This window comes from Stieleria marina (genome assembly GCA_007741555.1).
Lineage (GTDB): Bacteria > Planctomycetota > Planctomycetia > Pirellulales > Pirellulaceae > K23-9.
Window position 1 is genome coordinate 403,700 of sequence record CP036526.1, and the last position, 230,686, is coordinate 634,385.

The 230,686-nt window shown below is 54.2% G+C and carries 165 protein-coding genes (2 of these 165 cut by a window edge); 88 read left to right on the top strand and 77 right to left on the bottom strand.

Annotated features, from left to right (window positions below):
• The 9 genes from tpiA to K239x_RS01505 form a co-directional block, all read left to right on the top strand.
• Window positions 1-190: the 3' portion of a triose-phosphate isomerase gene (tpiA, locus tag K239x_RS01465; protein ID WP_145415920.1), read on the top strand. It extends 566 nt beyond the left edge of the window; only the last 190 of its 756 coding nucleotides appear in the window; its start codon lies off the left edge, out of view; the stop codon is at window positions 188-190.
• A gap of 61 nt (window positions 191-251) precedes the next feature.
• Entirely contained in the window at window positions 252-830 is a 579-nt protein-coding gene (secG, locus tag K239x_RS01470; protein ID WP_145415921.1) for a preprotein translocase subunit SecG, read from the top strand.
• A 36-nt stretch (window positions 831-866) separates the two neighbouring features.
• Window positions 867-1,793, top strand: a complete 927-nt coding sequence (locus K239x_RS01475; protein WP_145415922.1) for a YicC/YloC family endoribonuclease — start codon at window positions 867-869, stop codon at window positions 1,791-1,793.
• Window positions 1,794-1,833: 40 nt separating this feature from the next.
• Window positions 1,834-2,436: a guanylate kinase gene (gene gmk, locus K239x_RS01480; RefSeq protein ID WP_145415923.1), complete on the top strand. Its 603-nt coding sequence runs from the start codon at window positions 1,834-1,836 to the stop codon at window positions 2,434-2,436.
• On the top strand, window positions 2,421-2,699 hold the full coding sequence (locus K239x_RS01485) for a DNA-directed RNA polymerase subunit omega (protein ID WP_145415924.1): 279 nt from the start codon (window positions 2,421-2,423) through the stop codon (window positions 2,697-2,699). The genes gmk and K239x_RS01485 overlap by 16 nt, the downstream gene beginning before the upstream one ends.
• A 65-nt stretch (window positions 2,700-2,764) precedes the next feature.
• A complete protein-coding gene (locus tag K239x_RS01490) occupies window positions 2,765-3,310 on the top strand; it encodes a flavoprotein (protein WP_145415925.1) in 546 nt (181 codons plus the stop codon).
• A 76-nt stretch (window positions 3,311-3,386) separates the two neighbouring features.
• Window positions 3,387-5,042, top strand: coding sequence for a putative manganese-dependent inorganic diphosphatase (locus K239x_RS01495; protein ID WP_145415926.1), 1,656 nt, complete (start codon window positions 3,387-3,389; stop codon window positions 5,040-5,042).
• A 132-nt stretch (window positions 5,043-5,174) separates the two neighbouring features.
• Window positions 5,175-6,572: a Gfo/Idh/MocA family protein gene (locus K239x_RS01500; RefSeq protein ID WP_145415927.1), complete on the top strand. Its 1,398-nt coding sequence runs from the start codon at window positions 5,175-5,177 to the stop codon at window positions 6,570-6,572.
• A 243-nt stretch (window positions 6,573-6,815) separates the two neighbouring features.
• Window positions 6,816-7,823 carry a DUF3500 domain-containing protein gene (locus K239x_RS01505; protein WP_145415928.1) on the top strand — a complete coding sequence of 336 codons (1,008 nt, stop codon included), beginning with the start codon at window positions 6,816-6,818 and terminating at the stop codon, window positions 7,821-7,823.
• Between the two features lie 38 nt (window positions 7,824-7,861).
• On the opposite strand, the gene K239x_RS01510 is transcribed toward K239x_RS01505, so the two are convergent.
• The 3 genes from K239x_RS01510 to K239x_RS01520 form a co-directional block, all read right to left on the bottom strand.
• Entirely contained in the window at window positions 7,862-10,858 is a 2,997-nt protein-coding gene (locus K239x_RS01510; protein ID WP_145415929.1) for an FG-GAP-like repeat-containing protein, read from the bottom strand.
• 287 nt (window positions 10,859-11,145) lie between these two features.
• Window positions 11,146-16,497, bottom strand: a complete 5,352-nt coding sequence (locus K239x_RS01515; RefSeq protein ID WP_145415930.1) for an SdrD B-like domain-containing protein — start codon at window positions 16,495-16,497, stop codon at window positions 11,146-11,148.
• Between the two features lie 385 nt (window positions 16,498-16,882).
• Complete coding sequence (locus tag K239x_RS01520) at window positions 16,883-17,647, bottom strand: copper homeostasis protein CutC (RefSeq protein ID WP_419189549.1); 765 nt, start codon at window positions 17,645-17,647, stop codon at window positions 16,883-16,885.
• 132 nt (window positions 17,648-17,779) lie between these two features.
• Between K239x_RS01520 and K239x_RS01525 the strand changes: the two genes are divergently transcribed.
• Window positions 17,780-18,421, top strand: coding sequence for a class I SAM-dependent methyltransferase (locus K239x_RS01525; protein ID WP_145415931.1), 642 nt, complete (start codon window positions 17,780-17,782; stop codon window positions 18,419-18,421).
• A gap of 19 nt (window positions 18,422-18,440) precedes the next feature.
• Here K239x_RS01525 and K239x_RS01530 read toward each other — a convergent pair whose 3' ends face one another.
• Window positions 18,441-19,094, bottom strand: a complete 654-nt coding sequence (locus K239x_RS01530; protein ID WP_145415932.1) for a dioxygenase family protein — start codon at window positions 19,092-19,094, stop codon at window positions 18,441-18,443.
• Between the two features lie 107 nt (window positions 19,095-19,201).
• On the opposite strand from K239x_RS01530, the gene K239x_RS01535 reads away from it, so the two are divergent.
• Both K239x_RS01535 and K239x_RS01540 read left to right on the top strand, forming a co-directional pair.
• Complete coding sequence (locus K239x_RS01535) at window positions 19,202-20,563, top strand: APC family permease (protein WP_145415933.1); 1,362 nt, start codon at window positions 19,202-19,204, stop codon at window positions 20,561-20,563.
• 309 nt (window positions 20,564-20,872) lie between these two features.
• Entirely contained in the window at window positions 20,873-21,355 is a 483-nt protein-coding gene (locus K239x_RS01540) for a peroxiredoxin (RefSeq protein ID WP_419189550.1), read from the top strand.
• Window positions 21,356-21,446: 91 nt separating this feature from the next.
• Here K239x_RS01540 and K239x_RS01545 read toward each other — a convergent pair whose 3' ends face one another.
• The 15 genes from K239x_RS01545 to K239x_RS01615 all read right to left on the bottom strand — a co-directional run bounded on the left by K239x_RS01545 (window position 21,447) and on the right by K239x_RS01615 (window position 42,253).
• Complete coding sequence (locus tag K239x_RS01545) at window positions 21,447-22,517, bottom strand: beta-xylosidase family glycoside hydrolase (protein ID WP_419189551.1); 1,071 nt, start codon at window positions 22,515-22,517, stop codon at window positions 21,447-21,449.
• Window positions 22,518-22,986: 469 nt separating this feature from the next.
• Window positions 22,987-24,102: a DUF3500 domain-containing protein gene (locus tag K239x_RS01550; protein ID WP_419190127.1), complete on the bottom strand. Its 1,116-nt coding sequence runs from the start codon at window positions 24,100-24,102 to the stop codon at window positions 22,987-22,989.
• 79 nt (window positions 24,103-24,181) lie between these two features.
• The gene (locus K239x_RS01555) at window positions 24,182-24,886 is read right to left on the bottom strand and encodes a tetratricopeptide repeat protein (protein WP_419189552.1); all 705 of its coding nucleotides are present in this window, start codon (window positions 24,884-24,886) and stop codon (window positions 24,182-24,184) included.
• A gap of 124 nt (window positions 24,887-25,010) precedes the next feature.
• Window positions 25,011-25,409 (bottom strand): VOC family protein, encoded by a 399-nt coding sequence (locus K239x_RS01560; protein WP_419189553.1) that lies wholly within the window; start codon window positions 25,407-25,409, stop codon window positions 25,011-25,013.
• Window positions 25,410-25,445: 36 nt separating this feature from the next.
• Window positions 25,446-26,843, bottom strand: coding sequence for a four-carbon acid sugar kinase family protein (locus K239x_RS01565; protein WP_145415938.1), 1,398 nt, complete (start codon window positions 26,841-26,843; stop codon window positions 25,446-25,448).
• Entirely contained in the window at window positions 26,840-27,511 is a 672-nt protein-coding gene (locus K239x_RS01570) for a cyclase family protein (RefSeq protein ID WP_145415939.1), read from the bottom strand. The genes K239x_RS01565 and K239x_RS01570 overlap by 4 nt, the downstream gene beginning before the upstream one ends.
• Window positions 27,508-28,539, bottom strand: coding sequence for a Gfo/Idh/MocA family protein (locus tag K239x_RS01575; protein WP_145415940.1), 1,032 nt, complete (start codon window positions 28,537-28,539; stop codon window positions 27,508-27,510). The genes K239x_RS01570 and K239x_RS01575 overlap by 4 nt, the downstream gene beginning before the upstream one ends.
• Window positions 28,536-29,837, bottom strand: coding sequence for an MFS transporter (locus K239x_RS01580; protein ID WP_145415941.1), 1,302 nt, complete (start codon window positions 29,835-29,837; stop codon window positions 28,536-28,538). Before K239x_RS01580 ends, K239x_RS01575 begins: the two co-directional genes overlap by 4 nt.
• 306 nt (window positions 29,838-30,143) lie before the next feature.
• Window positions 30,144-30,995 carry an ATP-grasp domain-containing protein gene (locus tag K239x_RS01585; RefSeq protein WP_145415942.1) on the bottom strand — a complete coding sequence of 284 codons (852 nt, stop codon included), beginning with the start codon at window positions 30,993-30,995 and terminating at the stop codon, window positions 30,144-30,146.
• Between the two features lie 96 nt (window positions 30,996-31,091).
• The gene (locus tag K239x_RS01590; protein ID WP_145415943.1) at window positions 31,092-31,916 is read right to left on the bottom strand and encodes a hypothetical protein; all 825 of its coding nucleotides are present in this window, start codon (window positions 31,914-31,916) and stop codon (window positions 31,092-31,094) included.
• Between the two features lie 186 nt (window positions 31,917-32,102).
• A complete protein-coding gene (locus tag K239x_RS01595; RefSeq protein WP_145415944.1) occupies window positions 32,103-32,627 on the bottom strand; it encodes a hypothetical protein in 525 nt (174 codons plus the stop codon).
• Window positions 32,628-32,752: 125 nt separating this feature from the next.
• Window positions 32,753-33,406: a PDZ domain-containing protein gene (locus K239x_RS01600; RefSeq protein WP_145415945.1), complete on the bottom strand. Its 654-nt coding sequence runs from the start codon at window positions 33,404-33,406 to the stop codon at window positions 32,753-32,755.
• 156 nt (window positions 33,407-33,562) lie between these two features.
• Window positions 33,563-34,159 carry a hypothetical protein gene (locus K239x_RS01605; protein ID WP_145415946.1) on the bottom strand — a complete coding sequence of 199 codons (597 nt, stop codon included), beginning with the start codon at window positions 34,157-34,159 and terminating at the stop codon, window positions 33,563-33,565.
• A gap of 197 nt (window positions 34,160-34,356) precedes the next feature.
• Window positions 34,357-38,151, bottom strand: coding sequence for a protein kinase domain-containing protein (locus K239x_RS01610; protein ID WP_419189554.1), 3,795 nt, complete (start codon window positions 38,149-38,151; stop codon window positions 34,357-34,359).
• Between the two features lie 154 nt (window positions 38,152-38,305).
• Complete coding sequence (locus tag K239x_RS01615; protein ID WP_419189555.1) at window positions 38,306-42,253, bottom strand: bifunctional serine/threonine-protein kinase/formylglycine-generating enzyme family protein; 3,948 nt, start codon at window positions 42,251-42,253, stop codon at window positions 38,306-38,308.
• Between the two features lie 317 nt (window positions 42,254-42,570).
• Here K239x_RS01615 and K239x_RS01620 point away from each other — a divergent pair, with 317 nt between their 5' ends.
• From K239x_RS01620 to K239x_RS01635, 4 genes are all read left to right on the top strand, one after another.
• Entirely contained in the window at window positions 42,571-43,488 is a 918-nt protein-coding gene (locus K239x_RS01620) for an N-acetylglucosamine-6-phosphate deacetylase (protein ID WP_145415949.1), read from the top strand.
• Window positions 43,485-44,792 carry an NRAMP family divalent metal transporter gene (locus K239x_RS01625; RefSeq protein ID WP_145415950.1) on the top strand — a complete coding sequence of 436 codons (1,308 nt, stop codon included), beginning with the start codon at window positions 43,485-43,487 and terminating at the stop codon, window positions 44,790-44,792. The genes K239x_RS01620 and K239x_RS01625 overlap by 4 nt, the downstream gene beginning before the upstream one ends.
• Before the next feature lie 67 nt (window positions 44,793-44,859).
• The gene (locus K239x_RS01630; RefSeq protein ID WP_419189556.1) at window positions 44,860-47,064 is read left to right on the top strand and encodes a transglutaminase family protein; all 2,205 of its coding nucleotides are present in this window, start codon (window positions 44,860-44,862) and stop codon (window positions 47,062-47,064) included.
• Window positions 47,065-47,079: 15 nt separating this feature from the next.
• Window positions 47,080-47,652 carry a sigma-70 family RNA polymerase sigma factor gene (locus K239x_RS01635; RefSeq protein WP_145415952.1) on the top strand — a complete coding sequence of 191 codons (573 nt, stop codon included), beginning with the start codon at window positions 47,080-47,082 and terminating at the stop codon, window positions 47,650-47,652.
• 50 nt (window positions 47,653-47,702) lie between these two features.
• Here K239x_RS01635 and K239x_RS01640 read toward each other — a convergent pair whose 3' ends face one another.
• From K239x_RS01640 to K239x_RS01650, 3 genes are all read right to left on the bottom strand, one after another.
• Window positions 47,703-49,169 carry a sulfatase family protein gene (locus tag K239x_RS01640; protein WP_145415953.1) on the bottom strand — a complete coding sequence of 489 codons (1,467 nt, stop codon included), beginning with the start codon at window positions 49,167-49,169 and terminating at the stop codon, window positions 47,703-47,705.
• Window positions 49,170-49,311: 142 nt separating this feature from the next.
• Window positions 49,312-50,097 carry a MerR family transcriptional regulator gene (locus K239x_RS01645; protein ID WP_419189557.1) on the bottom strand — a complete coding sequence of 262 codons (786 nt, stop codon included), beginning with the start codon at window positions 50,095-50,097 and terminating at the stop codon, window positions 49,312-49,314.
• A gap of 109 nt (window positions 50,098-50,206) precedes the next feature.
• Window positions 50,207-53,629 carry an amidohydrolase family protein gene (locus K239x_RS01650; protein ID WP_145415955.1) on the bottom strand — a complete coding sequence of 1,141 codons (3,423 nt, stop codon included), beginning with the start codon at window positions 53,627-53,629 and terminating at the stop codon, window positions 50,207-50,209.
• A 177-nt stretch (window positions 53,630-53,806) separates the two neighbouring features.
• Here K239x_RS01650 and K239x_RS01655 point away from each other — a divergent pair, with 177 nt between their 5' ends.
• Complete coding sequence (locus K239x_RS01655; protein ID WP_145415956.1) at window positions 53,807-54,883, top strand: isocitrate/isopropylmalate dehydrogenase family protein; 1,077 nt, start codon at window positions 53,807-53,809, stop codon at window positions 54,881-54,883.
• Between the two features lie 12 nt (window positions 54,884-54,895).
• On the opposite strand, the gene radC is transcribed toward K239x_RS01655, so the two are convergent.
• From radC to K239x_RS01675, 4 genes are all read right to left on the bottom strand, one after another.
• Window positions 54,896-55,834 carry a RadC family protein gene (radC, locus tag K239x_RS01660; protein ID WP_145415957.1) on the bottom strand — a complete coding sequence of 313 codons (939 nt, stop codon included), beginning with the start codon at window positions 55,832-55,834 and terminating at the stop codon, window positions 54,896-54,898.
• A 30-nt stretch (window positions 55,835-55,864) separates the two neighbouring features.
• Window positions 55,865-56,239 (bottom strand): hypothetical protein, encoded by a 375-nt coding sequence (locus K239x_RS01665; protein ID WP_145415958.1) that lies wholly within the window; start codon window positions 56,237-56,239, stop codon window positions 55,865-55,867.
• Between the two features lie 180 nt (window positions 56,240-56,419).
• Window positions 56,420-56,701 carry a pyrimidine/purine nucleoside phosphorylase gene (gene ppnP, locus K239x_RS01670; protein WP_145415959.1) on the bottom strand — a complete coding sequence of 94 codons (282 nt, stop codon included), beginning with the start codon at window positions 56,699-56,701 and terminating at the stop codon, window positions 56,420-56,422.
• Window positions 56,702-56,725: 24 nt separating this feature from the next.
• Window positions 56,726-57,565, bottom strand: a complete 840-nt coding sequence (locus K239x_RS01675) for a histidinol-phosphatase (RefSeq protein ID WP_145415960.1) — start codon at window positions 57,563-57,565, stop codon at window positions 56,726-56,728.
• Between the two features lie 134 nt (window positions 57,566-57,699).
• Between K239x_RS01675 and K239x_RS01680 the strand changes: the two genes are divergently transcribed.
• Window positions 57,700-59,196: a sulfatase gene (locus tag K239x_RS01680; protein ID WP_419189558.1), complete on the top strand. Its 1,497-nt coding sequence runs from the start codon at window positions 57,700-57,702 to the stop codon at window positions 59,194-59,196.
• 142 nt (window positions 59,197-59,338) lie between these two features.
• Window positions 59,339-61,246 (top strand): 3-keto-alpha-glucoside-1,2-lyase-like domain-containing protein, encoded by a 1,908-nt coding sequence (locus tag K239x_RS01685; protein ID WP_145415961.1) that lies wholly within the window; start codon window positions 59,339-59,341, stop codon window positions 61,244-61,246.
• A 153-nt stretch (window positions 61,247-61,399) separates the two neighbouring features.
• On the opposite strand, the gene K239x_RS01690 is transcribed toward K239x_RS01685, so the two are convergent.
• Window positions 61,400-62,659 (bottom strand): outer membrane protein assembly factor BamB family protein, encoded by a 1,260-nt coding sequence (locus K239x_RS01690; protein ID WP_145415962.1) that lies wholly within the window; start codon window positions 62,657-62,659, stop codon window positions 61,400-61,402.
• 140 nt (window positions 62,660-62,799) lie between these two features.
• Window positions 62,800-64,230 (bottom strand): hypothetical protein, encoded by a 1,431-nt coding sequence (locus K239x_RS01695; RefSeq protein ID WP_145415963.1) that lies wholly within the window; start codon window positions 64,228-64,230, stop codon window positions 62,800-62,802.
• Window positions 64,231-64,844: 614 nt separating this feature from the next.
• Here K239x_RS01695 and K239x_RS01700 point away from each other — a divergent pair.
• The 10 genes from K239x_RS01700 (at window position 64,845) to msrA (ending at window position 76,724) form a co-directional block, all read left to right on the top strand.
• On the top strand, window positions 64,845-65,675 hold the full coding sequence (locus K239x_RS01700; protein ID WP_145415964.1) for a LuxR C-terminal-related transcriptional regulator: 831 nt from the start codon (window positions 64,845-64,847) through the stop codon (window positions 65,673-65,675).
• A 392-nt stretch (window positions 65,676-66,067) separates the two neighbouring features.
• Complete coding sequence (locus K239x_RS01705; RefSeq protein WP_145415965.1) at window positions 66,068-66,772, top strand: LuxR C-terminal-related transcriptional regulator; 705 nt, start codon at window positions 66,068-66,070, stop codon at window positions 66,770-66,772.
• Window positions 66,773-67,009: 237 nt separating this feature from the next.
• Complete coding sequence (locus tag K239x_RS01710; RefSeq protein WP_145415966.1) at window positions 67,010-67,537, top strand: response regulator; 528 nt, start codon at window positions 67,010-67,012, stop codon at window positions 67,535-67,537.
• A gap of 153 nt (window positions 67,538-67,690) precedes the next feature.
• Window positions 67,691-68,077, top strand: coding sequence for a GntR family transcriptional regulator (locus K239x_RS01715; RefSeq protein WP_145415967.1), 387 nt, complete (start codon window positions 67,691-67,693; stop codon window positions 68,075-68,077).
• A gap of 28 nt (window positions 68,078-68,105) precedes the next feature.
• A complete protein-coding gene (locus K239x_RS01720) occupies window positions 68,106-69,065 on the top strand; it encodes an ABC transporter ATP-binding protein (RefSeq protein WP_145415968.1) in 960 nt (319 codons plus the stop codon).
• A gap of 8 nt (window positions 69,066-69,073) precedes the next feature.
• On the top strand, window positions 69,074-71,161 hold the full coding sequence (locus tag K239x_RS01725) for a cytochrome d ubiquinol oxidase subunit II (protein WP_145415969.1): 2,088 nt from the start codon (window positions 69,074-69,076) through the stop codon (window positions 71,159-71,161).
• Between the two features lie 159 nt (window positions 71,162-71,320).
• Window positions 71,321-72,880, top strand: coding sequence for a DUF1549 domain-containing protein (locus K239x_RS01730; RefSeq protein WP_145415970.1), 1,560 nt, complete (start codon window positions 71,321-71,323; stop codon window positions 72,878-72,880).
• 24 nt (window positions 72,881-72,904) lie between these two features.
• A complete protein-coding gene (locus K239x_RS01735) occupies window positions 72,905-74,212 on the top strand; it encodes a DUF1501 domain-containing protein (protein ID WP_473163562.1) in 1,308 nt (435 codons plus the stop codon).
• Window positions 74,209-76,062: an EF-hand domain-containing protein gene (locus K239x_RS01740; RefSeq protein ID WP_145415971.1), complete on the top strand. Its 1,854-nt coding sequence runs from the start codon at window positions 74,209-74,211 to the stop codon at window positions 76,060-76,062. The genes K239x_RS01735 and K239x_RS01740 overlap by 4 nt, the downstream gene beginning before the upstream one ends.
• Window positions 76,059-76,724 (top strand): peptide-methionine (S)-S-oxide reductase MsrA, encoded by a 666-nt coding sequence (msrA, locus tag K239x_RS01745; protein WP_145415972.1) that lies wholly within the window; start codon window positions 76,059-76,061, stop codon window positions 76,722-76,724. The genes K239x_RS01740 and msrA overlap by 4 nt, the downstream gene beginning before the upstream one ends.
• A gap of 74 nt (window positions 76,725-76,798) precedes the next feature.
• Here msrA and K239x_RS01750 read toward each other — a convergent pair whose 3' ends face one another.
• Together K239x_RS01750 and K239x_RS01755 are read right to left on the bottom strand one after the other, a co-directional pair.
• Window positions 76,799-79,774: a PVC-type heme-binding CxxCH protein gene (locus K239x_RS01750; RefSeq protein ID WP_145415973.1), complete on the bottom strand. Its 2,976-nt coding sequence runs from the start codon at window positions 79,772-79,774 to the stop codon at window positions 76,799-76,801.
• Window positions 79,771-81,171, bottom strand: a complete 1,401-nt coding sequence (locus K239x_RS01755) for a hypothetical protein (protein ID WP_419189559.1) — start codon at window positions 81,169-81,171, stop codon at window positions 79,771-79,773. Before K239x_RS01755 ends, K239x_RS01750 begins: the two co-directional genes overlap by 4 nt.
• Window positions 81,172-81,367: 196 nt before the next feature.
• Here K239x_RS01755 and K239x_RS01760 point away from each other — a divergent pair, with 196 nt between their 5' ends.
• Window positions 81,368-82,729, top strand: a complete 1,362-nt coding sequence (locus tag K239x_RS01760; RefSeq protein ID WP_145415974.1) for a GDSL-type esterase/lipase family protein — start codon at window positions 81,368-81,370, stop codon at window positions 82,727-82,729.
• Between the two features lie 17 nt (window positions 82,730-82,746).
• A complete protein-coding gene (locus K239x_RS01765; protein ID WP_145415975.1) occupies window positions 82,747-83,259 on the top strand; it encodes a hypothetical protein in 513 nt (170 codons plus the stop codon).
• Window positions 83,260-83,393: 134 nt separating this feature from the next.
• Here K239x_RS01765 and K239x_RS01770 read toward each other — a convergent pair whose 3' ends face one another.
• Window positions 83,394-84,179, bottom strand: a complete 786-nt coding sequence (locus K239x_RS01770; protein WP_145415976.1) for a hypothetical protein — start codon at window positions 84,177-84,179, stop codon at window positions 83,394-83,396.
• Window positions 84,180-84,556: 377 nt separating this feature from the next.
• On the opposite strand from K239x_RS01770, the gene K239x_RS01775 reads away from it, so the two are divergent.
• The 5 genes from K239x_RS01775 to K239x_RS01795 all read left to right on the top strand — a co-directional run bounded on the left by K239x_RS01775 (window position 84,557) and on the right by K239x_RS01795 (window position 90,890).
• Window positions 84,557-85,894: a class II 3-deoxy-7-phosphoheptulonate synthase gene (locus tag K239x_RS01775; RefSeq protein ID WP_419189560.1), complete on the top strand. Its 1,338-nt coding sequence runs from the start codon at window positions 84,557-84,559 to the stop codon at window positions 85,892-85,894.
• 11 nt (window positions 85,895-85,905) lie between these two features.
• Complete coding sequence (locus K239x_RS01780) at window positions 85,906-86,199, top strand: MGMT family protein (protein WP_145415978.1); 294 nt, start codon at window positions 85,906-85,908, stop codon at window positions 86,197-86,199.
• Between the two features lie 63 nt (window positions 86,200-86,262).
• Window positions 86,263-87,969 (top strand): sulfatase family protein, encoded by a 1,707-nt coding sequence (locus K239x_RS01785; protein ID WP_145415979.1) that lies wholly within the window; start codon window positions 86,263-86,265, stop codon window positions 87,967-87,969.
• Between the two features lie 19 nt (window positions 87,970-87,988).
• The gene (locus tag K239x_RS01790) at window positions 87,989-88,990 is read left to right on the top strand and encodes an oxidoreductase family protein (protein ID WP_419189561.1); all 1,002 of its coding nucleotides are present in this window, start codon (window positions 87,989-87,991) and stop codon (window positions 88,988-88,990) included.
• 91 nt (window positions 88,991-89,081) lie between these two features.
• A complete protein-coding gene (locus K239x_RS01795; protein WP_145415980.1) occupies window positions 89,082-90,890 on the top strand; it encodes a PQQ-binding-like beta-propeller repeat protein in 1,809 nt (602 codons plus the stop codon).
• Between the two features lie 64 nt (window positions 90,891-90,954).
• Here the strand turns inward: K239x_RS01795 and K239x_RS01800 are convergent, their stop codons facing one another.
• Together K239x_RS01800 and K239x_RS01805 are read right to left on the bottom strand one after the other, a co-directional pair.
• Window positions 90,955-91,689, bottom strand: a complete 735-nt coding sequence (locus K239x_RS01800; RefSeq protein ID WP_145415981.1) for a 3-keto-disaccharide hydrolase — start codon at window positions 91,687-91,689, stop codon at window positions 90,955-90,957.
• Window positions 91,690-91,772: 83 nt separating this feature from the next.
• A complete protein-coding gene (locus K239x_RS01805) occupies window positions 91,773-92,411 on the bottom strand; it encodes a hypothetical protein (protein ID WP_145415982.1) in 639 nt (212 codons plus the stop codon).
• 89 nt (window positions 92,412-92,500) lie between these two features.
• Between K239x_RS01805 and K239x_RS01810 the strand changes: the two genes are divergently transcribed.
• The 5 genes from K239x_RS01810 (at window position 92,501) to K239x_RS01830 (ending at window position 100,215) form a co-directional block, all read left to right on the top strand.
• The gene (locus K239x_RS01810) at window positions 92,501-94,078 is read left to right on the top strand and encodes a sulfatase family protein (protein WP_419189562.1); all 1,578 of its coding nucleotides are present in this window, start codon (window positions 92,501-92,503) and stop codon (window positions 94,076-94,078) included.
• A complete protein-coding gene (locus tag K239x_RS01815; protein ID WP_419189563.1) occupies window positions 94,075-94,857 on the top strand; it encodes a HesA/MoeB/ThiF family protein in 783 nt (260 codons plus the stop codon). The genes K239x_RS01810 and K239x_RS01815 overlap by 4 nt, the downstream gene beginning before the upstream one ends.
• Window positions 94,854-95,126, top strand: coding sequence for a ubiquitin-like small modifier protein 1 (locus K239x_RS01820; RefSeq protein ID WP_419189564.1), 273 nt, complete (start codon window positions 94,854-94,856; stop codon window positions 95,124-95,126). Before K239x_RS01815 ends, K239x_RS01820 begins: the two co-directional genes overlap by 4 nt.
• Before the next feature lie 376 nt (window positions 95,127-95,502).
• Window positions 95,503-98,766, top strand: coding sequence for a DUF1592 domain-containing protein (locus tag K239x_RS01825; protein WP_145415984.1), 3,264 nt, complete (start codon window positions 95,503-95,505; stop codon window positions 98,764-98,766).
• A gap of 39 nt (window positions 98,767-98,805) precedes the next feature.
• Window positions 98,806-100,215 carry a DUF1552 domain-containing protein gene (locus K239x_RS01830; RefSeq protein ID WP_145415985.1) on the top strand — a complete coding sequence of 470 codons (1,410 nt, stop codon included), beginning with the start codon at window positions 98,806-98,808 and terminating at the stop codon, window positions 100,213-100,215.
• Window positions 100,216-100,254: 39 nt separating this feature from the next.
• Here K239x_RS01830 and K239x_RS01835 read toward each other — a convergent pair whose 3' ends face one another.
• The gene (locus tag K239x_RS01835; RefSeq protein WP_145415986.1) at window positions 100,255-102,387 is read right to left on the bottom strand and encodes a tetratricopeptide repeat protein; all 2,133 of its coding nucleotides are present in this window, start codon (window positions 102,385-102,387) and stop codon (window positions 100,255-100,257) included.
• A gap of 174 nt (window positions 102,388-102,561) precedes the next feature.
• Here K239x_RS01835 and K239x_RS01840 point away from each other — a divergent pair, with 174 nt between their 5' ends.
• Window positions 102,562-103,608 carry a hypothetical protein gene (locus tag K239x_RS01840; protein WP_419189565.1) on the top strand — a complete coding sequence of 349 codons (1,047 nt, stop codon included), beginning with the start codon at window positions 102,562-102,564 and terminating at the stop codon, window positions 103,606-103,608.
• Here the strand turns inward: K239x_RS01840 and K239x_RS01845 are convergent.
• The 4 genes from K239x_RS01845 to K239x_RS01860 all read right to left on the bottom strand — a co-directional run bounded on the left by K239x_RS01845 (window position 103,592) and on the right by K239x_RS01860 (window position 107,679).
• Entirely contained in the window at window positions 103,592-104,638 is a 1,047-nt protein-coding gene (locus tag K239x_RS01845; protein WP_145415988.1) for an alcohol dehydrogenase catalytic domain-containing protein, read from the bottom strand. The genes K239x_RS01840 and K239x_RS01845 overlap by 17 nt on opposite strands.
• Window positions 104,639-104,666: 28 nt before the next feature.
• Window positions 104,667-104,894 (bottom strand): hypothetical protein, encoded by a 228-nt coding sequence (locus K239x_RS01850; protein WP_145415989.1) that lies wholly within the window; start codon window positions 104,892-104,894, stop codon window positions 104,667-104,669.
• Between the two features lie 16 nt (window positions 104,895-104,910).
• The gene (locus K239x_RS01855; protein ID WP_419189566.1) at window positions 104,911-106,125 is read right to left on the bottom strand and encodes a leucine-rich repeat domain-containing protein; all 1,215 of its coding nucleotides are present in this window, start codon (window positions 106,123-106,125) and stop codon (window positions 104,911-104,913) included.
• Between the two features lie 150 nt (window positions 106,126-106,275).
• Window positions 106,276-107,679 carry a hypothetical protein gene (locus K239x_RS01860; protein WP_419189567.1) on the bottom strand — a complete coding sequence of 468 codons (1,404 nt, stop codon included), beginning with the start codon at window positions 107,677-107,679 and terminating at the stop codon, window positions 106,276-106,278.
• A 214-nt stretch (window positions 107,680-107,893) separates the two neighbouring features.
• On the opposite strand from K239x_RS01860, the gene K239x_RS01865 reads away from it, so the two are divergent.
• Window positions 107,894-109,426 (top strand): Re/Si-specific NAD(P)(+) transhydrogenase subunit alpha, encoded by a 1,533-nt coding sequence (locus K239x_RS01865; protein ID WP_145415991.1) that lies wholly within the window; start codon window positions 107,894-107,896, stop codon window positions 109,424-109,426.
• A gap of 15 nt (window positions 109,427-109,441) precedes the next feature.
• Window positions 109,442-110,941 carry an NAD(P)(+) transhydrogenase (Re/Si-specific) subunit beta gene (locus tag K239x_RS01870; protein ID WP_473163563.1) on the top strand — a complete coding sequence of 500 codons (1,500 nt, stop codon included), beginning with the start codon at window positions 109,442-109,444 and terminating at the stop codon, window positions 110,939-110,941.
• Window positions 110,942-110,965: 24 nt separating this feature from the next.
• On the opposite strand, the gene K239x_RS01875 is transcribed toward K239x_RS01870, so the two are convergent.
• From K239x_RS01875 to K239x_RS01895, 5 genes are all read right to left on the bottom strand, one after another.
• A complete protein-coding gene (locus K239x_RS01875; RefSeq protein ID WP_145415992.1) occupies window positions 110,966-111,598 on the bottom strand; it encodes an ABC transporter ATP-binding protein in 633 nt (210 codons plus the stop codon).
• A complete protein-coding gene (locus K239x_RS01880; protein WP_145415993.1) occupies window positions 111,595-112,446 on the bottom strand; it encodes an ABC transporter permease in 852 nt (283 codons plus the stop codon). Before K239x_RS01880 ends, K239x_RS01875 begins: the two co-directional genes overlap by 4 nt.
• A 122-nt stretch (window positions 112,447-112,568) precedes the next feature.
• Entirely contained in the window at window positions 112,569-114,119 is a 1,551-nt protein-coding gene (locus tag K239x_RS01885; RefSeq protein WP_145415994.1) for a substrate-binding domain-containing protein, read from the bottom strand.
• A gap of 63 nt (window positions 114,120-114,182) precedes the next feature.
• A complete protein-coding gene (locus K239x_RS01890) occupies window positions 114,183-115,115 on the bottom strand; it encodes a hypothetical protein (protein WP_145415995.1) in 933 nt (310 codons plus the stop codon).
• Window positions 115,116-115,209: 94 nt separating this feature from the next.
• Entirely contained in the window at window positions 115,210-119,097 is a 3,888-nt protein-coding gene (locus tag K239x_RS01895) for an outer membrane protein assembly factor BamB family protein (protein WP_145415996.1), read from the bottom strand.
• A 199-nt stretch (window positions 119,098-119,296) separates the two neighbouring features.
• Here K239x_RS01895 and K239x_RS01900 point away from each other — a divergent pair, with 199 nt between their 5' ends.
• Entirely contained in the window at window positions 119,297-120,526 is a 1,230-nt protein-coding gene (locus tag K239x_RS01900; protein WP_145415997.1) for a DUF1015 domain-containing protein, read from the top strand.
• Between the two features lie 70 nt (window positions 120,527-120,596).
• On the opposite strand, the gene K239x_RS01905 is transcribed toward K239x_RS01900, so the two are convergent.
• The 4 genes from K239x_RS01905 to K239x_RS01920 all read right to left on the bottom strand — a co-directional run bounded on the left by K239x_RS01905 (window position 120,597) and on the right by K239x_RS01920 (window position 124,767).
• A complete protein-coding gene (locus tag K239x_RS01905; protein WP_145415998.1) occupies window positions 120,597-121,493 on the bottom strand; it encodes an alpha/beta hydrolase in 897 nt (298 codons plus the stop codon).
• Window positions 121,494-121,509: 16 nt separating this feature from the next.
• Window positions 121,510-122,322, bottom strand: a complete 813-nt coding sequence (locus tag K239x_RS01910) for a phosphatidylinositol-specific phospholipase C/glycerophosphodiester phosphodiesterase family protein (RefSeq protein ID WP_145415999.1) — start codon at window positions 122,320-122,322, stop codon at window positions 121,510-121,512.
• An 8-nt stretch (window positions 122,323-122,330) separates the two neighbouring features.
• The gene (locus K239x_RS01915) at window positions 122,331-123,791 is read right to left on the bottom strand and encodes a Gfo/Idh/MocA family protein (RefSeq protein WP_145416000.1); all 1,461 of its coding nucleotides are present in this window, start codon (window positions 123,789-123,791) and stop codon (window positions 122,331-122,333) included.
• Window positions 123,792-123,909: 118 nt separating this feature from the next.
• Window positions 123,910-124,767, bottom strand: coding sequence for an inositol oxygenase family protein (locus K239x_RS01920; RefSeq protein ID WP_145416001.1), 858 nt, complete (start codon window positions 124,765-124,767; stop codon window positions 123,910-123,912).
• A gap of 68 nt (window positions 124,768-124,835) precedes the next feature.
• Between K239x_RS01920 and K239x_RS01925 the strand changes: the two genes are divergently transcribed.
• Window positions 124,836-125,780: a LamG-like jellyroll fold domain-containing protein gene (locus tag K239x_RS01925; protein ID WP_145416002.1), complete on the top strand. Its 945-nt coding sequence runs from the start codon at window positions 124,836-124,838 to the stop codon at window positions 125,778-125,780.
• A gap of 45 nt (window positions 125,781-125,825) precedes the next feature.
• Window positions 125,826-127,169 carry a Gfo/Idh/MocA family protein gene (locus K239x_RS01930; protein WP_145416003.1) on the top strand — a complete coding sequence of 448 codons (1,344 nt, stop codon included), beginning with the start codon at window positions 125,826-125,828 and terminating at the stop codon, window positions 127,167-127,169.
• A 188-nt stretch (window positions 127,170-127,357) separates the two neighbouring features.
• Here the strand turns inward: K239x_RS01930 and K239x_RS01935 are convergent, their stop codons facing one another.
• The 5 genes from K239x_RS01935 to K239x_RS01955 form a co-directional block, all read right to left on the bottom strand.
• On the bottom strand, window positions 127,358-128,446 hold the full coding sequence (locus tag K239x_RS01935) for a leucine-rich repeat domain-containing protein (RefSeq protein ID WP_145416004.1): 1,089 nt from the start codon (window positions 128,444-128,446) through the stop codon (window positions 127,358-127,360).
• 67 nt (window positions 128,447-128,513) lie between these two features.
• Window positions 128,514-130,664, bottom strand: coding sequence for a ferrous iron transporter B (feoB, locus tag K239x_RS01940; RefSeq protein WP_145416005.1), 2,151 nt, complete (start codon window positions 130,662-130,664; stop codon window positions 128,514-128,516).
• A 6-nt stretch (window positions 130,665-130,670) separates the two neighbouring features.
• Window positions 130,671-130,958, bottom strand: a complete 288-nt coding sequence (locus K239x_RS01945) for a FeoA family protein (RefSeq protein ID WP_145416006.1) — start codon at window positions 130,956-130,958, stop codon at window positions 130,671-130,673.
• A gap of 224 nt (window positions 130,959-131,182) precedes the next feature.
• Entirely contained in the window at window positions 131,183-132,484 is a 1,302-nt protein-coding gene (locus K239x_RS01950) for a sulfatase (RefSeq protein ID WP_419189568.1), read from the bottom strand.
• A 310-nt stretch (window positions 132,485-132,794) separates the two neighbouring features.
• Complete coding sequence (locus tag K239x_RS01955; RefSeq protein ID WP_145416008.1) at window positions 132,795-133,379, bottom strand: hypothetical protein; 585 nt, start codon at window positions 133,377-133,379, stop codon at window positions 132,795-132,797.
• Window positions 133,380-133,684: 305 nt separating this feature from the next.
• Between K239x_RS01955 and K239x_RS01960 the strand changes: the two genes are divergently transcribed.
• Window positions 133,685-135,502 carry a cytochrome c peroxidase gene (locus K239x_RS01960; RefSeq protein WP_145416009.1) on the top strand — a complete coding sequence of 606 codons (1,818 nt, stop codon included), beginning with the start codon at window positions 133,685-133,687 and terminating at the stop codon, window positions 135,500-135,502.
• A 97-nt stretch (window positions 135,503-135,599) separates the two neighbouring features.
• Window positions 135,600-135,839, top strand: coding sequence for a hypothetical protein (locus tag K239x_RS01965; protein ID WP_145416010.1), 240 nt, complete (start codon window positions 135,600-135,602; stop codon window positions 135,837-135,839).
• Between the two features lie 34 nt (window positions 135,840-135,873).
• Here the strand turns inward: K239x_RS01965 and ruvC are convergent, their stop codons facing one another.
• From ruvC to K239x_RS01985, 4 genes are all read right to left on the bottom strand, one after another.
• The gene (gene ruvC / locus K239x_RS01970; protein WP_145422031.1) at window positions 135,874-136,383 is read right to left on the bottom strand and encodes a crossover junction endodeoxyribonuclease RuvC; all 510 of its coding nucleotides are present in this window, start codon (window positions 136,381-136,383) and stop codon (window positions 135,874-135,876) included.
• A 14-nt stretch (window positions 136,384-136,397) separates the two neighbouring features.
• The gene (gene cysS, locus K239x_RS01975) at window positions 136,398-137,993 is read right to left on the bottom strand and encodes a cysteine--tRNA ligase (RefSeq protein WP_145422034.1); all 1,596 of its coding nucleotides are present in this window, start codon (window positions 137,991-137,993) and stop codon (window positions 136,398-136,400) included.
• Window positions 137,994-138,283: 290 nt separating this feature from the next.
• On the bottom strand, window positions 138,284-139,126 hold the full coding sequence (locus K239x_RS01980) for a DUF547 domain-containing protein (RefSeq protein ID WP_145416011.1): 843 nt from the start codon (window positions 139,124-139,126) through the stop codon (window positions 138,284-138,286).
• A 116-nt stretch (window positions 139,127-139,242) separates the two neighbouring features.
• Window positions 139,243-140,667 (bottom strand): Gfo/Idh/MocA family protein, encoded by a 1,425-nt coding sequence (locus K239x_RS01985; protein ID WP_145416012.1) that lies wholly within the window; start codon window positions 140,665-140,667, stop codon window positions 139,243-139,245.
• Window positions 140,668-141,035: 368 nt separating this feature from the next.
• On the opposite strand from K239x_RS01985, the gene K239x_RS01990 reads away from it, so the two are divergent.
• A complete protein-coding gene (locus K239x_RS01990; protein WP_145416013.1) occupies window positions 141,036-142,355 on the top strand; it encodes a leucine-rich repeat domain-containing protein in 1,320 nt (439 codons plus the stop codon).
• 19 nt (window positions 142,356-142,374) lie between these two features.
• On the opposite strand, the gene ispF is transcribed toward K239x_RS01990, so the two are convergent.
• Window positions 142,375-142,869: a 2-C-methyl-D-erythritol 2,4-cyclodiphosphate synthase gene (gene ispF, locus K239x_RS01995; RefSeq protein ID WP_145416014.1), complete on the bottom strand. Its 495-nt coding sequence runs from the start codon at window positions 142,867-142,869 to the stop codon at window positions 142,375-142,377.
• A gap of 99 nt (window positions 142,870-142,968) precedes the next feature.
• Here ispF and K239x_RS02000 point away from each other — a divergent pair, with 99 nt between their 5' ends.
• Window positions 142,969-143,970, top strand: a complete 1,002-nt coding sequence (locus tag K239x_RS02000; RefSeq protein WP_145416015.1) for an ABC transporter ATP-binding protein — start codon at window positions 142,969-142,971, stop codon at window positions 143,968-143,970.
• Here the strand turns inward: K239x_RS02000 and K239x_RS02005 are convergent.
• The gene (locus K239x_RS02005) at window positions 143,967-144,722 is read right to left on the bottom strand and encodes a hypothetical protein (protein WP_145416016.1); all 756 of its coding nucleotides are present in this window, start codon (window positions 144,720-144,722) and stop codon (window positions 143,967-143,969) included. The genes K239x_RS02000 and K239x_RS02005 overlap by 4 nt on opposite strands.
• A gap of 123 nt (window positions 144,723-144,845) precedes the next feature.
• Between K239x_RS02005 and K239x_RS02010 the strand changes: the two genes are divergently transcribed.
• Together K239x_RS02010 and K239x_RS02015 are read left to right on the top strand one after the other, a co-directional pair.
• Window positions 144,846-145,781: a DUF1559 domain-containing protein gene (locus K239x_RS02010; RefSeq protein ID WP_145422036.1), complete on the top strand. Its 936-nt coding sequence runs from the start codon at window positions 144,846-144,848 to the stop codon at window positions 145,779-145,781.
• Between the two features lie 31 nt (window positions 145,782-145,812).
• Window positions 145,813-147,609 carry an ATP-binding cassette domain-containing protein gene (locus K239x_RS02015; protein ID WP_145416017.1) on the top strand — a complete coding sequence of 599 codons (1,797 nt, stop codon included), beginning with the start codon at window positions 145,813-145,815 and terminating at the stop codon, window positions 147,607-147,609.
• Between the two features lie 115 nt (window positions 147,610-147,724).
• Here the strand turns inward: K239x_RS02015 and K239x_RS02020 are convergent, their stop codons facing one another.
• Window positions 147,725-150,712 (bottom strand): CRTAC1 family protein, encoded by a 2,988-nt coding sequence (locus K239x_RS02020; protein ID WP_419189569.1) that lies wholly within the window; start codon window positions 150,710-150,712, stop codon window positions 147,725-147,727.
• A 519-nt stretch (window positions 150,713-151,231) separates the two neighbouring features.
• On the opposite strand from K239x_RS02020, the gene K239x_RS02025 reads away from it, so the two are divergent.
• From K239x_RS02025 to K239x_RS02050, 6 genes are all read left to right on the top strand, one after another.
• Window positions 151,232-154,729: a DUF1553 domain-containing protein gene (locus tag K239x_RS02025; RefSeq protein WP_419189570.1), complete on the top strand. Its 3,498-nt coding sequence runs from the start codon at window positions 151,232-151,234 to the stop codon at window positions 154,727-154,729.
• Between the two features lie 3 nt (window positions 154,730-154,732).
• Window positions 154,733-156,181, top strand: a complete 1,449-nt coding sequence (locus K239x_RS02030) for a DUF1501 domain-containing protein (RefSeq protein WP_145416019.1) — start codon at window positions 154,733-154,735, stop codon at window positions 156,179-156,181.
• 179 nt (window positions 156,182-156,360) lie between these two features.
• Window positions 156,361-160,551, top strand: coding sequence for a serine/threonine-protein kinase (locus K239x_RS02035; RefSeq protein WP_145416020.1), 4,191 nt, complete (start codon window positions 156,361-156,363; stop codon window positions 160,549-160,551).
• Between the two features lie 1,190 nt (window positions 160,552-161,741).
• Window positions 161,742-162,359, top strand: a complete 618-nt coding sequence (locus K239x_RS02040; RefSeq protein ID WP_145416021.1) for an RNA polymerase sigma factor — start codon at window positions 161,742-161,744, stop codon at window positions 162,357-162,359.
• Window positions 162,352-165,099, top strand: a complete 2,748-nt coding sequence (locus tag K239x_RS02045; protein ID WP_145416022.1) for a serine/threonine-protein kinase — start codon at window positions 162,352-162,354, stop codon at window positions 165,097-165,099. The genes K239x_RS02040 and K239x_RS02045 overlap by 8 nt, the downstream gene beginning before the upstream one ends.
• Before the next feature lie 190 nt (window positions 165,100-165,289).
• On the top strand, window positions 165,290-166,609 hold the full coding sequence (locus K239x_RS02050) for a hypothetical protein (RefSeq protein WP_419189571.1): 1,320 nt from the start codon (window positions 165,290-165,292) through the stop codon (window positions 166,607-166,609).
• Window positions 166,610-166,623: 14 nt separating this feature from the next.
• Here the strand turns inward: K239x_RS02050 and ilvD are convergent, their stop codons facing one another.
• On the bottom strand, window positions 166,624-168,300 hold the full coding sequence (ilvD, locus tag K239x_RS02055; RefSeq protein WP_145416024.1) for a dihydroxy-acid dehydratase: 1,677 nt from the start codon (window positions 168,298-168,300) through the stop codon (window positions 166,624-166,626).
• Window positions 168,301-168,460: 160 nt separating this feature from the next.
• Here ilvD and K239x_RS02060 point away from each other — a divergent pair, with 160 nt between their 5' ends.
• From K239x_RS02060 to K239x_RS02090, 7 genes are all read left to right on the top strand, one after another.
• On the top strand, window positions 168,461-169,099 hold the full coding sequence (locus K239x_RS02060) for a 3-keto-disaccharide hydrolase (RefSeq protein ID WP_145416025.1): 639 nt from the start codon (window positions 168,461-168,463) through the stop codon (window positions 169,097-169,099).
• Between the two features lie 9 nt (window positions 169,100-169,108).
• Window positions 169,109-169,750: an HAD family hydrolase gene (locus K239x_RS02065; protein WP_145416026.1), complete on the top strand. Its 642-nt coding sequence runs from the start codon at window positions 169,109-169,111 to the stop codon at window positions 169,748-169,750.
• A gap of 52 nt (window positions 169,751-169,802) precedes the next feature.
• Window positions 169,803-170,990, top strand: coding sequence for a molybdopterin molybdotransferase MoeA (locus tag K239x_RS02070; RefSeq protein WP_145416027.1), 1,188 nt, complete (start codon window positions 169,803-169,805; stop codon window positions 170,988-170,990).
• Between the two features lie 68 nt (window positions 170,991-171,058).
• Window positions 171,059-171,919 (top strand): 4Fe-4S dicluster domain-containing protein, encoded by an 861-nt coding sequence (locus K239x_RS02075; protein WP_145416028.1) that lies wholly within the window; start codon window positions 171,059-171,061, stop codon window positions 171,917-171,919.
• Window positions 171,916-174,723 carry a molybdopterin-containing oxidoreductase family protein gene (locus K239x_RS02080; protein WP_145416029.1) on the top strand — a complete coding sequence of 936 codons (2,808 nt, stop codon included), beginning with the start codon at window positions 171,916-171,918 and terminating at the stop codon, window positions 174,721-174,723. Before K239x_RS02075 ends, K239x_RS02080 begins: the two co-directional genes overlap by 4 nt.
• Complete coding sequence (locus K239x_RS02085; protein ID WP_145416030.1) at window positions 174,720-175,295, top strand: TorD/DmsD family molecular chaperone; 576 nt, start codon at window positions 174,720-174,722, stop codon at window positions 175,293-175,295. The genes K239x_RS02080 and K239x_RS02085 overlap by 4 nt, the downstream gene beginning before the upstream one ends.
• Before the next feature lie 117 nt (window positions 175,296-175,412).
• Window positions 175,413-176,498, top strand: coding sequence for a DUF937 domain-containing protein (locus tag K239x_RS02090; RefSeq protein ID WP_145416031.1), 1,086 nt, complete (start codon window positions 175,413-175,415; stop codon window positions 176,496-176,498).
• 24 nt (window positions 176,499-176,522) lie between these two features.
• Here the strand turns inward: K239x_RS02090 and K239x_RS02095 are convergent, their stop codons facing one another.
• The 3 genes from K239x_RS02095 to K239x_RS02105 form a co-directional block, all read right to left on the bottom strand.
• A complete protein-coding gene (locus tag K239x_RS02095; RefSeq protein ID WP_145416032.1) occupies window positions 176,523-177,899 on the bottom strand; it encodes a DUF1501 domain-containing protein in 1,377 nt (458 codons plus the stop codon).
• A 72-nt stretch (window positions 177,900-177,971) separates the two neighbouring features.
• Window positions 177,972-180,686 carry a PSD1 and planctomycete cytochrome C domain-containing protein gene (locus tag K239x_RS02100; RefSeq protein WP_145416033.1) on the bottom strand — a complete coding sequence of 905 codons (2,715 nt, stop codon included), beginning with the start codon at window positions 180,684-180,686 and terminating at the stop codon, window positions 177,972-177,974.
• Between the two features lie 165 nt (window positions 180,687-180,851).
• The gene (locus tag K239x_RS02105) at window positions 180,852-181,217 is read right to left on the bottom strand and encodes an EF-hand domain-containing protein (protein WP_145416034.1); all 366 of its coding nucleotides are present in this window, start codon (window positions 181,215-181,217) and stop codon (window positions 180,852-180,854) included.
• A 241-nt stretch (window positions 181,218-181,458) separates the two neighbouring features.
• Between K239x_RS02105 and K239x_RS02110 the strand changes: the two genes are divergently transcribed.
• The 11 genes from K239x_RS02110 to ruvA all read left to right on the top strand — a co-directional run bounded on the left by K239x_RS02110 (window position 181,459) and on the right by ruvA (window position 199,504).
• Window positions 181,459-182,145 (top strand): sigma-70 family RNA polymerase sigma factor, encoded by a 687-nt coding sequence (locus K239x_RS02110; protein ID WP_145416035.1) that lies wholly within the window; start codon window positions 181,459-181,461, stop codon window positions 182,143-182,145.
• 4 nt (window positions 182,146-182,149) lie between these two features.
• Complete coding sequence (locus tag K239x_RS02115; RefSeq protein WP_419189572.1) at window positions 182,150-184,969, top strand: protein kinase domain-containing protein; 2,820 nt, start codon at window positions 182,150-182,152, stop codon at window positions 184,967-184,969.
• 27 nt (window positions 184,970-184,996) lie between these two features.
• Window positions 184,997-187,828, top strand: a complete 2,832-nt coding sequence (locus K239x_RS02120) for a PSD1 and planctomycete cytochrome C domain-containing protein (protein WP_145416037.1) — start codon at window positions 184,997-184,999, stop codon at window positions 187,826-187,828.
• A 13-nt stretch (window positions 187,829-187,841) separates the two neighbouring features.
• Window positions 187,842-189,254, top strand: a complete 1,413-nt coding sequence (locus K239x_RS02125) for a DUF1501 domain-containing protein (RefSeq protein ID WP_419189573.1) — start codon at window positions 187,842-187,844, stop codon at window positions 189,252-189,254.
• A gap of 124 nt (window positions 189,255-189,378) precedes the next feature.
• Window positions 189,379-191,874 (top strand): hypothetical protein, encoded by a 2,496-nt coding sequence (locus tag K239x_RS02130; protein WP_145416038.1) that lies wholly within the window; start codon window positions 189,379-189,381, stop codon window positions 191,872-191,874.
• Window positions 191,875-191,922: 48 nt separating this feature from the next.
• Window positions 191,923-192,933 (top strand): ABC transporter ATP-binding protein, encoded by a 1,011-nt coding sequence (locus tag K239x_RS02135; RefSeq protein WP_419189574.1) that lies wholly within the window; start codon window positions 191,923-191,925, stop codon window positions 192,931-192,933.
• Window positions 192,930-194,588, top strand: a complete 1,659-nt coding sequence (locus K239x_RS02140; protein ID WP_145416039.1) for an ABC transporter permease — start codon at window positions 192,930-192,932, stop codon at window positions 194,586-194,588. Before K239x_RS02135 ends, K239x_RS02140 begins: the two co-directional genes overlap by 4 nt.
• Window positions 194,589-194,698: 110 nt before the next feature.
• Window positions 194,699-196,363, top strand: coding sequence for a HEAT repeat domain-containing protein (locus K239x_RS02145; RefSeq protein WP_145416040.1), 1,665 nt, complete (start codon window positions 194,699-194,701; stop codon window positions 196,361-196,363).
• Window positions 196,364-196,467: 104 nt separating this feature from the next.
• Window positions 196,468-197,640, top strand: coding sequence for a Gfo/Idh/MocA family protein (locus K239x_RS02150; RefSeq protein WP_419189575.1), 1,173 nt, complete (start codon window positions 196,468-196,470; stop codon window positions 197,638-197,640).
• 47 nt (window positions 197,641-197,687) lie between these two features.
• Window positions 197,688-198,683 (top strand): sugar phosphate isomerase/epimerase family protein, encoded by a 996-nt coding sequence (locus tag K239x_RS02155; protein ID WP_419189576.1) that lies wholly within the window; start codon window positions 197,688-197,690, stop codon window positions 198,681-198,683.
• A 197-nt stretch (window positions 198,684-198,880) separates the two neighbouring features.
• Window positions 198,881-199,504 carry a Holliday junction branch migration protein RuvA gene (gene ruvA, locus K239x_RS02160; protein ID WP_145416041.1) on the top strand — a complete coding sequence of 208 codons (624 nt, stop codon included), beginning with the start codon at window positions 198,881-198,883 and terminating at the stop codon, window positions 199,502-199,504.
• 141 nt (window positions 199,505-199,645) lie between these two features.
• Here the strand turns inward: ruvA and K239x_RS02165 are convergent, their stop codons facing one another.
• The 3 genes from K239x_RS02165 to K239x_RS02175 form a co-directional block, all read right to left on the bottom strand.
• Window positions 199,646-201,244 carry a collagen binding domain-containing protein gene (locus K239x_RS02165; protein WP_145416042.1) on the bottom strand — a complete coding sequence of 533 codons (1,599 nt, stop codon included), beginning with the start codon at window positions 201,242-201,244 and terminating at the stop codon, window positions 199,646-199,648.
• A 353-nt stretch (window positions 201,245-201,597) separates the two neighbouring features.
• On the bottom strand, window positions 201,598-203,001 hold the full coding sequence (locus K239x_RS02170) for a hypothetical protein (RefSeq protein ID WP_145416043.1): 1,404 nt from the start codon (window positions 202,999-203,001) through the stop codon (window positions 201,598-201,600).
• A complete protein-coding gene (locus K239x_RS02175) occupies window positions 202,998-203,513 on the bottom strand; it encodes an RNA polymerase sigma factor (protein ID WP_419189577.1) in 516 nt (171 codons plus the stop codon). Before K239x_RS02175 ends, K239x_RS02170 begins: the two co-directional genes overlap by 4 nt.
• Window positions 203,514-203,870: 357 nt before the next feature.
• On the opposite strand from K239x_RS02175, the gene K239x_RS02180 reads away from it, so the two are divergent.
• The 3 genes from K239x_RS02180 to K239x_RS02190 all read left to right on the top strand — a co-directional run bounded on the left by K239x_RS02180 (window position 203,871) and on the right by K239x_RS02190 (window position 208,206).
• Window positions 203,871-204,365: a thioredoxin family protein gene (locus K239x_RS02180; RefSeq protein WP_419189578.1), complete on the top strand. Its 495-nt coding sequence runs from the start codon at window positions 203,871-203,873 to the stop codon at window positions 204,363-204,365.
• Between the two features lie 291 nt (window positions 204,366-204,656).
• Window positions 204,657-207,131 carry a sodium-translocating pyrophosphatase gene (locus K239x_RS02185; protein ID WP_145416045.1) on the top strand — a complete coding sequence of 825 codons (2,475 nt, stop codon included), beginning with the start codon at window positions 204,657-204,659 and terminating at the stop codon, window positions 207,129-207,131.
• 91 nt (window positions 207,132-207,222) lie between these two features.
• Window positions 207,223-208,206, top strand: a complete 984-nt coding sequence (locus K239x_RS02190) for a dihydrodipicolinate synthase family protein (protein WP_145416046.1) — start codon at window positions 207,223-207,225, stop codon at window positions 208,204-208,206.
• Window positions 208,207-208,209: 3 nt separating this feature from the next.
• Here K239x_RS02190 and K239x_RS02195 read toward each other — a convergent pair whose 3' ends face one another.
• From K239x_RS02195 to rpmB, 3 genes are all read right to left on the bottom strand, one after another.
• Window positions 208,210-208,995: a hypothetical protein gene (locus K239x_RS02195; protein ID WP_145416047.1), complete on the bottom strand. Its 786-nt coding sequence runs from the start codon at window positions 208,993-208,995 to the stop codon at window positions 208,210-208,212.
• A 422-nt stretch (window positions 208,996-209,417) separates the two neighbouring features.
• Window positions 209,418-209,726 carry an Asp-tRNA(Asn)/Glu-tRNA(Gln) amidotransferase subunit GatC gene (gatC, locus tag K239x_RS02200; protein WP_145416048.1) on the bottom strand — a complete coding sequence of 103 codons (309 nt, stop codon included), beginning with the start codon at window positions 209,724-209,726 and terminating at the stop codon, window positions 209,418-209,420.
• Window positions 209,727-209,744: 18 nt separating this feature from the next.
• The gene (gene rpmB / locus K239x_RS02205) at window positions 209,745-210,017 is read right to left on the bottom strand and encodes a 50S ribosomal protein L28 (RefSeq protein ID WP_145416049.1); all 273 of its coding nucleotides are present in this window, start codon (window positions 210,015-210,017) and stop codon (window positions 209,745-209,747) included.
• 332 nt (window positions 210,018-210,349) lie between these two features.
• Between rpmB and K239x_RS02210 the strand changes: the two genes are divergently transcribed.
• Window positions 210,350-210,877, top strand: a complete 528-nt coding sequence (locus K239x_RS02210; RefSeq protein ID WP_145416050.1) for a hypothetical protein — start codon at window positions 210,350-210,352, stop codon at window positions 210,875-210,877.
• Window positions 210,878-210,885: 8 nt separating this feature from the next.
• Here the strand turns inward: K239x_RS02210 and K239x_RS02215 are convergent, their stop codons facing one another.
• The 8 genes from K239x_RS02215 to K239x_RS02250 all read right to left on the bottom strand — a co-directional run bounded on the left by K239x_RS02215 (window position 210,886) and on the right by K239x_RS02250 (window position 225,344).
• Window positions 210,886-211,575: a 3-keto-disaccharide hydrolase gene (locus K239x_RS02215; RefSeq protein WP_145416051.1), complete on the bottom strand. Its 690-nt coding sequence runs from the start codon at window positions 211,573-211,575 to the stop codon at window positions 210,886-210,888.
• A gap of 219 nt (window positions 211,576-211,794) precedes the next feature.
• Window positions 211,795-212,202, bottom strand: coding sequence for a hypothetical protein (locus K239x_RS02220; RefSeq protein ID WP_145416052.1), 408 nt, complete (start codon window positions 212,200-212,202; stop codon window positions 211,795-211,797).
• A 227-nt stretch (window positions 212,203-212,429) separates the two neighbouring features.
• The gene (locus tag K239x_RS02225) at window positions 212,430-215,387 is read right to left on the bottom strand and encodes a serine/threonine protein kinase (RefSeq protein ID WP_145416053.1); all 2,958 of its coding nucleotides are present in this window, start codon (window positions 215,385-215,387) and stop codon (window positions 212,430-212,432) included.
• Window positions 215,388-215,619: 232 nt separating this feature from the next.
• Window positions 215,620-215,910 (bottom strand): hypothetical protein, encoded by a 291-nt coding sequence (locus tag K239x_RS02230; RefSeq protein WP_145416054.1) that lies wholly within the window; start codon window positions 215,908-215,910, stop codon window positions 215,620-215,622.
• Between the two features lie 26 nt (window positions 215,911-215,936).
• Window positions 215,937-217,085 carry a ribosome small subunit-dependent GTPase A gene (gene rsgA / locus K239x_RS02235; RefSeq protein WP_145416055.1) on the bottom strand — a complete coding sequence of 383 codons (1,149 nt, stop codon included), beginning with the start codon at window positions 217,083-217,085 and terminating at the stop codon, window positions 215,937-215,939.
• A gap of 137 nt (window positions 217,086-217,222) precedes the next feature.
• A complete protein-coding gene (gene ftsH / locus K239x_RS02240) occupies window positions 217,223-219,232 on the bottom strand; it encodes an ATP-dependent zinc metalloprotease FtsH (protein ID WP_145416056.1) in 2,010 nt (669 codons plus the stop codon).
• A 301-nt stretch (window positions 219,233-219,533) separates the two neighbouring features.
• A complete protein-coding gene (locus tag K239x_RS02245) occupies window positions 219,534-222,683 on the bottom strand; it encodes a RecQ family ATP-dependent DNA helicase (RefSeq protein WP_145416057.1) in 3,150 nt (1,049 codons plus the stop codon).
• A 93-nt stretch (window positions 222,684-222,776) separates the two neighbouring features.
• On the bottom strand, window positions 222,777-225,344 hold the full coding sequence (locus tag K239x_RS02250) for a serine/threonine-protein kinase (RefSeq protein WP_145416058.1): 2,568 nt from the start codon (window positions 225,342-225,344) through the stop codon (window positions 222,777-222,779).
• A gap of 213 nt (window positions 225,345-225,557) precedes the next feature.
• Here K239x_RS02250 and K239x_RS02255 point away from each other — a divergent pair, with 213 nt between their 5' ends.
• The 7 genes from K239x_RS02255 to K239x_RS02285 form a co-directional block, all read left to right on the top strand.
• Entirely contained in the window at window positions 225,558-226,529 is a 972-nt protein-coding gene (locus K239x_RS02255) for an MDR/zinc-dependent alcohol dehydrogenase-like family protein (RefSeq protein WP_145416059.1), read from the top strand.
• Complete coding sequence (locus tag K239x_RS02260; protein ID WP_419189579.1) at window positions 226,522-226,749, top strand: CPXCG motif-containing cysteine-rich protein; 228 nt, start codon at window positions 226,522-226,524, stop codon at window positions 226,747-226,749. The genes K239x_RS02255 and K239x_RS02260 overlap by 8 nt, the downstream gene beginning before the upstream one ends.
• Window positions 226,750-226,815: 66 nt before the next feature.
• Window positions 226,816-227,175: a hypothetical protein gene (locus tag K239x_RS02265; protein WP_145416061.1), complete on the top strand. Its 360-nt coding sequence runs from the start codon at window positions 226,816-226,818 to the stop codon at window positions 227,173-227,175.
• Between the two features lie 204 nt (window positions 227,176-227,379).
• On the top strand, window positions 227,380-228,123 hold the full coding sequence (locus tag K239x_RS02270) for a 2-phosphosulfolactate phosphatase (RefSeq protein WP_145416062.1): 744 nt from the start codon (window positions 227,380-227,382) through the stop codon (window positions 228,121-228,123).
• A gap of 58 nt (window positions 228,124-228,181) precedes the next feature.
• Window positions 228,182-228,784, top strand: coding sequence for a WD40 repeat domain-containing protein (locus tag K239x_RS02275; protein ID WP_145416063.1), 603 nt, complete (start codon window positions 228,182-228,184; stop codon window positions 228,782-228,784).
• The gene (locus K239x_RS02280) at window positions 228,768-230,201 is read left to right on the top strand and encodes a PD40 domain-containing protein (RefSeq protein WP_145416064.1); all 1,434 of its coding nucleotides are present in this window, start codon (window positions 228,768-228,770) and stop codon (window positions 230,199-230,201) included. The genes K239x_RS02275 and K239x_RS02280 overlap by 17 nt, the downstream gene beginning before the upstream one ends.
• A gap of 280 nt (window positions 230,202-230,481) precedes the next feature.
• Window positions 230,482-230,686, top strand: the start of a protein-coding gene (locus K239x_RS02285) for an ATPase (protein ID WP_145416065.1). The gene runs 218 nt beyond the window's last position; 205 of the gene's 423 nt are visible here — the first part of the coding sequence; its start codon is at window positions 230,482-230,484; its stop codon lies beyond the right edge, outside the window.

Consider the following 230,686-nt stretch of genomic DNA (forward strand, 5'->3'; position numbering starts at 1 on the left):
GTTTATTCGCAAATTGCTAGGCGAACTGTTCACAGATGACGTGGCTGGACAAATCCGAATCCAGTACGGTGGCAGCGTAAAACCCGGTAATGCCAAGGAATTGCTTGGGCAGCCGAATATCGACGGAGCATTGGTCGGTGGCGCTAGTCTGAAGACCGATGACTTTGCTGGCATCATCGCCGCTGGCTGAGCCCCTTGGGCAAAGACAAAATCCAAACCACTCATATTTTGAAACTAGACGGACGAAAATCATGACGTTTTATTTCGTTGCAACACTTACCGGCACCTTGCTGGGATTCCTGATGGGATTCCTGTCGTTGATGCTGATCTTGTTGGTGCTGGTCCAACGCGGCCGCGGCGGTGGATTGGCCGGAGCATTGGGTGGTCCCGGTGGTCAAAGTGCGTTCGGTAGCAAAGCCGGCGACACGTTCACCGTGATCACCATTGTGATGGCAGCGGTTTGGGGGTTTACCTGTGCGTTTACGATGTGGTTACTTGGGCAACACACGCCCACAATCACGGCTGACGAAACAAGGTCGTCCATCTCCGCAGGACCTGCGGATGATGAAGACAAAACGTCGGGGTTGATCATTCCGCCGTCCAAAATCGACGGTTCGGCTGACGATTCGACCGGCAATGGTTCGCTCAGCAGTGGCGAAACACCATCGATGGATTTGACGCCTGCCAAGAAAGATGAAGCGACGGAAACCGAGTCGACTGAAAACGACGACGCGAAAGCAGACGACAAGGAAACTGCAATTGACGACAAGCCGGAAGCGGATGCAGACGGCGAGTCCGATGAAGCGGACGCAAAAGAAGGCGACGAATAGCCTTTGCGGGCAAATCCGTCTTTTAGAAAGATACGAATGAGCGCAACCACGACGAACTGCGTCCGCAGCATGACCGGACAAGGTCACGCTTCAGCCCAAGGTGATTTGGGCACGATGACAGTGGAAGTGCGCACGGTGAACAATCGTGGTTTCAAGTGTTCTCCACGACTGAGCGATTCGCTGGCCTCTCTCGAGAGTCAGGTGGAATCGCTCGCCCGGTCGCTTATCCCACGCGGAAGCGTTCACTTGAGCGTCAACTGGCGTCGGCCTGCTCAGCTGTCGTTGCCCAATATCGATCAAGATGTTTTGCAAGCTTACGTCGAGCAACTCGAGCATGTTCGCAAAACGTCCCGAGTCGAAGCTAACATCGATTTGTCGTCACTGATTACGCTTCCCGGTGTTATCTCGTCGGCCAAACAAAATCGCCGCGATGACGAACAGTTGTGGGCGTTTGTCGCGAGTACCGTGACGGCAGCGATCGATAACTTGAATGAAATGCGAGCGACCGAAGGCGGTCGCATGGCGGATTCGCTGCACGCGGATTGCAGCCAGATTCGGGTTCATTTGGATCGGATTGGCGAGATCGCTCCACGAGCGATCGATACCTATCAGCAGCGGCTTGAAGCCAAGGTGCAGCGCACGTTGGCGCAGCACGACTTGAGCGTCGATGCGGTGGACTTGCTCCGGGAAGTTCAGATCTATGCTGATCGATCGGACATCAGCGAGGAAATCACCCGCCTGGGCAGCCACTTGAAAATGTTCGTGGATGTCTTGGATGATTCGGTCGATGACGCTGGCCAAAGAGAGCCAACGGGACGTAAACTAGACTTCGTGATTCAAGAAATGTTTCGCGAAACGAACACCATCGGCAGCAAGGCGGCTGACTCAGAAATTTCGACCAATGTCGTCGAAATCAAGTGTGCGATCGAAAGGATGCGAGAATTGGTTCAAAACTTGGAATAGTTTTGATTCATCGCAACGCTACCTCAACCCTTTCACGCTCATGAACGACTGCGACAAAGCCCGACTCATTATCATTTCCGGCCCCAGTGGCGCGGGAAAGTCGACTGTCGTGGACCAATTGCTGACTCAGTGCAAATTGCAGCTGAAATTAAGTGTTTCAGCGACCACCCGCGCGCAGCGGCAGGGTGAAGTAGAGGGGAAACACTACTTTTTTATCTCCGACGAGCGATTTGCTGAGCTTCGATCGCAAGATGCCTTCTTAGAATGCAAGGAGGTTTTCGGGCAGGGACATTGGTACGGGACGCTTCGCCAGCAGGTCGCTGCGGCCCTGGCTGACGGCCAATGGGTCATCCTGGAGATCGACGTTCAGGGTGCGTTGGCCATTTTAGAGAACGAAGAATTCAATCCGATTACGCTGTTCATTCACCCCGGCAGCGTGGATGAATTGGAACGACGACTTCGCAATCGTGGGACGGAATCCGAGGAGGCGATCACGCGGCGACTGGAAACCGCCGGCCGTGAAATGCGTTATTTACACCGCTATCAATACGAAATCATTAACGGCAACGTCGACACAGCCGTCGCCGAAATTTGCCAATTGCTAAACGACCAAAAGGAAAGCAAGCCATGCTCGAAGAGCTAAAAGAAGAAGAAATCGTCAATAAGGTTGGCGGCCGTTTCAAGCTCAGCACACTGATCCAAAAGCGATTGGTGCAACTGAACCAAGGCAGCCGTGCATTGGTCAATGCTGACACGCACGACAAAATGACAATCGTTTTGCAGGAAATCATGCAAGACAAAATCGTATTGAATATGGAAAACGAAATCGAAACCGTCAAAGAGCTCGACTTGGACGCGACGATTGCTGCTGCCGAAGCTCCCGATTTGGAAGCGTCGGATTTGTAGACTGCCATTGGTCCCAAACGCATTTTCTTGGGCCGCCTGCGGCCCAAGAGATTCAAAAGAAGCCTATGAACAATAATGGGCGAGCCATTTTGCTCGCTGTCGGTGGCGGGATTGCTGCCTACAAATCAGCGATTCTTTGTAGCCGACTTGTTCAAGCTGGCAACGATGTGTGTACGGCAATGACGCACAGTGCGACCGAGTTTCTCGGGCCCGCAACGCTCGCGGCCCTCTCTGGCAAGCCAGTCGCGACCAAAAGCTTTCATACCGATCACCCCTTGGGCGCCCACATCGAATTGGCACGCGATCTGGATTTGATGATCGTTGCTCCGGGAACCGCAAATCTGTTGGCAAAGTTTGCGAGCGGAGTTGCCGATGATTTGGTCAGTACGCTTTATTTACAAGTGACTTGCCCGGTTTTGATCGCTCCAGCGATGAGCCATGCGATGTGGGAAAAACCCTCGGTGGCAAGAAATGTTGCTCAGCTTACCGAAGACGGCTGTCACTTTGTGGGGCCCGAGACTGGTTGGCTTAGTTGCCGTGTCAAAGGTGCCGGTCGAATGAGTGAACCCCAGCAGATATTGGCGGCAGCAGACGATTTGTTGAAAACGTGAGGTCCAGCCCAGCGTCCTAATCCGAGCTTGCTCGATTTTCGGGCGGGTCAAAGTCACCCTTCTTTTCAAACGCTTTATGTCTCTTTTTGTTTTCGGACACCGAAATCCTGACACAGACGCGATTTGTAGCGCGATCGCTTATGCAGATTTTCTGCGTCGCACCACGCGCCCCGATGCGGTAGCGGCCTGCTGTGGACCACCCAACGAGCGCACCGAATTTGCGCTGCACACCGCGGGGATTTTGCCGCCGCGGATCATCATGGACGTACGTCCTGCAGTGGAAGACGTTTGCAATCACGAGATCTCGCTGGCACACGAATCGGATTGCTTCTACGAAGTCTACGAGCAGATGAATCTGCACAAGCTACGAGCAATTCCCATCGTCAACGATGCTGAAAAGCTCGTCGGGATTGTCACCTTACTGGATCTGCTGGAACTGGTTCTTCAAGGCGGCGTCGACCCCATCCAATCCCGGCAAGTGCACGGGAACCTTAAGAAGATCGTGTCCGTGCTCGGCGGTACTTTTCAGCACAAAGTCGACATTGAACGTGACGAGCAGCTGATTGTTTCGGTGGGCGCTATGAGTGCCGGTGGATTCGTCGACCACATGCAAGCGTTCCCCGCTGAAAAACTGCTGGTCGTCAGCGGCGACCGTCCGACGATTCAGTTGCCTGCGATCGAACGCGGCGTTCGCGCGTTAGTCGTGACAGGCGGATTTCAGCTTTCCAATGGGTTGATGCAGTTGGCCGAAGCTCGGGGCGTGGCGGTCATCAACAGCCCGTACGACACCGCGACGACCACGATGCGTATCAAAGCGGCGCGGCTGATCCAATCAGTGATCGATACTGATTTTGTTACTCTGCCGGCAAAGCTAGCCATCGAAGACGCTCGCCAGCAAGTCGTGCGAACGGACCAGGTGGTTTTTCCTGTTCTGGACGATGGCCGACTGGTCGGAGTGCTCAGCAAGAGCGACCTGGTCAATCCTCCGCAAACTCAAGTCGTTCTGGTCGATCACAACGAAATTTCGCAGGCTGTTCGCGGAGTCGAAGATTCCAACATTGTTGAGGTGCTCGACCACCATCGACTGGGTGGCTCGTTGAAATCGACGCAACCGATTCGATTCTTTATGGATCCGGTGGGATCAACCTGCACCCTGGTCGCCAGGATGTTTCGTCAAGCAGGTATCGACCCAACCCCGGGCATCGCTCTGTGCATGGCATCGGGAATGATTAGCGATACGCTCAATTTGCGATCGCCGACCACGACGGATGTTGACCGCAATCTTCTGCCTTGGCTCAATGAGTTCTGCAAAGTCGACTTAGAAGAATACACCAGCGAGTTTTTTGCCGTCGGCTCGGCCCTGCGAAGCTGTTCTCCGGAGCAGGTCGTTCGCGAAGACTGCAAAGAGTTTGAGGAACACGGCCGGCGTTTTTCGATTTCGCAAATCGAAGAGATCGGGTTTGACCTTTTCTGGGAACGCAAAGACGAGCTGTTCCAGGCTTTGGAAGGCTTGGCCAATCAAAACCGGCTAGAATTTTCCGCCTTGTTGGTCACGGATATCGCCAGCACAGGCAGTGTTTTGATGATGAGCAGCGAACCGGCCGGTTGGGAAGACATTAACTATCCGGAGTTGGAAGACAGGCTGTACAAGCTGGAAGAAGTAGTCAGTCGCAAGAAGCAATTGCTGCCATTGATCATCAGTCTTTTGGAAACTGGGCCAGTTGTCGCCTAAGTTGCTCGTTTGAGCAAATTTTAAGTCGCTTCAAATTTTCGTTTTTCAAGTGATTCGAGTAAACTGCGACGTCGTTTTCACGACGCCGTGGGAAATTTTGTTTGCTATTTGTCATTAACTAAAACTGAAGGTATGCCTGTGTCATCAAACAAGAGTGATCGCCGAGACTTTTTAAAAACCAGTGCTGCGGCCGGGGCCGCGACTTCGGTTCCGTACTTTTTTTCGACGCCACGCACGTTGGCTCAGGAAACGAAAAGCAAGAATGATCGCATCACGCTTGGTGTGATTGGCGCCGGCGGAATGGCGAACGGTAACATGAAGGCCGCCAAGGATTGGGTGGACGTGGTTGCCATTGCCGATGTTGATTCCAAGCGGTTGGCAAAGTCAAACAAGACCATGAGCGGCGGAAAGGCGGACGTCTACGAAGACTACCGTGAAGTACTTTCGCGTGATGATATCGATGTCATTCACATCGGCACTCCAGATCATTGGCACACCAAACCGCTGATCGAAGCAATGTATGCGGGCAAAGATGTCTACTGCGAAAAACCGCTGACGTTGACCATCGACGAAGGCAAATTGATTCGCAAGGTGCAAGAAGAAACCGGCAGTGTCGTTCAAGTCGGCACCCAGCAACGCAGTACATTTAACCTATTTGTTAAAGCCCTTGCACTGGTTGCTGATGGCCGCGTAGGCAAAATTCAGCAGGTCCAAGCAGCGATCGGTGGTGCACCCAAGAGCCCCGCGATTCCTGTGGCTGATGTGCCCAGTGAATTGAACTGGGACCGTTGGTTGGGACCCGCACCGGCAGTGGACTATCGGCATCTTAGCACCGGGAACAAAAATGGTCGTGGCAACACAAACTGCCACTATGAGTTTCGCTGGTGGTACGAGTACTCCGGCGGCAAATTGACTGACTGGGGGGCTCACCACGTCGACATTTGTAACTGGGCCTTGAAACTGAATGGCCAGACGGCTGGTCCTGTTTCGTTGGGCGGTCGCGCCGAACATCCGGTCGAATTCAAGGATGGATTTCCCGTCGATAAAGATCGCTATAACACTGCGACCAACTTCAACTTTTCTGTGAAGTATCCTGGCGGGACCGAGATGATTATCCGCAACGATACCGATAATGGCGTTCTGATTACGGGCGATAAAGGACGGATTTTTGTCAATCGAAGAAAGTTGGTTGGCAAACCTGTCGAAGAATTGGCTAACAATCCGTTGCCCGAAGACGCGATCAGCAAGGTCTACCGCGGCATGCCGATGGAGTCCAACGAACGCAAGCAGCATTGGGCCAACTTCTTGCACTGCCATCGCAATAAGCAGACTCCTATCTCCGACGTCCATACTCACATGGAAATGTTGAACGTCTGCCACCTCGCTGGCATCTCAGCACGCCTTGGTCGGGATCTGAAATGGAACAACGATTCCGAGCAAATCGTCGGCGATGAAGAAGCCAATTCGTTCCTCGCACGACCGTACCGCGAAGGCTACGAGATCGAAATGCGAGAGACGGTCAAAAGCTAAGTTAGGCTTCTTCAGCTAACAAGCGTACACGCCGTGGAGCCATGCTCTGCGGCGTTTTTTGTAGGTGCGGATAGGCCGTATTATCAACGGTTGGAGCTTGCGGCAGGCCTTCCCTAGCATTGTGTTTTGGCGGTTGCTCCTTCTCGTGCTGAATGTTGCCTGATTCGGCTGTCTGAAAATGGCAAGCACGGATTAACACGGTATAATTTGGCGGTCCCACCTTTCTCACTCTTGAGGTTCCTGATGAACAATTCGCATTCGATCAATCGCCGTAAATTTTTGGAAACCACCTCGGCTGCCGCGATCGCGGCGGGAGTAGGAATCTCGGCAGCCACGGCTCAGGCCGAAGCGGCAGCAAAAGTGACCGCGGAGACCTTAGTCGGTCGCTTGTACAAAACCTTCAGTGATCAACAGAAGAAAGATGTGTGCTTCGACTGGAATCACACCGACAAGAAACGTGGCCTACTGCGAACCTTTGTCGCCAACAACTGGAACATCACCAAGCGTGAAATCAACGACGATTTCTACAGTGATGAGCAGCGAGACATGATCACCCAAGTATTCGAGTCGATTGTGCATCCTGAGTGGCACGAGCGATACTACCAACAAATGGAAGATGATTGCGGCGGTTTTGGCAACGAACAGTCCATCGCGATCTTTGGAAAGCCAGGAGAAGGCAAATTCGAATTGGTTTTGACTGGTCGGCACATGACGTTGCGATGTGACGGAAATTCGGCCGACCACGTTGCTTTTGGTGGGCCGATTTTCTACGGGCACGCGCCGCAAGATAACGAAGACGCCAATCACACTGACAATGTGTTCTGGAGCCAAGCGGTTGCTGCTAACGATTTGTACAAAATGTTGGACGGTCGCCAGCAGAAACAATCACAAGTCGCCAAGACACCTCGCGAGCAGGCCGTCGCATTTCAGGGCAAACAAGGCAAGTTCACGGGGCTTCCTGTCAGTGACATGTCGTCCGACCAGAAGGAACACTTGCAAAAGGTGTTGGCGACGATGACCGAACCCTATCGTCAGAGTGATCGTGATGAAGCTTTGCAGTGCTTAAATGCACAAGGCGGGATTGATGCGTGCAACCTTTCCTTTTACACGGACAAGGACATCGGCGGCGATAAGGTTTGGGACAACTGGCGTGTCGAAGGGCCTAGCTTTGTCTGGCACTATCGCGGCGCACCTCACGTTCACGTCTGGGTGAACATGGCTGATTCGGCCGACGTAAAATTGAACGCCTAAACGGTCTTGTTTTTTGAGCATCGAAGTTCTACCAGCAGCTAGTTGGTAGGACGCAGAATGGGAAACGTTGCGTCGGAGTTTTCGACGATCAAGTATCGATCGTTGACGGCAACGTTTTTGAACGTCTGCTTTTTTCCAGATGGCCAGCTGATTTGGACGGTTTCGATCGTTGGCGAGCTACCGATACCAAAGTGGATGATCGGTTCGTTTGTGCACATGTATCCATCACCGCCGACTTGCCAAGCAGTCCAGGACTGATCGCCTGCGGTCAATCGCACTTCGGCCCCAATCGCATCGCGTTCGCTTTCGACGCCAGTCAGTTGCAACTGAATCCAGTTTCCGGGCGGCGTTTGTTGGTTTTGAAGCAGTGCGATCGGTTGATCAAGATGACCGGCGAGCAAATCGATGCGTCCGTCGCGATTCCAATCGAGTGTGGCAAGGGTGCGTCCCAGGGTCGCCTGTTGTCCATACGCGTTCATTGCGGATTCATCTTGCAGCGTAAATCCCTTGGGGCCGCCGCGAAACATTTGCGGCTTCATACGAAACGGAATGTCCGCATACCGCGCGTCGTACAGGTGCCCGTTGAGCGTTGCTAAGTCAGCCCAGCCGTCGTTGTCAAAGTCGGTTGCCTGAGTGCCAAAACCCAGCACGTTCATGCTGGCGTTTTGCAAACCCAGCTTAAGAGCACTGTCAACGAAAAAGCCTGATTCCTGCTGTAAGAACAGATTGACCGATTCATTGTGGAAATTCGAGACGTGCAAGTCAGGCTTCTGATTGCGGTCAAAGTCTCCCAACGCGATGCCCATGCAGGCTTGTGCGGTCCCGCGCGATCCAATGCTGCAACCACGAACTCCGGCAGACTCTGTCAGAACAAATCGCTGGTCGGTGGTCGTTGAATTGCGCTCATCGGGTTCGCTGACCCACAGATGATTTAGATCTCCGTCATTGGAAATGAAAATGTCGTTTCCGGCCTGGCCGTCCAAGTTGGCGATGATGACGCCGAACCCATAGTTCGGCGAAGCGTCAAATGCAGACCATTTCTGAAAACCACCGGCGTGGCCGCTTCGCAACACACGGTCAATCGCGGCGCGAAATCTTTGCGGCTGGCAGCTGATCGCTTTGCCTTCGCATGCAAGTTCAAAGACTGTTGGATCGTCGACGTAATTGACTTCGACGATCTCTGGTAAAGCGTCGCCATCCAAATCGCCCACGGCGATGCTGGACGTCCACTGGTCGACGGAATCAAAAGCTTGCGAGGCGACTTTCTGATAGGTCCCGTCGCCTTGATTGAGGTACAGGCTGTTGGTGCCGATATTCGCCACCAGCAGATCTGGCCAGCCATCTTGATTAACGTCCGCCGCGCAGACGCCTTGGCTATAACCCTTGTCACCAACTCCCGCTAAGTCACTCATTTCGACGAAGGCAGTCGTGGCGTGCTGGCGAAAAAGCTCGTTGGCATTGGAAACGCCACTTGGCTTGCCGCCCGACTGGGCAACGTAGATGTCACAGCACCCATCCAAGTCATAGTCGAACGCCGCCAATCCACCACCATTCGTCTGATGCAAATAGTTTTTGCGGTTGGTCAGATCGTAGTCGCTGATAAACGATGTCTGGATGCCCAGATCATTGGCCACGTCTTGCAACGCAAATTGCGTCTCGGTGGTAGGCACACTGGATGGCGATTCGGATTTGATTAGTTCGGCGAGGTCAGGGAGTGGCCAGGCTTCAGGATCCAACCCGAGCGTTGTATTGATACGGTTTTGGGAAATTGCCTCAGCGTCCGCTGCAGCTTCCCAGCTTGCAATCGCTTTGCGGCGGCCGGCGAATTGACCGGAAAGTTGCTGCAAATTGCCATCGATTCGCGACGCTCTTTCCAACCAGCCGTTGGATTCCCACGGGCGTCCGAGACGCTGAAGTTGCTCGGCGATCCAACGCGATTGTTCCGCATCCGCATTTCGGGCCAAGCGGTAAATTTTGTCCAGGTCCGCGAGAGTCTGCTTTGCCTTGAGCGTCTTACCGGATTGCCCGATGTCTTCCAACGATGCGATTAGATCACGCAAGGCACGACGGTCCGTAGCGTCCCTTTTCAGACATTCACAGAATGCTCGGATCGCTTCCTGGTGCCGTTGCTGCTGACGAAGCCATGTTCCCAAAGTCGCCCAATACTCGGGATGTCGCTCTGTTCCCGCAGGGATCGATTGCGCCCATTGGCGGAGCTCGGATTGATCGCCGGTGTTGGCCAGCAATCGTCCCAGAAAAGCAGCGGCGGCTTGCGACTGGGGAAATTGGTCGGCCGCCGAATGCGCCAACTCCTTGGCCTTGTCTCTCTGGATGACTTGGGCGTTGGACAACCGAGCGTCGCCAAGAATCGTTAGGGTGGGGGACTTTTCATAGTCCGCATACGAAACCGTTGGAAACGGAGCGCTCAGGTCGATCAAACTCAACAGATCGTCAGGATTGGCGGGCTCCAGTTTTAATAATTCACGAGTCTGCTGGGCCGCTTTAAATCGTCTGCCTTGAGCGTTCAGGATCTGTGCCAGTAGTCGACGCGCGGGGACGAAGTTTGGCTGCAACTGGATGGCTTGTTCGAGCGAAGATTCCGCTTTATCGAAATCTCCGGTTTGAAGATGCCATTGAAAAGCACGCACGAGAGCGTGGCTGGACGATTCGGGTTTCTTGGTTGCAAATGCCTCGGCCAGCGTGGCAGCTTGCGCGTAGTCTTTCCGTCTGGAGAACACTTCGATCGCCATCGCCAATATGTCAGTGTCTTCAGGATGGGCGACTAGCAACGCTTCGATCAGCGTTTTGGCCTTGTCGAGATCTCCTTGTTCAACGGCTAGCGAAGTCTGATCCAAACGGTTTTCTCGTCTCTCGGGGACCACGGACGATGCGGTCGTCGATTCGGAGACGGGGCTCGCTGGCTGCTTGTCGCGATCGCAGCCAGTCAGTAAGCCTGCGGCAGTCATGGCAAGGACGATCAGCCATCGCGACGACCCCGAAAAAACGCGGCTGGGGCTGGCGATTGGAAAGAACATGTAGCCTACGACTCAAAGACAGGTCACGAAAACACGAAACCGACAGTCGAAAAGCTGTGCTGGTGGCAAGCCGATACTTCGCTGATCGTTCGTGCTGAAGAGATCTTCAGGAACGTTTACTATCTTACCCTAAACCAGCTAATTTGCGGCAAGCATCCTGGCAACAGAAATCGACAGCTCGGTTCTCCTGAACAGGAAAACGAGCGGGCAGTCGAGATTTAGAGCATCCTATTCGGCCTGCCATCAGTTCTGGCTTCGGATCTGTCTGGCAGGCGTACGGTGTCCAACTAGCGGGAAAAGAACAAGCGTTTTTGAAGCAAGCGGGGTGCTCGCACCAGAACCTCAGTTTGATCATCTTCCGCTTCGACATCGTTAGCCGGCGTGCTATCAAAATCGAACTGGTCCGTGCTGATGACTTCGATCGGCACACGGCGAATACCGCGACTGTCGACTTGGGCGTTGATCGTCAGCGTTGTCGATGCTCCCGCAGCCAATGTGCCCACGGTCCATTCGCCCGTTGAACTGTTGTAGCTGCCAGTTTGTGGTTGGCTGGAGATCAGTGTCAGTCCAGCCGGCAACAAGGTGCGAAGGTTGACATTGGTCGCTGCGTCGGGGCCAGCATTGGTGGCGTTGAAAACCAACTGGATGCGTTCGCCTTCGAGTGGTTCTGCATTGTCGACCGTTCCGGTCACCGCGATGTCGACGACTTGAGGGTCGATCGATGCGTCGCTGATGTCGTCTTCGCCCGCGACTCCGTTACCTGGCGTACTGTCGATGTCGAACTGCCGTGCCGAAGTGATTTCTGCGACGTTGGTGGTCGAGGTGGCACCGGTCAGTGCCGTTGCAATTTGCAGTGTCGCGGCGGCTCCCACTGGTAAACTTGCAACGTTCCAAAACCCATTGGTTGGATTGTAAGTTCCGATGCTTGGGTTAGCGGAAACGAATCTTAGTCCAGCAGGGATCAGGTCCGTCACGACGACTTCCGTCGCCGTGTTTGGTCCGTCGTTGGTAAGCGTCAACAGAAAGTTAACCGGGTCGTTGCGGCCGGGATTGGTGTTGTCGATTGTTTTTGTCAGCGACAGGTCCGCCACTTGCGTCACGAAGTCGGCGCTGGCTTGATCGTCTTCGCCGGCCAAGTTGTTGCCCGGTGTGCTGTCGCCATCCGGTTGGTCGGCGGCTGTGATTTCCGCTTCGTTGGTGGATCCACGCGAATTGTCGACCGTCGCGTTGATGACCAAAGTCGGCGTTGCTCCTGCGGTGACCGTTCCGATCTCCCATATGCCATTGCTGGCGTTGTACGTTCCCACAGTCGGAACTGCGCTGACGAACGTCAATCCAGTCGGCAGCAAATCCGTTACTTGAACGCCCGTCGCCGTCGATGGACCATCGTTTGTCAGGCCAAGCGTGTAGGCGATCTGATCGCCAATGTTTGGATTGGCATTGTCAATGGATTTGCTTAGCGCCAGATCGACCAATTGCGGCGACAGGTTCGCGCTGTCCTGATCGTCTTCGGAGGGATCGTTGTTTCCTGGCGTGCTGTCAGGGTCGAACTGGCTGCTGGTTAGGATTTCGGCAGTGTTGACTTTGTCGCCGACGGCATCCACGCTGGCTTGGATCACAAGCGTCGCCGAAGAATTGGCGGCCAAAATTGGGATCGTCCAGATGCCGGTGCCGTTGTTGAAGTTTCCAGTTGACGGCGTGGCATTGACCAGCGACATGCCGCTTGGCAACGTATCGCGAACGTCAATGTTACTAGCTGCATCGGGACCACCGTTGGTCACGCTGATGTTAAACGTCACTTGCTGGCCAACATTGGGATTGGCATCGTCCACTGTTTTAGTCAGTGACAAGTCAGCGCTGGCGGGAGTCGTCGTGACTGCCGCTTGATCGTCTTCGGCGGCAACACTATTGCCCGGTGTACTATCGATGTCGGTCTGATCGGCGCTGGCTACCTGTGCTGTGTTGGTCTTTATGCCCGGCGTTTCCGCAGTCACCACGATATCCAGAGTTGCCGAATTGCCGGACGCGATGGTGCCGATCGTCCATAGTCCGCTTGCTGGATTGTAGGCCCCCGCCGGTGAACTGCTGACAAAGGTAACGCCGTCGGGCAAAGGATCCGAAACGGTCACGCCTGTTGCCGCATCTGGACCGGTGTTGGTGGTCGTCAGCGTGTAGACAAACGATTCGCCAATTGCCGGTCGGTCGGCGGACGAAGTCTTTGTCAGGGCAAGGTCGATCTGTTGGGCGCTGAACTGTGCGGAATCCTGGTCGTCCTCGTTCGCTACATTGTTGCCGGGTGAGCTGTCGGGATCGGCTTGGTCAACTGCGGAGACTTGAGCTGTATTGGTCGTTGCGCCCAACGCCAAGACTTCGCCGATGATATCGAGGCTTGCGTTGCTACCACTGGCAACGGAACCGACGTTCCAAATTCCAGTGTTGGAATTGTAGGTCCCCGATGTCAGGCTGTTCGAAACGAATCGCACGCCCGTTGGCAGAACATCCGTTACGCTGACACCTGTGGCTTGGTCAGGCCCCGCATTCTGCAGCAAAATCGTAAAGGTAATGTTGTCGCCGACGTTGGGAGTTGGGTCGTTGACTGATTTGGTAAGCGAAAGATCAGCTTGAGGCGTCACAAAGGCTGCGCTGTCCTGGTCGTCTTCGGCTGCCACATTGTTGCCTGGTGTGCTGTCGACATCGTTCTGGTCAGCGGCCGTGATCTGAGCGGTGTTAGAATCGTTTGTGATGGCATCCAGGCGTGCCCGCAACGACAACGTTTGTGTGCCGTTGACGCCAATGGTGCCGACGGTCCAGACGCCCGTTGATGAATTGAAGCTGCCTTGGCTTGGTGTGCTACCCAGTAATGTCACGCCTGCTGGTAAGGTTTCTGTTACCGCCACGCCTGTCGCAGTTGACGGACCCGCGTTGTTGACCGTGATCACAAACGTGACTTCTTCGCCCACATTGGGCCGCGCATTGCTGACGGTTTTCGTCAGCGAAAGATCGATCTGCTGTGACGTGATCGCTGCGCTGTCTTGGTCGTCTTCACCGAGGACGTTGTTGCCTGGCGTCGAGTTGGGATCGAATTGATCCGACGAGATGATCTCCGCCGAGTTGGTGTTCGTCCCGGAAGCGTTGGAAGTCGCCACTAGGTTCAGTGTTTGCGATCCGCCAACTGGTACGGTACCAACGTTCCAAATGCCCGTTGCACTGTTGAACGTAGGAGAAGACGACGAGACAAACGTGGTGCCGGGGGGTAACTGATCGCGAACATTGACGCCAGTCGCTATGTTCGGCCCTGCATTGTTGACGGTGATCGTGAAGGTCACGTTGTCACCCAAGTTGGGCGTCGCGTTGTTGACCGTTTTTGTCAGCGATAGATTGGCCGACGTTGGTGTGACCGACACCGATGCCTGATCGTCTTCGGCCGGGTTATTGTTGTTGGGGATGCTGTCGGGATCGTTGATGTCGCTGGATCGGACCTGAGCGGTGTTCGTTTTGACGCCTAGTGAGTCCACGCGAGCAGTGATCTGAAGCGATGGTGTGGTGCCTGGGGTAATCGTGCCGACTGTCCAGACTCCCGTCGCCGAATTGTATGCAGCTGGCTGATCGGTGGAGACAAACGACAGGCCCGCAGGCAACGTATCGGCGACAGTGACGTTGGTCGCTGCATCGGTGCCACTGTTTTGCAGTGCTACTGTGAAGACAACGTTCTCGCCCAAGTTAGGCGTCGCATTGCTAACCGTTTTGGTCAGTGACAAATCCGCTTGCGAACTGGCAAAAATCGCGCTGTCTTGATCGTCTTCTGCGATCTGATTGTTGCCCGGCGTGCTGTCGATGTCCTGCTCGTTGGCCGAGATGATCTCCGCGATGTTCGTACGTGAACCACTGGCGGTCACATTGGCCGTGATCGTTAGCTGGGCTGATTGGCTGGCACCAAGTGAACCCAGATTCCAAATTCCGCTGCCATTGTTGTAAGTGGTGCCGTTGTTCGATGTCGCACTGACAAAGCTAGTGCCTGCTGGTAGTACGTCGCGAACGTTTATTCCTGTCGCACCGCTTGGCCCGGCGTTGTTGACCAAAATGGTGAACGTGATTGCGTCTCCGATGTTCGGAGTCGGGTTGCTGACTGTCTTGGTCAGCGAAAGGTCGATGGACTCGGGAGTAAATGCAGCAGAGTCCTGGTCGTCTTCGCCGGGGTTATTGTTGTTTGGCGTGCTGTCCGGGTCCGCTTGGTTGGAGGCGGAAATCTGCGCTGTATTGGTCTGCTGCCCAAGCTGATTGACCGTGGCGTTAAGCGAAAGTGTCGCTGTGTTGGCACCTGCGGTTGCGCCCAGTGTGCCAAGCGTCCAAATGCCTGAATTTGGATCGAACGTTCCTTGGGATGGGCTGTTGCTGTTCAAGGTCACGCCGGCAGGCAAAACATCAGTGACTTGGACACCCGTCGCTGTTGACGGACCACTATTGAGCACGTTGATGGTGTAGACAACTTGCTGGCCGACGTTGGGTGTGGGATCGCTGACGGATTTCGTCAGGCTCAAGTCGGACGATTCCAGGTTGTCAAAATTCGCTGTAAAAACGTTTGGCGCCAGCGTGCCGACTAGATCCGCGGTGCCGTTGATGTTGGATGCACCTGAGATATCAAGTTCGATTGCACCGACGTCTGCAAAGTTGACGCCTCCACCTCCGGCAGAGATGAAGTTGGAGAACGGTACATATTCAGTTGTGGTGGTTCCACCGCCCGTGACGGGAATCGGAATGGTTGCAGTGCTGAATCGGTTTGTCGTCGCAGCGTTTGCGTCGTCGCTGTAGAGACGTACGACAGCATTGCCACCTGCCAAGTCCGCACCAAATTCCAAACGAATGCCTTCGGCTTCGCCGTTGGCCGTCAAATCTTGCGAAAGTCCGTTGTCGTTGATCGTTACCGCGTCACCATCGACACCATCCCAAACAACACGTCGTTCACCATCGCCCGTTTGAATCGAATCGAATGTCAGCACATTGGGCAGCAACGGGTCGTTGACGCTCAGTTGCACTGCGCCGTTGACACTGGTTTTATTGACAAAAAGATCTCGTTCGCCCCCCAGTGCTTCCGGAGCCAGTTGCGAGATTGCCACCGGAACTCCGTCATTGGTGCTGTCGTTGGCTATTTGTTGAGTGCCGTCAAAGCTATCGATCGTGGTCGACAGTCTTCCTTGCACGTCATTGGCACTGATTGTGATTCGCGGCGAAACATCCGTTTGCAGGTTTCGTCCGCCCACGGTTTGCGCGGGCTGACGAACAAAATAGTTGTCCGCGGTGAGCGAATCAAACGTGTATTGGCCAGCACCGTTGGTCGTCTGATTGGGAAGGACTTGTGTGTCAGTGCCGATCTCAAGCGCACCGCTACCATTGCTGTCTCGATAGAGCTCGACGGTTGCTCCGACGATACCCGGTTCGCCACCGTCCAGGGAACCATTGCCATTGGTGTCGTCGAACAGTGTGCCTGTAATTTCGGCTAGATCAGTTGGTGCGACTAGCAATCGACGCAACTCAAGTTGCTCCATCCGTAGTCGACCGCGATGGGGCTTTCGCTGACGCTGTTTTGGGGCATCGCAAAGATTCGCTAGTGCTGTGCGCAGTCGTTTGGTTCGTCGTTTCATACCGAATCGCCATCAAAATCTTGGAGGATCACCGCTACAGCAGAAGGTTGTGGCGAAGCCCGCGGCCATGCCAAAGTCTCTCTGTAATACGCTGCAAGTCGACTTATCGCGGCAGCGCATGACTCGCGCAGGCATTCGTCAAAGTCAACCTAATCCCTGTAAAGATCGGCACCGAGCCGATCGGCGTTGATGATTTCGCGGTCCGGTTAGGCAAGAATCGGAGAGTTTTCCAGCGTGAAATTAATTTGTGAAACTCACGAAAGACGCGAGCGCCGCAGAGCAGGGGAGTTTACTTTTGCAATCTGTGTTCATGAGCCGATTGGCGTGAAGGCGGGTCAGCGCTGGCCACCGATGCTGACGCACGATGGCTCGTTGCCAAAGCAAACTATTGATTTGCCCAGTCGTTCATATGGCTACGAATTTCACGCACCGTCTTTTGGCAGGTCACGCGCCTGATCCGTTCATCGCCCTCGGGAGTGTTTGGTGACCCCATTGGCACGTCTGTTCGCCAGAAGCAAGCCGCAAGTTGTTGGGACGTGCTTGCGCTACAGTGAATTTCCGTCGCACGCGTCCCCGCTAAAACCGAACGCACGTTCTGGGCACGAATTCCGCAGCCGGGCATGACAACGATTTCGTTTGCTGCTTGATCGATAAGCGCCCGAAGCAACGGAATTCCCTGTGGAGCCGTAGGAGCTTGGCCCGACGTCAACACTCGGTCGATGCCGAGTTCGATCAAGTGCTGCAATGCCGTTTCGGCATCCCGAGCATGATCAAACGCGCGGTGAAAGGTGACGCTGCGGGGCCCAGCCATTTCGCACAAACGCGTGCACGTCGGCAAATCGACATCGCCGTCGGTCGTCAACGATCCGATCACGATTCCTGGGATCGATTCCGACAGGACAGAGTCGGCTTCAGCAAACATAGTTTCCAATTCGTCGGTGTTGTAACAGAAACTACCGCCTCGCGGCCGAATCATGACCATCACGGGCAGGCGAGTGGCTGCCAGCACGCTGCGAATCAATCCGGTACTTGGAGTCGTGCCACCTTGGATCAAGTTGCCGCAGAGTTCCAGTCGGTCCGCCCCACCCGCTTCGGCTGCAAGTGCGCCTTGGACGCTATCGATGCATACTTCCAGGGTCAATTGTGTCACGGTATTTGATCGACTGAGTGGTAAGAGAAAAACACTGTACGCCGTTGCCCTGGGCTGATGATCCCGTGTGCGCGGCGTTAACATGGCACATCGTAGGTGACCACCGAAGTCGACCAGGGGAAGGTTTGAATTTTGATTGACAACTATCGTATCGATTCGTTTGGCGTGATTCACCAAATCGATTCCCAGCCGATGGCTTATGACCAGAATTATCTGTCGTACTACGAAGATTTGAGCGATCGGACGATCAAGCTTGGGTATCAGCGGATGGGCTGGATGTTAGGCATGCTGGATCGGATTCCCGATTCGATTTTGGAAATTGGGTATGGCACGGGGTCCTTTATCGAGGCCGCTCAGATCACCGGTGTTGCGGATTGTTGTGGCTGTGACATTGCCGACTATCCGTTGCCCGATGGAGTGATGTTTCTGAAATGGGAACAGTCACTGGCAAGATCTTGGGATGTGGTAGCGATGTTCGACGTATTGGAGCACGTCCCCGACCTAGGATTCTTAAGCCAGCTGCAAACGCAGTACCTTGCTCTGGCCGTTCCCTATTGTCGCTGGCGGGAACTGGGCGACGATTGGTTTCGCGATTGGCGCATGCGGTTGCCCGACGAGCATCTCCATCATTTCGACGATCAATCGCTACCCAAGATGATGGAGCGATATGGTTACGAATGCGTGAACCTGAATACGTTCGAGGACGGTATCCGGCTCAGGCCAGGAGAGACTGGCCCGAATATTTTGTCGGGTCTTTTTCGGCGAATCTCTTAGGAGATCGGCGAGGCCTTTATCAACCTTTGGGTGTGATACCCAGTACGACATCAAAGTTGACTTGCAGTTCGCCAACAGCGGAGCCGGCCAGCGGTTTGAAGTCGGCTAGCAGCGTGTCACGCTTCTTCTTGTCTTTGACTCGTTTGAACAGTCCGTCTTTTTCGTTTTGTGGATTGCCTTTGATCAGCATTTGAGTCGTTAGGACTCGCTTGCCACCTTGATTGATGGCGAAGTGAATGTGGGGCGTGCGACCAGGATAGGGAACTGGTTTGACAGTTCGAAAATAGTATTGTCCTTTGCTGTCAGTCAAGAATCGACCGAACCCTTGGAAGTTGGCGTCACGTTTTTCGGCATCGCTTGACTTCGTGTGCAAATAGACACCTTTGCCGTCGACTTGCCAGATTTCAACCACAGCATTTCGTACGGGCGAACCGTTGGCTGTTAAGACACGACCGCTCAGATGAGTGACTTCGCCGATTCCTGGATTGATCGAATCGTTGATCAAAAGCAGGTCGTTGTCGGTATCGAGCGGCATTTTGTCCGGATAAAACGGACCTTCGGCTAGTTTCGACGTGACGGTCAATTGCTCGGCCATCACTCCCGGCGTCCAAAACATTCCACCAGCGATGCCGGCGGACGAAGTGGTCAAGAATTTGCGACGTGATTGAGTCATAGTGATCTCCGATTGGGAGGAGTAGGGTCGAGCTCGCTGTTTCATTGGAGCATACTGGGCGCGCCAGATTTCCGTCCCTTTTGCGCCATCAGTCCACAAGCGCCACGATGAGTAACCCACCGCCCACAAGTGAATCCGTTGAAACCCATCAAAATGATGTGGGTTCCGGCGGAAATGATAAACGCCCGCTGGGCCTGCTTTCTGCGACGACGATCGTCGCTGCTAGCATGATCGGTGCGGGCGTTTATACAACCAGCGGATTTACGCTAGGAGATTTAGGCGATCCGTTCTGGGTCGTAGTCGCTTGGATGGTTGCGGGCATGATCGCAATCTGCGGCGCGATTTGTTACGGAGCTTTGGCGTCGGAGTTTGCCGATTCAGGTGGCGAGTATTTGTTTTTGTCAAAAGCACTTCACCCGGTTGCGGGACTGATGGCCGGTTGGGTTTCGCTGCTGGCTGGCTTCACCGGTGCGATCGCATTTGCCGCCACGACTTTTGCGGAATATCTGTCGCCTGAAGCGGAGATCTTTCAGGCCAAAGGCATCGCCATTGCTCTGGTCGCCGCCGCGGCAATCCTGCACTCGATCGGGGTTCGCACGGGAGCACGCGTGCAGGACTTGGCCGTCGTGTTAAAGGTCCTTCTGATCGGAGTATTCATCAGCGTGGCAGCATGGCATGAATGGCCACGCAGCATCGTCGCCGCCGTGGCTGTGAACCCAGAGGAACCTGAATCGGGGACCTACCAATTCGCCCTTGCGTTCGCGACTTCATTGATGTGGATCTCGCTCAGTTACAGCGGTTTCAACGCAGCAGTGTACGTCGCCGGTGAAGTCGAAAATCCTCGGCGAAATGTGCCTCGCGCGTTGCTGCTCGGTACGATCGGCGTCACGGTGATCTATGTTTTGCTCAATGCGATCTTCGTCTATGCACCTCGAGCAGAGGACATCAAGTTCAATCCGCAAATTGCAGCGGTTGCGGCCAAGGCGATTGGTGGCGAGTGGTTTGAACGGTTTGTTCGCGTCGTCATCCTGTTTGGTCTTTTTACGTCGGTTTCCGCGCTGGTGATGACCGGACCACGCGTCTACGCCAAGATGGCTGAAGACGGTTTTCTGCCCCGCGTGTTTCGCTTTCAAGGACGCGTGCCGGTGGTGGCAATCTGGATTCAGGCAATCTTGGCGATGATCGTGATCTCTTTTTCGACCTTGAAAGATCTGTTGGGATATTTGGGTTTTACATTGTCAGTCAGCGCTGCGCTCACGGCAGGGTTGGTCTTCTGGTTGCACGGGCGTGATACATCCCGGGTCCATGTAAAGCTCTTTCCCCTGCCACCGATCGTTTTTGTTGGTGGCACACTGTTGACGGCAACCCTCTCGGCAATCAGTTCGCCCTGGCAGGCCATGGTGGGACTCGGAACAATCGGATTCGGTTTGCTGTTCTATCCTTGGTACCGGATGCGTCACTCCACTTAGCCGTTCATGTGTTGGCTGTGCCTCGCGAGTTTCGAAGTGGCGATTGGCTGGACGACCGGTTGGTGGAATGATCGGTCTTTGCGATTTCGGCAGGCAGTGGGTTTGGCGGGCTGTAAGTTTGGGAGGCAGTACGTACGGCGTGCTGTACGATTGCGCGGCAGTGACTTTGTCCGCTCGCTGGAAAAGTAGCGGCTGCTTTTGCAATTGCAGCTACAATAGCCAACGTGAATTTCCTATCTCGTTTTCCGGGGACGAATGATGAAGAAACTATTGAGTCTGTGTTTACTCATTTTGGGAGCTACCTTGCTGATGTCTGATTCCGCGCCTGCCGAAGTCGCTGTAGGTGACTTGGCTCCCGACTTTGAATTAGTTGGTAGTGACGGCAAGACCTACACAAGCGAACAATTCGAGGGCAAACAAGTGGTGGTGATCGCCTGGTATCCCAAAGCCTTTACCGGTGGCTGAACCAAGGAATGCAAGTCGCTCCGTGAGAGCGGCGATCTGATTCGCAAATTTGATGTTGCCTACTTCACTGCCAGTTGTGATCCCGTGAAAACGAACACGGATTTTGCTAAGAGTTTAGAACTGGACTACCCGATTTTGAGCGACCCGGAAAAGACTTACGCTACTAAATTGGGATGTCTCAATGCTCGCGGCATGTCCAACCGCTGGACCTACTACATCGGCAAAGACGGCAAGGTACTTCACGTCGACAAGAAGGTGAAAGCCGGCGATCACGGAAAGGCAATTGCAGCGAAGCTGAAAGAACTTGGCGTGGCCGAGAAAAAGTAAGCTGCGACCGAGCAACTCTTGGATGATGGACGATCAATCAATTGGACCCAAACCAAAGTGAACCGCTTTGGTTTGGGTGGTCTGCCATGTGCTACTTTTCTTGATCAGATGTGCGTTTCATCTTGATCAGCATGCGACGGTCGCCTTCGGTCGTTTTGAATTCGTCCGGTGCTGGAGAACCTGGGACGAATGACAGGCAAAGCAAAAGTTCGTCATCGTTCAACTGGTAGTTTCCGTTAAGTGGCGTGTCTGCGTTTGGTTGGAACGCGGACATGATGAATCCCTTGGGGGAAGTCGTGGGATCCAGTGCGTATTCCAGACGATAGGCGGTGGAACCGAGTTCGTTGATTTCAGCGAAGGACACGTATCCGCCGTCGAAGTCGAAATTCTCGAATGCATTTTTCTCGAGCAGCGTTCCTTGAAACTCACATGACTTCACTTCCCATTTTCCTTTGATCGCCTTTCGTTCTCGATAGCGGGGATCGTCCTGTTCCTGTTTCGTCAGTGTGCGCACTTCAAAGAAATCGAATTGGGCATCGATGCCCGGAGCTCGAGAAGTTCCATTTGTAGCAACCAGGCCGATCCACTCTGGATCACGATGGCCCCAGCTCTTTTCGCCGGCGACGGTGAAGTCTTTTCCGTTTGTGCTGTACGCTCGTTCGTAAACGTTGCCGCGTTTGGTGATGCGTAGCCAGTGTTTTTCCGCCTTGGGGATTTCGTCATCCGTGTCGACGATTCGGAATTGGTCGGTTTCACGCATGTGTTTGAAACAGACGTGCTGGCCGCCCCATTCAATATCGTATTTCAGGTAGTTGTCGTCGTCATCGTAAATCATCAACCCTGCCTGCTGCCAAGTTTGGGTTGGGTGGAACGAATCGACGCATGTCGTAATGGCAAAATCACCACCCTTTTTGATTGGGTTGGCGATGAAATGAAGATTTCGCGTTGCGATCCTACCGGGGAGTTTCTCGTTGTAACCGAGTGTCCCTGGTTGGGTTGTGATGGTCAACTTTCCGGGATTTTTCGTCAGTGAGACCCAGTCCGCGTCATGTCGAATGGGCTTCCAGTCAAGCGTGAGTTTTCCGTCGAATTCGTCAACGATTGCGACGTCTGGCTCAACTGCGATCGCAGCATTGGCACTAATGGCGAATAGGATTGCCAATGCTGTAGCGGATGCGCACGTCATCAACGTCGCCGCCCGAGAGCTGGAACGAACATTTCTCAGTCGTCCGCCGAACGCGATGAGCCGAATGGTTCGATTGCGGAGATGCATTTGGGCGCGGCGCTGACCGAAACGGCCGAATCGCTTAGACGTTGTAGGGTAAGGAATGCCGAACAAGTGCTCGCTCACGGTAGAGGGAAATTGTCCTTGGCGATGATCAACGACACGTTGAAGACGATCAAGCCTGAGGCAATGGATACGAAATTTGCATTGTCAAATAAATAGTTTTACAGTGCTGAAGAACTACCGACGCAGGGCAGGGAAGTAGTCTCGCCAAACAATGTTGCGTTCGAAACATCCGCCAACACGACGTCTGTTTGAACACTCTCATGTTCGCGTATTGCGTGACAGTTCGTCATTGACGGCCAGCAGCACAGAGGGTCTTTCGACAATGATACTTGTCTCTGTCCTACTCGTGTGGATGCGGATGATTCTCGTAGTGTTGACGTAGCAGGTCCTTGCCGTAGTCATTGCCATTGGGCGTGCGAACGACGGTGTGAATGTGTTCACGCGTGGGCGTTCGGCCTCGCTGCGGTGCGATGCGTCGTTGGTGGTCAAACTCGATCAGAATGACTGGGCTGTGGATGCGGTAGTAAAAGACGCTGTCGGCTTTTGTTTCGCCGATCCAGGCGAAATAGGTTCGGTCGAGGTGTTTTTCGACTTCGCTCATTTTCACTTTAGCATGCTCATCGGACATGTTGCCGACATACTCGGCGATCACTTCCATCAAGAGTTTCCGCTGTGCATCGTCTAATTCATTGCCGGTGATGCCCGCATAGTCCAGGTCGATGTTGTCCTTGAAAGCTTCAGAAAGATTATTGGTTCCGCCTTTTTGAAATGAAAGAATTGCTTTTCCTCGTTGACTCTCTGTCAGCGTTTGTGCGAGCGCAAATCCTTTATCTTGCTCATCCTGCATCACAACAATGCCTTTGAATTTGCCGGCTTCGGCGCGAATCGGTTCGCTCCCCATGAACACGGGCGACATCACGACTTGATCACCCAATACGAAGTAGTTGATGACCAAGTGATGTCCGTCGACTTGAAAGCCCCATGGCTTGGTGGTCGATGGTTCACCCATGATCGTGATCCAATACAACCACTCGCCGTACTCGTTGAAGTCATTGGCCAGTTCGGCAAGTGTGCCATTGAGCTTCATAATGTCCTGTGACTTCTTGAGGCCTTTGGCGCTCAACGCCGCTTTCATCAATCCAAAAGCGGCTGCTCGCTGGGTTTCGTTCATTTCGTCGAAGCCGACGCCTTGGCGTTTGTAGAAATGCTGGTTGGCCCATTTGCGCCATTCCAAGTCATCGGCCGCGAAGGTTGTGCGATCGCGTTGATCGGACGACAGAGTGTTCAGAAAAGCTTGCGTGGCCTCGACAACGGGTTGGGTAGAGACGCCTGTCGATCTGATTTGGAACAATCCGGATTCGGTCTTGCCGTCAGCAACAATGCCACGATAGGGCTGCGAGAGTTCACGGTCGAACCCTGGGCGTTGGGCATAGGCCATCAATCCCAATAACGTCATCGCGGTTACGCTTAGGATTAAATGTTTGGTGAAACGTTTGGTCATTTGATTCACTTTTGGTTGGCGGTTTGTTTTGGTTTTAATGCGCTTTGTTGGGCTTCACTAAGTGGTCCAAGTAGATCCTGGCGGTGTCCGCCGTGTAACCAATCTCTGTCGAACTAGCCGCGATGCGCATGTATCTGATGGCGTCATCCGTTCGCCCTTCTGCGTCGGCAATCATGCCCAAGTAAAGATTGCCGGCAAGTTTTTCGGCCGCGTCGCCGGAACTTTTGATTTGGTCCAGCACAATTGAATCGTCACTGGTGTGGAGTCTTTGGAAGACTTTCTCCAAAATCACTTTGGAGTGTTTTGAAGCCGGAAGGATGGATTTTCTGGCTTGGTCTGCATCCGTCGCTTTCGCGGAGCACAAGAAATGCCACGTCGAAATTTTGCCGCTGTTCCTTAGTAATTTGTGGACGGTTTCAAACTGCGTTCTTGCTTTGTCATACTGGCCATCCAAATAGAGAGCGATGCCATATTGCCAAAGAAATTTCGCCATGTTCGGCTTCAGTTGAATCGCTTTTTCGAAACTCTTGATCGATTCCTTGGTCTTGCCAATGCGGAGCTGGGCGTCGCCAAGCATCGTCCAGTCGGTCGTGTTCGCTCGAGGGCCACGGTCGTCAATCTTTTTCTGCGCCGACGCAAGCGACTTTTCCAACCACGATTGGTGATTGCTGTTCTGACCTTGAGCCGTCGGCGTCAGAATAATCGACAGGATGAGAAGTGTCGCTGCTAGACGTTGCATGCTGATCATTCGTGGAGTTGTTTGGTGGGTTGTGGACAGAGCAAAATGAGCGCGGCGGCATCGTTGCCTTGATCGCATTTTCGCTCATGGCCTGTTGGCATTGCAAGGATAAGTTTCCTCGGATTCAGTCCGCCGTCATTTCCCAGACCACGCCGCGAGTCGTGTCCGCATCGATGAATCCTGCTTTACGGCCGCGGGGCCCGTCGTGGGGCGTTTCGCTTTTCGCTCGGAGTCCGCGATTGGGAAGAGACTGCAAAGTTTTCGCGACGTTGTCGGTCTCGAAGCACAAATGGTGCAAGCCTTCGCCGTGTTTTTCTAGGTGAGCTTGTAGCGGATGGTCATCGGTCAATGGTTCGACCAATTGAAGGTGCAGGTTGCCCATGTCCAAGTGGGTCAGCCGCACGTTGCCGGTCGGGATCTCTTCGCTCAGTACAAGCGGCAGCCCCAGTGTGTCCCGATAAAACTTCAGTGCTTCATCCGTGTCTCGGACGACAATGGCAATGTGATCCAGTTTGCGAAACATCGGCGTGGTCATAAAAGTCTCTGCGAATGCAATTTGTTATTGAAGTTTTTGATAGGCTTGCAGCAACGCATCGTCGCCGCCGACGTTGCCTGGAAATACAACGTACGCCAGACCCGGTCGGCGACTTTCTTGTTGTGTTTGCCAAACCGGAACGCCCGGTAGGATTTGTCCCAGTACGATGGCTCGTTTGACATCCAGGCCGCGCGTGGCAACGTCGCTCGACGTGATGCCACCTTTGGCGATCAGGAATCGAAGCGGTTGCTCGATCGATCTCACGACTTGAACCAAGGCTGCCGAAACTCGATTCCCGATTTCTAAATTGGACTCGGCGTCGTTGCCTGTGACCAGATTGCGCGACGTGTGCAGGACGACGTTGTGTCCGGACTGAAGTTCGCGATTGACCTTGGCGGACACTGTTTGGAGATACTCGTCGTGTCGATCGCTTAGGATTTCGTCCACGTCCAATTCGACGGCGACAAGGTTTTCGGCCTTGTTGATCAACGTTTTCAACTGCGTGGTCGTTTTGGGCACATACGATCCGACGGCAATCAGTCCGGTGTTGGCAGATGGGTTGACCATTTCGCTGGTGTCAAGCAGCGGTTTGGGTTCAAGCCCGGCGTAAGCTTGTACAAAGCTGGCTGCTGTTCGGTAGACGAATTGACGTCCGGCGTTTTCGGATCGCAAAGCCGCCGCCACGAACGATTCGATGTCCCGCATCGTAACCGCGTTGACGATGCAAACACTTTTTGGTGGCAGCGATTTGATCTGGTCGTTCAGGTTGGTTGAATCACTACAGCGAAGATCACTTAGGCTGATTTTGTGGACTTGATCGCGATTAATGTCTGGCCGCTTTTCGATCACCCAGTCGACAAGGTTTGCATTCTGAAAACCAAACACGGCGTCTTGGGCGAAAGGAGTTTCGCTGGCAGGGACAAGGGAGTCGCCTTCGGCAACGTAGTGGATATCATCAATCGTCAGTCGCCCGCCCTGCAGAAAAAACGGGATGATAAATTGTGGCGAATCCGGGGTGTTGAGCGCCGTTGCTAATGCGTCGACTTCGGCAGGGTAGTGACCACGTAAGGTCGAATCGCTGCGGCTAATGACGGTTAAGGATTTGTTCTTCGCCCTGGCAGCGGATAGCAGGTTCGCACCGATTTCGTGTGCCAATTGCTTGGCTCGGTCAGCGGGTAGAGATCGCGAATTCGTCAGGATATAAATCAGGCGATGACCACGATCTAATTCATCCGCGATCGCATCGGTAGTCCAGGTGGTTAGAACGGGGGTGTCGTAAACGGTTTGCGTTCCCGTGGGATCGTCATCCAGAACGATGATGGTGCGATCCGATTTGGCAAGAAGCGTGCGGATCTGCGGCAGCAACGACTCCGATGGCTCGGCAGGGAGCGCCGCCAGAGTTGCTTTGAGTGAACGATTCATAGGGTTCTTCCGCTCAACGATTCAAATAATTCTGCGGCACCGTCGATCGCAAAGGCACGGCAAGGTGCACCGTCACCGTCGGCGATTTTCAAAGGCAGCGCTCCGAACAGGCAAGTAGGACCGTTGAGCTGTTCCAGGTTGGTAAGCCCTTCGACGATGATGATGTTGGCTCCCAAGAGAATTTTGTGAATCAGTGTGACGGCGGGTAAGTCATTGACATCGGCCACGCTGGGCGGTTCGACGCCGACCATGCGGATCTTGCGATCGACCATCCATTGAGCCAATTCGGGGCTGATGGGCGGGAAATTGTCGCGATAGTAACTGGCATCGCGAACATGACGGCTCCAAAGTGTTCGCAACAAAATCGCATCGCCCGCTGCGATTTGGTCGGCTGCCACACCAAGGTGCTGGACGGTGATTGGAGTTTTGGGCGGGATGTCGTCTAAGTCGATCAGCCATGCCTTGCCGATGCAGTCGGCAAGCGGAATCTGATCAATCGTTTGCGGTCCCGCCTCGAAATGAAACGGTGAATCCATGTGCGTGCCGCTGTGCGAATACAAGTGTAGCGTTTTCGCATTCCAGCCATTTTCGGTGACCGTATACTTGGTTTCAAATTCGACACCGCGCATGCCCGGTTCGACCTTGAGAGTGAGATCGATGATGTTCACAGGGTTGGTTTCTCCCAGGTTCCCGATTTTGCGGAACGATACATTGCTTCTTGAACGGCGATGCTCTTGGCGTAACTATTGGCGTCGGTTTCAAACGCAGCGTTGTTTAGTAGGCCATCAACAAAATGTCGTTGTGTTTGGTAGACACAGTCGCCTGCAAAGCCTCCGTTGCTAGGCACGTAGTCGTGGTCGCGTTCTTTTTCCCCCAGCGGTTGGACGGTCAATCGCGCGTCGTCGTACATGCGGATTGTTCCGCCGTTGGCTTCGACAAGCAATTCGCCAAACGTGTAGCGAGGGTTTTCGGCAGTCGATTCGTTAAATCGATTCGCGTCGTAGACACCCATGCCACCGCCGTCGAACTGGAAAATCCCCAGAGCGGTGTCTTCGCCAGCGATTACAGGATTCAGTTTTCGATGGACACACCAGGCGTTTGCGATTTCGCCACCGAGGAAGCGAAAGGTATCGATCGTGTGAATGCCTGCTTCCAAGATCAGGAACTTTTCCATCGATTGAAAATACGGTTGACGAGCGAGGTAGGCATCATCGCCCCAGCCGTCGCCTGCGCGATTGCGAAAAGTCAATGTGTGTAGTTGGTCCCCGATGACGCCACCGTCCAGTAGCTGTTTGACTTCGCGATACCAGGGTTGGAAACGGAAGTTCTCGTGAACCATGAATCGGACGCCCGAATCATTGACGATGTCGATCAATTGACGAACTTCATCAACGCTGGGAGCGAGCGGTTTTTGACAAATCATCGCCGTGTTTCGGCTTGCGATTTCTGTGACGATTTCCAAGTGGGTGTCGGGCCGAGTAATGATGTCCACGAAGTCGACTTCATGAGCATCCAGCATCGAGCGATAGTCCGTGTAAGCATTGGGGACGGCATATTGCTGAGCCACTGAATTGACTTTGTCGGTGTCGGTATCGCAACACGCGACCAAGTCGACTTCATCGATGCGATTCCAAGCATCGAAGTGAAAATGACTGAAGTAACCAGCGCCGATGACGGCTCCTTTTAACTTGGTCATTGGGACGCCCCCGAGAGTTCTTGGCTGATCGAACGATCCGGTTTGATACGGAACCACATGAAGATCGCTACCACATTCAGCCCAGCGGCCAAGTAAAAGAATGGCTCGTGCGATCCCATATAGTCATGCAAGTAGGGGAAGGCGAGTGCCGTGGTGAAGGCACCCAAGTTGCCCACCATGTTCATTGCGCCGGACACGGCACCTGCATTCTTGCCACCAATATCCATGCACGTGGACCAGGACGGACTAAGGATCATGTCGGCACCAAAAATAGCAATGCACATGCACGCGACGGCGGAGGCTGGAGTGGTCATGTTGACGCACAGGCTCATGCCGATCGCGCTAAACACAAAGCCAATTGCAGCAGGCAATCGGCGGGAAAAATTCCATTTGCCTTGGCTGTAAAGTTTGTCGACGGTGAAGCCCGCCAGCCAGTTTCCTGCGACGCCGCAAAGCAGCGGCATGGCTGCGTACCAGCCGGTTTGTTCTTTGGTGAGCTCGAAACTGTCTTTCAAATATGGAAAGAACCAAGTCACCGTGAAGAAGAACGTGAAGTTGTGAGCGACGTACTGCACCATCAGCATCAGCAAATTGGGCGAGCGAAGCATTTCGGCAAACGTGAGCGAAGATTCCTCGTTTTCTAGCTCAGCGGATTCGCCAAGTGGCGTTTGATTTTTCGCCGGCTTTCGATTCTGAATGATGTAGTTGGATTCTTCTTCGGATACGGCAATGTGGGTCTCGGGTGAATCTCGAAAGAGCACGTACCATGCGATTGCGAAAAGAACTCCCATGGCACCGAAAAACCAAAACGTTTGCTGCCAACCGCCCAGCACATTGATCAGCCAAACGACGCCTGGCATGGCTAACGCGGCACCAAGCCGTCCGCCGGAAAAGCTAACAGAGTTGGCGATTCCTCGTTCGTTCATTGGCAACCACGATGTGAACGCTCGTGCGATCGTAGGGTAACCTCCCGCTTCACCCATGCCGAACAAGAACCTCAAGCCGATCAAAGGTACCAGTCCTCGAATCACTCCGGTCAATGCTGTGAAGATCGACCAGACCACACACACGACCGACATCACGATTCGCGGACCAAATCGGTCTGCCAGTTTTCCGCTGGGGACTTGAAACAATGCGTAGCCTAAGGCAAACGCCGACATCACCCAGCCCATCTGCTGGTCAGTAAAATTCATGTCGGTGGCGATGTCACTTTTGGCCGCTGAGATGCAAGCCCGATCCACCCACATCAAAACAGAAACGATGAAAGCGCCAAATATCAAAAGAAAGCGTTTAGGCATCGTTTGTCCTGGTAACGAAAAATTTGTTGTGTACCGCTTCTAGCGTCATGACGCCAAAGCTTGGCGTTTTTCGGATCACGACGCAATCCTTGCGCTCTCGTCGAGCGAGCAACGTCGGATTGTAGCTCGATCGAAGCTGCAGTGTCTGCTTGACAAGAAATGCTGCCCTCTATCACGACGAAGAGTGCCGGCGGCGAAGAAGCTAACGCACCAGTGCGATGGATGCGTGCACGGTGATCCACCCAAAGAAGACGGTTGAACCGCCAATGCATATTCAGCCGTACTTGGCTGCAATCGCTACGTTTGTCATTGCGTTTTGGTCAAAAAAAGGATCATCGCATCGGCCAAATTGTTTTGGCCGGCGTCGTCAAAACGTACAAACATTGGAAACGAATTGATTTCCAGGAACACAGGTGATGTCACGCCTTGGCGAAAACGAAAATCCAAAGCGCAGTAGTCGAACCCAATTTTGGTGGCCAGTTCAATCGATGGCTGGATCAACTCGCTTGGCACTTCAACTTGCACGACTTCCACGGCGTCGTCTTCGCGATAGTCCAGTTTGGTGGTCTGCAGGTGAAAGCCAAACGTTTGTCCGTCGATGCAAAAGACGCGAAGGTTCTCGCCCGTCAACTTCTCCTGAACAAACTGCGGTGGCAATCCAGCCAGTTCGTTAACGTCCTGAAAGATATCTCCGACGCTCTTGGTGTGAGCTCCGCCGCCAAGAGGCTTGATGGCGTGGGACTGCGGATCGGGAATCGACATTAGCGGTGTCAGGTCACCCATCACGATTGTTTCTGGAATTTCGAAACCTAGGTCTTTAGCCAGACGCAGGTTGTGGGATTTGTTGTTGGCGTCTGTCATCGATCGCCGATTCAGAATGCGGATCTCGGGCCACGCCAGAACATACGACTGAATCACATCAAAGGCGGCAAGGTTTTTGGTTGGGTCACCGTCGAAAACGTTGTACCGAAGAAAAACGCTGCTCGGCCGATGGGTCGTGTCGCCTAGATCGATCTTGGGAGAGTCAAAGTCCCAGGCGATACGATGAGCGTGCTCTTGGTCGGTATCCCATAAGACATATTGGCAATCACGAATGTGCGCTTGATCGACCATCCTTTGCGTGTTGGGATCCGATTCGCCACCAACGATTAACAGCACGACCTATGCTCTTGGAGATTGAGTAGAGATAGCACCAGTGGGGCAGTTGATTGGTGCCGAGTTGAATGGCAAAGAACAAAAATTGAAATGGAAATGCTACCAGCGACGGAAATTTTTCCAAACGCTAGGCATTTGATTGCGAAATTTCCCACTGCCAAACGGTGTCGGCATTTTGGGAAACGATCCTTCTTCACCCATCGCTCTCGTCGAAGGTGATGGCCTGGAATTTGATTCCTCGCCCACTCGCGTGGTCGTAACGTTGGTCGGAGGCTGAGGCACAGAGTGCGTTTCTTCGCCGACTGCATAGGTTGTGGCGGTGGGAGGTGGCTGCGGCAAAGTTTGTGATTCTTCGCCCAATGCAAAGGTCGTCAGCTGACGCGGTGGAGTTGGCTGTGGCTGAGACTCTTCGCCGTATGCTCGCGTTGATGCTGTGGGGCAGTAAGGCTGGCTTTCTTCGCCAACAGCTTGAGTCGTCGGTCGAGGGTTCCCTTCTTCACCAAGTGCTTGCGTGGTCGGCTGCGGATTGCCTTCTTCACCGATCGCTTGCGTAGTCTGAATCGGACGGCCCTCTTCGCCAAACGCGGTTGTTGATGGAGAGGGGTTTTCTTCGCCCAAAGCAAACGTGGTTGCGTTGGGTGGTTGCCGTTCTTCGCCAGTCACGCTTGTTGTTGGCGGGATTCCGGATGGCGGCTGAATCGTTGGCGGATTGGGTGAGGGGGATGCACTACTCTCTTCACCGACCGCATATGTAGTGGCAAACTGCTGTGCCTGAGCCGACTTGGGATTCAAAAGTGAATAGGCCACCGCCGATGATGCACCCAAAGCGACAACACGTCGCAAAAAATCGCGGCGTCCTACTTTGCCTTGGCTCTGTTGCTGAACCAGTTCAGCTATCTCTTGCTCGTTGTTTTCAATCGACATGGTGGTTGCCCTACGGGGGGATTATGCAGTGAATCGGCTGTCGGATGGTATCCATCGTATCGTCACGACAGGCGATTTCGAGGATGTAACAGCGAAAGTCAGTGGAATGGTTCAGGCCTGAGCCTGCACGCAAGAACACCTCGCATTTTAAAAGAATGCGAGGTGATGAAGGAATGGAGGTTACGACTACCAGTTTTGATACGTCATCGGTTGTTGGTAGACCGGATAGTTGCTGTAAATTGGACGGTTGTCGATCGCACGAGCATTGGTGCGGCTGCTATTGAAAAAGGCATCGGCTCGTGAGTTAGCTTGGGCATTGGACCAGTTGCCGTTGGCAATCGCGGTCCCGTTGCTCTGAGCGTATCCATAGTAGGCGTTCGCTGCTGAGTTGACGTGCGAACGTGATCCCCAACCATTGGCGTGAGATTGCCCATTGCTAATCGCGACGCCGCCATTGGAGTAGGCTCGGCTGTTGCCGCTGGCGAATCCGCCGTTGCGGCCGCTGCCGTTCATGTTGGCGATCGCGGTACCGCCATTGGTTGCGTAAGCCGATGCGTTTAATCGAGTATTGCCGCGGCCGCTGGCAGTCGCCGAAGCTGTTCCGCCATTGGAATAGCTGCTAGCAGTGACTTGGGCTTGAGCGTCGGTGACGCTCAGGGCCAGAGTAAGACTCAGGGCTGCGAAAGCGATTGTTTTGATTGTAGTTTTCATCGTCAGGGTTCCTCGTTGGGAAGGTTGTTGAATCAGGCGTGGTTGCCTTTCACAAATACCTGTGTCAAAGCTGCCAAAACCCCTTAACACTTTTTTGAAAAAGGTTTTCGCCTGCGTCACTGCAGTTAACGATTTTGGTTGATCGCCTGCAAAACACGTTGTTTGGCAGCGGGGCTGAGCTTGCTGTCGCTGAGCTGTTGTTGAATTTCCTGAACCGATCCACGCAGCCGAATCGGGCCGGCAGACAACTTTGGAAGCGACATTTCGATCGAAAATTGATCGCCACTACGGCTGACCGAGACGCTTTCGTTGCCACCGGCAAATGATGACGCGGAAACACCACCCTGCGTCGCAGCGTTCATACCAAACTGAGGAGGCCCAAATGCCGGTGGTAGGGCGAGCGGGTGAAAGGCATCGCCAGGGCCCATGAACTGATTCATCATGCGTACTTGTCCGCCGCGAAGCACCCACGCCGCGGTCGCTGCGGTGGGGCGAGGCAGATCACGAATGGTCGCAACTCTCTGGCCGTCGACTTGAACGATTACGTCCCCTGGCAGCAGTCCCAATCGAGCCCCAGCCTGGTTGGGCGAAATTTTGGCGACGAGCAGCCCGGTGTCTTTTTGGGCCAAAACGGGGACATGAAGTCGCAAAACATCGGGGATTTCTGCGAAATGCATTCCCCACGGTTCGTGATGAATCAGTTCGTTTGCCGGTGCGTTTCGCGCGGTCGCAGCAAAGAAGCTCAAGGTCGCAGCGAGAAGTAAGGTATGGTTCTTCATCGTCTTTCTCTTTGGGAGAGTGGGGGGGATGGAATCCGGCTGACTTCGAAAAACGTTATCCAAGCACGAGCCAGTCGCATAAGTACGCAAAAATGCGGCCTCTGCTTTCGCACAGGCCGCAGTCGATTTCCCTTGGCGGGGCATTTCACGATTGGCTTAGAAACGAGCGTTGTGAAAAACGCGGTGCCGAAAGTTTTGGGTTGGCTGATTTTGATAACCCTGCTGAACGCTAGGGTAAGTTTGATAAGGCTGTGGCTGGCCCCAGTGACGTGTGTTGCTGTTGGACCAAGCTTTGGTGTTTTGCCCAAATCCGGTGGACGAACTGCCACCGTAAACTTGGCCGTTGTACGATCCGGCTTGGCCACCTGAGATGACGCGTCCGCCTTGTGTGGTCACTCCGCCGTGGCTGACATGCGTGCCGCCAGCACCAATGTGCATGTTCAGATTGTGAGCCGCTGACTGGCCGCCCGCTCCCGCTCCGATCGTGTTAGAGATCGAAATGCCATTTTGGTTGGCTCCGACAGCGAATCCGTGACCGAAATCGACACCGTTTTTGGAGCTACTCTTCGATTTGGCGAACTGCAAAAGGCTGCCGCTCGCACTTGCTCCGGCTCCCGCTTGTCCGCCTCCCAGGTTGATCCATGAGCCGGCACGTTGAGCCGAAGCGGTGGAACTGGTCAGGCCAGCGATGAGGCCTAAGAAAAGGCATTGAACGAAAGCAAGTTTGGCAGTTTTAGTGAACAAGCGTGTCATGGGTCGTCTCCAGGTTGAAATTGTTTGTTGGCGGTTATCCGCTTCACAAACACCTGTGCGATCCACGCCGAAACCCCTTAACAAAAACAAGAAGAAATTCTGGGAGACGGGAAAACGCGTCAATTGCCGCGTTTGCAGTGCTGCAAGCCGCTCGCAGGAAGAGCGTCATTGGGCATGCATAGCACCTGAAGTGCCAACTAGTTTTCCTGCTTCTCCTCCACGAAAACTCTCAAATCATCCAGCCAGACTCTCCCGTTGCCACTCGTGACAATCTCTAGTCGTTGCCGGGTCAGTCCATTTGCGTTGCCTGAGTCGCCGTTTGGGTTACCTGAGTCGCCCTTTGCGTCGCCAGGAAAGAACTTGCCTTGGAATTGGGTCCAGCCATACGATCCGCCGGGAAATTCGATCACGACAGTCCCGTTTCCGGTGGACAAAACAACGGCTTTGTCGGCAAGCTCTCGAGCTCGCGCCCAAACACTGACTCGACAGCGACGTCCCAGTGGCACAGGAAACGCTTGGCCGGTTTTGGCTGTGCCCAGTTGATGGCCCTGTATCAACAGTGATTGATCGCCCTCATATGACTCAGCGTTGACGATTTCAGCGACGGATTCGTTCCCGTCCTGACACAGCCACGATGCACCTGTCACGTCGCTCCAGTAACGCATCGAATCGAGTTCAAAATCACCGTTGAATACCGGTGCGCGGTACTTCTGATCCAAACTACGCTTAGCTGGAAACTCGATTTTCGTCACTCTTGGTAGCTGAGATAGCGACAGCAAAAACTCTTTCATCGTCTTGGTCGACTCAGCGTCGGGCTGTTCCTTGCGTAGATTGCTGTAATGCGACACCAACGGCTTGATCACTGTCATCAAATCACAGGCGGGCTCCAGTTCGCGTGCTTTCGTGATGGCATCATTTGCTTCTGCGAATCTGCTTAGCAAGCCTGACATTCGAGCCTGTCCCAAAAAACAAGCTGCGCGATGATCGTTGGTTTTTGCGATCCACTGTGCCCGGCGATAGCCATCACGTGCCTCGGTGTATCGCTCTGCGGATTCATCACATCGTGCCAGTCCATAGACGGCCCAATCGTGATCCGATTCGGTGGCGATGACATGCTCGAAATCTTTTCTTGCCTTGGCCAATTCTTCACGCAGCAAATGCACCATTCCGCGAACGGCAAACGCGTGAGCCGGTGGATTTGGCAGAATGATCGCGGCCTCTGCATTCTCCATCGCTTTGTCAAACGCATTTTGATTCATGCAAACCGACGCGAGAAACGCTAGCAGCTTGCCTTGTTGTGGGCCAGTTTTTGCAGCCAGCTTTTGGAGAATGTCACGCACCTCGCTACGACCACGCAGGTCATCGACTAGCAGAAACGCTGCATCTTGGATGTCGATCAAAGGAAACGTGAGCTTCGACGCGTTGAGGAATTGTTTGAATGCCTCTTCGTTTTGACCGACTTCATAGAGGGCAAGACCGTACTGCCAACCGACGCGAGGTTGATTCACGGCTAGCCGCGACGCAAGTTCAGCATCCGCCAAACTCCATTTCCTCAACTCGTTGGCACGGCGAGTCGATTCCGCCTGGTCGAATGAATCGTCCTTGCTGATTAGGCGGGCTTGTTCACGGTACGCCGACGATCGGTCGGCGTAGGCAAAGCTCTTTTCGGGATGGATGGCGATGCATCGACCGATGGCCTGGACCGCGACTTCGATGTCACGCCACGAGGGTTCGTCTTTTCGCTGAGCCAAAAAATACTCCACTTGCGCCAGCGACAACTGCGTCCAATAGTGATCGGGCCGAAGCGTTGCCGATCGGTTAAACAGATCGTGAGCCGCAACCATTGCGTCATCGCCCTGATAGTCGCGAAAGAGGATTCCAAAATTAGGATCCAGCGCGGAGATCATGCTCAGCACTCCCAGGCTTTGAGCATCGGACGCATTCCGCGTCATTCCTAGTTGATGCCCCTGGATTCGTCTCGCATCACCGAAGCGAAAATCAGCCATCGAGCGATACCACCTGACCGCTTCGGCCAAGCGAAAGCTCTCCAGACGATCGCTTACAACTCGCGCTGCAGCGGCTTCGCGTTTGCCAGCGTCGGTGCTCAGAAAACGACGTGCGCCGCGAATCAATTTTGTTCGGGCGATCTGCTCGGATCCGAGCAAACGGATGCCGCTCATTTTGACCAACATGGCGTCCAGTAGCATCAGTTGCTGATACACGTCCCAACGCAGTTCGTCCTTTTGTTGTGCGGACAGATCCTGGTCAGGTAGCCGAAACCACCAATCATCGATGCCCCAGATTCCAAGTGCATTTAGCCCAGCAATGCACGCGGTGATCGCTTTGGTGTCGCGGCTCATGACATTCAGACGCTCGTGAACATCACTGTGCCGATGAAAGGCGACCAGCTGATCGACTCGATGCATCTTTGACGCCAGTCGGTCGTGTTCCGCTTTCAGTTCTGGTTCGTCTTTCAACGAGTTGACGGCACTTTTCAAAAAACCAAGTGCCGATGAAAACCGACTTGCTTGCAGTTCGGTTTGCGCCAAGTTGGCTGAGGCTCGCGCCATCGTTGTCAGCTCCAAGACGTGTTGCTCTTGTTGCGTCTTGATCTGAAAATCACGTTGTCGTTTTTCGGCCTCCAACTTCACTTGCCGTGTTTGCTGGATGTTCCAAAACAGTGATCCCGCGATCGATCCCACCGTGAGCAAGACGGCTGCGACGGCTCCACTGGCCGCGATGGTTCGGTGTCTGCGAAACCAGCGAGTTGTTCGCACGGCGACGGAATCGCGGTGAACGGCGACTGGTTCGTCGGCGAGCCAGCTTTCGACATCGGCGGCCAGCGCGGCAGCCGATGCGTATCGCTGAGCCGGCTTTTTTTTCATCGCCTTCATGCAAATTGCGTTTAGCGCGCGCGGTACCGACGCAAGCACTTGTCTTGGTGGTGCCAGTTTTCCCCTGGAGATTCGGTCCAGGAGTTTTGAGATTGATTCGTCGTTGTGCGGTGGTTGGCCAGAGAGGATTTGATAGAGCATCGCGCCGAGCAAATAAATGTCTGTGCGAACGCTGATTTCATCGAGCTTTCCACCGGCCTGCTCGGGGCTCATGTACTGCGGCGTGCCGATCCGCCCTCCCGCTTGCGTTGGCGTAGATCCACTGCCAAACGAACGATGGTCCAGCAAGTCCGCGGTCATCGACTCTTCGTTGGAAAGGTCCAGCAGTTTGGCCAAACCCCAATCAAGTACGAGCGTCTCGCCGTAGGGGCCCACCATTACGTTGGATGGCTTGATGTCCCGATGCAGTACTTTTTTGCTATGGGCATAGTCGATGGTATTACAGACATCAACGAACCGATTGAGCAGATTGCGAAACTGTCGCTGGTGTTCGACAGGGTCGCTGTCGCGAGTGGAATGATAACGATCGATCACTTCGCTGAGCGTGTCGCCTTCGATAAATCGCATCGCATAGTATTCGCGTCCGTCGTTCCATGTCCCCATCGCGTAGACCGGAACCACGCCCGGATGTTCCAGACGCCCGGTGACTTCGGCTTCCTGAATGAACCGCTGCCGAGCTTCGTCGTGACTTTGCCACTTGGGACGGATTTGTTTGACAGCGACTTCGCGGCGAAGTTGGCGATCATAAGCAAGCAAGACTTCCCCGAGCCCTCCTTCTTCGTGCTTAGAGAGAATCTGAAAACGCGGTTCGGAAGTCGTTCCGTTGGCCACACTGCTTTGACCAACGAGCGAGTCGGCGGGAAGGTCGTCGGAGGGATCAGCCGGAGGATCGGGGGTGTCAGCCGTTTTGCCAAGGAAGGCCGAATTCAGAAAGTCATCACCGCCGGCGGCCAAGTCTGCTTCCAGTAGCGACTGCAATTTTTGGCGCAAACCCGCATCACCACCGCAACGCGTCTCCAAAAATTCCGACCATTGTGATGCGGGAAGCTCGAGCGCCTCTAGGAATAGGTTATCAATCAGCGGCTGTTGTTTGGACAAGATCTACAAGCCTTTGGTCGTCCAGCATGGAAAGTTCAGCCAACATCTTTGCCATAAATGGAAAATCAATCCACCAATGACCAGATGAGCAGCTAGATTTCGCGGAAATGCCTCCATACCCGACGCGCACGAAAGTGCTCGATTCGCTTCTTGATTACGGCTTGGTTTTGACCAAAATTCTAAATCCCTGATAGGAGATCGCGGTTTTGGGATCATAGAAAGTTCGAACCGCGCTACGGCAGGCAATGGCGTGATGAACCCAGCCGCCGCCGCGACTGACCCGCGCCCTGCTATTGGCTGGATCATCAACTGGGCCTTCGGGATCTTTCAATTTTGATTTGCTGTACATGTCCTTGTCAAAAAGGTCGCGGCACCATTCCGAGACGTTGCCGTGCATGTCGAACAATCCGAATTTGTTTGGCGTGAACGTTCCAACAGGAGCCGTGAACACGAAGCCATCTGTCCGATTGATCACGGGCGCGGGATCAATTGCGGCCGCGAAAGCCGTTTTGACCCGTTCGCGCTGTTCCTTGGCAGTTAGGTCCCAAGTGTTTCCGCCTTTAGCGACTGAGTCGGCAGCATCGCCGGTGTGAAAAGCGGTGTCGGTTCCGGCACGACAAGCGTATTCCCATTGCGCTTCGCTGGGCAAATCGCAGTGGCATCCTTCTTGGTCGCTCAGCCATTTGCAGAACTCGTTCGCATCGTTCCATGTGACAAGGGTGACGGGATGATTGTCGTCCTGGGCGAACCCGGGATTCTTCCATGAATACTGCGGATCGAAAACTGATTTTCCCGCCGCAAGGCGAAACCCACCACCGCCTTTGGGGCTTCGTTCGGAATCGGTTCGATAGTTCGTCGCGTCGACAAACTGTCGAAACTGTCCAACCGTGATCTCGGTTGCGCTAAGGTAAAAATCACTCGTGTGGGCAACCTTGTGAACCGGATATTCGTTGGAAACGCCCATGACCAACATGTGAGACAAATTTGGATCGAGATGGGGAAACGAATTCGCGAGAGGTACTTTTCCTGCCGGAGTACGACTGCCCATTCGAAATTCGCCCGCCCGAATCAGTCTCATGGACATTCCTAGCGAATTGGTGAACTGGTCGCAGTTGTCAAAACGAACGTGCTTTAAGCCCACATTGGCTTTGCCTGCGTGCTGTAGGCCAATCGGGACATCCTGGATCGATACGTCCGCAAGCTTCAGGTCACCCTCTTGGACCTTAAACGCCAATTCGCCCCCATCCACCGAGCAGTCGTTGGTCACCGTGCAGGTCCCATTGGTCACTGTAATGGCTTGCTTGGACTGCGACCATGTCGAACCGGTGGCATCGACTTTACCACCGGCGTCGATCTTGATTCCCGTATCGGAGTTGTCTCGGAATTCACATTTGTCAATTTTTACAGCCGACCTTCGCCGTGAAACTTCGATGCCGATGTCGCTGGTGAATTGCGAACGCGAAACTGATGTAGATCGGCCGCCGTCAATTTTCAGGCCGGCTTTTGGAAAACGGCATTCGATAATTTGCAACAACGGTTGATCGTCACTGACGACGGCAAAGGATGACTGACTGACAAATTCGCACTTTCGTGCTCCAAAGCGTGTCGTCGATGCAAGTGTGACGCACAATTTGCCAGTCGAAATGACATTGCAGTCGTCAAGTACGACCGTGCCGCTGATCAAGTCAATCGCATGAGTCGCCTTGGCTCTGGCACTGCCGTGTCGCGAATCGATTGTCAGGTTGGACAGACGGGCTAAATCCAAATCGTCGCAATCAACGGTCACGGTCGTTTCGCGTGCACTGACAATTCTGCACAACGCGCGATCTGCATTGGCTCCGTCGGTTCCTCGGATCGTGGTGGGCATCCGAATTATCAATGACTCGTTGTACACACCGGGACGCAGTTCGATGACGGCATCGGGCACTTCTTCATCCAACGCCGCTTGAATTGTCTGATGTGATCCACTGCCATCCATCGCAACGACCCATGGTTTGTCGATCGAACCGTTGAACTTGGCTTCCGCAGGTTTGGGCTGCTCCGCTGGTTTTGTTGTTTCCACTGGTGATGGCGCGTCCATCTTTTCCGCAGATTCAGGCGAGCTCGTTTCTGCATCGACATCATCTTTGCCGGTGACCGGGGCAAGTGTTGGTAGCGGTTCTTTGGGATCAAGCGATTCGTCGTTGGGCTTGTCGATTTGCGCATCCACGTCCATGGACACTTCGGATTCCGTGACAACGATTGCCGCAGTATTCTCCAAGGCGGCAGGTTTTTCGCTGGCGATCGAAGGCAACGCTTCGGTCGTCGTGATGGGCGACAGCGATTTTGTTGCGGACGCTTTGATTGTTTTGTCGGCCAAATGGTCCGGCTTGTTCTCTTCAGCTGAGTCGCCGATCGCGTTGGAATCGCTCGGTTTGGGTTGAACAAGAGCCACCGGCTTTGGCAAATAATGGCTAATGGCAATCACCGTTCCGATGACGGACATCGCCACCAAGCCAATCAGGCCGGCCGTCAACATGATTCCGCGAACCAGCGGTGTTTTCAACGATGCCGATGTACTTGCTTTGTCGGCGGAAAGATTGGCGGATCCGGGGGATGAATGCCCGCTGCTGCGTCGGCTTTGATCGGACAACTCTACGATGCTGTCGCCCAGTTCCGGCGACATGAACGCACCCGCGATGTTTTGATTGCTCAAGCCATTTGAGATCAACACGGTCAAATCATCGGATAGCTCCCGAACGGTGGCGTAGCGATCGCTGGGTTTCTTTTCGCAGCACTTCAGGAAAATGGCGTTCATTTCCGACGTCAAATGCCCCGGCGCACGTTGCTGCAGCGGGCGCGGATCCAGTTGGCAGATCTGTTCGGAAAAGGATTCGCGACTCTTTCCCGTGAACGGACGTTTGCCCGTCAACATTTCGTAGTACATGACACCCAACGCCCAGATGTCGCTACGAGGATCCAGAAAATCCACTCGGCCACGGACTTGCTCAGGCGACATGTAGGGCAGGGTGCCGGCTAATTCGGGCCCTCGTTCTAGCTGCTCTTCTTCGGAGATGGCTAAACCAAAGTCGGCAATCCACGGCTTGCCGACATCATCGATCAGGATGTTGTCGGGTTTCAAGTCGCGGTGAAGAATGTCGCGTAAGTGCGCGGCTTCCAGGTTTTGTGCAATCGCCTGTGTCAGCTGCGCCGCTCTGGCTGGTGACAAGGTGCGTTTCTTGATCAAGTCGCGTAGCGTGTAGCCCTTGATATATTTCTGAACTATGTAGACGGCTTGGTCGTCGGTGGTGCCAATGTGATAGACCGGCACGATGCCGGGGCTTTCCAGTTGAGCAAGCTTGGCGGCTTCTTGACGCATTTGAGCCTGGAGTTTGTCGCTCGAAACCAGCGAAACTTTGATTGCGACGTCACGCTGCAGTTCTTCGTCTCTCGCCAAATAGACAACTCCAAAGGCACCTTTGCCCAGCGTGCGGCGGATTCGAAACTTGTCGATGAATTTCGGGCGAGACGGATCCTCGATTTCCCTTTTTCGCGATCGAGTGTTGCTCCTGGACCGCGACAAACCTAGCTGTTCGTCACTCGTCCCGAATTCATCATGGTCCGCTACCGACCGTGCTTGGTAGAGCGACTGATCGATGGTGCTGCCCAATTCGAATTCGGCGGGTTCGTTAGTCGTGTCGATCGAGTGATCGTCCAATTGGTTGGCAGTTTGCCCTTTGGTCGTGCCGTGCGTTTGGGCTGCCGTGCGTGTTTGGGCGGCACCGTGCCCTCCGCCCTGCTGAAGGATTGATTGATCATCGTCGGAACTTGTAGCCCATAAATGTCCCGTTGAATCCCCCTCTGCGTACGCTTGGAAAGCAGTGTGGACAGCTGATTGATGTTCCGGAAAACGTCTGACGAACTCTGCTTCGGTGGGCGATGGTTCCTGGTCGCTGCGCCAATGAAGTTCGATCTGGATCAGATGCTCCAACAGTTCACTGCGTCGATCGGCGTTCACTTCTTTTGCATATGATTCGATCGACGGCGGCGTGGGCGATTGCCAGGCGGAATCGAACTGCTTGCACAGTCCGTTGAGTAAGTCGGTAGAATTCGGATCGTTCATGGTTCGCGATGAATTCGTTGTGATTCGGCCCACTGCCCCAATGGTTCTTGCTCTCGTCAGCGACGACATTTACGGAGAGCAAAGTTTAGTCATTACGAACCCCTTCTTGGATGGATAATGGAGATACCCCACCAGAATTCGCGATCATGGAGCCTTGCTGGGGCCTCCTGCGTGAACTATTGAAGCCAGTGATCCGCTACGATTCTGTTTCGATTCCTCCCACCCTGTTCTTTGTGAATCCGCTTACGAGCGTTTTCCTGATCATTCGGTCCCTGATTTTTCGGACTGACTGAAGCCTACCAACGAGCCATCACCCGATGAAACCCTTCGATATCCAGGTCAACGGCTATGCGGGTGTCGATTTCTGTGCATCCGACCTGACGGGCCAACAACTGCATCAGGCCTGCGAAGCAATGATGGCGGACGGTGTCGAATCGATTCTGGCGACCTTGATCACCGATCGCGTTGAGCATTTGGTCAAGAAGCTATCCAATTTTGTTCAGCTACTGAATCAGGATTCCGTTGCTAGCCAGTTGATCCGCGGATTTCACATCGAAGGCCCTTTTCTTAATCCCGGGACGGGGTTCATTGGGGCGCATCCAAGTGAGTGTGTTGTTCCGGCGAATGTCGAAGATACCAAGCGATTGCTGGACGCTGCCGATGGCATGACACAATTGATAACGCTGGCACCCGAGCAGGATCCGAATTTTCAGACCACGGAATTCTTGGTTGATCGCGGCGTTGTGGTTTCGGCTGGGCATTGTGATCCGACATTGGACCAACTGCGAGGCGCGGTCGACCACGGTTTGACCATGATCACGCATTTCGGAAACGGTTGTCCGGTGCAGTTGCCGCGGCACGACAACTTCCTGCAGCGTGTGCTGCACTTGCGAGATCGATTGTGGATCTGTTTCATCCCCGATGGTGCACACGTCGATTTTTATGCGCTCCGAAACTACGTCGATTTTGTAGGTGTCGATCGCACCATCATGGTCACCGATGCCATCTCGGCGGCCGGGTTGGGCAAGGGGAACTACGAAATTTCGGGCCTCGCAGTCGAAGTCGACGAACAGGGAGTGGCGAGACGGCCCGGTTCGCCCAATCTGGCAGGGGCGACCATCACGATGCCAAAGATACGCCATAATCTCGCCCATCAGTTGGGTTTCGACGAAGAAGCCATCCGGAAGATGATTGATCTAAATCCACGCCAAGCGTTGTCCAAAAGCAGAACATGAAACCACTTTTTCGAAGCGTCGGTCCCGCCATCATTGTCGCTGCCATTGTGTTGGGGCCAGGGTCGATCCTGACCAGTTCCAAGGTTGGCGCGACATTTGGTCTCGTAGGCTTGCCGGTGGTCGCCGTCGCCACCGTGTTAATGATCGCCATGGTGGCGCTGGCTGCGCGGTTGGGCGTGGTCTACGAAAACAGCCTCTGCGATGAACTGGCCAGTCGACTGGGGCGTGGCGTTGCCGTCGCGATCGGTCTGACGCTCTTTGTCTTGGTCGCGTTTTTTCAGTCGTCCAACAACATCGCACTCATTGGCGGTTTGGAGCCGATGTTTGGTGACACGCCGCTACCGTTTGGTGTGCGAGCCGCGCTGCTGGTCGCGGTCAATGGTGTCGTCATTGCCAGTCTTTACTTGCTGCGAAATTTGTATGGCAGCATCGAATCAATGATGAAGATCTTGATCGGATTGATGACGATTGCGTTCTTGTTCAACTTCATCCAGATCTTTCTCAACCCACCCGAAGTCGTGAATGCAGCGGCCGCGTTGCCTGACGCAACTACCGACAACCGCGATTGGCTGGCTTTGATGGGGATGATCGGAACGACGTTTTCGGTTGGCGGTGCTTTTTATCAAGGTTACTTGGTCAAAGAGAAAGGCTGGGGACTCAGTCAAGCACGTGAAGGTGTCGTTGATTCGTTTATCAGTATTAGTGTGCTGGGAATGGTCACCGCCATGATTTTGTTGACGTCATGGAAAGTGTTTTACGGTCGCGCCGAACCGGTACAGTTTGATAGTGTTGGCGACGTCGCCAAGCAGCTTGAACCGCTCTTTGGATCAGCCGCAAAAATCATCTTTTGTCTCGGGATCTTGGCTGGCGGCTTGAGTTCCTTTTTGGTGAATGCATTGATCGGCGGAACCGTGATGAGCGATTCACTGGGCAAAGGTTCCAAGCTGAGCGACAAATGGCCGCTGCATCTGACGACGTCTGCCTTGGTGGTTGGCATGGTGGTGGCAATCGCATCGATGGCTCGTAGCGGCAGCACAGTGCACCTGATCACGTTGGCACAAGCTCTGACCGTACTGGGAATCCCGGCCTTGGCGGCAGCATTGATCTACCTTGGCACTCGAAAAGAACTGACCGGGCCCAGACGGGTTCCAAAGTGGATGATTGTCATAGCGTCTATCGGTTTTTGTGTTGCCTGTGTGTCAGCCTGCATGACGGCCAGCAAGGTCTACCAAAAACTCAACACGCCCGCGGTTGCCGCCAGCGAAGTCAGTTCCTCTGATCTTCAGAGTGAGTCGGAAAAGTAAGTCGGACTAATCGAGAGACTACAATCAAGCGATGGATTCCTTTCTGAAACTTTTGCGACTTCAGGTTATGAAATCACTTGTCGCCGCTCTACTGTGCGTGTTCGTCCTGGATGCGACTTCACCGGCAGAGGAAACTCTTTCGCTGAAGGAGCTGATTTCCAAAGTTCGGCCCTCAGTTGTCACCATCCGTGTTCAAGGACGCGACGGTGAGAACTTGGGTATCGGCACCGGTTTTATCATTGATGAGCAAGGGCTTGTCGCGACCAATTTTCATGTCATCAATGAAGGGCGACGATTTTCGGTTGAAACATTCGATGGCGACAAACTAAAGGTGCTGGCCGTCGAAGCTTCCGATCGAACGAGTGATTTGGCGCTGATTCGTGTCGCATTTCCCGGCGGAATTGACTTGCCCGCCTTACCGTTGGCCAAGGCAGTGGATCCCGAGCAGGGCACTCGAGTTGCCGCGTTTGGCAATCCGTTGGGATTCAAGGACAGCGTCGTCGATGGAATTGTTTCGGCTGTTCGCGAAGTTCAAGGGCGGTCCATGATTCAATTAGCGATGCCGATCGAACCTGGTAACAGCGGAGGCCCTTTGGTAGATCGGTCGGGGCGTGTGTTGGGAATCATCAACATGAAATCCGCTATTGATGACAATCTTGGGTTTGCAATTCCGATTGGTCAATTGGTATCGCTGCGACAATCGCCCAACCCCGTTTCGATCGATCGCTGGGTGCGTTTGGGAAAAATCAATTCGCAGACGTGGAGTCCCATCATGGGCGCAAATTGGCAGCAGCGTGGCGGACTGTTATCGGCCCGCGGAATGGGAAAAGGTTTTGGAGGTCGTTCGTTGTGTTTGGCAAAACAAAAAGTTCCGCGGTTGCCATTTGAGGTCGCCGTATCCGTCAAGCTGGATGATGAATCGGGGGCAGCCGGGTTGGCGTTTTATAGTGACGGAGACAACAAGCACTATGGTTTCTACCCAAGCAATGGCCAGCTGCGTCTGACGTGTTTTAAGGGGCCCAGTGTCTACTCCTGGGAAATATTGCAGGATGTGCCGTCGGACCACTATTTGCCTCAGCAGTGGAATCGGCTTCGCGTGCGGTTAGACGTTGATTCGATCGAGTGCTATGTCAACGATCATTTGGTCATCACGTCGACCGACAGCCAACTTACCGATGGTTCAGTGGGACTGGCCAAGTTTCGCAATACGAACCCTGACTTTCGTGGATTCGCGATTGGCCAAGATCTGAAAGCCAACCCATTGTCTAAAGCCACTCGCGACTGGTTTAGCAAGCTTGATCAGCGTGACCTGTTGCCGAGCGAGATTAGTGATGACGAACTTGCCGAATTGGGAAAGTCCAGCGAAACCGCTGCGCGTGAACTGATCCGGCGTGCTGCCCAGCTCGAAAAAGAAACAAAGCAATTGCGGCAATTGGCGGATGAAGTGAAGCGAGCCAAAGTGTTGGCGAAGCTAACGAGGTTGTTTGCCGATGACGAAGTCAAAGGAGATCGCTTGCTGGATGCGACGTTGCTTGTCGCTGGATTGGACAATTCCGAGATCGATATCAATCACTACCATCAACGCATCGACACGATGGCATCGGAGATTCGCGAAACCCTGGATGACGATGCCGATTCAGACGCCAAGATCACCGCCCTAAACAGTTATCTGTTTCTTCAGAATGGATTCCACGGCGGTCGCAGCGAGTATTATCATCCCGCAAATAGCCATCTGAACCGTGTGATTGATGACCGGGAAGGTTTGCCGATCACCCTATCGATTCTTTACATGGAGTTGGGCCGACGAATCGGGCTGACGATCAAGGGCGTCGGGTTGCCTGGCCATTTTGTGGTGCGTCACGAACCAGTTGACGGCGAAGCGAATCAGCAATTAATTGACGTGTACGAAGGCGGCAAGCTGATGTCGCTTGACGATGCAAGACTGCGCGTGATGCAACACGCTGGTCGTCGGGTCCAAGCCAGCGATTTGGAATCTCAGAGTGACCAGCAGATTGTCAATCGAGTGCTTAGCAATCTAATGGGGATTGCAACGCGAAGCGAGGATCTTGAATCAATGTTGCGTTACTTGGACGCTAGTTTGGCGATCAATCCCGACGCGGTTGACTTCCGCATCATGCGTGCTCAACTGCGAGGCGTCACCGGACGCAAGTCCCGCGGGATGGCTGACGTCGATTACCTACTGAAGACCGACCTGACTGGAATCGACATTCAACGCCTGATGCAACTGCGGTCGGCAATCGAAAATCACTAGCCGTTAGGAAATCACGTGACTAAACACGACGTTTCGATTTTGCTTCAGCAGGTTAAGGAAGGCGACGAATCGGCTCGCGAACGACTGTTCGTTGAGCTGCAGACGGAACTGCGCGACATGGCATCAGCGATGATGCGCCGCGAACGACCGGATCATACGCTCCAAGCAACGGCCCTCGTCAACGAAGCCTGTCTGCGGTTGCTGGATTCGGACGCCGTCAGCAATGCTTCCGATCGTCGGTATTTTTTTGGCATGGCCAATCGTGCTATGCGGCAGATATTGGTCGAACACGCGCGAAAACGTAACACAACCAAACGTGGTGGCGACTATCAACGTGGGTCGTTGGACGTGGTGCTGGAACAATTCGAGAGCAGTAATGGCTGCCGATTCGAAGATTTGGAAGCATCGTTGGAGGCTCTGGAGAAAGAGTCGCCCCGGCAGCGTGAAGTCGTCGAGCTCCGGTTTTTCTCGGGACTGTCGGTTCCCGAAGTCGCCGAGGTATTGGAGATCAGCGTTGGCACGGTCGAACGCGATTGGCGGCTAGCTCGTGCCAAGCTTTATCAACAGTTGCGAAACGAAGAAACGTAGCCCAGCGGAACGTCGTGGTTTGGCGACGCTGTCGCTGGTCAAGCGTCCGACTAGTTCGTCGGAGCAGTCTGGTTTTTGCTTGGCGCGGGATCGCCTGCGTCGGCTGGCATCGTTGTGTTCCAGGCGAAGATCGCTGATTGAAGGCGAGACGCCACTTCAGGATATTGCTGAACCAGATTCTGGGATTCGCTCAAGTCAGCGGTGATGTCGTAGAGCTGCGGATCGCTTTGGTCATAATCCACCAGGAATTTCCATCGACCATCGCGGACAGCTAAGTCCGGCGCATCGATCTCGGACGCCGCGTCTTTGTTTCTGCCACTTAGGCCACCGGGCCGATCCGGTGGGCGGCGAAAAAAAATCGGTGCTTTGCGTCCGTCCGTTGATTCGCCCAGCATGGTCGCCAAGACGTCTTCACCGTCCAGGGTGACTCCTCGTGGAACATTGATTCCTGCCACGTTGTAAAGCGAGCGATTGATGTCGATCGCCGAGAAAACCGATTGCGTGTTTTTGGTGCCGATGGATGTTTTAGCAAGTAGTCCCGGACCCCAAACAATCAGTGGCGACCGGATGCCACCTTCGTACAGGAGTGCTTTGCTGCCGCGTAACGGGTCGGACATGCCCGCGCCAGGTTCGTGACCATTGTCGCTACAGACAAGAATTAGTGTGTTGTTTTTGAGCGTGTCATCGCCGCGAATGCGATCAAAGAGCGGCGCGAGTTGCTGGTCCATCGCATCGAGCACGGCGTAGTAAAGCTGTCGTTTGCTTTCGTCGGTTGCGTCACGCAAAACTTCCGGTGGAAAGAAAGGCGAATGAACATCATCGGGCCAAACGTTGACAAAGAATGGCTGGTCTTTGGCCGCCGCGTCGTCGATGTGTTGCAAAGCTCGCTGGACAAATTTGGTCGTGATCTCGCTGCGGTTGGCATACTCAATGGGGCCGCGTCCAAGCTGATTGGATCCCAAATCATGAAGCTTGGGTTTGCCGCCTTTGAACGCGTTTTTGTACCCCAATACGCGTGGGCCAAGGCCTTCAAAGTTCGTCAGGCTGCGATCAAATCCGTACTCGCTGATCAGCGGCGCGTCGCCAACATCGCGTTGACCACCCATGTGCCATTTGCCAAAGTGGCCGGTCGCATAGCCGCTCTTTTGCAGCTCGCGTGCCAACACGGGGGCTTTTACATCCAACCACTGCGCCATGCCGCGTTGGTGGTTGGCTTTGCGGTTGTTTAAGAACGAAGTGATCCGCCATCGCTGTGGATACTGGCCGGTTGTCAGCGCGGTTCGCGAAGGAGAACAAATCGGCGAATTGACGTAAAAGTTTGTAAATTGAATGCCTTCGGACGCCAACTGATCAATGTTCTGCGTGACGGTTCGCTTGCCGCCAAAGCACGACAGGTCGGTAAAACCCATGTCGTCGATGAACACAATAACGATATTGGGTGACGCCGCTTTGCATGGGGAAGCGACGGCACAAACGGTGGCAACCAAAAATATCAGTGGCGCTGGATAACGAGACATAGTGATCGACGGTGCCGGGCTGCGGATAGGACTGCGGAGACGCGAGCAATAATTACGTACTATAGCATCCAGCAATCAGGCCATTGGATTCGATGACACGGGGCGGAAGATATCCGCGACGTGCATCGCCGCTCTACGCTCATCACTCCGACTCGACCATGAACTGGATTTCGGTCAGGTACTTTTTAGGATTGCCACGAAAGATCATGCCGGGCCCCTTGTGATAGACCTCGCGAGTCGGCATCGAACAGGTCATGTCCTTCGAGGAAATGTAGGTCAGCATTTTTTCGTAGGACCTTCTGAGTTCTTCGTAGGGGCCCAGGTGCATCAGCGACAAGCATCGGCCACCGGGTAGCTGGTGGACACTGATTTCGTCCGTCGAAGTGCCTTTTTTGATGGGCATCGCTGCTTCGAAATCGGCGTCGTCAGCTTTGTATTCGCCATCGTGATGCAGCATCATGGCCTTGCCGCAAATGTGTCGGCCGAACTTGCGTCCGATCTTTCCAAAACCACTTCCGCAATCACTGTATTTTCCCTTCATGCGAATGCTGGCGACCAGCATGGGATCGACGGTTTTCTCTTCGACTTCGTAGCTAGTCTGCGTCATGGTGGTGACTGCCTCTTTTTCGTGGTGGATGATTTTCTTCAGCAAACCATCGATACGACGATCGTTCCGCATTCGATCACGAATCTCACTTTGGCGAGATTCCAAGAACGCGACGATGTCAGCGTCGTCATCGTGGCTGCTTATGATCTGTTTTATTTCAGCGATCGAAAATTCAAGATCACGTAATAATGCGATCAAACGCGCGGTTTCGATTTTTGACTGCGCATAGAATCGATAGCCGCTACCTGATTCCACATGCGAAGGCACCAAGACACCTTGCTCGTGATAGAACCGAAGGCTCTTCACGGTCAGGTTGGTCATCTTCGAAAATTCACCGATGCTGAACATGCACAGAGTCTACGGGCTCCCGTTAGGGGAGAGTCAAGCGAAAAATTCAAAGTCCATTTGATTGGTTATAGGACCAGCGATTCTAGTGTCGCCCTCGATGACAGCTGCATCCGACTGCATTGCAATAGTCGCTTGTGCGGCTGACTCCGCCATCGCGAAGCCAATAGAAATCAGGTCGGGGTGCGTCGTCGCCATGTCGATTCATCCGATTTGCCTCGAACACTTCGCCGTTGGCAATCACCAACGCGATTTTTTCACTGTCTCGAATGCGTTTACTTGGATCCGCTTGCTTGCGAAGGACAACCAAATCAGCCAACTTGCCGACTTCGATCGATCCGAGGTCTTTGTCCAACCCAAGGTACTTTGCGCCGTTGATCGTTCCGCATCGTAGCGCCTGCATCGGCGTCATGCCTCCCTGGACAAAACTCCACATTTCCCAGTGGGTACAGATCCCGGACAGTTGACCGTGTCCGCCGGTTTGAACTAGGCCCCCATCGTCGACTACTTGCCGAGCGATCTCGGCGACCCGCATGTGGTTGTAGTCTTCTTCAGGGGCTTTTTCGCGTCGGCGTGATCGTGGGTTCAAAATGTGAGGCGGAATGAATGTCCGCAGTCGTGTGTGCAACCAGAGGTCGTCGATCTGGTACCAATAGCGTTCACCTGATAATCCTCCGTACGCGACGTTCAGCGTGGGCGTGTATCCGACCTGCGTGCCACGCCATAAATCCATCACGTCGTCGTAGGCTGTCTGCACTGGAAGCGTGTGTTCGATTCCGGTGTGCCCATCGACGATCATCGTCATGTTGTGCATAAACGTGGATCCGCCTTCTGGGACCACCATCATGTCCAGTTCACGCGCCGCAGCGAGGACTTGTTGTCGTTGATCACGACGGGGTTGGTTGTAGCTCTTGACCGTAAAGGCACCGACGGCCTTCATTCGTTTGAGATGAAACCGAGCATCGTCCAGCGAATCGATTTCGGCTTTGCCAGCGCCCGTCGCTCCGTAAAGAATTTTGCCCGTCGAAAAAGTTCGCGGCGCTGTGATCAAACCTGCTTTTGTCAATTCGCTGGCCGCAAAAATGCTATGCGTGTCGTTGCTAGGGTCGTGAATCGTGGTCACACCAAACGCCAATCGTGCGTAGTCCACCCAGTTGTGTTGCGGCGTCATGCCGAAGGTAGCCTGGGCACCGTGAGCATGCGCGTCGATCAATCCTGGCATGATGATTTGACCGCTGACGTCGGTCTGGACGTATCCATCAGGAATCTTGATTTCGTCTCGAGACCCAACAGCAACGATGCGGTTCTGGTCGATCAAGATCACTCCATCATCGATCTCGCCCGCGTTGCCCATGGTCAAGATTCTTCCACCCACCAATGCACGCTTGGTTTCGGGACGCGCCGCCGGATATGAAAAACCGAGGGAGACACTTTCGACGATCGATTCTGGTTCTGTCGGCTCATTATCGTCAACTTCGTCTTCCAGTTCTTCGTCTTCTGTGGTCTTGGGCGTTAGTGCTTGCTCCAGGCTGCACGTAAAGAACTCGGGCCCCAGGCTCCAGTGCAAGGACTGGCTGTCGCCTGAAAAATGTACAAAGTCGCCCGCTTGCTCGCTGACTTTCACCACGGGCAAACCCTTTGCACCGGGGCCGACGACAATGGGCTTGGGCGAAGCGACGAACGGAGTCAAGAAAACATGAAAGCGTTCGATCAACGCCACGTGCTTTCCATTGGGTGAAACGCGAAAGTCGGTTGCCCAGTCACTTTTGTAGTGTTCGCGAACTTCATTGCCCAAGCGATCGACCGAAACCAACATGACGTTGTCCGACTCTTTCTCCGATTTTCGACGCGTGACAAAAATACGTTCCCCACTGGTTTCAAATTGAGGCCGCGAACCGTTTTCGCATACAAGGCTAGGTTTGCCGTCACGTGTTGCTGTGATGTAGATGCCTCCGTCACGCGACCACAGCGATGATCGAATATGACCGCCACCGCGTTTTTCAAAAACAATGTCTTTACCATCGGGGGAGAACGCTGGGTTCATGTAGTGGCCCGGTTCGCTGGTGACGATCCAACTTTCGCTTCGATTCAAATCGGTTGACGAAACTCGTACGGTTCCCAATTCACGGTCGTTCCAAGTCGTGTAAACGATGTACTTTCCATCTCGAGAAAACGATGGCGAAAATTCAAAGTGTTCGGTTTGATCCGTCAATCGTTTTGGTTCGCCATCGGGTAGCGTTCGCAGATACAGATGTCCCAATGCTTGGAAGACGACCTGATCTCCATCAGGCGACACCTGCACGTCTTGCAGCATCTTGACGTCAAAGTTGTCCTGGCCGACGCGGACGACGTGCCGGACTGCTTTGCGAATCTGACGCTCATCACGGATGCGAAAAGGGACGACTGCGGAATCGCCCGATTCGACGTCGATGCGGCGGATTTTTCCTTTCGCCCAAATCACGATGGACTTCCCATCGGGCATCCAATCAAAACCACTGTAGACGCCGTGTATCGCCCAGGCTTCTTGCATATCGCGTTCCAAGTCATCGTAGACCAAGCGAATGCTTCCGGACTGCAAATCAAACAGGTGCAATCCGGTTTTGACGCCGACGCGTCGAACGAACGCAAGTGTCTTGCCGTCGGGTGAAGGCGTCGGACGGCAAGCTCCACCGGGACCGCGGATCAACGTTTTTGTTTCGCCTTTGACTAAATCCAATTGTTTGATCGAGTAGATGCCTTGATGGGAGTTCTTGTCGTACTCGAATTGGTCGCCGGGAGTTGTGTCTTGGCTGTAGTAGAGGTAACGACCATCGGGCGAATAGACGGCTTCGTTGACGTCTTTTTGGTCGTTGGGACGCTCGGTCAATTGGACGCCAGCAGTGGCGTTCATCGACACAGCATCGCGGTGATACATCCAGAATTCACCCGCGCCCAGCGATCGGCGGCTGGTAAAGTGCTTGCGAGCCACCAAGTAATCTCCGTTGGGTGACCAGGTCGGGCCATTAAGCAACCGATAGGCTTCGTCGGTTACCTGAGTCGGACTAGACCCGTCGGACGCGATGACCCAAATGTTGTCGCCGGCTTTCTTGCTCTTGCCGGTCCGGTCGCTCGTGATGGCAAGGTACTTTCCGTCGGGGCTGTACCGCGGTTGCATTTCCCACGACACGGTGTTGGTCAAATTCTTGGGGAAGCGTTTCTGCGTCGCTGCCGTTCCATCGGCCCCATCGATTGGCATCACATAGATATCGCCCAGCAAGTCGAATGCGATTTCTTTTCCATCGGGACTGACATCCAGGTTAATCCAAGTCCCTGAGTCGCAGTCGATCGTTTGCACTCCGGCCGGACCGGGAGGTGATTCGATATCCCAGGTGTCCTTTTCCTGAGCGGTCGGGGCCGATTCGTCGGCTTGGACGACCACGGGAACGAAGAGAAACGCTGCAAGAACCAGTCGATAAAACATGCTAAGCCGGAAAACTCGAGAGAGAACAACGGGGACGACCGCAATCATAGTCGATCGATTCGACGTGCCGAAACTCGTCATCGGCAGGTCTCGTTCTCTACGCGATTGCCCGGCCCAACTAACTGTGGGATAACGTGCCGCTGAATGACATTCGGCCAGCTATTGCGGCTCGATGAGCATCGGTGTTCTTTCTGTTCAAACCATTTTTATTTGCGACGCGTTTTGATGACTAAGACTTACAAGATTGTGGTACTCGGTGGCGACGGAATTGGGCCCGAGGTCACCGACCAAGCTGTCCGTTTGTTGAAAGAAATTCAGCCGCAATTGAGTGGTGTTGCTTTTGAATTTGACGAGCACTCCGTCGGTGTCGGTGAGTACCAGAAGAATGGCGACGCGCTCCCCGAAACGGCTTTCGAAGCCTGTCGCAATTCGGACGCGATTTTGCTCGGCGCGATGGGATTGCCCAATGTCCGCTATCCCAACGGAAAGGAAATTGCCCCGCAACTGGATCTTCGCGAAAAGTTAGATCTCTATGGTGGCGTTCGACCCATCGAACTTTTTCACGAAGCCGACACTCCGCTGAAAAATTATGGCCCCGGCGAGATCGATTTCGTTTTGGTGCGCGAAAGTACCGAAGGTATCTTTGCAGGCCGAGATGCGGTGGCTGATCTGGACGCTGACGAATCGCTGAATATTATCCGTATCACACGCAAAGGTGCCGAGCGAGTTTGCCGGATGGCGTTTGAAGTCGCACGCAAACGCGACAAGGCAAAAAAGGTATCGTTGATCGACAAAGCCAATGTGCTGTCAACGATGGTTTACTTTCGCCACATTTTTGATGAAGTTGCCAAGGACTTTCCCGACATCACGGCCGAACATGTGTATGTGGATGCTTCAGCGCTGTTCATGGTCCGTCGCCCACACGATTTTGACGTGATGGTGACCGAGAATATGTTTGGCGACATCTTGAGTGATTTGGCTGCGGGGCTTGTTGGCGGAATGGGCATGGCTCCCTCGGCGGATATCGGCGACAAGGCCGCCGTTTTCCAGCCTTCGCATGGTTCCGCACCCGATATTGCAGGGCAGGGCATCGCAAATCCGATCGCGATGATCTTGTCGGCTGTCATGATGCTTCAGTGGTTCGACAATGATGAGACACGTCGCGCGGGGGCGGCATTGCACGCGGCCGTCGCAAGAGTGCTTTCGGACCCCAGCAATCGCACGCCCGACATGGGCGGCAAACTTTCGACAACTCAGATCACGGACGCAATCTCGATCGCGTTGAAAGACGCGTTAAATTAATACTCCGCCGGTCTATCCCGCTTCGCGAATGCTGAGACAGTTTTGGCGTGCGACGATAATGTGATCAAGCACGTTGATTCCAATCAGCTTGCCAGCTTCGGTCAGCCGATCGGTCACCTGCAGGTCTTGTCGGCTGGGAGTCGGGTCGCCGCTGGGATGATTATGCACCAGTAGGACAGCCGACGCTGCATCGCGAATGGCAGGACGGAAGACTTCACGCGGATGGACAAGGCTGGCGTCCAGTGTGCCAACAGTGATGCGATGCGTCCGAATGGGTTTGTGTTTTGTGTCCAGCGTTACGATGTGAAATTCTTCTTGCACCGCATCGTGCGCTAGTCGCGAAAATTCGCGTTGGCAGTACTCGATGGCTGCATGGGTGCTGGTGATTTTGACCGATTCGTTGGGGTCGGTTTGGTCCGCGCTGGCAACGCGACGTCCCAGTTCGATGCCCGCCATGATGGTGGCGTAACTTGACTGGGTAGCCGCCGCGCTGATCGCTTTCAAGTCTGCCGGGCTGGTTTTGGAAAGAGCAGGTAGTTCGTTGGCAAACCGATTGGAGATTTTGGTTCCACCCGCGATGGCCGATTCATTTCGTACACCGACTCGGATCAGGATCGCTATCAGGTCGGCATTGCTCAGCGTGTGAGCGCCGTCGCGTAGAAGTCGTTCTCGCGGTCGCTCTTGTTCGGGCGTTTCCTTGATTTGCAGTCCATGGATCTGTTGGTCAATCCATTGGTCAAGCTGAAAATCCGTTGAGAGCCAAGCGTACCGTTTTTGATCTGCGAATATTTTCTCTTGCAGCAGTCCTTCGCGAACGAGTTGCTTGATGGTGGTCGTAACATACGCCGGCGCCGATTCGCTGCACATTTCTTTTGCTTGATTGTGCGAAAATTCACGAACCGCGATCAGCGGCTGAAGTACCTGCTCAAGCCGTTTGCGTCGATCGGACATTTGCTACCCCGTCAATGAGCGGCTGAACGGTCAGCGAGGAAAATACTGGCTGCCATGCGCGTTGCCAAAGTACTGACTGGAGTGAGCTCCGCCCCAAGTGCTAGACGTCGACGGTGTTTGATAAACACGAACACGCGGTGCCCGATAGGCAGGGTACCGATACGACGGATAGCGATAGTTCGGATAGTACGCGCGAGACTGGTAGGGATTGCCGTAGTACGCTTGGTAGCCGTTGGGATAATACGGCACCGCGTAAGGTGTCACCGGCGTGTAGTTGAATGTCGGTGCGACGATAATTTGAGCTTCACTTTCGGAGGTCCACGCGGCCGAGAAAGCGAAGGCCAAAGCCAAGAGGCTCAGCTGATAGCCGAGCCGAGAGCGGAGTCGAAAACTGGCGCGTTGCATTAAAGCGTCTCTTGCAGAAAGAGGAGAATCCCAAACAAGGAGTTACACCATCACCGTATCAGTTTGGCCAGTGCAGTCAAGAAAATCGGTCCATTCCAGCTAGATAGCCCGGGAAAAACGCACGAAAAGCCGGCGGTGGTACCCGGACAAGCTGGCGGATGCGGCGCGTCTGGACCGGCGTCACTCACCGTAGAAGCACAGGTAGGCCGTCGCTTCTTTGACGTGCACGAGGAACTTTTGATTCGCCGCGACTTTAAACTCGCTGCCCGCAGTAAAGGTTTCGAGATTGTCTTGGCCGGGGAGTTTCGCTTGCAGCGATCCCGAGACGATCTTCATCAGCTCGTTTTCGCTGGTGCCAAATTCGTATTCACCTGGAACCATCACGCCGGCGGTTGCGCGACCTTCGCTGTTTTCGAAACCGATTGAAGTGACGTTGCCGTCGAAGTATTCGTTGACTTTCAAGAGAGAGCTCCGAGAGAGTGGGTTTTAAGAAATAGGAGTGTCGACGAGAACAAGGCTGTCGAGGACGTCCTTGATCGCCAGCGATTGGCGTTCGCGTTTGCAGAACACGTTGACTTCGTCGTAACCGCACCTTTGCAGAAACGCCAGTGCATTCTCGTAGCCATCCGCGACGCGCTGGATTTGATGCGCGTCAGCGCCGATGGTGACGGGGATGTTTCGCCGGCGCATTTCGCGAAGCATCGTGGGGTTGGGATTCATTTCGGATATCGTTTTGTTCACACCCGATGTGTTCAGTTCCATCGCGACGCCGGTCGCCGCAATCCGATCCAAGGCGTCACAAATGTCCGGCATGATGGCATCCAGGTTCCACGCTTTGGATGTAAAGTTCTTGATCAAGTCGGGATGTGCCAGTGAATCAAACAGGCCGGTTTCCGCTGACTGAGCGAGATGCCGGAAGTACGTTCTTTGGACTTCCAGCAAGTCATCTTGCCAATACGATTTGCGCCATTCAGGAATCTGTGGATGAACGGATCCCAGGACGAAGTGAAAATCGGCCGACTGAAGTTGCTTTTCCAGGTAGCCCTCGTGGCCTTCAAAGTAGTCCGCTTCGATACCGAGTCGCACATCGATGCGTCCTTCCCATTCCGATCGAGTTGTTTCGACCAAGTTGAGATATTCGTCAAATTGATCTTCACGCATTCGGACTGGCGCCGAAAAACCGTTGGGCATTGGATTGTGACAAGTCACGATCAATCCACGCAAACCTCGTGCGAGCGCGTGAGCCGCATACTGAGTCGGCAATCCATCGGCATGCATGCACAGTGGGGTATGCGAATGAGATTCGTAGTAAATTGGGTCGGACATAGTGTGGGGTTGGGTGTCGCTTTTCGGGAGGATCGACGGCGACATTACGTTAATCGGTTTTGAACATTTGGGCGAGGTCATCACCTTGGGCTAGGAAGGCTAGACTGAGGGCGGCCCCCCTTTATCGATTCTTCATGAGAAATTTCACCATGCCTACCGAGCGGCTGATCCTTCGGTTTTTTGCAACCGTTTCGTTGTGTCTCGTTGCCGCGATCGGGCAAGCCCAAGAGAATCGCAAACGCCAACCCAATGTGCTTTTCATTGCGGTCGATGATTTGGCTTGCTCGTTGAGCTGCTACGGCGATTTGATTGCCAAGACGCCGCATATCGATCGTCTCGCCGCGACGGGCGTGCGTTTTGACAGAGCTTACAACCAACTGCCGCTCTGCAATCCAACGCGAGCATCGGTGATGACCGGGCTGCGACCCGATACGATCAAGGTTTACGACTTGGACCGGCATTTTCGTGACGAGGTTCCCGACGTGGTCACCCTGTCACAGGCCTTTCAACAAGCCGGCTACTTTGCAGCTCGCGTTGGAAAAATTTATCACTACAACGTCCCCGCATCGATCGGAACCGATGGGTTTGACGACCCGCCGTCTTGGAATCAAACGATCAACCCCAAGGGCCGCGACAAGACGGACGAGGCGATGGTGTTCAATGCGGAACCGCATCGCAAAATTAGCGGAGCGCTGAGCTGGTTGGCGGCCGATGGCGAAGACGAGGAACAGACCGACGGCATGATTGCCAGCGAAGCGATCAAGTTGATGCGAGCCAAAAAGAACGAGCCGTTTTTTTTGGGCGTCGGTTTCTTTCGTCCACATACACCCTACGTGGCACCCAAGAAGTACTTTGACATGTATCCGGTCGACGAGCTGCGTTTGCCTTATGCACCTCCGGGTGACCGTGATGACATTCCGCCAGCGGCGTTTGCGCACAATTGCCCGGTGCCCAACTACAGCCTTGACCAACCAACGCTACTGAAAGCCACACAGGCGTACTACGCCTGTGTGTCGTTTGTCGATGCACAGGTGGGGCGATTGCTTGAAGCGTTGGACGAATTGCAATTGGCCGATGATACGATCGTCGTGTTTTGGAGCGACCATGGCTACCATCTCGGCGAACACAACGGTGTCTGGCAAAAGCGAACTTTGTTTGAACAAGGTGCTCGAGCGCCGCTGATCATTCGTGCGGCTGGTCGCAGTGGGAACGGGACGTCTTGTCCTCGCGTGGTCGAGTTCGTCGATATCTACCCAACGCTAACCGAGCTGGCTGGCATCCAATCGCCGCCAGGGTTGGAAGGCCGCTCGCTACTGCCGCTGATCAAGGATCCGATCGCAGCGTGGGATGGTTTTGCCGTCACACAAGTCCTGCGTCCCGCCGACAACCGACTCGCCACGCAGGTCATGGGGTGTAGTATTCGGACCGAGCGATGGCGGTTTACTGAATGGGGCGAAGGCAAAAATGGCGTTGAACTTTACGATCATCACGCCGATCCGATGGAATTCAATAATCTGGCGGAAACCCCCTCGCCGCAAGTTCAGGTCACGATCGATCGTTTGCGTCCGATGCTCCGGCAGCGTGCTTCGGGGAAAATACCGACCGTGCCGGTCAACCCCGCTCGCCTTTAGCATCAAAATCTAGAGAGGGGGAAATTTGCTCGGTTCGCCTTCCTGCTAGAATTTTCGGTCTTCCTGAATAATACTCTCAGCATGATTTTTGCATGTTGATCCATGCGCTTTGGACTCTTTCGCAACTAGGTACCCATACGTGATGAAACTGATCCTGAAGCCGGCAATCGTCGGATTGATGGCCGGACTGTTTGTTTCGGTAAGCCACGCCGATCTCCCCGTCAATGAACTCAGCCTTTCCGAAGAAAAAAGCGGTTGGAAGCTTTTGTTCGATGGCAAGTCCATGGACGAATGGCGCAACTACAAGAAAGAGGACCTTTCCGAGGGCTGGAAACTAGTCGACGGAACGATCGTGCGCGCCGATCGCGGTGCTGGCGACATCGTGACCAAAAAGAAGTACGGCGCGTTTGAGCTTTCGCTGGAATACAAAATTAGCAAAGGCGGCAACAGTGGCGTGATGTATCACGTCGTCGAAGGCGACGGACCACCGTGGCATAGCGGTCCAGAAATTCAGGTCCAAGACAATGTTGATGGACACGATCCGCAGAAAGCGGGCTGGCTTTACCAACTGTATCAGCCGCAGGTGCCTCGTTGGGCCAAAGTCAAAACGATTCCCGATTCGACCAAGCCTGCTGGCGAGTGGAATCAGCTTTACATTCGCATCGACCCGCGTCAGAGCGAAGTGTGCATGAACGGCGTGTTGTACTACCGCTTTAAAATGGGCGACAAAAAGTGGGATGAGCTGGTCGCAAAAAGTAAGTTCGGCAAGTTCCCGGGCTTTGCTAAAGCCGGCGAAGGGCATATCTGTTTGCAGGACCACGGCAACGAAGTCGCTTACCGAAATATCAAGGTTCGCGAACTTGGTCCCGACGGTGAAGTGCCGCAGCCGATCGATGGCGAGATGAGCTTGAAAGGTGAATTGGCGTTTCCCAATCTCAAGTGGGATCAGTGGGAAGCGATCAACGAAGACGGCCGCGTGCGTCCCCTTCGTCTGATGGAATTGACCTACGCCGATGATGATTCGAATCGGTTGTTTGTGGCGTCACAGTACGGTGCCATTTGGACGTTTGAAAACCAGAGAGACGTATCGCAGTCACACTTGCTGTTGGACTTGCGAGACAAAGTTTACGACTGGAAGAAGCCTGGAGCCAACGAACAAGGCCTGCTTGGTTTGGCCATGCATCCGAATTTCAAGAACAACGGCCATTTTTACGTCTACTATTCGCATACCGACAACAAACGGTCGATCGTATCGCGATTCACGGTGCCAAAGGAAACGCCAAACAAAGCGGATCCGGCATCTGAAAAAATCATCATGGATATTGAACAGCCGTACCAGAATCACAATGGTGGCTGCATCGAATTTGGACCAGACGGGTTTTTGTACATCGGCCTGGGCGACGGCGGCGACCGCAATGACCCGCAAGCGAACGGACAAGATTTGTCGACTCATTTGGGGGCGATTTTACGAATCGATGTGAATTCGCCTTCGGGTGACAAGCCGTATTCGATTCCAAACGACAACCCGTTTGTAAACATCGAAGGTGCCAAACCAGAAATTTACGCACACGGGCTACGAAATCCATGGCGATTTGGTTTTGACAAAGAGACCGGCGATCTTTGGCTGGGAGACGTCGGCCAAGAGCTTTGGGAAGAGGTCAATATCATCGAAAAAGGCGGCAACTACGGGTGGAGCCGTCGCGAAGGTACCCACGCATTTGGAAATCGACCGGCGGTTGCCAACACGACCCAGCCGCTTGACCCGATCTGGGAATACGATCATCGCATCGGCAAATCGATCACGGGCGGGCGAGTGTATCGCGGGTCGCGCATGCCGCAGTTGTTCGGAAAGTACTTGTATGCCGACTACGTTACAGGTCGCGTTTGGGCGTTGACGTACGACAAAGCCAGTGGGCGGGCGACCGCAAATGAACAAGTCGTTCCCGATACAATTCCTGTGCTGGCTTTTGGCGAAGACCAAAACGGTGAGATCTACTATCTGACCAACAGCCCCAAAGGCGAGAGCATCTACCGTTTCGCGAATGAATAGTCCCTGGCAATTAAGCCTAGGCAAGTAGTCATCGACAAATAGACGCGGTGCAATTCGGCGAAGTATGCCGAGTGTCGCTGGCACACATGCTCACTAGCAAGGCAGCAGGTACGATTGATCGTGCCTGCTGCCTTTTTTATTTGCTGCTTGGAGTCACTTGTTTTCGACGCGGTACAGCGCCGATTTGCTGCGCAGAATCATCGCATCGCCGACGACGGCGGCAGAAGCCATAAAGCCATCACCGAGAGTCGATTCCGCGAGAGCTAAAAATTTGATTCCTGGTTGCAGCGTAGTCACGTTGCCTTCGATGCTGAACAGATACAGCTTTCCGCCGGCGTAGACAGGAGAGGCAGCGTAAGAGCCGCCGATCCGTTTTTGCCAATGCAGGTCGCCCGTTTTGGGATCTCGGCAAGTCGCAATGCCATCGTCGCTAATCATGTAGAGCAAGCCATCGACGATCAGCTGCGACGATTTTTTGGCCACCCCTTTGTTGGCCGACCACGCGATGTGAGTCCCCGTTACATCGCCTTTTCCGTTTGCGGCCACCGCTACCATGGATCCCATGCCGTTGGTGATAAATACCAGTCCGTCATGGTAGATGGGCCGCGCCGATGCGTTCATTCCATCGTGGTAAGCCGTCCAAATCGCTTTCCCAGTCTCAGGGGCATACGCGATGGTGGCGACTGCGCTGGGGTACACCAACTGCTCTTTGCCGTCGACGTTGATGATATGTCCAGTGCAGTAGGCTTTCATACGGTCGCCGTTGTCAGTGCCGTAATCGATGTCCCGATCGGTTTTCCAAATCGTTTTGCCGGTGTTCTTGTCGAGGGCGACGACGTACTGCACATCGAATCCGTCGTAGGCGACGAACAGTTTATTGCCATGAATGATGGGTGACGAAGCCGGTCCGCGATGGTGGTCGCATTCCAAGTCGCGCCGCTCCCAAATGGTTTCGGCGGTGTCCATGTCCAAGCAGGCAGTCAAGTAGCTACCAAAGTGAACGTAGACTCGGCCGGCTTCGAGAATTGGTGTGGGCGTCGCGTAACTGTTCATCGGATGACAGAACGCGGGGTCGGGATTTTCGCAAACGACTTTGTCAATCAAGATTTTGCCGGACGTAGCGTCGACGCAGACGACGGACATTTTCTGACCGTCTTCGGTCGCCGTCGTGAGCCAAATTTTGTTGTCCCAAACAACTGGCGAAGACCAACCTTTGCCATGTATCGGCGTCGACCAAGTCACGACCGAAGAATCGATTGTTGTAGGCACGTTGGCGGCGCCGGCTTGCGTCTGGACCGCTTGCCCATCACCTGTTGGACCGCGGAACTGAGGCCATTGATTTGTCTGGGCAGTTGCCTCTGTCGGACAAGCCAGAATCGCAATGAAAATGGCGCAGGGCAAAAAGGTTTTCATGATTTGTTTTCATCGGGAGGAAAAGGAGGTGGGGCCGATTTCGCGAACGCCAGTCTAGCCCTTCGCGTGATTCGGATTCGGCAAGTTTAACAAGTCAGTCCGCAGGCGTTTATTCGACTTTCAAAAGCAAGCGATTGCGTTTAAGGCAGCTTCTTCAGATCCGCTCGGCTATCGGCGTAGGTTTCGCAGAAGGCCAAGGCTGCGGGATCAGGATCAGTGTTCCAATTCTGGCAGGCTTGCAGGTAAATCTGCGGCCACCAGTTGCGATGCTCTGTCAGTCCCTGGTCGCGGTAGGTTTGCCAGTGGCTGAGAACTTGAGACCAGCAGTCGTCACCATACTGCATGGCTTCATTGAGCGATCCAAATTTGGGGACATACCAGCGACGGCCAATCTGAGCATGCAGGACTTCATCGGCCCAGTCAAAATCTTGGAAGAGAGCTGAAAGTGCATCGCCACTTTTGACGCCGACTTCCCATTCGTATTTCTTGCCCGTTCGTGGCATCAGTCCTTGTTCGATAAAGAACAGCACTCCGTGTCGCTGCCGGGCATCGAGCTGGAGATTCAGGTTTCGCGCCCAAGTAAAATTGATCGGGATTTCTGTCCAATCGATGCCGTTGGCGACAAAGCCGACTTCACCCATCATCGCATGCCGCGCTTCGTCCCACAGTTGGCGTGTCATTTCAGCGTGAAATTCCCAGGGCTCTTCATCGCGAAGTTCAACCAAGATACTGGCCATCATCTCCGGGACATCGATTTCGCGAATGCGTTTGTAGTACATCATCAACGTTTTGTCCCGAGCGGAGAAACTCTCGTCGTACAGAAACGCTTCTGGATTGACGCCAGCATTGAACGAATCTTGGAATCGTTCGTCACGTTGAGGCTCATTCTGAAACTGAAAAGCTGTCTCGCTACTTCGCCGTGGCGGGAGATCCGGAGCGGTTTCGATTTGTGTTCCATCAATCAAGCCGGCTGCTTGGACGATCGATTCTAAGTACACCTGCGTGTCGTCTGTTTTGCCCGGTTCTTTGGCGGCATGGGCGCGAACGCAGGCGATCGCTTGGGTGCCGATCGTGACGATTTCGGAAAGTTCGAATCGAATTAGTTTGGCGGTTCGTACCGTAGGAGCGTCAGCCAATGGATGCGCGTCGTGCATCAGGCGTTCGCAGGCAGATAGAACGGCCGGAATCGCGACTCCGTACGTACCGATCAGAAAATCGACGGTCGTGGAAGCACAGATGATTTCGTCCAGCAATTGATCCAGGGCAGGGCAGGGGACTTTGTCCAGTCCCAGGGGCGGTTCGCGCATCTCACCAACGCGGCTGCGGAGCAACGTCACTTGCTCGGCGCAAAGGTAAGCGTGGTGCGAGAAGAGTGTCTTGAGCTCGTAAATGGGTTCGGCGGTCACTCGAGAGACGAATGCTTCGTGGAGCCGCTTGAGGCAGAAGTGCAATCGCTTGAGTCGGCTGACGCTCTCGTCGAGGCTCCAGTCCGAATCAACTGCCGTGTTCATTTCACAAAGCCCGGCCAGAGCCGGCAGTCCAAAGTAGGAAGGCGGAACTGAAGCTGTCATTGATGACTCGTGGTGTTGTTGGGAGGAGAACGAACCGTGGTGCGTGGTCGAATGAGTAGTGTCGACGCACGGGCCAGGCGAGGGGGGCGAACGCCGATTCAGGAGTCGAAGGGCGACATTGACAACATTCTAACGCAGCGGACTTTCGCCGCTCCACCGAAGTGTTGCGGATACCCACCAGGTGGGTTTTTATCCTTCCTACGTGCCTTGACGCTCCTTTGGGGCATCGATTAACAGGGTCTTATCCCTGAGACGCAGCGGCCAATTTGATTGGGGCATCGCGGGTCACATCTCTGATGGAGACCCGGTCGATTGAATTGGCCAAGGAAGTGTTCGATGTCGTTTCAACGCCGTCATTAGCACTGTCTGTTTGGGGATGCAATTAGCGAATGAGCCGCCCAGCACATGTCGACAGCAGTCGACAAGTGTTGGCGGCCTATTGGCTCGTTCTCTTTCTTGTCGACGAAACTAAGGGCATTTAGTTTGAATGAAGGTCAGTGCTACCGTTACGTAGCTGTCTACGGCGTCAACGGTTTCAATGCGTTCGCCGCAGCCACGATGTTGCTTGTCAGCAAGCGAGTTTCCGGACACCGTTGTGACGGAGGCATCCGGTGATGACCTTTGATCGCAATCCTTCTGCAGATCGGACTGAGCCTCTGGTGGGCGAGCATTCGGCCGCGTTCGTTGTTCAGATGCCCATTAACCGAACGCCAGCCGCTCAGACGCCAGTCGCGTCGGCGCCGACGGCCGATTCGCCAAGTGGACTGGACCGACTAGCTCTATTCGACGGTTCGGTGCCTGGAGTCACAAGTCAGCTTGTTCCCCGCGCGGATGCTGCGACGCCCAACGTGCTCATGCTGGAGACGGCGCAGTTCCAGCGAATGGATCTTCCGTCGGCCCTGATTGACCGCATTGCAGTAAGCGACAGTTGGGCGTCCGCTTCGGAGTTCTTTGCTCAAGGCAATGGCGGCTGTCTGTTGATTGATTTCGATTCCAATCGCGAAGCGTGGATTGCTCAACTGGTTGAAAGTGGAAAGTCCTGGTCTCAGATTTCTGTCATTGCGTGTTCGCAAAATGACTCTGGCGCGTCCGCAATGGCAGCTGCCAAAGCAGGTTGCATTGAGTTTGCGGTGCTACCGGATCGTCACGAGGAAGTATCACGCTGCTGTGATCTGGAAAGTGCCATCGGTCGTGCGTGTCACTACGACATGCAAAGTGAAAATTCGCCACAGCAATTTCGTTCTCAGTGGACGACGCTGACTTCGCGTGAGCAAGAAGTGGTGCGTTACTGTCTTGGTAATTCCAATACAAAAGTCATCGCCAAGCAATTGTCGGTGAGTTACCAAACGATCGACAAGCATCGCAATCGAGCACTGCGAAAAATGAACTGCGGCAGCTTGGTCGAATTTGCAAGTTTGCTGTACGGTAAATCAGCTGCGACATAAAACGAAAAACAATCGTTGCGTGCAGCGATGCGAGTGAGCATCGACGGTAAACCCTCGTTGAATGTGGGTTTGTGCAAAACGGATCGATCCGTTTTCCCTCACGCAAAATCAATGACGGGCTTCCGTCAGAACAGGAACGCCGTGTTTTGCTGGGTGCATATTGTGAGGGCAATACCTCGCGGGGAAACCCTCCTGAGTAGTGAGTAAAACACGCATACAAGAAGTCGGATGTTCTGTGGGTTCTCCCTCGATGTTTGTCGAAGATAGTAGTGTGATGGCGTCGCAGTGTTGTCAGCCGGGCGTCACTTCTGATGACAGAAGTGAGAATGCTGATCGAGTTGTTAGCGACATCCTTTTTTAAGAAATTCAACGCCGCCTTGCAGGGGTAAAAGATGGCCGATCAAAACAGAGGCGTATTCATCTACAGTCGCGATGAAGAATGGTCCGAGGTATCTCGCGACATCGTGATTGGCGACGGGTACATCAGCCGCATCGTGGCATCCACCACTGAACTAGTCGCAATCGCAAAGCAGTTCACCGGTGAAGCATGTGTCCTGGTGGACTGTACTGACGAAAGCGTAGATGTCGGTCAGCTCTACCAATCGCTTTCGCAGAACAACCTGCCGATGCCGATGGTGTTGATGGTTGCCGAAAGCCAGATGTCGCTCGCAACTGAACTGACGAACAAGTTCGCTTGTTTGGTGATGTTGAAAGAAACGGGCTTGTCCAAACAACGCCAGGCGATCAACGCAGCGTTTGGACGATTGAAATTGGTAGACCATCAAATGGCAGTTCAGCGCAATCATGGGCGACTGACACAGTTGTCCGAGCGGGAGCGTTCGATTGTCGATTTGGTTGTTGAAGGCGCCCCGAACAAACAGATTGCCAATAAATTGGGTTTGTCGATCAAAACAATCGAACGAGTGCGGCAAAGCGCTTATCGCAAGCTTGAAGTGCGAAGTACCGCTGAAATGACTCGCGCCGTTATCCTGGGTGATTTGCACGATATCGTTCGTGCGGACATTCCTGCGACGCCCGTCTTTGCACCCGTCGTTCCCGCGCCATTTGGTGCATCACGAAACTTCGTGAACAACTGAATAGCTGGCGAGCATCATAATCGTAACAACTCGTGCAGAGCGACCGTCATATAGGCGGTAGGGGGCAACCCCTGCTCTGATCGCTCTTCCGTCGCTGATGGCAACCTAGTGTTCGCCAGTGGCCCGTTGGTGGCCTCCTTGTTACTGGCAGTCTGGTTGGTTCGCGTGATGCGACCGACCACTCCACTTTGATGCAAAGAGAAAACACTGGTGCGAAAGATCACACTCGATTCATTGATGCCCACTCGAATTGACCGCTCGATGCACAGGCTTTCGTCGCCTCTTTGTGCGAACGTCATGCTGATCGATTCGCAGCCTGTCTTTCTGAATATCTTGGCCGCCGGCTTTGACAAGCGCGGATTCAAAAATATCGTGACTGCGTCTGCCGTTGGCGAAGCAATCGCAAAAATGCATGGCCAACAACCAGATCTGGTTGTTGTAGGTTTGGATGCAGAAGACCAGTTGGGAGTTCAAGCACTTGCCGCGATTCGCAAGGACGCAGCTCTTCGATTGACGCCAGTCTTGGTGATCACAACCGCTGCTCAAGTCTCTTACGCAAAAGTCTCGTTTCACCTCAGCGAAGATGCTGTGTTTAGCAAGCCCATCGACATGGGGAGACTGATAGACGTCGCGGTCGATCGGATCTGCGACCGCAATTTGCGCGATTCAATTTCGGCGACCGTTCGACGCTCCCGTGCTATCCCCGCTTCTGACAAGTATCGCCGGCTTCGCAAAATTGTTGGTCGCAGCGAACCGATGAGCTAGTTTCCAGAACTGCCTTGGATGATTCATAAAGACGTCGTGATGCTCGAAGATCGAGCTTGCGGGGTCTTTCTTTTTTGCGCCAAAACCGCTTGACGCGATTGCTAGACTGCATTACTGTACTACGGACAGTAGTACAGAAGGTGAGGTCAAACGGTGTTTCGTATACAGATCACGACAGGTGGCAAAGTGCCTATCTATCGCCAGGTCGTCGACCAGATTCGGTCGGCGATTGCGGGCGGGGTGCTGGCCGTCGGCGATCCACTGCCCAGTGTGCGTGGATTGGCCAGCGAATTGGTGGTCAATCCAAATACCATCGCAAAGGCTTACAGTTCGTTGGTCGCTGATGGGGTGGTCGAAAGCCAGCAGGGCCGCGGCTATTTCGTGACGCAACATCGCCAGATCTATACCAAGCGAGAACGCAAGCGGCGGTTGGAAGAAACAATCGCGCCGTTGGTAGCCGAGGCCGTCACGCTTGGCTTTGGCGAAGACGAATTGATTGCTGAAATTCGCAAGCGGTTTGCAAAGATGACTAACCGGTAGACATAGCTTTTTTGACGGGGATTGATCGATGAAGGCACCTGCGATTGAACTAAAACGGCTGACCCGGTATTTCGGCAGTCGGCCTGTTGTACGTGATTTGGATTTTTGCGTGCCCGAGGGCAAGGTCACTGCACTATTGGGGCTAAACGGAGCCGGCAAAACGACCACGATCCGTATCTTGATGGGGCTGCTTTCGCCGACTCGTGGCGCGGCCATGACGCTGGGGCAGGACGCAACAAAAATGTCAACGTCGACGCGAGCGCGGATCGGCTACTTGGTCGAAGGTCATTTTCTGTACCCGTCGATGCGAGTGCGGCAGTGTGAATCGTTTCAGCGTGTCGGCTATTCCCAGTGGGATGATTCGATGTTCCGCGAGATCGTGGATCACTTTGGGATCGATCCCGACGCCAAGGTTAGTACGCTCTCACGAGGACAACGTGCGGGCGTTTCGCTTGGTTTGGTTTTGGCGCCCGACCCTGAATTGTTGGTGCTGGATGATCCCGCGCTGGGACTGGATCCGGTTAGTCGGCGTGCATTGAACGAAACATTGATTGAGTTTGCAGGCGGCGGGCGTCGCACCGTTTTGCTGAGCACACATCTATTGGATGACGTGGAACGAATCGCCGATCGGGTCGCCGTGATGGTCGGCGGCCGGTTGAAAGTCGATGCGTCTCTGGAATCATTTCGTGATCGAGTGACGTTCTTTACCGTGCCCGCCGGCGCGACGAGCGATGCGTCCGATGCAAAACCGTTTGCCGCTGTGCCGGGATTGATCGAAGCACGTCGGTTGGGTGGTGCGTGGCAGTTAGCGGTTGCCGATGCAGATCAGGAAACCATGGCTTCGCTCAGCCGCGTGGCTGGTGATGCTGTGACACGCAATGACACAACCTTTTCCGATGCCGTGCTCGCCTATCTGACGCGTGAGCGGGGCGATGGGTCTTTTTTGGTTTCCGGGCGACAGGCTTCGGGTAGCGTTTCTACTTCATAGGTTTTGCGATGAACGCATTGATTAAGAAAGAGTTTGGTGATGTGTTGCGCTGGACGCCACTTGGAATGATCGGCGCATTCGTGGCCGCTTGGCTCATTTGGCCGACGCAGAACAGCCACTCTTACGCGATGGAAGAGAGTCTGATCAGTCAGCTGGGCTTGGCTGCGGGAGTCATTGCGGTCGCACTTGGATTGCTGCAGTCCTTGTTCGACACTCGCAACGATTCGCGAGGCTACTTGCTGCATCGGCCTTGGCGACATTCGCAGATATTCTGGGCCAAGGTGATCGCCGGATTTATGGCATACGTCCTGACGCTTACGCCGGCCGTCATCGCAACGGCAATGTATCTTGGCTGGAAGGGGATTGATTGGTTGCCGGTCGGAGCAGGCCAGGTGATCCCGTTTTGTTGTTATGCGCCGTTCGTGTTTGTGTTGCATCCAATGGTCATCTGGATCGCTAACCGTAATGCAAGTTGGACGGGGACGCGGCTTTTGCCGGCCGTCGGAGTTGTCGGAGCCGTTCTACTGGTCTGGGCCGGAATTGAATCGCTGGACGCTGGGCAGATGTTGGTCGGCACCGGCGTTTTGGTTGTCGCGATCGGCCTTGCGGTGCCTTTGACGCTGTGGGCCAGTCGTCACGCCTTCACCAGTGAATCCTATCTACCACCGGCGTCTTCGGCACAAAATTTCTGCCGTAGCAATGTGGTGCTGTTGGCGATTTCGGGAGTAGTCCTGTACACAACGGTCGCCGCCTTTGTTATCGAATCGCTACCCAAAGAGGCCAGGGTCTACAACCAATACATGGTGGCTTTGGGAGAACAAGATGAATGGGTGCAAGTTCGCACGACGCATGCAGCGAGCAACTGGAACTCGATGACGACTGCGACTCGGCCGATTGACGGCAAAGCTGAATTTGAAAGTACAAAACAGTTGCCGCTCTCAAAATCGGGTACGTACTTAGGGACTGCCTTGGGGCAAGATCGTGGCCAATGGCTCAATCGGTTCAGCAATCTTGGAAGCTTTGAATCGGATTCGACAGCGGGAGGAACGCTGACTTTGACGCGCGATGGTGATCGAATTTTGGCGTACAATTACAATGGACTTCAGGGAGTGATCACTCCCGACGGGTTCAGCCCCATTGCCAGTAAATCGACGGGCGGTTTCTCTGGGAAGGTCACTGTATTAACGCTGTCTCGGACCGCCAGAAAGAACTTTAGTCCCAACGACAATCCGGTCCTGATGGATGACGCTGGACTGTATCAATGGGATGCCAGCGGCAAATCCGTTAAACGTCTTTTGGCAGGTGACTTTCAAGCGGCCGGGTTGTCCCTGGGAGCAACGTCCGACGCGAGTTTCTTTTGGACGATCAGCGGTACCACTCTGACGCGGTACGACTTGGAGCTGCGACCTAGCAGCGAAGAAACCCTCCCATTCGTATCCGAAATCGTCGAAATGACTTACTCCTATCAATTGCCATTGATCTCTCTCCACGCAGCCGAAACTTTTGAAGTGGCACCTGTTAGGCAGAATGAGACGGTTCGCATCGTGCGAGCCGACGATGGGCGATACGGATTGGTTCGAAGTGACAACGGTCGGGACAGCCAGTACAGAATGCTAAGCGGCGATGGGTCGCAGTCGCTGGCAAGTGTTGATTTGCCAATACCGGCCGTTCCAATTTCAGAAGCAAGGCTGGGGGGCGCTATCCCGCCGATTCTCGGATTCATCGCAGGTGTGGCTACCTTGCTGGGAAGCGTTCAGGTCCCTGCGTCACATTGGTTGTGGATTCTAGCGTTGATACAAGGGCTCGTTGCAGCAGTCGCAGTCTGGTGGATAACGGGAACGCGAGGTTTTTCGCAGCGATCACGCATCGCTTGGGTCGTGACGTCCACGATGCTTGGGATCGGAACCTTGATCGGAATCGTCGCCATCTATCCCAAATTGATTTGCGAAGCTTGTCCACGCTGTGATCAGCAGCGACGTGTTGATCGAGAGGCTTGTGAGCATTGCTCGCAAGCATGGGACGCGCCAACCGACGATGGCATCGAAATTCGAGAGCAAGAGCCCAACCTGGCACCGGCGATGGCCGAAATCAGCTAACGGGTGACAGATGGCTTTGCGGCCAGACACGAACGAAAATAGGCCGCTAGAACGGGGAATCAGCCTTCGACGGACTCAAATGATTTCGCCAACCGCCCGTCATGGTTGGTATAACAGGGAGTGTGTGTCAGCCAACTCTTCTCCCGTTTTGTGATCGCAATGTCACGACTACTTTCTTCGCTGTCGATCGTTCTGCTGCTTGGGATGACGCAACGTGCGATGCCAAACGACGGCATTGCGGCGATAAATGCTGTGGCGATAGATGCGGCGGTGAGCCAGATCAATCAAGTGCTGAGCGATTCGTGGCAGCAGCAGGATATCGTGCCAGCGGCGGTCAGTAGCGATGCGGAGTTCTGTCGCCGCGTGTGGCTGGATCTCGCGGGAGTTGCACCGCCTGTGTCAGAAGTGCGAATGTTTTTGAACGACACGTTGCCTGATAAGCGAGGCCGGTTGATCGATCGGTTGCTGATGTCACCTCACCACGCCAGTCACATGGCGGCAACGTGGAACGACATTTTGCTGCCCGCTGACGCACAGTCGATTCAGCAACGGCAGAACATTGTGGCACTGCAGCGTTGGCTACGCGATCAGTTTATCGACAACACGCCCTACGACTATTTCGTCGCCAGTTTTCTGACCGCAGGAGGCGCGGCCAATCGCGGGCCGGCGATCTTTTATACGACCCGTGAAGTCGAACCCAAGAAAATCGCAGCGGCAACATCGCGAATTTTTTTGGGGATTCAGCTGCAGTGTGCCGAGTGTCATGACCACCCGTTTGATCGTTGGACGCAGGAAGACTTTTGGGGTTACGCAGCATTTTTTGGTCAACTGTCGCGAAGCGACGAGAACATGAACGCGGGCGGTTTGATCGTGGATCTGCCTGATGGCGATGTTACGATGCCCGATTCCGACGACCCAGTTGCGCCGCATTATCCAGGTGTCAGCGAACCGCCCGAAGAAGACGTGACGAACAATCGTCGACGGCAATTGACGATCTGGATGGCCTCACGCGACAACGACTATTTTGCTCGTGCTGCTGTCAATCGATTTTGGGGGCACTTGTTTGGGCGTGGTTTGGTGGATCCCGTCGACGCAATGGACAAAGACAATCCGGCAAGCCACCCCGAGCTGCTCGATTTTCTGACACGTTACTTTATCCAACAGCGATTTGATTTGCGAAATCTGATCGCAACGATCGCACGTAGTGACGCCTATCAGCGAAGCAGTGCGTACGACGCGGTGGATCGTCCGCCGGCGGATTCTTTTGCGGTGATGAGTGTGAAAACGCTCACACCCCGGCAGTTTTATAATTCTGTAAGACAGAATGTGATGCGGCAGAATCAAGCCGTTTCGATGAACGCCAATGACGCTCAACGAGAACAATTTTTGGCTCGGATGCGTGCGACAGACACTTCGCCGCGCGATTATCCGCACGGCGTGATGCAGGCGCTCGGGGTGATGAACGGTCCCGAGATGTCGCGGGCGGTTCATTCAACTCAGAGTGGCCTTTTGGCTTCGTTGGAAGCTCCGTTTTTTGAAGAAGCCGACAAAGTCGAGGCAATTTTTCTGGCCACGTTGTCGCGTTACCCCAATGAAGTTGAAACTCAACGGATGGCTAGGTTTTTTGCCAAAGCAAATTCCGAAGTTGAGCGTGGCCAGTTGCGAAGCGATCTGCTTTGGACATTGCTCAATACAGCCGAAGCCACCGTTTGTCCTTGAAACCTAATCGAGCGAGTAAGACAAGTGCTATCGAAATCATTTGATCGACGACGTTTGATGCAGTTCGCTGCCGCGGGCGCATTGGGGGCAGGCAGTAGCGGACTGATGCCGCAAATCGCCAAAGCAGCGGCGGAAATCAAATCGCAGGGGCGTCACTGTGTGTTGCTGTGGATGTCGGGAGGTCCCAGCCAGATCGATACTTTCGACATGAAGCCCGATCATGCAAACGGTGGTTCGTTGAAAGAAGCAGCGACAGCGGTGCCGGGCCTCCGGTTCAGCGAACATCTGCCGGGACTGGCCAAGCAAGCCGATTCGTTGGCCATTCTGCGAGGTTTGAGTACGAAAGAGGGGGACCACGAACGCGGGACAGTACTGATGCGGACGGGGCATATTCCCGGCGGACCGGTGATGTACCCTTCGATAGGATGCTCGCTCTCCAAGGAGCTCGGGTCGGCCGAAGCAGAACTACCCAGCTATGTCAGCATCGCACCGAGTGCCTTCGCGCGTGCTTCGATTCGACCTGGTTTTCTGGGGCCCAAGCATGCGGCAACTTCTGTCGCTGCGGCGGCGGATCCGACAGGTAACGAATTCGCGCGGCTGCGAGTCGATTTTTTAGAACAAGACAAATCGGTCACTCGCGACCGTCGTGTCGATCGCTTGAAATTATGGCGACAGATGCAAGATGACTTTGCGGCCAAACGCGGTACGGAAAATGTGCTGGCTCAGAACACAGTCTACGAATCCGCGCTTCGAATGCTGGACAGCGATGCAAAAGATGCCTTTGACCTGTCGACGGAGAGTGACAAAGTGCGCGCGGCGTACGGGCGAGAGTCGTTTGGGCAAGGTTGTCTGATGGCCCGGCGATTGATCGAGCGAGGCGTGCCACTTGTCGAAGTCACGTTGGGAAACGGGTTGGCGTGGGACACGCACGCAGATAATTTCGCCCAAGTGCGTCGGCTGAGTGAGCAGCTGGACGCGGGTTGGTGCACCTTGATGACTGAGCTTCGCGATCGGGGATTGTTGGAGCGGACAACGATTCTGTGGGCCGGAGAATTCGGACGCACTCCCGTGATCAATCGCAATGGAGGACGCGATCATTTTCCACAAGCGTTTAGCTGCGTCCTTGCCGGCGGTGGTATCGCTGGCGGACAGGTGTATGGTGCGACCAATGAAAGTGGCATGGAGGTTAGCGATGGCAAGATGGATCAGCAGGATCTGTTGTCCACTTTGTGCAAGGCTCTTGGTGTCAGTCCGGCAACCGAAAACATTGCCGAAGGCGGCCGTCCCATCGCGATCGCGGAAGGTGAATCAGTTGACGAGGTACTGAGTTGATCGCCAAACAATCCGTCTTAATACGCTTTGTGTTGTTGTCGCTCGCTGCCACAGCCGTGGTTGGCTGCGGTGATGCAGAGCCGCTTGCAGGCAAACCGCGTGTTACCAACGAGGCTCAGGTCTCAAAGCAAAAAGCGGTTGCGAATAAAGTCGACGTTTCGATTGAACAAACCAGTATTGCGGATTCCACGACGAAATTACCGGCGGTCGAAGTGGCCATCGAAGAGGGTACGGTAGCGGACACGTCACGCGAGTCGATGGCGGAACCTCAGGCACCAGTTGGTCCGATCGAACAGCCAAATCCGCTGCCGACAATCGATCCGCCACCGTTTCGACTGTTGCTGCCGACCTCCGAAGGTCCGCTGCTGGTGGATGTAGAAATTTTGATTGACGACGTGCCGCTTGCGACTTCTTACGAGGACCGGATTCGTCAGATACTTGTTGATGCTGACGACAACGAAGACGATTCGACTAGTTGGAAAGAGTTTCTTGACTACATCGACTCGGACGTGCAACAGTTTGGGCGCAACGTAGCCGGAGATCGTGGTCAACGCCGCAATACGATCAAGCTACAAGACCGCAACCGAAACGCAAAAGTCGATTTCAGTGAGGCCGTGAATGTGCTCTTCCGTCAATCGGGTTTCGATGGCCCGTTCCGATTGAAGGGCACGGACTACTATCGAGGTCGTCATGGTGATTCGAGAGTTTTTGCGGCGATCGATCAGGATCAGAGCCAGGGATTGAGTGAGCTGGAAATTGCCGGTGCGACGCAGGCACTGTTTCGTCTGGATCAGAATCTGGATCAGAAAATCGATTTGTTAGAAATCATGCCAGTCGTGTCAGACAACGACGATCCGGCTTGGAAAAAACGGCGGTCCAATCGACATGGCACCGTCGCGATGGATTTGAATGGGTATGTGGATTGGACGATGATGGCGTATTCCTTGGACGCACAGAGGAAGCGACGCCCTTTCCAGCTATCCGAAAACCCGATCGATCAGCTGGACCAAAACGCTGACGGTACGATTGATTTGGCAGAGACAAAGGAGATTCGATTGTGCGAACCGGATCTGATCGTCACGGCAAATGTTTCGGGGAATCCGGGGGAAAAAGAACGACTGTCGATTCGATGGATACGTTCGGATCTGCAATCGCTTGTGCAAGTGAGCGAATTTCCATCATTGTTTTCTATCGCAGATCAGAGGTTTCAATTGTGCATGTCGCTGCAGGATCGATCCGATGGCGGCAATCGGGTTCCTGCCCAGGCTTTCGCGGTGCTGGACGCTAATAACGATGGCGAGTTGGATGAGGCCGAAATTCCTGAGCCGTTGCAGGAACAATATCCGCTCAAGGACTTTGATGCTGACAAGAACGGCAAGCTTTCGCTCGAAGAGATCAACAACTCGGTGCTGGGAAAGCCGCCGATGTGGAGCGTGCAGTTACGAGGGCGGGCTGCCGAATTTCCCGATGCGCTCTTTGCGTTTTTGGATTCGAACCATGACTTGGTTCTCTCGACACGCGAGTGCACCGAAGCAACCCGTCGGTTGAATTCCATCCGAGCAGATGCAGCGGAATTGTCGGCTGAATTAGTGCCTAGCTCGTATAATGTTCAGATCGTGCGAGGCGACCCCGCTCAACAGGGCCGTTTGTTTCGGTTTACGCCGCCGGTCAAGGATTCCGACCCTCCGTATCCGTCCCCTCGCTGGGCAAGTCGCATGGATGCTAACTTGGATGGCGAGATTTCGCAGTTGGAATTTGTTGGGACGGCGAAGCAGTTTCGAAAACTGGATGTTGACGAAGATGGTTTCGTCGATCAGTCCGAAGCACGATCATTTGGGAATTTACCATGAACCAGGTTCTGACAATCGCTCTGCTTTCGTTATTTGCGATTGGTTGTGGCGGTCAGACGACTGCGGTTACAACCACGCAAGTGAACAGTCCCCAGTCGCAAGACACTACTCCGCAGGATTCAAACGTGACGTTAGAAAAAGCAACTTTCGGGGCCGGGTGTTTTTGGTGTGTCGAAGCCGTCTTTAAAATGCTTGACGGGGTCGAAAGCGTGGCATCAGGCTACATGGGAGGCGAAGTCGATTACCCGACGTACGAGCAGGTCTGCAAAGGTACGACTGGTCACGCTGAAGTAATCGAGATTCAATACGATCCGAGCAAGATTACGTTTGCCGAACTGTTGGAAGTGTTCTGGAAGACTCACGACCCAACCACGTTGAACCAACAAGGCAATGATAGGGGGACGCAGTACCGATCAGCTGTCTTCTACCACAACGCAGAGCAGAAAGAGTTGGCTGAGACGTACAAGAAGAAGTTGAACGAGGAGAAAGCCTTTGCCAATCCGATTGTCACTGAGATCACCGAAGCGTCAAAGATGTATGTTGCCGAGGACTATCACCAAGACTACTTCAACTTGAACAAGTCGAATCCGTACTGCAACGCAGTGATTCCGCCCAAGTTGGAGAAACTCAAGAAGGTGTTTGGGGACAAGTTGAAAAAGTAGGTCGCTCCGTGCGATGCGGAATCCTTTTGCTTCCTGCGACGAAGCGAGTTGTGGTGTGATTGATGGCCTGGCTGTTACTTGGCCTGCATTAGATAGGCGATCAAATCGGCCATGGATTGGACGTCGATGTTTTTCTCCATGCCTTCTGGCATGATCGATACGCCTGTGCTTTGGAGCGTTTCAATTTCCGTTCGGGATATTGTTTCGCTCACTCCTTCACCGCGGCTAAGTGTAATGCTGTTTGCGGTTTCTGAAGTGATCATCCCCGTGAGCGTCCGGCCATCGTCAGAGAGCAGCACATAATTAAGGTACTGAGGATTCACTTCCCGATTCGGGTCCAATACGTTGGTCAAAATCGCGGCCGGGCCACGATTTTTCATGGCCGCCAGGTTTGGCCCTAATTCGTTTCCAAAGCCTTCGGTCTTGTGACAAGCCGAGCAGTTTTTTTTGAATACGTTGCGTCCTCGATCGATGTCACCTTTCGCGTCGATCACCGACTGGTAGCTTTGCACCACCTCGTCGCGTCCGCCCGTATCGAGGGAACTAAGGTACTGCTTTGCTGTTAGGGCAATTTTTGACTGTTTTGATTTCGTCAGTAGCTTCAGTCGTGCGATCGGAAGGTCGCGTAGTTCGACTTTCTTTTGGTCTACCGCATCAAACATCGTTAGGACTCGTTCTGGTCGTGCCAGCAGACACTCCGTGGCGGCCGATCGTAAGGCTGGGCTCAGCGATGGCCAAAAACTGATCAGCGTGGATGCGACGCCTGGATGATTGAACGTGCCGAGAGTTCGGACGGCCGCTTTTTGGATTGATGGCGGTTGCTGTTGGTCGATCAGGTCGTTTAGCGTTTCTTGAATATCGGCAAAAGATCCGAACGCCAAAGAATCGATCGCAGCGACACGGCTTGAGAGACTGTCGCTTTGATCGGCTGCGGTCAGCTTGGCTGCATCGAGCATTTCTGCTTTCAGTTTGTCGATGTCTTTCAGGTAGCCTTCCGCGGCAAGCTTTGCGAGGTTGCTATTGTCGTCGCCGCGTTTGCGAAGGAGTGGCCCAGCGATTGGTAGTACGAAAGCGGCACCCGCATCGGGGAAAAGCTCGACTGCGTTGATCGCCATCCAGAGCTCGCCGCGCACATCTCGCCGGCTGATCTGGTCGGCCAGATCCAACAAAAGCTGGCTCGCCGCTGCGCCGCGAAAGTCGGGGTCGGCAAACAAGATCGAAAACAATTCTGCGGCGGTGTCAGGGACTGAACTTTGCACAGCAATGCGAGTCCAAATCGATTGGTCCTGCTTGGCAATGCTCGCGAGCGTGTGTTGTCGATCCGGATGCACGATTTCACTGATCGCATAAGCGACTTCAGTGCGCACTGCCAGCGAGGGATCTTTGGAAAGACGCAGGATCTCTTTGGCCAAGGCTTGCACCAGCCCGAATCGATCGGCAAGTGTGACGGCATGGCGGCGGACGTTTTCGTTGGGATGTCGTAGCGGCCGTTGCAGTAGGTCGGCCGTCAGTGCATCCAAGCCGCTCAGGGCGTACATCGCATGCAGCGTCGCGACGGGCTGGTCAAAGGAAGCTACTTGTTGCTGAAGAGCACGGATTGAGGTCGGATCTTGCCTTTCAAATATTAGGCGCGAAGCGGTTTCGCGGTGCCAAGCGTTGGGGTGAGCCAACAACGTGACCAGTACTTCGGTGCTTTCCTTCGTCAGATTCGGTGTTGGACGCCCTGTAAATCCTGTGGGAACAAGGCGGTAGATTCGGCCGCGATCACGTCCCGCGGTCAAGTCCAGATGCTGTTTGATTTCGGGCGGCAGACTTTTGGGATGTTCGATGACTTCGCGACAAACATCGATCACGTGGAGAGAACCGTCAGGAGCGTTTGCAAACTGCGCGGGACGAAACCAAATGTCAGTCGACGCCACAAACTCGCTTTTTGCATCCATGCGATGTGCCTTGAAGTCCAACCCACTGGGCTCCAAACGTTTTCGGTGAATTAGGTTGCTTCCAACATCACCGACAATCGCAATGCCTTTGTCCGTTGCTGGCCAAGCGTCGCCGCGATAGATCGTGATTCCCGTTGCGCCAGTAAAGTAACCGGCTGCTCGGCCGCCACCTTCGATCGGTCCAGACACTTTGCCGGAAACACGTAGCCGAGTCCGCACGATTCGCCAAGGTTCGACTGGGCTGGTGCGGAAGACTTCGGCCTGCGGCCCATCGACTGCGATCGAGACAAGTGCCGAAGGAGCGTTGACGTAGCGGTTGCGAGCGATTCGATTGTCGTCGTACATCACCTGCATGATGTGATTGCTGTTGGACGAAGCGAACTTGCGTCCCCAGTCGTCAAAGCACATTCCGTGTTGAGCAGCGCCGCTTGTCGGAGTGAATTCGTAGGTGCGCGGATCAAACGCCAAGTCGCGGCCGCGAACGTTCACGGGCGGGCCAGTCGATTCAGCGATTTTGATTTGTCCGCCGACGCTGCTGCAAGCGATATGAATTCGATTGTCCAATCCCCATCGCATCGAATTCATCAGACCCTGGACGTTGGAAGTGCCAAACCCCGTCAGGACCACCTTTTTTTCGTCCGCAACGCCATCCCCATCAGTGTCTTTGAAATAGAGCAAATCTGGCGCGTCGCCTACAAAGAGTCCTCCGTCGTACGGGTAGATTGCGGTTGGCCAATCAAGTCCGCTCGCAAATTCGGTGCGGTGGTCATAGGCGCCATCGTTGTCCGTGTCACTGAGTAGGCCGATCGTCGAAATCTGCTTGTCTTGGTCCTCGCTGTAGCCACGCATTTCACAAACGAACATCCGTCCGTCGGCAGCCCACTCAATTGCCACCGGCGAACCGATCAGGGGCTCTGCTGCGACCAATTGCATCTCGTAGCCATCGGCCACTTCAAAGGTCTTCAGTGCATCTGCTGGCGCCGTGGGCGGAATTCGCGGCAGCTCGCTTGAAAAATCGTCTGCTTCGGCAAGAGGTGCCGTTAGTAGAGACGTCAGCACGAAAACGACACTGCAAAAAATCTTGGCGATGAAACTTAGATAGCAAGTCATTTCGATTCCTCGCCCAAAAGAGACTTCATGCCGTCAATCAACACTTTTTCGACGCTGGGGGCGACCTTGGAGGCCCGCTCGCTGGTTTCGTATCCGCCCTGACCATAGGCCTCTTCGATTCCGATGTAGCCTGGCCCGTAGTCGCCGTAGGCAGCCATCGCGATCTGCAGATCGGGTCGCATGGCTTTGGCAGCCAGTTGGTATTCGACAAACAGTTCGCCGGGCATGTGCAAAATTCGCACGTTGCCAACTTTCAGGCACGCCAAGTCGATCTTGTGACCGCTTTCGCATCGGAGTACCCAAGCGAGTTGCTCAGGACCGCCCCAGTATTCGTTTGGTTTCCATTGTGATAGTTGCTCGCGAAGTTCGTCGCGTTTCAAGTGTTGACTGACCGGCAAAGCGACTGGCTGCACGGACCAGCCAATGTCATCCGCGGTAACGGCAAACTTTTCGGTCGATGCAAGCGATCGCTTCATGGCGTCAGCGACGCGAGCGGCCAAAATCAACCGGTTCTCTTTGTTGCCATCGTTGTATTTTCCTGCGCCGATATTGCCGCCCGCGCCGTTAAAATGGACGTGTAATGCGGAAGGCAGATCTTGACCACGCATGATTCGCGCGATGCCTGGAAAGTCCGGACTAGGAACGCCGGTCCGGTAATAACTCTGTGGATGACAGGCGTAGTAGCTGAGCACGGCGATCGGGCTATCGTCGTTCCAAAAAGAAAGTGTCGAGAGTGCTGGGTCGATGGTGCCTTCGGGCAGAGCACGCAGTTTGGGATCGCGGCACGTCGTGTAGCGTGTTTGTGTGACTTGGCCGGATTCGTCTTGTAGCCTTCGATTGGACGCGACTTTTTCGACGTCCGCGTTTCCAAAACCTGCGTGAGTGACGGGTTGTGCATTGGCAATCGATTCGGCGACCGCAGTCTCCAATTCCTTCAGCACTTCACGAGCAAATGATCCTTGGTGTGCGCCCAAGTCTGTTGCACCGATTTCATTTAGCAATCGTTCGGCTGTAAAATCGGAACGCGGCGCGTCATGCTGATGGAGCGTATGAACTGCCACTCTCGCTCGTGTTGTTCCAGCGGCACGAGCGATCGCATCGCGAAAGGCATCGTGAGCTTCGTTGCCGATGCCGATCCAGTCCACCGCGCACACGGCGACCGGTTCTTGGGAACCGAGTAAAACAAGTCCTCGGCAGCGTAGGCCTAATTCGTCAACGCGTTTCACTCGGTCGTAGGCCATCATAAAACCGACGGGTGGCGTCACATCGATATCGAAGCGAGCGATTCGTAGAGCGTTTTTTTCGTGTGGGGGTTCATCTGCGTAGGAGACGCAGGTAGCTGAACAAACGGCGATCAGCAGGTGGCAGAGGAACCAGGCGGGATTTGCGTGATGCATTGGTATTCCTTCAAAGGTGGGAGCAGATAGTCTAGCTCGTCGATGGACTGATTTGTTTGCCGGGTGAGCTGAATTTTACGGTTGTCCAAGGGGGCCGCGCCGCGAGTCACGTCTCGTCGCGCGGCCAACGCGACTGGTGTACACTGCTGGAATTCCCAGGTCGTTTCGCACAGAGAATTTGCAGAGAGAAGTTTCTATGTTCCGCACTCTATTGATTGTCGCTTACGTATGGATCGGTTTTGTCAGTTGGCTGCCCGCGCAAGAAACTGCCGTGGCCGAGCCCCCGACGCAGGCGTTTGTATTGCCTGCGACCGACGATGGTTTGCCCGGTGCCGGGCCGATCCGCAGCTACGATTGGTTTAAGAACCTTTGGAACAATCGCCGAAGCAAGTTTGCTGCTGACGCCGAGAAACAAACCGGAGCGATCGTGTTTCTAGGCGATTCGATCACGCAGGGCTGGGACGACAATTTTCGCGGTGATTTTGGTAACGCAAACGTTGCCAATCGAGGAATCAGCGGCGACACGACTCGCGGCATGTTGATGCGTCTTCAGCAAGATGTGCTTTCGCTGGATCCCGCGGGCGTCGTCATGCTGATGGGCACGAATGATCTGGAAGAGAAAGCGAATCCAGCTATGATCGCTGGTAATGTTCGGCTGATCATGGCGGAGTTAAAGGAGCACAACGCAAGCATGCCAATCGTGTGGTGCAACGTTTTTCCCAGCAGTGATTCAAAGTCGCGACCCGCGAACAAGATCAAGGAGATTAACCGCTTGGTAGCAGCCGACATCAAAGGCGATGCTCAAGTCACAGTCGTCGACACGTGGACGTTGTTCGCGGACAAGAACGGGGATGCAAAGAAGTCCGAGTTTCCCGATCTGCTGCATCCCAACGGCATCGGCTATGCCAAGTGGAAATTGGCAATCACGCCCGTTTTGGAAACACTGGGCTTGATCGACGTGCCTGCGGACGTTTTTCAGATCGAAGCCGGCTATGAAAGTCTGTTCAATGGGAAAGACTTGAGCGGTTGGCGTTTCCTACCGACGACGGAGCAGATGAAAAAAGGCCGCGAGCGATGGCTCAGCCGAGATAAAAACGCACCGGTTTGGCCGATCGTGACGGAGGAATTGCAGTTTGACAACAAAGCAAGCACTCCGGCTGGACGCTACGTCGCAAAGAACGGCAGGCTGGTCGTGACGACACCTCCCGAAGGACGCAAAATCCAGCAATTGTGGACGACCAAGGAGTTTGCGGGCGATTTTCGATTGGTGTTGGAATTTCGCGCGACGCCGAATGCTGACAGCGGAGTCTTTCTGCGACAGCCACAATTGCAGTGCCGCGATTTTGCGTTGGCTGGTCCGTACAAGAAATTGAAGAACTACAAGGCTCAAGACTGGAACGAATTGGTTGTCGAAGTGAAGGGCAGTGTGGCGCATTGCACGTGCAACGGTGAAGTGATCGAAGAAGCGTTTAAGGTACCAGAGACTTCAGGGCCAATCGGATTGGAAGGCGATCGTGGTCAAGTCGAGTACCGACGCATTCGCATCAAGGCACTGTAGCGCAGGAGCATTACGCCATGATCGATCAAGCCACTGGCGAGTTCTTGCTGGTTGCCACGATCCGATTGGCGATGGTTTGTTATTTCGCCCGTTTATTTGTCGCGGGTTGCCGCGTCATTGGTCGCGTGCCGACGCGATGGCAAGTCGTGCTGTGGACTCTCGGGTGCACGCTGTACACTGTTCATGTCCTGTGTGCTTTTGCCTTCGCGCATCAATGGAGTCACGCGGTCGCGTGGGAGTACACTGCACAAGAGACGCAAAGGTTGTTTGGCGTCCGGCGCGGTGAAGGACTCTGGGTGAATTATTTGTTCACGACTGTTTGGGGCGTCGATGTGGTTCGCCAAATGATCGCGTTAGTGCGCAGGAAGGCCACGCACCCAGCGATCGACGTAGCCATTCAGCTGTTCATGGCATTTATCGTATTCAATGCGACGGCCGTCTTTGGACCCAGCGTCTATCGATACGCAGCAGTTCCGGTGGGGATCCTGTTAGCAATCAGTTATCACTGGCAAAAGCAATCCAGGACGTAGCAGTTCATCGCCAAGTTTCGAGTTGCGTTTGAAACTATCAAGCAATCGCAGTGGTCGGGTGCCACATCCCATTCGGGGCGATGATTTGGCAGCGATCATTCCGTGCGACTTTGGAACCAGTTGGAGAACGAGAGTTAGCGAGTGGCCGTCAGTTCGCGTTCGCTGGTTGGCTGATCAAACGAGTCGACGAACTCCTTGGCTTGGTCGATTTCTCGGGCTGTGAAAAAGCGGATGTTCCCCAGATACTTTGATTCCATTCGATTCAGGCTGGCGATTTCCTTCCAGGGTAAGCCATTTGCCAATCGCCAAGCTGCAGCCTGAGCGACATTTCGTGGGAGTTTGCGTTGTGACAGGTCGCTGCATAATTTGGCGATTCGCTCGTCGCTCGAGTATTTGTCGATCGGCATGATCGTGTACTTGATGCGTGGGTTCGGTTCCGGTTTGCCGTGTTCCAAACAGACCGTGCTTGCTTTTAATTTGCGCGGTCGATCGGGGGCGATCCGCATGAATCCGCCAGGGTTGCGATTGTTGCCGCCCGCTTGTCCGCCCTGATCCACTCCACCACCAACCGCCTGGTTTGCGCCTCCGCCGGCAGCTTGCTGTCCAAATCCTTGTTGTCCTTGCCCGAACCCTCCCAGCTGTGCCAGAACGGGGACGGCCGCGAAAGCGGTTGGAAGCTGAATGGTGAGCGGCGTGTCCGTTTGGTTATGGATCAGGATGTTTCCGTGAAAGGCATCCACGGGAATGAAGCGTACCTGGATCTGCTCACCGTCGATTGCCTCAAAAAAGCTGACCGCCACTTCACTGTCTTGCACTTGGTCGGTGCGAATGGGGTCGCCAAGGGCCAGTGAGTTTGCCAGCACGGTGCCGATGAAGAGCATGCAAATCGCTTTGGAAAGTTGTTGGGCGTTGTGAGGCATGTTCGGTTCCATGAATGGCGAAGAGGATTGGTGCATGAGACGACTGGCGCAGGAGTCGAGTCATGGTCTATGCAGCTGTCGTGCCAAACTCGTTTGCGGTTTCGCTTCCAAGCCGTATTCACGACGCTTTTGCAATTTGGAGTGAACCTGACACGTTTTGGGAATGTCGCGTTCACTCATGCGACTTTCGTTGGGCGATTTCAGTGTTGTTTCGTTTTGCTACAGTTGTGCTTGGCTTCAGTAGGGCGAAACGCGACATTGCGATTGGTGACAGTTGGCCGTCGCCAATGCCAAATTCCATGCCAGTGCCCGAAATATCGTCGCGCGATGTACGTCTTCCCGAACTTTGCAGTATCGAATCGTTTAAGAGAAACAACTTGAATCAATCTAATTGGGACCCGTCTTCCTGGACTAAAAAGTCCGTCCTGCAGCAGCCGACCTACGACGACTCAGCCCTGCTCGATTCTGTATTGCAGAAGCTCGGTGACCAGCCACCCTTGGTCACCAACTGGGAAATTGAAAGACTCAAAGGCCAGCTCGCCGACGCGGCTTCAGGCAAGGCGTTTCTTTTGCAGGGAGGAGACTGCTGCGAAAGTTTTGACGATTGCCGCTCTGATCGAATCGAAGCGAAATTGAAATTGCTGTTGCAGATGAGCTTGGTGATGATTCACGGTCTGCAAAAACCTGTCATTCGTGTCGGCCGGATTGCCGGGCAGTACGCTAAGCCGCGTTCGTCAGACGATGAAACGCGAGGCGAGTTGACTCTGCCTTCGTACCGAGGTGACATTGTCAATTCGCTCGAATTTGATCCTGAATCGCGTCGAAATCGACCGAAACTGATGTTGCAGGCCTACGCTAATTCAGTCGCGTCGCTCAACTACCTGCGTGCTTTGACCGAAGGCGGTTTCGCGGATCTTCATCATCCTGATCTTTGGGAGCTTGATTTCGTTTCGCGTTCATCGCGCGCCGATGAGTACCATCAGATGGTGCAAGGTATCGATCGATCGCTCCGTTTCTTGGATTCGATTGGGGCGGCTAGCGATGACGATCTGTCGCGAGTGGATTTTTATACTTCTCATGAAGCTCTGCTATTGCCGTACGAACAAGCGTTGACGCGTCGAGCGATTTCGAGAGATCGCTACTACAATCTGGGAACGCACTTTCCTTGGATCGGAGACCGGACCCGGCAGATCGATGGCGGGCACGTTGAGTATTTTCGCGGTATTGGTAACCCGATCGGAATCAAGGTCGGACCCAGCATGCAAACAGGCGAGTTGATTGAGCTTTTGGATCTGTTGGACCCGGATCACGAACCCGGCCGAATCACGTTGATATGCCGTTTCGGTGCTGACAAGATTAATGATTCGTTGCCAGGAATCATCCAAGCGGTTGCAGCGACCGATCACACCGTCCTGTGGTCCGTCGATCCGATGCATGGAAATACAGTCAAGACAGATGCCGGAATCAAGACGCGGCATTTCGATCAAATACTGGATGAGCTGCGCCGGTCGTTTGCCATTCACGCCGATCACGGGAGTCATGTCGGTGGCGTGCATTTGGAATTGACCGGCAGCAACGTGACGGAATGCGTCGGTGGCGCGGGCGGGCTGAGTGCGACCGACCTATCGCGTGCTTATGAAACCAACGTCGACCCGCGACTCAATTACGAACAAGCGATGGAAATTGCTTTCTCCATTGCTGACGGCAATCTGTAAATCGACCAACTATGACGCCGCTACAGATCAGGATCATCGCCGCCGTCGAGTCATTGGCAGAAGGCGAGGTCGTGAGCTTTGGAGACATCGCGGTGCTGGCGGGAACACCCGGAGCAGCGCGTGCTGCTGGTGCTGTGCTTGCCAATTCGGGCGACGTTCTGCCTTGGTGGCGAGTCGTGTACAGCGACGGGCATTTGCCTGCTTGCAATCCAAGTCTGCAGGCCGAGCGGTTGATGGACGAAGGAGTTGAGATGAAGGGTTTTCGGGTGATTCGGTCGCCGTTAGGGAGATTTGGACGCGAATAGATCTCTGGCGGCGATGGGGTATGCTAGAACCCAACAAATTGCTTCCTTTACTTAGAGACTGTTATGTCGACGCGCGTTTTGCTGGCTGTTCTGTTGGGATTTGTTTCGCTGCAAGTGCAAGCAGCGGATCGGCCAAATGTCTTGTTCGTAATGTCGGACGATCACACTGCGCAAGCGGTCGGGGCGTATGCGACAACGCTAAAGAGTTTGGACCCAACACCGACGATCGACTCAATCGCTGCCGAAGGAATGGTGTTTGACAATGCGTTTTGTACGAATGCAATCTGTACACCGTCGCGAGCCTGCATCATCACGGGACTTTACAACCACAATAACGGCGTATTCGATCTGGGCGGCAACATTCCACCCGCCAAACAAGTGCTGCCAATTTTGATGCGACAAGCCGGCTATCAGACTGCGATGATCGGCAAGTGGCACCTGAAGGTCGAACCGAATTACGACTACTACAAAGTCGTCCCCGGCCAAGGCAAGTATTTCGATACGGAGTTTCGAATTCAAGGCGACAAAGAGTGGCCCAAAAACATGGTGAAATACCCGGGGTCGCATTCCACGGATGTGATTGCTGATTCAACATTGGAGTGGTTCAAGGAAAAACGAGATCCCAGCAAACCGTTCTTCGTTTGTCATCATTTCAAAGCTCCGCACGATTACTTCGAGAGTAATCCTCGATACGACGACTATCTGGCGGACGTGCAAATTCCCGAGCCGGTGTCGCTATGGAGCAAGCCGGATCGCTGGGGATCACTTGCGACGCGGGGGCACAACGGCGAATTGGAACCACACATTGGCACTTCGATTGGCCGACGAAATCCGCGGCGTTCGTATGCCGCGGATTTGCCGCAAAAATTCCCTAATGAGTTTAAGTGGGATTTCAAAGATCCGAATCTTAGCGACGAACAAGTGAAGCGATTGGCCTACCAAGCCTATTTGAAAAAGTACCTTCGCTGCGTCAAAGGTGTCGATGACAATCTGAAACGCATCATCGACTACCTAAAAGCAGAGGGGCTCTACGACAACACGCTGATCGTCTACACCGGCGACCAAGGATTTTGGTTGGGTGAAAAAGACTACCAGGACAAACGCTGGGCTTATGACGCTTCCATGCGAATGCCTTTCATCGTTCGCTACCCGAAATCAATCCCTGCTGGAACACGCAGCGACGCGATCATCGAAAACGTCGACTACCCCGCCATGATGCTGGACTTTGCAGGGGTTCAAATCCCATCGACGATGCAGGGTCGTTCGTTCCGCACCATTTGCGAAACGGGTAACGAACCGAGTGACTGGAAAAAGGCTGCTTATTACCGTTACTGGATGCACATGGCGCACCATGACAATCCGGGCGAAATGGCGATTCGTACCAAAACTCACAAGCTGATTTACTTTTACGGTTGCGACTACAACGGAGAGAATCAAACGCCACCGGCGTGGGAACTCTATGACCTGGTAAAGGATCCCGAGGAACTTCGAAACGTCTACGATGACGCTGCGTATGCAACTGTCCGTGATGAACTGAAAACGCAGTTCGCACAGATGCGAAAAGACAACGGCGATGACGGTTCGCACTACCCCAAATGCGAAGCGATTGTCCAAGAATTTTGGGACTACGACGAAGCGGACCGAGTCAAGGCGATCGAAATTTCACACGCGTTTTTGAAGCGACGTGAAGCTGAATTGGCAGCGGTTCAAGCAAAGAAGAAGATCCAACAAGCAAAGAAGAAAGCCGCCGCAGCGGCAGCAGCTAATTGACGCTCGGTGTGATCTTCAGATGTCAAAACAAGCTCTCTCGGATTCGATGGACGATCAACTGCAGCGGTTGGTCGTCCAATTGTTTGATGCGGATTCGATCAGCCGCGTAGAAGTCATCCAAACGCTTTGGAGCGGTTACGGGCAGATCTTGAAAGTGACGCTCGACGGTGGCAGCGCGGCATCAGTCATTTTGAAACATGTCACGCCACCGAGTCAGGCCAGTCATCCACGTGGTTGGTCAACCGACCGATCGCATCAACGAAAGCTTCGGTCCTATCAAGTCGAATCGGCCTGGTACCGTGATTGGAGTGGCCGTTGCGGTGACCGGTGCCGGGTTCCCAAGTGTTATCTGATCGACGATTCGCAGGGACGCGCAGTATTTGTCCTGGAGGATTTGGATGCAGCCGGATTTTCCGCGCGGAGGTCAGGCCTGAAAATCGACGCGGTAAAAACCTGTTTGTCCTGGCTAGCCGAATTCCATGCCGAATTCATTGGCGAACAGCCTGCCAGACTTTGGTCCATCGGTACCTATTGGCATCTGGATACGCGACCGGACGAATGGGATGTGATGCCGGCGGGACCGCTGAAGGACGCCGCCAAGAAAATTGATGCGGCGCTGAGGGAATCGCCGTATCAGACATTTGTACACGGTGACGCAAAGGTCGCCAACTTTTGCTTCACGCCCGAAGGTGATGCTGTTGCCGCCGTCGATTTTCAATATGTCGGTGGCGGCTGTGGGATGAAGGATGTCGCCTATTTGCTAGGCAGTTGCATAAGCGATGACGATTGTGAACAGTATGAGCAAGAGTTGCTGTGGCATTACTTTGAGCGTCTCGGGGAAGCGATCAGTCGAAGCGAGAAACAGGTCGATGCCGTGGCTTTGGAAAGAAATTGGCGAACGATGTTCCCGCTTGCATGGGCGGATTTCAATCGGTTTTTGGAAGGATGGTGTCCTGGTCATCAAAAGCTGACTGGCTACAGCCAAAAAATTGCAGTCAGTGTTGTCCGATCGCTAGATTGACAGGCCCATTTGAGTTCAACTCAGGTCAAATGCGATGCGCAGAAGCAGACATCTAAAAAATCAGTACGCGGACTAACGGAAATATACGGCGATGAGCGACACGGAACTCGATCCCAATGAGATGACTGACGACGCGAAGCCTGCTGGTTCATCCAGCGATTTTCGGCCGCTGCGAATTTGGCCCGCGTTGGTGTTGTTGGTTGGAATGGCAATTACGCGATTTGTTCCCCCCATGATCGAAGACGCGCCGATCCTGCTGTTGATGGTGTCGGTGATCGGTCCCGTGGTCTTGGGCGGGCTGCTGTTGATTTGGTGGTTGACGTTGAGTCGCGCGACGATGAAAGAGCGAATCGTTGGATTTGTCGGGACATTGATCATCGCTGGCGGCAGCATGGCGTTGCTAGACAAGACGATGATCGGGCCGGGCATCATGATGGTTGCCTTTCCGCTGGGGACGGCTGCGTTCGGTATCGGAGCAATCCTGTTTAGCCGTTGTCTTTCGTTTCGACGAACCATTGTCGTTCTACTGTTGGCGGTCTGCGGATTTGGATATGCGACGCTGCTGCGTAGCGAAGGAATGTGGGGGCACTTTGCTCTGGATTTGCACTGGCGTTGGGAGCCGACGGCAGAAGAAAAGTTGCTGGCTGATCGATTGAAATCGCCTTTGAATGCCACCGCAATTGGCTCAGCCGACGAAGTCGATCAGTGGCTTGCCAATCCACAATGGCCTCAGTTTCGTGGGCCCGGCGGAGTGAGTAAGCAACAGGGGCCAGCGATAGAAACGAACTGGTCGACGAATGCACCGGAGTTGATTTGGAAGATACCCGTTGGTCCGGGCTGGTCGTCGTTTTCTGTGGCAGGGAATTTGTTGTTTACACAGGAACAACGTGGCGAGAAGGAAACGGTGGTTTGCTACACGGCGGACGCGGGCAAAGAAGTGTGGGCTCACGAGATCGAATCACGTTTCTTTGATCCACTTGGCGGACCAGGGCCCAGGGCCACACCGACAATTGCGGGAGCAAGCGTTTTTGTTCAGGGCGCGAGCGGACAGCTGCAACGGCTTGACGCCAAAACCGGCGAATCGATTTGGGAGGTTGATTTGCGGAAAGCGGCTGACCGAGAGCCTCCTGTCTGGGGTTTTTCATCATCGCCACTGATCGTCGATTCGGTGGCGGTGGTTCACGCAGGGGGCGAGGGCGACAAAGGCACGTTGGCTTTCGATGTCCAAACGGGCGATTTGAAATGGTCAGCACCAGCGGGCGACCATTCCTATAGTTCTCCCCAATTGGTGCGTCTGGGAGACGAAAAATTTGTGGCAATGTTTACGAATAAAGGCTTTGATCTGCTGGATCCAAAATCGGGGGCATCACGGTTTAACTACCAGTGGAAAATCGATGGCTACACCGCAGTCCAACCTCAAGTCGTGATGGGAGATTCGATTCTGCTGGCGACCGAAGGAGAAACCCGGTGTTTGCGAATCTCACAGGGCGACGACGGATTTCAGGCAGAAGAGCGTTGGACATCACGCAATCTGAAGCCGGACTTTAATGACTTCGTGGTGCATGAAGGCCACGCTTACGGTTTTGACGCAAAGATCTTCACTTGTATCGATGTGGAAACAGGTGAGCGGCGATGGAAACGTGGTCGCTATGGAAAAGGACAGGTTTTACTGCTGTTCAAGTCCGGCGTGCTGCTGGTGATCAGTGAGCGTGGTGAGATCGTTTTGCTTGACGCGAATCCCGCGAAGCATCAGGAACTTGCAAAGTTCAAAGCCATCGAAGGCAAGACTTGGAACCACCCGGTCGTCATTGGTGACCGGCTGTACCTTCGCAATGCACAGGAGGCAGCTTGTTACCAGTTGCCGTTAAAAGAAGAAGCCGGCTCACAGTCCGACGAATAGCCGGACCTGTGAGAGGCAGTGATCGAGCGACCTGCCGTCGCTCGGTGTCGCGACGGGAGTCTTGCTAGTTCAATTCAGCAAAGCGAATGTTCTTGAACTCAGTCCACATTGGTTTTCCAGCGTGAAGCTGCAAGCCGAGGTTGCCTTCGCTCAATGCACGTTCGGGATGATTGTCGGTGAAGTCCAAGACTAGCTTTCCGTTAAGGTAATGCTTGACGTTGTTGCCTTTGGCAATGATGACAACATCGTTCCACTCGTCGACTTTCATTAGCTCTTTGAAACCGGCTTTGTCGATCAGATCGTTGTCGATGACTTTTTTGCCGTCTGCGTTCCATTCGGCTCGCTCGCCAACCAAGCAGATGCGACCGCGTTTGCCTTTTTCGTCGTAGATAAACGACGGAACGTTGGGGAAATCTTCTTCGTTGCGAATCTCGTGTTGATATCCCTTGAGCACCCACTTGTTGGACGCTTTCTCCAGATGGGCCGATCGGTACTGAATGCCCGAGTTGTTGGTCGCGTTGCAGCGAAACGAAAGACGCAGTTCAAAGTCTTTGGTTTTGCCTTCTTGCCAGATCAGAAATGTATTTCCTTTGGTGGCGTTTTCAGCGGTCGTAACACCATGAATCACACCGTCACGCACGGACCACAGTCGCGGGTCTCCGTCCCAACCGGTCAGGTCTTTGCCGTTGAAGATAGGTTTCAAGTCTGGTGAGGCGGCAGGGGCATGGTTCTCGTGGTGATCTGCCACGGCAGGTAGGGCGAATGCCAGAAGTGCAAGCAGTGTAAAACAGCGGCGCATGGATGTCTCCAAAGACGATTGGGGGCGGGGAATGGGGCACCGATTATGACTCAATCGGTCGTAAATAGCTATTCAGCATCGAATCAAGATTTTTGTCGCCAAACACGCAGGTCGTCCAGTTCGACACTCTCGCCAATGCATCGAAACACCAAGGTCGGTTTCTTGACCGAGAACGTTGGGTGACTCGCTTTTAGCTCCTGGGAATCATCGATTTTGGCCGTCACATAAGGTCCCCAGGTCGTGACGCGTAGTGTGTACCACTTGTCTTTTTCGAAGGCGACTTTCTCCGACGCTAGGATTTCGTTGGGATCTACTTTGGGTTTGGCTTTGTCGACGTGCTTCATGATTTGCCACTTCTGAGCATTGATGATGACTGAGAAAAGATGTCCTTTTTTGTCCAGTTCACCACGCTTGGGGTCAAAGCCGAAGTGGAATGTTGGCGATTCACCGACCAATCGGAATCGAACTTGATAGACGGCGTTTTGAGTTTCAATCACGTGTCGTGCGGCGGCCGAATGTTTATCGGCTTTGATCTCTTTGGCCTGGAAGACGCCATTGATGACCTTCCAGCTTCCCGTGTTGATGTGCCAGCCTTTGCCAAGTTCCGCTTCGTCGAAGGATTGGTCGACGACCAATTCGCTGTTGGCGGGAGGCGTGTCAGCCGCCATGGAGATCGAACACGAAAGCAAAGCAAATGCGAAAAGCGGGGAGAGGTATTTCATGGCGGAGCGTGTTGGGGAGGAACGAGGTCGTTAGAATAAGCGCGGTCAACGCGTGCGACCATTCTAACTCTGCCGACAAGGAGCCGTTCATGATTATCGATTCTCGCCGGCGGGGGCTGCTTTTGTTGGTTTGGGTAGTTGTGTTTTGTGCGGCTATGCCCGAGGCGTTGGCGGCGACGCACCCCAATATCGTTTACATCTTGGCAGACGATTTGGGTTTTGGTGACGTGAGTTGTTACAACGATCAATCCAAAGTTCAAACACCTCACGTGGATCGACTGGCTGCAGAAGGAATGCGTTTCACCGATGCCCACACTCCGTCGGCGGTCTGCACTCCGACTCGTTACGGAATTTTGACGGGGCGTTATGCGTGGCGGACGCGATTGAAGTACCGAGTGCTAGATGGACTTGATCCCGCCCTGATCGACCGCGATCAACTGACCGTGCCATCATTGCTTAAGCAGCAGGGTTACCACACGGCGTGTGTTGGAAAGTGGCACTTGGGGATGCAGTGGACTGACACCGATGGCCAGAGAGTACCTGCCGTTCCAATCGATCGAAAGACACGGCCACGTGACGGACGTAACGTCGACTACACAAAGCCGATCACGGATGGGCCGACGGATCGCGGATTCGACTACTTCTTTGGGATATCGGCTTCTCTGAACATGTCGCCGTTTTGTTTCATCGAAAACGATCGGCCTGTTCGGTTGCCCGTTTGGGATCAACCTGAGATTCGCACGGAGTTTGTTTCGGTGGATGCGGGGGTTCGTTCGCCCGATTTTACGATCGCTGGCGTGATGCCAAGACTGGCGGGCGAAGCGATCGGATACCTGGAAGAACGATCTCGGTACGACGAACCATTCTTTCTGTATGCGCCCCTTACATCGCCGCATTTGCCGTTGGCGCCCAACCAAGAGTATGTAGGCACGAGCGACGCGGGAGTCTACGGCGATTTTGTCGCCGAAACAGACGCGTTCGTTGGTGCCGTGTTGGAAACTCTCGACCGAACCAATTTGGCGAAAAATACATTGGTGGTTTTTACGTCGGACAACGGTGGGCTTTACCACTACTGGAAGCCCAGTGAAAAAGACGACGTGCAGTTTTACCGGGAGCGAGCCCGTGGCGCTTACGTCAAGCAGTTTGGGCACCAGGGCAACGCCCATCTGCGTGGAACCAAAGCCGATATATGGGAAGGTGGCCACCGTGTACCGTTCGTTGTTCGTTGGCCAGGCAAAGTTCCCGCAGGCAGTGTTTCCGGTCAGCTGATTGAGCTAACTGATTTGTTGGCGACTTGCGGCCAGATCGTCGATGTTCCATTGCCGCCAGGGGCGGCGCCGGACAGCAAGTCGATTCTGCCCGCGTTGCTGAGCGAATCACCGACAGAACCTGTTCGTGATTTTGCAGTGCATCACTCTTTGTGGGGAACGTTCGCAATTCGGCGTGGGCAATGGAAAATGATTCCGCACCGTGGCTCAGGCGGATTTACATTTCCAAAAACGATCGACGTTGCTAAGGTCGGCGGACCACCTGGACAACTGTATGATCTGGAGAACGATCCGTCAGAAACTAATAATGTATGGCAGCAGCATCCGGCCGTGGTCGCCCAGCTGCAACAGTTGCTTGACGATGTTCAAGCCGCAGAGGATCGAGTGATTTCCAATTGAATAACCATAGCAATACGATGCCACCAACGCCGCTGACTGACGAAGAACGTGCTGTTTACGAGTGGCAAATGTGGGTGCCTGACTTCGGCGAATCTGGTCAGGAGAAACTCAAGAATGCGTCGGTAATGGTTTCTCGCGTCGGTGGTGTTGGCAGCGTCGTTGCCTATGAACTGGCCGCCGCTGGCGTGGGCAAACTGGTGCTGGCTCATGCTGGAAACATCAAACCGAGTGATTTGAATCGCCAGTTGCTGATGACCCACGATTGTCTTGGCAAACCACGCATCGATTCGATCAAACGCAGACTGTTGGATCTCAATCCACGTTTAGAGATCGTTGCCGTGGGTGAAAACGTCAGCGAATCGAACGCCGCCGGTTTAGTCGAGCAATGTGATTTGATTGTTGACTGTGCACCGCTTTTTCCAGAGCGTTTTGCAATGAACCGGCAAGCGGTGCTGCAGAACAAACCGTTGGTGGAATGTGCGATGTATGAATTGGAAGCCCACATCACGACAGTCGTGCCTGGCAAGTCACCGTGTCTGCAGTGCATTTGGCCGGAAAATCCGCCGACCTGGAAAAGACAGTTTCCGGTCTTTGGAGCGGTGTCGGGTACAGTCGCTTGCATGGGAGCGATTGAAGCGATCAAGTTAATCAGCAACATAGGCGATCCATTGACGGGGCGATTGGTGCGAATGGATTTGCGCGACATGGATTTCAAAACGATGAAAGTCACTCGGCGAAAAGACTGTCCTGTTTGTGGATCGATGGGAGAAAAATCATGACCCGAATAAAGCTACCTACCGTCTACCGCGTTTACGCGGGCGATAATCGCAGTGTCGAAATAGAAGCGGGCGATGTCGGAAAATTGCTGGACGCGTTGACGCAGCAGTACCCGGATTTGAAACCACATCTTTTTGACAATGACGGAGAACTGCTCTCGTTTGTCAACGTTTTTGTCAATGACGACAACATTCGCGACTTGGACGGCAATGCGACCGAATTGGGCGAACGCGACGAAGTCTTTTTAGTGCCTGCGATGGCAGGCGGGTGATTCTGGTTCTTTGTCGGTTTTGATCGGCCGGTCAAAACGCGGCTGTCAAAAAGTCGCTGCTGATTTCACTGGCTATCTGTCACCGCTCCGTCGCCTGGCAGAGACGAACCGCCTAGTGTCAGTGACTGCGGGAATGGTGTTCGCATCCGGGACAAGGTCCATTTGGTGATTTTAGAGTCCCCAAAGAGAATGGCCGGTTGTTAAACTGGTGGGCTAGTGAGTTGGTCGAATTTCCGATTCGCTTGAAGCCCTGCCTCCTGAATCCCGCCGAGATCCCTTCGTGATACGCATTTTCTGTGTCGTTTTCTTCTGCGCCCTATTCGCAAACGCGAGGCCCGCGTTTGCTCAGTCCGTAGCGACCAGTCGAGGATTGGTGGTGCGATATGACTTCAGTACCACCAGCGGTAGCACGGTTTATGATCGCGGCGGAGTTGGATCGCCACTGAACCTGAAAATCAAAGACAGCCGCCAAGTCAAACGTTCTGATGGGGCGTTGACCGTCACGGGAGAGACGACGATTGCGTCGGCTGAACCCGCCAAAAAAGTGACAGACGCGATCAAGCGGTCGCAGCAATTCAGTGTCGAGGCTTGGGTCAGAACCGATTCGCTATCGCAATCTGGTCCGGCGAGAATTGTGACGTTGTCGCAGAATTCGGTAAAACGAAACTTTACGCTCGGCCAAGACAAAGATCGCTACGAAGTTCGTTTTCGTTCTGCCAAAACAGACGCAAATGGATTGCCTGGACTTGGATCGCCCGCAAATTCTGTGGCGACGAAGTTAACGCATCTGCTTTACACGCGGACCAAAAGTGGCGACACGTCGATGTATATCGATGGCAAACGTGTTGCCAAAGGAAAAAGCGCGGGTGATCTGAAAGCTTGGGACAGTTCAAGCCGGTTGGCGTTGGCAAATGAACTAACCGGCGATCGACTCTTTCGAGGCACTTATCACGCGGTCGCAATCTATAGCACCGCGTTGACCGAAAAAGAAGTTCGTGCGAATTTCGCGGCAGGTTCTCAGGTAGCAAAATTGGCGACCGCAAACAACGGTCAACCGATTGATCCTGTTGCAGGATCACGCCGACGAATTTCGACTGGCTTGCAAGCGTTGTATGATTTTCGCGAACCCTCTGGGGATCACGTCCGTGATCGGAGCGGAAGAGGCGAACCGATTGATTTGAAGATCGGAGACACCAAAGCCGTCGTTAGACACGACGGCGGATTGGAGATCAAAGGTTCCACTTCACTTCGTTCGGCAAAACCGGCCACGCGATTAGCTCGCGCGATAAAGGCAGCCGGTGCTTTTTCGATCGAGGCTTGGATTGCACCTCAGAACACGAGTCAAAAGGGGCCCGCGCGGATCGTCACGCTTTCCAAAGACAGTGTCAATCGGAACTTTTTGTTGGGCCAAGACGGCAATCGGTTCGACGTACGGTTTCGAACGGATCGCACGGATGGCAACGGGCTGCCATCGACGTCGACTGCGGGCGGCACCGCAAAAAAGAAGCTGATTCACATCGTATACACCCGTAGCAAATCCGGCGACGCCAAGATTTACCTGGACGGGGCGCCGGCCCAAAGCGGCAGGGTCGAAGGCAGTTTGCGCAATTGGGATCCCTCTTACCGATTGACTCTAGGGGACGAGATATCCGGCGGTCGGCAGTGGCGCGGCACCTACCATTTGGTGGCGATCTACAACCGTGATCTTTCTGGGCGCGAAGTAAGACAGAACTATCAAGCGGGGTCCAATGGACAGACGGACGATCCATCGGAATTGCCCGAGCACGCGATCGCCAAAAAAATGTCGCCCCAACAGTTGTTTTTTGAACACAAGGTCGCGCCGTTATTGGCAAAACACTGTTTGGAATGCCATGAATCAGCTGTTAGCGAAGGCGGTTTGAACCTGGCGAGAAAAACCGCCGCACTGGCCGGTGGAGATAGCGGAAAGGTGATCGTGGCAAACAATGCAGCCGACAGTTTGCTTTGGCAGTCGGTCGAACACGATGAAATGCCCAGCAATCGCGAGCCGCTTTCGGATGACGAAAAGACCGTGCTGCGAAAATGGATCGACGACGGTGCGGAGTGGACTTTCGATTTTATCGACCCCGCGGTTTACGCTCACGAAGGACGCACAAATCAAATCTGGCTGCGACGATTGACGGTGCCAGAGTACATCGAAACAATCCGCGCGACGTTTGGAGTCGATGTTGATGAAGATGCAAAACGGATATTGCCGCGCGATATGCGAGCTGACGGGTTTAGCAATACCGCTTACAACTTGAATGTGGATCTTCAGCATGTGGATGCCTACGCTAAGTTGGCCCAAATTGTCGTTGCAAAGTTAGATGTCCGTCCGTTCGCAAAGCGTTTCCGCGGCCGATTGTCGATGACAGATAACGACATGCGAGGTCTGATCGAAGAGATGGGGAAGTGGATTTTGCGTGGTCCGCTGGAAGGCCACGAAGTTGTCCTGTTTCGAGGCATTTCGACTTCGGTTGCCAGCGCGGGCGGGAGCGTTGACGATGCGATTGGCTATGTGATTCGTGCGATGATTCAGTCGCCCAAGTTTCTTTATCGGATCGAAAAACAACGTGGCGACGGACAGCAACGAGAGCTGGATGAATACGAACTGGCGTCGCGGTTGAGTTACATCATCTGGGGAGCATCTCCCGACCAAGAACTTTACTCCGCAGCAGAAGCCGGCGATCTCTTCGACGACCAAGGTCTGGCCAGCCAAGTCCAGCGGATGTTGCAAGATCCACGCGCGGTATCCCAGTCACTATCCTTCATATCGCAATGGTTGAACTTGGGGCGGATGGACAACATGCAGCCCAGTCCGGAGCGGTTTCCGAAGTGGCAACCTTCGTTGGCGCAAGACATGCGAAATGAAACATTGATGTTTGCCGAAGAAGTGCTTTGGAAGCAGAAGCGACCACTGTCAGACTTGCTTAGTGCTCAGGTGACGTTTCTGACGCCCGCTTTAGCGAAACACTACGGCATCCAACCGCAAGGAGACAAAGCGACTCGGTACGATCTGTCCGATGTACCTAGTCGGGGAGGATTGATGACGCACGGGAGTGTGTTGACGGTTGGTGGCGACGATGCATCGATGGTGACGCGAGGGTTGTTGGTGATGCACGAACTGCTTCGTGGGATTGTTAAAGATCCCCCGCCGGGCACCGATACGACACCAGTGCCAAGCGAACCGGGGCTCAGTCAGCGAGGCATCGCCGAGGACCGAATCGCCAATGATGCGTGCAGCGGTTGTCACCGAAAATTTGAACCACTTGCGTTCGGCCTCGAAAAATTTGACGGCGTCGGTGCGTTTCATGACGTCGACGAATACGGAAACAAACTACGCGAAGACGGTCAGGTCCTGATTCCAGGCGATGCAAAGCCCATGAAGTACAGCACATCGGGGCAGCTGATGGAAATTTTGGCCAAAAGCGAGCGAGTCAAAGAAACGTTGACGTGGAAGATTACGCAGTTCGCCTTGGGACGACCGCTGCTGGCCGAAGATGCTTCCATCGTGAGCGACATTCATCGACAAGCAGAGCAGAATGGCGGAACGTATCCAGCACTCATCACGGCGATCGTAGCGAGCGATCTCGTTCGTAAGATCAACACCGAATCAAAGTAATCAGCTAGCGAACATTCGCTCTCAATGAAGGATCTTGTTATGAATCAAAAACTAAATCGAAGAACTATGCTCCGCAGCGTGGGTGCCGCGACGATCGGTTTGCCATTGTTGGAGGAGATGATGTTGTCCAGCGCGCTGGGCGCCGCCAAGGCGGAAGCACCGGTTCGCGCGTTCAATGTTTTTTTTGGACTGGGAATTCCTGCACCGCTACAGGATGAAGGATTCGATGGTGTCTTGGAGCCTTTGAAGCCGCTCAGTGACAAACTGTTGATCATGCGGAATGTAGATCAGGTTCGCTGCGATGAATCTGGCATTAATGCACACTTCGACGGTGCCTCGGGGGCCTTTACTGCCGCGCCGCCCAATGGTGAAGCAAAAGCGGGAGGCGCATCAATTGATCAGGTCATTCGAAAGAGTCACTATCCCGGCGGAATGCCTGCTGGCATGGTGCCGACACTGATCGGGGGTACTTTTTTTCGCCGCAGCCGAGTCAGTCGCTACGTTCATAGCTACAACGAAGACGGCACAGTGGCCGCGACGATTCAAGAAAAACCGCGTGACTTGTTTGAGCGCGTGTTCGGGAAAATCGAAAGCTCAGGAGATGCTCGCGAGCAACAGCTCAATCGTAGCGTGTTGGATTCGGTGGTCGATCAGTACAAGTTCTATACGGGTGCGAATTCGCCTCTGGGATCGGCATCGCGAGCAAGGGTCGCGGATCACTTAGACCGGATTCGCGAATTTGAACAACGCGCCTTTGAGATGACTGACAAGGACGATGATGCACCCAAGCTACCACCACGGTCACGACTGCTTCATGGCGGTCAGGCGGATCCAGGCGGCGAGGGGATCGACATGAAGATCGATGACTTGACGCGTGAGTGGCGTTTAATGGCCGATCTGTATGCCCTCGCGATCGAATTGGACCGAGTTCGTTTCGGTTCGTTGACATTTTTGGCTGCGGGAGAACGACTGCGCATTACAGGAGACTACAAATACGACGGACGACTGGTCTATCAGTTCGACGACGAAAAAGAGCTTGGCAAATCAGGCTCAGGTGGCTGTTCCCACGAATGGTGGCACAAGTTCAACCCGGACAACAAGAACGAACAGCTTCGCGCCCATGCACACATGAAGATGCGTGAAGTGGCTTACTTTTTGAAACGATTGGATTCATCGAAGGACGTCAACGGGAAATCGATTCTGGAAAATTCTTGCATCACCATTAGCACCGAATCGGGCGATGGTCGGCACAATGACGTCAAACGTGAACTCTCTGGAATCTTTCATGCGATCACGGGTGCCAACGGTCGATTCAAGACTGGGCAGATCATGGACGTGGGAGCCGAAGGGGTCGATGTCTACAATACGATGTTGACGGCGATGAACACGAAGGATCGTTTGGGGCCGACGAAGCGAGACGCTAAGGCCATCGATAAAATCCGAGCCTAGTGAGCACGGCTGTAAATTCACGCCGAAGGAAATCGCGGCTTATTGTTTGTCAATTAGCTGAGTCACGATTTCGAGATTGGCTTTGGCTGGAACATTGCTGGGATCAATTTTGAGAGCTGATTCAAAGCACTCTTTCGCTTCCCCAAGCTGTTTGTCATTGAGTAAAAGCAGCCCAAGTCCATTTAAAGCATCAATGTCTTGAGGCGACAGTTTCAGCACGCTCTTGTAGGTTTGGATCGCCAGCGCGGTATGGCCTAGTCCCGCTTGGCTTTGAGCCAAAAACAGCCGCGTGCCTGGGTCATCGGGGAACAGGCGATCGACGTTGGCCAGTAATGCAGCAGCCTGTTTGAAATCGTTTAGCTGGAGGTACGTGATTCCTAAAAAATACTGGGCGCGAACATGGTTGGAACTTTCGTCCGGAAGCGTTAGAACTGCCACCGAAAAGATGTCCTCTGCTTTCTCATACGCTTGCAGTTCGAATAGCAATTCCCCGTACGGCAAGTACGCTCGCGTGTACATCGGCGCGGTACCAAGCAGTTGGTCGTAGGTTGCAACCGCCGAATTGACTTGGTCAGTGCGATGCAGGCAATCAGCAAGGACCAGCAGGCTTTCGGGGTCATCGGGCAACAACCGTAGAGCGTCACGCGCACGCGGTTCTGCTTCGCTAAACTTCCCAGCCCAGTGCAGTACCTTTGCGAGATTCCGCAGTGCGACGCCTTGGGCCACTGGATCCACTTTCGCCAGAACAGCCGTATTGATGCGCTGCACTTCTGATTCAGGCACGGGAACTTGAGCGAGCCACTTGTGTTGCTGGAGACATTCGACAATCCAAAGCGACAGTTTTTGGTGGACTTGGATGGTCGGGTGAACATGATCGAGGAAGTACTCTTTGCCCAGAATTGAATGGCCGTACTCGGTTTGGCACAGCTGCCGAAGCTGCGCATCAAAATCGACCAGCATTAGATCTTGCTGCTGCGAAAGTTGTCGCAGAGCGGCTTGAAAATCGCTGGTTGATCGCAAGGGGCATACGTCACCGTCCAATGCCGCCTGAAAAGCGGTGCGAGCTTCGTCGAACGATTCTGCAGTGAAATGAATTTGTCCGATTTGAAAATCGACGTCTGCGTACTGGTTGTCGATTTCTTTGGTTGCCTTGAACCGCGATAATTTTTCGGAATCAGGAACATTGGGCGACGAGGCCGCTTGAAGCAAATCCGCAAAACGACGCTGGTCACCGTCGTTTAGATCTGGGGCGAGCTCGCTTTTGAATGGTGAACAGTCTTTTTCATTGGATGCTGGCACCACAAACAGAATTTTCGCGTTTGCGTTTTTGGCAATCGCCGACATTCGCTTCAGGTTTGACTGGTAGTGTCGCAGTACGTCGGCGTGCCATTTTGCATCTCGGTGATAATCGGCCGGACCGACCGTATGGTTCAGCATTTCGTCGACTTCGCCAGGAAGCGTGATCGGAGGTTGTTTCTGGGCGGACGACGTATCAACCGGCCGGGCGGTTGGAGTAGTTGCTTCGTCGCCGACAGGCCGGACCAGTTGCTTCAAAACAGAAAGCGTGCGGGTGCGACCGAGGGCGGCGGTGACGTTTCGCTGCGTGCTGGATTGTTTGAAAAGGTCTTCGTAAGTTCGGCGTTCCAGAAATTCGTTTTGCCCTGAGTAGACGATGAACAGATCGGGATCATATTGCGAAAGTTCGTCTATCACCGCAGCTACTCGGTAGCTGGCGTAGCTGACGCCACCGGCATTGATCACTTCCCACTGGGTGTCGCTGTCGACGACCGGCAGAAATTCGCGTAGCCAACCACAGAACGATGTTGTGTCGTCGTAGGGGCGTCCGAAAGTCGTTGAACCACCGACGCAAAAAATACGCCGGACGCCTTTGGGTTTTTTGCGTGCGAATTGTTGGTCGTTGAACCAAACCAGTTTGCCACTGGCAGTGTGCACGTGAGTCTCTGGATCAGTAGATTTATCGGGAACAAACAGCGGATACTGATTGGAGAATCCAACAAACGGATCACTGGTTTTGGTCGACTCGCCGACGCCCGCGAGTACAAGCAGACCTTCGACTAGGCCGAAAAACACGAAGGTCACAAGGGTTGCGAAAAACAGCTTTTTGCGAAGACTGATGCCGATGGGGCGACTTAGTTGCGAGGATTCAGACATCGTATTGAACAAGGGGTGGGAAATGCCAGCAACGTGATCAGGGAGCCGGGGGGAGGGTTCGGCATTGACGCCGGGTGAACAAATTCCGTAGCAAAATTGTGTTAGGTCGAACGGCAATCGTTTTCAGTGAGCTTGTCGATGCGAAGCCTCCCTTTTTGCAAAGAAAGTTGTTGCATGGATTATCGTCGATTGTCTTGGTCATTGGCAGCGTTGATTTGCATCTGGGCGACTTTTTCTAGCCCGAGTCTTTCGCAAGAGACTGGTTTGCTAGATTCGCAAGCCACGAATCGTCAGTTCAACCGCGGTCCCGCCGTGCAAGCCGTGGGGATGACAACACCTGCTCGGATGCTAAATCGGGCTACGGACCGTAGTTTGCCAAAACAGATTCGAGTCAAAATTCACTACCTTATCGTCGACGAAGAAAGCCGGACCGCGGTTTACGATCTGTTGAGTTCGGATTCAGTCAGCCTCGTAACTCAGAAACTCCCAGAGAAAAGTCTGCCGACCGAGTTTGTTCAAAAGGGATCCGATCTGCAAAGCTCGCGCACGATGAGCACGACTTCTTGCGTGGCGACATCCGTGATTGATGGGCAGAAACGCGACGAGATTCTCACTCAGATCACACAGTCTGCCGGAGCCAAGATCTCCAGTGCGCCCACCATAATCTTGCTTGATGGAAACGAAGGGCAGATGGACGAGATTGTTCAGAGGCCATTTGTCGTTGGAATGCCTCCAGCAAGCCAAGAGAATCCGTCAATCACGAGCAGCTCGGCAGTTGCAAATAGCGCGACTCCCACCATTCAAGTCGTTGATGAAGGCACGTCGATTCGAGTTCGCGCGATCAGTCGAGACGACACGTACGTTCACCTGGCGAACGAGGTAATCAGCAAGCAAATTATCGGTGTCGAAAATACAAAGGTCTTTGGCAGAGAAAAAAGTGCGGTGCTCCAACGACCGATCCAGCAAGTGGAGACAGCCGTCGCCGCCGTTGAGATGCAGTTTGGACAGACCCTGTTGATCGATCCCTACATCGCCCGGGACGTCGAAGTTGAGATCGAACGCGAGGTGCCGATTTTCGGGAAAATTCCTTACGTCAATCGCTCGTTCAAGAACACTGCCAAGGCGACCAAAACGACCAACTGGCTGATCATGGTTCAGCCAACGCTTGATACCTCGGTAGTGCTGCAAGTATCGGCAACGTCGGCTATGGAAATTCGATAACGGCTTTGACGCAGTCATCTTTTCGGTAAGCGAAGGTCTCATAAGCGGCTTCGGCATCGTGAATGCCAAAGCGATGAGTGATGGCCCAGTCAAGATTCATCGGTTGCTGAGCGAGTCGACTAGCCAGCTGGCCCATGTAGTGCCGAGCCGGACAGCGACCGGTGCGATAGGTTAGGTTCTTGTCGTAAGCCTGCGCCGGACTGAACGCAAAGTTTGGACTGCAGTGACAGCCGATCACCGACAGCGTGCCACCGACACTCAGTAAATCGATCGCCATTTTTTGAGCGTTTGGTAATCCCACCAGTTCCATCACTGCGTCGGCACCCCTTGCGCCGGTGTGGTCGGCGACCAGTTGACTAACGTCATTGAGATTGTCGCAAGTGATGGCGCCTATTTGTCTCGCGATCTGGCGTCGGGAGTCTAAGGGGTCGACTGCAATGACCGTGTTGGCGCCGAGTATTTTTGCCGCTTGGATCGCGAGCAGCCCGACGGTTCCACATCCGATCACCACATAGACACCGGCTGGTTGAATGCCAGCCATTTCCGCACAGAAGAATCCCGTGCTGAGATTGTCGCCCAACAACAGCGCGATGTCGTCGGACATGTTGCTGGGGATTTTCATCAAGGTTGAATCAGCCAGCGGGACACGCACGTACTGCGACTGTCCGCCATGCAGTCCGGTTCCTTGCTCTCGCCAGCCAAAAAGCTGCCCACGGTCACATCGCGACGTCAGGCCGTTTTGGCACGGAAGACAACGCCCACAGTTGGTCGTAAATGGTGAACAAATGCGATCGCCAGTCTGAAAGTTTTTGACCGCCGCACCGAGTTCCACCACTTTGCCGACGAACTCGTGTCCCATGACTGTGCCTGGGGCGATACCGAGCTCGCGACCAAAGAACGGATGCAAGTCGCTGCCGCACAGTCCGGCTAAGTTGACCTGAACGATGGCGTCGCCGGAATCTTCAATGATGGGGTCGGGAATGTCTCTCTGTGAAACCTTCTGAACCGATTCAAAACAGACCGCTTTCATGATGCTCTGGCCCAAAGATGGATCATGGTTATTCGCTCGATCCGGTTTGCTGCAGGTTTTTTGCCAATGCCCAGCCTCCGATGGATAGACAGATCAGGACAGACACGCCTAACCAGCTCAATCGGTTGGGCAGAGCGACGACCAGTCCAGCACTCAGCAAGAATGCAAGATTCATAAAGATCAACGGCCAAGTCTTCCACTTGGCACGCGGTTTGGGAGATGATTCTCTCGTTTCGGGTGGTTCGTACGGGTTCATTGTGATGCCGCAAACGCTACTTACTGCTGGGCTCAAATGTGACTCGGCAATCAGGGAGTGAGTTGCGAATTTCGGCAAGGCCTTGGGGGGTGACTTGCGTTCCCGTCAGGTAAAGCTGTTTCATTGCAACCAGCTTTTCGAGATGCTGAATTGATTCGTCGCTGATGTTGTCATTGGTCAACCAGAGAGTTTCCAGCGAGAATGTTAGAGTGTCTAGCTGGGCCATGCCCGCATCGGTCACCTGCGTGTCGTCGAGTCCCAGGGATTTCACTTGAGTCAGTCGCGAGATTGCCCTCAGGCAAGAATCATCACAAGTGGAATGCTTCAGGGAGATGTACTCCAGCGTTGGCATTTCAGTGAGATGAAAGAGTCCAGGGCCTTTTAAATCCAACCCAGTAAGAATCAGTTTGCGGATCTTGGGCATGCGTTTTACCTGCGCCAAACCTCTGTGTGTAACCCGAGTGCCGTTGAGCCAAAGGTCGCGTAGGTTTGGCAACGTGGGCAGACACGCTATCGCCGCGTCGGTGACATTCGTGTCATCCAAACCAAGGCTTTGCAGTTTTTCGCATCCAGTCAATCCAGCAAGAGCGTCTGGGGCGAGCTGAGAATACTTGAGCGACAGAAATGTCAGCGAAGGTAGGTGCCGCAGATGAATTAGCCCGGAGCCTTGGATGCGAACTCGGAGGGTCTGAAGGTCAGGCAGTGTTGCGATTTCCGGTAGTCCGTTGTCGCGAATCGGCGACTTACTGATGTTAAGTGTGCCAAGCCCGGAGATGTACTGCAGCAGTCGGAGATCGCGATCTGTGCCCGCCCACTCTTTTTCGATTGTGACCGTTACGAAACTCCGGTACTTAAAGTCGACGCCCAATTCCTGCAGCTGTTGCTTGGCACTCTGAGCCCATCGATTACGGACTAGGGCAATCGTATCGATCGTGCGTTGCGAAGTCGCGTTGGTTGTCAGGTCGGACAGCGAATGAATGATTGCAGACGCTTCGTGAGAAACTTGCTGATTCGAACGGAGGTGAATCAGTCGCAGTATTTCCAGCGAGCGGGAAACGGACTCCAGACTTCCGGTTTCGATCGTCGATTTCAAGACAGGCAACGCGGACTTGCCCGCCAATTTCAACCGGCGACTGGCTGATTCTCTTACGCCGAAGCGTGGGTTTTCTAAGTCAGCGGCAATCTCATAAAGCTCCTTTGGGGAGGTTTGAATATCGTCGGCGAAGGCCATGCTGCTAAGGGCAAGGAGAATCGCGAACGATACGACGGAGGAGACTGACACGGACGGCAAAATGGGAGTTCTCTGTGCGTGCGAACTGTACGGCAAACTTTGACGGTGGACTATCAACGCGACCTAAATCTTGACTGAAAAATTCCGTGATCAGCTGGTCTGAATGGAACTAATTCCTTTCGTGAGATCAAAGCAGACTTTCACGGACTGATGATCAACAAAGAACGTGTTGCTGTTCAATTTCCATTCGCTTGAGACACGCTTGATCAATTGCGACTGAGACCCGTGTGACAAAGTCAGCTGATTGGATGCGGCGATATTGCTTGATCGGGGAATACTGAGTGTAAAGCACTGGGTGGCGAACGGCGCGATGAGAGATATTTTGCCGTCAGTCAACGTGATTTTAGTCAGTCGTTTCGCCGCCCAGTAGCGTCCGATTTCACTTAGCTTCATCCACACGGTCTGTTTGCCGTACACCGACGCAATTGTTCTGACGATCGACTGAAATGCGTGAAAGCCGTCTTTGGATCCATTGTTGAACATGCCCGGCCAATGACACAGCATGACAGCGGGTTGCCTTGCACGAATGAGATCAGCCATCCGTCCCGTTTGACCGTCCGGCGAAAGGTAGCGTTGTTGTTCGATTGTGCGGATACCTTGCCACCCTCCAAACCAATCACCGGTTCCCGCCAACACGTTGGCTGTCACTTGCGGGTAGGTGGAATCAAGTGCGGAAAGGTTTTCTAGTTTGGGTTCGGTGTCGTCACCCATTTCGACATACTTGAAATAGTGCGGCAGTTCAGTGCCAAAGACATCGCGAACGGCTTGATGAACAGCGGCGGGCAATTCCTTCTTGACTGCGTTGCCAAATCCCCCGGGTGTTGTGACGCCCTCGCAAGGAAGACCGCAGTTTTTCAAAATGCGAAGCGCGTAAGCCAAGTAGGCAGCCAATTCATCCACGCTCTTCTTTTCTTGTGGAAACGAATTTTCCATGGTCGCTTTGTTGATCTCCTGCATCGGGCGACCGGTTTTTAAATCGATCACGCGCGTGTGGGTGATCATCTCTGGGTGAATGTCCCAGTTCGGCACCATCAGATCACGCACTAATTTCAGGCTGTCTTGCAACTGTCGTCGTGACCAACCGGGGAGTTCGCGGTCCATCCAACCGACACACGCGGGGTAGGGGACGATGCTGTATTTTCCTTTGACTCCGTTTTCCGAGCACCACTCGCCAAACTCGCGTACGAATGAATCGGGAATCTCACGCGGCCACTCTTGCCAAGGTTGTTTGTACTCCGCGCGGTCCGGCCAAGCGGTTGCGAACTGCGGCGTGCAAAAGTGCCCCATGTTCACCAAGCAAGTCGAATCGTCGATGACGAACGATAGCGGCACGCGGTCCCGAGGAAGCAGAACGCTGATTTTCGATTGCGTCGATTGATCAAGCAAAGGTGGTGACACGGTTTTTTGAGCTGGCAGTTGCTTGGCCGTCAACGTGCCTGCTGCTCCGAACGCCATCGCACGGCGGCGATTCAAAGCGGTTTTGTCGAGTCGCACGGAAATGATCCCCCAAGCAGTGTTCTGAAACAGTGTCCGCTATTGTATGGCAAACTGGCAGACACTTTCCAATCCAAGCGGCGCGGCTGTCCAATGGTTCGGATAATTCATCGTAGCTACCGTCTGGCTGGTCTCCTCCTGTAGCGATCGTGTTGGTCGTGGCTTACCATCGTTCTCATTGACGCAATCCAACACGCGAAGCGGCGCATCGTAGATGAAGATTGGGATTCCAAAAGAAGTCTATCCAGGCGAATGTCGTGTGGCTGCGACGCCCGAGACGGCTCGACGATTGATCGAAAAATTGTCATTCGATGTTGTCGTGCAAGCCCGCGCGGGGGATGCGGCCAGCTTTCCCGACACGCAATATGCCAACGTTGGCTGTGAATTGGTCGACGATGCGTCAGCGATATGGGAAACTGCGGACATCATCTTAAAAGTGCGCAGCCCAGAACCGTTTGAGGTCGACCAACTTCGTTCCGGTCAAACGTTGGTGACCTTTCTGGCTCCTGCACAAAATGAAGAACTGCTGCAAGGAATAGCTGATCGCGGCGCGACCGCCATTTCGATGGACGCGATTCCACGGATCAGTCGTGCACAAAAAATGGATGCGCTCAGCAGCATGGCCAACATTGCTGGCTACCGCGCGGTGGTCGAAGCTGCCGGTCTGTTTGGCCGGTTTTTTACCGGGCAAATCACAGCCGCCGGCAAAGTGCCTCCGGCGAAGGTGATGGTCATCGGTGCCGGCGTCGCAGGCTTGGCAGCGATCGGCACGGCGCGAGGATTGGGCGCTATCGTGCGGGCATTTGACGTCCGTCCTGAAGTTGCCGAACAAGTTAAAAGCATGGGCGCGGAGTTTTTGTTTTTGGAATTCGAATCGGATGAATCCGGATGCACGACTGGCGGCTATGCCAAAACAATGAGCAAAGAGTTTATCGATGCTGAAATGGCTCTCTTCGCTCAGCAGGCCAAAGAAGTCGACATCATCATCACCACGGCGTTGATCCCCGGACGGCCCGCACCTGAATTGATAACGCGAGAGATGGTGCAGTCGATGAAGCACGGCAGCGTGGTCGTCGACTTGGCAGCCGAGCAAGGTGGCAATTGCGCGGTCACGGTGCCCAACGAAGTGATCACGTTTGACGGTGTTCATGTGGTGGGTTACTGCGATTTGCCAAGTCGGTTGGCGCATACATCCAGCCAGCTGTACGGGACGAACCTGTATCATTTGATGGAGGACATGGGCGGCAGCGAAAACTATCGCGTGGACATGAACGACGAAGTGATTCGCAGCGCCACGGTTGTCAACGCGGGGCACGTCACTTGGCCTCCACCACCGGTTTCGGTGTCCGCGAAACCTAAATTAGTCGAAACTCCGACGGCGCCAGCGATTGCCAAGACCGGGGCGTCGCCGGCGATGACTTGGGCACTGTTGGCCGCGGCGGTGCTGGCTTTGGTTGGTGTCGCAATGACCAGGGATCAAGGATTCATTGCCGACGTGACTGTGTTTGTGCTCGCTTGCGTCGTTGGCTGGCAAGTGATTTGGAATGTCACGGCTTCGCTGCATACACCGCTGATGAGTGTGACCAACGCGATTAGCGGCATCATCCTGGTAGGCGGAATGATTCAGGTCGGCGCGGGCAGCGGGCTGGCAGCGGCATTGGGCGCTGTCGCGAGTTTTGTTGCCACGATCAATATCGCCGGTGGCTTTTTGGTCACTCACCGCATGTTGAAAATGTTCCGCAAGTAAGGCACTTCAAGAGTCATGATGGAATTCGTTTTCGCGAGCGGTTTGTTCGCAGTCGCTGATGCGATGCAGCTTAGCCAGTCATTTGCAAACGTGATGTATATCGCCGCTGCGGTGCTGTTTGTTCTTAGCCTGAGCGGATTGTCAAATCAATCGACCGCAACGCGAGGCAATTTGCTTGGCATCGTTGGGATGTTGCTGGCGATCACAGCGACGTTGGTTGGATACATGAGTGGCGGCTATCCCTGGATGGTGTTGGCCGTGATCCCGGCAGTACTGATCGGAGCAGCGTTGGCCGCCCGCGTTCCCATGACAGGGATGCCCGAGCTTGTGGCGCTGCTGCACAGTTTTGTTGGATTGGCTGCGGTGTTGGTGGGGATTTCCACGTATGTGGGCGAAGCGGAAATGCGTGCATTGGTTTCCGCATCGGAGCTGGCATTTGATGGAATGCCTCTGCCCAAGACTGCAACGCAATTGATGATTCACAACATCGAAGTGTTTGTCGGTGTTTTCATCGGCGCGATTACCTTCACTGGATCGATTCTGGCGTTCCTGAAACTCCGCGGCACGGTCGGTGGAAAGCCGCTGGCAATTCCGGGGCGTCATGTTTTGAATCTAGGATTGCTGATTGTCTGCGCGGCGCTGGGGGTTTGGTTTTGTCGCTCCGCCGGTACGGGCGAACCAGGCATGCAGCCGCTGATGTTGATGACCGTGATCGCGTGTTTGCTGGGAGCGCATATGGTCGCCGCGATTGGTGGTGCTGACATGCCGGTCGTTGTGTCGATGTTGAATTCCTATAGTGGTTGGGCTGCTGCTGCCGCTGGATTTATGTTGCACAATCACTTGCTGATCGTCACCGGCGCGTTGGTGGGGAGTTCCGGGGCGATCCTGTCGTACATCATGTGTGCTGCGATGAATCGTAGTTTTGTCAGTGTGATCTTGGGAGGATTCGGAAACGGAGCAGGCGGTCCTGCTGCGGAGATTGATGGGACAGTGACTGAGTTCAATGTCGAAGAGACTGTAGCGACGCTCGAAGAATCTCAGAGCATCGTGATCGTTCCCGGATATGGAATGGCAGTGGCCCAGGCGCAGCACTCGTTAGCCGAAGTCGTCAAGGTACTGCTCAAGCGTGACAAGGAAGTTCGCTTTGCGATTCACCCGGTTGCCGGTCGGCTGCCCGGGCACATGAATGTTTTATTGGCCGAAGCGAATGTGCCTTACGACATTGTGCTGGAGATGGACGAAATCAATGAAGACATGTCCGACACGGATGCAATCTTGGTGATTGGTGCCAACGACATCGTTAATCCGGCTGCATTAGAAGATCCCAACAGTCCCATCGCGGGCATGCCGGTCATTGAAGTCTGGACGGCCAAAACTTGCATCGTGATGAAACGCGGGATGTCCGCGGGCTACGCTGGCGTGGATAATCCGCTGTTCTACAAAGAAAAAACTCACATGCTGTTTGGTGACGCAAAGAAAAACATCGATGCGATCTTGCGAGCACTTCAGGCGTGATACGTTGGTCCACGGCCAAAGCAATTACGAAAGCACGCCGTCGTCCAGTGTTAGCCGTATGTCCGCCAACGCATCGGCTTCTTCATGGCTGTGAGTGACGTGCAGAGTCGTCACGCCGGTTTTTGTTTTGACATCCCGTAGCAATTCTTGCATTTCGTTGCGTGTGGCGTCGTCCAACGCACTTAGCGGTTCGTCCAACAACAGCACTGATGGGCGGAATGACAGTGCGCGTCCGAGCGCGACTCGCTGTGATTCGCCACCGCTTAGTCCCGTGATGCTGCGATCTAGCAAGTGGGTGATGTCCAGCACTTCGGCCATCTCGGCCGCGCGTTCTTGGATGTCAGCGGCGGACCACCTGCGTAGTCGCAACGCAAATTCGATGTGACCTCGCACCGTAAAGGTTGGAAAGAGAGCCAGATCTTGGGGCACGTATCCAATCTGTCTGTCGCCAGGTGACCAGTCGGTCACATCCACCTGGTCAACCAGGATTTTTCCCGCCGACGGTTTTCGCAATCCACAAATGGTTTCAAGGATGGTGGTTTTGCCGCGTCCGGTTCGCCCCATCAGCATGGCGTATTGCCCGTCCGCGACTTCAAAAGAGAGGTTCCGCAACGAAAAGTCGCCGGCGTCGATCGCAATGTTTTGGAGTTCGATCATGCTGACAATCCCGTTCCCAGCATCCGCAAGATCAAGAGTACCACCACGGCCATGGCCACCATCAATAGGGAGACAGCAACGGCGGCGTCGAGTTGTCCGATCGATAGCTCCAGAAAAACGGTCGTCGATAGAACTTCGGTTTTCATGCGAGTTGAACCGGCAAACACGAGGATGGGACCAAATTCACCCAGGGCTCGTGCCCAGGCAATCGTGAAAGCAGCGATCATGCCTCGCCAAGCTTGCGGAATAGCGATTTGCAGGAACGCTTGTGATCGCGTGCAGCCCAGAGTGCGAGCCACATCTTCGGCGCGAGGGCTGATTTGATCGAACGTCACTCGCATGGTTCGCACAGCGAACGCACAAGCAACGGAAAACTGAGCCAAGATGACTGCGGGCCAGCGGTACGTCACCGGAAAGCCAACGGTATCGCGTAGCCAATCCTCCAAACGCCAGCCAAAGATTGGTAAGTGAAAAAGGATCAGCAAGCTTAGGCCCAGTACTAGCGGTGGCAGCACAATGGGAATGTCCACCAGCGTGTCGACCATCCAACGACCGGGGAATTTGTATCGCGATAGTAGGTAACCCAGAGGTGTCGCGACCCACAGCGAAAGAACTGCGGCAACCGTGCATGAAATTAATGTCAGCTTGAACGCCGATTGGATCTCAGGCTTTCTCAGCGCATCACGGAAATCGGTCCACGAAGTTGACATCATGTCAGCAGCGAGCAACAAAACGATTAGCAATACAAAACACGCGGAGATACCGCTCATCACCAAAAAGAACAAGTTGTCCGATCGCTGACGGCGTGGCGGTTGGCCAGACGGAGAAGCCGACGAAAGCGGTGGCATGCTGGATTGGGTCGGAAAGTGGATGGGAGGGACACGATTGTTGCGAGCGAAAACCTCCCGGTCTAGTAACGCCGCAAAGGTACTGCCAACGGCGCTAGTGGGAGCGATCTTTGCGACAAGGATTATTCTTCGGTCTCTGGATCTTTACCAGGGAGAGTCTTGGTCGTATTGACTGTTTGGAGTTTCCAGCGGAAGCCTTCCGCTGCAAAATCGTCTTGTGACTTGGCTGAGCAAATCTTTTGAAAGAGTCGGCTCGCAGTTTCGGGATACTTGGAATCTGTGGCAACAGCCCAGGGCTGAGTGGCAGTACTGCAAGAGATTCCGGTAATCGGGTAGGCGTCGAGGAATTCTGCGGCGCCCGCTGCGTTGCTCAAGTAAGCGACGGCGGCATCCAGGGATCCGGCTTGCAGTTGATTGACCAGCATGTCACCGGTGGGCGACTGCACAGTGACGTTGTCCATCACTTTGGTTTGAATGCCACCTTCACGAAACGTCTTTTGTGTCAGCCAACCCATGGCACACTGTTTTTCGTGGCCGACGCCGACTCGGAGGCCTTTTCGAGTCAGGTCTTTGAGTGTCGTGATATTATTGGGATTTCCTTTTTGCACAAGGATTACCAATTCGTTTTCGGAAACGTCGACGCGTTCGGGAAACAGGTCGGTGACTTGGTCCATGAATTCGCTGTCGCAAGCAAAGTAAGCATCGGGGTGTTGGCCGGCTTTCATTTGTCCGACCAAAATGCCGCAGCCGTTGTACACACGATTGACACGAATACCTTCGCGGCTTTCAAAGGCAGCGATGGTGTCTTCGATGGCGGGGCGAAGCATGGAACCGGCAAAGATATTCAATTCTGGTATGTCTCCCCAGCTTTCTTTTCCATCAACGCGAAAACCGAATTCTTCGTATCGTTTCATGCCACGGTCAATGGCTGCGGCATAGCGTGCAAAGTGCAGTGCCGCTTGTGGTTGTTTGCTCGACGCAATGACTCCGACCGAGATATTGGCTTGTGCATCGGCCAGTTCTGGAAGCTCCACGAAATCGACCCCGTCAAACGTATGCAGGACAGCATCAAACACAATTCCTGCGTCAGCGGCTCCAACGTCAATGTCGCGTGCTACGTCGGTCACCGTCGTGTGGGTTGCGGTCGTCGCATCGTCTAGTTTTTTCCACAAGCCGACTTTGGAGAGGACGTTGCGGGTTAATTTGCCGACCGCGGCCGCATCAGGGTTGGCTTGGATGAATCGAGCGTCCTTGGACAGAAGGTCGTCGAACTGAGTGATGGACTTGGGGTTTCCTTTTCGGACGGCGACCACTGCCTGCATTTTGGCGACCGGAATGATCTCAGCAACGAGCTCTTTGTCGCTCGCCATTGCCAAGTAGCTGTCGTCAGCTGGTAAAAACAGATCGCCGGTTTTGCTGACTTCGATCGATGACAGCAGTGTTTGCGAGGGACCGTATTGGATCTGCAGCGGGCGGTTGAACTCGGCTTCGTAGTCGCTGCGAATCGCTTCCATCACGGCACGATTACTGGCGGCACAGAAAAGTACCAGAGGCTCAGCGGCTTCGCCATTGGCGTTGGTAATGGACGTTGATTGATCGTTTCGGACGAGCAGAAAGATCATTGCGGCCAGCAGCAGGCTGGAGCCAACTATCAGAGCGATGAATTTATTCATGGGAAGATCTTGGTCGAAAAACCAGGCGGGATGTGTGGAGGCAGTATGGCAGCAGTCGGGCGACTACTTGCGTCCGGGAGGAATCGTGAGGGTGGCGGGAGGTTGGTTTTGCTGTTGGTGCAGCGGTGTGTCGGCGGGGATTTCACCGTCTGCGCCGAACAACTCCGTGTCCCAGTCAGCGGTGATCAGTAAGTCGAATCCTGGATTGCGTTCTTTGACCTGGCAGGAACATGCTCCCGATAGAAAGACGGTTAGGTCATCGATCAATTGGTCGCTCAGTTCGTTTGCCGGAATGACCTCCAGTGCTCGGCCACGGCCAAAGATCGGAACAACGAGTGGTTCGCCGTTGCGATACGCGCTTCCTTCAATCTTAGTCAGCAGCGTGGATAGAAACACCTCCTCAGGATTATTTGCTGCGATGGTCAGCGTGCTGAACTGCAACAGCAAAGGGGTTTCGGAAAATAGTTCCGATCCGGGCAGGCCGATTCCTTCGGGCAGTTGCAGTTTGTCAGCGAGTAATTGGAAGCGATCGTCTAGTTGCTGCTTGATGGCTCGATTTTTCTTTTCATCTTCCGATTCGAGCACGAGCCAAACAATTGAGTCGCCTTTAAGAAGTCGACGTTGGATTTCCTGTCGCGCTGGCGAATCGGCCAACTGTAGTTCCGGCAAATGGCTGGGGTTGCCTTTCCAGACCTCTAGCACTTTTCCACCATTGACTTTGCAGCGTACAACAGCCTGTGCGATCAACGGGCCTTTGTCGCCACCGATCTTGCTGGTCTTTGTGTCGCGCGTGATCGTGATTCTCGGCGATGCTTTTCCTTGTCTCTCCAAGGCTGATTCTTGCTGCTTGGTCAACTGGTCCGGAAAGAAGACCAAGATCTCACATGCGTCTGGTTTCCAACGTTCCAGTGCGTAGCGAAACACAGGGATGTTGCACGCTTGCGCCGTGGCGGCCAGCAGGCCGGCGATGATCAGTTGGGAAGTAAAACGTTGCATGGTTTTGTAGCCCCGCGCCGCTGCGTTGCGGGCGTGGTAAACGAGTTTGGCAAAGTAGACGCGGCGCCTTCGTTCTTGCGAAACGTAAGGCAGTTTATTTTCCGAAACAGATGACTTTGCCGTCCAACGTTGACAGAAATAGTTTGCCGTTTGCGCCTGCTAGTCCGTCCCATGATGGAAGCGACTGCAGGTCGACGGTGTTGATGACTTTGCCTGTTTCGATGTCGACCGACAAAAGTTGTGCTCCGTCGTGTCCCTCCAACGCGTCGTCCTGTTTGGTCAACAACCGCGTTACTCGGGGATCGGATTCGGACAGTTGTTTGAACGTGGCCTCTTCGTCGATGATGTCGGGTGGGCCGGCGATAAACAGTGTCTTTCCTCCCAGCACCATCGCACGAACATAGATCGGCACGTCCTGCGTCCACTTGGGATCGACCAAGCTGTTGCCAGGTTTGGTGGAACCGCTGTCGCCTACCTTTTTACGTTTGCCGGTGAATTGAATCGCTTTTCCGAACTTGCCATCGACCGGTTTGCCACCCATGACGGTCCCGTTGTTGCGTTTGATCGAATGGTCGCGAGCCGAACCGTCATCGAAGCTTACCGCCAAGACCGCGTTGCTGGAAATTTCACTTCCATCGGCATGTCGCTTGCTGATTTGTTCTTTGGTCGCAGCAGCAAAATACAATCGAACTTCGTCGACCACCCCTGATAGTTGCATGGGTGACTTGTAGTTGCCGACTGCGGTTTGGCCATCCGCTCCCACGTCCAATGGCTGGGCTGGATCGGTCTTGATCAGCGAGGCGGTCTTAGCGGTGCCCACACTTTCGCCATCAACATAAAGCGTCATTGTCTTGTCATCGGCAAGAACGCCAGCGAGATGGTGCCAGCCTCCCACGATGCGTTTCTTGCCGGTGATAGTCGTCAGTTGGCTGTCGGCGCGAACATGAAACGTAGGACGCCCGCCTTGAATCGTGAGCGCAAAGCCTTCCGATGGGCCGCCACGTGCAACGATCACACCTTGCGGTTTGGTGGCTGTCACCCAAGCCTCGATCGTCAACGGCTTGCCGGTCGGATCCAAGCTGGGTGTTTTCGGGAACGTGGCAAAGGAGTTCGCACCGGCGGCGCCCTTCTTTGCTAAGTAGTCTTTGGGGATCTCGGGCGGATTGGGGTCAGCGGCAAAGAGTTGGTGTTCAAGCGTCGTCGTCCAACGAAGGTATTGAGGTTTTCGGCCGTAGCCAAAAACATAGCCGTTGCCGTTGACGAGCAGTCGGCCCGACGGCGCAAACCGGCCGGCTTGGTAGTAGCCGCCATGACCACCTGCAAAACTTTGGCCGAGCACCCAGTAAGATCGGTGGAACCAGGTTTCGTCCAGGAAACCCATCGGTGCAAAAATGTGGGCGTCTTCACCGCGTTGCTTGGAAGCTTGACCGGCAAAGTCCCCGGAATTGGGGCCGATTTCAAGGCGGTTGCCTTCCAAGTCAAACTTTTGCGACTTCATGAAAATGTGTTTTCCGTCACAGGACAGAATGTCGGGCAACCCAACCGGCATTTGCAAGATTTGGAGTTTCTCCTGCAAGTTATTGCCTGTTTCAGGATTAGTTTCATCCATGATCGTTTCGGAAAGTTTTTCACCATTCGCCAGATCTAATCGGAGCAATCGCAAACCGCCATCGAGAAAGTTCGACCGTCCGGCAACGCAGTAAACGGTGTCGTCGTGGATCAGCACACTGCCGTGAACCGGCCAGAGTGATTCGAGTTGCTCGTAGGCCATTGTGCGACGATCGATCGGCGCGACACGGTAACGCCACGCCAATTCGCCCGAGGACGTCAAACAGTACACCCATCCATCGGTTGCCCCAAACACCACTCGTCCACGATGAATCGTAGGCGGTGAATCAATGCGAGCACCTGCGGTGTAAGTCCATTTTTCTTGGCCGGTGTTTTCGTCCAAAGCGTGCAAAGTGTGCGAGTCAATTTTGGCAATGTAAACGTTTCCCTCCGCGATGACTGGCGAAGTAATGCGTCCGCCAAGATCTGCCGACCACGTTTCGGAAACTGCGGCATCAACGGGGCGCGTCGTTGTTCCGCTGCGGCCCTGATCGTGTCGGTAAGTTGGCCAGTCGTCGGAGTTCTTTGGCGGCGCGTCGGTAAGCAGTTGTTTGTACGCCGCGCCTTTTTCTAGACGTCCTTCCTCAGGCACTTCGGCGGGAATCGGGCGAGTCGGTGCCATCGGGGCTAAAGAGTTAAAGCCAAAGAGTTTGGCTTCTGGATAACAAGCACAATTGTGTGGCGGCGCGTACGTCAATCCGTTGCAGGGCATCACGCCGTACAGGCACCCTCCGCGAACCCAGTGGTGAATGTCCCAGTGTTCCTTGTCAGGATCGACAAACTCGATTCCGGTTCGCGATGGCATCAAGAAATTTTGCGTGCCTTTGGCAATGTAGCAGCGGTGATGAAACCAGTACGTTTCGACATCGGGGGCGAATTCCTTTTTGACTTCGCCGGTGCGCGGATCGCGACCTTTGTAGACGCCGGAGTCTTTGCCCGAAGTCAGCGGTGCCAGCCAGACCAGGCCTTTCATCACCATCAGGTCTTGCGGGCTTTGGTAGCCACTGTTGGGAAAATCGCTATTCCAAAGTTCCTCGCCGCTCTTGGCATCAAAGCTTTTCATTTTGCCGTCGCCGCCGGAGTACAGCACAACGTCGTCGTGCACGACCAGTCGCGGGCCAAAGTTGAAGGTGAACGATTGACGGCGGGTGACTGATTCGGACTGCCACACCGCTTTGCCGGTTGTCTGGTTCACACCGACGACTTTTTCGCCGTCGTGAAAGAAAACGTTGTCGCCATCGGCGGCCATTGTCAGGGGCGAAACTTTCGTTTTCTTTGCCCAAAGCTGTCGGCCGGATTCGATGTCAAACGCCATTAAAACGCGAGGCTCTTCGTCGTAAAAAATCTCGCGGCTGCGAGCTTGGTCGCCGACCGTCCCAAACAGCGGAACGTAATCTTGAAGTTCCGCTTTGCCTTTGCGGACAACTAAAAACAGCTTGCCGCCGGTCGTGATGATTTCTTCGGTCGCATCACTGCCTTCATAAGTCTGCACGGTTTCGCCAGTCGACGCGTCAAGTGCTGTCAGAGGTGCATTGAAACCAAGGGTGACGTAGACGTGTCTGTCGTCACTGACCAAGCGTCGAGACAGCTGGGTGGGGCCACTTTTGAGAGGCCATAGGTGTGTTTGCCATTCGTCGATGTCGCGTTTCCAAAGCACGCTGCCGTTGAAAGCGTCTCTCGCGATCAGTTTCCATTTGGAAGGCAACTGTATCGAAATTCGGCTGCCTTCATCCATGATGTAAAACAGTTTTCCGCCCGTCGAAACCAACGCGCTCATGCTGGCCATGCGATCGTGATGCCGTGCCCAACGCGGGCTGCCGACCCACTGTAGGTGACGCGGCGGCGCGACGACGTCGTCATCCGCTACCGAGTTGCCCGTGGCATCGTGCAAGTAGTGCGACCATTCGTCGATGTTATCAGGGCGCGGTTTGATCGTCTTTTTCCAAGTGTCGCCGTCTTTGATCAGTGCGACACCGTGGGGCACCAAGACACGGAGCACTTCGTCCATCGCGATACCATCCAGAGTATCGGCGACGAACAAATTGACGAGGTTGTCGACGTACGGCAGCGAGTCACCGTCGAGCCGGTCAACGCTGACTTCGCCGTAGACCTTCTTTTCACGAAGTGAGTTTCGCACCGACTTGATCATCGACGAATCTCGCATCAGTGCGTGAACTTGAATCGACGACTTTTCGCCAAGTGCGGCCAGCTTGTTAGCATCCGTTTCGCCAAGGCATACGACGAAACCGCCCGTCATGGCGGACTGCGACAAAATCGCTTTTGCATCGCTCGCGGCGTCGGCCCAAGCGGACGAGGAAAGCAGGCCGCACAGAAGAAGAACAATCGCAATAAAACGAGGCAAGCGAAGGATCATGGGGGACGCTCCTGAGTGGCAGGTCGGGGAACCCGAGATTGTAGCAGGGATTGGCTCGTGATTACGTTGCGTCTAGCCATCAAACGGTATCTTCAAAAGGCCGTTTGTCCGCTTTCTGCAGGGGTGCCAGTCTTTTTGTCTCTGTCGTATAACCTTGTCCATCTTCCCGTCCCCGTTTTCAGTCCACGAGACAACTGAAATGCCACGAGTCAAAGCCTTCCGCGCGGTCCGTCCCACAGTCGAAAATGCTGCTCAGGTCGCCAGCGTCCCCTACGATGTCGTCAATCGCGATGAAGCCGCGGCTCTGGCCGAGGGCAACGAACAGTCTTTCTTGCACGTTGTGCGTCCCGACATCGATTTGCCCGCCGATACGAATCCGTATGCGGACGAGATCTACGCCAAGGCGGCGGAGAACCTCAATCGATTCATGAGTGATGGGGTTCTAAAGCAAGATGACAGCGAAAGCATCTTTCTGTACCGCCAAATCATGGACGGCAAGAGCCAAGTCGGCGTCGTGTGTTGCTGCCACGTCGATGACTACGAAAACAATCTGATCCTGAAGCACGAGTTCACTCGGCCTGCCAAGGAAGACGATCGCACTCGACACGTCACCACGCTGAAGGCGCACGCCGGACCCGTTTTCTTGACGTATCGCGACAATGCGAAAGTCAACGATTTGGTGGCGTCTGCGATTGGAAGTGATCCGGTCTACGATTTTACGGCTGCCGACGGCGTCCAACATACTGTGTGGAAGATCGACGACGCCAGCGAGTACGTGGCCGGTCTAACCGATGTGCCAGCATTTTACGTGGCAGATGGTCACCACCGCGCCGCGAGTGCATGGCGCGCCGGCAAAGCACGCCGTGAAGCAAATGCAAACCACACGGGCGAAGAAGAATACAACTGGTTTTTGACGGTTCTGTTTCCTGCCAGCGAGTTAAACATTCTGGCGTACAACCGCATCATCAAAGATCTGAACGGGATGACTGCCGAAGAGATTCGTGGGCGTCTTGCCGAAGTAGGAACTTTGGAACCGACAGATGATCCTGTGCCGCCAAGCTCCGGATCGTTCTGCGTCTACCTGGACGGATCGTGGTCACGCTTGACGGTGCCGGCCGATTCGATCGACCAAGACGATGCGATCAATTGTTTGGATGTTGCCATCCTTGAACAACGCGTGATCAAGCCGATCTTCGGGATTGATGATGTTCGCACCGATCCACGGATCGATTTTGTAGGCGGCATTCGCGGCACCAAGGAACTCGAAAAACGAGTCGACTCAGGCGACTGGGCTTGCGCCGTTTCGATGTACCCCACGTCCATCTCTGAATTGATGGCTGTATCGGACGCCGGCGAAGTCATGCCGCCCAAAAGCACTTGGTTTGAACCCAAACTACGAAGCGGACTGCTCACGCACTTGTTGGATTAGCAGTTTGCCTGGCATCGGAATCAGTGCTTTTTCCCCGGTCGCTTGCGATCGATAGCGGCCTGATCCTCGCCTACCGTTTGGTTAATAGGCCTTGTGTCTGCATCCACGCTTGTAGGTGTTGGGGCCAATGCGAGACAGCGTTTTTACTTGGTCGCATGCCATAGCCGTGTCCTCCTTTGGTGAAAGCGTGTAGTTCGGCGGGGACGTCGTGCTGGCGGAGTCGGGCGAAAAGCAACGCTGATTGGGCGCCACGCAGTGCATCGTCCCAAGTCACTGCCATGAACGTAGGCGGCGTGTCCTTTGTGACCGTTACTAGTGGTCCTAGTTCGATCTCTTTTCGGTCGTCGTAATTGTTGCCTAAGTACGCGCAGTAGATGGGGCAGATGAAATTGGGGCGGCAACTCAGATCGTCTGCTTTGTCGACACGCTCGTAACAATTGGTTTCGTACTGGACCCCTGACATGACCGTCAGATGGCCGCCGGCTGAAAAGCCCAACGTACCAATGCGATTAGGGTCGATGTCGTATTTCTTGGCGTTGTGCCGGACGACGCGGATGGCGCGTTGCACATCTTGCATCGGTTCCCAGTGGATCTTGTCGGGGATTCGTCGAGGGACTCGGTATTTCAGGACAAACGCACTGACGCCGATGGAGTTGAACCACTGTGCGATTTGGACGCCTTCGTGGTCCCAGGCCAAGATGTTGTAGCCTCCACCTGGGCATATCACGACGCCGCAGCCATTGGCTTTGTCGGCAGGGGCAGGGAAGTGCGTCAGCGAGGCACGTTTGATGTAGGCGATTCGTTCTGGCGTCGTTTTGCTTTTGAACTGCGCGACCTGTTCGGCGTCAAACTTCACGCTGCCCGCCGGAAGTTCTCCCGGCCAAATTTCGAATTCGGTCTGCTGAGCAAACGCGTTGGTAGACAACAAGATTGCGAAACAAAGGAAAGGTTTCAAAATTGCGGGCATGATCGAATCGGAGCGATTATTGGAGGAAGACGGAGAGTTCTTTAAGCTTGTCAGTGTTGATCAAATCGACGCCAGCTTCGTGCAGAGTTTTCCAGGCGATTGGCTTGTCGGGGATGGACCAAAATCGCACGCGGCGGTTGCGAGCGTGAACCTGTTGAATGATGTTTTTGAGTTTTGCTGCGTCGTCGTCACTGATTGCACCGTCACCACGCCAGCGAAAATTGCGTCCCCAATGATCGCTGATGAGCGGCATTTGGTGCGCAAGTAGGTCGCTGTTGAGGTCTGACAGACGACCATCGATGCCGACAAACCGAGGTGACTGAGCGAGGATCGTTTCATTTGCTCGGTTGCCGCTAACGATTGCAGTTACGGCTTTATCGGTCACTTTGTCGCCATCGATGCGAGTAAAGACTTCGTCGTATTGGCCTAGCAATTCGTTGAGCGCCAAGAACGTCGATTCTGCATCTGATTTGATATCGATCAACAGCGTAAAGCCGGGGCCATCGGGATGGACTTTTCCAGCATTGGTTTTGATCCGCTTCCGCAATGGTTCAAGGTAAAGCTGTTTCAGCGAACGTTCGATTTTTAATTGGTCGCGATCATGAGCAACTAGTAGTTCTCCGTCGACCAAATAGATGTCGGCTTCGACGCTGCAGAAACCTTGGTCAAGTGCATCCAGAAGCGGACGAGCGTGTAAGTAATCGTTGTGTGCGTGCGCGTGCGGGTGGACGACTGGCAAACGCCGGTCTTCCTGCGCGTCGACTTGGTTTACGAACGTAAAACTCGCCACGACAAAGATCATCGTGGCGAGTGTGTTTGCCTGTTTCATGAGATGCATTAAACGGAGGTTTCGTAGCCTTTGCGTTGTTCACGCTGGACGAACGAATTGGCTTGTTTGTCGTCACCAAAATCTTCTGTTTTGGGATCGAACACGACTTTGCGTCCCAAACGCATGGCCACATTGATCGCGTGGCAAACGTTGAGCATCCGGTGGTGTGACTGGACATCCGACGCAGGTGTTTTTCGACTCTTGATGCACTCCATGAAGTTCTTCATGTGGAATCCATCTTCGCCAAAACCTTCCGTGCCGGTTGGATCGTCAACGTACAGTTTGCCAATCGCGTCGCCGGCAAGTGGTTTGTCCTTGAGCATTTCGACGGGCTTGCCGACAATTTTTCCTCGGTTGACCAAGAATCGACCCTGGTTCCCCTCGAACATGATGCCGTTGTCAAAACCTAGTTTGGGGGCGTTGTCACGGACGTACATGTCCAGTCCGTCGGCGAACGTGCATTTGACATTGAATTTGGTCGCGCAGTTGAACATGTCGTCTCGCTGAGGCATTCCATCGACAAATTCGACGGGGTGTGTGACGTCCAGAGGATCAATGGTGATCTTGCCAATGTCATCCCCCAGTTTGTTCAGTGACCACATGGCAACGTCGACGTGGTGAGCACCCCAGTCAGTCAGTTTGCCTCCGGAGTACTCATAGAACCAACGGTAGTAGCGGTGGGCACGGCCAAACGGAAAGCCTGCTCCCCAGCCGGTTGTATCGACGATTTCGCTTTGAGCGCGATAGTCGACCATCGGACATTGACCCAGCCATTCGTTCCAGTTCAGCGATTTGGGAGGATCGCATTTCGGCAATGTGACCGCGTCGCGTGATCCGCCAATGCAGACGGTCACTTTGCTGACCTCGCCCACGCGATTGTCTCGCATCATTGCGGCTGCTTGAGCAAACCGCTGGGCAAATTCGGTTCGTTGCTGAGTACCAACCTGAACAACGCGTCCGGTCTTTTTCATCGCCGCTAAGATTTGCTGACCCTCGCGAATCGTCAGTGTCAACGGTTTTTCCGCGTACACGTCCTTGCCCGCGTTCATCGCGTCGATAGCGATCTTGGTGTGCCAGTGATCGACGCTGCCGATCACCACGACGTCGACTTCTTTGTTGTCTAACAGTCGGCGGTAGTCTTCGTGGGCGCCAACGACGATGGGACGATTGTTTGCTCGGTGAATGTCGATCGCGACTTGCTGAGCACGTCCAAGCTGAACACCGTCGACGTCTGCGATGCCGATGCATGGACCGAACTTGAGGGCATGTTTGCCATGGTAGGTGTGGTACCGAATGCCTGCACCGACAAAGGCGACACCGGGTTGTTCGTTGGGCGATTTAAAATCCGCTGCCCAGGCGCTGCTGGCGGCAACACTGCTGAAATAGGCTCCGAACGAAGTCGCGGCGGTGGCCTGCAAAAAACCGCGGCGGGATGTTTGATCGGAGGTGTCTTTCTTCTTGTTTGGCATGGTCGCGATAAGTTAAAGGAATCGATAAGGATAAGAGCAAACAGGGACGCTGAATTCTAAGCCCATGACGTGCGTCGACGTCGATCGAGGGCGTCACGATTATATCTCTCTCAAGGACTCACCAGTCCAACTGCTTTGGGAAAAATTCGTCGATCAGCTCACAATAGTAGGGCTTCAGCGCTTGCACGTCCGGGCGTTGATCGCTTTTGCTGTACAAATCGTAGGGATTGAATTTTTTGACCCACTCCATCATGGCTTCGTCTGTGGGGCTCATCAGGTGGGTATAAGCACCTTCTCGATGGCCGGCGTAAAACGAGTGGTACCGAATCATGTACTGGGCTTCGATCGGCAAGTAGTTCTTGACGACGTGATACAGGTATTCGTCATGTCCCCAGGACAGCAGGACGTTGTCCAGGCCCGTGTTGGTTTCGTAAATCCCCTGTGCGGTGGAGAGCTCGATGTCTTGGCGATCGGGATTGGCGTCAAAGTACTCTGCCAAAACAATTTTGTCGCTGAATGCACAGCCGACCGGGAAAGTGTCGCCGACGACGGACCACTGCGGTTCACCGTACAAACAAAGGATCTTGCCGAGATCATGAACCAACCCAGTTAAGATAAACCAGCGCGGGTGTCCGTCACGACGAATCGCTTCGGCAGACTGCATCAGGTGTTCGATCTGCGACAATTCCGTGTCGGGGTCGCTTTGGTCGACGAGCGTGTTGAGATACTCCATCGCCTCCCAGATTCCCATGCGGCGCTGACGCAGCGGCAGGTACTGTTGCCGTTTTAGCCGATTGAATTCCAACGTCTGGTGTTCGTGGTTGAGACGATAAAATTCCCGAACACGATTGTGTTCGGGAGCTTCGTAGTTACGAAATTCACTCGTTGTCTTTTCTTGGTCGCTATAGCGGCTTCCAACATCATCATCCCAGTCATCGACATGATGAAGCGGTTGGTCGTTGGTTGTATCACGCATCGGAGGGGAAGAGTGTTAAGGTAGGTGCCAGGTTTTCAATCTCAAGATTAGCAGACGACAGGTCCATTGTGTCAAGAATCAATCGGTTTACCGCGATCGTCTTGGTCCTCTTTGGGCAAGCGATTGTCCAGGGCCAAGATGACCCTGCTCAGGATCAAGGGCCAGAGATTCAAATGGATCATGACATCATCGCTGGGATGGTTTGCTTGGCGACGTTTGATGACGTCGCGGATCTTAATCTGTCCAGTAATCAGGGCTGGGTGTCTACGGCGGCAACCTACCGAAATGCAGTCGAACGTCGTGATGTCAAAACGCATATTCAGCGTCCGCATGTCGATATTGCCGACGGAGCGGGGCGGCTCGGCGATGCACTGCGATTTACCGGAGTCTCTCCGCAAGTTTTGTTTTATCGTGCGGACGAATTTCATTCCGGACGTCTAGGTTTTGTCGCTGCTTGCGAGCTGACCCTCAGTATTTGGGTGCGACTGGCAACGGCAAATTCGTCGATGACGACAAAGGACCAGTCGAATTCAATATTGGTTCAGCTGGCTCAGCCCGAATCGTCGGGGCCCACTCTGGGCATGGAATTGATGCGTGGTGGCGGGCAGAATTTGGGCCAAGCAGGGGATGATTTGCGTTTGGTGTTGTCCGATCAGCCACGTGATGGCACATCGGAACTTGGCGAAGCGATTTCGGGTCAGACGCTTGTCCGAATCCGGCGTCCGCCGTTAATTGACGGGCGTTGGCATCATCTGTGTCTTTCGATTGGGCATGTCAAACCGCTCGACGCTGAACAGGCAAAGCAGACACTCGCCACGCTCACGATGTACTTGGACGGCCGTCGAATGGGACGATCGACGTTGAAACGAAAAATGAGTTTTCACTTCGGCGACGGCGCATTGATACTCGGTCATCAATTCGTCGGAGACATCGACCAGCTTCAAGTTTGGGGCCGAGTTTTGTCTGCTCAAGAAGTTCGCCGCGTTTATGAACGACCCGAACTGATTCGCTAGTGGTTAGACTAGTGCCGTCTCAACAAAGCACACTTGGAAAGAACGATGCATCAACAAAATCGACGATCATTCTTAGCGACTTCCGCTGGCGCTTGCGGTTTTGCAGCGGGACTTGCCAGTTCAATTGGTAGTGGAAACGAACGGTCCTCCAACGACCGGATCAATCTTGGCGTGATTGGTCTGGGGTCGCGCGGGTACAACTTGATCGACGAGTTTTTGCGTTTGGATGGATGCCGGATTGTGGCGGTCTGTGACGTGGACGAGTTTCATCATCGCGATCGGGCATGGGGAAAAGGAATTGCATTTGGGAGAATTCCCGCAATGAAAAAAATCGATCAGGCGTATGCAAAACAAGCTGGCAAGGTGACGCAGGGGGGCATCAAGTCCTACAGCGACTATCGCGAGTTGATCCGTCGCGACGACATCGATGCCGTCGTGATTGCCACACCGGACCATTGGCATGCAAAATGTACGATCGATTCGTTGGCAGCTGGCAAAGACGTTTACTGTGAGAAGCCCGTGACTCATTTGTTTCACGAAGGCCAGTTGGTGTACCAGGAAGTCGCTAAACAGAAAGCTATTTTTCAAACTGGTTCGCAGCAACGCAGTGACGAAAAGTTTCGCCGCGCGGTCGAAATCGCTCGCAACGGATTGCTGGGCGAAATCCACGCCGTCGAAGTCGGTTTGCCAATGGGCTACGAAAAACCTCAAGGCGACACAGCAGTTGCAAAGCCTCCGAAACAGTTGGATTACGATTTTTGGTGCGGCCCATCCGAAGTCCTGCCGTACATGCGAGCACGCCATCATCGATGGTGGCGAGGCCATCGAGCTTACGGCGGCGGCGTGCTGATGGATTGGATCGGTCACCACAATGATATCGCTCATTGGGCACTCGACGTGGACCAGAGTGGACCCGAGAGCGTCGAGGCAGTTGACTGGACATTTCCTGAAGGTGACGTCTACAACACGCCAGCAAATTACACGCTCCGTTGCGAGTACGAGGGTGGGATTCAAAGCTCGATTTCGGTCAACAATCGGCAAGGTTTAAAGTTGATTGGAAGCGATGGTTGGGTGTTTGTGACACGAGGGAAATTGGAATCATCGCATGCCGACTGGAGTAAACCTGATTTTGTTCCTGGCCGCGTCAAGGTCTACGCGTCGGACAACCATGCCAAGAACTTTCTGGATTGCATCCGCTCTCGTGAAGCATGCATTTCGCCAGCACAAACGACACATCGAAGCATCACGCCGGGGCACTTGGGTTATGTGTCCAACGCGGTCGGTCGCAAGCTGAAATGGGATGCCACAAACGAGTTGATCGTGGGCGACGATGAGGCCAGCAAGTTGCTGATGGAGATCAACTATCGTCAGCCATGGTCATTGACGTAGTCACGCCAACATTTGTCGACCACGCGGATTTCAACGTTAGCCGCTGGCGATAGCCACGGTCATTCATCAACACGGCAAATTTGCGCGACCAAATCGACGAGTTATCCGTCGCACATGATCCAAATTTTCAAGACCGCAAAATGCCCGTGGCTAGCACCAGCGGCCTGATTCAGCACGCTTCGGTTTTCTTAAAACGCGTCAAGCATGTAGCCTGATCGGTAACTGCGGTTGCGCACCTGGATGGTCGGTGCGGACAATCCGTTGCTGGTTGCAAATGGATTTTGAACACTGCGCGGCGTGCTGTCTGCTGGCGGTATCGCGCGTCGGGATGCTCTTGGATCGGCGGGCGCCGTATTTCCAAAACGAACGCGACGTTGCCGAATAGCCGGGTTATTGACTTTGCCATCGCTGGTAAAAATCAGCGGTTCCCAATCAATGACGCAGTTGGGCATGGCGTCACTAAGTTTCTTCGCCGCCGCGTAGCTGACCGAGCAGCGCTTAATATTTAGATAGCGAAGTTGCTTCATCAGATAGACGTGCTGCAGCCCGTTTTCGGTCACCGTTGTGCGTTCTATATTCAGATGTTGTAACTCAGGACAGCGCGAGAGGTCCTTCAGTACTTGATCGCCCAGATACGTGTGCGCTGCGCAAAACCAACGCATCTGTGAATCGGATAGCCACGGTAGCGATCCACGGTCCAAACTTGCACGCGTCAGGTCCAACGATTGTAAATTTCGCAGCGACGAAAGCGGTGTGAGGTCGTTGGTGCGAAGTGTGACGTTTGACAGGCGCAGTCGCTCAAGTTGCTCGATGCGGGCAATCGATTCGATCAGCTTTTGTTTGTCAGTCGTCGATTGAAAACGGCGGTTGTTCGTCGAAACATTTGTGACCGCACGAAAGAAATCGGCGCCCAGTGAATTGGCGAGTACGGAAGGCGGTGATTTAACTTCACCTGGCAACAGACTGACCAGCATGTTCTCCCGAGGTTCGTACATCACGAACGCGCCTTGGGCAACCAGGTGATCGACAGCGCGGGATTGTTGTCGTGATTGGCGATAGACGGCGCTGAACCATGCGAATACGCCGGCGAAGACTACCATCGCGATCAACAAGAGTCGCAGCGAGAGTTTTCGCCGTCGGCGAATTCGCGACTCGGCTTGCTGCGTCAGAAAATCCGTCAGTCGACCAATCTGCGATTCTAAACTCGCCAATCGCTCGGCGAGTCCGTCGGCGCTGGTCGCAGGCAACTCGGAATGCTTGGCAGGTTCGTCAGACACAGCAACAGGCTCGTGATCGGCCGGAAGAATCGAATCACTCAAGCCAATATCTTAGCAATTGATGACGCTAAGCGTTGAAACCCAATGCCGCGAGCGATTGGAAGGTGATCATGGCGGCGACGTAGGCCATCACGGTCATGTAGACGAGCTGAAAAATTGCCCATTTCCAACTGCCGGTTTCGCGTTTGGTGATGGCTTGCGTGGGCAAACACTGCATCGCCAAGACGTAGAACACCAGCACGCTGAAACAGACGGCGGTGGTAAAAACGGGTGAACCATCGGCGCGTTTTTGCCGGCGGAGTTTTTCGACCAAGCCCGCTTCGTCGTCGGCTCCTTCTTCGCCCATCCCGTAAACAATCGAAAGCGTTGACACCAAGACTTCGCGAGCGGCAAACGAAGAGACCACGCCGACGTTGATTTTCCAATCAAAGCCGAGCGGTGAAAAAATCGGTTCCAATGCTTTGCCCGTACGTCCGGCGATCGAGTATTCCAGGGATTGCTGTGCGAGCGAGCCGCTATCAAGTTCAGCCGAATCGTTTTGCTGAGCGACGGCGGATTCAGGCAGTTTTGGATACGTCGCCATGGCCCACAAGATCACCGAGATCAGCAAGATAATGCTGCCGGCATTTCGCAAGAAGACCGAGGCCCGATCTAGCGTGGTGAAAAACGCGTTGCGAAGCGTAGGCATCCGGTAGGGCGGTAGTTCGATGACCAGTGGCGCGGCTTCTCCAGCGATGATCGTTTTCTTTAAGCACCAAGCAGAGAGCAACGCGGCACCTAAGCCCAGCATGTAGGCGCCGGCAAACGTCAGTGCCGCCAGCAATGGGTTTGCACCAAACAGCAATGCCGAGATCATGGCGTAGACCGGCAGACGGGCCGAGCAGGTCAGTAGCGGCAGAACGAGAATTGTGACCAAACGGTCTCGCCAGTTTTCGATGGTTCGTGTGGCCATGATGCCAGGGATGGCACAGGCGTGGGCGGACAACATCGGTACGAAAGCTTTGCCGGGTAGCCCGACGCGTCGCATAATGCGCTCCATCACGAAGGCGGCGCGGGCCATGTAACCGGAGTCTTCTAGGATCGTGATAAAGAAAAATAGGATGCAGATTTGCGGCAAAAAGACTACGACGCCAGCGATGCCGCCGATGACGCCGTGCAAAATCAGGCTGCGGAAATCTTCTAGCGGCAGCAACGCAATCAAGAGTGACGTCACGACAGCCACACCGATGGCGCGCTTGCCCCATCTGATTTCCGCGAGTCGGTAACCCATTGCAAACGTTGCCATGCCGATCGCAGTGATCAGCGGAATCCAGAGTGCTTTGTGGACCGTCTCGGTTGGAATGATTCCGTCGACTCGATCTGAAATCCATCCAAAACCCGATTCGATCGCCGACATGGGAATGTCAGCGAGCGAGAAAATCAGAAAGAACACTGACAGCATGATCGCTAGCAGCGACAAGGTTCCGACCAACGGCGCGGTCAGAATGCGATCGATCCATTCGTAGTTTTCGTTACGCGGTTCGCGGTTTCCCGAAACCGACTGAGCCACAACCGATTCGCTCCAGTCAAACGTGGCGGCGTATCGACAGCCCGTGCAACCAACCGAACACGATGGTCTGGCGATCGGCAGTGCCGGAGTGGCGCGGTTTTTTGCCAGCAGTGCATCTAGTTCACGATGAAACTTGTCCAGCCCGAATCCCGTTCGCGCGCTGACCGCGACGACGGGACATTCCATTTGTTTGGAGAGTTTTTCTTGATCGATTTCGATGCCAGAAGATTCTGCCGAATCGATCATGTTTAAGACCGCAAGCGTTGGCAGCCCCAACTGCAACACTTCGTTGGCCAACAAGAGATTGCGAGACAGGTTGGTTGCATCCAAAACCAACACGACGGCGGCGGGTGTTCCTAGGCGTCTGCCCTGCAAGGCTTCGGAGGAAACCGTTTCTTCAGGACTGGTAGGCTCCAGGCTATACAGGCCTGGTAAATCGATCAGGTCAATAAACGTGGGCGGCTGAGACTGGTCGGGCGATGCGATCGGCATCGTGACTTTGCGCAAGTCGACCGTGATGCCGGGATAGTTGGCCGTCTTGGCTCGCATCCCCGAGAGCGCATTGAAGAGCGACGTTTTGCCTGTGTTGGGATTGCCAGCGAGCAAGACGATGTCAGTCGTTGGAGCGCAGGCCTGGGGCGCGGCAGAGTGGGGCGCGGCTGGGGACACCGGGTGCTATTTCGCTTTGCGAGCGAGCTGTGGGGAGGGATGGCTTACCGAAACATAGGAAGCCAAAGCCCGAGACAGGCCGACACGCGAGCCCGATACGCGAACAATCATTGGATCGCCGGCAGAAATCAATTCCAGCGTTCGGCCTTCACAAATTCCCAGGCTCTTCATTCGAGTCTGGCTTTGGCCGTCAGCATCGACACCCACGCATACGAAATTTCCGACCTGAGCTGTCGAAAGACGATCAACTACCGGTGCGGTTTGTACTGGTGAATCGAGCAGAGGATGATCCATGGTTTGAAAGATACCTGTCGGGAGTTGATCCCGTGACGTCAATCGGGTGGAACAAAGGTGGGCAGCAATCTTGGCAGAAGTGCCAAAACGCTGAGAGAGATCTTAATGAGACTTGTTCTCATTATCAATCTAGCTAAGGCGAAGAACACACCAAATTTGGCCAAATGCACCAAAATGCCGCAGGCGATGGCATTTTAATGTGTTTCACGGGCCTCCAGCGGGGCTTATTTATTTAGACCATTCGCTTCGAGCGTCTTATCTAACTGTCGATCAAGCTGTTTCAGCTTGGCGGCGTAACCGGGGGCACCGGCCAGATTGGTGAATTCGGCTGGGTCGGACTTCATGTCGTACAGCTCGGCAGATCCGTCTTTGTATCGCATCAGGTGCCAACGGTCGGTGCGTAGCGAATGTCCTTTGTGAAACGACAGGGCGGCGTCTTTCACTTTGGCACGGGGATCCGCCAAGATCGGCACCAGGCTTTTTCCTTGGACGGAATCGGGAATGGGCAAACCAGCGAGTTGCGAAAGTGTTGGGAAAATATCGACCAGTTCGACAACCGAATCCGTCTCACCGGTTTTGAAACCGGGAGCGGATATTACCAACGGCACGCGGAGGACTTCTTCGTGCAAGTTGGATTTTTGCCAAAAGCCGTGTTCGCCCAAGTGGTAGCCGTGGTCGCTTGTAAAGACGATCGCCGTGCTGTCGCGCAGGCCTGCTTGATCCAAGGCATCAACGACACGGCCAACTTGCCGGTCCATAAACGCGACCGAAGCGTAGTAGCCAGTCCACATTCGTTTTTGGTTGTCGGGATACTTGCCAATCGCGTTGGTGGTCGAAACGGTGTTGGCGATTCCCTGTTTGGGAATGTCTGCCAAGTCATCGTCAACGGTTGCGGGTAATTCGATTTGTTGCCAAGGATACGGTGCGAAGTACTGCCGCGGCGCGACCATCGGATAGTGTGGGCGAACGAAACCGACGGCCAGGAAGAAAGGATCGTCTTTGTGTTCTGCGATTAACTCGCATGCTTTGGTGGCCGATTTGTGATCGGGTTGGTCGCTGCCGTCGCCGTCGTACTGAACGGTGACAAACATGCGATGTTTCATCTTTGTCGATTCGCGGTTTTCTAAACTGGTCGTGAAGATGTTTTGGTTCAAACAGGCATAGTCGCCGGGCGTGTGTGCCTCCAAGCCAGACGAATTGAATTTCTCGGTCCACGACGAGGCGACATCCAGGCCATCGGTACCATCGATGATGTCACCGGGAACTCGCATGTGATAGATCTTGCCCACTCGTGCGCTGTACCAACCGTTGTCGCGGAAATGTTTTCCCAGGTTGATGTCGCTCTTGCCTTCGTAACGACTGTGCATGAACGACTCCCGCGAAGGAGCACACCAAGTCCCTTGGCAATACGCATGTCGAAACAACATGCCCCGCCGGGCCAACGCATCAATGTGGGGCGTTTTGCAATGCGGATCGCCGTAGCAACCCAAGACGCTGGCTTTCAAGTCGTCTGAGATGATGAACACGACGTTCTTGATTTTCGGCTCATTAGCGAAAGTGCTCAGGGAACACATTGCGATGAGGAGTAAGGCAAAGATTGAACGCATGGGAAGCAGAGTCCTGTGAGCCGCGGGCGCTAGCCACGGGCATTGATCGATGATGCAAAACCGCTTTAGTGTAAGGAAAACCCAATCGCTCCGCAGAGTTGGATGTCAGGCGCGTCCCGGACACGGGATACTGCAAGAGGCCCGTGTCTTGCGTCAGCGGCTCACAAAAAAACCGCGACACTTCAAATGAAGTGCCGCGGTCCATGTTAGCAATCGTCGTAGCGCGAAACTACTCGATGATCTTTGACAAGTCAGCGATCACTGCATCGACGTTCATGTCTTTGACGCTAGCGAATGCGTGGTTGGCTTTCACGCCCATGTTGGAAGCCAATACGACGGTGACTTCAGCTTTGGCGTTGATGCCGTAGTTGTCGGGACCGTTTTCGAATTCGTTTGGAATCACGAATGGAATGTTTTTGGCGCCGGTCTTAGCAGCAAACTTCTTCGCCGTTTCGGTGACATCATCTTTGTCTTCACCCATGACGTTGACGAACGCACGAAGAGCAGCGTCTTCGTTTTTCGTCACAGCAGCGTCTAGCTTTTGAACCAATTCAGCCACTTTGGGATCGGTCGAACGCGTGAACACCATGACTTGTGGCTTTCGGCCATTGCGACAGCGGTAGCAGAGGTTCTTGCCTTCTTTAACACCATCTTCTTCGGCACCACAAAGTTTGGTGACGTAGAACGCGCCAATGGAATCGCCCTTTTGCGGACCGCTCTTAAGCGCCTTCGTGGCAGCTTCCTCTGCGTTCAGGGTGACTGCCGATGCCATCAAGGCGACGAGGCCAAGGCTGAGTACAGAAAAATTCTTCACGGGATTTCCTTTCGGAGGGAGGGAATGCAACCATGCTACAAATCACATGGTGAACGTTTCGATCAGTTGGGTGTCGAGACCCGATCATACCAGGGCCGCGACGACGAACATGCTAAGAGACGTGCTTGCCGAAGGCAAACTGTCGCCGAGCTTATTCAACTGGAGAATTCTCCAGTACCGGGAAGTCTTTCGCAACGCAAAGGCTACTGGAACGTCGAATTCATGACTATAAATGACTGTTCGACTTAGTCGCCCGCCGCTCGCCCGCCCCTTTTTGTGCCCCATTTTTCTGATGGCTTGGACAAATGCGAAACTTGTCGTTGTTTGCAGTTCACTTTCTATGGTTCACGTCGCTCGCAGCGGGGATTGAGCTGAATGCGGATAGCTCGCGTGATAGCAAAGTCCACACCGCTGTGACGCACCGTTCCCCCGTTGATCTCGCTATTTCCCCCGATCAGGAGTGGCTGGTCACGGTCAACGAGACATCGGACTCGGCTTCGCTAATCCGTGTCAATGATGGCCAAGTGGTCGATGAACTCTCAGTCGGTTCGCACCCAGCTGATGTAATGTTCACTCCTGATGGAAACAAAGTCCTGATCACAAGCAGTTGGTCCGGCGAACTGACGGTCGCTGCCATCAAGGATCAAAAGCTGACAGCCGAAGCTGTGGTTCAGATTGGCTACCAGCCCTGCGGCATTGCGATTACTTCATCAGGGGATCGCGCGTTCGTAGGCTTGGCGGCTGCGGGACAGGTCGCGGAAGTGGATTTGAAAACTGCGTCACTGACACGGCGCATCGCAGTGGGACACTGGCCACGATATTTGACACTCACGCCAGACGACCAACGCTTAGCGGTTGGGCTGGGCGGTGAAGGCAAGATTGCGGTGTTGGATACCGAAAGTGGTGAGACGCTGTATGACGAACCGCTCGCCAGTGGCATCAACTTGGGGCATATGCTGACCAGCAAAGACGGCAAGTATGCGTACTTCACGTGGATGGTTTATCGAAACAATCCCATTGATGTCGGGAACCTGCGCCGCGGTTGGATCTTGGCAAGTCGAATTGGACGGGTTCGCTTGGACGGTCCCTCGTACCGGGAAGCCATCTCGTTGGACGTGCCTCGCAAAGCCGTCGCCGATCCGCACGGTATTGTTATCAGCGCTGACGAGAAACGAATGATCGCTTCGGCTGCGGGAACCCACGAGTTACTGGTATACCGATTGCCCGACACTCCGTTTGTGGGCACGGGCGGGCCAGGAGATTTGATTGATAGGGGGTTGGAAAACGATCGAGACCGATTTGATCGCATTCCCGTCGGCGGCCGGCCAATGGGGATGCAGATGACCGATAACCAAACTGTCTATGTCGCCAACTATTTGCGTGACAGTGTTCAAATCGTGGATCTCGCCAGCAAGGAAATTGTCGGAGAAATCGAGCTAGGTGAGTCGCCGAAACAGTCGCTAGTCGATCAGGGCAGGGAGATCTTTTATGACGGGACACGTAGCATGGACCAGTGGTACAGCTGTCATTCGTGTCATCAAAACGGGGGCGTCAATTCGCGGCCGATGGATACGATGAATGATGGAACGGTTCGCACGTTCAAGACGGTGCTGCCATTGTTTGACGTGGCAAAAACCGCTCCGTGGACGTGGCATGGCTGGCAAGATGATCTGACCGAAGCGATGCACAAATCGATCACGTCGACGATGCTGGGCGAAGAACCGAGCGCCAAGGATAAGCATGCCCTAATTGCGTATTTAAAAACACTCAGTCGCCCACCCAATCCTTTTCGCAATGATTATGAGTTGGCGGAATCAATCGATCGAGGCAGGGCACTTTTTCACAGCAGCAAAACCGCCTGTGCTGATTGTCACAACGGACCGCATTTTACAGACGGACAAGTTCACGACGTTGGGCTGGGTTCGGCCGATGATGCTTACGAAGGTTACAACACGCCGTCTTTGATCGGCACTTACCAAAAAGTCCGTTGGCTGCATTCGGGACGCGCAAAAACGTTGGAGCGAGTCGTCAATGAACTGCACAGTCCCGAGAAAGTGTCCGGGACCGACAAATTGTCCGAGCAAGAATCGGCAGATTTGATCACGTATTTGAAGTCGCTGTAGTGGGCAACGGAGGTGTCCGGTAGCCGTGGCCCGCTCGGTGCAGCATTAGCACGTCAGTTGTGACCTAACGTGTCATGTGCTGGGAAAGTATGCCAGCATGAACACAGCCACTCTGTGCCCACCCGAGCCGCAATCGGTAAAGTCGACGTCTTTGGAAAATGCCGACGCGATGCTGATCGCATTGCGATCCCAACGGTATGTCGTGGTCCGTCGCGATCGTCCCTTGCGGCTTGTGCCAGCAGAGAGGGTGTGCAAACGCGTTCGCGATTTAAAGCCGGGCGATGAAGTGTTTTACAACGGACGACGAGACGAAGTGCTGTCGTTGTGCGTGTACTAAAGCATGTATGCGAGCGTGTTGTCTGGCTGCGGTCCTATCGCTGTTTTAGCAACTGATCCATCACACTTTGATTTCCCAGGTGATGTCCGCACAACGCGATCGCCAATGCATCGGCTACGTCGTCTGGTTCGGGGACCGTTGAGAGTCCCAGTTGTAGTTTGACGGCCAATTGCATTTGGCTCTTGGGGGCACGACCGTTGCCGGTCAGCACTTTCTTGACTCGCGTCGGTTCATAGTGCACGACGGGGATTCCCGCCGTCGCTGCAGCCAAACAAATCACTCCGCGAGCGTGTCCCATCAGGATCGAAGTTCGCACCCGCTCGTAGTGCGAGAACAGTTGCTCCAGCGACATCAAGTCCGGGTGATGCAGCTGGATGACTTCGGTGACGCCTTCGTGCAGTTCCGCCAATCGTGTTTCGATGGGAGCTTTGGCCTTGGAACGGATGATGCCGGCTTCGCACAGTCGAAACTGTCCCAGACCTTTATTGCTGGTCACTTCGATGACGCCGTAGCCGGTCGTGTTCAATCCTGGGTCGATGCCCAAGATGATTCTTCCGCTCACGAACTACGTTCCCACGAAGTGCCTTCTTTCTTGTCCAGTAGAGCGACGCCCAGTTCGGTAAGTCGATCGCGAATTGCATCGCCGGTGGCGTAATCTTTTCGCTCGCGAGCTTCCTTGCGAAGGTTGATCAACAAGTGGACCACGCCGTCCAGCAGATCCGCGTCGCCGCCATCCCCTCCGGCACGGACAGTTGGTTTGACGAAAATTCCTAGCACGGCCGCCAAATCGCGAAGCACGGTGGCGGCTTGCACAAAGGAAACCACGGCAGGCGATTGAACGTCAGCACCGGTAGCCAGTTTGTTTTGGTCGATGTGTCGGTTGAGCGAACGCAGTGCATCGAACAGCACGCCGATCGCCGAGCCGGTATTGAAGTCATCGTCCATGGCAGCGAGGAATTTTTCGCGAATCGCTTTGATGTCGATCAGCAATTCGTCTTTGCCGGGATCGAAGTCGCCTTCGTCGCGATGCCGATTGGTGGGCAAATCGTAGAACGACCCGCCAGTGATCTCTGCGAATCGATCAAAGAATCGATAGAAACCTTCTAGCGAAGTGCCTGCTTCGGCCAAAGCGTCTTCACCGTAGACAATGGTGCTGCGGTAATGCGATCGCAGCAAGAAAAAGCGAATGCGTTCACCCGTTTGCTGACGAATCAGATCCGCCAACCCACCGGCACCTTTGCTGCGCGAGATTTTTCCTGACTCGGCTTCTTCGGCAGACTCTTCGCGATCACTCTTGCCGCCGACTTTGCCTTTCTCGCCAGCGCGCATCAGACCGTTGTGCATCCAGTACTTCACCATCGGTGCATCGTGGCAGCAGCTGCTTTGTGCCAATTCGTTTTCGTGGTGCGGAAACATCAGATCCAATCCACCGCCGTGGATGTCAAACGTGTTGCCCAGGATTTCGTGACTCATCGCCGAGCACTCAATGTGCCAGCCCGGTCGGCCTTTGCCCCAGGGGCTGTCCCACGACACGTCGCCTTCTTTGGCACTTTTCCAAAGTGCGAAGTCACCGGGGGAACGTTTCTTTGCCGCTGCGCCGCCGCCTTCGCCTTGCTGGTCGTCGAGGCTGCGATTGGAAAGTTGTCCGTAGTTGGGGTCTTTGTTGACGTCAAAGAACACGTCGCCATCGACGGCGTACGCGAAGCCTTTCTTTTCCAGGTCTTGGATGAAGCGGATGATGTGCGACATGTGATCGGTCGCGCGAGGCAGGTAGTCGATTTGGTTGACGCCCAATTCTTTTAGGTTCGCCAAGTAATCCGCCGTCATCTCGACGGCGATCTGACTCATTGGGATGCCGCGTTCTTTGCTCTTGTTGATCAGTTTGTCATCGACGTCAGTGATGTTGACGACCCACGTCACGTCGTAGCCGCTGTAGCTGAGGTAGCGTTTGATGGTGTCAAATATGACGGGACCAACCATGTGGCCGATGTGCGACTCGGCGTAGACGGTCGGCCCGCACAAGTAGATGCCAACTTTGGGCGGAGCGATCGGTTCGAAAGGCTCCTTGGTCTTGGTCAGCGTGTTGTAGATGCGGATTTCAGCAGTCGTATTGGTCACGGTGTCAGAACTCTGAGGGGCGGTCGCGGTGCTCATGGAAGCGGTACTCATGGATCGCGTTTTGCGGTTTTGAAGTCAATGAGAAGGGACGGCTATACCAGCAATTGCCAATTGCGAACAAGTCGACCAGCTTGGCAACATTGGAGGATTATAGAGGGAGAGGCCAAATGATCGCATAGCGATTCGGCGCAAGTTGGCTCGCTACGGGAATCCGCCAAATAGACTCGTATTCGCGGTCGCCGGTCAATCAGTGATCCGCGGGCCAACGCTGGCGTTAGTCCGTCCAAAAAACCGGCAACACCAGCGATTTGCAAGCAAAAAGCCGATCAGCGTGAGTTTAGATTCCAGTTGTAGTCAATGAAAACGACGCGCACGCTGTGATGCATCGCGGCGTTTTGGGCTGCGGGATTGGGCAACCAGTTGGCGATCGATTTAAGCTGCGACGCCTGATCGTCACCGAAGTCTTCGCCGAACCAATCCAGAATTTCTGACAAGCGAAACTGCCCGGCGGAGACGTCGTGTTGAAAATTCCTTTTCCGCGAGAAAAAGTCCTTTGCATTGGCCTCCAGCTGCTCGTTCAGTTTGGCGGGCACATAAGCCTCATTCAGAAGTCTTGGGCAACCGACTGACGCGCAGACGATCGCAAAGTGGATTCGCGGTTCATTCATCTTGCGCAAAAGTTTGTGTTCGATCGTTTCAAGCGAATACGGGTGACCGCCGACGTACAGCTGCAGGTCTTTCCAAATGTTGTAGCCAAATAATTTCGCCGTGTGGTTGCGAATGCTACTGGTGGGATATTCTCGCAAGATGCCATGCACGGTGACGGCGTTGTAGGCGTTGATCCAAAACGCCAGCTTGACGGACTTCGGTGCACGAGCTGCTGCGTTGGCCGCCGACAAGGTGTTGAGATACTGCTCCAGAGCTGCCCGGTCCGCAACGTTGGCTTTCCAGGCACGGTAGTCGACCATGCCGTTTAGATCGACGTAGGTTGCAAGCAACTTGTTCCACGAATCATGGTCGATGGTTTCGATCGGAACCTTTGTCGACGTCTTCTGGCCCACATAGATCGGCGAACCCGCGTCCAGCCGACTATTGGTTGCTAGGCCAATCAAAATGGAGGCGACGAATGCGAACAGAACGAATGGGGGTGTTGTTTGGCGTGGGTTCATGGGTTGGGAATGATCGGCCGACACGTTGTTCCGCCAATGCAAAAAACATTGCACAAAAAAAGGCGTGGAACCGATGGTTCCACGCCAAGTGATCAATTGCGGTGACGCAAACTGAACTACGAAACGGTCGCTACTTTGGGGATCTCCCAGCCTTCGCGATACTCGCGTTGGACGAATTCGTTGACAGACGGCACGTTCGAACTAGTCAATGTCTTGGCATCCCACTCGATTCGCTGACCTTCGCCAGCACGCATTGCCAAGTTGCCAACCAAGATTGTTTCGGTCAGACGACCAGCGTAGCCAAAGTTGGACATGGTGCCCGGCTTGTATTCGCCTTTGACGCTGGAGACGAATTCCCATTTCTGACGTTCGTCGTTTGTGCCTTTGAACGGAATCCTTGGCAGCGACTGCTCGGGAAGTTTGAAATCCTTGTACTGATCTTCGGGCAGCAAACTGTACTGAGCACCGTAGTCGTTGCCAGAGAAAACGCTTCCCTTGCTGCCGACGATCAAGGCACCACTGGTTTTGCGGCCGCCTTCTTTTTGTTGAGCGATTCGTTTCTGGAACGATTCTGGCAATTTCGCGACCAGATCATCGGCCGGTAATTCACCGCCGTCGTACCAATGGAAATTGCACGCAGGCAAGCCTTCCCGCTCGGGGAACTCGAATACCAATGCGGAGCTGGCCGGGAACATTTCGCCTTCGACGATGCCAGGGTTTTTGACCGCAGTGACTGCGACCGGATCCCACAGTTTCAGCGCCATCACAGGCATGTTGGTTGTGTGACACGCCATGTCACCGAGAGCACCGGTGCCGAAGTCGACCCAGCCGCGCCAGTTGAAACTGTGGTACGCGCCTTTCTTAAACGGACGCATCGGGGCTGGACCGATCCAAGCATCCCAGTTCAGGTTTTCGGGAATCGGGTCTTCGCCTTCAGGGCGACCTTTGCCTTGAGGCCAAACCGGTCGGTTGGACCAAACGTGGACTTCCGAAACATCGCCGATCGCGCCGCTGCGGATCACTTCGACGGCTTCCCGAAGTCCGTCTTCGGAAGTTCCTTGGTTGCCCATTTGAGTGACCACGCCCATCTCACTTGCCGTTTCGCGCATCATGCGTGCTTCGCGGATTGACCAAGTCAGCGGTTTTTGACAGTAGACGTGCTTCTTCATTTGCATCGCACGCATGGCAGCGGCCGCGTGCGTGTGGTCGGGCGTACTGACGGTAACGATGTCGACTTTGTCACCGAGTTGGTCCAGCATCTCACGAAAATCAGTGAAGCGTTTTGCGTCGGCAAACTCACGACCCTTCTTGGTCAACGTGCCGCCGTCGACATCGCAGAGCCCTGCAATCGCGACGCCTTGTTCGGCGATGTGACTGGTGTCGCTACTGCCCTTGCCGCCGACACCAATGCACGCTGCGCTTAAACCCTGCAGTGCCGAATCTTGGGCAAACAAGTTGGGGCTTGTGCCTGCCCAGTAACCCACCGCGCCAAGCGCTGCGGACTGGCCGATAAAACGACGACGTGAAGATTTGCGAGTCATAAAATGTTCCTGGATGGATCTAAGGTGGGCATAGGGGGAAGGTTCATGCAGGCGAAAACAAAAACACGTGTTCGCGACATTAAACGCCGTAAAATAGCAAGGTCCGTTCGGAAAAACAATGATTTGACGGCGGGATCTCATCACAACCGCGACCAATTCGGTGCCAAGAGACCCGTGTGACGCGTTGAATTCCTTTGATCGTCACAACCGGCCGCTGTACGTTTGGCCGGACATTCGCCAGCTGCTTGGGCATTCGCCGCCGCATTTGCCTGTGCATTCGATTGTCAGACTCTCACGCTCCCTCTAATCTGGTTGTCCCGCTCCGCGACCACCGCTCAATCCTTCCTCACACTCCCACCGATTGAAACATGTTTGGACCGACTTTTCGTCTGCGATTCACCGTTTTGCTGAGTTGCTTTTTGCTGGCCGTTCTTGGCTGCGACCGGAGACCATCTGCCGAATCGGTCGTCGAGAGCCAGTCGCCGATTCAGGAGGAAGTGACGCCCGACGATGAATCTGCCGTCGACGCACTGGAATTGCACGGCTACATCCTGACCACCGATTCAAACGGAAACGTGTCGGAACTTTCGATCTCAGCCGAAGACGACATTTCGGAATCGTACAAGCATCTTGCTGGACTGCACAGTTTGCAAATCGCTAGGTTCACAGGGCCGGGGATGACGGACGAAGGCTTGGATGTGATCGCTTCGCTGCAAAGTCTTAAGCGACTTGATTTGACTGATTCCGCCATCACCGACAAGACTCTCGACGCAGTCGGAAAACTGACCAACTTAGAAGCACTCTTTTTGCGTCGAGCTGGCGTTACCGATGACGGGCTGGCAAAGCTGTCGCCGCTAAACAAACTGCGTGCTATCGATTTGCGAAACAGCAACATCACCGATGCCGGAATCGTACACTTGGCCAAGATCAAAACGCTGGCCGACATCCAGTTGGAAAAGTCAAAGGTCACCGACGATGGTCTGGTCGAAGTTGCTGGGCTGCCCCTGAAATCTCTCAATGTCAATTACTGCACTTCGGTCAGCAACGTGACGACGAAGGTGTTGGGCAAAATGCCAACGCTGGAACAGTTGCAGTTGGATTACACCAAGGTCAACGACGAAGGCATGAAGCACTTATCAAAGCTGACCAAACTGAAGCGACTTCGGATTCGCGGTTGCGATGTGACGGGCGAAGGTATCGCGCAGATTGCTGGGTGCAAAAATTTGGCACGCTTCGAATTACGAGACACTTCGCTGGATGATGCCGGATTAGATGTGATCTCTAAACTACCGAACGTGACCTATCTGGATTTGGCTGAATGTCGATTGGTCACCCCCGAGGGGATAAAGAAAATCGGTGAGCTGACAAAACTGAACTACTTGGGGTTTTGGGAAACGAAGCTGAACGACGAAGCATTCGCGGCGTTGGGTAACCTGTCGGATCTGACGGAGTTGGACTTGAAAGCGACTCGGATTACCGATGAATCGCTGCCGACACTGATGAAACTCACGAATTTGAAAAAGCTCAATGTCGCAGGAACCCAGCTAACCGACACGAGCTTCTCCAAGCTTGGCGAAATGAAAAACCTGAAGTGGCTTAACGTTGCCAACACTGGCATTGGGTACGACGTGATCGATGAATTGGCCGACGCCCGCAAAGACTTGCAGGTCATCGAATTCGAGAACTAGCAGCTTCGTTCGACGGACTTTAGAAGCGATCCAGTAGCACCACCACTCGGGCGGAGATCGCTTCGGCGTTTCCGATGGGGCCGACGCCTTCGCCCGTTTTGGCTTTGACGCTGATTCGATCGATTGGCGTGTCGATCAGCTTGGAAATATTGACTCGCATTGCATCGATATGCGGAGCCATTTTGGGCTGTTCGGCCAAAATCACGCAGTCGATGTTCACAACCGACAAATGTTGCTTGCGAACGCGTCGAAATGCTTCGACCACAAAGTCCGCGCTGTCACGATCATGATTTTCGGCTTCGTTGTCCGGAAACAAACGGCCGATATCCGAATCGGCGATCGCTCCCAGTAGTGCGTCGGTGATCGCATGCAACAAGACGTCGGCATCGCTGTGGCCGATGGCGTGAACGTCCGCTTCCAAATCCAGTCCACCAATTCGTAGCGGGCCTGTGTTGCCAAGCCGATGCGAGTCAAAGCCCATTCCGATTCGCATCGTGGGAACTGTTTCGGACATGCTTGGGCTCGCGTTTTTTCGAGGATTGTTGCGGGGTACTTAATTGGCCAATCGTACCTACAATGACCGTTCCAGTCACCGCTCACGAGCCCTGCCGCCATGTCGATCATCAAAGTCCGCGATCTCACCAAGTCGTACCGCGTCTACAAGAAGCGAGAAGGACTGAAGGAGAGCGTCCGTGGACTGTTCCACCGCGAGTACAGCGAAGTTCAAGCCGTGCGCGGAATCGACTTGGATGTCCAGCAAGGTGAGTTCGTCGCATTCTTGGGCCCCAACGGGGCGGGCAAAACGACGACGTTGAAACTACTCAGTGGCGTCATCAATCCCACCAGTGGCACGGCCGAAGTGATGGGGTTTGTGCCCTGGCAACGCAAGAACGAATACCGCCGCCGGTTTGCGCTGGTGATGGGGCAAAAGAACCAGCTGTGGTGGGATTTGCCCGCGCAAGAATCGTATCGCTTGCATCAACAGATCTACGGCGTCCCGGCGGATCGATTCAAAGAAACTCTAGACGAGTTGACGGATTTGTTGGACGTTGGCCGTTTGCTTTCGCAACCGGTTCGCGAACTCTCGTTGGGCGAACGGATGAAGATGGAATTGATCGCCGCGCTTTTGCACAGTCCCGACGTGCTTTTCCTGGACGAACCGACGATTGGGCTGGATGTGATCGCACAACACAACATTCAAAAGTTTTTGCGTTACTACCAAGAGAAACGCAAAATCACGATTCTGCTGACCAGCCACTACATGAAAGACGTGGCAGCACTTTGTAAACGCGTCGTCATCATTGCTCGCGGTCAAATCGAATACGACGGTTCCCTCTCAGGCATTATCGACAAATTCTCCGGCGACAAAATCATCACGCTGCAACTGCCTGATGGCCATCGTCCATCAATGGCTGCGTTCGGCGAAGTGCTGGACGAAAACTGGCCTAAGGTTCGAATTCGCGTAAAGCGTGCCGATGTTCCCAAAGTTCTGACGGAGACGCTGCGCGATCATCCCATCGAAGACGTCGTCGTCGAAGATCCACCCCTGGAAGACGTGATCGCGGATCTGTTTCGCGAATCAAGCGAAAAGCATGAAGCGTCGACGATGAGCTAGTACGATTCGCTTTGGAACTGTCCTTCTCCACGCAGCAAGAACCATAGGCGAAACAGACAGCCCCAAAACAAGATCATCATCGCCAGGAGAGCGAAAAACACGATCGCCAGAATCGGTACCAAAACCGCTTGCGGCGGCATCCCAACAGCCAGGATGAAAAATACGCCGCCGATCAGAGCATACGTCAGCCAATTGGTTAGTTTCTGCAGCTTGAGTGCCCAGGTATCGCGGTGTCCTGGTCGAAGGTACTCAAACGTGCCTTGCAAGTATCGCAACATGCAGCTGATCGCGACTAGCGAAATCAGCGATCGAAATCGCGTCAGCAACTGCGGCACATCAATGACGTCGGGCCAGAGCCTGCCCATGGCGATCCAGATTTGGGCCAGGATAGCGACTGCAACGATGATCGCAAACTTTCGCGTTCCGACCTCGGGAGGCGTCAAACCGCAAAGTGACCAACCCAGCGCGATCGGGATCAAAGTCGCCGACACGCCGACGTAGAGGACGGCTTGCATCAAGCCCGCGTCTTCCATTCGCGTCACGACCCCTGCCGCGACGATGAAGATGGGAATGCAAAAGTAACCGAACATCAGCGACAGAATTCCCATGCGGACCCAGACCCAGCGGCCATCGCCGGGGTCAAACTGGGCCGCTTCGTGTTCCGGCCGGGAGCCGAATCGATCGCGTGGCACCTCGAAAGGGTCAGCGCGATAGGGATTGAGCGGGTCGTTATCTTGGGGGATTCGAGTCATGGGCAGCAGTTTATTGCATCTGGAGATTCCCACCATTGCCCCCTAACAGAGGCAAAAGCTGGCGACCCACTCCAATACCAACGATACTGCTGTCCCAACTTCACTTTCTTATTGGTTCATGCGATGTCGAAATACCGCCGCGACGCAGTGCAAGGTTTCACACTCGTTGAATTGCTGGTCGTGATTGCGATCATCGGGATCTTGGTTGGGTTGCTGATGCCTGCGGTTCAATCCGCTCGCGAAGCCGCCCGAACGGTGCAGTGTAAAAACAATTTGCATCAAATTGGCCTGGCATTTCACACGTACCATACGACGCACAAGATGTTGCCGATCACGCGAGGCGGTCACAATTGGACCGCGTACGTGCTGACCAATGTTGAAAAGAACAACCTTTACAACCAAATCGATTTTGCCAAACCATGGTCGCACGCGGATAATGCCAACGCGGTCGCGACCAAAGTTTCGGTCTATCAGTGCCCCTCGTCGCGTCTTTCCGAACTGGAATACGTCTACTTATCGGGAAATCGCAAGGCCGCGCCGTGTGATTATGCTCCGACGACGTTTGTTTCGCAGAATCTGGTTCGCGCCGGTTACGTTCGGCAAAGGACGAACTACGAAGGGCTGCTGTGGGGCAGCAAAGGCAAGCGTAAATTCAAACATTGTCAGGACGGACTCTCCAATACGATCATTTTGGCTGAAGACACCACCCGGCCTCAGTACTGGGCAGGTGGCAAAATTGGGCCGCCCAATGTCCCGTCGACCGGAGGCAATTTTGGCGTCAGCAATGGCGTTGTCAAAGGCGCCGCTTGGGCCGACCCACGCAACACGATACCCATGCACGGCTTCACCCAGGACGGTTTGGTCTCGCCAGGGCCCTGTCCTGTCAACTGCACCAACAACAACGAAATGTTCTCCTTGCATGCTGCTAGCGGCGTGCATGCGTTGCTAGCCGATGGTTCAGTTCGGTTCCTAGTCGACACAACCGACATCGACGTAGTAGCATCTCTGATCACCGTGAACGCTCGCGAGATCGTTGATATCAACACGGTCGCGCCCTGAAACAACTGCCTGCTACCCGTCCGCCCTCAATATGTCACTCATCTCGATCGACGAAGTCTCCATTGGATTTCGTGGACCCTCGCTTCTTAATTCTGTGTCCGCCAAGATCGAACGAGGACAGAAGATTGGACTTCTGGGTCGCAACGGCGCTGGCAAGACGACGTTGCTGCGAATGCTCTCGGGCAAGATCGTTCCCGATGGCGGCACGATTTCGATCGCGCCGCGAACGACGATCGCGCGACTGACTCAAGACGTCCCTCGCGATTTAACCGGAACCACCAAGTCGATCGTGATGGACGGGCAAGTGCATTCGGGCGACCCGTCAGAAGACTGGGAAATCGAACACGCCGTTGAATCAACGCTTTCGCGAATGGAGTTGGACGCAGACGCTCCCTTCGAATCGCTTTCCAGCGGGATGAAACGTCGAGTGCTTTTGGCTCGCGCGATTGCGATGAGCCCCGATGTGTTGCTCCTGGACGAACCGACCAACCACTTGGATATCCCTGCGATTCTTTGGCTCGAAGATTTTCTGAGCCGATGGAAAAACACCCTGATCTTCATCACTCACGACAGGTCGTTCCTGCAAAAACTTTCCAACCGAATTTGGGAAATCGATCGCGGCAAAATTTTTGACTGGTCGTGCGACTACGAGACCTTTCTAAAACGCAAAGAGCAAGCGATCGCGGCGGAAGAAAAACAGAATGCACTGTTCGATAAAAAACTGGCGGAAGAAGAAGTGTGGATCCGCCAAGGCATCAAGGCGCGGCGGACGCGTAACGAAGGCCGAGTGCGCGCGCTCAAGGCGATGCGAAACGAACGCACCGAACGACGTACCAGCGAAGGCAAGGCCAAGCTGAACTTGCAAGATGCTTCCCGCAGTGGGGCGCTGGTTGCCGAAGTCAAGGATGTTTCATTTGCGTATGACGATCGCGCGATCGTCACGGACTTCTCCACCACGCTGATGCGCGGTGACAAAGTTGGCATCATTGGTCGCAACGGTGCCGGCAAGACAACTCTGTTGAAGTTGCTGCTAGGTCAGTTGGAACCACAGCACGGCAACGTCCGACTGGGAACCAATTTGCAGGTTGCGTACTTCGATCAGCTTCGTGATACGCTGGATCCCAACAAGACGGTGCAAGACAATGTCGGTGAAGGTGCCGATCGGTTGGAGATCGGTGGGAACACGAAGCACATTCTTGGGTACCTACAGGATTTTCTGTTCACTCCCGAACGCGCACGCACGGAAGTTCGATTTCTCTCGGGCGGAGAACGAAACCGAGCATTGCTGGCCAAGCTGATGACACAGCCGGCAAACGTTATTGTGTTGGACGAACCGACGAATGATTTGGATGCCGAAACACTGGAAATGTTAGAAGAGCAATTGGCACAGTTCGCCGGAACGTTGCTGATGGTCAGCCACGACCGAACATTTTTGAACAACGTCGTCACCAGCACCATTGTGTTCGAGGATGACGGCGTGAACGAATACGTCGGCGGCTACGACGATTGGCGCGCAGCGATTGCCCGTCGAGCTGAAACCACGCTGCCAGCGGCAAAGTCCAAAGGTAAATCATCGTCCAAAGCAACCGTACCTGCGGCAAAGGCTCCCAAGAAGAAACTGTCGTTCAAGGAAAAATTTGAACTGGAACAACTGCCATCCCAAATTGAGGAGTTGGAATCTCAGATAGCCAAACTGCACGAGGAAATGGCTGACCCCGACTACTTCCAGCAAGGTGGCGACAAAATTGCCGTCGACGCCGAAAAGCTAAAGCAAATCGAAAACACTCTGTCGCAAAAATTTGCCCGTTGGGAAGAACTGGAGGCTTGAGAGCACTGCAATTGATGACGCCGTTCGCAGGGCAAGTTTCTTGTCGCCACTTCGCGGTATCAGTGTTGGCAATCACCCAGACGTTGCGAGTTGCGTCGCATTCTCCGAACCACCACTAATGCATTTCAAATGCTGCTTCGTCGTTTTGAATTAGCAGCCAAACTGAGTCGGGCTTCAGGTTCGCGAACCTTTGCTTCGTTCCATCCGGCCAACGCACTTCCACTGCACAATCGCCTTCGTAGGTTTCTAAGCCTACGCGAAGGGTTTTCTCGTTACTGCACATGTATCCGCTGCCTGCCGTGACTTGCTGTGTCCAAGAATTCTCACCGGCGATGATTTCTAGCGTGGCACCGATGGCGTCTCGATCGCAATTGCGGCCGACCAAACTCATGCCGATCCAATGGTTTGTCGGCTCGCCTTGATTCACCAAAAGAGCCACCGGTTCGGTTTGATGAGTGACGGCAAAGTCCGTTTGACCATCGCGGTTGGCATCGATCGTCCAGAGAGCGCGTCCAACGTGGGGCTTTTGTAGATAGTCACCGACCAATTTGGCCGGTCGAAATGTTTTGCCTTTGTCTGACGAAAAGATCTGCATTGGATGTTCGTACACGGATTTTTCATCGCCCCGTGAAAACATATCGACGTGACCGTTGGCCACGACTAATTCCAAGTCTCCATCGTTATCCAGGTCGGCTGCCTCGGAACCAAACCCCACCAGTTCCACGGTGGGATCGACCAACTGAAGCGACCCGGTCATGTCTCTCCATGATCCAGGTCCCTGCTGTTCGTGATAGATGTTGTACTCTTTGAAAAAATTAGTGATGTAAAAATCAACGTCGCCGTCACGATCAAAGTCGCCTGTCGCGATTCCCATCGAACCTTGTGCCGACCCGCGGTCATCGCCACCCAGCCCACGAATCATCGCGGAATCAACCAGTTCGAATGACTTTTCTTTGTTGGGTTGATTCCAATAGTGATTGTTCGTCATGTCATTGGCGATGATCACGTCCAATCCAGGGAGTTCGTCAAACGATCCAATCACCACTCCTAGTCCGCGTCCCAGCACATCGGGTACCGCGTTCCACTGCTCAGTGCGATCCGTCAGCCCGCCATCAACGTTGCCTTGCCAGAACACGTCGGCCAATGCTGGAAATGCCATCGGTGAGCAAGATCGAATGAATTCGTCGCCGCAGGTTTTCGTGATCGGGTCCAGGCCAGCGCAATACTGCGTAACGACACAGTCCGCGATGGCATCGCCGTCGATGTCGGCAATCGCCGCGCTGGTTGTCCAAGCGGTTTTGTCTTCGGTGGGCGAATTGGGGGCCCGAGAAAACGTGCCATCGCCATTGTTAATGAACAGTGAGTTCAGACCGTAGTTGAGTACTAGAAGATCGGGGAACCCATCGGCGTTGATGTCGCCGACGGCCGCGCCTTGACCAAATCCTCTGTCGTCGGCTTGGGAAAGCTCGCCAACATCGGTGAACTGGCCCAGCAGATTGCGCATCAGTGCATTGGCATCGGAATTCATTCCCTTTGGCTTGCCACCGGCGGCGACCAAATAGAGGTCATCCCAACCATCCCTATCAAAATCGACCGTGGCTCCACCGCAACCCAGCGTCTGGTAAAGCATGATGCCTGGCTTGTCCAAGTCATCGCTGGTACGTCCGTGAAAGGCGATGCCGCGTTGTTTGGCTTCGTCCTGAAATTCAAACTGATCCAAGTCTGTGTCCTCAGTCCCGTCCCGCGGCATCGCCGCAATGGCGTCTGACGCCGCAGAGTCACTGAGGATATTGGCCCCCGGTGAATCGTTGTCAAACGCGGGCACACTGAGCGCTGTTAAGTCCAACGCAAATTCCGGCGCCTGCTGGGTCGATTGCCACGGAGTGTCGGATCGCAGTTTTGCAACGATCGATTTTCGTGTTGCTTCAACGTCGACGCTGTCGTCTTCGGGTAGCGTTAGTGCGACCGACGCCCACGCTTCGGCTTCCCAGCGTCGCCCCAATTCATCAAGCGTCTTCGCGATTTCATTCGCCACCTGTCGCGAAATGCTTCCGGATCGTTCGAATCGCTTTTTTTGTTGATTGAATCGGCTGAGCAACTTCACTCGCTGGTCGATCGCCGCAATCGTGTTTTCAGAAGCACCGACATTCGAAATATCACGTAGAGCGGTGCCCAGCTTTTGCCACGACTCCGTAAGATCCGGGTCAATCCGAGTGGCTTCCCAATAGGCTCGGGCCATACTGCGTTTCTGCTTTTTGAAACGTGCCCAGTCGCCGATCGCCAACCAATAATCGGGGTAGTCCTGAATCGCCTCGGGCTGGCTCTTGGCCCATTGCTGGAGCTTGTCGAATTGGTCGGAAACGGCCAGCGATCGAGCCAGTAGTGCCTGGGCAGGCAGGAAATTCGGATGCGCTTTGGCGATCTCCTGGAGGGTGTCAATCGCGGCGTCGTACTTGTCCTCGTCGAAATCTCTGCGTGCAGAACCAAGCAGCGGGCGTTTGTCGTCGGGATTGCGACTGGTCATTTCGTTTAGCGGATCAGTGTCCATCGTCCGCTGCTGCGTGTTGCTGATCGACGACAACAAATCAACGTCAAAACGCCTTTGGCGAATCAAACGCTTGCCATGCCGAAGCGCCGCCAGTCGATTGTCCGTGCCAGCGTGAAAGTCATACAACAACCGTCGCGACTGATACTGGTCGGGTTGCGCCTGGACAACTTCCTCCAGAAAGCTGATTGATTCATAAAATTCGCCCACTTCAATCATCGCAATCACTGCTTGATGGACTCTCGCCGGATCCGAAAAATTCTGGACGCGGCAAGCCTTGGACAGTAACTCTGCAGCACGCTGTGGCTGCTTGTTTTGGTGAACAACTTGAGCCGCGTTTGTTAACACCAAAGCACTGTCGGGCTGATCAGCCACGGCAGCGTCGACGAATGTCATCGCTTTGGCCCAATCGCCCATTGCGATTGCATTGTTCATCTGTCGAACGGGACGCTGCGGCGTCGTGCGAGTCGTCGACGTTTTGTTGCATCCAACCAGCATGATAGCGATCGTCAAAACTACGATCGCGGAGGTTGGACGGGGCAGTTGAAATAGTTGCATTTTTTGTAATCGACGAAGGCTGAATGGCTTTCTGCAGGATACACGAATCCCAACTGTGAAGCATGTCAACCAATCTGACGCGACCCGCATGTCTGTTTGCGTAAACGGACCGTCTGTGTCCGCTGTCTTTTGAGGTTTCGCTGGATTCTTCGCATCAACCCGTTCGACGCCGTGGCGAAAGAACGGATCCGAGATCCGAGATTCTGCCGAAGCGATTTCAATGACGATCGTCTCGCTCGTGCACTCCCCGATTCGCAAGTAGTATGGGCAAGTAGTGTTCGCAAACAATGTTTGCCCGGCGCGGGAGGACGGTCTGCCGCGTGTTTGCAAAGTGCGGGCCATCAGCGGAAAACGCATCTTCTGGACGAACTTCGCTACTTTTCGGTGGTTCCGGCTGATTTTCGCAACAGTTTTCCGTTTGGATTTTGCTCTCTGCTAGAATAGAGCTCCCGCCTCATTTGCCTTCATCACGTTCGGTCTGACCTACAGATCGATTTCTTTCTAAGCAATTGTTTTTTGATGGTCCTCTCTTTGATCGGCAACCGGATTTTAGAAACGCGGTCACGGTCCAAGCTTTTGCTGACGGTCGCGACTTGGATGGCTGGGATTTGTTTGCACAGCGTCAGCGCGACCGCCGAAGCACCCGTTGATTTCAATCGCGACATCCGATCGTTGCTGTCCAACAATTGCTTGATGTGTCACGGTCCCGATGAAGAAGAGCGCGCTGCGGGGCTTCGGCTGGATACTCAGGAGGGATCTCGCGAGGACCTCGGTGGGTACGCCGCTGTCGTACCGGGCGATCCCGACGAAAGTGAATTGCTTTTGCGGATCATCAGTGATGACGAAGACGTCCAGATGCCACCGCAGGGCAAAGGTCGTCCGTTGACGGATGATGAAGTTAATTTGGTGCGTCGGTGGATTCAGCAGGGCGGCGACTACGCTAAGCACTGGGCTTATCAAAAACCCGTGCGTCCCGCATTGCCTTGCGTCAAACAAAACGACTGGCCTCGCAATGCGATTGACTACTTTGTTTTGGCGAAACTTGAATCCACCGGGCAGCAACCGTCGCCAGAGGCGGGGCGGTTAGCGATTGCGCGGCGTGTTGCGTTGGATCTGACCGGATTGCCGCCGACTTGGAAACAGGCACAGGCGTTTGCGACTGACCGGAGCGAAACTGCCTATGAATCCTATGTCGACCAGTTGTTGGCACAACAATCTTTCGGCGAACGTTGGGGCCGCGTCTGGTTGGACTTGGCTCGCTACGCCGATTCGGCAGGCTATGCGGACGATCCACCGCGAACCATCTGGGCTTTTCGCGATTACGTCATTCGCTCGCTCAATGAAAACAAACCCTTCGATCAATTTACAATCGAACAAATCGCTGGCGACTTGCTGGATGATCCCACCGAACAACAGCTTGTTGCGACTGCGTTTCATCGCAACACACTGACCAACAACGAAGGCGGAACCAACGACGAAGAGTTTCGCAACGCCGCCGTCGCGGATCGTGTCAACACAACCATGGCCGTTTGGATGGGGACCACGATGGCGTGTGCACAGTGCCACACTCATAAATATGACCCGATTACTCACGAAGACTACTTTCGTTTTTTTGCCTTCTTCAATCAATCGCAAGATGCTGACATCAAGAATGAACGGCCCACGGTCGACCTCTGGTCAGACGATCAAAAGAAACGCAAGCAAGAGCTTCGCGACGACATCAAATCCATCACGGCCAGGCTGAATCGACCGTCGGGTCTAGTCGACGCAGATCGTGCCAGGTGGCTTGCCGAGGTTCAGACAAGGCCCGTCTGGACGACTGCAACACCGCAGTCGGTCGAGTCCAAACATCGCAAGCTTGTGATTGACGAGGATGGTCAAATTTCAACCTCTGGCGAACGTCCGACGACGGATACCTTTCAGGTCGAAATCAAAACATCCGGCGAACCGCTTTCGGCAATTCAGATTGCCGTTCCACCGGCACAAAAGGAAAGCTTTGTTATCACCCACGTCCAGGCAAGTTGGTCGCCGCTGAATGAAGAAAACGAAAAGGTGTCGGCAAGATTTGTTCGAGTCGAACTTCCTGGTAAGAACAAGTTCTTGCACTTGGCCGAAATTCAAGCCTTCAGCAATGGCCGAAATGTCGCTGTCGATGGAGACGCCATTCAGAGTTCGACCGCATTTGGTGGCCAGGCCGATCGGGTAAACGATGGGACGACTGATGGCGATTTCAAAAAAAGCTCGGTGACTCATACCGAATCGCAAACCACGCCGTGGGTCGAAGTTGACCTGAAAGAAACGCATCCGCTCCAACGGATCGTCGTATTCAATCGTACCGATGGCGGCGTCGCGATTAGGAACCGGTTGAACGGCTATCACATCAAATTACTTGATGAATCTCGCAAGATTGTTTGGGAGCAATCACCCGATCAAGTGCCAGATCCGAGCGTGGCTTTTTCGCTGACGGGACCCCGAGATGTGCCAATGTCGGCTGCGTTTGCTGATTTTTCGCAGAAAGGTTTTCCGGCCGCTGCGGCGATCGACGACAAAATGTCGCCGAAAAGTGGCTGGGCCGTTTCACCGCGAACGGGACAGGTCCATGAATTGACGTTGGTGACGGCCAAGCCGATTGACTTTGGTGATGGTCTGCTGACGATCGACATCGAGCAAGAATCGGAGCATCAACGACATGTGCTCAATCATTTCTCCATTCGCACGACCGCCAGCAAAGGGATAGCGACTTGGGCGCAGATGCCAAAACGCATCGGTGACTTGATTGCCAGCGATCCGGAAAACTGGACGAATCGACAACGTTCGATGGTGTCTGATTATCACCGCAGCGTATCGCCAATATTGGCTGGTGAACGAGCGAAGTTGAAACGAATCGAACAAGATCTGGCAGCATTGAAACCGTACACCACGATTCCTGTGATGAAGGATCTAGCCGACGAGAGTCGCCGCGTTACCAAGATCCAGATTCGTGGCAACTACCTCAGCACGGGAGACGAAGTCACTGAAGGAACGCCCGCGGCGTTTCATCCATTACGTCACGACGCCGCGTCTGGCCGTGTCGATCCCAACCGATTGGCACTGGCAAATTGGTTGGTCGATGATGACAACGCACTCACGGCGCGTGTGATCGCGAATCGACATTGGGAACAGCTTTTCGGAACCGGTATCGTTGCAACCAGCGAAGACTTTGGGTCTCAAGGCGAATTGCCGTCGCATCCGGAGTTGCTGGACTGGTTGGCCGTCAATCTTCGCGACAACGACTGGGACATCAAACGATTCATCAAGTTGATCGTGACGTCGGCGACGTATCGCCAAAGCAGCGTGACGAATCAAGCTGCGATCACCGCGGATCCGTTCAACCGATTGTTTTCGCGAGGTCCTCGGTTTCGGATTTCTGCAGAGATGGTTCGCGATCAAGCGTTGTTCGTCAGCGGTTTGCTAAGTGACAAGAAGTACGGCCCGCCCGTCAATCCGCCGCAACCTGAACTGGGATTGAAGGCGGCTTTTGGCGGCGCGACCGATTGGAAAACTAGCAGGGGTGACGACAAGTATCGGCGCGGCATCTACACCACTTGGCGACGCAGTAGTCCCTATCCATCGATGGCTCAGTTCGACGCGCCCAATCGCGAAGTCTGTACCGTTCGACGCATTCGCACCAATACTCCACTTCAAGCGCTGGTGACGCTGAACGATCCGGTTTACATCGAAGCCGCCCAGGCACTGGCTCGACGCATGATCGCGGCAAGTGACGTGCCGGCCCAACGGATACAGCACGGCATCAGGCGCAGTTTGATTCGCGATGCGACGGATGCGGAAATCACGCGACTCGCTCAGCTTGCCGACGAATCGAAAAAGCACTTTCAAAAACACGAATCCAAGGCTTTGCCAATGGCGACCGAGCCTTTGGGTGAACTACCTGACGACGCCAACGTTGCCGACTTTGCCGCGTGGACAGTCGTGGCAAATGTGATTTTGAATCTCGACGAAATTTTCATGAAACGGTAACCGATGGACCCTCGACTACAACGACTGCAGCTACAAACACGTCGGCATTTCTTTCGCCATTCTACCGCGGGGCTGGGCAGCATTGCTCTGAGTTCTCTGATGGCGGGCGAGGCATCTGCGGCGCGCGATGCTGGCGATCCGCTATCGGCTCAGAAGCCGCATCATGCTGCCAAAGCCAAGCGTGTGATCTATCTGCACATGACCGGTTCGCCGCCGAATTTGGACCTGTTTGACTACAAGCCAGAGTTGGTTGGCCGTGACGATCAGAACTGTCCTGATGAATTTTTGAAGGGACGCGAGTTTGCTTTTACGTCGGGTGTACCCAAATTGTTGGGCTCGCCGCGCAAGTGGGATCGCTATGGCAAAGCCGGCATGTGGATGTCCGACGCGATTCCGAATTTTCATGGGGTTGCCGATGACATGTGCATGGTTCATTCGATGCACACGGACCAGTTCAATCACGCGCCGGCCGAGCTGTTGGTCTACACCGGTTCGCCCCGCAGCGGTCGGCCTTCGATGGGATCCTGGGTGACCTATGGACTGGGAAGCGAAAACGAAAATCTGCCGGGCTTTGTTGTTTTGATCTCCAGTGGTGTGCAGCCAAACGGAGGCAAGAATTCGTTTGGTAGCGGGTTTCTGCCGTCGGTCTATCAAGGCGTGCAGTGCCGATCCAAGGGCGATCCGGTTTTGTATTCGTCGAACCCGCCAGGAATGAATCGCGAAATGCGACGGATGACATTGGATGCACTCAGTGATCTGAATCACCTACAGGCAGCCGAAATGGGGCACCCCGAAACGCTCACTCGGATTTCGCAGTACGAACTCGCCTTTCGAATGCAGACGGCAGTCCCCGACGTCATGGACATCTCGCAAGAGTCTCAGAAAACGCTCGACGATTACGGGGCGACACCGGGAGGATCGTCCTTGGCAAACAACTGCCTGCTTGCGCGGCGTTTGGTCGAATCAGGCGTGCGGTTTGTGCAGCTCTTTGACTGGGGTTGGGATTTTCACGGCACCAACAAGGGAAATGGAATCACGGACGGACTGACCCAAAAATGCCGGACCATGGATCAACCGATTGCAGCGTTGATCAAGGACTTGAAACAACGCGGTCTCTACGAAGACACGCTGATCGTCTGGGGCGGCGAATTTGGACGCACGCCATTTCGCGAAGGCCGTACTGCAAAGAGCAAAATTCTGGGCCGCGACCATTTTCCCGATGCCTTTACGATGTGGATGGCTGGCGGCGGAACGAAGAGTGGATTTGAGTATGGGGCCTCCGATGAACTCGGTTTCAGCGTGGCTGAAAAACCAGTTCACGTGCACGATCTACAAGCGACTATCTTGCACTTGCTGGGGTTCGACCACGAAAAGCTGACCTACCGTTTCCAAGGTCGTGACTACCGGCTGACCGATGTCCATGGCAAAATCATTCACGATCTGATCGCCTGAGTGCTTTGGGCCCACGGGAATCGATGCAGAAACAAAGAGTCTAAAATCAAAAGTGGCAAAAAGGGAAACGCCGAATCAAGCTAGCTGAATCAAAAGCGTAAGGTGGCAGGGAATGATTGCAAAAATTTGCCTGATGAGATACCGTGCAACCTCCCCGGTGCCTGTTAGTTGAGCAACTGATGACCGACGATTCAAAATCGAGAGATCTTGGTACCCGCTCCTTCGAGAGTGAAAGCGATTTCGTTTCTGAATTGCCAACCTTTGCATCGTCGGGTGCATCGTCAAATGCCTCTCGCGTTTCAAGTCGGCCCGAATCGGAAGCCACCGCCGAATTCACTCAATTGCCGCCAACGCGAGTGGAAGAGATCAACGCCGACGGCACACCTGGCAACTTAACCAAGCGTGACGATTCGGAGGATGGGCTCAGGGCACCCAAATACCAACCAGGCGAATTGATAGCCGACCGATACGAAATTCGCGACCGGCTAGGGCAGGGCGGCTTTGGAGCGGTCTATTCTGCGTTTGATCGATCTCTGAATCGGATCGTTGCGATCAAACAATCCACCGGGTTGCGTAGCTTTGTCGCGGGGCGTGTGCGTGATGAAGCCCGAGCGGTTGCGTCGCTGAATCATCCCAACATTGTCCAGATCCACGACCTGATCCACGTCAATCCGGCCGAGCTGCTGATTGTGATGGAAAGGCTGGAAGGTGTTTCGCTTTCACAGCGCATCAGACAATCGCGATTGCAAATCACGGACGCAGTTAAGATCGGCGTCGAAATCACCAACGCACTGATTCATGCACACGAAAAACAGCTGGTGCACAGTGATCTGAAACCCGGCAATCTATTTGTTTGCAAAAGCGGTGTCGTCAAGCTTTTGGATTTCGGTTTGGCAATTGCGTATTTTCCCGATCAATCGGCGGCGCGAATTGGAGGGACGCCGGGGTACATGTCGCCCGAGCAGATTCGAGGTGAATCGCATTTGATTGATGGTCGATCGGACATTTGGGCGTTCGGTATTGTGCTTTACGAAATGCTTACCGGCACGCGGCCGTTTAGTGGTAGCAACGCGGTGCTGATCAATCGCCGCACGTTGATTCATTCGGTACCACCTCCGCGGCAGTTGAATTCTAACGTTGATGACGAACTTCAGCGAATCGTCCTGAAATGCCTGCAGCCCTTGATCGGCAACCGATACGCATCGGCGTCGGACTTGCGAGTGGATTTGGTCCATTGGCTGGAAGCCTCGGGACATTCCGATGGCTCATCGAACCAAGCTCCGTTGGCGGCCGACGTGTCACATCAATGGGGTTCGGCCGAATCAGCAGCTTTGGGAAAACGAGGTCTACAGCCTTTCACGGAACTCGATGCGTCGAATTATTTGTCGTTGATTCCTGGGACACGCGACCGTAATGGCGTGCCGGATTCGATTCGATTTTGGAAACGATGGGTCGAAAGCAATGATCCCCAAACAGATTTTCCCGTTGGAGTCCTTTATGGTCCCAGCGGCGCGGGAAAAACGTCGTACGTTCGCGCCGGACTGTTCAGCCAACTTCAGTCCGACACCTGCCGCATTTACATCGAATGTCGCCCCGGAGATTTGGGCCGACGACTGACGCGAATCATCGAGTCGCGAATGCAGGGCGACAGCACGGGGTCCTCTTTGCGAGATTTGCTGCATCGAATTCGCAGCGGGGACCCGGCATCGTACGGCTACCAACGTTGGCTGATCGTGTTGGATCAATTTGAATCATGGGCACACAACGCAACGATCGATGAACGAGTCGACTTTGCCGAAGCCATTCGTCAATGTGACGGGATCCAAATTCGCGTTCTGGTCGTCACGCGTGATGACTATTGGATGGCAGTCAAGGAACTGTTTCATTGGCTGGAAATACCGATGCAGGAGGGGCGTAACGTCGCGTCTGTGGAGCTGCTCGATCGGCAGCACGCGCACCGGATTTTGGAATCAACGGGGCGCGAGTCAGGAATTCTGCCGCCAGAAAGTGAGCCGCTTACATCGCAACAAGAAAAGTTCATCACTCAGGCCGTCAACGAACTATCCGTCGACGGATCGGTCATCTGTGTTCACTTGGTGATCTTTGCACAAATGGTGCGTCTGCAAGATTGGACGCCCAAAGCACTGCGTGACAGCGGCGGCGTTTCGGGCGCATGCAGTCTGTATCTGCAAGAGCTGTTCGAACTGTCCAGTCGGCAGTCGCCCGAGTATCGCCGTTTGGCACCGGCAGTCACGCGGATTCTGTCACTCTTGGTTCCGCCAGTGGGCAAAACCGTCTCGGAAGTAGTCGTGCACCGAAACGACTTGGTCGTCGCTTTTGAACAATCCGGCCTGTCGCACTTGTTGGCGGATTGTTTACGAATTCTGTGTGAAGATTTGCGAATTGTAGCCACCGTTAGCGACGACTCAACCAAGTTTGAATTGACGCCGCAATCCGACGATGTCGAATCAAGCGAAGCTCGGCCTGAACGATTTCAGTCCGGTGATTGCGCAAGCCACTATCGATTGGCTCACGATTTCTTGGTCGAACCAGTCAATGCCTTTCTGGGGCGAATGCAAAGCCGTACTTGGCGAGGCCGGACCCGGACACGGCTCAGCGAATTGAGTGATGTTTACTCGCGTCGCCAAAGCAAAAATCATTTGCCAGGGTTCATTGAATACTTAGGCTTATTGCCAGGGTCAGTCCTGCAACGAAGATCCAAGGTGGAGTCAAAATTTCTTCGTGATGCGACTCGGCACCACGCGGGACGCATTTCTATTGCGCTGCTTTCGTTTTTCGCTTTCCTGTTTATGTCGGTCGTCGCTTGGTCCCAGTGGCGTGGGGCTCAGGAGTCAAACCGTCGCGAACTCACTGCCAATATTGACATGCTGTTCAATGGCCCGCCGCAGGATATGCCGGAGCGCATCGACGCATTGAGCCGTTTTGGTGAACCCGCCACGGCAGCGGTTTTGGCTTGGAACGATTCGGTTGATCCCCGTGTCAAGTTGCGGTCCGAAGTCTATCTTCAGACGATCCAGCCAAGTGGTTTTTCGCAGTTGGCAAATCTGTTGGATCTGGCACCGAGCGAGTTTTTTGCACCGATGCTTAAGGCTGCAAGCAACGTAAGCGATTCCATTGTTGTTTTGGAGTCGTTGGTGGCAGACGCGGACGCAAGGCAGCCCACCGTCGAAACGATCAACAAGGAGTTCTCTGACCCCACCAGCATTCGTGCCGATCGGGCGGTGTTGTTGTTGGCATACCTCGGCCAGCGTGACCCATTAGTTGAACGCATGAAAGGCAGCCAGGATGGCTTTCGTGACGTTGCCTTTCTAAAGCAGGGAACTCAGTGGAGAGGAACTCCGGAGCTCTGGGCCGAACTCACCAAGCCGTCTTACGACAAACAGGTTCGTTACCATGCATCGGTTTTGTTGGGCAGTTACCCAGTCACCGAATTGACGCGAGCGAACATTGATTTGGACGTTGCTGAGCTGATTAATGACTCTCAAGCGATCGTCCACAGCGCAGGACGTTACCTGGCAAATCACCTAGGGCAGGACGTGGCTGATATCGCTCTTGCACCACCCGAAGATCCACAGTGGAGTATTGGCCCTGACAACCTGCCGATGATCCGCGGCGAAGCTCGTTTGCTGGAGTATGAACAGTGGACCGCTCCCGTAAGCAAGGTGGATCCTCGTGTGATCGAAGTCGTCGCGGATCGCCCGTACTGGATGTCGGCGATCCCAGTGTCTCGACGTCTTTATAGCCAGTACATCGCGTCAGGGGACGCATCCGAAGAAGTTCAGAAGGAGCATTTAGAAACACTCGCAAAGCACACTTTGCCAGAGTACCTGCTGAATGATGAGCACGAACCCATGATGGTGACTCGGCTCTCGCAAGCTTACGACTTCTGCAATTGGCTCAGTCGTCGCGAAGGTCTTCAGCCGTGTTATCAGCCGCGAGTCGTCGAGCCAGTGCAGCGGAGTCGCGAAACGCATACGTTTCAACCGATCCCGTGGGTATTTGACGACCAAGCCAACGGCTACCGTACGCCTACCCTCAGCGAATTTCAGCTGGCCGCTCGCGGTGATTACCTGAAGGGACCGTTCAGTGAACTTGCTGTTGAAGTTGCCAAGCAGAGTGGCGTTTTTGATCCCGATCTAAAGTACGCTCATCGGCTGCATTCATTTATTCCAACTCGAACCGGACACTTCGTGAATGATCAATACTGTGGGGCCTGTGTGTGCGATTCGGAGTTCTACGTCAGCTCGATCGTGCACCCTTTCTGGGAACGGTCTGGATACATGATGGACAACGGCAAGCCAAAACTGGGCATCTATCTGGCACGCAATGCCGATGATGAAGCGAAGTGATCGACGGCATTCATAAAAAAAGCGGCGAAGTGAATGCTTCGCCGCTTTCTTGTTTTGATCGCTGGATGTCCAGAGGTCGGTAGGTCCGACCCCGTGGTTTCAACCTCTTACGGCACCAGCCGCTTACAAATCATTGGGCGGTGAGCATTCGTACTCGCAATCATACCGACACGACTGATGCTCGCCGCTTCCCGGTTCGCCGGGGCAACCAAAGGTCGGGCTGCTGCATTCACAGTTTGTGCATGCTGTTGGAGTACCTGTTGGACGATGTGGGACTCCTCGGCAGTAGTTGTAGCGGGCAACCGCGTTGCGTTGACATGCTTGGAGCAGCATGCTGTTGTCGGCATGCATCGTCACACAGCAATTCATTTCTCTTGCCAGTTTTGCACTGCAAACTAATGGCAAGTGCGGGTGGCGCTCCCACGTTCCCGTGCATATTCTCGTCGTCGCCGTTGGATTCAAGCTCGGGCAACACCCGCAGCCTGAATAGCGGACGGGCGAGGTAGCCACTGGACTGCAGGTTGACTGGCAGGTCTGAACTGGCTGGCAAGATCGAATGGGTTGGCAGGCAGTCGTCGGTGCCTGGCAACAGCTACGTCTTTGTTTCAACCGACTCAGCAGTCCGCCGGCATCAGCGTGACTGGTTAGAACCATCGCAAAGACTAACGTCATGGCCACCGCGAAACATTTGAACTTTCCGTACATCCGCAAATCCTTGAAGTAGAAATCGATAAAGACTTAAGCTTTCCCTGGATTGCCAGGTTGGCCCATCGCCTGCAGGTCGCCCATTTTATAGGTGTGCCGCGCGGTGAGATCAACGACCCGATACCGCCGGAAGATAGCTTCAGGTCGATGTGACGTCACAAAAGCAGATAACAATACGTCGAGGCGATCGAATGCTAGCAAAACGTGACCGTTCGTCGAATTTCTAGACGCCAAATGACTTGCGCCACGCAATGACGGGCGCGCGATGTCCATTGGCTCGACCTGCTGCCTGTGCGTTTCTTGCAGGACGCATGTTCACTCTGCAAAGAAAACTCGGCAAGGAAATGCAAGGAAACTTGTCCGACACTCAGTCCGGTTAGCAATCCCAATGGTGAACGCGCAAGAGAGACGCCTGTCACCAGTTAGACTATTTGCTGTCCCCAGTCGATTGAAGGAGACGAAATTTTCAACGTCCTGCACGCGTGATGAGTGACAAAATGAGCGACAAAAACGCTGAACACGATTGGCCGCACGACGACTGGTTTCATCAGTTGGCTGATGGAGATCCGGAAACAGTCCAGCAATTTTGGGAGCAATACGGCGGGCCACTGCGGCGAGTCGCAGAACGTCAAATTGCCGATCGTCTGCGGACTCGTGTTGATGCCGATGACATCGTTCAGTCGGCTTGCCGAACGTTTTTTCGCCGGATCGGTGAAGGCCAGTTCGAGATCGAAGACACCGAATCGTTGTGGCGTTTGTTGTTGACGATCACGCTGAACAAAGCGCGGATGCAAGCCCGATTTCATACTCGCGACCGGCGATCGATCGGTCGCGAACAAGCGATTCCGCAGTCCGGCGCGATGCAGCCGAAGTCGAGTCATTCGTTTTTGGCAGACGTCGATTTTGCGGATTTCCTGGAACATGTCTTCACGCATTTAGACCAAGAGCAGAGGCAGATATTGACGATGACGTTGGACGGCAAAACGCAATTAGAGATTTCTGAAACGATAGGCTGCAGTGAGCGCACGGTGCGTCGAATGCGCACTCGGATTCAAGATCAGCTTCGTGATGTGCTGTCAGCAGAAATGATCCCCAATGGATAAACCGATTCAACTTTCCAGTTCGCGGGTTGTTGATGAATCGACTCGCCGAAAATTTGAATCCGATTGGCGATCAGGTTGCCCATCGTCCATTGACCATTATCTGCCTGATAAGCCACCGAACCAGTATCTGGCGACGTTGGAAGAACTGGTTTGCATCGAGATGGAGTTTCTCTGGAGCCAAGAATCCAAGGGAAGTTCAGCGAGCCCGGATGCCGACACGTTAAACGATGTATCGAGCCGACCGACTTTTGTAGAAGACTACACGCGGCGGTTTCGCGTCTTAAGAGAACCCGAAATTGTCGGGCGTTTGGCTCAGCACGAAGCCGAAGTTCGCCGGAACTCAAAGAATCCACCAACGGAATCGGAGTTCCGACGTCGCTTTCCTGACTTGACGCTTTCACCGAAGTTGTTTCAATCACGGCATGGCAGTTCGCACCACTCATCACGCGAGGGACGCAGCCTACGAATCTCAGAATCAGATTTGCCACGCTGGTTTGGCCGCTATCAATTGGAGGCAGTTCTGGGGCGTGGTGGAATGGCGACGGTCTACCGTGCTTCACAGCACAAGACCAACCGCAGCGTCGCTGTGAAAATCGCCGATCCGATTTCTGATCGGCTTCGTGGTGACGAATTTCGGCAGCGATTTGCGGTCGAAGCCAAAGCTGCGGCCGGTCTTTCGCACGACAACATTGTGCCGGTTTACGATGTTGGTGAAATCAATGGACAGCCGTACTACACGATGCCAGTGGTCGACGGCGGGGATTTGGCCTCGCGTCTGATAGACGGTCCGCTTGCGTGCAGCGAAGCCGCTCATCGAATCAAAGATGCTGCTTTGGGAGTCGCGGCGGCGCACGCGCAGGATATTTTGCATCGTGACTTAAAACCTCGTAATTTGATGATCGATGCGGTGACGGACCGTACCCTGGTCACGGACTTTGGTTTGGCTTGCGAAATCAGTTTGGGCGACGTAGGTACTGGCGATGCATCGGCACTGCATCTGACGCGGACGGGACAAGTGCTGGGGACTCCCCCGTACATGGCGCCCGAGCAAATTCAAGACGCGCGGACTGCCGACGCGCGAAGCGATGTCTATGCACTGGGAGCGACGCTGTACCAAACCATCACGGGCCGCCCGCCGTTCCAAGCTTCGACGCCCACCGAAACACTTCAACAAGTTCTTCAGTCGGAAGTCGTGCCGCCCGCAAGAATCAACGAATCCGTTGATCGCGATTTGGAAACCATCGTACTGAAAAGTTTGGACAAGCAACCCGACAAACGGTATGCAACGGCAAGCGAGTTTGCTGATGACCTTGACCGTTACCTTACAGGCCAGCCGATTGTCGCACGGCGGATCACACCGGTCGGGCGCGTCGTTAAGTGGAGCCGGCGTAATCGACACGCGGCCGTGCTGGTCGCAGGTTTGATCTTTGCATCGTTGGCTGCCCTTGGCGCGACGATCGGCGGATTGGTTGCCTGGGGATATCAATCGCAAAAGACATCGGCCAGCTTGCACGGCGCACTCGCATCCTTGGACGAATTGTACACACAGCTCTCAGACGATCCGCTCTTTTCCAATCAGCCGGGGCAGAACCGCGAACGGCAGGAGCGTATTCGCCAGTCAATCAAGCACTACGAATCCCTGGTGCAGATTGCGGCAGACCATCCGGATTTGCAAGGCAGCTTGGTCGGCACCCATGCGCGGCTGGGATCACTGACGTTGGCAGTTGACGGCCCTGCCAAAGCGATGGAGCATTTTCAAGATGCGTTTGCCGTTTTTGACAGTCTGTCGCCGCAGCTACAAGCGACTGCCGCAGCCAAGCGGGCAGTGTCGGATGCTCACAACGGCGTCGGGCAAGTGTTGGTCAAACAAGGTGACTATGTCGGAGCCGAAGCAGCGTTTGGACGCACCGTTGCGATACGGAAAGATCTTGCCAGCGAGTTTGCCGGTGAAGTTCGAGCGGAACGAAAGTATGCGAATGCGTTGATGAATCACGGTCTCTCGCTGGCGCGGCTCAATCGACCCGGAGAGTCACTCGCCAAGATGCAGAAGGCTCAATCGCACCGAGTCAAACTGCTCCAGTCTGATCCTGACAACGTTTTGCTTTTGCGTGATCAAGGCATTGGATCGTTTGGTTTGGGGCGGTACTTTGCCGACCTGGGCAGCGTTTCCAAATCGTCTGAGTTTTTGGACCAAGCCTATCGATCGTTTAAAAATCTTTTCGTGCTGCGGCCTACCGACGGATCCAATCTGCTGCGTCTGGCGCGCTGTCGGTTGTTGCAGTCAACGATTGCGTATGAATCGGGTGACGTCGATCAGGGAAACGTGTTCTTGGAAGAAGCCTTGGACCGGCAGGTCATGTTGGCGGCGATTTCGGAACACGATTTAAACTACCGAATGGAATTGGTTCGCGTTTTTCAGCAGGGCGGGCGCGGGTTTTTGTTGCAGGGTTCAATCGATGGTGCACGGACTTGCATCGACGCGGTGGAAAAATTGCTCAGCCACGATGTTGCCGCAAGCGAAGAAGCCGAGCAGTCGAAGGACGTTCTGCGAGTACGATTGATTCATCAAACTCAAAAGGGGCTACTGCAAATTGCCGCTGGCGAGTCACAAGCGGGACGGCAAGAGTTGCGTGACGCATTGCAAAAGTGGAACGAGGTTCGAGGCCGATTTGTCAACGATCTCGAACTCGGCGCCGAAATGGACGATCTGGCCCGGATGATGAGTGAGCCAGACGCATGATGTTTTGCTACCAATAGTCTGAATGCATTGGCCATCTTTGACGGCTGCCGGTTGGCACGAGCCTCACGATCAGTGTCGCTTCCTACCGACGGCCACATATCTCCACGGAATTTCTCCACTCGGGGGGAAAGCGGTCCGAATTAGAGAAGAAGCTGCTAAGAAAACCGTACTACGCCTCAGGCAAAATGTCATGGATGACACCTTGCGAATCGATGCTCGCGCTCTGCGCTTGATAGCTTCTATGACGCTTGCTTTGGCGACGTCGTTAACGCAATCATCGGTTGGGCAAGAAGCCGCCGTGCCGACTGCACCAGCGGTTGTTGCTGCGTCCCAGGGTGTCGCCGCCGCTCAGAGTGTTGCGGTGCCGACCGCAACACCGCAGCCTCAGTTGCTTCGCGGCCCTGCCGGTTCTCAGTTGGCTAGTGTTCGGCCTGCGCCAAGCTATGCCAGCGCGTTCGGTAGTTTCTTGGGATTGTCGAATCGTCAATCCAGCAACGCCGAACTGAATCAGTACTACCGCAGCACCAGTCGACGTCGGTTGGTGAAAGTGCCGGAGATGTTCGGTGATTTTCGTCGCTTCAATTCAGTCCTGGCCTACCGAACGGGTAGCCAAGATCTGACGGGCGACTTGCCGCACGCCGGTGGTGTCAGCGGATTGAAGGTGGCAGAAAACAACCAAGCCATCACGTCGGATCGAGCTTGGATCAGTTACAGCCATATGCACGATGCGTACTCACAAAGCAATGGACTGGGCCAAAGTTCCGACGCATCCGCGGATCGCTTCTTGCTAGGCATTGAAAAAACGTTTGCCGATGGAGCCTGGTCGTTGGAAGCAAGACTGCCTCTAGCGGGCAGTCTTGATGATGACGCGTTTGACGGGGGAACCATGGGCGATGTGTCGCTGATTCTGAAACACTTGCTTTACGCCGGGCAGTGCCGCGCGACTTCGATGGGCTTGGGAATCGAATTGCCGACGGGGGATGACGGACGTCTTCTCAATCGCAGCGTGGAAACGGTTTTGGAAAGCGATGCAGTCCACTTGGTTCCGTTCTTTGCATCGACCAACCGAATGGGTGCTCGTATATTTGGGCATTTGTTTGCCCAGCTAGACATTCCGTTGGGCGACGATGATTTGATCGTCAACGACGTCGCATTTGCAACGACCAACGCGTCCGTGGACGCGGCATTCACTGGTTCGATCGATTTGGGCATCGGCTATTGGTTGCTGCCGCCAAACAGTGTGGCCGATTCGGGATTGGCGGCCATTGCCGAACTTCACTATACGTCGCGGCTTGATTCGACTGACCCGGTTGTTTTTCCGGGGACGTCGATCAACACGACCACCATTCACCCAGGCGGCGAAGCCATTACGGATGTGTTGAACATCACGACGGGGCTTCACGCCGAATTGTCAGGCGAATGGGCGATGCGATTGGCGTCGTCGGTTCCAGTTACCAACGACAAGCTGTTTGATACGGAAATCATTGTCCAGCTAAATCGCAAGTTCTAACCGAGCGGTTGATTCTATTCGTCGGTCACACAGCCTTCGCTGGCCGTTTTGACGTTCTTGATGTACTTGTAAAGCGTTCCACGAGTCGCTTTGAGGGCAGGTGCGGTCCAGCTTTCGCGTCGCTTTTCGAGGTCCGCTTGCGGTACATCGACGTCCAACCGATTCGTTTCGGCGTTGATGGTGACTATGTCACCGTCTTGCAGCAATCCGAGCGGTCCGCCCAGTTGAGCTTCTGGCGTGATGTGCCCGACGATAAAGCCATGACTGCCGCCACTGAATCGACCGTCGGTCAGCATCGCGACGTCGCTTCCCAGTCCCGCGCCCATGATTGCACTGGTTGGTGTCAACATTTCGGGCATTCCGGGGCCGCCCTGAGGTCCTTCGTAGCGAATCACGACGACATCACCTTTCTGGATTTTCTTTTCCTCCAGAGCGGTCAGCATGTCTTCTTCGCTATCGAAAACGCGTGCCGGCCCGGTGAACTGTAAGCCTTCTTTGCCGGTGATCTTTGCAACCGCGCCTTCGGGAGCAAGCGAGCCCTTTAGGATTCGGATGTGGCCCGATTCTTTGATCGGGTTGCTGACAGGACGAACAATCTTTTGACCTTCTTTTAGGCCCGGCACCGCCTCTAAGTTTTCCGCCAAAGTTTTTCCCGTCACGGTCATGCACGATCCGTCCATCAGACCTTCGGCGAGCAAGTACTTCATGACCGCCGGAGTTCCACCGATGCTGTGCAAGTCTTCTTGAACAAATTTGCCGCTTGGTTTGAGGTCTGCCAAGAACGGAATGCGATCACTGACGCTTTGGAAATCGTCAAGCGTTAGCGGTACATCCACGCTGCGTGCCATTGCGATCAGGTGAAGCACGGCATTTGTGCTGCCGCCCAGGGCCATGACCGTCACCATCGCGTTCTCGAATGCTTCGCGCGTCATGATATCGCGAGGCTTGATGTCGGCTTCCATCAATTTCAGGATCGCGGCGGCAGCGCGGCGGCATTCATCTTTCTTGTCCGGATCTTCGGCAGGAATGCTGGCAGAATAAGGCAGTGACATGCCGAGCGCTTCGATGGCCGTGGCCATGGTGTTGGCGGTGTACATGCCGCCGCAGGCTCCGGCGCCCGGACAACTGGTCTGAACGATTTCTTGTCGCTCCTCGTCGCTGATTTGCCCGGCGATATATTGGCCGTAACACTGAAACGCACTGACGATGTCTAGTTTTTCACCGTTCCGAAAACCTGGTTTGATTGTTCCACCGTAGACCATGATGGCCGGGCGATTCAAACGGCCCATGGCGATCAGGCATCCGGGCATGTTTTTGTCGCAGCCTGGCAAGGCAATCAGCGAATCGTACCACTGGGCGCCCATGATCGTTTCGATCGAATCGGCGATCAGGTCTCGGCTTTGCAGGCTGTAACTCATGCCGTCGGTGCCCATCGAAATGCCGTCGCTGACGCCGATCGTATTGAAACGCATTCCCACCATGCCCGCATCGGTTACCGCTGCTTTCACATCGGCGGCCAAATCCAGCAAGTGCATGTTGCAGCTGTTGCCTTCGTACCAAACGCTGCCGATGCCGACTTGCGGTTTGTCCATGTCTTCGCGACTCATGCCGGTGGCATAGAGCATGGCCTGGGAGGCGCCTTGGCTCTTGGGCTGAGTGATTTTGCTGGAGTATTTGTTTAGTTCAGACATGGCACGATTGAGGGAAATCGGTTGGGGGTGGGGACAAGTAAAGTTGCTGCCCAATGGTTATGATCACAGAGATTATGATCACCGGAGCGAATTTGACAAAGGACGCTAGATCCGAAATCGATGACGGATCGAATTTTTGCCCTCAACCAAGGTCCCGCCAATGCTTCGTTACGTTCTGTGCACCGTGATTCTTCTGGCTTCTTCAGCTGCATTGCGAGCAGATGAACCGGCCAAATCTGCTGAAACGATATTCGATGGCACGACCATGAAGGGCTGGGAGGGCAACAAAAAATGGTTTCGCGTTCAAGACGGCGCGTTGGTCGCCGGCACTTTGGACAAAAAGATTCCGGTCAACGAATTTCTTTGCACCAAGAAAACCTACGGCGATTTTGAACTTCGTCTGGAAGCCAAATTGATTGGGCAGGGCACCAATGCGGGCATCCAGTTTCGTTCGAAACGGATTCCTCAAGACACTGAACTGATTGGATATCAAGCCGACATCGGCACGACTCCCGATCGTAGCATCTGGGGAGCCCTGTATGACGAATCACGCCGCCGCGTGTTTTTGGCAGAAACGCCTGATGTATCCAAAGCAGCCACCAAAGAAGGCTGGAACGAAATCCGCGTGCTGTGCAAAGGTCCCCGCATTCAGATTTTTATCAATGGTGAACAGACCGTCGATTACACCGAAACGGACGACAGCATTCCGCTTTCGGGGATCATCGGTCTGCAAATCCACAGCGGCCCGCCAGCAGAAGCTTGGTATCGCAACATTCGTATCACGGAGCTGTCGGAATGAGTGAAACAAATGAGTGAAACAAACGCGGAGATTCAGTTCGTCTACTTTGACCTGGGAAATATCCTGGTTTCGTTTGATCCGCAAATTGCCTGCGACAATATCGCCAAGCTGTTTGACGTTTCATCCGAGCGAGCACAGGCAGCGGTCTACGACAGTGGCCTGGAAGATCGCTATGAACATGGTGAGATCTCGGAGGCTGGTTTTTTGGCAGAAGTCCGGCGTCATCTGGGCGGCGAAGTTGATGGGCGTGACGTTCCCTTGCAGTCGTTTTTGAATGCACTGGGCGACATGTTCAAACCGATCGAATCGATGACGCGGACGATTCAACAGGTCCGCCAAGCAGGCTACCGAATCGGAATTTTGTCCAACACTTGCTTTGCGCACTGGGACTGGGTCGCCCGGCAAAATTGGCCCGCCACGAAAGGCCCGTTCGACACGACGATTCTGAGCTACGAAGTCGGCGCGATGAAACCAGACGCGAAGATTTACGCTGCCGCAGAAGCAGCGGCCAACGTTGATCCGCAGCATATTCTGTTCGTCGACGACCGTCAGGAAAACATCGATGCCGCGATCAGCCGAGGTTGGCAGGCGGCACAGTGTTTCGGTGGCGCGGAGTTGGAAGAACAGCTGCGACGCTTTGGCGTGCTCTAGATCCTTTTTTTTAGAATCCACCTCCCCCCAACGATTGCCATAGACCTCACTGATGAAGAATCCTGCCGAGGCCATTCGCGAACTCGCCAATCAACTCGCTGTCGTCAAGGCTCGATTGAATGCCGATGACTGCACCGGTCGTGTCTTGGCGGATGACGTTGTTGCCGATCGCGATAGCCCAGCAGCAGATGTTTCGGCGATGGACGGCTATGCCATTCGCTTAGCCGATTTGAGTGATCAAAACACGGTTGCGGTGACGGGGGAGGCCGCTGCTGGCGAAAAACCGCCGTCGATGCAATCTGACGGAGTCGTGCGAATCTTTACCGGAGCCATTGTCCCGGACCAATGCGAGGCTGTGGTTAAACGCGAAGACACCGAAGAGTCTGATGGCAGCATCCGCTTTCGTCAGTCAGCCATGCAGACACAAGCGGGCGACAACATTCGCCGTGCTGGCGAAAATGCGAAAGGTGGATCAACCGTTCTCAGCGCCGGCGTACGCATCACCGCCGCACATCGCGCGACCATGGCAAATTTTGGTGCCGACCGTGTCAGCGTTTTCGCGCCGGTTCGTGTCACTGTGATCACCACAGGCGATGAAGTCGGCAAGTTTGATGATGCTGCACCCCAACCCTGGCAACTTCGTAACAGCAACCAGAGTTCCATCGCATCGTTGCTGAGCCAACCGGCGTGGATCAAACATGTCGCGTCCGTTCATGCGGTCGATGATCGCGAGCAGTTGGCTCAGACGTTGACCACCGCTTTGACCGATTCCGATGCGGTGATCTTGACGGGAGGGGTATCGATGGGCGATTACGATTATGTGCCAGAGATTGTCCGCCAAGTCGGCGGTGAAGTGGTGTTTCATGGACTGCCGGTACGTCCGGGAAAGCCCATCTTGGGCGCGGCAACCGCCGATGGAAAGCTGATCGTCGGATTGCCTGGCAATCCAGTCAGTGCGACCATTGGCTGCCACCGGTTTGCAATGCCGTTGCTGGCAAAAATGAGCGGCCAAAAAAACTGGCGATCCAACTGCCCGGTTGTCCATTTATCCAATGCCGGATCCAAAACCATTCCTTTACATTGGATGCGATTGGTTCGCTTGATCGATCACGGCGTGGCGGAACCTGTGCAAAGTCTGGGATCGGGCGACTTGGTTTCACTTGGCCAAAGCACTGGATATGTTGAATTGCCACCGGGCGAAACGGGCAACGGCCCCTGGCCGTACTATGCTTGGAGCTGAATTGCTGAGTCCATCAATTGGTTTTGTTGCTAACGGCGCGACCAAGACATCCCTCTTCTGAATTATCAATGACTAATAACCGACGTGACTTTCTGCAGAAGGCATCCGTCGCACTGCCCATCGTTGCCGCGACCGCTGCTACTGCTGCGGAGCTAACCAATGATAATTTTCAGCCCGAAGAATTCTGGCGTGACCGGATGACACCGCCGGACGATGGTAAAAAACTGGGCTGGTTCGTGGATTCGCGTCGCTGCATCGGTTGCCATGCCTGCGAAGTGAGCTGCAAGAGCGAAAACGACGTGCCGCTGGGTAACTTTATTCGCCAGACGTTCTACCAAGACGTTGGCGAGTACCCCAAGGTCGCGCGGATGTTCATGCCGATGTCGTGCCAGCACTGCGAAGACGCGCCGTGTATCAAAGCTTGCCCCTGCGGCGCGTTGCACAAGACCACCGGCGGAACCGTGGCGGTCGATTACGAATCCTGCTGCGGGCACGGTTCGTGCGTGGATGCTTGTCCGTACGGTGCGATCTACTTGGATCCGGTCGCCAAGCAGGCGGTCAAATGCCACAACTGCTATCACCGCACAGAGCTTGGCGAAGGCGAGCCGGGCGACGATTCAGAAAGTGAGCTCGGCAGTGGGCTTGGCGGCGGCGAAGCAATGGAGCCAGCGTGCGTGCCGACTTGTCCAGCCGAAGCCTTGTATTTTGGCGATCTGAATGATCCGGAAAGCAAAATCACCAAAGCGATGGATGCTGCCAAAGAAGCCGAGGGAGAGTTGTCACAACTACGGCCCGAAAAAGAGACGCGACCCCGAATGTGGTTTGCCGGGGTCGCCTTGCCGATCGTCGAAAAAGTCATTCCAACGGAAGGCGAGTCGTTCAAAGGAGAGAGCTACGATATCTATCGTTGGAAGGAGGCGTCAAAGTGAGCAAGGATCAAACGCAGGAATCACGACGACGCTTTTTTGCACTCGGTGCCGCGATCGGCGCAAGCTCCCTGCTGGCTGGATTGGCCAATGGGCAAGACCCGAAGCAGTCGGGATCTGACAAGCCGAAACGGATCAAGCAGGGCATTGATCTGGATAAATGGAATCGAATCAAAGCCACGCCGTATCGAGGTGACATGCCCGGGGTTTGCAAGTTGCCCGGCCCGCATGCGAAACGAAACTGGCCCGATCGCGACAAGTATAAAAACGTCAAGAAGATCCCGGGCATGTGCCAGCTTTGCAGCACCGTGTGCGGCATCATCGGCTACGTCAAAGACGGTCGACTAATCAAGGTTGAAGGTAATCCGAACGATCCCAATAGCCGCGGATACCTTTGTGCGCGCGGCCAAGCGGCACTGAATCATCAATACCATCCCGAGCGTCTTCTGTATCCGCTTAAAAGAGTTGGCAAACGCGGCGAAGGCAAATGGAAACGGATCACTTGGGACGAAGCACTCGACGAAATCGCCGTCAAACTAAAAGCGATTCGCGACAGCGATCACCCCGAAGAGTTTGCGTTTCACCAGGGACGACTGCGCAGTAAAGATGCCGTGAAACGATTTTTGGTGGCGTTCGGCACGAGCACCCAATTGAATCACCGGGCTCTGTGCAGTGGCAATCGTCGCGCGGCAAACCTGACGTATCTTTGGGAGAGCGATTGGGATCTGAACGACGTCGAACACACCAAGTACATCCTGAATTTCGGCTCCAATGCGTTTGAGGCGCATCAAGGTCACATTCCGTTTGCCAGCCGGATCCAGAAAGGTCGATTCGAAAACGGTGCGAAACTGGTCACGTTCGATGTGCGAATGTCCAACACAGCGGGAGCCAGCGACGAGTGGTTTTCACCCTTTCCAGGAACAGATGGTGCGATCGCGCTTGCGATGGGACACACGATCCTGGCCGAAAACTTGCACGACGTCGATTTCATCGAAACCTGGACGAATGTTTCGGTCGATGAACTTCGCGAATTGTTGAAGGAGAATACGCCCGAGTGGGCAGCAAGTGTTAGCGGTGTCGCTGCCGACGATATTCGCCGAATCGCAATTGAATTTGCCAAGGCCGCGCCCAGGGCAACGACGATGTGTAACCGAGGCAGTTCGGCGCATTTAAATGGTTTTTACAACGACCGCGCGATTGGTTTGCTCAACGCATTGGTGGGTAGTGTTGGCAAAAAAGGTGGTTGGTGCTGGTCACCGTGGAGTGGCGTCGATCCGATCGCCAAGACTCCGCCCATGCCGCCTAGTCCCAAGACACATAGCGTATTGGAAGATCCGCCTGAGTATCCGCTGGCAAATGTTTGGCGACGGATGCGCGTGGGCGAGATCATTTATTTGTACTTGCTGCAGGGCCGTGCCAAACTGCAGGCGTACATGACGTACAACTTGGATTCGCCGATCACATGGCCCGAGGAGAGTCTGACGCAGCAAGTGATGTGCGATGAAAAACTGATTCCGTTTCACGTTTGCATCAATGCGTTTTACAACGAAACGGCTCACTACGCCGACATCGTTTTGCCTTGGTCGACCTACCTGGAACGTTGGGATCTTGATGCGCGAGCCTCGTACAATTTGCGTCCCTATGTCGGACTGCGGACTCCGATGGTCAAACCGCTGGGTGAATCACGCGACGTGCGTGATTTTTTTCCCGAATTGGCTCACCGGATCGGCGACGGGATGGAGCAGTGGTACCCAGAAAAAGATGTTCGCGAGTACATGGAGAAATGGTCTGAAAATATCCCCGAGAATCCGACGACCGGTAAAAGCGGACTGGATCGATTGTTAGATGAAGGCGTTTGGGAATCTGAGTTGGAACCGTTTTACGAGCCTTACGAGATCCAGCTGAGCAAAGAGGATCTTGCGGGCAGTCAAACCGACGAAAACGGCATCATCACCAAGGACGGTATCGGAATTGGAATCCAGCACGGCGATCGAGCGGTACGCGGTTTTAAAACGCCAAGTCGAAAATTTGAGATTCGCAGCGCGTTTGTGAATCGTATCGGCAAGAACAAAGACTGCAGCGATTTGATTGCACGCAGCGGAATGACCAAGACTTCCAATCGACCGGATAGTCATGCGGGCCACGACAGCGAAATTGACGAAATGCCGATTTGGTTTTTGCCAGTCGAGATGCAAAATCTGGCGGACGACGAACTCGTGATGACCAGTTTTAAATGGAACGTTCACAACCATGGGCGGACGATGAATTTAAAGTGGTTGGCCGAAATCGTTCACTCCAACCCCGCCTGGCTCAACCCCAAGACGGCGGAACGGTTAGGGATCCAAGACGGTGATTGGATCGAGATCACTTCTTACCACTCAGTTCATCTTCAAGAAAAGGCACCTCATCTTCGCCGTGAAGACTGGAAGGAAGGAACGACACGCCACGAAGTGTCCAAAATGCGAGTGCCAATTGTGACGATGCAAGGTATTCATCCCAGCGCGATCGCCATGAGCAATAGCTGCGGGCATACGCAGTACACCAGCGTGGCCCAAGCGACCAAAGAACCGGCCACCGCCGGCGCACTTGTCGGTAGCGATACGGAGACCTATCACGACGACGATTGGCAGCGCAACATGTGGTGGGAAGACAAAAGTGGCGGCGACACTTCCAAGTGGAAACCGAATACCGGTAACGGTTGGAACCAAAATAAACTGTTGCCGATTGCACCTGACCCTATCAGTGGTCAGCAGGCGTTTCATGACACCATCGTTCGCATTACGAAAATTGAAGTCGAATCGGCATGACGTCCGAAGAGCATCAATCACTGGCCAATGTCTACGCGCTAATCGGCCGGCTCTGGCTGAGCGAAGTCGATTTGGATTTGCTGCAGCAACTTGCCGCGACTGCACAGCATGACTCGTTACTGCGCGACTCGTTTGCCGTCGATGAGTCGATGCTCCAACCGGCGGGCGTTGAAATGCTTGCCGTCGAATACTGTTCGCTGTTTATCGGTCCCAAAAACCATTTGCCTCCGTATCAGAGCGTCTGGGAGGCTGGGCAATTGCAAAGCGAGACGGTCGCTTCGATGAATCGCTTTGCCGAGATTTTGGACGCGCCTGACATCGTTGATGGTTCGACGATGTCCGATCACGTGGGATACCAATTGCAGTTGATGGGACTCGTTCACCAACGTGCCAGTTTCCAGCGCAGTGACGAATTGCTTGAACTGGGGCAGTTGTTTTTCAGTCGTCATCTGTGTTGGCAGCAGCCGCTTTTGCGTTCAGTTATTCAGCGAAGCGGGGTGGGATTTTACGGATCGCTTGCGACTTTGACGGGCGAATTGGTTGATTCTGAAGCGACATTCGCGGGCTCCTAGCCATTGGTAGCCTTCTGCTGCCGTCGAGCTGCGGTAGAATGCCACACTGAACCTATGAACAAGAGTGTTTGATTCCCCCCTGACATTCTTATCTCACACAAACGCACAAGGAATCGCATGTCTATCAACTTGATCGATCTGATGAAGGATCAACTTACCGGCGCCATCGCAGGTCAAATCGGCAACAAACTCGGTGTCGACAAGAACGCTGCCGAGTCAGGAATCGGAGCCATTTTGCCGACCATTCTCGGCGGACTAATGAAACAGTCCTCGACACCCGCCGGTGCCGAATCACTGAACAATACTCTGGACCAAGCCGACTTTGACGGCGGACTCTTGGACAAGCTACCCGACCTGCTGGGCGGTGGTGGTGGCAACGATCAAGGCGGGATGTTGTCCGGGATGGGCGACACCCTTTTGCGCAGCCTTTTCGGTGACAAGGTGGCTTCGATTGTCGGTCTGATCTCCAAGTTCACTGGAATGGACTCCGGAAAATCTGGTTCGCTGATGGCGCTGCTTGCACCTTTGGTCATGAGCTTCTTGGGCAAGCAAAAACGGTCGATGGGACTTGATGCCAACGGACTGGCTGGGTTGTTGTCATCCCAGAAAGACGCCGTCGCTAGCAGCTTGCCACCTGGATTGGCTGGCACCATGGGCTTGGGCGAATTAGGCATCACGGATAGTCCCGCTGCAGCAGCACCCAGCCACTCACATTCAACGTCACAAGGCGGCGGTGGACTTGGCAAGCTGCTGATTCCGTTGGTGATCATCGCTGCACTTGGCTTCTTGGCCTACAAGTTTCTTGGTGGTGCAGGCGACGCGATCAACGACGGAGTGGATGCTGTCAAAAACGCCGAAGTGGGGCTTCCCGAAGTGCCAACAGTCGACAGCATGACTGGCCAGCTTTCGGGCGTTTTTGATAACTACAAAGAAACACTCTCCGGCGTGACGGACGAAGCAAGCGCCAGCGCGGCATTGCCGCAGTTGGAAGAGTACAACGAAAAACTTGGTGGCATGTCGGACTTGCTGGGCAAGCTCCCCGAAGGCGCTCGTGGTGCGGTTGGCGATCAAGTCAAATCGATGCTCGGACCCATCCAAGGAATCATCGACAAGCTCTACGCCATTCCGGGCGTCAAATCGATCTTGGATCCTGTGCTAAGCAGCATGGTCGAAAAAGCGAAGGCTCTGATTCCAGGCGCCTAATCGCGATTCGCGACGCTCAAGGTGTCAAGCGATGATGTCGGTCATGACATCGCCGTGCACATCGGTCAGCCGGAAGTCTCTTCCGGCGTAGCGGTACGTCAGTTGTTCGTGATCGAGCCCCATCAGGTGCAAGATCGTGGCGTGCCAGTCGTGAATGTGGCAGGGATTTTCAACGGCTTCGTAGCCATGTTCATCGGTCGCACCATAGCTAAGACCTCCCTTTACGCCGCCGCCGGCCATCCAGGTCGTGTAGCCTTTGTTGTTGTGATTCCGCCCGTCGGCTCCCTGGGCTGCGGGCGTGCGGCCAAATTCGCCGCCCCAAATCACCAACGTATCTTTGAGCAAGTCACGTTGTTTCAAGTCTTGTAGTAAACCGGCAATCGGCAGGTCGCAGGCTTCGGCACGAGCGCGGTGGTCATCGGTCAGACGAACGTGCTGATCCCAGTTGCCGTGCGTGACTTCGACAAACCGGACGCCGGCTTCGATGAAACGCCGCGCGAGCAAACACTGTTTACCAAAGTTTTCGGTAGGGCCACCGTCGGCGCCGTACATTGCCAAAGTCGCCGCCGATTCGTTTGATGTGTCCATCAACTCAGGCATTGCGTCCTGCATGCGAAACGCAAGTTCGTAGGATTCGATCACGCCCTCGACGCCTGGGTTGGTCTGGTCGCGACGCAGTTTTTCGCGGTTCAATTGTTGAATGAAATTCAGTTGGCTCCGCTGTTGCTGGTCGCTCAAACGAGGATTCTTGATGTCGGGAACCGATTCCCCTGATCCACCTTGCGCGAATCGAGCCGCTCGGCCGCCCCGTCCAACTTTGGTACCGCCATAGATCGCCGGGAGAAAAGCGTTGCCGTAGTTTCGAGCACTGCCCGACGGTGGACTGAGCGATACAAAACCGGGCAGCGAATCATTTTCCGTGCCGAGTCCGTACAGTGTCCAAGCTCCCAGCGATGGACGAACGAACTGGGTTGTTCCGGTATGCATTTGCGTCATCGCACCCGGGTGAACGGGTTGATCACACTGCATCGAACGAATCAGACAAAGATCGTCGGCGTGCTTGGCAACGTTGGAAAAAATATCTGAGATTTGTAGCCCGCTTTCACCGTGCGGATCGAACCGAAACGGTGACTTGAGCAGTTTGCCGCCGTACTTGCCACTCTTACCATGGTCTTTGGTGAGCTGTGGTTTGTAATCAAACGTGTCGACGTGCGATGGCCCTCCCTGCATACAGCAGAAAATGACGCGTTTCGCTTTTGCCGGAAAGTGCGCTGCCTTGGGCGTCAGCGGATTGGTTGATGCAGATTCTTGTGCACCAGCAAGACCGCTGATGCCCGAAAAAGCCATGTAGCCAAAGCCAGCGGAAACGTTTTGCAGGATCTGTCGTCGCGAATAGTTCATCGGGGCTCTCTTTCGGAAAAAGCGTTCGTCGCCAATGTCCAACCATGGAAAAGCGGCGGCGGTTTAATTTCATCAATCCAAGTAGCGAAACTCGGCGGATGCAAAAAGACTCTGGCACAGCAGTGCAAGTTTCTTGGATTCACTGGACCGTCCCATCGATCCGACAAATCTAGCGGTCGCGGATCGCTCGCCTCTGGTTGGCGGCCGACCGTATGTCAGCACAAATGCCTGTTCAATTTTGTCGTTCAAGCTGCCGTTCGTTCTCGCCAGCCGGTTTGCGAACGCGTCGCTTTGTTGGATCACGAATGCGTTGTTCATCATGTAGAGAGCTTGGTTGGGCGTATTGGACGATTCGCGTGTCCCGACCACCATCGTTGATTCCGCAAAATCAAAGACATCCAGCGATCGTGGTACTTCATCACGGACAATCGGCAAATAGACGCTGCGGTATGTCGCGTCTTCGGCATCAAGTTCACGCTGATTGATCAGTTTTGTGATCGAATTTCTTGCCGCGGTTGCTTCGGCCAACGAGGGGCGATTGCCAAAACCGGAACGTCCTGAACGGCCCATTCGCTCCCGAAACGATGGGCGCTGCCGGCCGGTGGAACTGCCTGGGCGTCTTCCGCTTTCAGTGTCCGGACGCATTCCGCCACGGCCTTGTCCGATGCGCTGGCGAAGAACGTCACGAATCTCCGGTCGCATTTTTTCGGTGACTTGGCGTATTTGTTCACGTGGATCCGATAGCCTTCCGTCGCGGACTCGCATGTAGCCTGCCTTGGCGACTGCGGAACCTCGCGGCCGATCGGTAACCAGTTCGCCGCTGACGGCCAGCATCGCGTCCCGTAATGCTTCGGCATCCAATCGCCGCGGGTTGGCTCGCCAAAGTAGGGCATTGTCGGGATCGAAATTGAATTTAGATTCGTCAAAGTCACTGCTGATTCGATAAGCGCGGGAGGTCGCGATTTCACGAATCAGCGTTTTGACGGACCAGCCCGAATCGACAAAGCGAACGGCCAAGTAGTCCAGCAACTCCGGATGCGAAGGCGACTGTCCAGTCACTCCAAAGTTCTCCGTCGAAGTGACAATTCCTTGCCCCATCAAATGTTGCCAAACGCGATTGACCATGACGCGCGCTGTCAGCGTGTTTTGGTCGCTTCCAATCCATCGAGCCAATTCAAGTCGCCCACTTTTGCGAGCCGGAATGGATGGTTGATCGTTGGTCAGCACCTGGGGAAAGCCCCGTCTGATGACTTGGCCTAGTTCGTCGATCTCTCCCCTGACCAATACCCGCGCGTCGGCGACCGAGTCGGAATCTTGTACGCCCATGCAGTAACTGCGTGGGTTACCATCGTCATCCACGACGGCCAATTGGGACGATAGTTTTGCCCGCTGTGATGAGAGCCGAACCAAGCTGGTCAGTGCCGATCCCGATTTGCCGGGGTTGTTGCGATTGCGACGAGCTTCGCCGATCTGACGTCCCATCTCGCTGATCTGTTCCCGCATGTCATCCATTTCAGCTTTCGACAACTTTTTGTCGAACGGACTGGGATCATCAATGGGCAACAAAATCAGGCTGCTGGATCGTTTGGTCTGCGCGTCGCTCAAGCTGCCAAACTCCGACGGGGGATTTCCAAAGTACGTGCGCGTACTTCCAAAGATGCCAGCCAGAGCGTAGTAGTCGGTCTGCGGAATCGCATCGAATTTGTGATCGTGGCAGCGAGCGCACGCAACGGAGGTTCCCAGGAAAACTCGCGTGGTCGTATCGATCTGTTCGTCGACATTGTCGGCGGCAAATTGACGACCGTTGTTTTCGTTTACATTTTTGGTGCCGATCGCCAAGAAACCGGTCGCAATCAAGTTCTGTGTCCATTGTTCATCGTCGTTGACGGGAAGCAAATCGCCCGCGATCTGTTCCTGAACAAAACGATCAAACGGTTTGTCTTCGTTGAACGAATCGATGACGTAGTCGCGGTATCGCCAAGCATGCGGGTACGTCAGGTTGACTTCGCGACCGGTCGATTCTGCGTAGCGTGCCACGTCCAGCCAGTGCCGTCCCCATCGCTCGCCGAACTGGGGTTTGTCCAAAAGACGATCGACGACCAGAGCGATGGCCGCATCTGGATCAGCGGACCATTTGGTTTGAAAGTAATCGATTTGTTCTGGTGAAGGCGGTAGGCCTACCAAGTCAAAGCAAAGCCGCCGAAGGACTTTGTACGACTGAGCATCCTGGTTGGGAGAAACTTCGGCTTTTTCCAATTCGCTCAGAAGGAAGTGGTCGATCGGAGTCCGCGTCCAATCCGCTGAGTTTACGCCGGGGACGGTTGGAAGCACCGGGTTTTGATAGGCCCAAAACGTCGATTTGGATTTCGCGATGTCATCGTCTGTGATGGTCGACTGGATCTCCGCAATCTCGGTCACGCGAGGATCCGGCGCGCCCATCAAGATCCATTTGCGAAAATCGTCGATCACGCTATCCGACAGTTTTCGTTTGGGGGGCATTACAAAGTCTTCGTGCGTGATGGCATTGAAAAGCAAGCTTTGCTCCAAATCACCCGGAACAATCGCCGCGCCGCTATCACCCCCGACGTGCGTCGAACGTTGATTGTCAAGCTGCAAACCACCGCGCGCATTTCCCGCCTTGCTGCTGTGGCAGCCGTAGCATTCCTTGATCAAGACGGGGCGGATCTTCGTCTCAAAAAATTTCGATTGTTCCGCCGTTAACGGGTCGGCCGATACCGTTGCCGACACAGCCAGAAAGATCGCGAGAGAGGTGAGGAAGCGGTTCACAAAATTTCTCTTGTCAAGAATGAAAACGACGTCTCTCGTCTTCGTTTTCTCACTGAGAAACCGAAGGCGACGCAATAAGTAGGGATCGCTTTGGTTCGCCGGCAGCTACTCCGACCGCGTCCCCCTGGGGAGAGAAGCGGTCCAGTGTAGCAGTGTCCTGATCGATCATTCAGGACGCTTTGGCTTCTGTCCACCTTTGGCGGAATCACCACCTTGTTTGCCACCGCGACGCGTACGTGCTCCCGCATCGGGGCGACCTTTGCCTCCGCGACGATCTCGCATTGATTTCATCATGGCTGTCAACTCGCTGACATCCAGCTTTTCGTCGCCGTCTTTGTCAAACTGTTTCATCATTTGCGCCACCATTACGGCCGGATCACGCTGAGCAGCACCGCCTCGTGGACCGTCTTTTTGTCTTTGCGCGTCATCGCGGCGCATCTTTCCGCGTTCCTTGCTGGCTTCGTCGGCCGATGCCGTGACAGTGAACGATGCCAATGCTAACAGAGCAACTGAGAGGGCAATTCGTTTCATGGGGAGGACTCCTGAGTCTGGATTTAGGGACGTTTTGCTCGTTTTTGCGGTGGAAATGATCCGCCGCTAAGGACTTAAACGTGCCACTCGCAATCGGAGGACCGGTGATTTCAAAAGTTTGTTGGTTTATTGTGGTTCACCGGTCGAGACTTTCTAAGTCCTGCGATGCCTTGCCAATCCGTATAGAGAGAGGGGGCTGATTTGTTCGCCCTCAATCGTGCTGGCTCGCGGGATCGATACAATGAAACTTGGCACCACTTTTTCTCAAGCGTTCTCACTGCCGCTGAACATGACCGATTCGAACGAACCGTCTGATCGTCAAGTTCGCGAAATGCGTGCGGGGAACCAACAGGCGCTCGCCGAAGTGTTTTCACTTTATACACAGCGACTGCGTCAGATCATCCGCTTCCGGCTCGACTATCGATTGGCGAATCGAATCAGCGATTCAGACGTCTTGCAAGAAAGCTTTATTGCGGCGGCTCGGCGTCTGGAGCACTTCGAAACCCAAGCCGACATGCCAGCTTTTTTGTGGCTACGGCTGATCACTCAGCAGCAATTAGTGGATCTTCATCGGCAGCATCTGCAAGCTGAAATGCGAGACGTGCGCAAAGAAGTCTCGTTGCCGGGGCATTCACCTTCGCCGCACACGTCGCTGGCGATCGCTGCACAGTTGGCTGGCAGAAATACCGCAGTCAGTGAAGTGATGTCGCGCGGAGAACGCATCGAAAAGCTAGAAGCGGCTTTGAATCAAATGGATGAAATTGATCGTGAAGTCATCGCGCTGCGACACTTCGAGGAACTCTCCAACATTGAAACCGCCAAAGTCCTAAACATCGAAACGTCGGCAGCCAGTAAACGCTATCTGCGTGCGATGCGTCGACTGGCCGATTTGATGCAGGACTTTGCCGACGAGAATGGTGGGGCATAAAAACATGACGCGGCTCCAAAAACTCAGCCAACAGCAACTGGACGAAATTGCGGAAGCTTTCTCCAGCGCGATTCGTAGAGACAAGCAACCCTCTGTCGACGACTTTGTCGCGCAGTACTGCGCGGATGGCATTGCTGATGAATCGGCCCAAGAGCTGCACTCGCTGCTTTCATCGATCGCGATGATTGAACGACTAAAGCAGACGCCCGCCGAACCGGTCGATGCTGCCAAGGAGATCCGCCAGCTTGACGACTACACCGTTGTTCGCGAAATCGGGCGGGGCGGGATGGGCGTTGTCTTTGAAGCCATCCACCAATCGCTCGGTCGCCGCGTTGCGATCAAGGTGCTCAGTCATGCGCTTCTGAATCAGCCCAAACACCTGGCACGGTTTCGTCGCGAAGCTCGCGCTGCGGCGCGGCTACGTCACACCAACATCGTTCCCGTCTTTGGTGTGGGCGAAGACCAATCCCAACACTACTACGTGATGGACTTCATTCGCGGGCTCAGTCTTCGCGAGTGGTTGGAGTCGCTCTCGGGTAGTCGCGGCCGGGTGTTACCGACCCAGGCCGAATCAATTTCCGAAACGGATACGGATTTGGAGGTCGACACGACTGTGTTTGCCAGCGATGCGACGACGGCTGACCCGATGGAAGAGGAAGCGTCGAACCAGCTTTCGGTGTCGATTCCTACTGACACTGATTCGCAGAAGTACTTTCGCTGGGTCGCTCAGGTGGGCGCGACCGTTGCTGATGCACTGCAGTACGCCCACAGCCAAGGGATTTTGCACCGCGATATCAAGCCCGCCAACTTGCTGTTAGACCAAGACGGGCGTGTATGGATCGCCGACTTTGGATTGGCCAAACTGACCGAACAAGACGCGACGATGACCGGTGACATCGTGGGGACTCCTCAGTACATGGCTCCCGAGTCATTCGAGAACGTCTATGACGAATCGAGCGAGACGTATTGCTTGGGGCTTACGCTGTACGAATTGTTGACTGGGCACGTCGCCATCGACGGTAAAAACACGAGCGATACGATTCGCCGGGCCACTCAGGGCGTCACGGTGAACCCACGCAAATGGAATCGCCGAATTCCACGAGACTTGGAAACCATTATCGTCAAATCGGTCGCACTGGATTCGTCGGCCAGGTACGCAACGGCAAGCGAAATGCGAGACGACTTGCAGCGTTTCTTAGCGGACCGACCGATCGCGGCACGGCGAACCGGGCCAGCCGAACGATTGATTCGTTGGAGTCGCCGTGAGCCAACGGTCGCTGCTTTGACGCTGGGCATCTTTGCGTCGCTGCTGACGCTTGCCATCGTAGCTGGTGTGGCGTATTGGAAAACCAACCAGGCCCTCGTTGATACGCAAGTGGCAAAGAACTCGGCGGTGTCAGCAGCCCGCGTCGCCCAAGAACAACGTCTGTTGGCTCAATCCAATTTGCAAGTCGCTGTGAAAGCGTTTGACGAAATCAGTCAGCGTATCGTTGACCGCAGCGATGAACTTGATGCGGACCTGCTGGGCGACATTGCTGATTCGACTTCGCCGGCGGTTTCGCAGCAAGACGCTCAATTGTTGCAATCGCTTTTGTTGTTCTTTGATGAACTAGCCAAGAACAATCGCGACAACGTCGAATTGAAACTGCAGGCCGCCGCCGCGATGAAACGCGTTGGCGATATCCATCATCGACTGGGGCAGCACACTCAAGCCGACAAGGCATTTCAGGAAGCGTGGATTCAGTACAACGAAATCGCATCGGCGTCGTTGACCGTGCCAGACGACTTGCAGCAGAATTTACTGCTAACTCAGGTCACCATCATGAATGATCGAGCTTCGATCGCTGGCCTGAGAGGCAATGTTTCGCAGGCTGTCGATTTGTATGACCGTACGATTGATCTGCTAAACGAATCGTCGAACTTGCTGGAGTCGACAGAAGGGCGTTTCGAGTACGCGAGAGCCAATAGTCTATTTTCATCGATAGCTACTCGCTCTGGTTTGGATGTCGCGGCAAGTTTCAAGTCACGCGGCCGCCGCCCGGTCCATCGCTTCTTTGGCAACAAAGACGCCCCTAGTTTTCGTCAGGAACTGTATGCCAGTAACGAAGCGATTCAGGCACTGACATCACTGACCAACGATGCCCCCGATGACTTGCGTTTTCAAATGGCGTTGTCCCGGGCGCTTCGTCAGCGCGCCGAGGCGTCTTTGTCGGATGATCGTCCCCTTGGCGACCGCTTGAAACAACCGCGATTGATGGCAGGTGTCAGAAAAGATGTCAGTCAATCGACGGACATACTGGATCGATTGCGCGAGCTTCATCCCGACAATGTCTCCATTCAGTACGAACTATCAAAAACGCTCAGCGTGATTGCGTTTCAACTCGGTGGTGAAGACGCGCGGTATTCTCAACGCGGACGATTGGTCAAATCAAAACGCATTGCTGATGAACTGCTTGCTCAGTCCCCCGATACGCCCCGATACCTTGCGCTCAAGGCGCACTCGCTGGGGCAGATGGCGAAGGCTCGCCGAATGCAGGGCCAAAGTGATGAAGAGCTCAGTCTGTTGCGGGAACAGTTGGAGATTCAGAAGCGATTGTTGAAGGGCGCACCTGAGTTGAGCCAGTACCAGATCAAATTGGCGCAAACAATCGAGCGTCTTGCCGAAGTTCATCTTGCCAAGGGACAACGAAAAGAAGCGGTTCAGTATCTAAGGCAAGCGACTGATTCGTTGTCCGAAGTAGTCAACAGTCCAGTGGCTGCTGCCAAACTGATGCAACTAAATCGAAAACTGGGCGGATTGAAACGCGATCCTCGCCCCCGGTAGAGAGCATTTAGTCATAATGCTCGAACTATGAAACTGTTTACTTCCGGACCAATTTTCGCCAGCCTCTGTGGCTTTGTTCTGCTGCTGGTTGCCGACAATAGCGCTGCCTCTGACGCCGTCTTGTTTGAGCAGGAAATACTACCTCTGTTGCAATCGCATTGTGTCGATTGCCATGGGGCCAACGATCCTGAGTCGGGTTTGCGAGTTGATCGGCGTTCGTCATTAATTCGCGGCGGTGATTCTGGAGAGGCGGCCCTGACGCCCAATCAGGCTGATGGCAGTTTGCTGTTGCAACTGGTACGCGGCGATGATGCGGATCGTCGGATGCCGCCTGAGGGAGAGTCGCTGTCGACCGACGAAATCGCTCTGCTAAGCCGTTGGATCGATCAAGGTGCAAAGTGGCCGGGGCAGATGCCCGGCCAGAAAGATGCACAGGACGATACGTTGCAAAGTGACCACTGGTCGCTTCAGCCATTTTCGCGACCGAAGGTTCCCCGGTTTGATCAAGGCAACAACGCTATCGATGCCTTCATCAACAAGCGGCTTGATGCGGCAGGGCTGACATTTTCACCGCCGGCCGATTCCATCTCGATCGCGCGCCGCGTTTCGTTTGTACTGACTGGATTGCCGCCAAGCGATTCTGTCACTGGCGATGCGAAGGAGCGAGACTATGCCACGATGGTCGACGAATTGCTTGCGTCTCCCGAGTACGGTCAGCGCTGGGCACAGCACTGGCTGGACGTCATTCGCTGGGCCGAGACGGTCGGCTTCGAAACGAATTCGGAACGCAAGCAAGCGTGGCCTTATCGTGACTGGGTCATCGATGCATTCAATAGCGACAAACCTTACGACCAGTTCATCCGCGAACAGATCCTCGGTGACGAATTGGGGCAGGACGCTGCGTTGGGGTTTCTTGTTGCAGGACCCGCGAATTTACCCGGTCAGATTGGCCGTGACGAAGAGGCCATGCGGCAGTCGCGACAAGACGAACTGGACGAAGTGATTCAGACTGTCAGTCAAGGCATCATGGGGCTGACGATCGGCTGTGCACGCTGTCACAACCACAAGTTCGATCCGATTTTGCAAAAAGACTACTACTCGCTGCAAGCAATCTTTGCGGGCATGTCCTACGGTGATCGACGGTTGCGAGGTGAAGCGGACGATCGGCTGACGGATCGAGTGCCAGCCGAGGCCGAAAAGTTGCGTTCGTTGATCGCCAAAGCCGATTCGCTGCGGGTGCAAAAGAAACTTCGTCCGCCCCTGCCATCGTTTCCCAAAGAAACCTTCGACCCGATTCTCGCCGATGGTGTCCGGATCGAAATCATGGCAACCAACAACGATGGGGCTGCATCGCTCTACGAATTGCAGGCCTGGACCAGCGAACACGATAATGGTGCTGAGGAGGACGTTTCCAAGAATGCAAGTTCCCAAAGCAGCACCTCGCGAAACATCGCGCTTGCTTCAAACGGAAGTCGCGTTTCGGCTTCAAGTTTTGCGTTGGCCAATCAGACGCGGCACTTCGACAATTTGATTGACGGCAGCTCCGACAGGCGTCAAGCGTTTCCTTGGGTGGCAGCCAAAGCGGGCCCAGCCTGGGCGCAAGTTGATTTTGCGAATTCGACGATGATCAACGCTGTCGCTTGGGATACCAGTTCGGGTGTCCCTGTTGATCTTGTCGTCAAAGTTCGCGATGTCGCGACGGGGCAGTGGAGGGCAGTCGCTACGTCACGCGACCGCATGCTGCGAACGGACGATATTCGCAAAGCCGAAAGCATCGTCATCGATGGCTTGTCACAAAAAGAGGTTAAGGAGCTGTGGTCCGTCAATCAAAGTGTCAATCGAACGCGGCTTTCGGTCAATCGTTTGAAGGCGGGATCACGAGTCTATGCGGCTAGGTTTAGCGAAAATCCCGCCGCGACTTGGCAACTCAGGCGTGGTGATCCGATGCAACGCATCGCCATGGTGCCGCCATCAACTCCCGTTGTCTTAGGAGCTCTGTCGCTTGGGATTGATGCACCCGAACGGACGCGGCGGCAAGCTCTGGTCAGCCAACTCACATCGCCCCATCATCCGCTGACGGCTCGAGTGATTGTCAACCGGATTTGGCAGCATCACTTTGGCATCGGCATCGTGGAAACGCCGTCGGACTTTGGCAAAATGGGTTCGCTTCCGTCGCATCCTCAGCTGTTGGATTGGCTGGCCAGCGAGCTGGTGGACAACAACTGGTCGCTGAAACACATCCATCGACTGATCCTCAATTCCAAAACGTTTCAGCAGTCCAGCGTTCCCCGACCGGCTGCCTTGCAGCTTGATGCCGATTCACGACTGCTCTGGCGTTTTCCACCCCGACGCATCGAAGCCGAATCGATCCGTGATTCGATTCTACAAGCGAGCGGCAAACTGAACTCGCAAATGGGTGGGCGTGGCTTCAATTTGTTTCAGCAACGCGGCGGGCTTTCGGACTACAAGCCTTTGGAGACCTTTGATCATGAAGGTTGGCGACGCATGATCTATGCGCACAAGATTCGCATGCAATCTGTTGATGTATTTGGCACGTTTGATTGTCCCGACGCAGGTCAGATGAAGCCGCGGCGAACGCAATCGATCACGCCCCTGCAATCGCTGAGTTTGTTGAACAGTCCGTTTGTGAATCGACAAGCTGCTTTCTTTGCATCAAGAATCGAGGACGAAGTCGGGGCGGATTTGAACGCTCAGATTGATCGAGCTTTTGAAATTGCATTTTCCCGCAAAGCGACTGATCCTGAACGAATCGAGTTGATCAAGCTGGTGCGCGACGAAGGGCTCATGCAAATGTGCCGCGTCTTGATCAATACGAGCGAGTTTCTTTACCTACGCTGATAAGAATCACTTCATGCTTCCTTCCATGGTGCCGAATCGATTGAGCCGACGACGCTTGCTCAGTGGCAGCGCAGCTGCGCTGCCGCAGATTGCGTTGGCATCTCTGTTGGCCGACCGGACGTCCGCATCCGAAAAGCCTCATTTTTCCGCCAAGGCCAAAAACGTCATCGTCGTTTTTTGTTCGGGAGCGATCAGCCACGTCGATACGTTTGACTTCAAGCCTGAACTTCTGCGTCTTAACGGGAAGCCACTGCCGGGAAATGCCAAGCTTGTTTCGTTTCAGGGCCCCAATGGGAATCTGACGGCGCCACTTTGGAAATTTCGACCGCGCGGTCAGTCAGGAAAAATGGTTTCTGATCTGGTACCACGCATTGGCGAATTGGCGGATGAGATTTGTTTCTTTCATTCGATGACCAATAAATCCAATACGCATGGTCCCGCTGAAAATGTGATGAACACGGGATTTGCCTTTGATGGGTTTCCCAGCATGGGGTCGTGGATCAACTTTGGATTGGGAAGCGAAAACAAAAACTTACCAGCCTTTGTCGCTATCGAAGATCCGCGCGGAATGCCGCAGTCGGGGCCCAACAACTGGGCCAGTGGATTCTTGCCTGCGTCTGTACAAGGTACCCCGCTGAGCACGACTATGCCGATTCGATATCTGCAGCCACCCAAATCCGTCAGTTCCAAAACAGACACGGCAGCACGTGACGCTCTTCAGTTTATGGAGCAAAATTTCCAGCGAAGTTATCCAGGCGATAATCAGCTTGCCGGTCGGATCGCCAGCTACGAATTGGCCGCGCGAATGCAAATGCATGTTCCCGAAGTCACCGATCTATCGCAGGAGTCAGCTCACACTTTGAAGCTTTATGGAGCCGATAGTCCTGACAAAACCAAGGCGGCGTTTGCGAACAACTGCATCCTGGCTCGCCGTTTGATCGAAAGCGGTGTTCGATTTGTGCAGCTCTTCAACGGAGCTTACGCGTCAGGTGGCCGCATCAATTGGGACGGGCACAGCAAGCTGAAGGAGCAATACGACGTCCACGGACAGATTCTGGATCAACCCGTCGCGGGACTGCTTCGTGATTTGAAGCAACGCGGCATGTTGGAGTCAACGCTGGTCGTTTTTGCAACCGAGTTTGGCCGCATGCCGATGTTTCAAGCGGGCACGTATGGGCGAGACCATAATCCGCTGGGGTTCACTTGCTGGATGGCTGGCGCGGGAGTTCGCAAAGGATATAGCTATGGAGCCACCGACGAATTCGGATTCAAAGCCGTCGAAAACGTCGCGACGGTACACGACTTTCACGCAACCATCTTGCATCTGCTGGGCCTGGATCACAAACGCCTGACGTTTTATCACAACGGAATCCAGCGTCGTTTGACCGACGTTCACGGCAAAGTAATCCGAGACGTATTGGCGTAACCGATTGGACAGTCCACCTGATCATCGACGTGTCACAATCGTGTACACTTTCAATCGACTGACGCGACCATCTTTGTCAGTTTGGAATGTTACTTCTCCTCGGCAAGCTTGACAGTCGTCGTTCATGAAACGAAATTTCCTGCTATTCGTCTTGTTGTGGATCGGTCTAGTCTGTTGCGGCGAAGTTTGCGTCTTTGGCCAAGATTCGCCTGCCCAAAGCGACAACGCAAAACGTGGAATTGCCGTGTCGGTGAATCCAGCGGGAATGCGACAGCAGGTGCCCGGGCAATGGGCGACGATGTCGGTCAGTGGAAGCAATCACACAGATCAAGACGCGCAAGAGTCCGTCGTTCTGCAAGTTGGTGATGACGCTAAGCACCAGTTCTCGCGGAAGTTTTTGATTCCCGCTCATTCACGTCGGCAAGCTTGGGTCCCTGTCAAAATTCCCAAAGTTGATCTGGAAGCTCAGCAAAGAATCGACCTTACCTCGATTCGGATTGGTGAATCAGAGGATGTTGAAACGTTTCAGGCTAATTCGATCGGCGAGCCCATCGTCAAGCGATCGCTGATGCTCTCCAAACCCGGTGCCCAGGTTGCGGTCTTGTCGCAGCCCGCTCCAGGAAAGAAGCCAGTGGCCGGCGATCTGCAAAGTGTGGTCGATGCGATCTATCAGATGCGAGACCAGTCCGACAGCGGTTTTGACCGAGGCGAATTGGTTAACTACGTAGGGAGCTTTTTGCCTCCGCAAACGCAATCGCTCGATTCACTTGATCAGCTGATTTTGATTGACGAAGGATTCTTGTACGACTCTACCGCCGCCGCGCGAGTCGGTCAGTGGCTGCGAGATGGGGGCCGGCTTTGGGTGATGCTTGATCGAATGAAGCCGGATTCCGTTCGTCGGCTTCTGGGCGATCAGTCTTGTTTTTCATCGTTTGATCGAGTCGAACTCAATCAGTTTCAAATCGATCAGCTCAATCGAACGACAGGCCACATTGTTGAATCGTCGCAATGGTCTTCCGACACGCCAGTCGCGATGGTGCGTGGGACGGCTGACGCCGATCAAATTGTCTGCGCCATTGATGGATGGCCAGCCGCTTTCACTAAAGTAATCGGCAATGGCGAAGCACTGTTTACCACCATCGATGTCCGTAGTCTGGTTGGAGATGGAGTTCCGCTTGCGGCGTTTCGTCAGGTCTCCGACGATTTTTTTACTCCCAAGGCCGGTGCGCAACGATACGCGGACGTGATGATGCCGCTGGTGGATAACGAAATCGGTTACCAAATCCCCCGTCGCGGTTTGATCGCCGCTGTACTGGGGTTTCAGTTACTCATTGTCTTGGCGATTGGAATCTGGCTCGCCCGACAAAAGCGTCTTGATCGAATGGCGATCGTCATCCCCGTGACGGTGGCGATCGCTTCAGTCGCTCTGATTTGGACTGGAAAACGGCAGTCGGGCTCGATTCCTCCAACGTTTGTGACCGGTCAATTCGCCCGCGTAATTTTGGGCGGCACCGAAGTGCTGGTCGATTCGATTTCGGCGATCTACTCTGACCAGACGATCGAGCTCGATCTGGTGGCATTGCCACAGGCAACCATGTCGCTGGTCGAGACACCTGATTCGCCTCAACGATTGCAATGGACCGATGACGGGCAAAGTCGCTGGGTCCATTTGGTTCAGCCACCCGGCGTCGTGCGTCATCTCCGTAGTGAATCTCACGAACAGCTGAAGAAGCCGTGGACGTTTCAAGGGCAGTTCACCGAGCGTGGGTTTGAAGGCAAGTTGGACGGGATTGATTTTGATAACTGCAGCGACGGTCTAGTCGTGAGCGATTCGACGCCGTCACTCTCGCTTGCGAAATCGGGTGACAGCTGGGTTGGTGCGTCAGAGGCTGTTTTGTTGGAGGGGCAATTTGCAAAGGAGTCGATGTTGTCGGAGCGTCAAAGACAGCGTCAGTCGGTATTGCGAGAATTGCACGACCCAAAAAAGAAGCTCTTTGGGCGGGCTCCTTCTCTGCTGATGTGGACCGAAGCCCAGCCATTTGGTCTGGAAATTGCCAAACCGTTTACGAGTCGCGGTTCGGCATTGGTTCAAATGCCAATCCGCTATCAACGCACTCCGTCGGCCACGACTTTTACGGTGCCCGCTAACTTTGTCCGGATGGAAGTTGCCGCGGGGGATGATGGCTATTCCACTCTCTTTAATCCGCAGACCGGCCGATGGTTGGAAGAACGCACGCGGGCACAATCTACGGGGGTACGCTGCTATTTGCCTTCGTCAGTGATGCCATGCAGCCTGACCAAAGCCGTGATCGAAATGAAGATCACCGCTCCGTCACGAACGTTGCAGATCGATGCAGCTGTCGGCGATCAATTTGAGACGATTTACCAACAGCCTAACCCCAGCGGTTTGGTTCGAATCCTGATCGACGACCCCGACCAACTTAAACTCGATGCGAAAGGATCGCTGTCACTGCGAATCGCAGTCTCGTCCACCGAGCAGGAGCTCGCCGCGTCGAACTCTCCAGTTCAGTCGAACGGTAGCCAACAAGACTCCGCAGCTGACAGTCGAGTATGGCAAATTGATTTTGCACGAGTAACACTCACTGGAAAAACACAATGACTTGGAACAACGCGAAAACCGCACTTACTGCTCAACGGACTTGCTATCGTGACTGACCAACAGCCCGTCGTGGTGATCGAAAACTTGACCAAACGCTATGGCGATTTCGTCGCGTTGGATTCCTTGTCCATGCAGGTTGATAAAGGCCAGATCTTAGGCTTCATCGGTCCCAACGGTGCAGGCAAGACTACGACGATTCGCATACTCGTTGGGCTCTCCAAGGCGACCAGCGGCAGAGCGACGATCGCGGGATGTGACTGTTTGACCGATTCTCGGAAGATCAAACGCATCGTCGGCTACATGCCCGATGATTTTGGAAAATACAACAACATGCGAGTGTCTGAGTACCTCGATTTTTTTGGTGCTGCCTACGCCATCGGACGTCGTGATCGGGTGCGGCGAATTGATGAGACACTTGAGATCGCCGGTGCGACGCACATGAAAGATCTGTTCGTCGATGCGCTCTCGCGAGGCATGCAGCAGCGCGTCGCTATCGCGCGAACACTGATTCACGATCCGCAGATGATCATCTTGGACGAACCGGCAAACGGTCTGGATCCCCAAGCTCGGATCGACATGCGTGAGATCCTGCTGCGATTGGCTGAGCTAGGAAAAACGTTGATTGTTACCAGTCACATTTTGCCGGAACTGGCACGGGTGTGCGACTTGGTAGCGATGATCACCAAAGGCAAGCTAAGAGCGTTTGGCACGGTGGATGACATCATGCGAGATATCAAACAACGTCGCACATTTGAAGTGCTGTTGTTGGATGGGCAATCGGTCGAACCGGTCGCAACGCAAATCCGAAAATGGCTGGACCAAAAGGAACCAACCGGCCTCGAGTCCAAGAACGCCGAAGCAACGCAAGCGGTTACGGCTGACAGTGCACAGACATTGGTTCGATTCGAAACCAGCCTCACGGATAACCAACTGTCGGAATTGTTAAATCAATTGGTAGCTTCCGACCATGCGATTGCACAGTTTCGCGAACTGGCAACGGATCTCGAAGACGCGTTCCTTTCAGTGGCGGGTGCGGGCGCTCAAGGAGACGCGACATGAACCCGGTTGTTCAACGTGAGTTCTACGGCATTCTCCGTTCCCCGAAAGCGTTTGCCATCCTGATGGCGTTGTCGGCGATTTTTGCGATGGCGGTGTTGTTGCGTTGGCCTTCGTCGGGCACCGTCGATCTAAGCGGCACGCAGTCAATGGAAGTGTTTCGCATCCTGGGATACGGCTTGCTCGCTGGAGTCGTCTTTCTGGTTCCCGCGTTTCCGGCCACGTCGATTGTCAACGAGAAAAGCAGTGGCACGTTGGCTTTGTTGCTGAATTCACCGCTCAGCCCCTGGGCGATTTATTTCGGCAAGATCTCTGGCGTGTTGCTCTTCAGTGTGCTGGTGCTCCTAAGTAGCCTTCCTGCCGCAGCAGCCTGCTACGCGATGGGTGGCATCGATTTGGTCAGTCAGCTTGGTTTGTTGTACGTCGTGCTGGTCTTGCTTTCGCTGCAGTACGCGACGCTGGGCATGTTTGTCAGCAGTTTGGTGCAGTCGGCCGACGCTGGAGTTCGCGTGACGTATGCCGCGGTGCTTGGGCTATTCGTGTTTTCGTTGATTCCAGCCTTGTTGACTCGCGGCAGCCAAGCAACTGCTTCGATTTCGGCGGTGACATCTTGGGTACGCAATTTGTCTCCGCTGCCTGCTGTCATGGAAATCATGGGGCACGGAAGCGTTGGGTCATCGGGACTTCGCGATGTTCCCAATCTGACAGGGTTTGCGGTCGTCACGATCGCTAGCAGTGTGGTGTTTGCGTTGCTAACGCTTTCGCGAATGAACTATCGGATTTTTGATCGATCTCGCAGCCAGGGAATCATCACCAACGACCGAACTCTCGCATCGCGTACGTTTCGTCGATTGTTTTACTTGGTGGATCCACAACGACGCAAAGCAGGCATTCCTTGGTACATGAATCCGATCATGGTCAAGGAATTTCGCTCACGACGTTTCGGCCGATCACAATGGCTGATTCGACTTGTCTGCGTGTGTGCGGTCATTTCCATGGTGCTTACGTTTCTTGCGGCAACCAGCGTGACGGCATGGGGCGTCGATTCGATTGGCGGACTGTTGGTGCTGATGCAAGTCATGCTGGTGGTTTTGCTGGCACCAAGTCTTGCATCCGGCTTGATCAGCAGTGAGCGAGATGGTGGCGGCTGGGAACTGCTTCGTGCGACACCGTTGTCGCCACTGAAGATTCTGTCGGGCAAAATGCTCAGTGCGGCTTGGACGTTGGCGTTGGTGTTGCTGGCGACCCTGCCAGGCTATTTGATGATGATTTACATCCGCCCGACCATGTGGCTTCAAGTGCAGTTGGTCCTGATCAGTCTGTTGTGGACGACCGTGTTAGCATTGACGACTAGCGCGGCAGTCGGCAGTCTCTTTCGGTTGACGGCTGTGTCGACGGCAGTGACTTACGTGGTCATCGTTGGTCTGTTTTTGACGCCGATCTTGTTTTGGCTCGGACGCGATGCACCCTTTGGCCATAACCTGGTCGAAAAAGCTCTTTTGATCACTCCCGTGGGTGCTGCCTTGAGCGTGATCAATGCGCCGGGGTTTGCTTCCTACGACCTACTGCCCGCGGCTTGGTATGTTGCGGGAATCGTATCCTTTTTCATGCTCGTGATTTTGGGTATCCAAACATGGCGTCTGACGCGGTCCGTATGAGAACTCTCCTGTTGAAAATCGTTGTTTGCTTGGCGCTAATCGGTTGCATCGCAGCAATTGCTCCCAGCCGAACTACGGCAGCCGATCCGTTTTCTGAATACGATCTGGCCATGTTTGAACGCCCGGCACTTGCGGTGCCGAAGTACGAAAAGCTTTTTCCATCCGGTTTGATGCCTCTATGGATCCAAACGCTTGATCGGTCGGACGCTGGTCTTCGACGGCTGACAATCGACACGCTCGCGATTGCGCACGAACGTGGTGTGGCGGACGTCCAACAGGCAAAAGCACCGTTGATTGAACTGCTAAGCCAACCGCAGCAAGATTTGGACACGGTTGCGTCGGCCGCGCGAACACTTGTCGTTTTAGAATCGATAGAAGCGGCTCAGTCGCTTGCGGACGCCGCCATCGAACGAGGCAGTCGGATCGCCAACATCGTCGAACCTGCGTTTGCGAAATGGAAGTCGCCTGTCCTCAAGAAGAACTGGATTGAACGGTTAGATCAGGCAAACGTGACTGATTCGATGCTTCTGTTGGCAATCGATGGCGTCGGTGCCATTGGTGCAAAGGAGGCTGACAGCGCGCTCTATCGCATCGCCGTGGACCCGGATAAACAGACAACCGTGCGACTACGTGCTGCTAAGGCTCTAGGTGCCATCGGAGCGTCGCAATCGCTCAGCCGAGCTACCCAGCTGGCCGCGTCGGATCCCTCAAGCAAAGATTCAAGAGTCATTGCGTTGTTGGTCGTTGCAATGTTGAGCTCGGACAAATCTCCGCAGGCCATCGAACTGTTAGGCAAACTGTCGGCCGATTCCAATAGCGTCGTGCAGGCAGCCAGTTTGAAACGTCTTTTTGAAATCGACCCCGCCGAAGTTGATGCTTTGGCAGACAATTTGGTAGCGAGCCCAGACGTCAACGTTCGTCGGCACTGTATTCGCGCGATGTTGGACAATCCTCGTCGCGAACGCATTGCTTCAATCGCACCGCACCTGGACGATGTGAATCCTACGCTTCGTCGCGAGGTGACTACTGGACTGTTGCGATGGGCAGAGAGTAAAGAGCTTCGGTCAGAAGTCATCGCTCAGACAATGCGAGTGATGCAAAACGACTCTTGGCGAAGCTGTGAACAAGCGTGTGTGGTGATGGCTAAATTGGACCACAAACCTGCTGGCAGCCGCATGGTCGACCTGCTTGGTCATCGGCGAGGTGAAGTCAGAGTTGCTTCGGCCTGGGGTCTAACCCAGTTGCGCGACCCCCAGTATTTGTCCGACATGCTCCAACATGCCGAAGCGGTTTGCGACGGATTTATGAACGGACAGTTCAACGACAGCATGCCCGGTATGTCGCTGCAAATGGCGCATTTATTTGTTGCATTTGGCGACCAGATGTATGCTCCCGCCAATGCGGTTCTGCGATTGTATCTGCCCAAAAATTTTGACATGGGAATGGAAGCGAGGTCGGCTGGCTGCTGGGCGATTGGATTGATTAACGCAAAAGAGCCTTCCGAGGAGCTGCTGTCTATGCTGGAAGGTCGATTCATGGATACCAATTCGATGGAGCCGGAGGACGACGGGTTTCGCTCGATGTGTGCCATTGCGTTTGGGCGGATGAAACTGGAAGACAAGCTGCCTGACCTACGACGATCCGTTGGGACGGGACGTTGTGGGCAGGCTTGCTACTGGGCAATCGAACAGATGACTGGTGAAAAGACTCCTCCGATTCCTGTCCGACGCCTGGTTCAAGAGGATTGGTTTTTGGCCCCCGTTGCCATTCCCTGAGAGCGTCGCGATAGGTGTGACAATGGCTTTGCAAACGGCCACGCTGCTCTGTACGCGACCTGTAATGAAATCTCACGTCTCCCAACCAACGCCACGGTGCCGCCATGCTTCCCGATAATCAATCAACTCCGCTTCGTATGGGGCTTATCGGAGGCGGGGGCGCCGGTTTCATTGGCAAAGTTCATGCCACGGCTGCGACGTTAGACAACCGAGCGGTAATCGTCGCTGGTGCTTTGTCGTCGGATCCGCAGCGATCACGCGATTCAGCTTCGATGTTTGGCATTGATCCAGCCAGAGCCTATGGATCCTATCGTGAATTGATCGAAGGCGAACTGAAGTTGCCCGCGGATCAGCGAGTCAGTTTTGTCTCCATCGCCACTCCCAATCATACACACGCACCAATAGCGATCGCCGCACTGAAAGCTGGCTTGCACGTCATCTGCGACAAACCCATGACGACTGGCTTGGACGAAGCTGACCAGGTGGTCGCGGCAGCCGAGGAAAGCGGTCGCGTGTTTGCACTGACTCACAATTACTCCGGCTACCCGATGATGCGGCAGGCTCGGCAAATGATTGCTGAGGGCGATTTAGGCGAGATCATTGCCGTCCGCGCAAATTATGTGCAAGGGTGGATGCACGGCATGGATGCGACGCAAACGCCCCAGCGGGGCGCCTGGAAGTCCGATCCGACCCTCAATGGCCAGGCGGGGTCACTAGGTGATGTGGGGACTCATGCATTTCATTTGGCTGGCTTTGTGACCGGGCTGAAACCTGAATCGCTGCTGTGCCGAATGCAGTCCTATTCCGAACATCACCAGTTGGATGACTATGGGCACGCTCTGTTGCAACTGGATGGCGGCGCGACTGGGTTGATCACATGGAGCCAAGTGACCCACGGTCGGCTGAATGATCTGTCAATCGAAATCGACGGCACCAAAGCCGCGTTGACGTGGCGTCAAGAAGAACCCAATCAACTGTTCGTGCGCTCACTTGGACGCCCCACTCAGATTTACGAGCGAAATCCCAACGCCGACTATTCGACTTCCCAAGCAGTCGATGCTTGTCGTTTGCCGGGCGGACACCCCGAAGCGTTTTTCGAAGCGTTTGCCAATGTGTATTCAAACGCGTTTGACGACATATTAGAAATTGACTGTGGCGAATCCGTCGACCGTCATTCCACGATCTACCCTAGCGTTTACGACGGTCGCGACGGTGTACGATTTATGGATCGCTGTCTTCAAAGCAATCAGAATCAATCAAGCTGGCAAAGCTGGTAAGTCATCGCTAGCGTCCCATCCAAATCTTATTCTTGCGGAGCACTCTGATGTCGGACAAATCTCAACCACCCCTTGGTCGCCGTGAACTGTTGACGTACGCGGCGTTTGGTGGCGCGGCGTTTGCCGCAGCCGGCGGAGCAAGAAAGGCCGTTGCTGCGGACACGCCTCCGAAACGCAAATACAACATGAAGAAGTCGATCAACCTGTGGGCGTTTCCGTACCCCGACAAGATGTCGCTCAAAGAGTGTCTTCAGCTCGCTAAGGACGCAGGCTTTGACGGGATCGAATTGAACTACGATTTGGAAAGCGACTTGTCGCCTAAATCGGGGACAAAAGAGTTCGTGGCGATTCGCCAAATGGCGGAAGAGATCGGCATCGAAATTAGCGGGTTGTGTTCGTTTCTCTTTTGGCCCTATCCGCTGACCAGCAATGATTCTGCCGAACGCGCCAAAGGAATGGAGCTGGCGGGCAAGATGACGCAAGCGGCTCACGATCTGGGCACCGAAAATTTGCTGGTAGTTCCCGGTGCTGTCCACATGCCATGGCGAGAAGACCACGATCCCACTCCCAATGATGTCTGTGACGCGCGAGCGCGAGAATCAATTGGCAAGTTGCTGCCGATGGCAGAGAAGCTAGGCGTCTACTTGAATATGGAGAACATCTTCTTCAACGGTTTTTTGATGTCGCCGATGGAGATGGTCGATTTCGTGGACAGCTTTGGCAGCGAACACGTTCAAGTTCACTTCGACACCGGAAACATCATGGAATACCAGTTCCCAGAACACTGGATTCCAATCTTGGGCAAGCGAATTAAGAACGTGCATTTGAAAGAGTTCACTAAAAAGGGCAGCGATCATTCGCTCGAAGCTTTTCGGCCGCTGCTTGACGGCACAACGAATTGGCCGGCTGTGCTAGAGGCATTCGACACGGTGGGCTACGACGGATACTTGACGTTTGAGTACTTTCATCCGTACCAACATTTTCCGGAAGCTCTGGTCTATCAAACGGCCGATTCCTTGGACCGTATGCTGGGGTTAAAGTAGCCGGCGCGACGTCGTATCGCGGGGGCAATGTTTCTTGGGCTATCGTGCTCGGGCTACTCCGTTTTCGTGCTACGCTGAGCTTGTGCTACCCCGAGCTCGTGGGGTTGCCCCTTGCTAGCTGATCTGACTCGGCCTTCCCCCATCGGGATACGCCTCGGCGTCGTAGGACTACAGCAACACTTACCAGGACTACTCTCTTGATCGTTACCATCACCGGCAATTTGACTCGCGTTGGCGAAACCGCTGTCATCATCGAAGCAGCGCCGTTCGAGTATGAGGTGCTGGTCGCTGACTACACGCGTCGCCAACTTCAGAATCATATTGGCGAGACGACCAAGCTTCATACACTGGATTACATCGAAGGAAACGCCCAGGGTGGTCGACTGACACCGCGTTTGATTGGATTCATGACGGAGCCGGAGCAGCAGTTCTTTGACCTGTTTTGCAGCGTCGACGGCGTGGGCGTGAAAAAAGCCCTCCGCGCGATGGTTCGTCCCGTCAAGGAACTGGCGGTTTTGATCGAGCAACAAGATTCTAAAGGACTGTCTGCACTACCCGGTGTCGGACCAGCGACCAGCGAACGCATCATCGCCAAACTTCGCCGCAAGATGCCACGCTTCGCTTTGATGGTTGACCGCGAAAGTGTTGGCGAGATCGATTCGTCGGCCAACCAGGTCGTCAGTGAAACCTTCGACGCTCTGGTCACACTTGGGCACAGCGAAGCGGACGCACGCAAGCTGATCGACGAAGCCATGATCAGTGGCAAGAAGTTCAAAGACACCGAATCGCTACTGACCGCGATCTACCAGCGTGGGAGTTAGCGCTACCGATTCCGCTAGACTGTGGCGTCGGAATGATTGGAAATTCAGGGAAAGGCCCGTCGCTAACGCCGGGCTCGCAGGGCTAACTTTCTCATTTGCGGCATTGAGTTGAATCGCTGTCTTCCGAGACGTCGCTGCTTATCACTTTGGTGCGTCTGGTGATTCGACGATCACCGATACGACTTCGCTGGACTGAAAATCCGCAGGCAGTTCTCGCAAAGTAGTACCGACACGGCCGTCTTCGGTTTTTGCAACGACTCTCACGTTGAAAAATACTGGCCGTACGGAAAATTCCGCCATGCCATCTGGGTCAGTCGTGATTTCGGGCAGTTGGTAGTAGCCGTCGTCGTAGTCAGCCGGAGAAATGACGAGCGTCGCTTGGACTGGATTGCCCTGCGCGTCGCGAACCTGAATTTTGGACTTGGCGACTGACGCCATCTCGAAAGTGACTTCGGCATCATCTCTGCCTTTTTTAAGGTGGCGAATCCATTGATTCGCGGGCAGGTCAGTTGTGTATTCGGTTGTCGATGTGGTCAGACGATCGAAGTGAGTGACATAGCCAAAACAACGCCCTGTCGCCGCGATCGTGTAATCCTTCTCAGGACTCAAGTTCAGCACCACTTTGCCGTTTGCATCGGTTGCTGGGTCGCCAAGTTCAAGCCGAAGTCTGTTTCTGCGAGCAACACTGCCTGAATGCGTTTTCACAGCCACTCCTTGAATTGCTGCGCCTGTTTTTGCGTCAACCACTTTCACGATGACACTTCTTGTTGGCAGGGAGGGTTTGGGCTTGGCGACCAGGTCGACTGTTTTTTCGACTGCCGACGATATCTCTTCGTGTGTTTTAGAAGCACGAAGCATGAATTCTTGGTCCAGGCAGGGGCGAACCAGTTTTACTCTTGGATGGTTTTTGGGTATGAACGCAGTCGTATCCATGTCCGTTGAAGTCATCACGCGAACAGTGTGCGGCAGACCGATGGATACCGAAGGTGACATGACGAATGAGATAACCCGGTCTTTGGGAAGCCCTGAAAAGTCAAAGGCTCCCTCCTTGTCTGTGGTCGCGTTGAAACTGATTTCGCTGAATAGCAATGACCACTCGATGTCGGCAAACCCGTTTGCGTTTCTGTAGGGATTGACGAATTCCATCAATGAGAATGTAACATTGGGTACCGGTTGGTCATTTGCATCGATCAATTTGCCTTTCACTCCGTACGAACGTTGAAGTTGGAATCTTTCGATTCGTGCTCGACCATCCAGAACGGGAAATTTGCGTACTTCGACGGCACATCCGTCCGCGAGAATAACGATTTCCCAGTCCAACGGGCGCAGGGGTTCGATCCATGGAGTCGGTTGTTGCTGGAATTTGAAGACGCCCGCGTGATCCGTCCAGCCGACAGCAAAGACATCCGATGGTGCATGGGTCGTGACACCATTGACGAGGCGAAAGCGAGAAACAAACGAACTGTTGCTCCTGACTCGCAACATTACAAACGCGCCTGCTGCTGGACTTGCATCAGGCCGCTCTACTACACCCAGCACCGTTGTCCGAGGCCCGTGTAATTGCTCAGCACGACTTCGCACGTCTTGAATGAACTCGTCCGTTATGAAACGCCAGCCTGGGTTTTGATGGATCGTTTCTAGATTTACGTGCTGCTGCTTGGCGACTTCTTGTGCGACAAGCGACAGGCACGAAAAAGACGCGCAGATCGAAAACGCAACAATGCGAACTAGGAAGTTCATTGGCGTGTCCTATCGAGATGGTTTTTGCTAAACGCCATTCATTGTAAATGAATCTGAAAGAACCCCGCACGCGTTTTCTATTCTCCCTTTCAATCGCAGCATTGGGCACGCCTCTTTCAGACCGCGACCGCGTCTGATTCTCCAAGCGGGAAAGCAAATTCACTGCTGGGAAACGATTTAGACGGCACGACAACTGCGTGGCAGCGGAGATGACAACCGGAACCCAACCGGTGCGTCAGTTGGCTTCGCCTGCTTTACAAATTGGTTGCACGGCTGACGTCTAAGCGTCGTCTCGCCATGCGAGCGGATTCGCGGGACTACGACGCGAATCAACGTGATGTGGGAAGCATTGCTCAACGTTTGTCAAACCTCAGGATCGATTCGCGCACCAAGTTCGCGTCACCGATTACGAGGCAATCGCCGGCGATGCAAGTCGCTTTTGCGGGTTCATCGCCGCGTTGAATGATGTAGATATTCGTTCCGCCGATGCTCTGTTTGGCACTATCTGGTTCGACCGCCATCACGCGTTCGAGGGCTTGGGCGACCGGGGCAGATTGCTTCAGTGACATGGCGAACATCGTCGAGTCTTTTCGGTTGCCTTCCCGGGACTGCTTGGCGACTAAGACCAGTTCGAAGTCCATCGACTTGGCGACTTCGCGAATGTCGATTTGTGGTCCCGCGGGGTCATCGCGAATCCCATCGAGCATGTCGTCAAAAATCTCTTCGCCCAAAAGTGCATCGACAAAGCGTTTCATGTCAGTAAGCAGGTCGGGGAAGTCCACAATGTACGTGTACGCGACCGTCTCTGGTGAGCTTAACCATTGGCGTCGTTTGCCGGGGCCCAACCTGAGTGACTTGACTCCCTTGGGGAGACCGAGACTTTGGAAAGCCCGCAGGGTGGCGTTTCGTTCGTTCGATAAATACGGCTGGAAAGCGTCTGTCAGTTTGATGGCATCCCAGCGTTTAAGGGCTACGCACGCATTGGTGAGTCGAACAGCAGACATCAAGGTGGATGGCACGGTGGTGTCATCGATGATGTCCAAAGCGGCCTCCACATCGAGTCTGCCCAATTGCATGCCGATCTCGATGGTCTTGCTGTACGGCGAGTGAAAGACGATCGAATTGGTGCGTTCGTCTAGTTCAAATCGCACATCCTTGAACGGACCATTCTTTAATTGATCGATACTGAGAGCGTAATTCGTAAGCGATGCGAAAGCTGTTTTTGCACTCAAGAATTGAAACTGAATGCGGTTGGTTTCGATTTTCTCCTGATTCTCGGGCGTCGGTTTAGACTCTTGATTCTGCTGCGGCGTTTGCGGATCGGGCTTTGCAACGGACTTGTCATGCACCGTTGAGATCTCAGCGTCAATGACTTTGTCTTGAAGCAGATTGGGACCGTCCGGAAGTTGCGAGACGGGATTCTGCTTTGGAATCTCTGATTGGATCGGCTGTTGAGCCACGGCGTTTTTTGGGCGTTCGACAGCTTCGTTTGAAGCCGTTGGTGTCTCGGTGCGCCAAAACGCGACGACCAAAACAAGGCTCGCTGCGACGACCGGGATTAACGCGGCCATTTGCGAAAATCTTGAGTGTCCATTCCAAGCGAACGGGCGCGGTGTTTCGGGCTCGCATGTCGAAGCGGTGACTTTGGCGAGAACATCGCGATCCAATGGTTTTGGCGGGATCGGCTGATCATCAAATGCGTTTCGCAGGGATCCAGCAAAGTCATCGTCGGAATACTCCGGAGTCATGGCATTCATTTTGTGTTTCCTGTTTGCGATGCGAACTCGTATTGAGATCCCAGTTCGTTGCGAAGCGTTCGGATGGCTCGATGGATCAAAACGCGGACGTGGCCGGGACGTAATTTCATTTGAATCGCAACTTCGTTGGTTGAAAGCTGCTGGATATGTCGCAGCCAGAATGCTTCTGCTTGAGCAACGGGAAGTGTCACAAGGACACGGCGAACCGAAGCCCGGACCTCTGCCTGGATCAGCCGTTTGTCCGGCGGAAGGTCTTCACCGAGGGCGACTGCCATTTGCGGCAGCTTGTCCCGGTCGCGATAGCGCCTCCTCAGGCAATCCATTGAACGCCGAAAAGCGATCTGGCAAAGAACTGATCGCCAGTTGCGAACACCGTCTCGGTCCATTTGAAACGCGTCAAGAAAAGTCTGCTGGTAGCACTCCCGTGCATCATCTTGATTTTCCAGTACACGGTTGACGGTTCGCCAGACAGCGTCAGCGTGCTCGGTCACCAGAGAATCCATGTCCGTCATGACAGCGGGTTGCCTTCGGCTGCGAAGTCTTGTGGAACTCGACAAAACTCGTTTCGACTCGCGACGCGTCGCCGCTTGCACTTGTAGTCGTCTATCTCTGCGGAGTGTTACAGATGACAGCCTCATTTTTTGCCGAGGCCATGATTGCCCGAGGGGGGTGCGGTCTGGCCCAGCGGTCGAAATCGCGCATCCAAACGCGGTTCACTTGCGTTTTGTCTGTTTGAAAGATAGCCAGTCATGACTGACAACGGCTGAGACTGTCCAAGCGTGCCGCAAAGTCGCTGCATTGTGCGCAAGCCTCCTAGGATGTGGTTATACTTCGCGGCTTGTAACTTATCTTCTTATTGGAGAACCGCCGTGAAAAGAATCATGGTCTTGTTGGGATTCGGATCCTGTCTGTTGTTTTTTTGTGCCGCCGATAGTCACGCCGACATGCCGGTGTCGATTCGCGAGCAGGCAAGCACCGCGGAGCAAACGCCCGTGGCATGGCACACGAGTTTGCAGTCGGGTTGGCGTGAGGCCAAACGACGTGGCGTGCCAATGGTGATTTACATTACGACGCAAGACTGCGTTTATTGTGACGCCATGAAACAGAACACGTGGTGTAATCAGTCGGTTCAGCAACGTCTGGCTGGCAAGTTCGTTGCCATCCGACTCAACAAACTTCGGAATCGTCAGACGCTCAGTCGTATCAGTGTCGATACGTTTCCAACGACGTTGCTAGGGACGCCAAACGGTAAGGTCATCGGGCACCGAGTTGGCTATCAGCCTCCTGAAGCACTGCAATCATTTTTGGCAGAAGCCAATCGGAACCGGGTCACGAAGGCTCCCGGTATTCAGGCTGTTCACTAGTCGCGTGAGAAGCCAACGAACTTGATCGTCGTCGTTATTCCTATTTCTAATTGCCCAGTTCCATTTGTTTGGAGCTGGGCTTTTTTTATGCAAACCAATTACTGCCTAAAGAACATTTAAATACCGTTGTGGGTCCCTACTGGAGGCAATGCCCACTAGATTAACAGGAAGTTGGTCAATAATATCGTCTTTATGACGATTTGAAATTGGCTTTCGCGGTGCCTGTTTTCGTCGCGGTGTTGGCCGCCGATTCGCACCAAGCAACGAACTCATGCAACAAGGATTGAGATCATGGCAGTTATTGTTTGGCTGATCGCAACGTTGTCGTCACTCGCAGCTCTGTATTGGGCAAAGAAATTCTATGGCGAGATGATGGCGGCGGACGAAGGCAATGACCTGATGAAGGAGATTGCCGAGAGCGTACGTCAGGGCGCCAACGCTTACTTGAAACAGCAATACAAATGGGTAGCGATCGTATTTGTTGTTGTCGCGATTCTGCTTTGCATCGCAGCGTTTGTTCTCAAAGTGCAGAACGTTTTTGTCCCCATCGCGTTCTTGTCCGGCGGATTCTTTAGCGGACTATGCGGTTGGTTCGGGATGAAAACAGCGACTCAGGCGAGTAGCCGGACGGCAGCGGGGGCACAACGCTCGCTGAACGATGGATTGCAAATCGCTTTTCGCAGTGGTGCGGTGATGGGTTTGACGGTCGTCGGTTTGGGACTGATCTACATCTGCATTTGGTTTGCAATTCTGTATTGGATTTTGCCGATGGTGCGCGGCGAAGATTCGGCGATGAGTTTGCAGCAAATTTCGGTCGCGATGTTGTCATTCGGAATGGGGGCCAGTGCTCAAGCACTTTTTGCGCGTGTCGGTGGCGGGATCTTTACCAAAGCGGCCGATGTCGGTGCTGACTTGGTTGGCAAAGTCGAACAAAGTATGAAAGAGGACTCGCCACGGAACCCTGCGACGATTGCCGATAACGTGGGTGACAACGTGGGCGACGTCGCTGGGATGGGGGCGGATCTTTACGAGTCCTATTGCGGATCGATCTTGGCTGCGTCTGCACTGGGCGTGGCAGCATTTAGTTCGCCGGCATTATTGCCAGAAGGTGTCGAAGTGATCGACGCACAATTGAACGCGTTGCTGCTGCCGCTTGCGATCGCTGGCATCGGGATTTTGCTGTCGGTCGTTGGTATCTACGCTGTGAAAACAGGCGAAGAGCTTTCGCAGAAGGCGCTCTTGGATGCGTTGGCCAAGGGAATCAATCGCTCGGCAATGTTGGTCAGCGTTGCGGCGATCTTTTTGGCAATCTGGTTGATGCCCAAGGTACCCGGCACGGTTCTTTTCGGCTTTGTTCCGGGCATTGCATTTAGCATCATCATTGGCTTGGCGGCTGGTTGGGCGATCGGTAAATGGACTGAGTATTCCACAAGCGATGAATACAAACCGACACAAAAACTGGCTGAACAAGCAGAGACGGGGGCGGCCACCATCATCATCGGTGGCGTCGCCGACGGTATGTTGAGCACCTGGGTTCCTGTCGTCATTGTTTGCATGGCGATGTTGGGCGCGTTTGCTTGTGCGAACGGAGTGAACTTCTACGACGTGTCATACTTTTCGCTTGGGCTTTACGGTGTGGGTATTGCCGCGGTCGGGATGCTTAGCACGCTGGGGATCACGCTGGCCACCGATGCCTACGGACCGATTGCTGATAACGCGGGTGGCAATGCGGAAATGTCAGGTCTGGATGACATCGTCCGCGATCGCACGGATGCACTCGATAGCCTTGGCAACACGACGGCGGCGACCGGGAAGGGGTTTGCGATTGGCTCGGCAGCTCTGACTGCGTTGGCGCTGCTGGCTGCGTATGTCGAAGGCGTTCGTGATGGATTTGAACGCTGGGGTGACGATGTCGCCGAGGTGATCGAAACGGACGGTGTTTATAAGCTGACGAATGATCTTTTGTTGGAACGATCAGACGATCAGGCGACAGTCTTCATGGTCTTGCCATCGGTAGGCACATCGACCCAAGCGAATAATGCATGGCGTGATTTGGAAAACAACAGCGTGGTCGAAATCACGCCCGCAACAGGGGATTCGAACTACGGAAAACTAACAGCGACGGATTCGTCGATCATCTCGGTCAAAGACGCCAACTTGCGAGATTTTTTATACTACTACGACGCAACCCTGATGAACCCGCGTGTGCTGGTGGGCGTGTTTTTGGGCGCGATGAGCACTTTCTTGTTCTGTGCGATGACGATGAAATCGGTTGGTCGAGCGGCACAGGGGATGGTGATCGAGGTTCGACGACAGTTTGCGGAGAATCCCGGGATTTTAGATGGCAGTGTCAAACCGGATTACGAACGGCCGGTGTCGATTAGTACGATTGCCGCCCAGCGTGAGATGATTCTGCCCAGTTTGCTTGGACTGTTGATGCCGATCGTGGTGGGGTTGTTGTTGGGCGTTGCTGGCGTGCTGGGACTGTTGACTGGATGCCTGACCAGTGGATTCTGCTTGGCGGTGTTCATGTCCAATAGTGGCGGTTCTTGGGATAATGCCAAGAAATACATCGAGGCGGATCATCACGGCGGAAAGGGCAGCGAGGCTCACAAGGCGGCTGTTGTGGGAGACACGGTGGGCGATCCGTTCAAAGATACTAGCGGTCCGAGCTTGAATATCCTGATCAAACTGATGAGTATGGTCAGCGTCGTCGTTGCCGGATTGATTGTGCGCTATTCACTGGTCGCGATGGGCATTTTTTAACGAAGTGTAAAAGCAGCATTCGCTTCCGACGTGTTCCTGATTTCAGGCCTGTGGGTGCTGCGGCTATCCGATTGCCACTTGATACCAATTTATGTCAGACCGAATCTCAGGGATCTTAACACCCAATATCACGCCAGTTGATTCGTTGGGCCGTATCGATGAAGTTACGTTTCGAGGCTACGTCGACTGGCTCATTGACCGCGGCGTCGATGGCCTTTACCCGAACGGTAGTACCGGTGAGTTCGTTCGTTTTACAGCGGAAGAACGACGGCGCATTGTAAAAATTGTTGTCGACCAGGCCGCTGGCCGAGTTCCGATCTTAGCGGGGGCTGCCGAAGCCAACGTCAAGGAAACGATTGCGGCTTGTGAGGCTTACGGCGAAATGGGCGTGCGTGCCGTCGCGATCGTGGCTCCGTTTTATTATCGATTGAGCGAGCAGGGCGTCTACGCTTATTTTCGCGAGATCGCTGACACGGTGTCTGTCGATGTGACGCTGTACAACATTCCTCTGTTTGCTTCGCCCATCGAAGTTGGCACCGTGATCCGCTTGGCATCCGAATGTCCGCGAGTGATCGGGATCAAAGACAGTTCAGGCGATCTCCCCAACATGCTGCGAATGATGGCAGCGATCCGACCCATTCGGGATGACTTTTCTTTCTTGACCGGTTGGGATGCTTCGTTGGCTCCGTTCCTGATCGCTGGAGTTGACGGAGGGACCAACGCGACAAGTGGTGTCGTCCCTGAATTGACGCGGGCTCTCCACCGTGCTGCGAAGGCTGGCAATGTCGAATTGGCGATGCAGTTGCAGTATCAACTGTTGCCGTTGTTCGATGCCATGATTGGCGTCGGTGAATTTCCCGAAGGATTCCGTGCCGGAGTCAGGTCGCGCGGTTGGGACCTTGGTCCGGGGCGAGTACCGCTGTCGGATTCACAGCGAGAAGCAGTCGCGAGGACTCAACAGGAGATCGATGCGTTGGTCGCCAACGTCGCGGACTTTCCGTCGGAACAGTCGCTTCCCACCGGAACGATCGAAGAGATCGTTCAACGCGTGATGTCGCAGATCGTCAGCGGATAGCGTCTAAGGAAAGAAGTATCGCACCCAGTTGCGAATCGACTGCCCAGGAACGTAGGCAACCGGTTGGCCCCACAGGCCTTGTCCAACTTGGACTTGATAGTTTTGCTGACCAAGCGAGATCAACGCACGCGGAACGCTTCCTGTAGTGAGATTTCCGGTCGCGAACCCTGGCTGTACAGGCATCACGGCTGGTCCTGGGATTTGAGCTGCAGGAGCCGCGTATCCGTAGTTCTGAGGAAGATACCCGGGTGTGACTGGAGTGTTGCAACTGGCGGGCGAGATGTATCCGAGACCAGAGCCGCACCCGATGCCTGAGGCAGCGGAGTAACCGCTGGCAGGTGAAACACAGTTGCAGTTGTCGACCGTCGCAAACGCGGAGCCTAGGTTCGGCCGTGGCATGGGAGCCATGTCGCTGGGGCTGAGTATCGCTCCTGAGCTAGCGAGAGCGGGGTTGGACGGCAGCGACGCATTTGGATTCGATGGCAGCGGCTGGCCTTGTAGATTCGGCATGGGCTGTGGCTGAAGCAGGTTTTGTCCAGGCTGTCTTGGCTGCGTCATTGCCGCCGTATTACCCCCCGGGCCTCCTGGGATCGCAAAATTGCCAGGCTGGCTTTCGGGCAGCGGTGGCGAGCGAAAGCCACCGTCTTGCTGCAACATCGCAACTTGTCGCACGTTGGTAGACGGCGAACGTTCGTAGCGGGCGTTCGGGTTCGACAGCGAGCGGTCGTACGCCGTTTCTTGAAAACGATTTCCGCGGCGGAATTGGTCCACGGCACTAGGCGATCCCACTGGTCGCATTCGCGCGGCTGCGGAGTCGGCTGAAGGAGCAACTCGGGGGAACTGCGCGCTCGCTTGTGGACTGGCGATTAGTCCGCAACTGAGAAGCATTAACGACGTCAAAAAACAGCGAACCATTGGTGTCTCACAATCCCTAGGAGTTTCGGCTCGTTTGCACTTGGGCTGCCGAAACAGCCAGGCAACTGAGAAACCGAATTAGCTTGTCCAACTGGTGTTAACCAGTGACGAAGGATGAATGCAAGATCGATGCCAAAACTGGTTTCACAACCTGTTTCACACCAACGCATAGCAAATAGCGCAAAACCTATCCGCGAAAAACAAAACGGGACGTCGCGATGTGTGTAAAGATTGCAATGAATTGCAAAACCAATCGCACAAGAAGGTCAGCCTGAAAGCTGCGGTGCCAATTTTGACTAAGCGTTCTTTGCCGCAGCGGTGCCCAAGACTGCAGGCACTCGAAAACACTCGTCGTCGCGGGACGGTGCGTTGTGCAGGGCTTGATCGTTGGACAAGCCTGCAGTCACTACGTCCGCTCGCCAGCGGTTATCAACGTCCAATGCCGTGGTCATCGGCTGCACGTCTTCCGTGTCCAATTCCGACAGTTGGTTTACAAAACCCAAGATGCTGTCGATTTGAGGTCCCAACTTGCGCACTTCGTCATCGGACAGTTCCAGTCTCGCTAACAACGCGAGTTTGCGGACCTCAAGCTCAGAGAGTGCCATGGTTGTTTCCGATCGAAACTATTTGGGCTTACCGCCACTGACGTCGAACGGCTTTGTCTTCACCGTTTTGCGGATTGCACCGCTGCGAATGCACTGGGTGCAAACTCGCATCGACTTGTTTTCGCCGGTCGGCATCGTGACGTGCACCTTTTGCAGGTTAGGCACGAATTTACGCCGTGTAATACCAGTGATTTTGGTACCAACGCCGCCTAGATACTTGGCTTTACCGCGTGTTTCGACTCGGTTGCCCATTTGGACTTTTTTGCCGCAGGCTTCGCATTGACGTGCCATGGGGATTCTCCGCTATCACTCTGAGATGATCAGTATTTTTGTATTGGGTGGCTCGGCAATATACAAAGCATCCCGGTGCAGCGGAAGGATGAAAAGACCGTCTTATGGCTTCTAAATCGCCTATTCTGCGTGGAAATTAGCCGTTTTGGGATTCATTTGGCCGCTACCGAGCCATTTGACTGCCCTGGACGCGATCATGAAATCTGACCTCGCTTGAGTGTTTTTTTGCAAAATACTCAAGATCGGGGCGTCGTCGAGACGATCAGTCCCGATAGCTCTCGCAGATGCGACAGCTTCCGCAACCGGAAAAAACTACCAGAGTGTGTCCTGACATGACCAAGTACAAAGACATTCAGCCTGCCATCACGGTTCTCGGGGCCGTCATTTGCGTGATGCTAACGGGCTGTACGGGACTGCGATTGCCCAAGTTTGCCGGTTCAGATCAGGGATCGGAGTACGTCGGTGTGGATCCGAGCGTGTTGTCCGATGGGGCCGTGAACGAAAAGAACTACTATGCCGTTCGGCAAGCATTGAAGCAAAATGCGATTGTGTTGAACGTCCAAGGTGACTCCGATCCGGTTCGGATTTTACCGCTACCGTCTGAGGGCGAGAGCGTCTTGGTGAGTGATCTGCTTCGCCAATCGGGTGTGCTCAAATCCATCGGTGCCGTGGACGTCGTGGTGTTTCGGCACCTACCGCCGTCGCCGACCGGTTTGCGATTGCCAGTACGGATGAATGGCAGTCACGAGGAAGTCCGTCCGGAGACGGACTATGCGCTGCGACCGGGTGACCGCATCCAAGTATCGCGATACACCAATGACATGGTTCAGTCGTTGTTAAGCAAAGCGATGGGGCTATAGAAAGCCAATCAGTCCAGTTTCTTGACTCGCAGATTGCGAAAGTAGACTTTGCTTTTCGGGTCATGGGCTTGCAGGGCAAACGTGCCTTCGCCAAGTCGTCTTTCAAAGTTCTTGTCAAATGGCTCTTTGTTTTCGGCTTCGGTATAGTCGACCAGAGTCTTTCCGTTGACAATCAACTGAATCCGGCGGCCCTGCACGATAATCTCTTGCGTGTACCACTCGTTGTCTTTGACATTCATGTCGGCCAATGTTTTGGCGTCAACGTTTTCGACGGAGTACAGACTGCTCGTCTTCTTTGGGTCTTTGTGCGATACGTTTACTTGGCACTCAAATCCATGCTTGGGCCAACCGGTATCTTGGTACTTGGTGTGAAAGTAAATGCCCGCGTTGCTACCTGGCGTCGTCATCACTTCGGCTTTGAAGTGAAAGTTCTTCATCGGAGCCAGCGGCCCCGAATAGAACAGGTGACATCGTTCTCCATCGCACATCAACTTGCCGTCGTCGACTTTCCATGCGTCTTCGTTTTCGGCAGCCTTCTTCCAGCCCTCTAACGTTTTGCCGTCAAAAATCGACGTGAATCCGTCTTCGGTTTTGGGTTGTTGCGCCGATGTTGGCGTGGTGCTGATGCATGCGATTGCGGTTGCAATCACCAATAGGCAGCAGGTCTGTGACAAAGAGCGAAGCGACAGTGATGTCATCAAGTTGTTCTCAGGTGGGGGTAATGGGTGGGTACGGCAAACCGGTAAAAAGGATTTCGGTGCACCGGTTGGCTGCTGACTTTTTTAGATGGGCCAACTTGTGTTGGCTGTCTTGAGCGGGATATCTAAGGACAAGATTGTAATACAAAAAAATGCTTGTCAGCTCTTTCGAGCTAACAAGCATTTCGTGATTTTACTAAATCCAGAATTCAAACGATCTTAGAGCCCTGAATCAGTGGCGGGCAATTTGTTCGCTTTGATTTTTTCGGCAAACTTCATTTCGTCTTTGCTCTTCAACTCGCCGGCTTTCTTAAAACCTTCGAGGATCTTCTTTTTTGCCTCCTCGGGATTCTCTTTGATGTAATCCTTGGGGAAGTCTTTGCCTTTCAGGAACTTGTGGACGGCTTCACCGTACTCGTTGCGAGCCTCTTTCTTTTCCTTGCCTTTGACGTGGCAGACATAGCAACCAGCTTTACGGCCAGCTTTGACAAAGTCTTTGTCGACATCGTCTCCACCTAGGTAGTGGTTTTTCCATTGCTTTCCGAACTCGCTGATTGCCAGTGAGGGTGAAGCTGTCAGCCACATCGAAGCGACAAGAACGGCAAATAGGACGGCTACTCGTCTCATGCAATATTCTCCAGGTTTGAATAAGTGTTGTCTGTCGTTGCGCGCCGGCAACAAAGCGGACAAAGTGGGTAGGGCGTAGGTAGGAATCGCGACGACTTGCCACGAAAGAGATCCGTTTCGGTCTCAAAACGGTCTAGATTTCAAAGCGTGGGGCGCAAACTTCGCTAGGCCTTATTAAGTGCAAAAACTTAGCAAAAGTCAAATCGGAAGGCTGTTCCGCGGCGAATTTAAAGTTTTCCACTTGTTTGGACACCACTCAAGGGAATGTCCAGACCACTGTTATCGGACTCAAAAGGAAGCTGAGGGAGCGAATTTTCGTCAAACCCTCCAAACACGGCCCCGTCTTGCCGATAGTTCACTTCAGTCCGTTGGTCAGGAGGAACATCCGACAACTCCTGGGGCTCAGCGAAGGGATTGTCGGAGTCGTCGGTAAAATGCTGTTTCCACCAAATGGTCCAGCGAGTGGAACGTTCGTCCCACCACGGCGGACTCTGTGCGGCTAGGTCTCGTATCGAAACCTGTTTTGAATTTCCAAGCAGATCGTCAAGCGAGAGCATCACGCGATCCACTTCGTATGCGTTGGCTTCTCCTCGCGTTTTCAAAAATTCGATCTCGTCGTCGATCGAAGCGAGACCGCTGATTTGAACATGCGACTTCCCTTTGTCCACAACAAAGACGCAGTTGGATACGTCGCGATCAATCATCACGGGATAAGGTTTGTTCGGTTGAAGAGTCATCTTCAGCAAACCATTGGGTGTATGGGATGTCAGTTGTCGTAATGAGATTTGAATCGCGCTGGACGTCATGGAAGGCTTGTTCATCGCTCCTGGCATTTCAATCATGCATCCGGAGATAGCCAGCAGTCCGTTTTCCCATTGCAATTGCAACGCTGCCGCATCGTCCAGTTTGATCATGCTGATCTGTCCGCGGACGATCACGTTGTACATTTGGATTCCAACCAACGGTAACGACTCATCGGCCGTCGCGTCTTCGTTGACGATCGCAGGTTCGTCATCGATTTTGGCGGAAACACCAAACGCACACACTTCACTGGTGCCTGCCGCGTTGCCTATCGTGATGCTGCAGTCTGTCAGTCGCACCAATCGATTGGACGACATTCGGATCAGGGCACTGTCGGCAGTCTGTGAAACGGGAACATCCCAGACGAAGTGGATGTCATCGAATTCCGTTTTATTGGATCCCAGGTCGATCATCTGTGCGGGATTCGATGCCAACGACGAAGGGGTTTTGAAGACAATGGAAGAACCACCAATCGCCGACGCGATCGTCAGGCCATCACGTCGAATCGTTACCGGTTCGCTGTAGATGACTGCGGTTGCCAATTCGATTCGCGATACATCGTACTGGTCCGCCAGATCCAGAGCCTTGGCCAAACTGCTGGTGATGGCCGCTCCATCCAGATCACGTTCGATCGGATCTCCCAGCGAGTCGACTGCCGACTCAGCGCTCACCAGTCGGATCAGCCTCGGAAATTCGACGACCGTTGGACTTTGAAAAGCGGGATCGTCGCTCGAAAAATCGACGTTCGCGCTGGGCATCAGCGCGTCGCGATCGTTGGTGGGGGAATCGTTGGGCACTGAGTCTGCCGAAGCCAAATCTGCTGCTGCTCCAGACATCGCCCTGGTCGGCGTTTCTAGTTCACTTGGAACAGGGAGGTTCGTCAGACTGGGCGGGTCTTCGGGGCGCGGCGATCGCGCGGACGCACCACCGAGTGTTTCAGTGGCGAGCATGGAATCGGGGGCAATCGCCCCGGCATTCACAGGGGCCGCGACGCGTGGGGCAGCATTGGTCAGGTTCGCGCGAGAGCCGTTTTCAAGGACTACGTTGGGATCGTTTGGTGAGGGACTTGGTAGCGAGTTTGTGCGGTCGGGGGCTGCAATTGCGGATGCCAGTTCCGCGGCTTGGGGTGGCGCGATGTTGAATTCTTTACGTGATACCGCAGACGAAAATTGCAGCCATGCAGCGCCCAGTAACAGCAGAGTCGACGGGACCAACCAGGGTGAATTGTGCTCAAGCCATGACACAACTGGATTGGCCGCACTGACAGCTGTGAATGCGACGCCCTGGGATCGCATCAGTCCTTCGCGGAAAGCGACTTCGCGAAGATCGGAAACCAATTCCGTTGCCGTCTGGTAGCGTTGACCGGGGTCTTTGGCCAGCATCTTTTGGATCACTGCGGCTAATTCGTAGCTGACGCCGTTGCGATAGTGCCGCGCGTCTGGCGGAGGCGAATTGCCATGGTTGAGTAATTTCTGCAGCATCGTGCCGCCCGGGTAGGGCGGCTGGCCGGTCAGCATAAAATACAGCGTGCATCCCAGCGAATAGATGTCGCTTCGTAAATCGGCTGCCCGCGGATCCTTGGCTTGCTCAGGCGAGATGTAGTCAAACGTTCCCAAAGTCACGCCGCTGGCGGTTAGGTCTTCGTGGCTCATGTCCATCTTGTCGCTACGGGCCAAGCCCATGTCGACCAGCTTGACCTCGCGGTCCGAATCAATCAGCACGTTGGACGGTTTGACATCGCGGTGGACGATGCCGCGATCGGATGCATGCTGGAGTGCTTCGGCGACTTGACAGGTGTAGTAAACCGCATCGTCGATCGCCAGAACGTCCGAGCGATTGACCAAGTCACGTATGTTCGTTCCTTTGACATATTCAAAGACGATGTAGTACCAATCGTCTTGATTGCCGACGTCGAATACACGAGCGATTCGGGGGTGATCAAGCTTGGCAGCGCTTTGGGCTTCGTTGCGAAATCGACGTTGCAGATCAGCGTCGTCGCCGGCGAAGGGAACGACCTTGATCGCGACTTCACGGTCAAGTTGTTCATCGTGGGCGCGAAACACCGCCCCCATGCCACCGCCGCCAATAAGTTCTTCGAGCGAAAAGTGATTCAGCTGTTTGCCAAGTAGGATTCGTGTGATCGACGCGGGCGTTCGGTTCAACGCCTCGGCGGCACGGCGCGACGGGCTTGAATCGCCCTCTGCGGATCCTTCGCGTATGACAGTCTTGGCAATGTCCATGCCATCGGTATATTCGCCGTCTTGGAGCAGGTGTGGTGGCACGTCTTGCAGTGGCGAATCGTGAGTCGCGTCCGTGGCCGATGCTGAATTATCGTTTCGGAACACAGTCGACGCATCGGTTGGAATCGATTCGTCGGGATTCATGACAGTGGCACAGATGGATGAGGGATCTGAAACGATCGGGCTTGGACAGCTGTGACACGTGAAAAACTACCGCCCTTTGCGGCACCCAATCAGTGGAGATCACAGCTTTAGTCTAGTTTTCGTGCCAAACCGGGTCAACGAAATCATCTCTGTAGTGGGTCACTGCATCATCGTTTTGACCGTCAAGTGTGTCTCAGCGGCAGTGAAAATCCGATTTTGATGATCAGCGTGATTATTCAATCTCAGCAATGTGCTTGTTCTGCCGAGTCAGCTGCACCAGGCCGATCCAAAACAACAGGGTCGCTAGGCTGGCACCGGCTGCTGACGCGATCAGCCAAGGGCGGTTGACCATTGGCGACGATCCATCGGGCTGAGTCCAGCCTTCGTCTTGAAAGTTCAGTCCCCAGGCATAGCAAAATGCGGCCAGAGAAAGCATGCCCAGGATGGCTGCTGCCAGTACCAACATCGCCGATCCGATCCAACGATTCGATGCAGCTGGGGCGGATTCTGTAGAATGGTTCATTGGGTACATGATGGGTAAGCGGTTGCCTAAAGCATCAAGTCATTTTCTAACAAATGACAGTAAGCATCGTAGCGGCGTGCATCGATTCGCGAGTCCGCGACAGCGTTTTTAACCGCGCATTCGTCTTCACTCAGATGTAAGCAATTCGGATATCGGCAGCCGCTGACATACGGACGCAGGTCCGGCATCAAGCCAGCGACTTCTTCTGCGGTGATATCCCAGAGTTGAAACTGACGAATGCCAGGCGTATCAAAAACTGCTCCGCCGTCATCCAGTGGAATCAGTTTGGACGCCGTTGTGGTGTGGCGCCCTTTGTCGTTGTCTCGGCTGACTTCACGAACAGCGAGCCCTAGTCCTGGCTGGATTGCGTTTAGCAAACTGCTCTTGCCAACACCGCTTTGACCAGCAACGGCGGTTTGGTTGCCGCGAAGTATGCCGCGCAGAAAGTCGATGTTTGTTCCCTGTGATGCAGATGTCAGTAACACTCGGTAGCCCATCGAAGCGTACGCACCGATCAGCGGCTGCAGGGCGATCGGATCGACCAAGTCAATCTTGTTGATCAAAATGATTGGCCGCAGTTCACATTGCTCCGCCGTTAGCAAAAAACGATCGATAAGCACTGGCTTGAGTGATGGCTGAGCGGCGCTGGCGACGATCAGCAAATAGTCGACATTGGCGACCAAAATGTGTTGTTGGCCGCGGCTTGTCCGGCTGATGATCCCCCGCCGTGGTTCGATCTGCTCGATCATTCCATCGGTGGGCGATTCGGCTCGAAAACGCACTCGGTCGCCGGCGACCACTGCACCGCGCTGTTGAATGTTCAGCGACTTGAGGACCTGCCGAATGGCGCACTCGTACATCGTTTTGTCGTCACCAAGCACGCGGCTTTTTAGTCCATGAGCGCTGATCACGCGGCCAGAAAGCAGTTCGCAGTCCTTCGATTTGACGTCGTCACCGGTGTCACTGTCTGGCTTTTCATTCGCCGCTTCTGTGCCGGTCACCGTCCGTCGACGCGTGAGGTCTCCTTTGCCGCTTACTCGTTCGCTTTGGATCGCGTCAGCCAGATCGTCTTGGTCACCTGATTTGAACTGTCTGGTGAGATCAGCTTTGCGAACGCGGCCTTGGTGCTTCTTGCGAAAGTCAGCTCGCTGCTTGGAAGGTTTCTTTTTAGCCATGACCAATCCGTTTCATCGCATTGATCAAAGTGTCACGCTCCGCATTCGGGGTGTTGCGATCCGCAATCGGGTTCGTCGGGTAGCCGAACGCAGATCGTTCGGCCACCAAGATTGATCTCGACGCGATGCACATAGGCTCAAACGTTTTGGTTTGGATCGAGAGTCACGGCAGGACTTTTCTCCGACGCTTCGCCTTTGGCATCACGTTCACGATTGCGAACCTGAATGGATTTGCCAATCAGGTCGGTCAATTGTTGTTCGCCAAGTTCTTCTTCTTCGATCAACGCCCGTGTGATCTTCTCCAGCTCAGCCCGATGTTCGCGTAGCAACTGCTCCGCTTTTTGATCGGCTTCCAACAAGATCCGGCCGACTTCTTCGTCGATCAATTCCTGCGTATGCTCGCTGAATTGACGCGAACGATGCATTTCGCGGCCTAGGAACGGATCTTCTTCGCTGGTTTTGTAGCTAACCGGACCGATTTTGGGGCTCATTCCCCAGTGCGTGACCATGCGTCTTGCGATGCTGGTGGCACGCTCCAGGTCGTTCTCGGCTCCCACGCAGACTTCGTTGTAGATGATCTTTTCAGCGGCACGTCCTCCAAGCAGAACGATCAACTGATGCTCTAGTTCTCGCTTGCTGATACTCAGACGGTCCTCATTGGGCACATACTGCGTCACGCCCAACGCTCGACCTCGCGGCACGACCGTGACTTTGTGAACAATGTGTGCACCATCCAAATGCCAAGCGGTCAGCGTGTGTCCGGCCTCGTGATAAGCCGTCTTTTCTTTCTCTTCGCCCTTCAGAACTTCTTCGCGTTTGGCGCCCATCAAGATTTTGTCGCGGGCCGTGTCAAAGTCGTCCATTGAAACGACTTTTTTATCCTGGCGAGCTGCCCAAAGTGCCGCTTCGTTGACCATGTTCTGAATGTCGGCACCGGTCAAACCGATTGTGCCCGCAGCCAAACGCTGCAAATCGACGTCATCATCCAAAGGAACGTCACGCACGTGAACCTTGAAAATGGCTTCGCGGCCTTTCAACGTCGGGCGCCCCACGGTCACGTGACGATCAAAACGACCGGGACGGAGCAGGGCAGGGTCCAGTACATCGGGTCGGTTGGTTGCCGCAACCACGATCACGGCTTGGCTGGGACTAAACCCATCCATTTCGCCGAGGATCTGATTGAGCGTTTGTTCGCGTTCGTCGTGACCGCCTCCCAAGCCCGCACCACGTTGTCGACCGACCGCATCGATTTCGTCGATGAAGATGATCGATGGACTCTGGTCCTTGGCGGTTTTGAATAGATCGCGAACACGACTGGCACCCACACCGACAAACATCTGAATGAATTCACTACCGTTGACCGAAAAGAACGGTACTTCGGCTTCGCCAGCGACTGCACGTGCCAACAGAGTTTTGCCGGTTCCCGGAGGCCCGTTTAGCAAGACGCCTTTGGGGACACGTCCACCAAGTTTTTGGAACTTATCGGGAGTCTTCAAGTAGTCGACGATTTCTTGCAAATCTGCTTTGACGCCTTCCAGACCAGCGACATCGTCGAACGTGACCATCTTTTCGTTTGCCTCGAACTTCTTGGCAGGGCTTTTGCTGAACCCGGACAAAAATCCGCCGCCCATGATGTCGCTGCGTGTGCGACGAATCATCATGAACAGGAAGAACAAGATCGCCAAAGGCAAACCGATAAACGCGATCGCGCTGATGATCGCTTGAGTTTGATCGGGCGGCAAATCGTCATACGGAACGTTCGCTTCTTCCAGTTCGATCTTTAGCCGCGAGACGGAATCTTTGTCGGTGCCCAGGTACACGCGAAACTTTTCGCTCAGTTTGAGCGGTTCGCCGTTGTCGCCTTTTTCGATCTTTTCGACGCCATTCTCTATTTTGGCGGGGCGATCGGGGGCGGTTTTGAAGGTGCCCACCAACTGCCGGTCGCCGAAACTGACGCTCTCAACGTTTCCCAGTTTGACTTCGTTTTTAAAGAAGCTGGTTTTGATCACATCGCCGCTAGGCTCGCTGCGGAAAAACAGCATCGCGATCAAGCCAGCCACGATCAATGCGATCAAGATCGAGTTGCTGCCACGTCGATTCTGAACCTCGGGTTCGTTTGAACCAGATTCGTCAGATTTCTTTTCCATTGATTGTCTTTCGAGCGTTTGGGTGCATCAATACACCCGAGTGAACTTGCAAGCCGTGTCCGTCGAGAAGGCTTGCGGCAGTTTGTGAGGAGTGTTGTATCGCCAATCGTCTGTCAGACGGGCAATACAGCGTTTTTATTCTTCAGGGCGGAAGTCCTCGAAGACTCTAGCCGTCGGGAAACCGCCAATTGTACCTGTAATCACCAGTAGTGACTAACCGACATAAAACGTCCCTCATCACGAATTGTCGCACCCAATCGAATGGCTCGGACACTTTAGCGAGTTGGCGACGATCCGCTCTTTACCAGCCGATCGCTGGTTGCCAATCGGGTTGGATTTCGTAGCCGGCCGCCTTGGCTTCGGCCAAATCCTGGATGATCGCACCGACGCTGCGGCAGCGAATTTGCATGACTTGATCGGCCGAGTATCCGTCATTGAACAGTCGCCACGTCCAGTAGCAGTCCGGGACAACATCTGGCGGAGGTGGATCGCTCGGCTGCAAGCCAGTGTCCGCCACCGCCGATCCCGACGAAGGATCGGCTAAGCCATCCGGCTCGATTTCGACCGGCTGGGGTGGCGAATTTTCTTTGGAAGGCAACGCTTTGGAATTCAGCTCCTCGGAAGCCCGCTCTTTGGGAGCTGGTCCTTTGGACGTGGGCTTCATATGGGGAGCAGGGATGGCGGTGGAAGCGGGGTCGCTGCGCAATGTGATCTCTTCGATCACGGGTCGCGGATCCTCCAGTCGCGGATCCGCTGGATGCGAATTTGTCGCCGGTTCGTCGCCTTCGAGCAGAAGCTCTTTTTTCTGGGTGGATTGGTTGTCGGCTTCTACCGTTTCAATCATCGCCGACAGCGCATCGATGACTTTGGCTGGCGTTTCGCCCGCTGCCGGATCGGGATCAAGCTGCGAATCGTTGTTTGACTCCGGCTGTGATGTTTCGTTGACCGATAGTTCGACGCGATCGTTTTCTTCGTCAGCATTGCCAGTCGGATTTTCCTTGCTGGTGACTTCGCGCACCATCTCCAGGATATCGTGTCCGAACTGTTCCATCGTCGCCGGGCCAACGCCGCTGATCGCTTCTAGTTCGCCGCTCGACTGTGGCAGCATTTCGACCACGCGATCAAGTGTTGCGTTTCCCAGAACACGAAAAGCGGGAATGCCGAGTGCGGCCGCTGTCTTTCGCCGCCAACTTTTCAGGCGATCAGCCAACTCCATCGCAATCAATTCTTGCCGATCGTTTTCCGGCGAAGAGTCCGAGTCGTCATCCTTGCTTGTCGACGGATCACTGCCGTTTGCATCGCTGGGCACGTCGCCTGATTCCAGGCCTTTCGCTGCGACCGCCAACCGCTTGGCCATCGGAAGCGTCAGATGCACTGCCGGTGGCAGCGGCTCTCGGGCGTGCATGACTTCTTTGCCAAAGTCAGTGATGTGGATCGTCGGTCTCCGCTCGTCGACTTCGCGCTGCACCAGCAAACCCGATTCTGCCAAAGCATCCATCACGGTCACGACTTCGCTTTGCCGAAGAGCCGACAGCATTCCGTAGGTGCTCAGTCGATTCAGTTTCCATTGCTGCAGCTTTTTGCTTTTGGATCCGCACAACATTTGTGCGACCAAGTTTTTGCCAAAACGCCCGTGCATCCGAGTGACACCGCTCAGTACGACACGGATTCCGCATAGCAATGCCGTAGCGTCGACGCCTTTCAAATCGCTACTGAGCGAAACTTGATTGCCGGCCTTCGCTTTCGCCGCACCAGCGGGTTCGCAGTGATCGCATTTGCCGCAGTCCGATGAGTTGGGATCGCCGAAGTAGTCCAGGATCACTCGTTGCCGACAACCATTGGTTCTGGCAAAACTGATCACCGCTTCCAGCTTTTCGTGCTCGGCGGCTTTGCGACGATTCAGATCCTTGAAGTCGATGTCCAGCTTTTCAAATGGGACATCGCGTTGAATCAAATGGACGGCGCGACCGCGGAACGGCGGTACGTAGTCAAACGCTCGCAGTTTGGATAACTCTCGCATCGTCCGTGCCAACTGCGTTCGGTCGACTTCGGCCAAGTCCATCAGCCGTTTTAGACTGACGTACACATCTTCCCCGCGACGTTTGCCAATGACTTTTTCGACCGCTCTGATCACGCGGCTGCGAATCTTGGCTTCTTTAGGAAGAAAGTCCTGCAATGTCGGCACGTCGCTATCGATGCGGACAATTGCATTATTCGATGCGCTATCGAGCCGCTTTAGAACACCCGCTTTCGCTAAGACGGCCTGCGCCGCGCCGATGGATTCGCTGCTGTCTTTGACGTTGATCGCGTCGCGAATTTGGTCCAACGTCAATTCAATCGGATCCTCGGTTCGCGACTGCAGATAGTGATAGACCTTGCGAATGGTGTCTTTGGAGGGATACCGATTTTCGATAAAGAACTCTTGCACGTAGCGATCGCTGTAAGCAAACAGCAGCAGACAATCGCTTTCTTTGGAATCACGTCCCGCGCGGCCAGCTTCTTGGTAGTACGCTTCCAAACTGCCAGGCATGTTGTAATGAACCACAAACCGAATGTCGGATTTGTCGATTCCCATTCCAAACGCGTTGGTTGCAATAATGGCTGACAGCTTGCCTGACATGAACGCTTCTTGGACACGTTTGCGCGCCGATGGATCCATGCCACCGTGATACATGCCGATACTGCGTTTCGCTTTTTCGGGCAACCAGTCCGCGAGTTCCTCGCACCGTTTGCGTGTCGAAGCGTAAATGATGCCGGCGCCGTCTTGTTGTTTTAGGAAGCCGAGCAACTGTTCATCTTTGCTGCGGTCACTCTTGCTGTGTGAAACGCTGAAATGCAAATTTGTTCGCGCAAAACCCGTTACAAAAACGCTGGGTGATTTCAAAGCCAGCAACCCACAAACATCATCGCGAACCAGCGGCGTCGCGGTGGCGGTGAGCGCGATGGTTTGCACGCCGCTCAAATACTTTTCGCGAAACTTGCCTAGTCTTGCGTAATCGGGCCTGAAGTCGTGTCCCCATTCGCTGACACAGTGGGCTTCGTCGATGGCCAGTAAGCTGATCTTGGCATTCGAGATAGAATCCAGAAAACGACTGTTTCGCAGCCGCTCTGGCGCGACATACAAAAGGTCGATGCCGCCGCGAGCCGTTTCGTTCATTACCTCTTGTTGCTCGCTGCCGCTTAGCGAACTGTTGATCAGCTTGGCATTGATGCCAAGCTCTCGTAGCGAATCCACTTGATCCTTCATCAATGCAATGAGCGGCGAGACGACGATCGTGGTGCCTTCGCGTGCCAAACTGGGCAGCTGGTAGCACAGGCTCTTGCCGCCGCCGGTCGGCATCACGCACATGACGTCCTTGCCGGCGGACAATGCATCGACCACATCCTGTTGACCGGGACGAAAGTCCGTCAGGCCAAACCGCGGGAGTAATGATTTTGGATCCAAAGTCATAACTGCGGAAAATACCTGGATTGAGCGGGCGAGCGAACTTGACGTGGCGATTATAACGCCCCGTCGCAATCAAAATAGCCACGGCGTTTTACGCTACTTTGCCAACTCGTCCTTGAGAATCTGGTACGTTAGTTTTGCTTCAAAGGAGACTTCTGATTCGCGGTCGAAGTTCTCGTTGGCGAGCTGGAGCGACTGCTTTGACTGCTGATCATTGCCTTGCGATTGATAGGCCAGCGATTCCAAAAGATGCGCCGTCGCGATCACCGTCTCTCGTTGCCAAGCATTTTGACTGATCGCCGTTTTGCGACTTTTCTCCGCCCACGAAATCGTGTCGTCGAAATTTCCCTGCCGATACTCCGATAGCGTTCGACACAGATAGTCCCAGCTATTGTAGGCACGTTGCTGCGAAGTCCACTGGGCAAGCAAGTGAGCCTGGCTCAAGTCGTCGTGTAAATCAGGTTTTAGCAGAACGACTTTAGCAGCTTGTTCGGCGACGGCACGGCGATAGAAGTTGCCGTTTTCCAGCAAGGTCTTGCACTGCTTTTTGTATTTTTTCTCTTCGCCAAGACGAGCATAGACCGTGGCAAGCCTAAATCGACTTTCGCGGTCTCGTGAGTGATCCAGGTGCCGCTCCAGATAGGGCAACGCCTTGGCAAGTTCCGCGTCGGTCTTCGCATTCTGGGCGATCCATCTTGAACGAGTGACTTTTCCAGTATCACTCACGTTGATGGCAGACGTCACAAACACCGCTAGGAATAGTGGAATTCGCAACCAAAGCGATTTGCGTTTGAGTGCAACGCCGATCGCCGCAGAGATCACAACGGCTGAGATCAACTGAAAATGCCAGGCCGGCGCGGCGCCGGTAAAGTCGCCAAACGAACGACTCATTAAGAACATTAACGTTGATGCATAAAACGCAACTTCAAGCGATCGCCAGAAAAACTTCCAACCACGATGTTCGCGGTGCCAAACCAATCCCGCAAAAAGGCTGCTGGCAAATATTGGAAGCGCGGCGATAAAAGCTGTGACGATCAGTCCGGTCCAAAGTGCCGCAGGAATGCTGCTGATCTGATCACTGACAATTTTCGATTGCATCAGCTCACTACGCTGCCAGGAATTGGCCTTTGGCAAACCGGGATAACGCTGAAACAGGACTTCTTCGGCCAGGTGCCGATCGTCGGGATGAAGGAAGACATAGTCCGAAAGCAATTGCAAATCTTGTTCACTGGCTTGTTCGGCGCGATTCGCAATCGGAGCCCAAGCCCAACTGATGACGAAGGCCAGTATCCCGGACAATAGGGTGGCGGTGAGCGCTGGGGCGGCGCCGGATTCGCCTCGTTTCGGTTTGCTCAGGCCAATCGTTGCGATGCCACAAATCGCTGTCACGACGGTGATCCACGGCACCAAGCTATCGCCCAGCCCGGCGGGAACCTTTTTAACCCAAGCGAACGCTTCGGTAATCCATGGTGGATCCGCAGCTTCAAGCTGTTCGTGCAACGAACTGGCTGTGTCGAATTGCTGCTCGGCGATTTGCAACAGGATCGTCAGTCCCATCCACAGTCCGCAAATCGTTCCCGTTCCAACACCCACAGCAACACCGCGAAAATTTTTCTGAACCCAGCGGCGCGTCGACGTAAACAGGGTTGGCGGTTTGACGCTTAACGGTTCGCCATCAAGCCAGGCTTGCAGGTCGGTGGCAAAATCGTCGGCCGATGCGTACCGCTGGTCCGGCGCTTTCTGTAAAGCCTTCAGGCAAATCAAATTCAGGTCGCGATCAGCATCGGACCGGATTTCCCGCATACTCTCCGGCTCATGTTCAATGGTTCGCCGGACAACATCGAACGCGTTTTCACCTGTGATAGGGGCACGACCGGCCACCATCCAGTACAAAATCGCACCCATTGCGTAGACATCTGCAGCGACCGTCACGTCAGCCTTGCCGGCCGCTTGTTCGGGTGACATGAATCCGGGCGAACCGAGAACGAGCCCCGTTTGCGTGATTGCCGAATCGTTGTCCAACTGTTTGGCCAGTCCCAAGTCGGTCAGCAGTGGTTGTCCGTCAGGATCAATCAACACGTTGGCAGGTTTCAGATCGCGATGCAGGACGCCGCGCTGGTGCGCGTGCTGGACCGCCTGGGCAATCTTGATCATCAATTCGGCGGACTTGCGTTGATCGGGCTGGAACTGGTCAAGCAATGCCGACAATGGGCTGCCATCAATCAACTTCATCGAAAAAAAGTGATGATCACCGGACTGGCCCGTTTCATAAATCGGAACGATCCCAGGATGATCCAACCTCGCTGCGGTTTCTGCTTCCAGCTCAAACCGAGCAATGCTATCCGCCGAAGCGAACTGGCCGGCCAAGATCATTTTGATCGCTACGATACGATCAAGTTTTTCGTGTCGAGCTCGATAGACGACGCCCATCCCGCCGCGACCCAACTCTTCCAGCAATTCATAGCCATCCAGTTGCGGCAGTTTTGACGATCGATTGGACGCATCACCTAGCGAATCCGATTCGCAGCCAACAGACATATCCGCAGCAATGGTCGCGTCCAGATTGTCATCGGCGCGTAGATCGTCAGAATCAAAAGCGGTGGTCGGAAGCTCGTTCCCACGGCGTTCTGGATTCGATTCACCCGATCCTGTTTCGCCCGTCATGTTTTGATCACTCGAAAGGCAGGTGGAGGATGGGAACGCAATGAACAACGGTCATCATAATCGAAGCTCGATGCACGGACATCGCGGGCGAACGTCGCGACATAGCTTTTTCCCTAGCCGACTGTCGGTTACGATCGCGATTCAGATTGATCAGCGGATGCTGCGGGATGGCGACGCGCCGATTCGAATGACTCCTCACTTTCTTTGTAACTCATGCAAGCTATCGCAATCCGCTCTGGCAAACTTGTCTTTGAAGACAATGTGCCCGCCCCAACAACCAAACCCGATGAAGTTCTTGTTCGCGTCACGCAGGCCGGCATTTGCGAAACGGATTTGCAGCTTGTCGCTGGCTACATGGACTTCACAGGGATTTTGGGGCATGAATTCGTCGGCTTTGCGCAATCGGGGAAATTCAGCGGCCAGCGGGTTGTTGGCGAAATCAATTGCAATTGCCGCAACTGCGATCGTTGTAAGGCAGGCTTGGGAAATCACTGTGCCAATCGCAGCGTCGTCGGCATCTTTGGACATGATGGCGCGTTTGCGCAAACAATCGCCGTGCCTGAAAAGAACCTGCATCAAGTCCACGACAATGTGTCAGATGACGAAGCGGTGTTCGTCGAACCGCTCGCTGCGGCTTTTCAGATCACTGACCAAGTGAAGATCACTGACGATCAGCGACTACTGATTTTAGGGGACGGACGTTTGGCGTTTATGTGTGCCATTGTTCTAAAACTGACGGGCGCACCGCTGACTGTCGTTGGCAAACACTCCGGCAAGCTCGATCGTTTCAATGCACTGGGGGCGCAGACAGTCAGACTTGGTGCCGAAGTCGCTCCCGAATCATTTGATGTCGTTGTCGATTGCACGGGATCGCCAAGTGGATTGCCGTTGGCGATGCAGTTGGTTCGTCCGCGCGGAACGATTGTGATGAAAACCACCGTCGCAGCCAGCCATGACGTATCGCTTGCTCCGATCGTCATCAATGAAATCAACTTGGTCGGTTCGCGCTGCGGCCCATTCGATCAAGCGATCGCGGCAATCGAAAACGGCAACGTCCAACTTGACTCGTTGATCACGCACCGTTTTCAGCTACGCAACGCACTGGCGGCCTTCGAGTCTGCCAAGCAGGGCGATGCGTTTAAAGTGGTTTTTGAAATTTCTAACTCTGGAGAATCTCATGGATGATGACCAGCTTGATGGGCAGACCGAATCGTTGGACAACGATGGTTCGTATATCTGCGACTCGTGCGGCGAAGAAATCGTGATCCCGTTGGACCCGGCTGCCGGCCGCAGCCAGTCCTACGTCGAGGACTGTCCGGTTTGCTGCAACCCAAGTCTGATTCACGTTGATTGGCTTGATGACGAAGTCCGTGTTTGGGCCGAGCCGGAGCAGGATCGCAATTAGGACGGCGTAAAACGCGGGAAACGGCTCTTTCAAGAAATTCGTGTAACACTCCAGCGAGGTCTTCGCTTGGTAGGTAGCGAGGCAGCATGGACTGCCTTTTACCGAGCCAAACAACCAAGCGACTGGAAAACAAACGATGAAAACTCTCTTGAAAATCACCTTGCAATCGTCGCTGTCGCCGCAGTCAGTATCTCAAGTCAAGACGCTTCGGCCGGTAATGGCAAGAAGGCCACACAGAACAACATCCGTGTAAACACCGATTCGATCATCAGCGAATATTTGGGTTTCTTGCTGGAAGTCAGTAGCATTCGAGTCAACACAAAAGGGACCAGTCAAAACGACCTCGGCTTTCTGCTGGAAGTCTCCGGTTTGAACAACCAGTTTCTAATGCCACACGAGCTTGGCTTCTTGCTGGAAAATATTTAGGCGATGTTCGCTGCTTGAAAAAGTCGCCATCGATCCAGTCCAACTGATGAGCAAATCAGCCTGGCGGGATGGATGGCGGCTTCTATGGTTGTGATTTGATTTTCAGTTTGTCACACCCACCAGTGGACCATGCAGGGAGAACCTACTTGGCTATGATGAGCGAACATTGGTATCACGTTCGGTCTTCTACAGCACCTCGTCAAAATGCAACTCACTGTCTCTCTGCTGCCTTCGATTCGGCCCGTACTTTCGACAACCGACGTCGCAGTCGTGATTGATGTGCTTCGCGCAACGTCGGTGATGACGACGGCACTGGCAAACGGAGCGAAAGAGTTTTTGACTTGTCAGAGCGTCGATGAAGCACGCGAATTGGCTCAGACGCACGACGCGGATGTTTTGCTTTGTGGTGAGCGGCATTGCAAGCCGATTGACGGTTTCGATTTGGGAAATTCACCGGCCGAGTACAGCAGCGATGTGGTCCAATATCGGTCGCTGATTCTGACGACTACCAACGGAACCTTTGCGATCGCGGCAGCACAAAATGCGCGAGCCATGGTGGCGGCCAGCTTTTTGAATTTGTCGGCTGTGTTGGTCAGGCTCCGTGATGCTGACTCGGTCCATCTGGTTTGTGCGGGAACCAACGGCGAAATCACTGCCGAAGACGTCTTATTGGCCGGCGCGATCGTTGACCGGTTATTCAGTGAAGTCAATTTGGAGTTGGTTGGCGACGATGCGATTCTTGCCCGAGAGCTTTGGACGGCTTGGATGGGGGAGGGGGGGTCTGACCAAAACGAGCGGCTCACCCAGCGTTTGGCGGAATCTCAAGGTGGCCGCAATCTGATTGACGTGGGCTACGAAGCTGACTTGGCTCGCTGTGCTGCGATCGATCTGTTTGACGTCGTACCAGAGCGAGTCGCGACGACGCCCAATACGTTTGGCATCCTGTGACGGCGGTGTGATATCCTGTTTCCTGACAAAATTGTTGATCCAGTTTTTTGGGTGCCCTATGTGTTTTACAAGAACGGCGTTGCTGTGTTCCGCATTGTTGATGGCCACGTTTGCATCCGGCCAAGATGTCGCCACCACTGCACAGTTGCCATTGCAAAAACAGATGCGGTTGTCAGTTTTTCCAGGCGACGTCGAAACGATTCGGGTTGCTCCTGGTGGCAAACTGATTTGTGTGGGTTGGCGATCCGACAAAGGCGTGCCAGGCGGCGCGCAGTTGTTGGACGCACAGACGTTGCAGCCACGTTTTGCACTGGATATCGGACAAGATGGGAGCAATTCCGACCCGGCATTCACGTCAGATTCGCGATTTTTGGTGACGCTCTCGTTTCGCAGCATGCTGCGCATTTGGGATCCGATGACCGGCAAAATGTTGGGGCAGGGTTCCAAGCCGTCATGGGATTGGCACGTTTGTTGTCATCCCAATAACCAAGAATGTATCAGTAGCGATGGGCAGGCGGAAATTCGTCGTTGGGGAATTCCGTCGGGCAAGTTGATCGCAGAGACCGACACGGGATTCAAACGCATCGTAGGAATGGATTTGTCCCGCGATGGGAAGCGGTTGGCATTGATTGGACGACGCGACGGTGTTCTTGCAAATTAGTTCGTATCCCGATTTGAAATTGCTACGCGAATTGACAACCACACCGGGCAGCGGGATGCACGCTGCTGTTGTTTTTTCTCCCGATGGCAAGCGTCTTGCCTACACGCCGACGGGCGGTGATGGGACGTTGATGATTGTTGATCCCAGTCGTGGCAAAGTCATGAATCAATATGCGGCCGACTTCACCTGCTCGAATGATCTGCAGTTTGTTGATGACCGACGGGTAATCAGTCACGGTTGGCGTCGGTCGCCACGCATCATTGATATAGAAACGGGCGCGGTTACGACGCTGAAAGATGTCGTCCCATTCGGCGGCGCTGGAATGGCTTGGACGAGCCGCTCCGGCAAGCATAGTTTATTGCTGGGGCACGCAGGTGACGAACGCGGTCAGGTTTCGATGTGGAATTTCCCTGCGATCGCTACGCCAGAAAATAGCAAGCCTGCCGTCGCAGCAAGTACGCCGCCAAAACCCAGTGCGACGATGACAACGGATGACGCGCCTCGCGAAATTCCCAAAGTCCCCGCCTTAATTGAAATACCCACCGAAGAGGTCGTGAAGAAAGCGAAAAATGAAATCAAGCAGTTGCTGCAGATTGCTGATGACGGACCAATCGACGATGGTCTTCCCAATCGGTTGCTCAATCTGGTGGCCGAGGAAAAGGACACCACGGTTCATTACGCGATGTTGACGACCGCAGCACGGTTGGCGGGACGCTTGGGCAAAGCGGGTGAGATTCGACGAGCATTGGATGAATTGACGCAGCGGTATCAGTTTGATCGTCTGCGTGTCGCCGGGCGGTTGCTGTACGACGCACGCACACGGCCTTTGGCTTCGGATGCCAAGTTGCAGTTGGCGGCGTTGGCGGAAGATTTGGGTGACGAGGCGATCGCGACGGAGGAAATCGACTACGCATCGGCGTTTTACGATTTGGCCATCGAATGGTCGCCACTTGATCGAACCAGTCTTCGACGTCGCCGAGACAAGGGGAAACAGATTGATTCCATTTTGCCTGAGTTTCGCAAAGCAGTCGCAGCACAGAAATTGATTGACCAAATTCCCCCGGATCCAGCGGCACATCAGACTTGGGGTAGTTACCGATGTTTTGCACGTGGCAAATGGGAGGCGGGCTTAGTGCATTTGTCCAAAGCCAAAGATCCTGAGTTGAAAGACCTAACGCAGTCTGACTTAGCAGTCGACGACAAGCCGCAGTCATGGCTCGATCTGGCTTCGCGGTGGAAAGATTACGCGTCAAAACAGCCCGACGGGACAGCCAAACAAGGGGCCAACGCCGCAGCCCGTTATTGGTATCAAAGAGCAATTGGAAAATTGACAGGCTTGGACAAGCTGCGCGCCGAAACAGCGTTAAACGAATTGCCTGTTGCGAGCGATCATCCACCGCGCACTTCGTCGCAGTAAGTCTCGTCGCAGTAAGTTTCGTTGGGCAAACACTGTCACACAGTCCCCGACGTGTTGTCGTTGGCAGCGGCCGTTTTGCTGCTGCGTCCAGGGAAGAGGGCGTCACGCAGCAACTTCGCTCGGCGGCGGACTGCTGGCTGCATCGTAAATGAGTTGACAGCAAAGGATCTTTGGCCCAATTCCCCTTGCGAGCGGCCGACTTTAATCGTTATCAGCCAAAGCTCACGTTTTCTTCGAAAAAGTTTTCGTTGTATTCCTTTAGCTTCATTGGCGGACCGTTATGTCGAATCAATGGATTGATCCTGAGTCCTGTAGCTGCCTGGCAGTCCTGGTCGAAACCGTCATTGCGCCGCTGTTGATTCAGCACCAAGCAGCAGTGTGTTTGGAACTGGATGTTCCCACAACGCTACCTGTTCCCGCCGATCCCCAGCGAACGGCCGAACTGCTCCGGACGTTGGTGCAACAGTCCTTGGCCCAGATGTCGG

What these genes read in the sequence shown, in the direction of transcription:
- secG (WP_145415921.1), top strand. Translation starts at nt 252, where the DNA reads ATGACGTTTTATTTCGTTGCAACACTTACCGGCACCTTGCTGGGATTC.
- K239x_RS01475 (WP_145415922.1), top strand. Translation starts at nt 867, where the DNA reads ATGAGCGCAACCACGACGAACTGCGTCCGCAGCATGACCGGACAAGGT.
- gmk (WP_145415923.1), top strand. Translation starts at nt 1,834, where the DNA reads ATGAACGACTGCGACAAAGCCCGACTCATTATCATTTCCGGCCCCAGT.
- K239x_RS01485 (WP_145415924.1), top strand. Translation starts at nt 2,421, where the DNA reads ATGCTCGAAGAGCTAAAAGAAGAAGAAATCGTCAATAAGGTTGGCGGC.
- K239x_RS01490 (WP_145415925.1), top strand. Translation starts at nt 2,765, where the DNA reads ATGAACAATAATGGGCGAGCCATTTTGCTCGCTGTCGGTGGCGGGATT.
- K239x_RS01495 (WP_145415926.1), top strand. Translation starts at nt 3,387, where the DNA reads ATGTCTCTTTTTGTTTTCGGACACCGAAATCCTGACACAGACGCGATT.
- K239x_RS01500 (WP_145415927.1), top strand. Translation starts at nt 5,175, where the DNA reads ATGCCTGTGTCATCAAACAAGAGTGATCGCCGAGACTTTTTAAAAACC.
- K239x_RS01505 (WP_145415928.1), top strand. Translation starts at nt 6,816, where the DNA reads ATGAACAATTCGCATTCGATCAATCGCCGTAAATTTTTGGAAACCACC.
- K239x_RS01510 (WP_145415929.1), bottom strand. Translation starts at nt 10,858, where the DNA reads ATGTTCTTTCCAATCGCCAGCCCCAGCCGCGTTTTTTCGGGGTCGTCG.
- K239x_RS01515 (WP_145415930.1), bottom strand. Translation starts at nt 16,497, where the DNA reads ATGAAACGACGAACCAAACGACTGCGCACAGCACTAGCGAATCTTTGC.
- K239x_RS01530 (WP_145415932.1), bottom strand. Translation starts at nt 19,094, where the DNA reads ATGACTCAATCACGTCGCAAATTCTTGACCACTTCGTCCGCCGGCATC.
- K239x_RS01535 (WP_145415933.1), top strand. Translation starts at nt 19,202, where the DNA reads ATGAGTAACCCACCGCCCACAAGTGAATCCGTTGAAACCCATCAAAAT.
- K239x_RS01550 (WP_419190127.1), bottom strand. Translation starts at nt 24,102, where the DNA reads ATGACGTTATTGGGATTGATGGCCTATGCCCAACGCCCAGGGTTCGAC.
- K239x_RS01555 (WP_419189552.1), bottom strand. Translation starts at nt 24,886, where the DNA reads ATGCAACGTCTAGCAGCGACACTTCTCATCCTGTCGATTATTCTGACG.
- K239x_RS01560 (WP_419189553.1), bottom strand. Translation starts at nt 25,409, where the DNA reads ATGTTTCGCAAACTGGATCACATTGCCATTGTCGTCCGAGACACGGAT.
- K239x_RS01565 (WP_145415938.1), bottom strand. Translation starts at nt 26,843, where the DNA reads ATGAATCGTTCACTCAAAGCAACTCTGGCGGCGCTCCCTGCCGAGCCA.
- K239x_RS01575 (WP_145415940.1), bottom strand. Translation starts at nt 28,539, where the DNA reads ATGACCAAGTTAAAAGGAGCCGTCATCGGCGCTGGTTACTTCAGTCAT.
- K239x_RS01580 (WP_145415941.1), bottom strand. Translation starts at nt 29,837, where the DNA reads ATGCCTAAACGCTTTCTTTTGATATTTGGCGCTTTCATCGTTTCTGTT.
- K239x_RS01590 (WP_145415943.1), bottom strand. Translation starts at nt 31,916, where the DNA reads ATGTCGATTGAAAACAACGAGCAAGAGATAGCTGAACTGGTTCAGCAA.
- K239x_RS01595 (WP_145415944.1), bottom strand. Translation starts at nt 32,627, where the DNA reads ATGAAAACTACAATCAAAACAATCGCTTTCGCAGCCCTGAGTCTTACT.
- K239x_RS01600 (WP_145415945.1), bottom strand. Translation starts at nt 33,406, where the DNA reads ATGAAGAACCATACCTTACTTCTCGCTGCGACCTTGAGCTTCTTTGCT.
- K239x_RS01605 (WP_145415946.1), bottom strand. Translation starts at nt 34,159, where the DNA reads ATGACACGCTTGTTCACTAAAACTGCCAAACTTGCTTTCGTTCAATGC.
- K239x_RS01615 (WP_419189555.1), bottom strand. Translation starts at nt 42,253, where the DNA reads ATGAACGATCCGAATTCTACCGACTTACTCAACGGACTGTGCAAGCAG.
- K239x_RS01620 (WP_145415949.1), top strand. Translation starts at nt 42,571, where the DNA reads ATGAAACCCTTCGATATCCAGGTCAACGGCTATGCGGGTGTCGATTTC.
- K239x_RS01625 (WP_145415950.1), top strand. Translation starts at nt 43,485, where the DNA reads ATGAAACCACTTTTTCGAAGCGTCGGTCCCGCCATCATTGTCGCTGCC.
- K239x_RS01630 (WP_419189556.1), top strand. Translation starts at nt 44,860, where the DNA reads ATGAAATCACTTGTCGCCGCTCTACTGTGCGTGTTCGTCCTGGATGCG.
- K239x_RS01640 (WP_145415953.1), bottom strand. Translation starts at nt 49,169, where the DNA reads ATGTCTCGTTATCCAGCGCCACTGATATTTTTGGTTGCCACCGTTTGT.
- K239x_RS01645 (WP_419189557.1), bottom strand. Translation starts at nt 50,097, where the DNA reads ATGACCAACCTGACCGTGAAGAGCCTTCGGTTCTATCACGAGCAAGGT.
- K239x_RS01650 (WP_145415955.1), bottom strand. Translation starts at nt 53,629, where the DNA reads ATGATTGCGGTCGTCCCCGTTGTTCTCTCTCGAGTTTTCCGGCTTAGC.
- K239x_RS01655 (WP_145415956.1), top strand. Translation starts at nt 53,807, where the DNA reads ATGACTAAGACTTACAAGATTGTGGTACTCGGTGGCGACGGAATTGGG.
- radC (WP_145415957.1), bottom strand. Translation starts at nt 55,834, where the DNA reads ATGTCCGATCGACGCAAACGGCTTGAGCAGGTACTTCAGCCGCTGATC.
- K239x_RS01665 (WP_145415958.1), bottom strand. Translation starts at nt 56,239, where the DNA reads ATGCAACGCGCCAGTTTTCGACTCCGCTCTCGGCTCGGCTATCAGCTG.
- K239x_RS01675 (WP_145415960.1), bottom strand. Translation starts at nt 57,565, where the DNA reads ATGTCCGACCCAATTTACTACGAATCTCATTCGCATACCCCACTGTGC.
- K239x_RS01680 (WP_419189558.1), top strand. Translation starts at nt 57,700, where the DNA reads ATGAGAAATTTCACCATGCCTACCGAGCGGCTGATCCTTCGGTTTTTT.
- K239x_RS01685 (WP_145415961.1), top strand. Translation starts at nt 59,339, where the DNA reads ATGAAACTGATCCTGAAGCCGGCAATCGTCGGATTGATGGCCGGACTG.
- K239x_RS01690 (WP_145415962.1), bottom strand. Translation starts at nt 62,659, where the DNA reads ATGAAAACCTTTTTGCCCTGCGCCATTTTCATTGCGATTCTGGCTTGT.
- K239x_RS01695 (WP_145415963.1), bottom strand. Translation starts at nt 64,230, where the DNA reads ATGACAGCTTCAGTTCCGCCTTCCTACTTTGGACTGCCGGCTCTGGCC.
- K239x_RS01700 (WP_145415964.1), top strand. Translation starts at nt 64,845, where the DNA reads ATGACCTTTGATCGCAATCCTTCTGCAGATCGGACTGAGCCTCTGGTG.
- K239x_RS01705 (WP_145415965.1), top strand. Translation starts at nt 66,068, where the DNA reads ATGGCCGATCAAAACAGAGGCGTATTCATCTACAGTCGCGATGAAGAA.
- K239x_RS01710 (WP_145415966.1), top strand. Translation starts at nt 67,010, where the DNA reads ATGCCCACTCGAATTGACCGCTCGATGCACAGGCTTTCGTCGCCTCTT.
- K239x_RS01720 (WP_145415968.1), top strand. Translation starts at nt 68,106, where the DNA reads ATGAAGGCACCTGCGATTGAACTAAAACGGCTGACCCGGTATTTCGGC.
- K239x_RS01725 (WP_145415969.1), top strand. Translation starts at nt 69,074, where the DNA reads ATGAACGCATTGATTAAGAAAGAGTTTGGTGATGTGTTGCGCTGGACG.
- K239x_RS01730 (WP_145415970.1), top strand. Translation starts at nt 71,321, where the DNA reads ATGTCACGACTACTTTCTTCGCTGTCGATCGTTCTGCTGCTTGGGATG.
- msrA (WP_145415972.1), top strand. Translation starts at nt 76,059, where the DNA reads ATGAACCAGGTTCTGACAATCGCTCTGCTTTCGTTATTTGCGATTGGT.
- K239x_RS01750 (WP_145415973.1), bottom strand. Translation starts at nt 79,774, where the DNA reads ATGACTTGCTATCTAAGTTTCATCGCCAAGATTTTTTGCAGTGTCGTT.
- K239x_RS01755 (WP_419189559.1), bottom strand. Translation starts at nt 81,171, where the DNA reads ATGCATCACGCAAATCCCGCCTGGTTCCTCTGCCACCTGCTGATCGCC.
- K239x_RS01760 (WP_145415974.1), top strand. Translation starts at nt 81,368, where the DNA reads ATGTTCCGCACTCTATTGATTGTCGCTTACGTATGGATCGGTTTTGTC.
- K239x_RS01765 (WP_145415975.1), top strand. Translation starts at nt 82,747, where the DNA reads ATGATCGATCAAGCCACTGGCGAGTTCTTGCTGGTTGCCACGATCCGA.
- K239x_RS01770 (WP_145415976.1), bottom strand. Translation starts at nt 84,179, where the DNA reads ATGCCTCACAACGCCCAACAACTTTCCAAAGCGATTTGCATGCTCTTC.
- K239x_RS01780 (WP_145415978.1), top strand. Translation starts at nt 85,906, where the DNA reads ATGACGCCGCTACAGATCAGGATCATCGCCGCCGTCGAGTCATTGGCA.
- K239x_RS01785 (WP_145415979.1), top strand. Translation starts at nt 86,263, where the DNA reads ATGTCGACGCGCGTTTTGCTGGCTGTTCTGTTGGGATTTGTTTCGCTG.
- K239x_RS01790 (WP_419189561.1), top strand. Translation starts at nt 87,989, where the DNA reads ATGTCAAAACAAGCTCTCTCGGATTCGATGGACGATCAACTGCAGCGG.
- K239x_RS01795 (WP_145415980.1), top strand. Translation starts at nt 89,082, where the DNA reads ATGAGCGACACGGAACTCGATCCCAATGAGATGACTGACGACGCGAAG.
- K239x_RS01800 (WP_145415981.1), bottom strand. Translation starts at nt 91,689, where the DNA reads ATGCGCCGCTGTTTTACACTGCTTGCACTTCTGGCATTCGCCCTACCT.
- K239x_RS01805 (WP_145415982.1), bottom strand. Translation starts at nt 92,411, where the DNA reads ATGAAATACCTCTCCCCGCTTTTCGCATTTGCTTTGCTTTCGTGTTCG.
- K239x_RS01810 (WP_419189562.1), top strand. Translation starts at nt 92,501, where the DNA reads ATGATTATCGATTCTCGCCGGCGGGGGCTGCTTTTGTTGGTTTGGGTA.
- K239x_RS01820 (WP_419189564.1), top strand. Translation starts at nt 94,854, where the DNA reads ATGACCCGAATAAAGCTACCTACCGTCTACCGCGTTTACGCGGGCGAT.
- K239x_RS01830 (WP_145415985.1), top strand. Translation starts at nt 98,806, where the DNA reads ATGAATCAAAAACTAAATCGAAGAACTATGCTCCGCAGCGTGGGTGCC.
- K239x_RS01835 (WP_145415986.1), bottom strand. Translation starts at nt 102,387, where the DNA reads ATGTCTGAATCCTCGCAACTAAGTCGCCCCATCGGCATCAGTCTTCGC.
- K239x_RS01840 (WP_419189565.1), top strand. Translation starts at nt 102,562, where the DNA reads ATGGATTATCGTCGATTGTCTTGGTCATTGGCAGCGTTGATTTGCATC.
- K239x_RS01845 (WP_145415988.1), bottom strand. Translation starts at nt 104,638, where the DNA reads ATGAAAGCGGTCTGTTTTGAATCGGTTCAGAAGGTTTCACAGAGAGAC.
- K239x_RS01850 (WP_145415989.1), bottom strand. Translation starts at nt 104,894, where the DNA reads ATGAACCCGTACGAACCACCCGAAACGAGAGAATCATCTCCCAAACCG.
- K239x_RS01855 (WP_419189566.1), bottom strand. Translation starts at nt 106,125, where the DNA reads ATGGCCTTCGCCGACGATATTCAAACCTCCCCAAAGGAGCTTTATGAG.
- K239x_RS01865 (WP_145415991.1), top strand. Translation starts at nt 107,894, where the DNA reads ATGAAGATTGGGATTCCAAAAGAAGTCTATCCAGGCGAATGTCGTGTG.
- K239x_RS01870 (WP_473163563.1), top strand. Translation starts at nt 109,442, where the DNA reads ATGATGGAATTCGTTTTCGCGAGCGGTTTGTTCGCAGTCGCTGATGCG.
- K239x_RS01875 (WP_145415992.1), bottom strand. Translation starts at nt 111,598, where the DNA reads ATGATCGAACTCCAAAACATTGCGATCGACGCCGGCGACTTTTCGTTG.
- K239x_RS01880 (WP_145415993.1), bottom strand. Translation starts at nt 112,446, where the DNA reads ATGCCACCGCTTTCGTCGGCTTCTCCGTCTGGCCAACCGCCACGCCGT.
- K239x_RS01885 (WP_145415994.1), bottom strand. Translation starts at nt 114,119, where the DNA reads ATGAATAAATTCATCGCTCTGATAGTTGGCTCCAGCCTGCTGCTGGCC.
- K239x_RS01890 (WP_145415995.1), bottom strand. Translation starts at nt 115,115, where the DNA reads ATGCAACGTTTTACTTCCCAACTGATCATCGCCGGCCTGCTGGCCGCC.
- K239x_RS01895 (WP_145415996.1), bottom strand. Translation starts at nt 119,097, where the DNA reads ATGATCCTTCGCTTGCCTCGTTTTATTGCGATTGTTCTTCTTCTGTGC.
- K239x_RS01900 (WP_145415997.1), top strand. Translation starts at nt 119,297, where the DNA reads ATGCCACGAGTCAAAGCCTTCCGCGCGGTCCGTCCCACAGTCGAAAAT.
- K239x_RS01905 (WP_145415998.1), bottom strand. Translation starts at nt 121,493, where the DNA reads ATGCCCGCAATTTTGAAACCTTTCCTTTGTTTCGCAATCTTGTTGTCT.
- K239x_RS01910 (WP_145415999.1), bottom strand. Translation starts at nt 122,322, where the DNA reads ATGAAACAGGCAAACACACTCGCCACGATGATCTTTGTCGTGGCGAGT.
- K239x_RS01915 (WP_145416000.1), bottom strand. Translation starts at nt 123,791, where the DNA reads ATGCCAAACAAGAAGAAAGACACCTCCGATCAAACATCCCGCCGCGGT.
- K239x_RS01920 (WP_145416001.1), bottom strand. Translation starts at nt 124,767, where the DNA reads ATGCGTGATACAACCAACGACCAACCGCTTCATCATGTCGATGACTGG.
- K239x_RS01930 (WP_145416003.1), top strand. Translation starts at nt 125,826, where the DNA reads ATGCATCAACAAAATCGACGATCATTCTTAGCGACTTCCGCTGGCGCT.
- K239x_RS01945 (WP_145416006.1), bottom strand. Translation starts at nt 130,958, where the DNA reads ATGGATCATCCTCTGCTCGATTCACCAGTACAAACCGCACCGGTAGTT.
- K239x_RS01960 (WP_145416009.1), top strand. Translation starts at nt 133,685, where the DNA reads ATGCGAAACTTGTCGTTGTTTGCAGTTCACTTTCTATGGTTCACGTCG.
- K239x_RS01965 (WP_145416010.1), top strand. Translation starts at nt 135,600, where the DNA reads ATGAACACAGCCACTCTGTGCCCACCCGAGCCGCAATCGGTAAAGTCG.
- cysS (WP_145422034.1), bottom strand. Translation starts at nt 137,993, where the DNA reads ATGAGCACCGCGACCGCCCCTCAGAGTTCTGACACCGTGACCAATACG.
- K239x_RS01980 (WP_145416011.1), bottom strand. Translation starts at nt 139,126, where the DNA reads ATGAACCCACGCCAAACAACACCCCCATTCGTTCTGTTCGCATTCGTC.
- K239x_RS01985 (WP_145416012.1), bottom strand. Translation starts at nt 140,667, where the DNA reads ATGACTCGCAAATCTTCACGTCGTCGTTTTATCGGCCAGTCCGCAGCG.
- K239x_RS01990 (WP_145416013.1), top strand. Translation starts at nt 141,036, where the DNA reads ATGTTTGGACCGACTTTTCGTCTGCGATTCACCGTTTTGCTGAGTTGC.
- ispF (WP_145416014.1), bottom strand. Translation starts at nt 142,869, where the DNA reads ATGTCCGAAACAGTTCCCACGATGCGAATCGGAATGGGCTTTGACTCG.
- K239x_RS02000 (WP_145416015.1), top strand. Translation starts at nt 142,969, where the DNA reads ATGTCGATCATCAAAGTCCGCGATCTCACCAAGTCGTACCGCGTCTAC.
- K239x_RS02005 (WP_145416016.1), bottom strand. Translation starts at nt 144,722, where the DNA reads ATGACTCGAATCCCCCAAGATAACGACCCGCTCAATCCCTATCGCGCT.
- K239x_RS02010 (WP_145422036.1), top strand. Translation starts at nt 144,846, where the DNA reads ATGTCGAAATACCGCCGCGACGCAGTGCAAGGTTTCACACTCGTTGAA.
- K239x_RS02015 (WP_145416017.1), top strand. Translation starts at nt 145,813, where the DNA reads ATGTCACTCATCTCGATCGACGAAGTCTCCATTGGATTTCGTGGACCC.
- K239x_RS02020 (WP_419189569.1), bottom strand. Translation starts at nt 150,712, where the DNA reads ATGCAACTATTTCAACTGCCCCGTCCAACCTCCGCGATCGTAGTTTTG.
- K239x_RS02025 (WP_419189570.1), top strand. Translation starts at nt 151,232, where the DNA reads ATGGTCCTCTCTTTGATCGGCAACCGGATTTTAGAAACGCGGTCACGG.
- K239x_RS02030 (WP_145416019.1), top strand. Translation starts at nt 154,733, where the DNA reads ATGGACCCTCGACTACAACGACTGCAGCTACAAACACGTCGGCATTTC.
- K239x_RS02035 (WP_145416020.1), top strand. Translation starts at nt 156,361, where the DNA reads ATGACCGACGATTCAAAATCGAGAGATCTTGGTACCCGCTCCTTCGAG.
- K239x_RS02040 (WP_145416021.1), top strand. Translation starts at nt 161,742, where the DNA reads ATGAGTGACAAAATGAGCGACAAAAACGCTGAACACGATTGGCCGCAC.
- K239x_RS02045 (WP_145416022.1), top strand. Translation starts at nt 162,352, where the DNA reads ATGGATAAACCGATTCAACTTTCCAGTTCGCGGGTTGTTGATGAATCG.
- K239x_RS02050 (WP_419189571.1), top strand. Translation starts at nt 165,290, where the DNA reads ATGGATGACACCTTGCGAATCGATGCTCGCGCTCTGCGCTTGATAGCT.
- ilvD (WP_145416024.1), bottom strand. Translation starts at nt 168,300, where the DNA reads ATGTCTGAACTAAACAAATACTCCAGCAAAATCACTCAGCCCAAGAGC.
- K239x_RS02060 (WP_145416025.1), top strand. Translation starts at nt 168,461, where the DNA reads ATGCTTCGTTACGTTCTGTGCACCGTGATTCTTCTGGCTTCTTCAGCT.
- K239x_RS02065 (WP_145416026.1), top strand. Translation starts at nt 169,109, where the DNA reads ATGAGTGAAACAAACGCGGAGATTCAGTTCGTCTACTTTGACCTGGGA.
- K239x_RS02070 (WP_145416027.1), top strand. Translation starts at nt 169,803, where the DNA reads ATGAAGAATCCTGCCGAGGCCATTCGCGAACTCGCCAATCAACTCGCT.
- K239x_RS02075 (WP_145416028.1), top strand. Translation starts at nt 171,059, where the DNA reads ATGACTAATAACCGACGTGACTTTCTGCAGAAGGCATCCGTCGCACTG.
- K239x_RS02085 (WP_145416030.1), top strand. Translation starts at nt 174,720, where the DNA reads ATGACGTCCGAAGAGCATCAATCACTGGCCAATGTCTACGCGCTAATC.
- K239x_RS02090 (WP_145416031.1), top strand. Translation starts at nt 175,413, where the DNA reads ATGTCTATCAACTTGATCGATCTGATGAAGGATCAACTTACCGGCGCC.
- K239x_RS02095 (WP_145416032.1), bottom strand. Translation starts at nt 177,899, where the DNA reads ATGAACTATTCGCGACGACAGATCCTGCAAAACGTTTCCGCTGGCTTT.
- K239x_RS02105 (WP_145416034.1), bottom strand. Translation starts at nt 181,217, where the DNA reads ATGAAACGAATTGCCCTCTCAGTTGCTCTGTTAGCATTGGCATCGTTC.
- K239x_RS02110 (WP_145416035.1), top strand. Translation starts at nt 181,459, where the DNA reads ATGAAACTTGGCACCACTTTTTCTCAAGCGTTCTCACTGCCGCTGAAC.
- K239x_RS02115 (WP_419189572.1), top strand. Translation starts at nt 182,150, where the DNA reads ATGACGCGGCTCCAAAAACTCAGCCAACAGCAACTGGACGAAATTGCG.
- K239x_RS02120 (WP_145416037.1), top strand. Translation starts at nt 184,997, where the DNA reads ATGAAACTGTTTACTTCCGGACCAATTTTCGCCAGCCTCTGTGGCTTT.
- K239x_RS02125 (WP_419189573.1), top strand. Translation starts at nt 187,842, where the DNA reads ATGCTTCCTTCCATGGTGCCGAATCGATTGAGCCGACGACGCTTGCTC.
- K239x_RS02130 (WP_145416038.1), top strand. Translation starts at nt 189,379, where the DNA reads ATGAAACGAAATTTCCTGCTATTCGTCTTGTTGTGGATCGGTCTAGTC.
- K239x_RS02140 (WP_145416039.1), top strand. Translation starts at nt 192,930, where the DNA reads ATGAACCCGGTTGTTCAACGTGAGTTCTACGGCATTCTCCGTTCCCCG.
- K239x_RS02145 (WP_145416040.1), top strand. Translation starts at nt 194,699, where the DNA reads ATGTTTGAACGCCCGGCACTTGCGGTGCCGAAGTACGAAAAGCTTTTT.
- K239x_RS02150 (WP_419189575.1), top strand. Translation starts at nt 196,468, where the DNA reads ATGCTTCCCGATAATCAATCAACTCCGCTTCGTATGGGGCTTATCGGA.
- K239x_RS02155 (WP_419189576.1), top strand. Translation starts at nt 197,688, where the DNA reads ATGTCGGACAAATCTCAACCACCCCTTGGTCGCCGTGAACTGTTGACG.
- K239x_RS02165 (WP_145416042.1), bottom strand. Translation starts at nt 201,244, where the DNA reads ATGAACTTCCTAGTTCGCATTGTTGCGTTTTCGATCTGCGCGTCTTTT.
- K239x_RS02170 (WP_145416043.1), bottom strand. Translation starts at nt 203,001, where the DNA reads ATGAATGCCATGACTCCGGAGTATTCCGACGATGACTTTGCTGGATCC.
- K239x_RS02175 (WP_419189577.1), bottom strand. Translation starts at nt 203,513, where the DNA reads ATGACGGACATGGATTCTCTGGTGACCGAGCACGCTGACGCTGTCTGG.
- K239x_RS02185 (WP_145416045.1), top strand. Translation starts at nt 204,657, where the DNA reads ATGGCAGTTATTGTTTGGCTGATCGCAACGTTGTCGTCACTCGCAGCT.
- K239x_RS02190 (WP_145416046.1), top strand. Translation starts at nt 207,223, where the DNA reads ATGTCAGACCGAATCTCAGGGATCTTAACACCCAATATCACGCCAGTT.
- gatC (WP_145416048.1), bottom strand. Translation starts at nt 209,726, where the DNA reads ATGGCACTCTCTGAGCTTGAGGTCCGCAAACTCGCGTTGTTAGCGAGA.
- rpmB (WP_145416049.1), bottom strand. Translation starts at nt 210,017, where the DNA reads ATGGCACGTCAATGCGAAGCCTGCGGCAAAAAAGTCCAAATGGGCAAC.
- K239x_RS02210 (WP_145416050.1), top strand. Translation starts at nt 210,350, where the DNA reads ATGACCAAGTACAAAGACATTCAGCCTGCCATCACGGTTCTCGGGGCC.
- K239x_RS02215 (WP_145416051.1), bottom strand. Translation starts at nt 211,575, where the DNA reads ATGACATCACTGTCGCTTCGCTCTTTGTCACAGACCTGCTGCCTATTG.
- K239x_RS02220 (WP_145416052.1), bottom strand. Translation starts at nt 212,202, where the DNA reads ATGAGACGAGTAGCCGTCCTATTTGCCGTTCTTGTCGCTTCGATGTGG.
- K239x_RS02225 (WP_145416053.1), bottom strand. Translation starts at nt 215,387, where the DNA reads ATGAATCCCGACGAATCGATTCCAACCGATGCGTCGACTGTGTTCCGA.
- K239x_RS02230 (WP_145416054.1), bottom strand. Translation starts at nt 215,910, where the DNA reads ATGAACCATTCTACAGAATCCGCCCCAGCTGCATCGAATCGTTGGATC.
- rsgA (WP_145416055.1), bottom strand. Translation starts at nt 217,085, where the DNA reads ATGGCTAAAAAGAAACCTTCCAAGCAGCGAGCTGACTTTCGCAAGAAG.
- ftsH (WP_145416056.1), bottom strand. Translation starts at nt 219,232, where the DNA reads ATGGAAAAGAAATCTGACGAATCTGGTTCAAACGAACCCGAGGTTCAG.
- K239x_RS02245 (WP_145416057.1), bottom strand. Translation starts at nt 222,683, where the DNA reads ATGACTTTGGATCCAAAATCATTACTCCCGCGGTTTGGCCTGACGGAC.
- K239x_RS02250 (WP_145416058.1), bottom strand. Translation starts at nt 225,344, where the DNA reads ATGACGGGCGAAACAGGATCGGGTGAATCGAATCCAGAACGCCGTGGG.
- K239x_RS02255 (WP_145416059.1), top strand. Translation starts at nt 225,558, where the DNA reads ATGCAAGCTATCGCAATCCGCTCTGGCAAACTTGTCTTTGAAGACAAT.
- K239x_RS02260 (WP_419189579.1), top strand. Translation starts at nt 226,522, where the DNA reads ATGGATGATGACCAGCTTGATGGGCAGACCGAATCGTTGGACAACGAT.
- K239x_RS02270 (WP_145416062.1), top strand. Translation starts at nt 227,380, where the DNA reads ATGCAACTCACTGTCTCTCTGCTGCCTTCGATTCGGCCCGTACTTTCG.
- K239x_RS02275 (WP_145416063.1), top strand. Translation starts at nt 228,182, where the DNA reads ATGTGTTTTACAAGAACGGCGTTGCTGTGTTCCGCATTGTTGATGGCC.